This is a genomic window from Streptomyces sp. NPDC042371, assembly GCF_056437465.1.
In genome coordinates, this window is sequence record NZ_JBWKAP010000007.1 from 112,295 (window position 1) to 336,801 (window position 224,507).

The window sequence follows — 224,507 nt, forward strand, 5'->3', positions numbered from 1 at the left end:
GGTTCCACGCCTGCCGGGAGCCTGCTGAAGTACTTGTGCGGGACGACCACGACGACGGACGTGCCGAGCCAGGGCGAATCCGCGAAGGTGACCCGGATGCCGTACTTCCGGCCGAGGGTGCCCACGACGCGCAGACCCAGGTGCGCGTTCTCCGCGAGGCCGCCGAGGCCGGGGCCCTCGCCGACGCCTTCGAGGGACTCGATCGCCTGCTTCTTCTGCTCGTCGCTCAGGCCCTTGCCCGCGTCCTGGATCTCGATGCCCACGCCGTTCGGCACCTCCTTGCCCGACACGATCACGGGCTCGGTGGGCGGCGAGTAGCGGGCCGCGTTGTCCAGGAGGTGGGCGAAGATCAGCGTGAGGTGGTCCACCAGGCCGCCGTCGACGCCGAGTTCGGGCAGCTGGCGGACCTGCACGCGGTCGAAGTCCTTGATGCGGCCGATGCCGCCGCGGACTACGCCGAGGAGGCGCTGCGGCTCCTGCCACTGTCTGCCGGGCCGGTCGGTCCCACCGAGGACGCCGATGCTGGCGGCCAGGCAGTCGGCGGGGCCGATCGCCTGGTCGAGCTCCATCAGTCCCCGGGCGACGGCGGGCGAGCGGCCGTGCTCGCCCTGCATCTCGTGGAGGCGGCCGCGGATCTTGCCGGTGAGGACGTGCAGTCGGCTGCCGATGCTGATGACGGCCTGCTCGGCGGAGGTGCTGCGGTTGCACTCCTCCTCGACGGCGATGAGGCCCGACCGCAGGACCTTGCGCAGTTCGAGCCGGAACTCGGGAGACACATCCGTCTCCTGCGACAACTGCTGAAGCACGTCGTCGATGGCCTCGCCGGAGCGCAGTCCCTTCAGCGCCTTGGGGAGGAAGTCGTCACCCAGGCGGACGAGCAGTTCGTGCTGGCGGTCGACGCGCCACGCCGAGGCCTTGGCCTCGTCGATCAGGCGGGCCTCCAGGGCGGCGCGGTCGGTCGCGTACTGGTGCTCCAGGGAGGCCACGTGGTGCTGCCACTGGCGTGAGTGGCTGAGCTGGTCCACCTGGACCTGCTCGGTGGTGCGGCGCAACTCGTCTCTCGCGCGCAGCAGGAGCCGTACACAGCAGGCCGCGGCCGCGGTGACGCCAAGTCCCGCGAGTACCAGGGGTATTCGGGCCTCGTCGGGGCCGGTCACCGCGGCGGCCAGCGTGCTTGCGCCCAAGCCGGACGGGAACAGCCACCAGGCGCGCCAGACCCCGGACTCCTGGGCCGCCGCCGGTGGTGGAGTGGCAAGTTCCATCTGCATCCTCAAACCAACGCGATCGAACGGGAGACAACCACGAACAGAAGGCCGCTCATGGCGGCATCGCGCCACCGGTGACCGTTCGGACCTCGTCAACACGGCGCGCAACGAGGGAGCTTATAGGGTTCGAGGGGATGTGGATCAACAACTCCCAGATCTCCGTCGCCCCCGTGCTCCCTGGGGTCAGGGGTCGGGAGAACACCGCCGGAAAGGTCGCCCATGAGCCGTCGGGACCCCGAGGAGGGCGGACTGCGCCCGGTCGACCTGGCGCGTGCGGCCGGTGTCTCCCCGCAGCAGATCCGCAACTACGCCGACGCGGGCATCCTGCCGCCCGCCCCGCGCTCCCCCGCCGGGTACCGCAGGTTCGACGCACACCACCGGCAGGCCCTGCTCGCCTACCGGGCCCTGGTCCGCGGCCACGGTTCGGGCGCGGCCCGGGCGGTGATGCGGGCGGTCCACGCGGGCGAGGTGCCGCGGGCGCTCGCGCTCATCGACGCCGGGCATGCCCTGCTGCACGAGCAGCGGAGCTCCCTGCGGACGACGGGTGAGGCTTTGGAGGCCGTGGCGGAGGACGGGCCGACCGCTCCCGCCCTGCCGCGCTCACGGCTGCGCGTGGGAGAGGTGGCGGCCCATCTGGGCGTGCGCGCCTCGGCCCTGCGGGTCTGGGAGGCCGCCGGGCTCCTGGCCCCGTCCCGCGACCCTGCCACGCGCTACCGCTCCTACCTGCCCGCCGACGTACGCGACGCGCGCATCGTCCACATGCTGCGGCAGAGCCACTATCTCCTGCCGCAGATCCGCCCGGTCCTGGACGACCTGCGCCGCAGCGGGAGCGTCGGCGCGCTCCGCACGGCCCTTGCCCATCGGGAGGCCGCGCTGGACCAGCGGGCACGGGCCATGCTGGAGGGCGCGGCCCATCTGCACCGCTACCTCTCGGACCTGCCCCCGGCCTCGGAATACACGTCTTCAGAGTCCGCCTCGTGCGGACCGTACAGCGCGGACGTGGCACCGGAGGTCAGCGCCCAGTAGCGGTCGCCGTACGACCAATGCCACCACTCCGTGGGGTAGTTGACCAGGCCCGCACCCGTCAGTGCGGCACCGAGGATCGTGCGGTGGGCGCGCGCCTCGGCGCCGATGTTCGCCGCTTCGGTGTAGCAGGCGCCCGCGCTCTCCTCCGGGTCGGCGTTCATCCGGGTGCCCAGGTCGAGCTCGCGTCCTTCGGCGTCGGCGAGTGTCAGGTCGACGGCCGCGCCCGCGCTGTGCGGGGCGATGTCGGGCGGCGAGACGTAGCGGCTGGCCGCCGCGTGGATCTCGGCGGCGGGCCGGTGCGGGTGGAGGCCGCGCAGCTGGTCCGCGTACTCCTCGAAGTAGTGGCGCTGCAGTGACGGCGGCCGGTAGCCCTCGACGAACAGCAGCCGCAGCCCCTCCGGGAGCAGTTCATCGGCGTGCAGCAGGCGCCGCAGGACACCCTCGCGCAGCAGCGCGAACGCGGCGCCGGGCCCCGCCTGCTGCCGCGCGTCGACCAGCAGGCCCGTGCCGTACTCCCCGCCCCGTGCCGTCCGTACGTCGACGAGGCGCTCCCCGCACTCGCGCACGGGGACGGCGGCGACCCGTGGGTCCGCCATCAGAATGATCTCTCCGGGCGGGCCCTCGACCACCGACCGAGCCGTCATGCCAGGTCCCAGACGGACACCTCGACCACCGCGTCCACGGGCAACGGCCCGTAGATGTGCGGGAACTCCACGCCACCGGGCCGCGGAGCCTCGAAGCGCACCGGCGCGGTGAGACGCTCGCTGTCGATGGCGAGGACCACCAGGTCGTCGGGGCCTTCGTAGCCCCCGTAGAGGAGCTCGGCCACGCCTGACAGCTGCTCGGGCAGCGAGCAGTGGATGAAGCCCACTTCGCTCAGCGTCTTGCCGCGGGTCGACATCTCATACGCCCCGGCTTCCCTTGCGGCGTCCCACAGGGCTCGCTCGGTGATGTGCAGCAGTCGTGTCATGGATCAACGGTACGCGGACGGCGGATCGGCCCCTGCTGCATGGGCGGCGAGCGGGGGGAGGCGTACGAGTATCTGGTGCGGGGCGCGACGGCTCGCCGTCGTCAGGGGCGCACGGCCTCCAGCGCTTCCGCGACGGCGGTGTGGAAGCGGGCGTGTTCCCTTGCGCTGGGCGGCAGTTCGGGGTTCCAGGAGAGCGTGGGGACAGGTCGGCCCAGGGCGTCTCCCAGGGGCGACGCGTTGCCTCGTACGTCGGTGAGGACGAGGTCGGGCTCCAGCGCGGCCGCCTCGGCCCAGGTCGTCGTCGACCAGTTGGCGCCCTGCCCCGGCGCGGGGTCCACCAGGCCGACGCCGAACCCGGCGAGCGCGGCGAGGTCGGGCCAGGCGTAGGGCCTCGCCAGATGGACGGAGTCGGGGCCCGCCGGGGAGAGAGCGAGCACGCGTGAACGTGCGGGACCTGTGGCCGATGCGGTCAACCGGCGCTCGGCAGCGGCGAGTTCGGTGGCCGCATCGGCGTCCGGGGCGGCTCCCAGGCTGCGCGCCAGGGCGGTGAGGCGTTCCCTGATCCCGGTGAGGCTGCGGCCGCCGCCGACGTCGAGGACGACGAGCGGGACCTGCTCCTCCAGGTGCTTGGCGGCCTCCGGGTCGATGCCGTAGACCTGCCCGCCGCCGTAGGTGAGCGCCACGACGAGGTCGGGCCCGGCGGCGAGGAGGGCTTCGAGGTCCAGCTCGGGGCCCGCGCCGAAGTAAGGGAGGTCCGCGAGGGGGAGGCTGCCCGTCTTGGCCGGGTCGGGCAGGGCCGGGTCGTCGTGCGCGGAGCCGAAGACACCGGCGGGCCGTATGCCGTGATCGTGCAGCGCCGCACCCGTCGGCACGTAGGCGACCAGCCGGGACGGGCGGCGCGCGGCCCTCACCAGATGATCCCTGTCGTCGGTGAACTCCCACTCCCTGTCCGTGCGTTGTGCCATGATCGCCGACTCCTCCTGCCGTCCCGCGCCACGACCTGCCCCGCCGTGGCCGTCCCGGTGCTACCTGCCCGGACGCGCCCCGCAGTACACGGACCCGGGCGCTCGCGCCGTGATCAGGGCCGATCGCCTACGCCCGGGGCACCGGGTGCTCCGCCGGTCGGCCTAGTCCTGGAGCTGGTACCGATCCCGGTCGTGCGACAGATGCGGGGCCGGGGTGCGCCTTCGTAACTTCGTCGGTGTCAAGAGCGAGCACCGAGCCGGGGAGGCAGACATGAACGACACCCAGCAGACCGTCCGACGGACCCACAAGGACGAGCCGGTCGGGGGGCCGGGGCTCTTGAAGGTGGCTGTCATCATCGCGAGCACCCGGGAGGGCCGCTTCGCGCCCACCATCGCCGACTGGTTCACCGGGCAGACCGCGCAGCGCCACGACCTGGACGTCGACGTGATCGACCTGGCCGAGGCGCGCCTGCCGGACGAGCTGTCCAAACGGCCGGGCCCGGAGGTCGCCGAGGTCGGCGCGCGATTGGCCGCGGCCGACGCGTTCGTCGTCATCACGCCCGAGTACAACCACAGCTTCCCCGCGTCGCTGAAGACCGCCATCGACTGGCACTACGAGGAATGGCGTGCCAAGCCAGTGGGCTTCGTCAGTTACGGGGGCCTCTCGGGCGGCCTGCGCGCCGTCGAGCACCTGCGGCAGGTCTTCGCGGAGCTGCACGCGGTGACCGTCCGCGACACCGTGAGCTTCCACGGCGTGTGGAGCTGCTTCGACGAGTCCGGTGAGCCGACCGATCCGACCGGCCCGGAGACCGCGGCCAAGACGATGCTCGACCAGCTCACGTGGTGGGGCCGCACCCTGCGCGACGGCAAGACCGTCCGCCCCTACGCCGCCTGACCGCATCACCACCCAGCCACGTCGACCAGGGAGTTGGCATGAAGATGACCGCCGCCGCACTGACCGCCTACGGGCCGCCGGAGGTCCTGCGGCCGACGGAGCTCGATGCTCCGGAGCCGGGTCCCGGTGAGGTGCGGGTCCGAGTGAGGGCCGCCGGGGTCCAGCCGTTCGACCTGGGGGTGCGGGAGGGCTGGGTGCCGCCGGGCGCCGAGCCGGGGTTCCCGGTCGTCCCCGGCAACGAGTTCGCGGGCGTCGTGGACCTGATCGGCGAGGGCGTCGGCGACTTCGTGCCGGGCGACGAGGTGCTCGGATACTCCCTGCTCGGCGGATACGCCCAGTACGCGGCCGTACCCGCCGAACAACTGGTCCACAAACCGGCCGCCATGCCGTGGACAGTCGCGGGCGGCTTCTCCGGCAACGGCCAGGGCGCCCACCTGGCCCTCTCCCACCTGCGCGTGCGCTCCGGGGACACCGTCCTGATCGGCGCGGCGGCCGGTGCGCTCGGCACGTTCGCCGTGCAGTTGGCGCGGGCCTGGGGTGCCACGACCGTCATCGGCACGGCAAGCGAGGCCAACCACGACCACCTGCGGGCACTCGGTGCGGTCCCCGTGACGTACGGCGAGGGACTCGTCGACCGGATCCGCGCCGTCGCGCCGGACGGCGTGGACGCGGCGCTCGACGCGGCGGGACCGGAGGGGCTGCGGGCCGCCGTGGCCGTGGCCAAGGACCGCGACCGGGTGATCACGATGGTCGCCACGGAGGAGGCGGCACGCCTCGGGCTGCCCGACTGGGGCGGCACACGGTCCGCGGCACGGCTGGCCGAACTCACCGCGCTGTACGAGAAGGGCGCGGTGAACGTGCACCTGCGCGCGACGTTCCCGCTGGCGCGGGCGGCCGCCGCACACCGCCTCGTGGCCACGCGGCACGGCCGGGGCAAGGTGGTCCTGACGGTCGACTGATGCCGACCGCCCCGACGCCACGGCACGCCGCGCGGCCCCGCCCCCGCGTCACCTGCGCAGCCAGTGCCCCGCGCCCTTCACCCAGTCGGCGAACAGGGCCTCGTCGCCGAGGACTTCGATGCCGTCGGCGGGGGTCGGGGAGCGGCGCAGGTAGAGGAGGAGCAGGAGGTCGGTGAGCGGGCCCCGTACGGCAGTGGTCGCCTTCTTGTGGCCGTGCGACCAGGTGATCGGGGTCCCGGTGAGGTCGATGAGCCACTCCCCCGTGCCGTCCGGGGCATCCGTCGCGTGGAAGTGGAGCGTGCGATCGGGGCCGAGGAGCGCGTGCAGCTCGGCCTCCGACTCGTAGGCCTGGGGCAGGGTGCTGAACTCAAGCCACTCGTCGAGGCCGTCGAGCGCGACGTCCGCGTCGAGGGTGTACGTCCCGTCGACCGCGGCCGTCGCGTCGAAGCGGTGGACGACCGTCTCGTACGTCATGCGGCGGGCCCAGAAGAGCGGGGTGCCGCCCGGGGCAACGGTCCACACCTTCACCTCGGGGCCCGCCTCCCGCAGCGTGTCCGTGAACTTGGCGGCGCCTTCCGTGAGCCAGGCGGACAGCGCGGGGACGTCGTCGTCCGCTTCGGGGGTGACGAGGTTGACCTGTTCGTCCGGGACGGGTCCGGTGGCTCGGGTCCGGACGACCGTCTCGGCCCAGCGGTGCGCGCCGCCCACGTGCCGCAGCAGGTGGGCGAGGGTCCAGCCGGGGCAGCCCGGCACGGGCGCGGTGGCGTCCGCACCGGCGATGGTCGCGGTCAACTGGGCGGTCTGGTCGATGATTCGGTCGGCGTAGCGGTCGTGGACCGTCTGGAGGCTCGGACGCGTCATGGCGTCACCGTAGACCACGGACTGCAGCGTGCTCGGCACGAACCAGGGGCTGGCGAAGACGGACGAGGGCGCGGGGCGCCGGGACGTCGGCCGGGAAGGCGTCGGTCGCTCGGTCATGCCGACGTCGCCAGGAACTGTGTCGCCGCCAGTTCCCCGTACAGGGGGTCCGCCGCCACGAGTTCGGCGTGCGTGCCCACCGCGCGTACCTTCCCCGCGTCCATCACCACGATCCGGTCGGCGAGCGTCACCGTCGACAATCGGTGCGCCACGACCAGGACCGTGACCTCGCGGGACACCTCGGCCACCACGTCCCGCAGTGCCAGTTCGTTCACCGCGTCCAGCTGCGAGGTCGCCTCGTCGAGCAGCAGCAGACGCGGCTTCCTGAGCAGCGCCCTGGCGATGGCCACCCGCTGCCGCTCGCCGCCGGACAGCTTGGAGCCCCGGTGGCCGACCACCGTGTCCAGGCCCTCGGGCAGCCGCTCGACCACGGCGTCGAGCCGGGCGCGCACCAGAACGTCCTGGACCTCGGAGTCGGTGGCGTCCGGCGCCGCGAAGAGGAGGTTCTCGCGCAGGGTGCCCGCGAGGACGGGGGCGTCCTGCTCCACGTACCCGATGGCGGCCCGCAGTGCGGCCAGCGGCCACTCCCGCACGTCCTTGCCGTCGACCAGGACCCGGCCGCCCGTCACCTCGTAGAACCGCTCGATCAGTCCGAACACGGTGGTCTTGCCCGCGCCCGAAGGACCGACGAACGCCGTCATGCCCGGGCCCGGCACGTCGAAGCTCACGCCGTGATGGACGTACGGGAGGTCGTCGCGGTAGCGGAAGGTCACGCCGTCGAAGACGACCGAGGCGGGACGGTCGGCGGTGGGTGCGGGCTTCTCCGTCTGTTCCGTCTGTTCCGTCTCCAGGCGTTCCGCCTGCACGATCCGGGCGATCGCCGCCGATCCCACCTGGTACTGCGACGCCGCCTCGACCAGGCGCGACACCGGGTCGATCAGATAGAAGAGGAAGAGCAGGAACGCCACCAGCGTCGAGACGGAGATCGCACCCGACGCGACGCGCGCGCCCCCGATCCCGAGCACCGCAAGGAACGACACCTGCACGGCGAGTCCGACCGAACTCCACGCCACCGACTGCCACTTCGCCGACCGCACGCCGTGCCGCCACGCCTCCTGCGCGGCCGCCTCCACCGCGGCCGACTCGCGCTGCTCGGCACCGGAGGCCTTCAGCGTCCGGAAGGCGCCGAACGCCCGCTCCAGCGCGGTCGAGATCGTGCCCACCGCCTCCTGGGCGCGCTCCGTCGCCCGTGCGATCTTCGGCATGACGAGGGAGACCGCGCCGCCGATCAGCACGATCACACCGAGCGTGACGCCGAGCAGCACCGGGTCCATCAGCCCCATCATCACGATCGTCGCGATGAAGGTGAGTCCTCCGGAGGCCGCGGAGACGACGGACTGGGTCGTCACGGCCCGCAGCAGCGTCGTGTCCGAGGTGACGCGCGACATCAGGTCGCCCGGCTGGGTCCGCTCCACCTCTCCGAGGCGCAGCCGCAGCAGCCGCCCGATCAGGGTGCGCCGGGCCGCGAGCACCACGGACTCGGCGGTGCACTCCAGGACGTACGCGCCGACGGACTCGATCGCGGTGCCGATGACCACCAGCGCGGTGAGGAGCAGCAGGATTCCGGCGATCGAGTCGTCGCCGCCGAGCCGGTCCACGAGCGACTTGGCCGCCAGCGGCTGGGCGAGGCCGGTCGCCGAGCCGATCAGCGTCAGGAAGGCGCCCAGGGCGACGGCGCCGCGGTGCGGGCGGAAGTGGCGGTACAGGGCGCGCCAGGTCTCCTTCGCGGGCAGCCGCTCGGGCTTCCCCACGGCGTCCTGGGTTCCTGCGGGCGGCATGGGTCTCGGGGTGGGGGCTGCGTCGGTCACGTCGGACAGGACGCAGTGGGGCCTGATCCACCTGACTGACGCCCTCACCGCCCTCGAACAGGAATGCGACAAGTCGCCGTCCCGCATGATTCGGTCCCGTACTTCACTACCCCGAATACAGGAGGGGAGTTAGTCGATCAGCCGAATCCGGTGCAGTGACGATTCTGCACAGGGACGGTGGACGGTGGCACGGGGCGGGCGAACGGGCTCGCGGTGGTGAACAACGCGAGCGGGAGTGGTGTGGCGTGCGGGTGTGGGGTCACTGGGAGGGCACCGGGCGACCGGCGCGGTTCGGCCGGAGCGCCGGAGGCCTGGTTGGCAGGTCCGAGGAGCTGGGGGCGCTCCGCAGGATGCTCGCCCAGGGCAGGCTCGTCACCGTGGTGGGCGGTGCGGGGATCGGCAAGAGCCTGCTCGCCGAGCACGCGGCCGCCGCGGTGGGGAGCTCGATGCCGGACGGTGTGGTGCGGGTGCGGTGGTGGGACGGCGTTCCCGCGCGACGGCGTTCGGTGGCGCAGACGGTGGCGGAGGCGTTGGACGGCGAGACGGAAGAAGCGGGAGACTCTCAAGAGGCGATGAGTCCGGCGGGGCGAGCCCAGGCGGCCGTCGGGGTCGCGGCGCTCGTGGCGCGGCTGCGGTCGCGGCGGATGCTGGTGGTCCTGGACGACTTCGATCCGGTACGAGGAGAGTGCGTGCGCCTCGTACGGGCGCTCCTCGACGAGGCACCGGACGTGCGGGTCCTGAGTGCGGGACGCCATCCGCTGGGCCTCGGCGAGGAGGCGGTGCTGCGGCTCGGGCCGCTGGGGGGCGCGGCGCACAGCAGTGCTTCCGATGCCGCCACCGACCCCGACCACGGCGCCCCGCTCGGCACCGGGCCCGCGGCGACGCTCTTCCTGGAGCGGATGCGGGCCGCCCGAAGCCGTGCGGGCCACGAGGGGCAGCCCCGCGGCCGCCCCGGTCCCGCGCAAGGCGAGCACGTGGACGAGCACGTGGACGAGCTGCGTCTCGCGGACGACATCTGCCGACGGCTCGAAGGCATGCCGCTGGCCATCGAGCTGGCGGCGGCGCAGGCGGTGCAGTACTCGCTGCCGCAGCTCGCCCGGATGCTGGAGCCCGCGCAGGGCTGGCTCGGGGTGGCGGACGCCCCGCTGCGCAGGCACCGGTCGCTGCGCGCCGCCGTGGGCGCCGGGTACGCGCTGTGCGACTCGGCGGAGCGGACCGTATGGGCCCGGCTCAGCGTGTTCGCCGGGAGCTTCGACGAGGACGCGGCCGCCTATGTGTGCTCGGGCGGCGGACTCGACGCCCAGGACGTGCCTGCCTCGCTGGCCCGCCTGGTGCTCGCCTCGGTCCTGGAACCGGTCCGCGATCCGGGCGGCGTGCTCGCCCCGCGCTACCGGATGCCCGCCGCGGTCCGCGGGTTCGGGGCCGAGCGGCTGCAGTCCGCCGGGGAGACGGCCGCGGCGGTCAGCCGCCATCTGTACTGGTACGGCCATGTCGCCTCCACAGCCCACCACCTGTGGAGCACGGGGCTGCACGAACGTGCCGCCTCGCTCGTCCGCGACGAGGAGACCGACCTGCGCGCCGCCCTCGCCCGGGAGCCGAGCGGCGCCGACCCGGCGTCGGCGACGCTCGCGCTCGCCGTGGACCTGTGGTTCTGGTGGGCGGTGTGCGGCCACGCCGAGGAGGGGCGCGCCCTGCTGGGCCGGTTGCTGCCGCTCGCCCGGACCGATACGCGGGTGTGCGGGCAGGCGCTGTGGCTGGCCGGTTGGCTCGCCGTGTGCACCGACTCCCCGGAGGCCGCCGAACTGCTCGGCCAGGCCTGGTGCGTGGCCCTGCTCGCCGGGGACGACGCCACCGTCGGGCGCGTCTCGCACGTGCTGGGCGCGCTCGCCCTGGCGGACGGCAGGACCGAGCGGGCCATCGCCCATCTGCGGGAGGCCGCCGACACCATTCCCGTGCACGCCGAGCACGGTCCGCCCGCCGCCGTCAGCTGGGCGCTGCTGGCCGTGGCGCAGGCCAGGGTGCGGCCCGCCGACGCGTGGCGCAGCGTACGCCGTGCCTCGGCGGGGCCGCAGCCGCGGCACGACCTGTGGACGCGTTCCATGACCCAGTACGCGCAGGCGCTCCTCGACCACTTACGGGGGCACCGCAGCCGGGCCTGGCGCCGGGCGCACAAGGCGCTGGCAGGCGCCCTCGGTGTAGCGGGAGCTTCCACGAGCTTCGGCGATGGCGTCGGTAGCGGCAGCAGTGCGGGCGCGGCCCGCGCCGTGGCCTCCATGGCAGGACTACCTGGCGCCGCACTCATCCATCAACTGATCGCCGATATCGAGTCGGGCCCGCCGCCTACGAGCCGGTCCGGCTGACGTCGTCGAAGTCGGTGGAGGCCGACAACTCGGCCCATGCCAGCATGTCGCGCTCGAACACCTCGCGTCCGGCCCGGACGAGCCGAAGCGCGTCGTTGCCCAGCAGCAGCCGCGTCGGCGGCTGGTCGGCCGCCACGATGCGCAGCACCGCGGCCGCGGCCTTGTCCGGGTCGCCCGGCTGGGTCCCGCTGCCGTTGACGCGCCGGGCGCGCAGCGGCTCGAACAGCTCGTCGTAGTCGGCGATCGCACGGGGTGCGCGGATCATCGAGCGGCCGGACCAGTCGGTGCGGAAACTGCCCGGTTCGACGGCGGTGACGTGGATGCCGAAATCGGCGACCTCCTTGCCGAGCGTTTCGAGGATGCCCTCCACCGCGAACTTGCTGCCGTGGTAGAAGCTGAGGCCCGGCATGGTGATCAGCCCGCCCATCGAGGTGACGGCGATGATGTGGCCGCGGCGGCGCTTCCGCATGTGCGGCAGCACGGCCTTGATCACCGCCACGGTTCCGTAGACGTTCACCTCGAACTGACGGCGGAGGTCGGCCATCGACGACTCCTCGAAGAGACCGTCGTGGCCGTAACCGGCGTTGGCGACGAGGACGTCGACCGGGCCCAGGTCGCGCTCGGTCTCCGCCGCGACCCTGTCCACCGCGTCGTGGTCGGTCACGTCCAGGATGCGGGCGTGCGCGTCGCCGGTGAGCGCTTCAAAGGCCCGTGCGTCGGCGGGCGTGCGCACCGTGCCCACCACCCGGTGGCCCGCGGCCAGCGCCGCGCGTCCGAGTGCGCGGCCAAGGCCGGTGCTGACGCCGGTGATCAGGAATGTCTTGGTGTCCGACACAGGAGTTCCCTTCGTACGATGCGAACAGAGGCCGACCGGGGCGGTGAGGCCCCGGCCGGTCTCGACGCGTTCCACTTCAGCACCGGAATCGGCTGATGACCGGCTTCAGGGGGGTCCGCTTCGCCCCGGGGACAGCCGGACCGGGGGACTGCCAGTCCCCCCTTCGCGGGCCGTCGGAGCGATCTTGGGTCGTATCGTGAACGGCATGGACCGCAACGCAGCTCTCGGTGGGTTCCTCCGCTCCCGGCGGGCACGGATCACCCCGCGCCAGGCGGGCTTGTCCGACGACGGCGGCTCCCGGCGAGTGCCGGGACTGCGCCGCGAAGAGGTCGCGCAACTGGCGGGTGTGAGCGTCGACTACTACGTACGCCTGGAACGCGGCCGCCGACTCAACGTCTCCGAGACCGTCCTCGACGCCATCTCCCGCGCACTGCGCCTCGATCCCGTCGAGCGCACCCATCTGTTCCAGCTCGCCAAGCCTTCCGCAGGCAGGCCCCGCCGCACGGCGACGCGTCCGCAGCCGGTCCGCCCCGGGCTGCGCGACCTGCTCCGGATCCTGGAGCACACCCCCGCCCTCGTGCTGGGGCGGCGACTGGACGTACTTGCGTCCAACCGGATGGCACGTGCGCTGCTCACCGACTTCGACGCACTGCCGCACCGCGAGCGGAACCTGGTGCGGTTCATGTTCTGCGACGGGACCGCCCGGTCGCTGTACACCCATTGGGGCACCCACGCCCAGGACATCGTCGCCTCGCTCCGGCGCGACGCCGGACGCCATCCCCACGATCCGCTGCTTGCCGAACTCGTCGGCGAACTCTCGATCGCGGATGAGGACTTCCGTACCTGGTGGGCCGACCAGAACGTGCATCGACACACGCACGGCAGCAAACACTTCCACCACCCGGTCGTCGGCCCGCTCACCCTCAACTACGAGTCCCTCACCCTGCCCGCCGACCCGGACCAGCGGCTGAGTGTCTACACCGCCGAGGAAGGCTCCAGCTCCGAAGAGGCACTGCGGCTCCTGGCTTCAACGAGCGGGAAGAACCGGACCTGAGAGCGTGGTCACCTCACCGTGCCCCCCGCCCCTCCAACACCACCTGCCAGTCCGGCACCCCGGACACCGCCGACTCGGTCCGTGACGGGGCTGTGCGGCGTCGGCCGCCGCGGGCGAAGAAGTCGGCCAGGGGCAGCGTCGCCGCGCCCACGGTGACCGCGTCGGGGCCGAGTTGGCCGAGGTCGACGGTGGCGCGGGCGGCGGGGTGGCGCAGTGCGTACGCCTCGGTGTACTGGCGGACGGCGGGCAGCAGGTGCGGGCCGAGCTGGAGCCCGGCCCAGCCGCCGACGAGGACGCGTTCGGGGCCGAAGAGGTTGACGAGGTCGGAGATGCCCGCGCCCAGGTACTCGGCGGTCTCGTCGAGGACAGTCACGGCGACGGGGTCGGGCGTGCCGCCGTCCCCCGGGTGCGCCGCCGCCAGCAGGGCGCTCACGCCGGTCTCCTCGTCGGCGCCGGACGGCAGCACGCCGCCCGCCTCCTGCCAGCGCGCGAGGAGCGCCTCCGCCCCCGCGTACGCCTCCAGGCAGCCCCGCGCCCCGCAGCGGCAGCGGCGGCCGCGGACGCTCACCGTCAGGTGGCCCCACTCGGCGGGCCCGCCGCGCGCCCCGCCGTGGATGACGCCGCCGGTGACGACGCACGCGCCCACTCCGGAGCCGATCAGCACGATCGCCGCGTCGCGCGCGCCGCGGCCGCCGCCGAACCACATCTCGGCCTGGCCGAGGGCCCGGGCTCCGTTGTCGACGAAGTAGGCCGTGTCGGCGGGGAGTTGGATCGTCTCTCGCAGCATGTGTTCCAGCGGGACGGCGTCCCAGCCGATGGTCTGGCCGTGCACCACCGTGCCGCCCGTGCCTTCCGTGGCGCCCGTGTCGTCGCGGTCGACGATGCCGGGCACGCCGACGCCCACCCCGATGAGGGATCCGCCGGGCTCGATGCCCGCCTCCGCCGCCACCTCCGCCACGCCTTCCGCGATGTGACGGACGATCGTCTCCACGTCGTGCCCCGTGGCCGTCAACGGGCGTTCGGTGCGGGCCAGTTCCGTCAGCGCCAGGTCGAAGGCCTCCACGCGGACCCGCGTCTCCCCCACGTCGACGCCGATGAGGCGGCCGCTGGACGGGGCGACACGCAGCAGGGTGCGCGGGCGGCCGCCGTCCGACTCGACGCTGCCGGCCTCCTCAAGGAGCCCGTCGGCGGTGAGTTCGGCGACGACGTTGCTCACGGAGCCCGAACTGAGTCCGGTCGCGGGACCGAGCGCCTGACGGCTCATCGGCCCGCCGAAATACAAGCGTTGCAACACCGAGGCGCGGTTGCCCACGCGCAGGTCGCGCACCGTTCGACTGCTCCGCTCGGCCATGTGGCTCCTCTCCGATCGGCAACATACCCGTGCGCGACCCCTTGACGCGACTTTCTCTCAGGTTTTAACTCACGTCCTAAATTAAGTCATGAATTCGTTCAGACCTCGAACTCGGCGCCCCCATACGCCTGTTCTCATTCCCGCTCATCCACCATGAAAGGGACGGATCCGCCATGCGCAGACTCCGAGCCGTGGCAACTCTTGCCACCGTGACCGCTCTCACCGGTGCCACCCTCACGGCCTGCGGCGGCGGCACGAGCACGGGCGGCGAAGGCAGCAACGCCTCGCCCAAGACGCTCACGTACTGGGCCTCCAACCAGGGGCCGAACATCGCGGCGGACAAGAAGATCCTCACGCCCGAGCTGCGGAAGTTCGAGCAGCAGACGGGGATCAAGGTCAAGCTGGAGGTCATCCCCTGGTCCGACCTCCTCAACCGGATCCTCGCCGCGACCACGTCCGGCCAGGGCCCCGACGTCCTCAACATCGGCAACACCTGGTCGTCCTCGCTCCAGGCCACCGGCGCCCTCCTGCCCTGGGACGCGAAGAACTTCGCGGCGATCGGCGGCAAGGACCGCTTCGTCGACGCGGCGCTCGGCTCGACCGGCACCGCGGGCAAAGACCCGGCGGCGGTGCCGCTGTACTCACTCTCGTACGCCCTCTACTACAACAAGGCGATGTTCAAGGAGGCGGGCATCAGCAAGCCGCCGGCCACCTGGGACGAGCTGGTGGCCGACGGCAAGAAGCTCTCCAAGGGCGGCAAGTGGGCGCTGGGCGCAGAGGGTTCGAACCTGGTGAACAACATCCACCAGGCCTTCGCCCTCGGCAAGCAGCACGGCGCGGACTTCTTCGACGCGCAGGGCAAGCCGACGTTCACCTCGCACGGTGCCGTGTCCGCCGTGAAGCAGTACGTCGACTTCATGGCCAAGGACAAGATCATCGCGCCGGGCAACGCCGAGTACGCGCAGAACCAGTCGCTGCGGGACTTCGCCCAGGGCAAGACGGCGATGGTGCTGTGGCAGGCCGCGGCGACCACGTTCGAGGCGCAGGGCATGAAGCCCGACGAGTGGGGGGTCGCCCCCGTGCCCGTGGCCTCCGGCAAGCCCGGCGCGGAACGGCAGGTCAACTCGATGGTCGCGGGCATCAACCTCGCGGTCTTCAAGAACACCGACAACCTCGACGGCGCCCGCAAGTTCGTCAAGTTCATGACGAGCGACGCCGAACAGGCCCACCTCAACAAGGCGTACGGGTCGATCCCGCCGGTCACCGCCGCACAGCAGGACACGGCCTTCGACCGGGCCGACACCGCCGTCCTGCGCGACACGCTCCGCAAGAGCGCCGCGCCGCTGCCGCAGGTGCCCAACGAGTCGCAGTTCGAGACGTCGGTGGGCACGGCCGTCAAGAAGCTGTTCGCCGACGCGGCGGCGGGCAGGGCGGTCACCACGGATTCCGTGCTGGCCGAGCTGTCCAAGGCACAGCAGCAGATGCCGAAGAGCTGAGAGCCGCCCCGTGACCACCCTCACCGAACCGCCCGCCGCCAAAGAGCAGGCGCCGCCCTCGGGCAAGCGCCCCTCGCGGCTGCGCCTGCCCGCCCGCCTGCGCCGCGTGTCGCTCCCCTACCTCCTGCTGCTCCCCGCGCTGCTCCTCGAACTCGTCGTCCATCTGGTGCCGATGGCCGTCGGCATCGTGATGAGCTTCAAGGAGCTCACGCAGTTCTTCATCCGTGACTGGGGCGCCGCCCCCTGGACGGGCCTGGACAACTACAAGCTGTCGGTGGACTTCGACGCCCCGGTCGGCGAGGCGCTGCTGCACTCCTTCTACGTCACCGTCGCGTTCACCGTGCTGTCCGTGGGCCTGTGCTGGCTGATCGGCACGGCGGCCGCGGTCTTCATGCAGGAGCACTTCCGCGGCCGCGGCCTGCTGCGGGCCGTCTTCCTCATCCCGTACGCACTGCCGGTCTACGCGGCCGTCATCACCTGGTCGTTCATGTTCCAGCGCGACACCGGGCTGATCAACCACGTCCTGCACGACCAGTTGGGGCTCACCGACAGCCGCCCGTTCTGGCTCATCGGCGACAACAGCTTCGTCGCCCTGCTGACCGTGTCGGTGTGGAAGGGCTGGCCGTTCGCCTTCCTCATCGTCATGGCGGGGCTGCAGAACATCCCCAAAGAGCAGTACGAAGCGGCGGCGATCGACGGGGCCGGGATGTGGCAGCAGGTGCGGCGCATCACGCTGCCGTCGCTGCGGCCGGTGAACCAGGTCCTGGTCCTGGTGCTGTTCCTGTGGACGTTCAACGACTTCAACACGCCGTACGTCCTGTTCGGCAAGTCGGCGCCCGAGGCCGCCGACCTCATCTCCATCCACATCTACCAGTCGTCGTTCGTCACCTGGAACTTCGGCACGGGCTCCGCCATGTCGGTCCTGCTGCTGCTCTTCCTGCTCCTGGTGACGGCCGGGTATCTGCTGGTGACCTCGCGGGGAAGGAAGACCGCCGATGTCTAGGCGCTCACCGATGGCCGCGCCGCGTTCGTTCCTGTGGTCGCGGCGGATCTTCCTGACGCTGCTGGCAGGCTTCGTGCTGCTGCCCGTGTACGTGATGGTCAGCAGCTCCCTCAAGCCGCTGCAGGACGTGTCCGGCTCGTTCCGCTGGATGCCCTCCGGGTTCACCGTGCGGCCGTACTTCGACATCTGGAAGACGGTGCCGCTGGCCGACTACTTCATGAACTCGCTGATCGTGGCGGGCGCGGCGACGGTGTGCTCGGTGGTCATCGCGGTGTTCGCCGCCTACGCGGTCAGCCGTTACCGCTTCCGCGGCAAGCGGGTGTTCACCGTGACCGTCCTGTCGACGCAGATGTTCCCGGGCATCCTCTTCCTGCTGCCGCTCTTCCTCATCTACGTGAACGTCGGCAACGCCACGGGCATCGCGCTGTTCGGCTCGCGTGCCGGGCTCATCCTCACGTATCTCACCTTCTCGCTGCCCTTCTCCATCTGGATGCTGATCGGCTACTTCGACTCGGTGCCGCGGGAGTTGGACGAGGCGGCGCTTGTCGACGGCTGCGGGCCGCTGCGTGCCCTGTTCCGTGTCGTGGTGCCCGCCGCGATCCCCGGCATCGTCGCCGTCGCCGTCTACGCCTTCATGACCGCGTGGGGAGAAGTCCTCTTCGCCTCGGTCATGACCAACGACGCCACGCGCACCCTCGCCGTGGGCCTGCAGGGCTACGCCACCCAGAACGACGTGTACTGGAACCAGGTCATGGCCGCCTCCCTCGTCGTGAGCATCCCTGTAGTCGCCGGTTTCCTCCTCCTGCAGCGGTATCTCGTCGCCGGGCTCACCGCAGGAGCCGTCAAGTGACCCTCCCCGAAAGGAACTCCGTGACCGACCCCTCCTCCTTGGACTCCTCCTCCGTGGACCTCTCCGCGCTCCCCCGGGACTTCGCGTGGGGCGTGGCCACATCGGCGTACCAGATCGAGGGGGCCGTCGACGAGGACGGCCGCGCGCCCTCGATCTGGGACACCTTCGCCCGCACCCCGGGCGCGATCGACGGCGGGGACACGGGCGACGTGGCCTGCGACCACTACCACCGCTGGCCCGAGGACATCGCGCTGATGCGGGAGCTCGGCGTCGGCTCCTACCGCTTCTCGCTCGCCTGGCCGCGCATCGTGCCCGGGGGCGACGGGCCGGTCAACGCGGCGGGCCTCGACTTCTACGACCGGCTCGTCGACGCCCTCCTGGAAGCGGGCATCACCCCGAACGCGACCCTCTACCACTGGGACCTGCCGCAGGCGCTGCAGGACCGCGGGGGCTGGCCGGAGCGTGCGACCGCCGAGCACTTCGCGGCGTACGCCTCGGCGGTGGCCGAGCGGCTCGGCGACCGGGTCCCGCACTGGGCGACGCTCAACGAGCCGCTGTGCTCCGCCTGGATCGGCCATCTGGAGGGCCGCATGGCGCCGGGCCTCACCGATCTGACGGCCGCCGTGCGCGCCTCCTACCACCTGCTGCTCGGGCACGGTCTGGCCACGCAGGCGATCCGTGCGGCGGCGCCCCGCGCGCAGGTCGGTATCGTCAACAACCTCTCCCCCGTGGAACCCGCGTCCGACCGGCCCGAGGACGTCGCCGCCGCCCGCCGGGTCGACGGGCACACCAACCGCTGGTGGCTCGACCCGCTGCACGGCCTCGGCTTCCCCGCCGACATGCGGGAGGTGTACGGCGTCGACCTGCCGGAGCGGGCGGGCGACCTCGCGACCATCGCGCAGCCGCTGGACTGGCTGGGCCTCAACTACTACTTCCCGGCCGTCGTCGCCGACGATCCCACCGGTCCCGCGCCGTTCGCCCGCCAGGTGTACCGGCCCGAGGTGCCGCACACCGGCATGGACTGGGAGATCGACGCGGGCGGCATCGAGAGCCTGTTGATGCGGCTGACCGAGGAGTACGGGGCACGTCGGCTGTACGTCACCGAGAACGGTTCGGCGTACCCCGACGTCGTCCGCGCCGACGGCACGATCGACGACGTGGAGCGCACCCGCTATCTGGGCGCGCATCTGGCGGCCTGTGCGCGTGCGGCCCGCCGGGGCGCCCCGCTCGCCGGGTACTACGCGTGGTCGCTCCTGGACAACTTCGAGTGGGCGTACGGCTACGACAAGCGCTTCGGCCTCGTCCACGTCGACTACGCGACGCAGCGCCGCACGGTCAAGGGCAGCGGCCGCCACTACGCGGACCTCGTCCGGGCCCACCGCCACCGGACCGCGCGGGCTGCCTGACCGCCCGGCCGTCGACAAGGATGCCGCGCGGTCTCAGCGGCGCAGGCCGCGCAGCATCCGTACCTCCCCTATCCGCAGCAGGCGCGCGAGGACGAGGAAGCCGACCGCCATCGTCACGGCGCCGGCCGTGAGCGTGAGCGCCGTCGCGGTGGTGCCGGTCGGTGTCACCTCGGCTCCCGCGCGGGCGGCCGCCCAGCCGAGGGCACCGGCCAGAGCGGACGCCACGAACAACTTGCCGTAGGTGCGGGACAGGCGGCGGCCGTCCAGATAGCCGCCCAGGCGGCGGCGCATCAGCCGCGCGGTCAGCAGCAGCCCCACCACGTACGACAACGTGTACGCGGCGGCCATGCCGGTGACCGCCCAGCGTGCGGGCAGCAGCAGATGGCAGGCGGTGGCCAGGGCCATGTTCACCCCGGCCACCCAGACCGCCATCCAGAACGGGGTGCGGGTGTCCTCGTAGGCGTAGAAGCCGCGGAGCAGGAGGTACTGCGCCGAGAAGGGGATGAGGCCGAGGCCGAACGCCTGGAGCATGTGGCCGAGGGGCTCGGTGGCCGCGGCGTCGGACGCGCCGTGGGCGAAGAGCAGCTCCGCGGTCTGCGGCCCGAAGGCGAGGAAGAAGAATCCGGCGGGCACGATCACCGTGCCGGTGATGCGCAGCGCACGGGACAGTTCGCCGCGCAGGTCGGCGGTCCGGCCCTCGGCCGCGGCCTTGCTCATCCGGGGCAGCAGCGCGGTCACCAGGGAGACGGTGACGATGGACTGCGGGAGGAGCCAGATCGTCTGCGCGTAGGAGTACGCGGTGTAGCCGACGCCGTCCTTCGGCAGGGTCCGGTCGGCGGCGTTGGCGTAGTTCGTGACGACGGTCAGCGCGACCTGGTTGGCGAGCACGAGCAGCAGCGTCCAGCGGGCGGCCCGTGCGCTCTTGCCGAGGCCGGTGCCGCGCCAGTCGAAGCGTGGTCTGAAGCGCAGGCCCGCGGCGCGCACGTACGGCACGAGCGCGAGGGCCTGCAGGGCTATGCCTATGGTGGTGCCGATGCCGAGGAGCCTGACCTGGGCCGCGGTGATGTCGTCGACGCTGTCGGGCACGGTCATCAGGCCCAGATAGGCGCCGAACATGGCGACGAGCACGACGTTGTTGAGGACCGGGGTCCACATCATCGCGCCGAACTTCTCGCGGGCGTTCAGGACCTGTCCGAGGATCGCGAAGAGCCCGTAGAAGAAGATCTGGGGCAGCAGGAACCGGGCGAAGACGACGGTGAGCTCGAACGCCTCGTGGTTCTCGGCGGTGTCCCGCATGTAGAGACTCACGATCTGCGGGGCCGCCCACACCGCGAGGGCCGTGCCGACGCCGAGCACACAGACGACGAGAGTGATCAGGCGCTGCTCGAACGCCGTCCCGCCGTCGGCGTCGTTCGCACGGGCGCGCACCAGCTGGGGCACCAGGACGGCGTTCAGGGCGCCGCCGATGAGCAGGGTGTAGAGGCTGGTGGGGACGGTGTTGGCGGTGTTGTACGTGCCCGCGAGGAGTCCGGTGCCGAGGGCGGCGCCCTGGAGGACCTGCCTGATCAGACCGGTGGCGCGGGAGACCACGGTCCCGAAGGCCATGAGGAGCGAGGAACGCGCGAGGGTGGCCACGTCAGCAGCACCTCATGTGCGGCTCGTCGGGCTGGAACCCCACGACGGGGGCCGTGTGGGACAGCCCCGGCACGTCGAGGAGCAGGGCCGCGGCGCCCCCGTGGGCGTCCGGGTCGTACGCGACGGCGTGCAGGGAGAGCGGCACGCCGTCGAACTCGGGCCATGCGGTGTCCGGTTCCAGGAGCGCGGGGCCACCGCGGCGGAAGCCGGGGCGGGCGAGCGCCGCGCAGTCGCCGCCCGCCCGCTCCCCCAGCCGGTCGACGCAGAGCCGCCGCACGTCGTCGTCGGGTTCGAATTCCATGCATTTGATCTTCCCACGGGCTTGTGACAGCTCATGGACCCGCTTCGGCTCGCGGACCCGGGAAGCCGACCCCGACCGATCGCACGGTCACCCGTACGCGTCGCCACCGCACGCGCGTGACCTCGCCGTGCCGCCGTAACGTCCGGTTCACCCCAACTCGTACACCCGGCAGGCAAGAAAGCGAGACCCACTCCCCATGTCGACATCCGTGCCCGCTGCCGCGGCACCGGTCCGCCGCGGCAGTTCCCTGACCCGCTTCGTCGTCCTCTTCCTGCTCCCCCTGCTCACCGCGGCGAGCGGCTTCCTCGTCGCCCCGGGGCAGGCCCATGCGGCCCAGGTGCCCGCTGCGGCCGCGATCGCCGCACCGGCCGCCGTCGTCGACGAGCCGTGCACCAGCAGCGATCCCGCCGTCTGCATGATCCGGGAGATGACCCCGGAGCAGCGCGCGCAGGCGCGCGAGACCCGGATCCGCTACCACCGGCTGCTCGACACCATGGAGGACGTCGCCGACCGGATGCATGCGGCGGGCAGTTCGGACGAGGAGATCGCCCGCACGCTGGTGGACATGCGCAACGATGCCAAGGACATCACGCGCGCGGGCATGTCGCCCGAGGCCGTGCAGGCCCTGGAGGCACGCAACATGAAGAAGTACGGCAACCCGCTGGGCCCGACGGCTGATCAGCAGTACGCCAAGTACGGCAGCTGGAGCGCGGTCATCGCGGCCGCCACCCGGAGCAGCGCCGCCGTGGACCGGGAGCTCGGCCTGGAGCCGCGCGGCTGATGACGCGGCTGTCGGACTACGACCGGCACGGCCGGGTGTGGGACCTGGACCCCGCTTCAGGGCTCTTCTCCCCCGCACCCGGCGGCAGCTGCCACGGCTTCGTCCACCTTCCCGGAGAGGGCGAACAGGCGGCCGCCGCGCTGTACGGCGCCGGGGCGGGGGACGGGACGCTCTGGCTGCAGTTCGGGGCGCGGCGCTGGGACTGCGCGTCGGCCTCCGTCCGGCAGGGCTCCCTGCCGGACGGGACCCGCCACTTCACCGTCTCGGGCTCCGTCTCGGGTTCCGTCTCGGGTTCCGGGGGCGACCCGGAGTTCGAACTCCCTTATGCGGCAGCGGATTCCGGCCCCTTCGACCCGGCATACGACTGGCTGGACGAGCTCGCCGACGATTTCTACCTCTGGGTGGCCGACCGGCTCGCCACCGCCGCATCGCGTCAGACGCTGCTGGAGCACTTCCGGGCGGGGTTCCCCGCCACCTGAGGGGTCTCCCGCAGGATGCCCGACGCGCAGGCCGCGATCACGCAGAACGCCACCGGCAGGAAGAAGGTCAGGTTGAGCGGCATGAAGTGGGTCAGCGGGCCGATGACCGCGGGGCCCGCGAGCATGCCGAGGTAGCCGAGCCCCGCGACGCGGGAGACGTTGGCCCCCGCGGCGTCGGGGTCCGCGTGGCCCGCGGCGCTGAAGAGCTGGGGGATGCAGCCGGAGAGGCCCGCGCCGAACACGGTCCAGCCCACCAGGGCGAGCGGGATCCAGGGGGACAGGGCCGCCGCGGTCAGACCGACCGCGGCCACGGCGGCGCCGTACCGGAGGATGGCCACCGGACCGAACCGCGCGGCCACGCGGTCGGCGAGCAGACGGCCGACGGTCATGGCCGTGGCGAAGGCCCCGTAGGCGAGGGCGGCGGTCGCGGCGGGCGCGTCGAGTACGTCGCGCAGCTGCAGCACGCTCCAGTCGTTCGCCACGCCCTCGCAGAGCATGAGCATCAGGGCGAGGGCGGCAAGGGCCCAGATCCGGCGCGGGGTTCCGCGCCGCGCCTGCGTCGGCGATTCCGACGACTCGTGCGACTCCTGCGACGGTTCGGATGCGGGTTCGGGGCGCAGCAGCGCGGGGGCGGACAGGGCAGCGGCCGCGACGCCGAGCAGGGCCACCGCGCCGAGGGTCGCCGCCGGGCTCCAGCCCCAGCTGAGCGTGCGGGCGCCGACCAGCGCGGCGAGGACGCCGCCGATGGAGAACGTGGCGTGGAAGGCGGACATGACGGGCCGCCGGTAGCCTCGCTCCACCTGCACGGCATGGGCGTTCATGCTGACGTCCAGACAGCCGTTGCCGAGGCCGAGGGCGAGCAGGGCCGCCCCCAACGCCCATACGTTCGTGGCCAGTCCCGGCAGCACCACGGCCGCGGCGCACAGGGCCGCGCTGACGGGCACGACGGTGCGGGCGCCGAGCCGGTCGGTCAGCGGGCCCACGATCTGCATGCCCACGAAGGCGCCCGCGCCGAGCAGCAGCAGGAGCCAGCCGAGCACGGCGTGGCTGATCCCCGCGCGGTCCTCGACGGCGGGGATGTGGACGATCCACATGCCCATGAGGAAGCCGTTCAACGCGAAGTAGGCGAAGGTGGCCAGGCGGCCGGAGCGCAGTGTTCTGTCCATGCATTCGAACATAACGAACAGATTCAATGTTCGGAAGTTTGATTCTCGAACAGTTCTGATGTTTGATGCGAGTGTGGCCAGTACAGATCGACTGAGGCAGATCACCGACGCCGTGCGCGACGCGGGGCGGATCGGTGTCGCGGAGCTCGCCGAACTCACCGGCGCCTCCGAGATGACCATCCGCCGCGACCTGGAGGCCCTGTCGGAGCAGGGCGTTCTCGAGCGCTACCGCGGCGGGGCGCGGAGCCTTCTGCTGCGCGGCGAGGAACCGCCGTTCGCACTGCGGGAGCAGGAGGGCCTGGCGGTCAAGCGGCGCATCGCCGCCGCGGTGGCCGGGCTGATCGCGGACGGGGAGTCCGTGGTCGTCGACAGCGGCACGACCTGCCTGGAGGTGGCCCGCGCCCTCGAACACCGCCGACTGACCGTGATGCCGCTGTCCCTGCACGCGGTGAACGCCCTGTCCGCCGCTCCGCAGGTGACGCTGCTGGTGCCCGGCGGCCGCCCGCGCCCCGGCGAGCTGGCCCTCACCGGCCCGCTGACCACGGCGTCCCTGGCCGCCCTGCGCTTCGACACCGCCGTGATCGGCTGCTGCGGACTGACCGCCGCGGACGGCCTCACCGCCTACGACCTGGACGATGCCGCGATCAAGCGCGCCGCGATCGGCTCGGCCCGCCGCGTCATCGCCGTCGCGGACGCCGCCAAGCTCTCCCGTACCGCCCTGGCCTTCGTCGCCCCCGCCGCCGCCCTGCACGCCGTCGTCACGGACGACGCGGCACCGGACGCGGAGACCGACGCGCTGGCCGCGGCGGGCGTGACCGTACGAAAGGTATGACCCCCATGTCCCCCACGCCTCCCATGCCCTCGATGCCCTCCATACCCCCCATGAACGGCAGCCACCGCGCCCCCGCCGCCGCGCACGACGTCGTGCTCTTCGACATGTTCGGCGTCATCGCGCGCCACCAGTCCGAGGACGGCAAGGAGCGTCTGGCCGCCATAGCGGGCGGGCCCGCCCCGGCCTTCTGGGAGGCCTACTGGGAGTTGCGTCACCCGTACGACCGCGGGGACGTCACCGGCGCCGCGTACTGGCGGCAGGTGGCCGATGCGCTCGGTGTCGGCTTCGACGACGCCCGGATCGCGCGGCTCGTCGAGGCCGACCTCGCCAGTTGGAGCGCCGTCGACACCACCATGGTCGCCCTCCTGGAGGAGTTGGCGGCCGCAGGGCAGCCGATCGCACTGCTCTCCAACATCCCCGAGGAGCTGGCCGCCCACTACGAAGAGCGGCATTCCTGGCTCAAGCTCTTCCAGGTGTGCGCCTTCTCCTGCCGCATCGGCCACGCCAAGCCCGAACCCGACGCCTACCGCTGGTGCCTGGACGCCCTCGGCTCCGCTCCTGGCCGCGTCCTCTTCGTCGACGACCGCGAGGACAACATCAGCGCCGCCGAGGCCGTCGGCATTCAGGGCCACCTCTTCACGACCCCAGCCCGGCTGCGCGAGGTGCTCCGCCTCAGCGTGTGATCGCGCCGAGCAGCGCCTTGGCGCACAGGTCCCGCACCTGCTCCCGCGTCAGGTCCGGTTCCTCCAGCCACTCCAGACAGACCGCCACCATGAACGCGAGCCACCCACGCACCGCGAGGCGCAGCGCGGGCAGGTCCTGGGTGATGTCCGAGGCGTCCGGGTCCGCGGCGAGGGCCGCGAGGATCTGCCGCTCCTGGGCGGCGAGACCGTTGCGGTAGACCTCGCGGACCAGCGGGTCGCCTGCCGCCTCGGCCCGGTGGAAGGCGCGAAAACCCTGCGCGTGGCTCTCCACGTACCCGAGGAACGCGTCGAGGCCGGTGCTGATCTGTTCGTGCACCGGCAGGCCGGGCTCCGCCGCCGTCAGGCGCAGCATGCGCTCGCTCTCCCGGTGCACCACGGCGGCGAAGAAGTCCCGCTTGGTCGGGAAGTAGTGGTACAGAAGCCCCCGCGAGACGCCCGCGATCTCCGCGACCCGCTCGATCCACACGTCGTCGTACGGCTTCTGCGCGAAGAGCCGCGCCCCGACCGAAAGCAGCTGCTCACGCCGCTCCTCGGTACTCAGTCTGCGGCGCGTGCGCTCCTGGGGATTCGCGGCCATGCAGGCACCTTACTTGACGCGAATTCAATAGGGGCACCAGACTGGGATCTCCTATTGAATCCACGTACAACAGGCCCAACGGGCCCGTCGGACAAGGGAGATGGGCACATGGCGCAGACGACGCGGTCCGCGGCTGCGAACGGTCCTGACGGGCAGCGCGCCCCTGCCGCTCCCCCGAAGGGTTTCCGCAGCGCAGAGCTCGGCTGGCCCGAGCTGCACCGGATACCGCACCCGCCGCGCCGGCTACCGCTGCTCGGCGACATCCTGGGCGCCAACGTACGCACGCCGCTGCAGGACTCCATGAAGATGGCCCACCAGCTCGGGCCGATCTTCCGGCGCAAGGCGTTCGGCAAGGAGTTCGTCTTCGTGTGGGGCGCCGAACTCGCCGCGGACCTGGCCGACGAGTCGCGGTTCGCCAAGCACGTGGGCCTCGGCGTGGCCAACCTCCGGCCGGTCGCGGGCGACGGCCTCTTCACGGCGTACAACCACGAACCCAACTGGCAGCTGGCGCACGACATCCTGGCCCCCGGTTTCAGCCGCGACGCGATGAGCGGCTACCACCCGCTGATGCTGGACGTCGCACGGCAGCTGACGGCGCGCTGGGACGAGCGGGAGGCGGCGGGCCGGGCGGTGGACGTGCCGGGCGACATGACGAAGCTGACGCTTGAGACGATCGCCCGCACCGGCTTCGGGCACGACTTCGGCTCCTTCGAGCGGTCCGCGCCGCATCCCTTCGTGTCGGCCATGGTCGGCACGCTCTCCTTCGCCCAACGGCGCAACGTCGTGCCGCCGCTGCTGACCCCGCTCGTGCTGCGCGGCGCCGACCGGCGCAACGACGCCGACATGGCGTACCTCAACCGCACCGTCGACGCGGTGATCGCGGCCCGCCGCGCCGAGGGCGGTTCGGATTCCGGTGCTGTCGGAAGCGGTGATCTGCTCGACCGCATGCTGGAAGTGGCCCACCCGGAGACGGGAGAACGGCTCACTCCGGAGAACATCCGCCGACAGGTCATCACCTTCCTGGTCGCCGGGCACGAGACGACGTCCGGCGCGCTGTCGTTCGCGCTGCACTACTTGTCGCGCTCCCCGGAAGTGCTCGCCCGCGCGCGGGCCGAGGTCGACGAGGTCTGGGGCGCCGAGGAGGAGCCCGCGTACGAGCAGGTGGCCAAGTTGCGTTATCTGCGCCGGGTGCTCGACGAGTCGCTCCGGCTGTGGCCGACCGCTCCGGGATTCGCCCGTGAGGCGCGGGTGGACACCACCCTCGGGGGCGAGCACCCGATGCGCCGCGGCGCGTGGGCGCTGGTCCTCGCGACGATGCTGCACCGCGATCCGGCCGCGTGGGGCGAGCACCCGGAGGAGTTCGACCCCGACCGGTTCGCTCCTTCGGCCGTACGTGCACGGCCCGCTCATGTCTTCAAGCCGTTCGGCACCGGCGCTCGCGCCTGCATCGGGCGTCAGTTCGCCCTGCACGAGGCGACCTTGGTGCTCGGACTGCTGCTGCGCCGCTACGACCTGCACGCGGATCCGGCCTACCGGCTGCGCATCGCGGAGCGGCTCACCCTGATGCCGGACGGCCTCACCCTGCGGCTCACCCGCCGCGCCCGGACTGCTTGAGGCGCCATTGTCAGACCCGTGCGCAAGAGTGGAGGTGGCATCCCGCGATGCCACCATGCCACCCAGCGCAGAGGAGTCGCTCGACATGACCGGCACGACGTCCGAGGAACTGCTCGCCGCCCAGGCCTGCTTGCGCCTGCTGCACACCGCGCGCGCCACGCTCTCCGACTCCGCGTCGGTCTCCCCCGTGGCCGCGGCGACGCTGCTCGCGGGGCCGATCGCGGAGGCCGACGAGGCGCTGCGCCGCGCGGGCCTCGCGGGCAACGAAGCAGTGCTCATCGACCGGATCTACGACCTCGCGCCGCCTCCCCCGCGCTCCGCGGAGCCGGGCCCGTCCGAGGGGCGGACCCCGATGACGCACTCGTGCGCGTGCGAGGGCAGCCAGTCATGAGCGCGGAGCAGGGCAATGCCTCGTACGGACACAAGGAGTTCAAGCGTTCCAAGAGCCACTTCGCCGACCGGGTCACGGCGGACGGCAGGGACGGCTGGCCGGTCGAGGCGGGGCGCTACCGCCTGGTGGTGAGCCGGGCCTGCCCCTGGGCGGGCCGTGCGCTCATCTCGCGACGGCTGCTCGGTCTGGAGAGCGCGGTGTCCCTGGCCGTCACGGACCCGATCCAGGACGACCGGAGCTGGCGGTTCACGCTGGATCCCGACGACCGCGACCCGGTGCTCGGCATCCGCTTCCTGAGCGAGGCGTACGACGCCCGGGAGAGCGGCTATCCCGGCGGGGTCAGCGTTCCCGCGCTCGTGGACGTGCCGAGCGGCAAGCTGGTCACGAACGACTTCCAGCAGATCACGCTGGACTTCGCCACGGAGTGGACGGCCCTGCACCGCGAGGGGGCGCCGGAGCTGTACCCCGAGGCGCTGCGCGACGAGATCGACACCGTCATGGACGGCATCTACCGCGACGTCAACAACGGCGTCTACCGGACCGGTTTCGCCCCCGACCAGGCGGCTTACGAATCCGCGTGCGCCGAGGTCTTCCGCCGCCTCGAACTGACCGCCGAGCGCCTGTCGAATCGCCGGTACCTCGTCGGGGACACGCTCACCGAAGCCGACATCCGCCTGTTCTGCACGCTCGTGCGGTTCGACGCCGCTTACCACGGCCACTTCAAGTGCAACCTCTGGAAGCTGTCCGAGGACCGCGTCCTGTGGGCGTACGCCCGGGATCTGTTCCAGACCCCCGGCTTCGGCGACACCATCGACTTCGACCACATCAAGCGGCACTACTACCAAGTGCACACGGGCATCAACCCGACCGGCATCGTGCCGCTGGGCCCGGACCTCTCGGGCTGGCTGACGCCGCATCACCGGGAGGAGCTCGGCGGACGCCCGTTCGGCGACGGCACACCTCCGGGGCCCGTGCCCTCCGGGGAGGAGGTGCCGGAAACGGGGCGCCCCTGAGCCGCGGTCACGGCCGTGTCGGCTCCTTGTCGGGCTTCCAGGTGAACTTGTCACCGCCCACCCAGCGCACGGTGTCCGGGTCGTCGAGGTCGTGCACGGTGATGCCCGCCATGGCGGCCGCGTCCAGGACGTCCGTGACGCTCTTCGCCTTGCCCACCACCTCTCCGTCGATCTCCACGATGCGGAACGGGGGCCAGCCGGGCTGGACCCCGAGGACCGTGATCCGGGGGTTCGCCATGTACAGGAAGCTTTCGGTCATATCCGGAACTCTTCCACGGCGACCCACGAACCCGCCTCGCAAGTCGGCCGCTCGGGCTACCAGCCCGAGGGTCGACGGCGGGGAGGCGGTACGCAGGGCTCGGACACGTCGGACACGAACCTAGAGCGCCCGCTCGACCGCCTTGACGACATGCCCGGCACCGTCCTCCTTCGCCATCTGCCGGGCGATGCGTTCGGCGGCGCTCGTGTACGCACCCTCGCGGACGACACGACCGAGCGCGTCGGCCAGGCCGGGTGCGGTGAGGTCCTTGAACGGGACGGGAGCGGTCGCCACCCCCAGGGAGGCGAGCCGGGCGGCCCAGAAGGGCTGGTCGGCGGTGACCGGCACGGGGACGGCGGGAACACCCGCACGGAGCGCCGCCGCCGACGTGCCCGCCCCCGCGTGGTGCACCACGGCCGCCACCCTAGGGAACAGCAGCGCGTGCGGCACCTCGCCGACCGTCAGGATGTCGTCGCCGGACGCCGCGAGACCTGCCCGGCCCGCCTGCAGCACCCCGCGCAGCCCGGCGGCGCGCAACGCCGCCACCGCGATCCCGCTCAGCCGCTCCCCGTCCCCTGCCGCCATGCTGCCGAACCCGATGAACACCGGCGGCGGCCCGGCCCGCAGGAAGTCGTCGAGCTCCGACGACAGCCGGTCGGCCGGGGCGTGGTGCGGCCACCAGTTGCCCACGACATCGAGTCCGGGGCGCCAGTCCGCGGGCCTCGGCACGACGGCAGGACTGAAGCCGTGCAGCACCGGCCACCGCGCCCGCTCCTGTCGGACGCGGACGCTCCGCGGCATTGCGGCGGGCAGGGAGAGGCGGGCCCGCAGGTCGCGTACCGCGTCGGCGTAGACGCGGTCGACCATGCGCAGGGAGAAGGCGCCGAGGGCGCGGTTCCCGAAACCGCCGAGCGACCGCGTGCCGCCGACGACCGGCGGGAACGCCCGGGTGGCATGCGTCGGCTGCAGATAGGCCCCCACCGCCGGTACGCCCATCGCCTCGGCCAGCTGCCAGCCGAGCGGAGCCGTGGTCGTGGAGAGCACCAGGACGTCGGCGCCCCGCACGGCGGCGTCGACCAGCCCCGACCCCAGCTCGCGCACGAAGGCCGAGGCCGACCGCATGAGTTCCTTGCGCCCGCCCGCACCCTGCGCGCCCGTGCTCTCCCCACCCACGCTCTCCCCACCGGCCGGACCGGCGGGCAGCTCGCGGAACCGCAGGCCCGCGGCCTCGACGAGCGGTGCGAAGGAGCCGTGGGTGGCGAGCGCGACGTCGTACCCGGCCGCGCGGAGCCGGAAGCCGAGACCGGTGTAAGGGGCGACATCGCCGTAGGAACCGGCCGCGGTGATCAGAACGTGTGTCATCGGATTCTCTCAACCTCAGGTTTAGCGTGAGGGTTACCCTCGGCCTCAGGTCGAGCCTGAGGTCCCGTGCGACGCTCGGCATTGCCCCGTACCGCCGTACGCAGATACGCGGCGAGCCCCGGCCGCTGCCGGGACGGTGGCACGACGAGTGCGAACGCGCGGGCGTCGTCGGCGAAGTCGTCCGCGATGCGCAGGTGCATCTCGGGCGGGCACGGCGTGAACCAGCGGGCGATGTGCTGCCGGTGCGCCTCGGCCAGCTCCAGGGCCCGTTCGCTCTCCGCGGTCACCCCGGCGTCGAAGGCGGCAAGCAGCTCCTCCCGCCACTGCGCGGCCTCACCCATGAGGTCCGCCCAGTCCTCCTTGGTGTGTTCGGCGGCGCTCCGCATGGCCGCGCGATGCCCGGCGCTGTCCTGCCACTTCAACTCCGCCTCGGTGGCGTAGCTGAGATCGAAAGTGATCTCGCCGAACACCTCGAACCGCTCCCGGGGATCGAGACTCACCCCGGTCTGATGCACCTCCATCGCCCGCTCGGCGACCTCCACCAGCCGCTCCAGCTTGTCGATCTGCTCACGCAGCGCCCGGCGCCTGGCCTTGAGTCGGCCGAGGGCGTCGGCCTGCGGATCGGTCAGGATCTCGGTGATCTCGTCGAGGGTGAAGCCGAGTTCGCGGTAGAAGAGGATCTGCTGCAGCCGGGCCAGATCGGCTTCGCTGTAGAGGCGGTAGCCGCTTGCGCTGCGCCCACCGGGCGCGAGCAGCCCGGCCCGGTCGTAGTGGTGCAGGGTGCGGACGGTGACGCCCGCAAAGCCTGCGACCTGACCGACGGTGTAACTCATGGACCTCGCCTTTCGTCGACGCCCAGCCTGAAGCCTGACGCGACGTGAGGGTCAACCGGGGCGGCCGGATCCGGCGGACCACCGCCCTCCCCACCCCCCAATTACTAATGGGATCCATTTTCATATAGCGTTCGAGTGATCGCTCCGATCACCGTTCCCGAATACCGCCCCCCACCCGGAGGACCCCATGGCCGTACCCAAGAGGAAGATGTCCCGCAGCAACACCCGGCACCGCCGCGCTCAGTGGAAGGCCACCACCGCGCAACTGGTGCCCGTCACGGTCGACGGCGTGCCGCACATGGTGCCGCAGCGGCTGGTCAAGGCGTACGAGCGGGGGCTGCTGCACCCGGAGAGCTGACGGCACGACACACATGCGGTCGGACACGAGACACACGCGGTCGGGTCAGGTCAGCTGGCGCAGCAGATGCGCGCAGGCGGCCGCCTCGTCCGCGTACCGGGCGAGGGGCTGGTGCACGCCCCGTTCGTACGTTCCGACCTCCCACTCCCCGCCCTCGACCCAGCGCAGATAGACGAAGTCGGGGGGCGTGGGGGCAGGCTCGTGAACGCCGTCGATCCAGTAGTAGCCGTCGGCGACCCGGGCATCGCGCAGGGCCGCCGCCGCTTCCCTGACGTCCACTCAGGCGCTCAGTCGTTCGCGGGCTCGAGGTAGCCGTGCTCCAGCAGCCACTTCACGTTCAGCCGCTGCCCCTCGCCCGGGTCCAGAAGGGCCGGGTCCAGCTTGATCTGCTGACCGTGGCCGGGCTGCTCGAACCAGGGGGCGATGCTGCCCTGCCAGACGTGGAACGGCTTGCTCACCTCGTAGACGCGGTAGTCGCAGGCGAAGGCGGCGTCGCGGGTGCTGAGGTTCTGCGGGGGCAGGGCGCGCTTCGCGTAGGGGTCTCCGGCAGGCGCGAGGTATCCCCCGAACTCCGAGCCGAAGCGGTCCAGCTCCTCGCCCTCCTCCAGGAGCTCACGGTGCTTGTCGACCTGGCCGTTGACGGTGTCGAAGCCGTCGTTGGGCGGGTACTTCCAGCTGCCGGTGTCGGCCGGGCCCTCCCAGTACTTCTTCAGGAAGGCCTTCGGGGACAGCTTGCCGGTCCGCTTCCAGTCCTTCAGGAGCGGGCCGACGGGGCGCTGCCACTTCTTGGGCAGCCAGGCCGGGCCGAGGCGGGCGTCACCGTGGAACTCCCCCGTGCACGGCTCGTGCGCCGCGCCTGCGGCCGCCGGGGGCGCGGGGGCGGCCGGGGCGGCGGAGGCCGCGGCGCTCGCGGCGGGTGCAGCCGCCATGGCGCTCGCGACACCGAGCGCGGCCAGGACGGTACGGATCCGAATCACACGGCTGTGGTCCACTCAGCAACTCCTCATGCATGTGCGTGCAGTTGGCAATGATCGCTCGCACACCGTATCGGAGCAGTGGCTCTCCGTTGTTCCCTCTGGTCAAGTCGCCGTGATGTACGCCCCCGTTGGCCGATTCCGGTCGCTGCCGCCAGCGCCCGGCACCGCCCCTGCCGCTCCCCGCACGGTCCTGCCGCCGCGCCGACGCGCGTGCCTCTTGTCCGGTCGCTCAGGTAAGGGGCACTGTGTCTGCCACATCCGTCACCACCGACCCACGAGGTGCAGGTATGAGCAGCGGAGCAGAGTCGGGCGCGGGTTCCGGTAGCGGCCCGGGGCGGCGGCGGTTCCTCGGTGCGTTGGTGGGGGCGGCCACCACCGCGGCGGTGGCCTCCACTTCCGCCTGCGCATCGCCGGACCGGGCGAGCCGGGAGCCCTCCGGCCACACCCGCCGCAACACCGCGTCCGACGTGGTGCACCGCCCGCGCAGCGAGGGTCAGCTGTTCCTGGGGACGTACACCTCGCAGGAGGGCGGCGGCTCGGGCATCGGCCTGGCCACGTACGACGACACGACGGGCCGCATCACCGGCACCGGCACGCTCGGCGGCGTCCCCGACCCGTCCTACCTGGCGCTGCATCCGTCGGGCCGCACGCTCTACGCGGTCAACGAGCGGGAGAAGGGCGGGGTGACCGCCGTCGCGCTCTCCCCCAGCGGCGAGCACGACGTCCTCGGCACGCGGGACACCGGTGGCGCGGGCCCCTGTCACCTCTCCGTGCACCCGGGCGGCCGCTGGCTGCTCAGTGCGAACTACGGCTCCGGCAGCGTGGCCGTCCACCCCATCGGGACGTCGGGAGCGCTCGGCGAGCGGACGGACCTGGTCACGCACTCCTCGCCGCCGCCCGGCCCGGGCCAGCAGGGGCCGCACGCCCACCAGATCAGCACCTCTCCGGACGGCCGCCACGTCCTCGCCGTCGACCTCGGCAACGACACCGTCTACACCTACCGTCTCGACGAGAAGGCGGGCAGGCTCAGCCGCGTCTCGTACGCGAGCCTGCGGCCGGGCGCGGGTCCGCGCCATCTCACGTTCCACCCGTCGGGGCGCTTCACGTACCTCGCCAACGAGCTGGACAACACGGTCGTCGTCTGCGCGTACGACCCCGCCACCGGCCGCCTCACGCCCGGCGAGCCGCAGTCGACGGGTACGGGTGAGGGCACCAGCTATCCGGCCCAGATCGTGGTGACGCGCGAGGGACGCTTCGCCTTCCTCGCCAACCGGGGGCACAACAGCATCACGCGGTACGCGATCGAGGGCGAGGGAGCCCGGCTGCGGCTCCTCGACACGGTCTCCGTCGGCGGGGACTTCCCGCGGCAGCTCGCGTTCTCGCCGTCCCAGCGGCTGCTGTTCGCCGCGAACCAGAAGTCGAGTTCGGTGAGCGTCTTCCAGGTCGACGGGGAAAGCGGCGCGCTCCGCCTCGCGGGCAAGCCGTTCGCCGCGCCGCTCGCGGTGTGCGCGCTGCCTCTCTAGCCGGGTCCAGTTCGGTCCGGTGGGGCGGCTTCAGCGCGTGACGCGGTCTGCCGCCTCTCGGGTGATGTCGGCGTAGAGGCGAAAGAGGGCCGGGCGGGCTTCGTTCTGGTCGCGGTCGCGTTCGTACAGGGCCGCCCAGCACCGGGCGATGTCCTCCCTGGCCTGGGTGCCGGGCCAGGGCCGGGGCAGGAGCTGGGGCGGCAGCAGCGGGTCGGGGTCCATGGCGCGGGTGAGCTCGGCTGCCAGCTCGACGGCGATGGTGAGGAGTGCGGACGAGGAGAGTTCGGCCGGTCCTGTGAGCCGGGCCAGGCGGGGCCGGGCGACGCGGCTGAGGCGGTGGTAGCGGTCGGCGATCTCTTGCAGGGGCCACAGCTGGCGGGCGAGTTCGGCGGGCTCCTGGGTGTCGCCCCTGCGCAGGTCCGTCGTGGTGAGGAGAGTGAGTGCGCCGTGGGCGCCGACGCGGTGGGCCGCTTCTTCGACGTACGGCTCCCATCCGTTGGCGCAGACGTACAGGCCGCCCTGGAGCGGGGCGCCGCCGAGGTGGACGAGCGTCTCACGCAGGGTGTCCCGGGCGGTCCGCGCCGATTCGGGGACCGCGAAGGCGGCCAGGTGCCAGACACCGTCCCAGGGTGCGGTCCCGGCGTCCTGCCGGAATGCGTGCCGCAGGAAGTCCGCGTTGGGGGCGAGGGCACGCGTGGTGTCCGTGGTCGCGTGCAGCTGCGCCTTGCGGCCCCGGCCCTCGTGGGTGAACCGGCCTTCGGCGACGAGGCGTTTGACGCACAGCCGTACCTGCTGGTCGCTCATGCCCAGGGTGTTGGCGACGGTGTACAGCTCGTCCGCGCCGACGGTGCCGTCCTCGCGGATCAACGCGTGGACGAGCATGCGGGTGGGGACCTCGACGCGGTCGGCCTCGGTGCTCACAGTTCTCTCGCCCTTCTTCCCGCAACGGTGCGGTGCATGGTGGTCACCGCGCCGAAGCCCAGGAGCCTGCGCAGGTAGGGCGTGCGCTCGGTGCGTACGGCCGTGAATGCGCGTCGCTCGTACAGGGCCCTGGCGCGCGGGTTGGTGTCGATCACGTCGAGTCTGATCTCCCGGCAGCCCTGCTCCGCCGCGATGGCGGCCACTTCCTCGATGAGCAGGCTCCCGACGCCCCGGCCGCGCATGTCCGGGTGCACGGCGATGCCGTCCATGACGAGCTGCCCGGGGGCCGGGTGACGTTCGAACAGGGCGAGGAGCAGCAGCCGGTGCAGTCCTCGCAGGTGTCCGTACGCGCGCAGCACGGCCCGGGCCGATCCCCCGGTGAGGGCCCGCCCGCCGTGCTGGTATCCGGCGAGGCCGACGAGCTGCCCGTCGAGGAGTGCGCAGACCGCGCGATCGGCGTTCAAGTGGGCGGCGATGAAGGGCACCGCCTTGCGCGGCGGGTTCAGGGCGGGCCCGAGTTTGCGGCCGAAGGCGTTCCAGTACAGCTCGGCCGCCCGCCGCTCGGCTCCGTCCGGAAGGCCCCGCCGCACCGTCACCGGTCCAGCACCGACCCCGTCCCCGGGCCCTGTCGCTTCCAGTCCCATGCTGCGCCCCTTTCTCCCTCCGGCTTCTCCTCCATCCTAGACTCAAATCTATCAACCTCTCTACGATCGTGCTCGAAACGATAGTTTGAGTACCTACTCTCTACCGGACGGAGGCAGCCATCCCATGTGTCCGAAGACCCGGCCCCGACGGCGCGGGCTCCGCATCGCCGTATGGTCACTCGTCGCGATCCTGGTCGTGGCCGGTGGCCTCGTCGGTGTCGTGCTGTGGCAGAACTCGTACGACATGGACGAGCGGCGGGTCTCGATCCGCCACGGCGGCCACACCCTCAAGGGCGTCCTGGCCACTCCCAAGGACGGCCGCAAGCGCCACGGGCTGGTCGTCTACGTCCACGGCGACGGCCCTGTCGACGCCACCCACGACGACGGTTACAAGCCCATGTGGGAGGCGAACGCCAAGGCCGGGTACGCCTCCCTGTCCTGGGACAAGCCCGGCGTCGCGGGCGCGCCCGGCGACTGGCTCGGCCAGTCCATGGACGACCGGGCCGACGAGGCGGCCGCCGCGATCGCCTGGGCACGCGCCCGACCGGACATCGACGGCGACCGGATCGGGCTCTGGGGCGCCAGCCAGGCGGGCTGGGTCCTGCCGAAGATCGCCGCGAAGACGTCCGTGAGCTTCGTCATCGCCGTCTCGCCCGCGATCAACTGGCTCCAGCAGGGCCGCTACAACCTCCTCGCCGAGCTGCGTGCCGACGGCGCGTCAGCAGCCCGCGTCAAGGCGGAGGTCGCCACGAGCGACGCCATCCGACGGCTGCTGGGGCGCCGCGCGACCTTCGAGGAGTACGTCATGGCCATGGGCGGCGACGCGGACGGCATGACCGCCGGTCGCTGGGGCTTCATCTCCAGGAACCACACCGCGGATGCCACACAGGACCTCCGCGCCCTGCGTGGCGTACCGGTGCTGCTGACCCTCGCAGGCCACGACATCAACGTGGACACCGCCGACACGGAACGCGTCTACCGCAAGGTGCTGGGCGCGGCGGGCGCGTTGACGGTCGAGCGCTACCCGGATGCGACCCATTCACTGCTCAAGCAGTCCGTCGAGCGGTCGGAGCTCAAGACGACTCTCACCGCGCTCTTCTCCCCGCACTCGCTCTTCGCGGACGGATTCCTGGACAGCCAGAGGCAGTTCCTCTCCGGTCAGTCGCAGAGAGCGGTGTCCAGCACGCGCTCGGCGTCGTGGCGGCCCTCGTTGTCGGAGCCCGGGAAGGCGGTGACGGCGATGGTGGCGGCGCGGCCGTCGTCGGTCGCGGCCGGGAAGGTCGAGTAGCCGAGGACGTCGCCGTCGTGCCCCCACAACAGGCCGCCGCAGCTCAGCGGGCGGCTGAACAGGCCGAGCCCGTACCGGGTGCCCGCCGGGTACCCGGAGTCGGCCGGGAGCTCCATGGTCCTGCGCATCTGGGCGAGCTGAGCGGGCTTCAGCAGCTTGCCGCCGAGCAGGGCGCCGAAGAAGCGGTTGAGGTCGCTGGGGGTGGAGATCAGGGCACCGGCGGCCCAGGCCACGGACGGGTCCATCTCGGTGACGTCCAGCAGCGGCGCACCCGGCTCCGACGCGGCGTAGCCCTGCGGGTGGGCGCCCCGGATGCCCTGGTCGCCCATGGCCGGGAAGTAGGTGTGCCGGAGCCCGGCGCGACCGATGATCCGACGGGTGATCTCCTCGCCCACCGGGCGGCCGGTGACCTGCTCGACGAGCAGCCCGGCCACGACGTAATTCGTGCTGCTGTACTGCCAGTCCGTGCCGGGCGGGAACGTCGACTTGTGCCGGAGCGCGTGGTCGAGCAGTGTGCGGGGCTCGTAGTAGCGGTGGCGGTTGCCGACCAGGTCGTCGAGGTACTGGACGTAGTCGGGCAGTCCGCTGGTCTGTTGGAGCAGGTGGCGCACCGTGATGCGGCGGCCGTCGATGCCGTCACCACGCAGCAGCCCCGGCAGGTAGGTGTCGACCGGGGCGTCCAGGGCGACCTTGCCCTCGCCGACGAGTTGCAGGACGACGACGGCGGTGAAGGACTTGGTGTTGCTCGCGGCGCGCACCTGCCCGTCGACCGGCACCTTCGCCCCGGTCCGCAGGTCCGCGACGCCCGCGACGGCGTTGTGGGTGCGCCCGTCGCGGCCGGTGACGGCGGCCAGCGCGGCGGGGTAGCCGTCGTCCTGCACCAGCCGGTCCAGCCCCCGCTGGACCGGCCCGGCGACCCGGGTCTGCGCGGCGGACGCGGGCAGCGTGCCCGCCAGGGCCAGGGCGGCCGCGCCCGACACGGCGACCGCCGTGATCCGTCGACGGTGAGAGCGCTTCGACATGAGGGGCCTTCCTCCGTTACGGGGCTGTGGCAGCGGAGTCCAGCCTGCTGGCGGCGCGCACGGGCGCACCATCCGGGCAGCCACAGGAGCACTACTGGGGCTGCCCCCACCTCGGTCGGCCCACGAGCCGCGTCGCGCAGCCCCTCTCCCAGGTCAGGGAGCGGTGGGCAGGTGTGCCGCGGCCCGTTCCGCCGCCTGGACGACCTTCTCGGTGTCCACGCCCACGAGTTCGCCGCCGGTCTTGCGCAGTCTGCCGTCCACGTAGACGTCGGTGATGTTGTGCGGCTGGCCGTTGAGGATGATCTGGCTCGTCCAGTCGAAGCGGGGGGCGAAATTCAAGGTGCCCGGGTCGAGGACGAGGACGTCCGCGCGTTTGCCGGGGGTCAGCGAACCCACCTGGTCGGCCATGCCGATGGCCTCGGCGCCGCCCATCGTGCCCATGCGGAGCACGGCGGGGAGCGTCGGGTGGATCCGCGGGTCCTCGTGCACGGCCCGTTGGAGGCCGACCGCGGCCTTCATGAGAGCGAACATGTCGGAGGTGTCGTTGGTTCCGCCGTCGTGGCCCAGGCCCGCCTTCACCCCGGCCCTGCGCATCTTGGGCAGCGGCATGACGCCCGAGGCGAGACGCATGTTGCTCAGCGGGCAGTGCGCCACCCGTACATCGTGGTCGCCGAGGAGCGCGATCTCCTCGCGGCTCAGGTGTATGGCGTGGTTCATCAGCAGGTCGGGGCCGAATGCGCCGATCTCCCGCAGGGTCCGGATCTGTTCGTCGTCGCGGTCGGTACGGTGCTCAAGGACGTGCGAGTTGAGCATCAGCCCCAACTCCTGGGCCTGCTTCCAGGAGGCGCGCAGCGACGCGACGCCGTCCCTGCGCGCGTGCACCGCCACCTGGGCGGAGGCCAGCGGCAGCGGATCGATGAGCCTCTCCTTGACGACGCGGACCTGTTCCTCCGCTCCCTCGAAGGCGGCCATGGCGTAGACGAAGCGCAGCCCCGCGTCGTCCAGAGCCTGCACGTACTGCTCGCTCGTCGCGTACGGGATCGCGTGCACCCAGTCGACCAGGGTGGTCACGCCCGCCTGGAGGGCGTCGAGTGCGGACAGGTGGACGAAGGCGTACATGTCCGCGGCATCGATCTTCGGCAGCGTCGGGCGGTTGCACGTCTTCAGCCAGCCGACCACGTCCTGGTCCGAGCAGCCGCCTCTGATGCTGGACTGCCACAGGTGGTTGTGGATGTCCACGAACCCCGGCAGCACGAACCGGCCGGAGACGTCCCGCACCCGGGCGTCCGACGGCGCCTCCAGGTCCGTACCGACGTCTGCGATCTTTCCGTGTCGCAACAGGACGTCGGCATTTTCGAGCAGGCCCAGCTCCCCCCTGCCGATATGGGGGTCCATGGTCAGGACGAGTGCGGCGCCCCGGAGCAGGGTCGTTCGCCCGGGACGGTCGGTTCCGGCGGCCGCCGATCCGGTGGCCCCGGAGACGGCGGCGAGGGAGATTCCACCGGCACCGGCGAGGACGCTGCGGCGCTTGGGGCGGGATGTTTTCAGTGGGGTCATTGCGGCGTTATATCGCCGGGCGCGGCGCCGTCGGCAGGCCAGAATCAGCCCATGACGTGGAATCGAGATTTCGCGATGCGGATACCGAAAGGCTCCCAACTCCGGTGCTCCCGGCGTGAATCCCCCGCGGATGCGTCGGCCGACTCCGACCATCACCTCATCCGCGCAGCCGTACGGCCTGCGTCGATGGGTCCGAGGCAGGGCCTGGCGCGAAATCGATTACGCCGTCGAGGCCCCGCCCGTGGAAGCGAGGCGGGGCCCCACCGGTGGCTCAGTTGGACGTCATCCCGCCGTCCACGGCCAGTGCCGTCCCCGTGGAGAACGACGCGCGGTCGCTGCACAGCCACAGGGCCGCCTGGGCGATCTCGACCGGGTCCGCCATGCGCTTCTGCATCTGGCGGGCGACGAAGGCCTGCTCCAGTTCCGGATGCGCCTCGACCGCGTGACTGATCATTTCCGTGCGGGTGGTGCCGACGACGAGCGTGTTGATGCGGATGTCGTGCGCGGCGTACTCGGCCGCGGCGGCCCTGGTCATGCCGAGCACCGCGTGCTTCGCGGCGACGTAGGGCACGGGTGCTCCGGTGGCGACCATCGCCGCCGTGCTTGCCGTGTTGACGATCGCGCCCTTGCCCGCTTCGAGCATGACCGGGATCTGCGAGCGCAGGCAGTTCCAGGTGCCGCGGACGTTCACGTCCATCGTGCGGTCGAAGACGGCCTGGTCGAGCACGTGCAGCGGCGCCAGTTCCGTACCGGCGTAGCCCGCGTTGTTGAACGCGGCGTCCAGGGTGCCGAAGTGCTCGCGCGTGGCGTCGACGGCGCGCTGGACGTCGTCGGTGTCTGCGACGTCGCCGGTGCTCACCGCCGCGCGGCCGCCCGAGTCGTTGATCTCCCGGGCGAGTTGTTTCAGCGTGTCCTCGCGGCGGGCCATCAGCAGGACCGCCGCCCCCTCGGCGGCGAACAGCCGTGCGGCGGCCTCGCCGATCCCGCTCGAAGCCCCCGTGATCATGACGGCCTTGCCGGCCAGCATTCCATTCGATTCGGTCATGCCGTGAGTAAAACCCGTACAGGCCGGGATCACACCCCTCAAAGATCATGAGATCCCCCACAGTGCTCCCCCGCAGTGACAACTCACTTGCGGCGCCGCCGGGACCGGTCCGAGACTCGGTCCGGATCAGGGGGGGCGGGTGGATGGACGAGAACAGGCTCGGTGTGCGACTCACGGCGGCGGTTCGGGCCGGGGATGTCGAGGCGGTGCGGGCGCTGTTGGGCGACGGGGCGGATCCGGACGCGGTGGACGGGAGCGGGCTGCCCGCGCTGTGTGTCGCGATCGCGGCGTACGACGCGCCGGTCGCCGAAGCCCTGGTGGAGGGCGGGGCCGACCCGGACCGGGTGCTGCCCGACGGGACCACGCCGCTGTGGCGCGCGGTCGACGGCGACTCGCACGCGGTCTTCGCGGCCGTGCTCGGCAGGGAGCCCCGGCTGCGGCTGCCGGAATCCGAGCGGGCACGGCTCATCGCCCTGGCCGCCGACTGGTACGGAACAGGGGCGGTCGAGGGGCTGCGGCGCAGGACCGGTGCGGCGGGGCCCGCCACCACGGTCCGGGTCACTGACGACGCGTACGACTGGGTCGATCAGGTCTCGCTCGGCGGGCGCGTCGTACGGGCCGGGCACGGCGCCGTCCTGAGCACGCTGGAATGGGCCTTCCGGATCCTGACCCCCGTCGACGAACTGGTCACCCGCGCCGTCCGGACGTCGGACGAGGAGCATGTCGACTGGTCGGCGGTCTGCTGGGTCCTCGTCGACCGTCGCAGCGACGAGACCTGGTCGGCCGTGGTCGCCCACCGCCACCACCCGGACCCGGCCCGCCGTCGTTTCGTCGCCGACCACCTGCGGACACGCTCGTTCGTCGACTGCGACCGTCCCCGCTACGGCGAGCGGGAGACCGAGGTCCTGGTCGCCTGGTCCGCCGAGGAGAGGGACAGCGCGGTCCTCGCCAAGGTGCTCGGCGCGCTCACGGAGTACGAACACCCGGACCTGGAGGCCGCCGGGCTCCGCCACGCCGACCACCCCGACCCGCGCGTACGCCGCGAAGTGCCGGACGCCTTCCTCACGAACGACGGCGGTCGGCGCTCTCCGGCGGGCAGGGAGGCGCTGCTCGCCCTCACCCGAGACCCGGACACGGAAGTGCGGCTCAGGGCCTGCTCGGTGGGCGCGGCCGACGAGGTCCTGCGGTCCGAGGTCACCCGGGCGCTGGTCCTCATGATCGAGGGCCCGGACGCCGCTGTGCGCAGGAGGGCGGCCGAGATCCTGGCCGCTTCCGCCGACCGCGGGCCCGCCGTCACGGACGCCCTGATGGCGATGCTGGACGAGGACGACCAGATCCTGCGTCTGGAGGCCGCATGGGGGCTGGCCCGCCGCGACGACCCGCGCACCGAAGAGGCGTACGAGCGCGTGGGCCCTCTCGGTCCGGGCTTCGAGGAGGACCACCGGGCCGGTGCACTTCTGCACTGGAGGTGGCGGAGGCGGGACGCGGCGGCCGCGGCCTCCGCTACGGCTTCGTGAAGCCCACGTCGGACGCCCGCGCGACGATCTCGACCTCGTCGCCGAGGGTCCACTCCGCGACGCGCGACACCGTCGCCGCGGGCACCACGTCGCTGATGCCCTCGGCGGCCGGGATGTCGTAGGTCCCGTGGGCGTCGTGCGGCAGGACGACGCGGAAGCCGAGGTCCAGGGCGGTGCTCGCGGTCGCCCGCACGCACATCTCCGACATCACGCCGCAGACGGCGAGTTCCTTCACCCCGGCGTCGCGCAGCAGCCCTTCGAGCGGGCTCTCCTCGAAGCCGTCGTCGACGGTCTTGCGCAGAAGGACCTCGCCCCGGTCCGTGTCGAGGGGCAGGTGGATCTCCCAGCCGGGAGTGCCCGGTTCGTCGGAGGTGCCGGGCTCCCCGTCGTTCTGCAGCTGGATCACGACCGCGCCGCTCTCGCGCGCCCTGGCCAACAGCCCCCGCACGCTCTCCAGGAGGCGCGCCACGCCGGGCACGGCACCGTCGCCGTCGACAAAAGCCTTCTGCATGTCGACGACGATCAGTGCCTGGACGGGCGCGACGGCCTGGTCGGGGGCGAGGGACGGGATGGGCTGCGTGGGCATCGGCGGGTTCGTCACCCCGCCATCATCCCTACGAGACGCGAGACCTCAACTTGATTAACGTACGGGGGTATGAGCACGGATCTGACCGTCCTCCTCGTCGTCGCCGCCGTTCTGGTCGCCGCGACCCTCGCCGTCGCGGTCGCTCTGCTCATACGTCTGGTCCGAACCCGCCGCGCCCTGCTCAGAGCCGGGCTTCCCGTGGAGCGGCAGTGGGTCTTCTGGGGCGCGGTCATCTATCTCGTGCTGCCCACCGATCTGGTGCCCGACCCCGTCTACCTCGATGACATCGGGGTGCTGCTGCTGGCACTGCGGTCGCTGCGGTCAGCCTCCGACGGGCCGTCCGCGCCGCGTGGTTGAGAGGCGGGCCTTCATCAGGAGGGCGTGCATGCACTCCGTCACCTGTGTGACGTCCTCGACGATGTGGTGGAACGGGAGGCGGACGTCCGCCTGGCCGCGGGCGCGTTCGAGGCGCAGGGAGATCCCGTGCCGGTCGATGGCGAGCGGGCGGACCCGCACCACGCCTTGCAGGCTGTCGGGGCTGATGAGGCGGGTGAGCTGCTCGACGGCGTCCGGGTGGGCGTCGGCGAGGTGGGTGAGCAGGCGCGGCTCCGCCTCGGCGAGCAGATCGGGCACGGTCAGGGCGAATTCGTCGAGCTCCACCCCCTGGCGCTCCCCGTTGGAGTCGTGCAGCACGGCGCACGTCGGCTCGAAGACGAGGTGCTCGCCGTCGTACCCCAGCGCCCCGGAGAGCCAGAGCCGTGCGCGGATCCGGTCCCTCATCGGCACCGGCGAGACATCGGCGAACTCGACCAGGGTGGACGGCTCGCCGCGCGGCGCACAGATGAGGGCGGCGGCGAGCGCGCTGTCCTCCGGCGGCGACAGGAGGATCCTGCCGTCCTCGGTCACGGTGTGCGCGCCCACGAGTTCGTCCCTGCCGATCTCCGTGGTCACCGCGCAGGACCACGCGGTGGCGAGCACGGAACGCGCGCGTGCCGCCGCTGTGGGCACGGTTGTGCTGCTGTGACGGACACCCATCCTCAACCTCCATTAGGTAAGCCTTGCCTAACTTATCGAAGATTGCTGAACAGGGCCAGTACGCGTCTCGGCCCCGCGGGGCGAACCACGCGGGGCCGAGAGACGTACGTCGAGCGGCGGAAACGGGCGTCGGACGGAGCCCGGCGTCAGTGCCCTCGGGCGATCCACTCCTCCAGATGCGGCGCTTCGGCGCCGACCGTGCTGCTGTCGCCGTGCCCGGTGCGCACCACCGTCTCGGACGGCAGCGTCAGCAGCCGCTCCTTGATGGACTCCACGATCGTCGGGAAGTCGCTGAAGGAACGACCCGTGGCACCCGGACCACCGGCGAACAGCGTGTCGCCGGTGAAGACCGTGCCGAGGGCGGGCGCGTACAGACTGACCGCGCCGTGGCAGTGGCCCGGCGTGTGCAGCACCTTCAGGACCGTGCCCGCCACGGTGAGTTCCTGCCCGTCGGACAGCTCACCGTCCGGGGCACGGTCGGGATGGGTCTGCTTCCACAGCTCCGTGTCGGCCGGGTGCAGCAGGATCGGCGCGCCCGAGCGGGCCGCGAGCGCCGGGGCCGCGTCGATGTGGTCGTCGTGCGCGTGCGTACAGACGATCGCGACAAGACGCCGCTCCCCCACCGCGGCCGCGATGGCGTCCGCGTCGTGCGCGGCGTCGATGACGACACACTCACTGTCGTCACCCACGATCCACACGTTGTTGTCGACCTCCCAAGTGCCGCCGTCCAGGGAGAAGGTCCCCGACGTGACGAGCTGGTCGATCCGCGCGCCGGACGCGCCCGCAGCAGCTTCGGCCGCCATCAGAACATCACCACCGAACGGAGGACGTCACCGTGGTGCATGCGCTCGAAGGCCTTCTCCACGTCCTCCAGGGCGATGGTCTCCGTGACGAACGCGTCCAGGTCCAGGCGACCCTGCTGGTACAGGTCGATGAGCATCGGGAAGTCGCGGGACGGCAGGCAGTCGCCGTACCAGCTCGACTTGAGGGCACCACCGCGCCCGAAGACGTCAAGCAGCGGCAGCTCGATCTTCATCTCCGGCGTCGGCACTCCGACCAGGACGACCGTGCCCGCCAGGTCGCGGGCGTAGAAGGCCTGCTCGTACGTCTCCGGGCGGCCGACCGCCTCGATGACGACGTCGGCTCCGTTGCCGCCGGTCAGCTCGCGCACCGCCTCGATGGGGTCGGTGGAGCGGGAGTTGACCGTGTGCGTGGCGCCGAGGCCCTTCGCCGTCTCCAGCTTCTTGTCGTCGATGTCCACGGCGATGATCCGGGAGGCTCCCGCGAGGCGGGCGCCCACGACCGCGGCGTTGCCGACGCCGCCGCAGCCGATGACCGCGACCGAGTCGCCCCGGCCCACGTTGCCGGTGTTGATGGCGGCGCCGATGCCCGCCATCACGCCGCAGCCGAGGAGTCCGGCCGCGGCGGGCGAGGCGGCCGGGTCGACCTTGGTGCACTGCCCGGCGGCGACGAGGGTCTTCTCGGCGAAGGCGCCGATACCGAGCGCGGGCGAGAGCTCGGTGCCGTCCGCCAGGGTCATCTTCTGCTTCGCGTTGTGTGTGTCGAAGCAGTACTGGGGGCGGCCGCGCCGACACGCACGGCACTGCCCGCACACCGCGCGCCAGTTGAGGATCACGAAGTCGCCGACCGCGACCTCGGTGACGCCCTCGCCGACCGACTCCACGAGGCCCGCCGCCTCGTGCCCGAGCAGGAACGGGAACTCGTCGTTGATGCCGCCCTCGCGGTAGTGCAGGTCCGTGTGACAGACCCCGCACGCCTGGATCTTCACCACGGCTTCCCCCGGGCCCGGATCCGGGACGGTGATCGTCTCGATCCGCACCGGCTCGCCCTTCGCGCGTGCGATCACGCCCTGCACCTGCTGCGCCATGACTTCAGCCCTTCTATCTCTGCACGTCTTACTCCCACATCGTTACAGGTCGAGCGCCCCGACACAGCACTCCCTCCGCTCCATTCCGGGTCCACGCGTCCCGGGATCTAGGGTGTGCCCGTGCGCACCCTCGCCGCCCAGGCCCTGCTGCCGGTCAACACGGCTCTTGCCGTCGCCCTGCTCGTGCTGCTGCTGGCCGCCGCGACGACGGCGGCCGTCTTCCGGCTCGCCCCCGACGGCTCGCGCGGCAGGGCCCGGGAGATCGTGGTCGCCGGGGTGCGCGCCACGGCCCAGCTGGCGGCGGCCTCCCTGGTGATCGCCTGGGTCGTACACCACACGGCCGCGCTGTACGCCTTCCTCCTCCTCATGTTCGCCGTGGCCACCCGCACGGCGGGCCGACGCATCACCCAGAACTCCACGTGGTGGTGGGCGGCGCTGCCCGTCGCGGGACCCGTCGTCCCCGTGGTGGCCGGACTGGTCCTCGCGGGCCTGCTCCCCGTGCGGGGCATCGCCGTGATTCCCGTGACCGGCATCCTCATCGGCGGAGCCCTCACCGCGACGGTCCTCGCGGGGCGCCGCGCCCTCGACGAGCTGCGCACCCGGTTCGGCGAGTTCGAGGCGGGCATCGCCCTCGGCCTGCCCGACCGCGACGCGCGCCTCGAAGTGATCCGCCCGGCCGCGTCGGACGCGCTGCTGCCCGGGCTCGACCAGACCCGGACGGTGGGCCTGGTCACCCTGCCCGGCGCGTTCGTCGGCATGCTCCTGGGCGGCGCGTCACCGGCACTCGCCGGAGCAGTGCAGCTCTTCGTCCTGATCGCCCTGATGGCGGTCCAGGCGATCGCCGTGGCCCTCACGGTCGAACTGGTCGCTTGCGGTCGACTGCACCGTGACGCCAATACGCCCCCGCGAGAAACCGCGCCGCCACCGCGGTGACACGCCCGGCCCTGCGCGACGCGTCCGCGGCACGGTCCCGGTCGTCGCCTCCCCCTGCGTCCCCTGCGTCCGCCTCGGGCTCCGCGCGGCGCCGCACGCTCTTCTGCTTGGTGAGCCGAACGGTCCGACGGGTCACGCGTGCCTCCCCTTCGTACGCCTGCCCTTCCGCAGACACACGAACGCCGGAACCACGCTGTCCGCGTCCGCGTCGTGCAACAGATGCCGCATCTCGGCCACCTCACCGTCACGGATGCGCCGCGCCAGTTCTTCCTCTGTCACGTCCAGGTCTGCAATGGTCGCCATGACTCCCCCTCAGGCGGTGACCGGATGCGTCATCGCGCTCGCGGGAGGATTCGAAGCTGCGGGCAGAGGGGATTGCGTGAAAGCCGGAGCGTATGCTCCGGATCATGTCTGTCTACGAAGCGGTGGAAATCGAAAGCCTCCAGGGCGGCCCCGCCGACCTGCGTCAGTACGAGGGCAAGGCCGTGCTTGTCGTCAACGTTGCGTCCAAGTGTGGTCTCACTCCGCAGTACGCGGGGCTTGAGCGGCTTCATGAGCGGTATGCGGCTCGTGGGTTCAGCGTGGTCGGCGTGCCCTGCAACCAGTTCATGGGGCAGGAGCCCGGCACCTCGGAGGAGATCGCCGAGTTCTGCTCGGCGACGTACGGCGTGACCTTCCCGATGACGGAGAAGGTCGACGTCAACGGCGAGCACCGGCACCCGCTCTACACGCGCCTCGTCGACACGGCGGACGCCGAGGGGCACACAGGTGACGTCAGGTGGAACTTCGAGAAGTTCCTCGTGGACCCGTCCGGCAACGTCGTCGCGCGCTTCTCGCCGCAGACGGAGCCCGACTCCGCCGAGCTCGTCGCCGCCGTCGAGAAGCACCTTCCGGCCTGACCTACGGCGACTTCGGTCCGCCCGTCATCGACTTTCGGGCGACTCGTGAGCGGGGCCCTGCCGCCTAGCGTCGAAGCATGGCTTCCGTCCGGCGGCTCGGTCCCGCTGTCGCGCTCTTGTGCCGGGATCGGCATGAGCGTCGAGCTGACACAGGCGATCTCGCGCTGCACACCGTGTGGAGCATCCTCGTCCCGATCACCCTCGTGGAGACCTGCGCCCCGAAGCGGCGGACGGAGCCGTGGCTCGGCCGCGCCGGATACGCCGCGACCGGCGTGGTGTACGCCCTCGGCGCCGGGCTGGTCTTCTGGGGGAACTACGCGGAGGAGCACTTCCTCGCCTCCCCCGCCCAACTCGTCTGCATCAGCGTCGTCATCGCCGCGCTCGTCGTGACGGACGCGTACGAATGGGTCGGCGTCGCGGTGTGGTGCGTCGTCGCGGGCGCCAGGACCGCTACGGTTCTGCGCCTGTCGCGGAGGCAGGGGTGGGGGGGCAGCGGCATGTCTTCGTGCTCGCCGCGGGTGCCCTCGTCACCTATATGTGGGCGTCGTTCCCCGTACGCCCGGAAGGCGGCGGCTCGCTGACGGCCGATCTGGTCAGCAACGCGGTGTGCGCGGTGGTCACCTCGGGTGTGCTGGGCATGGGCGTGGCCGTGCTGCGGGGCGAGCAGCCCGGTCCCTCTGCACAGGGAGCTCTCCATCGCGCGCCCGAGCCAGCCGCCGTGCGGGGCAAGCGAAGTGACGGGGCGACACCTTCACGGGCGACCGGGCCAGGACCTCCCTCGGCCTCCGCACGGAGCAGCGATACCTCCAGCCGGGCCAAGCCGATCTGCGGACTCCGGACAGCGCTCATACGGTGGCTGAATGGTCATCAGGTACCTTTCGCGTCCCTCCTCCGTACGCACCGCGGCCCTCGCCCTCGGTGCTCTGGTCCTCCTGTCCTCACCGGTTCTGTCCTCACCGGTCGCGGCCTCCGAGGCCCCGGCCGAACCCGCGCCTCCGCGGCCGGTCCCCGCATACTCCTCGACCCTCCTCGACCGGGCGGGCACCCAGGTCAGGCCAGGCCCCGGCGCACCCCCGGTGCCCGCCGGGGTGTCCGCGCTCGCGTGGGTGGTGGCGGACGCCCATACGGGCGAGGTGCTCGGCGCACGGAACGCGCACCGGCCACTGCCGCCCGCCTCGACGCTCAAGTCGCTCTTCGCCCTGGCGACGCTGCCCCGCCTCGACGCCCACATGCGGCACGTGGTCTCGGAGCACGAGCTCGACCAGGTCGGTGAGGGCAGCAGCATGGTGGGCGTCGCGGAGGGGCGCGCCTACCAGGTCGCCGACCTGTGGCGGGGCGTGTTCCTCAGCTCGGGGAACGACGCCGTGCACGTCCTCGCGGGGCTCAACGGCGGTCTGCAGAAGACGGTCCAGCGGATGCGCGCCAAGGCCCGCGAGCTGGGCGCGCGCGACACGCACGTGGTGTCGCCGGACGGCTACGACGCGGCGGGGCAGGTCTCGTCGGCGTACGACCTCGCGGTCTTCGGCAAGGCCGGGCTCGCCGACCCTGAGTTCGCCCGGTACTGCTCGACCCGGACCGCGCGCTTCCCCGCGGGCGGCTGGTCGTACCCCATCCAGAACACCAACCGGCTGCTGACCGGCGCCGACGGCGTGACGCCCTACCCGGGGCTGCTCGGCGTCAAGAACGGCTACACCAGCCATGCGGGCTCCACCCTCATCAGCGCGGCCCAGCGCGGCGGGCGCACCCTCGTCGTGACGGTGATGAACCCGCAGGCGGGCGGCGGACGGGCCGTGTACGAGGAGGCGAGGTCGCTGCTCGACTGGGGGTTCGCGGCGGCGGGAAAGGTACGTCCGGTGGGATCGCTGCTGCCACCGAAGGAGACCCGCCCGGCGGCCAGCCCCGCGCACGCGGGCGAGCAGACCACCCTGGCCGTGCAGCCGGGCGACTCGGACTGGCCTGCGCTGCTGCTGGTCGTCGCGGGCTCGGGCGTGCTGCTCGCGGGGTGCGTCCTGGCCGTCCGGCGGCGGAGGGCTACGGTGGCCCGGCGCAGGGACGCGCGGCGCGTCATCGAGTGAGTCGTGGGCGCGGGGATACGGGGATATTCGGGGAGATTCGGGGAGGTCTACCGGTGAGTGAGCTGCTGGGGGTGGCCGTGCTCGGGGCGGGCCACATGGGTGCCGACCACGTGCGGCGAATCGGCGAGACGGTGGGCGGGGCCCGTGTGGTGGCGGTCGCGGACCCCGACACGGCGCGGGCCGAGGCCGCGGTGGCGGGGCGCGAGGGAGTGTCAGTCCACCGGGAGGCGCAGGACGCGCTGCGTGCCCCCGGGGTGGACGCGGTCCTGGTGGCCTCGCCGGAGGCGGCGCATGAGGAGGCTCTTCTGGCGGCCTGCGCACAGGGCCTGCCGGTGCTCTGCGAGAAGCCTCTGACCCCAGATTCGGCCGCGGCCCTCAGGGTCGTCGAGGCGGAGGCCCGCCTCGGGCGCAGGCTGATCCAGGTGGGGTTCATGCGCCGGTACGACACCGAGTACGCGGCCCTGAAATCGCTCCTCGACTCCGGGGACCTGGGGCGCCCCCTGCTGCTGCACTGCCGCCACCGAAACGTGTCCTCTCCCCCGCACTTCACGTCCTCGATGCTGATCAGCAGTTCCGTCTCCCACGAGATCGACGCGGCCCGGTGGCTGCTCGGCCAGGAGATCACCGCGGTCACGGTGGTACGGCCGACGCCGTCGGCGGACGCTCCGCGGGGTCTGCTCGACCCGCAGCTGGTGCTCTTCGAGACGTCCGGGGGCGCGGTCGTCGACGTGGAGGTCTTCGTCAACTGCGGATTCGGCTACGAGGTGCGGTGCGAGGCGGTCTGCGAGCGGGGCAGCGCGCAGGTCGGGGACGCGCACACGATGGTCGTACGGACGCCGGGCCGGGCGCACGAGGACGTGGCGCAGGACTATCTGGTGCGCTTCGCCGATGCGTACGACCGCGAGGTACGGGCGTGGGCGGCCGCTGCCCGGGACGGCCGGGTCACGGGGCCGAGCGCGTGGGACGGGTACGCGGCGGCGGCTGTCGCGGAGGCGGGCGTCTCCGCGCTGCGCACCGGCACGCGCGTCGCGGTGGAGATGGCGGGGCGGCCCGCGCTGTACGGCTGAGCTGTCCGCGCGCTTCGGCTGAGCGTGGAGTACGGCTGAGCGCGGTCCCTCAGACGCCGCCGAGCAGCCGCGAGAGTCCCTGGTCGAGATCGAGGCCCTGCCCCTCGCCGCCCGCGGGCACCACGGCGTACGACCGCACCAGGAACCTGCGCAGCGCGAGCTTGTCGAACTGCACGAGCGCCAGACCCTGGTGCGAGTGGAACTCCAGGACCGTCCGGGCCCGCCCGCACGGCCAGATGTGCACGTCACCACTGCCCGCCGGTGCCCCGAGCCCCTCCTCCAGGAGCTGACGGGCGAAGATCCAGGTGACCTCCACGCCGTCGAGCGACGCCTGTGAGGGGAAGGCCATCTGGATGGCCAAGGGGTCCTCGGCCGCATAGCGCAGGACGACGGACAGAGCGCGTTCGCGACCCTCGGGGGTGATGAGACGGGCACGGGCGGGCTGTTCGAGGGTGACGGTCATGATCGTGCTCCACTTCTGATGTTCCAGCGCTCGGTATCCGGCTGCGGGGACTCCTGTGCCCTTATGACCCCTCACCGAGGGGGGTTATTACGCCAACATGTCGAGATATCCATGTGACCTACGCCACTCACCTTTCCTTACTCGGACATTTGTGACCTAGAGTTTCGAATTCGTCCGAACCCACCGCAGTGGGAACAGTGGGAACGGGAGAGTGTCCTGCCATGACCGACGTCCCTGCCGACGTCCCCTCCGGCATAACCGCCGGTCCGTCCGCCCGGGTGCCCACCACAGGCGAATACACGCGTGTCTTCGAGGAACAGCAGCCACGCCTGTTGGCCTACGCGCGCTCGCTCACCGGCAATGCCTGGCTCGCCGACGACCTCGTCGCGGAGGCGCACTTCCGGGTGTGGCGGCGCCTGTCCGCCGGGCACGAGATCGAGAACGTACCCGCGTACCTGACGACGACCGTGCGGCACCTGGCGGCGGCGGTCGGCCGGGGCGCCGGGAGCCGGGAGACCCCGCACGACCCGCAGGCCCCCGAGACCCTCCGGCTCACGGGCGCGGCGGACTCCCCCTTCGGCGGGAGCGGCGCGGAACCGGATCCTGCCGCGCGCGTCTCCTCCGTCGATCTGCTGACACGCGTCCTCGGGCAGCTGCCCGAGCGGTGGGTGAAGGCGCTCTGGCTGGCCGAGGCCGAGGGCCAGCCCCTGGAAGCGATCGGCCGACGCATCGGCGCAGGACGCGGCGCGACGGCCGTGCTGCTGCACCGGGCCCGCGAAGGCATGCGCCAGGCCTTCCTGCGCGCGCACCCCGGAACCCCCGAGAACCCCTCCTGCGAGACGCACTGGGACCGCATGCCCGGCCATGTCCGGGGCGAGGCCTCGCCCCGGCAGTCCGAACGGCTCCTGTCCCACCTCGCCGGGTGCGCGGACTGCCGCGCCCGGCTCACCCTGCTGAGCCGCGCCAACGACCGGCTCCCGGCACTCACGGGTCCCGCTCTGCTGATCTTCGTGCTCGGCGGTGCGGGCAAGTTCCTGGTTCCGCTGGCCGCGGGATCCGCCGCGGGGACGGCGGCCGCCACCGGATCAGCGAGCCACGGCGGCGGGCCCCTGCACGGGCTGCGGCACGTCCTGACCGGCGGCGGCAAGGTGTCCGTCGCGGCGGCCGGGGCGATCGGAGCGACCGTGGCGGGGGCCGCGGTGGCGGCCACACTCGTCCTCGGCGGAACGGAGCGGCCGACCGTGCCGGAGCAGCGGGCCGCGACGGCGGAGAGCGGCTTGCCGCAGCCACCCGCACCGCCGTGGCAGGCGGCACCGGACGCCGGGGGCAAGGAGGACTCGGGCCCCGCGGGGGACGCGGGCCACGAGGATGGTGCGGGCCACGAGGAGTCCTCGGGCAACCGTGGGGGCGGACATGACGCGCCCCCGCCTCCCCGCACTCCCTCCGCACAGCCTCAAGCTCCGCAACAGCCCCGAACCCCCGACCGACCCGCACCCGAGCAGCCCGCACCGGACACCGCCACGGCCCCCGCCTCGGAGAATCCGCCCACTCCCCCGGCGCCCTCGCCCCCCACACCGACGGAGCCACCCCCGCCGACTCCCACCCCCACCCCGACCCCAACCCCAACACAAACCGAGCCCACCCCCGTGGATCCGACACCCGTCGACCCGACCCCGGTCGAGCCCACCCCCGTCGAGCCCACCCCCACGGACCCCCCGTCCCCCGAGCCGACCGTCTGCGAACCCTGGATCGGCCCGATCCACATCTGCCACAGCCCTTGACCCGCCGCACCCCCCCCCGACCCGGAAAAGCCCTTGATCCGGCGCAGGCCATGGGCGCAACGATGGGGCCATGCGCCTACGTCCCGTCATCGCCCCGGACCTCGACCGGTTCCTCCCCCTCCTCATCGCCGACCCCGTCTGCGACCTGACGCCCGACACCTACAGATCCCGGCTCGCGGACGGGCAGTACCGGCACGAGTGGACATGGATCGCCGAGGACTCCGCAGACGGAGTGCCGCTCGCGGTCGCCGTCTGGTGGGGCGGCCCGGACGCGTCCGGGCCCGGCGCGCTCGACGCGGTGTTCGTCCATGCCTCGGCCGGTGCCGACGAGCGTCGCGCCGACATCGCCGCCGCGCTGCTCACCGCGGCGCACGGGCAGTACGCACAGCAGGGCGTGCCCGCTCCACCGGCGTTTCACATTTTCGTGCCCGTCGACTGGCGTGACCGTCCCACGACGGTCGAGGCCCTGGACTGGCGCCGGGAAGCAGCCCGTCGGGCAGGCCTGCCCGTGGAGGTGGAGCGGCTGCGTTACGAGTGGACTCCGCCGGACGGTCTCCCCGCGGCACCGACATCGGCGTTGGCAACGGCGTCGGCATCGGCATCGTCGCGTCTGGAGTTTCACGCCGAGCCCGACGACGAGGTGTTCGTCGGACTGTTCCGCGGAGTTCTGGCGGACACGCTGGACGCGGCGTCACAGCAGGAGGCCGACCGGATCGGGGCCGAGGCGCAGGCGCGCGGGGACGTCGCCTTCTACCGCGACGAGATGCCCGGGAAGCGGTCGTGGTGGCGGATCGCCCGGACTCCGGACGGCGAAGCGGTCGGCTTTGTCATCCCGTCCCGCAACCAGACCGCACCCGTGATCGGCTACCTCGGCGTGCTGCCGGTGCACCGCGGGCGCGGCTATGCGGACGATCTCCTGGCCGAGGCCACACGGCTCCTCGTCGCCGAGACGGACGCACGCCTCATCCGCGCCGACACCGACCTGACGAACACGCCGATGGCCGCGGCCTTCGAACGTGCGGGCTACCGCAACAGCGGCCGTCGGCTCGTCCTCTCCGCGCCCTGACCACGCCGGTCCGGCCATGCGCCGCGCCCGGCCCCGATGCAGGATGGCCTCATGCTGCTTGCCCGGCTCGCGCACGTGTCCAAGGAAGTGGCCGCCACGTCGGCGCGGTCCCGGAAGATCGGTCTGCTCGCCGAGTTGTTCCGGGCCGCGGAGCCGGAGGACGTACCGATCGCCATCCCCTATCTGTCGGGGCGGCTGCCCCAGGGGCGGCTCGGGATCGGCTGGAGCACGCTCAAGCATGCGGTGCCGCCCGCCGCGGAGCCGACGCTCACCGTGCGCGATGTGGATGCGGCGCTCACCGCGATCGGGTCGGTGTCCGGTGCCGGGTCGCAGGCCGAACGCAAGCGTCTCGTCGGGGAGTTGATGGGTGCGGCGACCGCCGACGAACAGGGGTTCCTGATCGGGCTGCTGACCGGCGAGGTCCGGCAGGGCGCTCTGGACGCGGTGGCGGTGGAAGGACTTGCGCTGGCCACGGAGACTCCGGCGGACGCCGTGCGGCGTTCGGTGATGCTCGCCGGGTCCGTGAGTCCGGTCGCCCAGGCCCTGCTGGCGGACGGCGCGGCGGCCCTGGACGAGTTCCGGCTGACCGTGGGACAGCCGATTCTGCCGATGCTCGCGCACAGCGCCGCCTCCGTCGCGGAGGGCATCGACAAGCTGGGGGCGTGCGCGGTCGAGGAGAAGCTGGACGGCATCCGCGTGCAGGTACACCGCGACGGGGACGACGTACGCGTCTACACCCGCACCCTGGACGACATCACCGACCGGCTGCCCGAGCTGACCGCCGCGGCGCTCGGCCTGGAGGGCACGCACTTCATCCTGGACGGCGAGGTCATCGCGCTGGGCGCGGACGGGCGGCCCCGGCCGTTCCAGGAGATCGCGGGGCGCGTCGGCTCCCGCGTCGACGTGTCGGCGGCGGCCGCCGGACTGCCGCTGTCCCCCGTCTTCTTCGACGCCCTGTCCGTGTCCGGGCGGGACCTGCTCGACCTGCCGTTCGCCGAGCGCCACGCGGAACTTGCGGCGCTGGTGCCCGAGCCGATGCGGGTGCGGCGCGCGCTCGTGGCCGACCCGGAGGACGAGCGGCTGCGCGGCGAGGCCCAGGAGTTCTTCGAGGCGACGCTGGGGCGCGGCCACGAAGGAGTCGTACTCAAGGGGCTCGATGCCTCCTACAGCGCGGGCCGCCGGGGCGCCTCCTGGCTGAAGGTCAAACCCGTGCACACGCTGGACCTGGTGGTGCTGGCCGCCGAATGGGGGCACGGCCGCCGCACCGGCAAGCTGTCCAACCTGCACCTCGGCGCGCGTCGGCCCGACGGCACGTTCGCCATGCTGGGCAAGACCTTCAAGGGAATGACGGACGCCATGCTCGCCTGGCAGACCGAGCGGCTGCAGGAGCTGGCGGTCGAGGAGAGCGGCTACGTCGTGACGGTGCGCCCCGAGCTCGTCGTGGAGATCGCCTACGACGGGCTGCAGAAGTCCACGCGCTATCCGGCGGGCGTCACGCTCCGGTTCGCCAGGGTCGTGCGTTACCGCGAGGACAAGTCTCCCGAAGAGGCAGACTCGGTCGAGACGGTGCTGCGGAACGGTCCCGGCGCGGCGTAACTCATGATCTTGTGGCGCGTTGATTCACGCATGCACGAGATCACCAAGAAGTTCGCCGCAGGGATCGCCACCATCGCAGCCGCGCTCGGCTGCCTGATCGCCACCGGGCCCGCGGCGGTCGCCGACGGCAAGTGGTGCAACCACTCCGTCTGCATCGAGACGTACGACTCCGGCACCTATCTGGGCCGGGTCGAGGTCTCGGTCGTCAACACCAACCAGCCGAACCGCATCAGCGCCCGGGTGTGGACCACGAACGGCTGGAGCGCCAACACCAAGGTGAAGGACGTCGCCCAGTTCAGGACCTACCGGGACCAGGCGTACCCCCAGCGGCACTTCCCCGCGGGCACCCGGCTCTGCGCGGAGGGCTTCCGCGGCGGGGCGAGCGTGGGTCTCCCCTGCGTGACCCTCACCGACTGATCTCGGCCACTGTCCCTTGGCGGCCCCACCGGGGTCTCCGGTGGGGCCGCTCGACGTCCAGGGTGGATTTTGCCAATCCTTGGCCCCGATAGGGTGACGGGCCGGGGGAGATCCATCCAACACGCAAGGGGAGAAGCTGTGCCCGCCTCACGACTCAGCCGTACGCCGCTTCCAGGCATCGGCATCCGGTACGACCTCACGACCCGAGAACAGCAACGTCTGTCGGTCGTCGCGCACCGGGACGGAGCACGGACGCTCAGCGCCTACCGGTCCGACGACCCGGACGAGTGCGCGCTGTCGACGCGACTGAGTTCGGGCGAGGCCGACGCGCTCATCGACGCCCTGATGCCCTCGCACCACAGCCCGACCCTCCTGCACACCACCGACCTGGGCCTGGTCGCCGAGCGCGTGCTGCTTTCGGCCACCTCGCACTGGAACGGGCGGCTCCTCGGCGAGACCCGGATGCGGACCGAGACCGGTGTGTCGATCGTGGCCGTGCTGCGCAGGGCCGATGCCATTCCGTCGCCCGCGCCCGACTTCCGGCTGGCCGGCGGGGACACCCTCATCGTCATCGGCACGCGCGAGGGCGTCGAGACCGCCGCGACGATACTCGGGCGGGAGTGATCGCATGCATTCCGCTGTCTTTCTGATCGAATTCGGTGCGATCATCCTCGCCCTCGGCCTGCTCGGCAGGTTCGCGGGACGCTTCCAGTTCTCGCCGATCCCGCTGTACCTGCTGGCCGGGCTCGCGTTCGGCGAGGGCGGACTGCTGCCGCTGGGCGCCAGCGAGGAGTTCGTCGCCATCGGCGCCGAGATCGGCGTCATCCTGCTGCTGCTGATGCTCGGGCTCGAGTACACGGCCAACGACCTGGTCAGCAACCTCAAGACGCAGTACCCGGCCGGTCTGGTCGACTGCACCCTGAACGCCCTGCCCGGCGCCATCGCCGCGCTGCTCATGGGCTGGGGCCCGGTCGCCGCCGTCGTACTCGCCGGTGTCACCTGGATCTCGTCGTCCGGCGTCATCGCCAAGGTCCTCGGCGACCTCGGCAGGCTCGGCAACCGCGAGACCCCGGTCATCCTCAGCGTCCTGGTCCTCGAAGACCTGGCGATGGCCGTCTATCTGCCCATCATCACCGCCCTGTTGGCGGGGGTCGGCCTGGCGGCGGGCAGCCTCACGCTCGCCATCGCGCTCGGCGCCGCGGGGATCGTCCTCTTCATCGCGGTGCGCTACGGGCGGCTCATCTCGCGGTTCGTCTCCAGCGACGACCCGGAGAAGCTGCTTCTGGTGGTGCTTGGTCTGACCATCCTCGTCGCGGGTATCGCACAGCAGCTCCAGGTGTCCGCGGCCGTCGGCGCGTTCCTGGTCGGCATAGCGCTGTCCGGTGAGGTCGCCGAGGGCGCGCACTCGCTGCTCGCCCCGCTGCGGGACCTCTTCGCGGCCGTCTTCTTCGTCTTCTTCGGGCTGCACACCGACCCGTCGAGCATTCCGCCGGTGCTGCTGCCCGCGCTCGCGCTCGCCGTCGTGACCGCCCTGACGAAGATCGCGACCGGCTACTGGGCGGCCCGCCGTGCGGGCATCTCGGTCAAGGGCCGGTGGCGTGCGGGCGGCGCGCTGGTGGCGCGCGGCGAGTTCTCCATCGTCATCGCGGGACTCGCGGTCGCGGCGGGCATCGAACCGTCGCTCGGCCCGCTGGCCACGGCGTACGTCCTGATCCTCGTGATCGTCGGCCCGCTGACCGCCCGTTACACGCAGCCCATCGCGGGTTACGTGGGCGGGGTACTGGCGCGTCGCCGCAACGCCGCTCCCGTCGCAGACACCGGCACGACGGGCGAGGCGGCCGTCGAAGCGCCGCAGGTGCCCGGCCCCCGGGACACGGTCGAGGCCCTGGACGGGCAGGACGCGACGGACCGGTCCTAGGACGGGCCGAGGCCACAGCAACAGCCACGACCACGGCCATCGCACCGGACGGCACGCGGGACATCACCCCCCGCGGGCCGTCCGGGCCGCCGTCGGAGTGGCGGCTGATTAGCCGATGCATCTGGGCCGGAAGGCCGCGTCGGCGGGCCCCTCACGGTCCAGCGCGTTCAGAACCCATTGAGCGACGACGGGATCCTTCGTCGCCTGGTCGTGCATGAACAGGTCCAAGGGACAGCGGTCTTGCAGGACGACGTTGGCGACGTACTGCTTGGGGCCGTTCAACAGGGCGCTGGTGTACGGGATCACGACCTCGTCGTGCCGCGTGGTGACAACCGTGTAGTCGGGCCCGGCCGGTGTCTCGGTGCCCTCGTTGAGCTTCGTGAGCAGCTCGGATCCTGTCATCTGGTCGATGCAGGCGGGGCAGGCGATGTCGCCGAGCGGCTTGGCCAGGGGGTTCGCCGTGCCGTGGTTGGACGGCACGATGCCGACCAGGTCGTCGACCTTGTCCGCGCCGCCGAGGAACTTCACGTAGTAGCGGGGCATCATGCCGCCCTGACTGTGCCCGACAAGGTCGACCTTCGCCGCCCCCGTGGCGGCGCGCACGGCCTCGACGAAGTCCCGGAGCTCCGCGGCCGACCGCGGGACCGAGGCAGTGGCCATCTTTCCGTAGTTGAACGCGAAGACGCAGTAGCCCGCCCTCTTCAGCTTCGGCGAGAGCGCGGCCCAGTTCTCCGCCATGAGTTTGAACGTGCCGTTGACCAGGACGACCGGCTGCGGATGCGCCGGGTCCGGCTTGCAGGACCAGTCGTTGGCGCCGCGGGGCGGGATGTCCAGGACCGAAGTCGGCGCGGAGGCTGCGGAGGCTTGAGCCGGAGCGGCCGGGCCCACGCAGGAGAGGCCAAGGGCGAGGGTGGCCGCGGCGGTCAGCAGGGACCGTACGGCGTGACGCAGGGGCATCGGCATTCCCAACGTGAAGTGACGTGTGGTGGCGTGTGGAGACGTGCGTGGCGCATCGGCGAACGCAGTTCGACAATGTCGACCGTTGGTCGAGATCATTTTCGGTGCGCACACGCCACGTCAAGAGAATTACTGACCAGTACGGATCCTTCGTGCGCGGAAGGCGTCCTTCCGAACACCGTCGCCATACGGGCAGTTCGGGCATTCGTGGACTCGCCTCCCACAAGACCGCTCCGGCCTGGCACGATGCTCTCCATGACCTCAGGTCCCGCGTTCCGCCTCGCACGAGCCGCGATGTTCGCGGCCGTGTGCGTGGTGGCGACGGGCCTCGGTCACGCGGTCATGTCCGGTGCCGCGCTGCCCTGGTGGGCACTGGGGTACGCGTTCGCCGCCACGGTCGCCGCCGCGTGGTGGCTGACGGGGCGCGAGCGCGGGGCGGCCGCCGTCATCGGCGCCACGGTCGCGGCGCAGCTCTGTCTGCACGAACTGTTCGACCTGGCGCAGCGGATGGCCGGGCCGACGGCCGGGGGCGGGGCGGCGGGCGCGGCCCGGGGCTACCCCGACGACGGCATGAACCACCTGAACCACCCGATGCCGATGACCGCTCCGCCGTCCGGTGCCGGTTCGTCCGCCGGTTCGTCCGCCGCTTCGATGCATGCCGCCGCCATGCCGGACGAGGGCATGTCCCACTGGATCATGTCCGTCTTCGGGCACAGCGGCTTCGGCATGTTCCTCGCCCACGTCGTCGCCGCGCTGATCTGTGCCCTGTGGCTGTGGCGCGGCGAGGCCGCCGTCTTCCGTACCGGACGCGCGCTGGCCGCGGCCGTCTTCGTGCCGCTGCGGTGCGTTCTCGCGGCCGTCGTCGCGGCCCTGCCGCCGACACCGCCCCACGTCGCCGCGCTCGTGCCCGTGCCGCGGCTGCGCGGGGCCCTTCTCCAGCACGTCGTATCGCGCAGAGGTCCACCGGTCCTTCCGGTCAGTTCCTGACACCGCCCGCACCCCTCGGTGCCGGGCGGATCTTCGGCGTCCGCCCGCAGGGAGCCCCTTCCCCGTCGTGCGCCCGCGCCGCTTCCTGAACTCCCTTCACCGAAGGACCTTTTGCGATGACTCCTGCCCTTTTGCGATCCCGGACGGGCGTGGACCCGACCCGCGACGAACTGACCACCCAGTGGGCGCTTGCGGCCCGCGACGGCGACGCCCAGGCGTTCGAACAGTTCGTCCGGGCCACTCGTCTCGACGTCTGGCGCTTCACCGCCCATCTCAGCGGTGACCTGCACGGCGCCGACGACCTGACCCAGGAGACGTACCTCCGAGCCCTGACGGCACTGCCGGGCTTCGCCGCACGGTCCAGCGCGCGCACCTGGCTGCTCGCCATCGCGCGCCGGGTGGTCGCGGACCGCTTCCGCTCGGCGGCGGCCCGGCCCCGGATCGCCGACACGGGCGACTGGCAGGCGGCCGCCGAGCGCGCCCAGCCGCACGGTCTCCCGGGGTTCGAGGAGGGCGTGGCCCTGCTCGACCTCCTGGAGACGCTCGACGCGCCGCGCCGTGAGGCGTTCGTCCTGACCCAGCTCGCCGGGCTGCCGTACGCGGACGCGGCGGCCGCCGTCGGCTGTCCGATCGGCACGGTGCGTTCGCGCGTGGCGCGGGCCCGGGAGCGGGTGAGCGAACTGCTGGTCGCGGCGGACCACGCCGCCTAGCGGTCCCGCACCATGCCAGGGGCCTCCTCGCGGGAGGCCCCTGGCGCGGTGCGCGAAGGGCCCGGGTCGCAGCGCGCACAAGTCCCCGGTCGCGGCCCCCGAGCAGGCCGTTTAGCGTGGTGCGGGGGTGTCTGGAGGCCATCGCCATGGACCGTGAAGCCGTGCCCGCGCCGGAGCCCGCCCCGGTGTCCGATCCCGTACGCGACACAGGAGCGTCCGTGCCCCACACGGGAGGCGGGCGGCACGAACATCGCTGGCTGATCCTCGGGGTGGTCGGCATCGCCCAGCTCATGGTGGTGCTCGACGCGACGATCGTGAACATCGCGCTGCCCTCGGCCCAGCAGGATCTGGGCTTCTCCGACGGCAACCGCCAGTGGATCGTCACCGCGTACGCGCTCGCCTTCGGCTCCCTGCTGCTGCTCGGCGGGCGCATCGCCGACCTGGTGGGACGCAAGGTCGTCTTCCTCGCCGGACTCGCCGGTTTCGCGGTGGCGTCCGCGATCGGCGGCGCGGCGACGAGCTTCTCGATGCTGGTCGCGGCCCGTGCGCTGCAGGGCGTCTTCGGCGCGCTGCTCGCGCCCGCGGCCCTGTCGCTGCTCACGACCACGTTCACCGATCCCCGGGAGCGCGCCAAGGCGTTCGGCATCTACGGCGCGATCGCGGGCGCGGGCGGCGCGGTGGGGCTGCTGCTCGGCGGCGTCCTCACCGAGTATCTGGACTGGCGCTGGTGCCTGTACGTGAACCTCGCATTCGCCCTGATCGCCATGGTCGGCGGTGCGCGGCTGCTGCACGCGGGCGCCCCACCGGACCGGCCCAGGCTGGACGTGCCCGGCACACTGCTGGTGTCGGCAGGTCTGTTCTGCATCGTGTACGGCTTCTCCAACGCCGAGACGCATGCCTGGAGTGACGTGTTGACCTGGGGCTTCCTGGTCGTCGGCGCGGTACTCCTGGTGCTGTTCGGGTGGTGGCAGACACGGGCCACGCATCCGCTGCTGCCGCTGCGGGTCGTCCTTGACCGGGACCGCGGGGCCTCGTTCCTCGCGATGTTCATCTCGGGCGCCGGTATGTTCGGCGTGTTCCTGTTCCTCACGTACTACCTACAGCAGATCCTGCAGTACACGCCCGTCAAGACAGGCCTGGCCTTCCTGCCCATGGTGGCGGTGATGGTCGTGGCCTCCGTGGTGACCACCAACAACCTGCTGCCGCGGGTGGGCGCAAAGCCGATCGTGCCGCTGGGCATGGGACTTTCCGCGGCAGGCATGGCCTGGCTCACCGCCCTCGACGTGAGCAGCGGTTACGCCGCGCACGTCCTGCCGCCGCTGCTGGTCGCCGGACTCGGCCTCGGCCTGATCTTCGCCCCGGCGATGAGCATGGCGACGGCCGGTGTCGCGGCCCACGACGCAGGTGTGGCCTCCGCGATGGTCAATACGAGTCAGCAGGTGGGCGGTTCGATCGGCACGGCGCTGCTGAACACGCTCGCCACCACGGCGGCCTCCAACTACCTGGTGGGCAGGCAACCGACGCCCCAGGTCCAGGCACAGGCGGCGATGCAGTCGTACTCGACCGCGTACTGGTGGTCGGCCCTCTTCTTCGCTATCGGCCTTGTCGTTACCGTCGTCCTGTATCGCAGAGGGGCGCCGCACCCGACTGACTCGGACACCGGCGCGGTCCACATGTAGGGCGGTGGCGCAATGGGTTCGAGCCCGGACCCGGGTCGGGAAACGGCTCCGGCTCCCGCTCCCGGCGACGGAGGCGGCGCCGGGAGCGGTGGTGGCGGTGTCGCGCTGGCCTCTGCCCGCGGGCGCTGGGTCCTGCTGTGCGCGGTGCTCGCCTCGGGCATGGCGATGCTCGACGGCACCGTCGTCAACGTGGCCCTGCCGACGCTCGGCAAGGACCTCGACGCGTCCCTCTCGGCCCTGCAGTGGGTCGTCAACGCCTACATGCTCACGCTCTCCGCGCTGCTGCTGCTCGGCGGCGCGCTCGGCGACCGCATCGGGCGGCGGCGCACTCTCGTCATCGGCGTGGTGTGGTTCGCGGCGGCCTCCGCGCTGTGCGGGCTCGCGCAGGACGCCGGGATGCTGATCGCGGCCCGCGCCCTCCAGGGCGTCGGCGGGGCCCTGCTGACGCCCGGTTCGCTGGCGCTCGTCCGCGCCTCGTACCGCCCCGACGACCAGGCCCGCGCGGTGGGCGCGTGGTCGGGGCTCGGCGGGGTGGCCGGGGCGGTCGGCCCGTTCCTGGGCGGCTGGCTCATCGACGGGCCCGGCTGGCGGTGGATCTTCCTGATCAATGTGCCGCTGGCCGCGCTGGTGCTGTTCGCGGTGCGGCACGTGCCGGAGAGCCGTGACGAGTCGGCGGCCCAGCAGCCGTTCGACGTGCCGGGCGCGTGCCTTGCCGCGCTGTTCCTGGCGGGCGTCAGCTTCTCGCTGATCGGCGCGTCCGGGGACACGTCGGCGGGCGGCGTGATCCTGCCGGGGGTGCTGGGTCTCGTGGCGGGCGCCGCCTTCGTCCTGGTCGAACACCGCAGGCGCAACCCGATGCTGCCCCTCGAACTGTTCCGCTCCCGCCTGTTCACCGCGGCCAACGTGATGACGCTCTGCCTGTACGCGGCCATCGGCGGCATCCTGTTCATGCTGCCGGTGCAGTTGCAGACGACCCTCGGGTACGACGCGCTCCAGGCGGGCACGGCGACGCTGCCGATCACCGTCCTGATGCTGCTGCTGTCCGCGTCCGCAGGCGATCTGGCACGGCGCGTCGGCCCGCGGCTGCCGCTCGTCGTGGGGCCGTCGGTCGCGGCCGCCGGGGTGCTGCTGATGCTGCGGGTCAGGCCCGGCGCGGCGTACGTCACCGACGTGCTGCCCGCGGTCGTCGTACTGGGCCTCGGCATGAGTCTGTTCGTGGCGCCGCTCACCGCGACCGTGCTCGCCTCGGTCGACGCGAGCCGTGCGGGTCTTGCCAGCGGGGTCAACAACACGGCGGCGCGCATCGCGCAGTTGCTCGTCGTGGCCGGGCTGCCGCTGGCGGTCGGCCTGTCCGGCACGGCGTACGCGGATCCCGACGCGCTGAACGCCTCCTTCGGCAAGGCGGCGGTGGGCTGCGCGGCGCTGTTCGCCCTCGCGGCGGCCGCCGCCGCGGTGTTCGTCCGGCCGAGCCCGGCGGCCTGGCACGACGAACGCGGCAACGAGCCGCAGTGCAAGACCTGCTGCGGCGTGCAGGCGCCGCCCTTGGAGCCCGGAGGACGGGTCGGCGAGTGACGCGCGGGTGATGGGCGCGTCGCGGGGCGATACGGCTACCGCGGTGTATCGCGTACGAACAACGTCACCGACACGCTCGCTTCGAAGCCGTTGCTCCGCATCAGGGCGGCCGACGCGGTGTTGCGGGACTCCACGTCGGTGACGACGGCGCTCGCGCCCGCCTCCGTGAGCGTCGCGCAGCAGGCCTTCACCAGGCGACTCGCAACGCCCCGCCCCTGGTACTCCGGTGCGCTCGCGATCCACTCCAGGTTGCCCCAGTCGGTGCGCTGGTCGAAGCCCATCGAGCCGAGCACGTAACCGGCTAGGCGGTCCCCGGCCAGCGCGACCCAGCAGGCGGACGCCTCACCGTCCATGTGCCTGGCGATCGCCGAGAGGGACCAGGAGGTGTACGGCTTCACCGTCGTGTCGTAGACGCGCTCGCCCAGCGCGAGGACGTCGGCCAGATGGGTGGCTCTCAACGGTTCGAGGACGATCTCCGTCGGGCGCTCCGGCGCGGCGGGGCTGGACATGGGGCCTCCCAGGGGCCGTGCGGCGCCGCGGCCGCGGCTGCGTGCACCTCACGCTATGAGGCGGGCGGGGCGTGCGCATGCCGGAGAAGTGCGGGTGGGGCGGGGTGAGTGACTACCGAGGTGGCCCCGGGGCGCGCCCCCGGAACACCTCCCTGGACGCGCCAGACAGGCAGGCACCTCGCCAACTCCCCCATGTCTACGTTCTTTTGATCAGTTGGACGTGTGTCCGAGGCACCCCTCCGGAGCCCTTATCGTGGAGCGCATGTCCGTTCCTGAGCTGATCCGCATCGTCTCCCGCTCCTCCCCCATGGCCCTCGCCCAGGTGGAGCGCGTACGCGCCGAACTCGCCGAGCTGCACCCCGGCATCCGTACCGAGGTCGTGCCGGTCACCACCTCGGGGGACCGCTGGATGGGCGATCTGGCGGCGCTCGGCGGCAAGGGGGCGTTCACCAAGGAAGTCGACGCCACGCTGCTCGCCGGCGAGGCGGATCTCGCGGTGCACTGCGTCAAGGACATCCCCGCGGACCGGCCGCTCCCCGCGGGCACCACGTTCGCCGCCTTCCTCAAGCGGGACGACATCAGGGACGCGCTCATCCACCCCGACGGGCTCACCCTCGACGAGCTGCCCGCGGGCACCCGCATCGGCACGTCGTCGGTCCGTCGCGTGGCGCAACTCGCCGCCTCGCACCCAGAGTTGGAGTGTGTGCCGATGCGCGGCAACGCGGGCCGCCGACTGGCGAAGCTCGCGGCCGGTGACGCCGACGCACTGCTGCTCGCCCAGTCCGGGCTCGACCGCATCGGCCGCCCCGAGCTGGCCAGCGAGATCCTGTCGGTGGAGACGATGTGCCCGCCGATCGGCGCGGGCATCCTCGCCCTGCAGTGCCGCGAGGACGACGCCGCGACCATCGACGCCGTGTCGGACCTCGGCGACAGGGACGCCTGGCGGGAGGCGACCGCCGAGCGCATGTTCCTGCACGTGCTGCAGGGGCACTGCAATTCGCCGATCGCCGGGTACGCACGTTCCGAGCGCGGCGGCGACCTCTCGCTGCGCGCCTGCGTGTTCACGCCCGACGGCAAGACGGTGCTCAACGCCCACGAGTGGGCGGGCCCGCTCGACCCCGCGACGCTCGGCACGTCCGTCGCCGTGGCCCTGCTCCGCCAGGGAGCCCGCGACCTGATCGACGGCATCGCCCACTGACGCGACACCGACGGGCCGGGCCCTTGCCTAACACCGAGAACACCGCCTCCCCCTCGACGGCCTCCGGGGCCGGTCATGTGCCGGACCGTCACCCCATTGGCCGACTACTGTACGGGTATGCCTTGTAGCCCTTCGTGGCGACCCGAGGAGGAACCCTGTGTCATCGCCCTGCGATCCCGAGCACGCTCCCGTCGGCGATGTGGGCACGGCGCTCATGATGATCGACTCACGGCTGAAGAGCATCCACAGCGGCAAGACCGAGGTCGACCCCGAACAGCAGGCGATGGTCCGGCAGTTCGCGGCGTCGCTGGGGCCCAAGGGAGCCGATGACCTGCTGAACGGCGCGTGCACGCTCATCTACATGTTCATGTCGTGGCTGCGGCAGGCGCACGAGGACCACGGCAAGGACGTCATCGAGTACGTGGTGCCCACGCTCGTGGCCACGATGCGCATGATGCCCAAGAGCATCCCGTCCGAGGCCATCCCGACCATGGCCGGACTGGTCATCGCCGCGGGCACCGGGCTGAGTCCCAATCTCTGGCGCCAGCAGTACGGGGACTGGACCGAGGCCGAGATGAACCCCCTGGAGGCCACCGCCTTCCTCCTGGCGGAGCACATCAACCGCATCACCGACGACCCCGACTTCGCCACCCGCATGATCGCCGAGAGCTTGGCCGGAGCGGAGGGCGAGGACGTCGAGGACTGAGTCACACCTCCGGCGCCAGGTCCGGACGCAGCCGGTGCCACACCGGGTGGCGCAGGAGACCGGCCCGCGTGCGTGTGGTGTACCGGACCTCGGCGACCAGCCGCGGCAGGACCCACCTGGCCCCGGACACCGCGGGCGCGGGGGTGAAGGGGCAGTCGTCGATGGCGGCGGCGTCGAGGAGGCGGGCGATGTCTGCCCGTTCCCGTTCGTTCCACCCCGTGCCGACACTCCCCCGGTAGGTCAGGACCCCGTCCGCGTACTCACCGACCAGCACCGCGCCCGGCAGTCCGCCGAGCCGCCCCTGCCCGGGCGTCCAGCCGCCGATGACCACATCCGCGGTGTGCACGTTCCTGACCTTGAGCCAGGCCGGGGAGCGCCTGCCGGGCTCGTACACGGAGTCCAGCCGTTTCAGCACGATGCCCTCCAGGCCCTGCGTACGGGCGAGTTCCTGTGCCTGGCGGCAGTGTCCCGTAACCGCTGTCGGCACCGACCAGTCCGGTCCCGCCCCGACGAGCTGTGTCAAGGTGTCGCGGCGCCGGGTGTAGGGCAGTCGGGTCAGGAGCTTGCCGTCCAGGTGGAGCACGTCGAAGAGGATCAGGTGTGCGGGGGTCTGCGCGGCGAGGCGGGCCGCCTTCGCCGGAGAGCCGGACAGCCCCATCCGCGGCTGGAGACGCTCGAAACTGGAGCGGCCCGCCTCGTCGAGCACGACGATCTCCCCGTCCAGCACCGCAGGCACGTCGCCCAAGGCCGCGCCCAGACCACGGAGTTCGGGGTACGCGGCGGTGATGTCCGCGCCCGAGCGCGAGCGGACGACCATGGTGCGGTCACCCGGCAGGTACACCAGCGCACGCTGCCCGTCGTACTTGGTCTCCGTACTCCACAAGTGCTCGCTGTCCGGGGGCGGCAGAGCCCCCGGAGTGGCGAGCATGGGGGCGATGTGCGGCAGGGCGGTCATGCGGGTCAGCCCTCGCCCGGTCGGCGTCGGCTCCGCTCGGGGGGCTGGGCGAGGGCCCACAGCTCCAGGTAGGCCCGCTGGATGAACGTGCCGGTCAGTACGGGGTTCGTGTTGGCCAGGGCGGCCAGTGCCACGTCCGCCTGTGGGCTGAAGCCCGCGAAGGCGGTGAAGCCGCGGGTGCCGCCGGAGTGGTGGTAGAGGTCGCGGTCGGGGCGGGGTCTGATGTTCCAGATCAGGGCGATGCGTCTGCCGGTGCGGGGCAGGGCGATCCGGGGCCGGGTGACATCGGCGAGGGCGGTGCGCAACGTGCCGGGGACGGTGGCGGGCGCCGTGGCCGGGTCGCCGAGGAGGTCGAGGGTCGTCAGCAGGTCGCGTGCCGTGGACCGGCCCGTTCCCGCCGCGGACAGGGAGGACATCCGCCAGGCGGGACGGGGCCTGCGATGCCAGTAGCCGGTGGCCTGCGGCTGGTCCGTGGCGCAGCTGGTGTGCGTGAGGCCCAGCGGGTCGAGGACGCGGTCGGCGAGCAGCGGGGCGAAGTGCTCGCCGCCGACGCCGCTGGCCGCGCGGGTGAGCAGTTCGCCGAGGAGGCCCACGCCGAAGTTGGAGTAGCGCACCCGGGTGCCGGGGGCGGCCTGCGGCCGGGTGCGGGTCAGGGCGCGGCGCAAGGAGGCGGCGGAGTAGGGCTCGTACGGATTGCTGAACCAGACCGGCGCCCCCTTGCGCAGGAATCCGGGCGGCAGTCGGGGCAGTCCCGACGTGTGGGTGGCCAGGTGCAGGAGGGTGATGCGGGAGCCCGGCAGGTGGGGGGCGGCGCCGCGCGGCAGGAAACGGGTGATCGGGTCCTCGTACGCGACCTCGCCGCGCGCCACCATCTCGGCCAGGAGCAGCGCGGTGAACGTCTTGGTGAGAGAGCCGATTTCGAACCGCGTGTCGGGACCGGCGGGCACTCCGCCGTCGAACGCGGTGTCGCCGGTGGTCAGCAGGACGTGTTCGGAGCCGCGCCGCACGGCGAGGGCCACGGTGCTCGCACCGGGAGCGGTGGCGTGCAGGGCGGCGAGGATTCTTCCCGCCCAGGGGGGCGCCGCAGGTTGCGCCGCTGGTTCCGATGCAGGTTCCGCCGCCTCTGTGATCCCCGGCCCGCCCCCGCGTGGGAAACCGCGCGGGCTCATCAACTCGTCGCCCCGCCCAGCGTCCGCGACACCGCGAGCGTCCCCGCGATCGCGGCGACGACAGCGGTGTGCTGGTGGTCGGAGAACCGTCGCGCAGGGTCGTCGGCGACGGGCTCCCCGTCGCGCGGCACCAGGCCGTCCGGGTGCTGGACCGCGGCGAGCCGCTCCCAGTCCGCGGGCTCGCAGTACGGCTCCTTCAGACAGCACCCGACGATCATCAGCTCGGCAACCAGGTCCCACTGCTCGATCTCGGCCCAGATGTCGATCCACACGGGCAGCCACGTGGTCACGTACGCGGTGAGGTCGTCGGGCAGACCGGTGGGCATACCGCCCCAGTCGGTGAGGTGGAAGACCGTATGGGTGACGCAGTAGCCGGTCATCCAGTCGATGAGCCAGGGCTCCGGCATCGCGCCGAGCCAGGTGGCACGCGCCAGTTCCTGCCAGCCGTACGCACGTTCCCCACTGTCCAGGCCGACGATGCGGGCCGCGTTGGCCACCGCGAGCCGTCGATTGGGGAGGAGCTCGGCGCCCCGGACGGAGCGCAGGGCGCTGGTGTGGCCGAGCAACCGGTCCAGGGCCTCGTGCCGCAGACCGCCTCGGGCGAACGGCGAGTACGTCTCCAGCGGGTCAGTCATCATCGTGTACCGCAACAGCCGTTCGTACAGCATGTCGCCTTCGCCGAGCTGCTCCCAGCAGAAGCCCAGGAGCTCACCCGCCATGCGCTGCTCGGCGCTGCCCGCGACCGACTCGCGCAGCACGAGCGAGGCGGCGAGGGCGCTCTCGCCGAGCGGCTTGTAGACGCTGTCGGGGTCGCCGAGGTCGGCGGTGGTGTCGGGGGGCAGCGCGCCGCGCTCGCGGTGTGCGTGGAGCCAGGCCAGGGCCTGCGCGCTCACCTCGTGGGCGGTCCGCGTCACGGGCGCGGTCATACGGTCTCCAGTCCGAGCAGGCGCCGGGCGATGGCGACGTCGAGAGCAAGGCGCGGGCCTCCGCCGCCGTACAGGCCGAGGTGTTCGACGAGGGGCACCGGGTCGAGGGGCAGCTGCACGCCTTCGGAGTGCAGCAGGGCGAGCCAGCGCACGATGCGGGCGGCGGTGGGGAAGTCGCGGCGCAGCACGGCACGGGTGGCGCCTCGGGCGAGGGCCCGTGGAGCGGGGTCGGTGCGGGCCGCGGAGTGCACGGGGCCGTCGAGGCCTGGGAGGGCGAGCGGGGAGAGCTGGCCCATGCGGACGGACCAGCGCTGCCAGTCGGTGTCCGGTGCGGCGGGGAGGGTGCCCGATGCGGCGTGGCCGGTCCGCGTCGACTCCGCGAGGACCGGGGCGCCCGCGGGCTGCGGTGCGAGAACCTCACCCACCTGCGCATCGCCCCCGTCGGCGAACCGGGCGAGCAGGGCCGCGGTGGCCCAGTCGCGCCACGCCACGAGCCAGGGCTCGGCACCGCCCGCAGGCGGTGGGGCGGGGGCGCTCACCGCGGGCGGGAACACCGCGAAGGACTGGGCGACGGCCGTCGCGTCCTGGGGGTGGAAGACCGCGTCGCCGAACAGATAGGGGGCGAAGCCATCGGCCCCGACGAAGCGGATGGCACCCAGCGCCGCCTTGGGATCGTCCGAGCGTTCGACATGCTCGGCGATCATGGCGGTGCCCCCGACGCCACGCAGGGCGTCGAGGGCACGGAGAGCCAGGTCAGCCGCTGACGCGGCGTACGCGCTCTGTGATTGATCGGGGCTCACTTGCCTGTCGGCTCCTTCGGCTCCTTCGGCGAGATGAGCGCCAGCAGCAGAAGGAAGCCTCCCGCTTGCGGCGAGTACGTCGGCGCGTCGCTCAGGATCGCCTCTGGCTCCACCATGGCCGTTCCGAGCGCCGCGGCGTCCGTCGGAGTGACAAGAAGCGGTGTGTGCTGAGCAAGCATCGGTGCCTCCTCATAGATACGTCGTCACCGAGTCCAGTGACGCCCACCCTCGGACCAGTCTAAGGCCAATAGTCCCGTATGTCTGTTTTGAGGTATTTCTAGCTCGCTGAAGGGGTCAACTCGCCCGCACCTCAGGGCAGTTCGTCCAGCAGGGCGAGGAAAGCGGCAGCCGGAGGCGACGGCGTGAAGGGGCTCCAGACCAGTCGCTCCACGCGTACCGGCCCGTTGATGAGCGGCACGCACCGCAGGCCGTGCAGTTCGGCGGCGAACGACGCGGGCAGCAGGGCGACGCCCAGGCCGTGGCGGACCATCCGGGCCATGAGCTCGACGCCGGACACCTCGAAGGCGACCTCGCGCCGTATCCCGGCGGCCGCGAACGCCTCGTCGGACTGAGCGCGTGCGGCGCTGCCGTCCGCGAAGTCCACGAACATCTCGTCGGCGAGACGGTGCAGGTCCACCTCTTTCTCCGCGGCCAGCGGATGACCGGGAGCGACCACGGCGACGTGCCGCCCATGAGCCAGTTCCCGGTCCCGGACGCCCTGCGGCCGGAAACCGGCCTGCACGCCGAGGAACGCCGCGTCCAGCTGCCCCTCGCGCACCTGCTCCACGAGCCGCTCGCTGGACCCGGCCCGCAGACTGATCCGTACCTGTGGGTAGCGCAGCCGGTAGTCCCGCAGCACCGCGGGCAGATCGACGGCCGCCACCGTGGGAATCGACCCCACGGTCAGCTTGCCCCGCACCTCACCGGTCGCCGCGGCGACCTCGGCCCGGGCCCGCTCGGCCGCCTCCAGAGCCTGCCGCGCGGCGGGCAGGAACGCCTCTCCGGCGCTGGTCAGCCACACCTTGCGGCTGGTCCGCTCGAACAGCCGGGCACCCAGCTCCTTCTCCAGCCGGGCCACTTGATGGCTGAGCGCGGACTGGACGACGTGGCACTTCTCGGCCGCGCGGGTGAAGCTCGCGGTCTCCGCCACCGCGAGGACGTACCGCATCTGCTGGAGGTCCATCGATCCATCGTGAAACACGATGGATCGGATGACAACCATGTGTTGGACCGATTGATCGATGAGAGGCGATGCTGGATCCAGAGCCCGCACAGACAGCCCGGAACACCCCGGAACACCCAGAGCCCACGGAGACTCCCATGCGCGTCATCGCCTTCGACCACCTCGTCCTGAACGTCGCCGACATCGAGCGCTCCCTCGCCTTCTACACCGGCCCGCTGGGGCTCGACCCGGTGCGGGTGGACGAGTGGCGGGCCGGGCAGGCCCCCTTCCCCTCCGTGCGGGTGAGCCCCACCACGATCATCGACCTCATCGAGGGGCCCGACGGCGAACCGGCAGGCTCCAACGTCGACCACATCTGCCTGGTCGTCGAGCCCCTCGACTGGCAACAGGTCATCGATTCCGGCGACTTCACCGTGGTGGACGGCCCCGGCAAGCGCTTCGGCGCCCGTGGGACCGCGCTCTCCCTCTACGTCCGGGACCCGGACGGCAACACGGTGGAACTGCGGTGGTACCCGCAGGACGCCTAAGACAGGAATCGACGTACTCAGCGCCCGAAGGGGACGTCGTCCGTCGTGGCCATGCGGCGGGTCTCGCCGTGGGACCGGACGAACTCGTGGATGTGGCCGAGGGCTTGCTTCGCGTCCGACTCGCCCTTGCCGCAGCCGCCGGTGCCGGAGACGCCGTCGGGGTAGCAGGAGGCCCGGTGACCGTAGATCAGGCCGTCGGCGTTGCCGCCGGAGGGGTCAAGGAGCCGGTTGGTCGCGTCGCCGTCATTCGCCGCTGTCGTCCAGCCGAAGACGCGCGCCAGTTCGCCGCGGTCCCTTGCCTCCGCGCCGAGGCGGACCTGCTTGGTCACGTTGCCGAGGACGGTCGGCAGGTTGAGGTTGAACAGGCCCTTGTCCATGACGCGTTGGTTGTTCGCGATGGCACCGCCGTACTCGCCGTACTGCTTCGCGACGTCTTCCGAGTCGCCGCTGATGTCCACGCCCTCGAGGTCGGTGAGGTCGCGGCTCACGTCCTTCCAGCCGGTCCCGCCCGCGGTGCCGTAGAAGCCGTAGAGAACCCGCACTCCGGCGCTCTCCAGCTTGGTGCGGGCCAGGTCGCGCAGGGCCGCGACCGAGCAGTGCTGCCACTTCGCGTCGCCGCTGTCGCAGTAGTCGGGGTTCTTGAGGTCCAGCCAGACGAACCCGATGTTCTTGCCCGCACGGCGCTGTTCCGCGATCCGGTCGAACATCGCCGACATGGTGTCGCCGGAGCTGGTGGGGAGCCCGTCGTGATCGGCCCACCAGCCCTTCTTCCAGGCGGTGGCGTCGATCTCCATCGCGTTGGCCCCGTGGTCGAGCGCCTTGTCGACGCCGCCGACGGTCAGGACGCGGTGCGCGATCGCCCATACGGGCCGCTTGTCCTGCGACTTGGCCTCTGCCTTGGCCTGCGACGCCTTGCCGGACTCCGCGTCGGCGGGGCCGAGGGCGGCGCTCGCCGACGGGGCGGCCAGACCCACCACCAAGGCGCCACTCGCGGCGGCGAACGACGCGGCTCGCGCGGTCGAGCGGGTGCGGGCTCGATTTATCACGGTTGTTTCTCCGTCCGTTCCTGTGCTGCGCTCAGTCCGGGCGCAGCACAGGAAGGTGATGGCGCCGCAGAAAGAGCGTGCCGGACACGTGTTTCCGTGTCCGGCCTCAGCTGCCCCACCTGCCCATCACTTCACAGGTGAAACATTTCCGCTCGGCGGCGGTGCAGTGAGCCTCCGGCGGCATAGCGGCCGGGGGGAATGCCCACGATCCGTTTGAAGTGCCGGTTCAGGTGGGGCTGGTCGTAGAAGCCGACCGCGGTCGCCACGTCGGCGGGCGGTCGGCCGTCGAGGAGGAGCCGCCGGGCACGCTCGACCCTGCGGGCCATCAGGTACTGGTGCGGGGCGATGCCGAAGGCGGCGCTGAACGCTCGCACCAGGTGGGTGGGGTGCGCCTGCACTTCCTTCGCGGCCTCGTCCAGGGTCATGCCGTCCAGCACACGCTCGTCGAGGAGCTCGCGCAGGCTGTGCGCCACTCCGCGGCCCGGCTCAGGGCGGGACACGCGGGCGAGGGGCCGCAGGTGCCCGCGGAGCCGCTCGCCGACCAGGGCGAGGCGGCTCTCCGCCTCCAGCTCGTCGCCCCGCCGCGCCAAGGCTCCGTGCAGTTGCCCGATGCGTCGGCGCAGCAGCGGATCGGCGATGTCGGGGTCGTCCACCGCCGGGCCGATCAGGCTCTCGTCGAGCAGGGGCGCGTCCAGGTACAGCACGCGCTTGCGGAAGCCGTGGGCCGTGGCGGGGGAACCGTTGTGCGGCACCTGCGGCGGCAGCAGGGACACGGTGTCCCCCGGGGTGCCGCGCTCGCGGCGGTTCAGGTCGTAGCGGACCGCGCCGTCGTCGACGATCAGCAACGTCCACACGTCATGGACGTGCATCGGGTAGGCGTGCTCGGTGAAGTGCGCATGGAAAACCTCCACGACGCCCGGGACCTGCGGGCGCCACGCTGAGACTTCCTGCGGCGACGGCATGCCAAGAACGTACAAGACTCGGGTACGCCAAGGTCGGCAGCCTGGGACGCATGACGAACGACACCACGCAGAACGACACCGCACAGAGCGCACCCGTACGTTTCGACACCAAGATCGCAGTGGTACTGCGGGACGACCTGGAGACCTGGCAGCGGCTGAACGTCACCGCGTTCCTGGTCAGCGGCCTCGGCACGCGGCATCCGGAGGTGATCGGCGAACCGTACGCCGACGCCGACGACACCCCGTATCTGCCGATGTTCCGCCAGCCGGTCATGGTCTTCGAAGCGACGAAGGAGGTGGTGACGGCGGCCCACCGCCGCGCCCTGACCCGCGACCTGCCCCGCTCCCTCTTCACCTCCGACCTCTTCACCACCGGCAACGACCGGGACAACCGCGCGGCGGTACGGGCCGTGCCCGGGGACCAGCTGGACCTGGTCGGGATGGCGATGTACGGCCCCCGCAACGCGGTCGACAAGGTGCTCAAGGGGGCTCGGATGCATCCCTGACCGAATGCCCTGCTGCCTGCGGCGATACGCGTTATCGCGCGGTCGTCCGCGGGCACATCGGAATCAGGTCACATTGAGGATGATGCTCTGATGTTTTCTGGGTAGACGGAGCGTTGTGAAACAGGAGTGCTTGGTTGGTATGGCGGACCGCGGCCGGACGGCGGGCATGGACGACCGGGAGACCCCGGTGAGTGAGTATCTGTCGGTCACCGCGGCGTTCGAGGAGAGCGGCGAGATCGGTGCTGCCCGTGATCTGGCCCGCAGTTTCCTGACGGACGTGCAGGTCGTGCACGGATTGCCCGTCTCCGTGGGGTCGATGGGCACGGTGCAGCTGGTGGTCAGCGAGCTGGTGACCAATGCCCGCAAGTACGCGCCCGGACCGTCGCTGCTGACCCTGGACGTGCAGTCCGGTGCCGTCGAAGTGAGCGTGTGGGACAGCAGCACCGCGCTGCCCGCGATCCTGCCGCCGGACCCGAGCCGAATCGGCCAGCACGGCCTGGAGATCGTCATGGCCCTCGCCCAGAGCTTCGCGGTGCACCGCGAGCCCGTGGGCAAGCGGATCACCGCGGTGATCGCGCTGGCGGAGAACTCCGCCTAGGGATCGCAGGGCTTCAGGGCTTCCCGCTAGGGCCGACCGCCCCAGTCCAGGCGGAGCACCGCGAGGTCGTCGGAGTGACGGCCCTCGTTCAGCGCGTGTGTTTCCTCGATGAGGCGGTCGACGTGGTCCGCGGGGTCCGTCGGCGGCAGGTTTTCGATGAGTGTGAGCAGCCCGTCGACGCCGAGGCGTTCGCCCGTGGCTCCGTTGTGTCCCTCGGTGAGCCCGTCGGTGTAGAGGGTCAGGGCGCCGGTGGCCGGGAGCGGGACGACCGTGGAGGGCCATCTGCGCAGCCCGGGAACGACACCGAGGGCGATGCCGTGTGCGGCGGCCAGCTCCTGGGTTCCCTCCGCCGTGGTGAGGAGGGGTTCGTGGTGGCCCGCTAGGTGGAGCGTGCCCGTGGCCGTGCTCTGGTCGAGAGTGAGAAGGGTGCACGTGGCGAACAGGTGCTGGCTGCCGCGTTCGGCGATCAGGATGCGTTCCATCAGGTGCAGCAGGTCGTTGCCGCGATGTCCGCCGAGGACGAGGGAGCGCCAGGCGATCCGTAAGAAGACGCCCAGCGCGGCGGCGTCGGGGCCGTGTCCGCTGACGTCGCCCACGACGGCGTGCAGCAGCCCGTCCTCTCCCTCCACGACGTCGAGGAAGTCCCCGCCGAGCAGGGCCCACGCCGCGCCGGGCAGGTAGCGCGTGGTGACCCTGACCGTGGAGGTGTCCAGGATGGGCTGGGGCAGCAGGCCGCGTTCCAGGCGGGCGTTCTCCTCCGTACGCAGCCGGGCGGCCTGCGCCTCGGCGTTCATGCGTTCGGTCTGGCTGCGGTAGACCGCGTACCGCACCGTCCGGTGCAGCAGGTCCCCGTCGACCTTCCCCTTGACGAGGTAGTCCTGGGCTCCGGCGGCCATCGCGTTCGCGCCCGCCTGGGCCTCGGAAAGACCGGTCAGGACGATCACCGCGGTGTGCGGTGCCAGGCTCCGGACGGCGGTGACGGCGTCGATGCCCGCCACGTCGGGCAGGTGCAGGTCGAGGAGGACGCAGTCGATCGGGCTGCCGGACAGCTCGGTGCGCGCCTCGGCCAGAGTCGTACGGGTGGTCAGCTCGAATCGCAGCCCCGTGTCGTGGAGGAGCTCCTCGACGAGCAGGGCGTCACCCTGGTCGTCCTCGATCAGCAGGATGCGGTACATCTGCCCGTCAGGAACGGCTGAGCCGATTGAGGTCATGGCGCATGCTCCGCGCCGGGGCCGCGGGTGGCCTCCGGCATGGTGGAAGGGTCGATGCTTACCGGGGGCTCGGGCGCCAGTGTGAAGGTGAGACGTGCGCCCTTGAGGTACTCCGGGTCGACGTCGATGGTGCCTCCGTGGAATTCGACGATCTTCTTGCACATCGCGAGGCCGATGCCGCTGCCGCTGTAGGCGTCCTTGGTGTGTAGCCGCTGGAAGATCACGAAGACCTTGTCGGCGTATTCCGGTTCGATGCCGATGCCGTTGTCGGTGACCGTGAACCGCCACAGTTCACCCTCCCGGGTGGCCGTGACGCGGATCTCCGGTGCTGTTCCCGGGCGGCGGAACTTGACGGCGTTGCCGATGAGGTTCTGCCAGAGCATGCCCATCTGGGTGGGGTCGGCGACCAGGGTCGGCAGCGGATCGTGGGTGATCGTCGCGTGGGCCTCCTCTATGCCGATGCTCAGCGCGGACAAGGTGCGTGCCAGCACGGTCTCCAGGTCGACGCTCTGGTGGGCGTTGTGCAGCCGCCCCACCCGGGAGAATTCGAGCAGGTCGTTGATGAGGATCTGCATGCGGTTCGCTCCGTCGACCGCGAATTCGATGTACTGGTCGGCCCGGTCGTCGAGCTGTCCCGCGTAACGCCGCTGGAGGAGCTGGGTGAAGCTGGAGACCTTGCGCAGCGGCTCCTGCAGATCGTGGGAGGCCACGTAGGCGAACTGTTCCAGCTCCGCGTTGGAGCGCTGCAGCTCCGCGGCCTGGGCGTCGAGGCGCAGGCGTGCCTCTTCGCTGAAGGCCAGTTCCCGTACGAGGCGTCGGCGCATGAAGTCGATCTCGGCGCTGAGGTGCCGCAGGTCGGCGGGGCCGGTCGACGTGATGGCGTGGTCGAAGTCGCCGCCCGCGATGGTGCGGGCCTCCGAACCGAGCCGCTCCAGCGGCCTGTTGATGCCGCGGCGCAGTCCGTCGAAGACGAGCGCGGTGAGCAGGGCGATGAGGGCCCCGATGGCGGTGAACACCCAGTTCCGCACGGTGGTCGTGGCCATCAGGCCGTCCCTGGCCCGGGCGCGCTCCGCGCGCAGCCGCTCCTGCTGGCTGTCCAGCGCGCCCCTCACCCGGTCGAAGGACTTCTTGCCCTCCGCCGCTCGTTCGGTGGCCAGCGGTGAGGGTGAGCCGGGCGGTGCCGCGGCGATCGGCCGGGCGATCCTCACCTGCCAGCGCGTCACCGCATCCTGAACGGCCATCAGGTCCTTCTTGCCCGTGGAGTCGCCGGCCAGCAGGTCGGCGAGTCGGGTGGCGCTCGCCTGCTGTTCGGTGAGGCCGCGCCGGTAGGGGGCCATGAACTCCGGGGTGCCGGTGAGGCCGTAACCCCGGATGCCGGTCTCCTGGTTGAGGATGGCGGTTTCCAGGCGGATCGCGGTGGTCAGCGCGGGAGAGCGCACGTCCACCAGGTCTTTGCTGATGGCCGCGGTGCGCGAGAGGACCCACGCCCCGGTCGCGCCGAGCAGCGCCAGGATCGCCAGGGACAGGGCCACCCCGACGCGGAGCCATCTCCGCGTCGTCCAGGTGGAGAACGCCCCCACGCGAGGCCGCCGCTTCTCGCCGGTCATCCTGTGGACTCCTCGTCAGGACAGCCGCGTCGGAGTTGCGGCCCGCATACTCTAGAGGCTGACAACACTTGTTGTCGCCAGCTGTTGAGGGGACCTACAGTGCCCGACATGCCAGGCATGAACTTCGAGTTGCGGGCCACTCCGCAGGAGGCGGCCGCCATCGCGGAGACGGCGGTCGGCGACGTCGCGCAACGCCTCGCCTGGCAGCTGCTCGACGGCCCCCCGGATCCGGCGACGCACGACCTGGCATCGGACGATCCGGTATCCGACGACCCGGCGCAGGCGCTGCTCCTCATCCACGTGCTGGACCATCTCCAGCAGGCCACCGAGCGGCTCCAGCGCGCGGCGGCCGGTGCCGCCGCCGACGCGGGTGCCGGATATCCGCAGATCGGCGCCGCGTGCGGCATGACCCGTCAAGGTGCGCGGCGCCGCTGGCCGGGGCTCCTTCACCACTCCACCGAGAAACGCACGGAGCGTTCAATGATGACGACCCCCGCCCGTCCCTTCGACGTCCTGCTCGTCGAGGACGACATCGCCGACGCGATGCTCATCGAGGAAGCACTCTCCGAGCGCGGGGCCCGCAACCTGGTTCAGGTCACCGACGGAGTCGCCGCCCTGGAGCATCTGCGCGCGCCGGGCACCGCGCGGCCCGACCTCATCGTCCTCGACCTCAACATGCCCCGCATGAACGGCCGGGACCTGCTGAAGGTCCTCAAGGCGGACGAAGACCTGCAGACCATCCCCGTGGTCGTCCTCACGACGTCCACCGCCCCGGAGGACGTCACCGGCGCCTACAGCAGCCACGCCAACGCGTACGTGACGAAGCCCGTGAACCTGGAGGAGTTCGAGACGGCCGTGCAGAGCATCGACGCCTTCTACCTCGACACCGCTACTCGGCCCCGCCCCTGAACCGGCCCCCGGTCAGATAGCCGGTGAGCATGGTGACGAGTTCGTCCTCGAACCGCGCCGCGTCGACCTCGCCGGGCCCCGCCATCACCTTGTGCACCACCATGTCCACCGTGGAGACGACGAGCCGGGCCGCGACGTCGACGTCCGCGACCCGCACCTCCGGGTGGTTCCGGAGCAGCTTGCGGGTGGCCTCGATCTGCCGCAGCTCGTTCTCCGCCACGCGCTCCAGCAACTCCGGGGCGCGTGGCCCCTGTTCGATCATCACGCGGAGCAGCTTCGGGTCGTCGCGGTGGTTCGCGATCACCCGTCCCACGTACAGGCGCATGAGGTCCTCGACGGACTCCGACCGCAGTGCCTCCTGGTCCAGCCTGGCCGCTTCGACGGCGGTGATCCCTGCGTCGAGGTGCCGGATCAGCAGCTCGACCAGGATCGCATCCTTGTTCGGGTAGTACTGATACAGCGACCCGATCGACACCCGGGCCCGCTCCGCGATCCGGTTGGTGGTCCCCGCCGCATACCCGTACTCGGCGAAAACGTGAGCAGCGGCGTCGAGGATGCGCTCCCGGGTCAGCTCGGCGCGAATCTGACGGGGCTGTTTACGAGGCTGGAGCCCGCGGCCGTCGTACGGCATGACACCTCCTGCGGGGGGCCGTGAAAGCGAGTAGCGCACGACCTGAGTAATTGCTCACAATACTGTCATGAACTGCGGCGATACCGGGCCGAGCCCCGCAGCCGCGTGCCGTCGTCCCCGTGAGGAAGCCGCCATGACGCATGCCCCCGCACGCCCTCGACGGGTCGCTCCGGAAGAGGTTCTGGCGCGGCTCGGACAGCCCGATGCCATGGTCAAGGACAAGGTGAAGGACCGCATCGATGAGCATGTACGCCACTTCATAGCCCACTCGCCGTTCCTGACGATGGCCACGGCGGACGCGGCCGGACGCGCCGACTGCTCGCCGCGCGGCGACTATCCGGGCTTCGCGAAGGTCCTCGACGAGCGCACCCTCGCCCTCCCCGACCGCCCCGGCAACAAGATCGCCGACTCCTTCCACAACCTCGCCGCGAACGACGGCATCGGGCTGTGCTTCTTCGTCCCCGGCATACGGGAGGTGCTGCGCGTCAACGGCAGCGGCTATGTCACCGACGAACCCGATGTGCTGGCCCGGATGCGCATCGAGGCCAAGCGGCCGGAGCTGGCCATCGTCGTCGAGGTGGCCGAGGTCTTCTTCCACTGCGGGCGGGCGCTGGTCCGCTCACGGCTGTGGGACCCCGCCAGCCAGGCGCTCGCCGAAGAGATTCCGTCGATCGGTGAGATGGCGGCCGCGCAGTTCAGTGTCGACGTGGACCCGAAGCTGCTGGAGGCGTCCCTGGAGGACGCCTACCGCAAGCTCTACTGACCGCCCCCACCGACCGAGGAATCACCGATGCAACAGACCGTCGTCGAGCACATCGAGCGGATCACCGAGGACGTCGCCGCCCTCACCCTGCGCGCCACCGCCGGGCAGGAGCTGGCCCCTTGGGACCCCGGCGCCCACATCGACCTGTCGCTGCCCAACTGGCTCGACCGGCAGTACTCGTTGTGCGGGGATCCCGCCGACCGTGACGCCTACCGCGTCGCAGTCCGGTACGACCCGCTCAGCCGCGGCGGCTCCGAGTACGTCCACCACTTCCTGCGCCGGGGCCGTCCCCTCGTCGTCTCCCTCCCCCGCAACCACTTCCCCCTGGTCACCGCCCCCCGCTACCTGTTCCTCGCGGGCGGCATCGGAATCACTCCCCTACTGCCCATGCTGCGCGCCGCGGCGGCCGCCGGACTGCCCGCGACGCTGGTGTACGTGGGCCCTTCGCTGGACAGCATGCCCTTCGCAGCCGAACTCCGCCGCTCCTACGGGGACCGGGTGCGGATCGTGGAAACCGAACAGCAGGGCAGGCCCGACCTCCACGCCCTCGCGGCCACCCTGGAGCCCGACACCCTGGTCTACTGCTGTGGCCCGGCGACCATGCTGGCGGCGGCTGACGCCGCGTTCCCCGCCGAGCGGCTGCACGCCGAGCGTTTCCAGCCGGTGGCCCGCACCTTCGGCCCCGACACGGAGTTCGAGGCGTTCTGCGCCCGGTCCGGGGAGACCGTCGCCGTCCCGGCCGACGAGTCACTGCTCGACGCCCTCGCCCACGCCGGGCGCCCCCTGCCCGCAGGCTGCCGCGAGGGCATCTGCGGCAGCTGCGAGATCACCGTCCTGGACGGCACGCCCGAGCACCGCGACGACATCGGCGCTCCCGAGGGCCGCATGTTCGCCTGCGTGTCCCGCGCCGTGTCGCCCCGCCTCGTCCTCGACCTCTGAGGCCGCGTCACGCGGGCCTGGCCTAGGCAGGCTTGCAGGCGTACGTTGCCAGAAGTGGCCTGGGAAGCGGCCTGGGAGGGGGACGGAAACGTGCCCCGAGAACCGACCGAGGACGACATCCGCCGCGCTCTGGAGCTCGCGGAACGCACGCCGATGCCACCGCCCTCGTACTCCGACGACCTCGTCGAGGCCGATGTCGTCCCGCTGCAGGACTTCCTGCGCGCCCGGCTCGGCGAGCTGAAGGCGCGGTGGCCACCTGGCAGCGTCGAGCACTTCACCGCCCATGCCCTCACCAACGCCATGCTGTTCACCGCCATGCGGCTGACCGAGGAGATCGGGACCTGGCGCCGCGCCCTCGCCGAAGGGCGCGGCGAGGAGCCGGGGTTGCTGCAGACCCTGCGGCGCAACATCGGGCTCGACCACAACGAGCTGGTCTGGGTCGCCCAGCAGTGGCGGGACCACCCGGACCACGCGCACTGGCGGCCGCGTCACTACCTCAATGCGGCCCACCTGGCCTCGCTCACCGAACGGGCGGGCGGCGAGGAGGGGCACACGTGACCACGTCCATGCTCGACACGGTCCGTGAGTACGGTGCGGAGTGGCTCGAACGCCTCGGCCAGCAGGAAGACCTGCAGCTGCGGCACCGGGACTTCTACCGGCATCTCGCCATGAGCGGCGGCGAGAGCTGACTCGGTCCCCAGCAGCCTCACCTCTACCGGCAGGCGGCGGCCGAGCACGCCAACCTGCGCGCGGCCCTGCAGCACTGTCTGCGCACCGACGTGGCGGCCGCTCTGCGCATGGCGGCCGACCTCTTCTACTTCTGGTTCGCGTGCGGGCACCTCCGCGAAGGACGCCACTTCCTCGAATCCGCCCTGGCCCTTGACCCGCAGCACGAGACCGGACGGGCCCGGGCGTTGTGGGTGTGCGCCGTCATCTCCTCCTGCCAGGGCGACCACAGCGCCGCTCTGGAGCGGACGCGCCCTTCGAGGACATCTGGGCCCGGTCGTTCGGCCACTACGTGGTCGGCACCGTCGACACGCTCCGCGGCCACCCCCGACCGGGCGATCCGCTCCCTGCGCACGGCGCTGCAGGCGAAGTGGCTGCTCAATGACGCGTACGGCATCGGGATAACCCTCGACACCCTCGCTCAGGCCGCCGTCGACGACGGACAGGCCCAGTGGGCGGCGTGGCTGACGGCCTACGAGGCCCACCACCGGGCCGGGTTCACCCTGGACACCACGACGGCCGAGGTTCCGGCGGAGCTGCGGCAGCCCTATGCCTTCGGATCGCTGGAGTCGAACCCTCTGACGTGACCTGCCTGTGCGTGACCCGCGTGACCCGCAAAGACGGTGATCGTTTGCAAGCCATGAACAACACGACGCGTGTCCTGGCCGCGGTCGCCCTCACCGGTGCCGCCGCCCTGTCCTTCTCCGGTGTGGCGCAGGCGCAGGAGAGCAATCCGCTGCCGGTGGGGGACGTGACCGAGGACGTGGTCGACGTCTTCTCCGACAGCGTCGCGCCCGCCCTCGACAAGCAGGCACAGGACCTGCTCCGCCCGCACGGCAAGTAGCGGCTCGCCACACCTTCCGCTTTGTCCTCTGGCCCGGACGCGCGGATCCGGGCACCATCTCCTTGCGCCACCTGCACCACAGCCGACCCATCGTCAGCACGGTCACCAGCAGGGAGTAACCACCATGCGCATCCGCTCCGCGCTCACCGCCCTCGCGCTCACCACCGGTGCCCTGGTCGCCCCCGGCTTCGGCGTCCTCACCTCGGCCACGGACGCCCTCGCCGCTACCAAGATCAGCCATGCCACCGCGACCTCGATGTTCCGCCAGTCCGGCGTCACCTGGTCGTCCTCCGGCGGCTGCTCGGACCGCAACAACCCGACGTGCACGTCCTTCGACCAGCTCAACCTCGCCACCGCGCAGGGGGCCCAGACGCTCAAGAGCGCCAGCGGGTGCGCGCTCAACATCACGGGCGGCACGGAGACCGGCCACGCGAGCGGCACGTACTCCCACTGGAACGGCTACAAGCTCGACTTCGGCAAGAACACCTGCGTCACGAACTACGTCAAGAACACCTTCACCTACATCGGCCCGCGCGGTGACGGCGCCCCGCAGTACAAGTCCGGCTCCGGCAACATCTACGCCGACGAGGGCAACCACTGGGACGTCCTGTACTACAACTGCGGGGGTTGCTGAGCCATCGGCTCCCCTTCGACGAACGTCATCTTGACCTCGGTGGCGTGGACCTGAGTGATCGGCACTTCGAAGGGGTTCCGGTCGACGACGATGACGTCGGCGAGCATGCCGGGCTCGATGCGCCCGACGCGGTGCGCCATCCCCTCCTGGCGCGCCGCGTTGACCGTGAACAGGTCGAAGGCCTCTTCCAGGGTGATGGCCTGGGACGCGCCGAAGCGGTCGGCGCTGCCTCCCGGCTCCTGCCGGGTGACGAGCGTTTCCATGGCGGCCCAGGGGCTCACCGACGGCACCACGCACCAGTCCGAGCCTGGCACGACCAGGGCGCCGGATTCGAGCATCTCGCGGACCGGCCAGGCGCGTTCGACCGCTTCCTGGCCGACGGCGGCCGCGATGTCGGAGCAGATCGGGGAGGGCCGCCACAGGTAGGGAGAGACTTCGAACGTCGCGCCGATCCGCGACGCGCGCTCGATGTCCGTCTTCGACACGAACGTGCAGTGTCCTACGTTGTGCATGCAGGGGCCGTGTCCGTTGGCCGTGCGGGCGGCCTCGACGGCGTCCAGCGCCGCCCTGACCGCCGCGTCACCGGCGGCGTGGAACTTGACCGTGATGCCCATCCGGTCGAACCGGGTCACCGCCTGGTCCAGGACGGCCGGTGCGATCACGAGCATGCCGTGCCTGCTCCCGTCGTCGCCCCGGCCCTCCACGGTGTCTTTGTAGGGTTCGAGCATGGCGGCCGTGTGGCTGTCGGTCGGTACCCCGTCGAGGAAGATCTTCACGCAGTCGGGTGCGATGTGGGCGCTCGCGTAGAGATTGCGTTTCATGATCACGTCTTCGCACGCCGGATCGTACGGCGACCACACGAGGCTGAGGCGTACGCGCTGCCGCACCGCTCCCCGCGCGGCGAGGCGGGTGTAGGCGCGCAGTTCGGCCCGCGGCCCGGCGGTGAATCCGACCGCGGCTTCCGTGAACGACGTGATTCCGTAGGAGAGCATTTCGCCGAGGGCCCACTCCAGAGCCGCCTCGACCTCGTCGTCGGCCGGTTTGGGGGCCGAGGCGGCGAGCAGATCGGCGGCGGTCTCGCGCTGTATGCCGCTCGGGTTACCCGCCGCGTCCCGCTCGAAGATGCCGCCTGACGGGTCGGGCGTGCCGGGGCCGATACCGGCGATCGCGAGTGCCGCGCTGTTCGCCCATGAGCTGTGCCCGCTGGTGTCCTCCAGGAGGACCGGATGGCCGGGCGCGACGGCGTCGAGCATGGTCCGGTCCGGGGTGCCGCCGAGGGCGAAGGCGTCCCACTGGCCGCCGAGGACCCACGCGCCGGGGGCGGACCGGGAGACGTGCTCGGCGACGATGCGGAGGGTCTCGGCGAGGCCGGAGCCCTGCGGGATCTTGCAGCGGCGTTCGCGGATCCCGGCGTAGATGGGGTGCACGTGCAGGTCGTGCAGGCCGGGCAGGACGGTGTCACCGGCCAGGTCCGTCACCCGCGTGTCCGGTCCGCGCCGCCGCAGCACGTCCTCGCGGCCGCCGACGGTCTCGATGACACCGGCGCGCACGGTGAGCCCCTCGGCCCAGCCCGACGACGTCCGGACGGGCCCGCCCACCAGAATCGTGTCCGCGTACTGATCGGTCATGGCGCTCCATCTCCAGCTCGGGCGGCTCGGCGCTCAACGGCGGTTGATGAATCCGGCGTCGACGGGCAGCGTGACGCCGGTGACGTAGCGGGCTTCGTCCGAGGCGAGCCACAGGACCGCGTTGGCCACGTCGTCCGGTTCGATCGTGTCCACCGGGAGGGCGTTGGGCGCCCCCTGGGACAGCATCGGGTCCTGGGCGACGAACTCGACCATGGCCGGGTCGGCGACCATGCGGGTGGCCACGCCCGTGGGGTGCACGGAGTTCACCCTGATGCTGTGCGGGGCGAGGTTGTTGGCGTAGGTGCGCATCAGCCCGACCACGCCGTGCTTGGAGGCGGCGTAGCCGAGGCCCCCGTTGCTGGCCCCGCCGATGCCGACCAGGCCTGCCGTGGAGCTGACGATGACGATCGAACCGCCCTGCTCCGCGTCGATCATCGACGGAATAGCCACCTCGATGGTGTGGAAGGTGCCGGTGAGGTTGATGTCGATGGCGTCGTGCCACGCCTGCACCCTGTCCTCCACCAGCAGCGGTGCGATTCCGGCGTTGGCGACGACGACGTCGATCCGCTCGAACTCGGCGAGCCCGGCGTCGTACGCCTCTTGCAGGGCGTCCCGGTCGCGTACGTCCGTCTGCCGCGCCACGACGCGGCGGCCCAACGACCGCACCTCCTCGACCGCTTCGGACAGTTCTTCCGGTGTCGACTGCGGGTAGGGCACGGTGTCGACGGACCGGCAGATGTCCACGATGACCAGGTCGGCGCCTTCCTCCGCCATCCGTCGTACGTGGCTGCGGCCGAGCCCTCCGGCCGCGCCGGTGACGAAGGCCACCTTGCCCGCAAGACGCCCCTTCGTCCTCCGTGCTTCGTCATGGGGGATTCCGTGGGTCATGTTCGTGGTGTACCGCGCGGCGGTCCGACTGGCCAGGGAGCGGGCGGTGGGTTCCGGGCTCATGGCCTCCCGGTGGCCGTGAGGCAGTCCTCCGGGGGCTCAGGGTCGGACGGCGAGGGCGAGGGCGGTTCCGTCGTCGAGGGGGAAGGGGACGGAGATTGGCGGTGGGGCCTGGAGAGGACGGTCCGGGGCTTGTTCCGGGGGTGGAGGGGTGCGGCCACGCCGCGCAGCTCACGGGGTGGGTCGTCGATGGCGGGCGCGCCCGCGCAGGGGAAGACGGAACTGCCCCTCCAGGACGCCGGGCTGCCCGGCCCAGGCCACCTCGTGCCCGCGCCCGACGAGTTCGGCGGCGACGGCCGATGCCGGGTTGACGTGACCGGCGAGCGGAAATCGTACGTACCCTGCCCTGCCTGGCGCTGCCTGGCGGGTTGCTACAGGTTGACGCCACCGCTGACATCGATCTTGGTGCCGGTGATCCAGCGAGCATCATCGGACGCCAGGAAGGCGACCGCGTCGGCGATGTCCGTGATCCGACCGATCCGGCCCAGCGCGGTCAGACCGATGTTGCGCTTCACGTTCTCCGGGTCGGCGAGCACCCCGGCGGTCATGTCGGTGTGGGTGTAGCCGACCGAGACGGAGTTGACGGTGATGCCGCGGGGGCCAAGGTGTTTGGCCAGGGTGTGGCTGAACACTTCGAGCGCGCCCTTGGTGAGCGGATAGGCGATGCCGTGGGCGGAGGCGACGCGGGTGGAGACGGAAGAGATGTTGATGATCCGCCCACCGTCGCGCAGCCTCGGCAGCAGCCGCTGGGTGAGGAAGAGCGGCGCCTTGACGTTGACCGCGACCATCCGGTCGAACTCCTCCGGGCTGAGCACCTCGATGGGCCGACCCATGAGGTTGAGCCCCGCGTTGTGCACCAGGATGTCGACCATCGACTCCCCGTGCGCGCCGAGTCCTGTCTCCAGCCCGCCCACGAGCGTGTCCACGTCGTCGGGAACACCGAGTTCGGCACTGACGACGAACGCGCGGCCGCCGGATGCGGCGATCGCGGCGACAGTCTCCTCGGCCGCCGCCTCGTTGCTGCCGCAGTGCACGGCGACCAGTGCCCCGTCCCCGGCCAGTCGCTCGGCGATGCCTCGCCCGATGCCACGGCTGCTGCCGGTGACCAGTGCGGCCTTTCCACGGAGGTTTCCCATACGGCGTGCGACTCCTTGAGTTGAGGTTCCATCTGTCTCCCCGGCGTACGTCTGAGCCCTCACGCGCACAGATCGGGGACGAGAGCCGTCAGCAGCCGGTCGGCCACCGCGCCCGCGTCCGGCCCGGCCGCGTAGACGTAGTTGTCGGGGCGTACGGCGGCAGCGGTGGCACCGATGTCGGACAGCCACCGCCGGTGGGTGCCGTCCAGGTCGGCGAGAACGGCTCCGGCGGCGGAGGCCCCGAGGCCCACGACGGTGACGCCCAGTTCGCCGAGCGAGGCGAGCAGGGCCGGACGCAACTGGGGCAGCACCTGCTCGACGACGAGCAGCCGAAAGCCCCCACCGACCACCTCGTCGAGCAGCCCGGTCCGCCGACCGTCACTCACTCGCCCCTGGACCGACAACCGTCCCCCGCCGAAGGCGAGCAGTCCCGGGCCGAGGTCGGGCAGCCGAATCCGGTCCGGCTCCTGGAGCGCGGCTCGGCGGGCCAGCAGTGTGACGTCGCGTTCCCGGGCGAGTACGGGGTCTCGCAAGGTGTGCTGGCGCCCCAGTTGCATGCTCGTGGCCGTCACGCCCCGCACATGCGGCTCCCGCTCGCTCTGATAGGTGTCGAGCACTTCGGCGCCCTGTACTCCCCTCAGTACGAGATCTGCCTTGAAGGCGATGTTGCGTACGTCCCGTATGCCTGAGCACAGCCCTTGCCCCAGGAAGGGCGGCATCTGGTGCGCGGCGTCCCCCGCGAGCAGGACCCGGCCCACTCGCCACTGCCTCGCGACCAGCGACTGGAAGGTGTAGGTGGCGGTGCGGACGATGTCGGCGTCGTCGCGGGAGAGGTAACGGCCCACCCGGGACCACACCCGGTCCGCCGCACGAGCCCGCTCGAAGTCGCCGTCGCCGTCGCCGTCGTCGTCACCGTCACCGTCACCGAGCAGAAAGCAGAACCGCTGGTGCCCGGCAGCGGTGGTGATGATGGTGGTCGGCTCCTCGGGATCGCCGATCTGCAGCATCGACGGCAGGCCCAGTTCGGCCGCGGGGCGCCGGAGCACGAAGTCGTAGACCAGCCAGGGCTCGGAGAAGCCGAGGTCGTCCTGCTCGATGCCGAGCGCACCCCGTACGAAGCTGTTGCCGCCGTCGCAGCCGACGGCATAGCGCGCCCCGAGGGACGCCCCGTCCGCCAGATCCAGTGTGACCCGGTCGCGATCCTGGGCCAGGCCGGTGACCTCCGCGCCCAGTCGGATGTCGACGTTCGGGAGTGACGCGCACAGCGAGTGCAGCGCCTTCTCCAGGGACGGCTGATGGAACAGATAGAGGTCGGCCCAACCACTGGCGCCGACGTCCCGGAACTCCTGCCGGATGAGGAGATCACCTGTCCCGTTGCGCCACTCGTACGCGTCCTGCGCCCGCATACTGGGCGCCAACTCATCGACGAGGCCGAGCCCTTGCAGGGTGCGCATGGTCTCGCCGTCGAGGCTGGCGGCGCGCGGGAGACCGTAGAGACCGGGGTGCCGTTCGAGCACGACGACCGAGTGTCCGGCCTTACCCAGGAAGGCCGCGAGCGTCATCCCGACGGGCCCACAGCCGACGACGGCGACATCGACATCGACATCGACCGCGCCGCGACTCCTGCTCACACTCACGCCCAACTGCGCTTCGCTGTCCGTCATTTCATCATCTCCTCGGGAGTGAGGAGACGATTGTCGAACGCCCCTGATTTGATGTCTAATGCATAGTTTGCACTTGTAGTTTGCGTCAGACGCAAACGAAAGGACGTCTGTGTCCGAGCAGTTGGACCTGAACCTGTTGCGCGTGTTCGACGCGTTGATGGACACCGGCAGCGTGTCTGCGGCCGCCGCGCGCCTGCATCTGTCCATTCCCGCCACCAGCAGAGCCCTGGGCCGCTTGCGACGGGCGATGAACGACCAGATCCTGGTGCGCGCAGGCCGGGGCCTCGTGCCCACCCCGTTCGCCCAGCAGTCGGCCGCCAAGGTCAAGGCGCTGCTGGACGCCGCGGCCGAGCTCCGGATGGACCCCGCCGGGAGCGACCCGCGTGCGTGGCGGCGTACCTTCGCCATCCGCATCAACGACGGGCTCAGCCCCGTCCTCGCGCCCCGCCTCACCCACCGGATCGCCGCCGAGGCACCCGATGTCCGCCTGCGGTTCGTGGCCCAGGACTCCAAGGAACCCGATCAACTGCGCGACGGCTCACTGGACCTCGACATCGGCGTCGCCGACCCACCTCCGCCGGACGTGCGCGCGCGGACCCTGTTCTCCGACCACTTCGTCGCCGTGGTGGCGGCCCACTCCGACCTGGGCAGGGCCACACGGATCACGGTGGACGACCTGTGCACCCATCCCCACATCTCCGCGTCCCGCCGGGGCCTCGCGCACGGCCCCCTGGACGACGCACTCCAACGCCTGGGCCGCTCCCGCCGCGTGGTCGCGGTCGTCCCTTCGTTCGCCGTGGCGGCCCTGATGGCTCTGGAGGGAGACTTCATCTGCCTCGGCCCGCAGGTCGTGGCAGAACACCTCGTCGAACGACAGGTTCCCCTCCGATGGCACAAGGTGCCCCTGGAACTCCCCTCCGCCGAGATCGAACTGCGCTGGCACCGCCGCGTAGATGACGATCCCGCGTCGCGATGGCTCCGCCACCATGTGCTGGAGGCCGCCCGGCTGCCGCAGTGAAGCAAGGGGGTGCCGCCTAAGATGCAGCAGCTCAGCCCCGGTCCTATCCAGCAACAGCGGCAGCAACAGCAGCAGCAGCGACAAATGCCCCTGAACCTCAAAGACGGGAGCCACCCCCATGCCCGAGCACCAGATCCCGCGCACCTCCATGTCCGTCGAGGAGATCGAGGCAGCCCACCTCACCGCCCCGCCCAAACTCAACGGCCAGGTCACCGCGCGCGACTACGATCCCCAGTGGCCTCTGGTCTTCGAGCGGGAATCCGCCCAGATGCACGAGCGCCTCGGACACCTCGAGCAACGATGACGTCATGCACCATGGCGCTCCTCATTCTTGTTGCGGGGCAGCCTCTCGTGATCGGCAACGACGTGACAGAACGCGTCATCCCGAAGCCGCCCGCGCCAAGGAGCAAATGGAACGACGCCACGAAGTGCACCGTGAAATACACCGTCACTACGCCACGGAGTAACTGAGATCAGTCGCGGTGAGCGAGCCAGGCGTCAAACGCAGCCACGTCGTGCCTCGTTCGCCCGGATCATCGTGCAGATAGCGCACGAAACGCTCATCCCACAAAGCCTCGTCCGCACCCAGATAGCGGGCAAGCTTGCGCCTTCCCCGCGGCACATCAAAGGGCACGAGCTCGGCCTGGCCCCGAGCGATCACCTGCCGGACACGCCCCGTCGCGAGGTCGCACTCGTCGACCACCAGGGCGACGTTCGGGGCCTCCTTCACACGGGCGAACAAGCGGGTCCAAGGACCTGTCAAGATCCAGAACGCTCCCTCATCCCAAAGGAACCAGACAGGACGCACCGTAGGCCCGCCCGTCGCGATATGAGCGACGAGCGGCTGCTGCAGGAACGCGTCCACATCAAAACGAGAAGATTCCACATGACGAATCTTCCAGTGCCACCGATCACTTCACCACGGACCTTTGACCTACGACCAGCCTCCGAGCATGCGCGCGCCGGTGACCCCGAGGGTGGACGTGATCAAGGGCAACCTTTTGGGTCTGGCCAAAAGGTGTTCTGACTCGGCCCGCGCCCCTGCCAGCCTGGCGTCGCCGAATCGATTGCTTCGCCGCCCTGACAGAAGCGCTGGGCTGCGGACACGGAAGAGGGGGACGCACAGCATGAACGTTCGGGGGAAAAGACTGCCCGCGCACGGAGGGCGACTCGCCACGGTCGGCGCGGTGGCTATGAGCACCGCAGGGCTCCTGCTGGCCGGGACAGGACCGGCAGCAGCCGGAGACGGGTGGCCCGGGGGAAAGGTGTACAACCGGTCCCCGTGGATGATGCACGTCACCTACGAATTGGGGGCGCGCGGGGGCAAGAACTGGTGCGACACGTGGAACTACGACGGAGGAACGAAGCCGAAGTGGGTCCACGCCAGGTGCTGGCAGGTTCAGCTGCCCGAGGGCGCCGACAGCAACAAGATCAAGTACAAGCGGGACGGCAAGACGATCCCTACGCGCGATGCCGACGCGTTCACGATCAACAGCGAGGACTACATCCTGGACTTCAAAGGCACGAAGTCCTGGAAGACCGCGGGTGTGTGGACGAAGATCGAGGATGACCAGACCGCCACATGCTGGATCGACCCGAGCTTCGGCGTCCCGCACTGCAAGGTCGACGGTCCCCGGCCCTAGCCCTTCTGCCCAGCCAGCCAGCGGCCGCCCCGCCCGAAAGCCGGGCGGGGCGGCGTCGGGACCTGTGCTGCCGAAACCGCACGATCCCCGACCTCATGTCCCCACACGCGCGGAGCCGGGGGGCACGATCTTGACCTCCGGGGACGGCACGCCCCCGCGTACTGCCCCTCGGCGAAGGTGCTCCAGGACATCCACCGTCAGGAGCACACGATGCCGTCCAACAGTCCGCACTGTTGGCTTGAAGCGCCCCCACCGCCCCGGTCATCCGACCTAGGCTCGGCCCATGGCGAAGGATGACTTGAACGATGGCGAGCTGTGGCCCGTTCCGCCGGCGTGGCTCATGGCCTGTGACCAGTGCACAAGCCTCTACCAGCGGATGGTCAACGTCCGAGAGGCAGTCGCGGAAGCCGCGCTGACCATGCCACGGACGATGGATCACGACCCGTTCGACTCGGGGCTGTCTGCCCAGCTGGCTCTCAGTCGGCACATGGCACGCGAGCACTCGGAGCTGCTCCCCGACTTCGACCCCGTGTGCCCTCGGTGCGCAGCTTGCCGAGAGGACCTGGAGCGGCCTGCCAGGTCGGAAGGGGCCGCCACCTACGCGGTGACGGCTGCGGCAGAGCATCGGGCGAGGCATCTGATCGTCCCGCCCCTGCTAACGGATCGACTCTGACGCCAAGCCGCTTCGTAGTGATGGGCCATGTAAGGCGTAGCGGCCTTCGGGCAGGGTGCTGTTCGATCAGTCGGCCGAGCGTGGCCCGGCTCTCGCCTCTGCCGGGAGCGGACGGCTAGGGGCCGCCGGAGAGCGGCGAGCGCTGGTCGTCGCGGAGCAGGGAGTCGCGGTAGGCGCGGAGACTGGACGGGTCTCCCGGCTCGAACCATTCTGTCTCGCGGCCATCGACGAAGCGGCCGAGTCGTGTCATGCCGTTCGTGTAGTGGTAGACGACGGTTTCGGTCCCTTCGGAGAGCCGGGCCAGGACGGCCGACTTGGTTCCCTCGGGCTGACCGCTCTCGTGTCGGACGGTCCGGTCGCTCACGGCGCGCGGGGCGGACCCTGCGAGCCGCACGGCAGGGTGGATGGTGGTTCTGGGGCCACCCTTGTGGGGGTGCTGGACCGCTGGTGGGCCGAACGGGGCGTTCATAGCGTTGTGTTCATGATGGATGACACGAACGAAGAGCGAAAAGGTGCCACCCGGCGGACGGCGCTGCGGGGGCTGGGACTCACGGTGGGGGGCATGTCGCTGGCCACCGGGCTCGGAACCTCGTCGGCCGCGGCGGCCCCGCGTCGCGGGCTCGTCACGTACGTGCTGGTGCACGGTACCCACAGCGCCGGCGCGTTCTGGATGCCGATTGCGCGGGAACTGGTGCTGCGCGGCCACCGCGTCGTCATGGTGGACCAGCCGCGGCACGGCGCGGAGGCTTTCGTGGCGGAGTCGTACCAGCGGCAGGACCTCGCAGCGATGGCGGTCGAGCCCTCCCCGCTCAAGGGCCTCGGCCTTGACGACTACGAGGCGCGCGTCACGGGCATCGTGCGGCAGGCCGCGCGGAACGGCCCGGTGGTGCTGGTCGGGCACAGCCTGGGTGGCGTGTCGGTCAGCCGTGTCGGCGACGCCGTCCCGCACCTGCTTCACCACATCTGCTACATGGCGGCCTTCTGTCCCAGCCCTGTCCTGCCCACGGCGGACGCCTGCACAGCGGCGCCCGAGAACGCGAACGCCGTCAGCCCGGTGGAGCTGACGGTGGGTGACCCGGACCGGCTCGGGGTATTGCGGCTGAACTTCCGTACGGGTGTCAGCGGTGAGTTGGCCCTCCTGAAGGAGATGATCTGCGCGGACTACCCCGACGCCGACTTCCGCCGGATGCTGGCCGGCATGCAGACCGACGAGCCCGTCGCCGCCTATGCGGGCCGAGCGGTCGGGCGGTCCGGCCGCTGGGGACGTATTCCCCGCACGTACCTGCGTTTCGGCAGGGACCGTACGATCGCCACCGCGCTCCAGGACAGAATGATCGCGGAAGCCGACGCGTCCACACCCGGCAAGCGCTTCCGCGTGCACGATTTCCCCGGGGCGTCACACGTCGGACCTCTGGATCCCACCCCGGTTGCGGACGTCCTGGACACGCTCGCACGGCATGGGGGCTAGGTTCTGCCCCGGTCGTGCGTCGGCGGGGGGATCTGACGTATCGCGAGTGGTCGCTTCCGGAGCCACACCTGCCGCCGTCGGGTGGTCGGGGAGGCCGGTGGAGTGACCACCGCACGGTGGTGAACGGCATCCTGTTCCGGGTCCGGACCGGAGTTCCGTGGCGTGCTCTGCCGGAACGCTACGGATCCTGAGGGTGTCCAGTCCCTTGCCGGGGAGGAAAAGGATGAGTGAGCACTGGAGCGCGCCCCTGAACCACACGCCCCATCCAGCGCGCGCACGCCGTACACGCTCCCCCGTTCACCACTATGCGCCCCGCTACAGAAGTGCACTGCCCCGCCGCCAGGTGCTTCCTCCTTGAAACGCTCGGTTCCACACGGGGCGAGGGGTACGGAGGGGACGGCATGCGGGGGCGGGAAGTCTGGACACGACGCAGGCTGTGGGTCGGCGTCGTCTGTGCGGCGCTGGTCGTGCTGGCCATCACGCTCCGCCAGGTCGGCGGAGCGCAGGGTGAGGAAGTGCAGTACGACGGGCCCGCGTTCGTCGTGTCCGTGGTCGGCGTCATCGTGTCCGTCGTGGCCTTGCTCGTGGACATCCTGCGTCGCACGGACACGCCCCCGGAACTCGGCGCAGTGCTGCGGCAGACCGCGGATGCGCTCGCCGAGGCGGTACGGGTCCAATGGGCGCAGGAGGCGCGGCTGCGGCGGCTGCAGGACCCGAAGCCGCTGAACGTCCGCTGGCGGTGGGCCGACAGGCTGCTCGCGGACGACGCACGGAACATCCGGTGTGGTGGCCCGGCGCCGGAGCCCCTGCCCGGTGGTAACTGTCTGGCGTCGATCGCCACGGCCTTCGAGGAGGTGCCGTCCCGGCGCATGGTCGTACTCGGAAGCCCTGGTTCGGGCAAGAGTGTGCTCGCCGTGTGCTGCACGCTCGATCTTCTGAAGAAGCGTACGTCCGGCACGGCGGTGCCCGTGATCTTCCCCTTGGCGGCCTGGGACCCTGGCACCACCCCGCTGCGCAGCTGGCTCCGCGAGCGGCTCGTGGCGGAGTACCGGCCGCTGGCGGCCACCACCGACGGCACCTCGTTGGCCGGGGCGCTGCTCGACGCGGGGCTGATCACGCCTGTCCTCGACGGCTTCGACGAACTGCCCCCGGCGTTGTACGGCACCGCGATGCGCAGGCTCAACGCCGAGTTGGACGACGGCATGCCGGTGCTCGTCACCTCGCGGACCACGTCCTGGCGCTCCACGGTCGCGTGCAGCGACGTGCTCACAGGCGCGGAGGTCCTCGAGCTCCTGCCGCTGGAGTTCGCCGAGGCGAAGTCATATCTGGAGCGCACCGCGCGTCCGTTACGCGGCCCCCGCGAGCGCCGCACGACGGTGTGGACCCCGGTGCTGGAAGCCCTGCAGGAGGACTCGCGCCCCCTGGCAGCCGACGCGCTCCTGCAGATCCTCACCAACCCGCTCATGGTGACCCTGGCCCGCACGGTGTACGGAGATGTGTCCCGCGATCCGCAAGAGCTCCTCGATGAGCCTCGGTTCGAGACGGTGGCCGGGATCGAAGAGCATCTCCTCGACGCGTTCGTACCGGCCGCGTTCGGCGACGGACGTGACGACTCCCGGTGGCGCGCCGCGGACGCCAGGCGCTGGCTGGCGTGGCTGGCCCTGGAGTTGGAGCGGCGGGATTCCAAACGGCTTGCCTGGTGGGAGCTGTACCTCTGTGTGCCGCGGATGCTGCGGCTGGCGGCGCCCGCCCTGCTCGCGCAGGCGATCACGTTCGTCCTGGCTGCCCCCATTCTGCTCTCCAGCGTCGGAGGCGACGTCTTCGTCTTCGACGACAAGCCGTCGCTGGCAGCCAATCTGGTCGGCAACCTGGTCGGATTCGCCGGTGGGCTGGCCCTGCTCCTGCCCGTGTCGGTGGCGGGGCGCGAAGGGCGCACGGCCCTGCCCCGGCAGCTCACGGTCTGCATGGCGACGGCCGCCGCGGCCACCCTCGGGTATGGCCTCACCGGAGGCTCCGTGCAGTTCGGGCTGCAGTTCGGCACGGTCACGGACGGCTGGGTGGCCGAGTTGTTCGGGGGCGCGGTCTTCGGCGTACTGATCGCCTTGTACTTCGGGGTTGCGGGGCTGACCCGCCATGCGGTGCCGCTCGGGCTGCCTTGGGCGGGCAGCCCCACCGGTCGGCTCGCGGCACGGGCCGGGAGCGGCCTGCTCGCCCTGGCGGGGCTCGTCATGGTCGAGCCGTGGCTGCTCGGGCACGGCCTCGGCACGTGGCCGATGGTGGCCGGTGCCCTGTGCTTCGCCGCGGCCCTGTGCCTGTGGACGGCAGCGGGGCGCCGGGGGGTGCGGACGGGCGTTTCCCATGCCAGTGAGGGCCGTATCGCCCGGCGTTTCATGACCGGCCTGCTGCACGGCTGGGCTGTGTGCCTGCTCGTCGGAGTGGCGGCAGGCGGGACGGTGGGCGCCGTCGCCTGCGTGTTCTCCGCGGTGGAGACCTCGAGGGCGTCCGACCTGGACGGCAGGCGGCTCGGGAACTGGTCGCACCAGGAAGCACCTGACGGCGTGCGCACCGTCGAGTCCTCGACGGAGATCGCCGTCATCCTGGTGTACTCACACGCGGGCGCCCGGCCCACGGCCTATCCGCACGGCAGCCGCCCGCCGAGCTGTGGCCAGAAGTGCGAGTCGCTCGACACACCCGTGACCTTCCGCGTTGCCCAGGGCGACCTGCGCATACTCGTCGACGGCAATACCGCGGCCGACGCGGTGAACATGCTGCCAGAGCTACCCGAACAGTCCCGGACCTGGCTCGCGCAGAGCGCCGCCAGGCACCCGCTCGACCGCTTCCTGCTCCCCGGTGCCATGGGCGGAGTCCTGATCGCGCTGATCGGCGGTCCTACGTCGGGTCTCTACCGCGCGCTCAGCACGCCCTCCGACCTCATCCGGGCAGCCAATCCGCAGGTCACCCTGCGCACGGACCGCATGGCGTCGCTGTCCCGGTCCGGGGTTGTGGCCGTCATGACGGGCGGGGTGTGTGTGGTCCTGGCCTGGGTGTTCGCGTCGCGGGGCGGGCTCGACCATGTCGCGGCGCAGATGTGGGTGCCGATGGGCACCGCCGCACTCGCGCTGACCGCCTGGGGACAACTGGCGGTTGCCCGTGTCTGGCTGGCGCTGACGGGGCGGCTGCCGTGGCGCCTCATGACGTTCCTCGACGAGGCACACCGCAGGGGGGTGCTACGGCAGTCCGGTGCTCACTACGAGTTCCGTCACCTGCGCATGCAGCAGCGACTCGCCTCGACCGCCGAAGCGCCGCAGGAAGACCCCCTGGCTGCCGCGCCCACGCCATGACGGTCCAGGCTGCCCTGCGCAGCAGAAATATGAGGTGAAGCGACGCACTGGCGCTGAGAGCTGCAGCTGGCGCCGAGAGCTGCAGACCGGACAGCTAGCCGGATCCGGCCTTGCTTGGGCTAGTGCCGCGCTTGGGCTAGGGCCGCATCAGGCAACGTTCGCCCTGTTGGTAGGCGTTGGGATGCCAGTGCAGACTGCTCGCCATGGACATGGAGTTGATCGCGCGGGGGCGGGACGCTGATGTGTTTACCCTGGACGAGTCCAGGGTGCTGCGACGGTATCGGCATGACGGGCGGCCGACCCATCTTGAGTCGCGCTTGATGACACATCTGGCCGCGAGTGGGTATCCGGTGCCGAGGTGTACGAGGTCACCGATACCGACATGGTTCTTGAGCGGCTGACCGGACCGACGCTGATGGAGGCGTTGGCGGGGCGCCCATGGCGGGTGCGTTCCCTCGGTCGGATGCTGGGCGACCTCCACGATCGACTCCATGAGCTGTCAGCACCGGCATGGCTGCCCAAACGGTTCGGTACTGCAGGTGATGACCGGGTGCTGCACTTGGACTTGCATCCGGACAACGTCATTCTGACCGGGCGCGGCCCCGTGGTGTGCGGAACTGACCCCACCCCGCGGGTCCAGGAGGCGCTCAAAGCCAAGCTGGCCGACCCGCATCTCACCACCACTGAGGAGGCATGGTTGCGCAACCGTGCGGCTGTCCCTGCCGGTTCCTGAAGCACGCTGAGAACCCACCTTTCGGATACTCGTGCTTGTCCGGTTCGGCATCGCGCCTACGTCCTCGCCCAGCCCGAGATCTCGGCGGATACCGCGCCTTAGCCCGCCGACGCGTAGCGCGGTCGTGTCGGACGTTGTCGTGTCGGACATTCGGGAAGACCGCCGTCGTCAGCACCGCGAAGTCCGCCGGGCGAAAGGTCCTCGGCCTCGCCACCGCAAGGGTCCGTCTCGCTTGGCCTCTTGCACGTCAGTCCGGCAGCCAGTGCAGCTCGTGCGCCAGGGTTTTGGCGACGGCACGGATGCGGTGGTGCAGCGGCGACTGCTCGCGTGGGAGGACCAGGTGGATCGTCAGGCTGGGCGCGCCGCGCAGCGGTCGCCAGGTGAGACCGGCCGGTTGTGCCGTGGCCGCGGCTTCTCCGGCCGGGGCGAGGGTGACCCCGTCGCGCAGGTCGCGCTGAGACATGTCGAAAGAGACTGCGGGCGTGTGGAATCGGGGGTGTGGTCGGATGTCTCGGAACAGTGCGGACAGCTGATCGTGGATCACGGGGTTGGCCGCACGGTCCGGGAGTCGCAGCGGATACGCGGCAGCGTCGGCGATCTCGATCTCCGGGCGTTCGGCCAGCGGATGGTGCTGCGCCAGCTGGACCCCGATGCGCGCACGCCGCAGCAGGAACCGGCGCACGCCACGGCCCGGCTGTTCACCGCGGGTGACCCCGGCATCGATGCGGCCGTCGGCGACCGCGGGGGAGATCTCCGGTGTCGCCATCGGGACCGCGCCTACCTCAAGTCCGCTGTTGCCGCGCATCAGCCTGTCCACCAGGGCCGGTGCCGTCTCCGCCCCGGCGCTGAGGCTGTATCCGATGCGGAGCGTGCCCAGTTCACCGGCCGCCGCGCTCCGGGCGGTGTCCCATGCCCGGTCCAGCGCCGCCAGCGCGGGCGGCGCGGACTCCGCCAACGCCGCACCGGCCGTGGTCAATACGACGCTACGCGTGTTGCGGACCAACAGGGCCGTACCGAGTTCCGTCTCCAATCGGCGCATCCGGGCGCTGAGTGCGGGCTGTGCGATACCGATCCGGGCGGCCGCGCGGGTGAAGTTCAACTCCTGCGCCAGCACCAGGAAGTACCGCAGGCTCACCGTGTCCGGCGCCACGTGCCCTCCCTGCCGATTGATAACGATCCGTTCTGAGGCTATCCCGTACTGGTCTTTCCCTCGGCCGCAGATCAAGCCCTAACCTGCGCGTATGACCATTCAACCGACCGCAGTACCCGTCGCGGGGACCGATCGATCCGAGTGTCAATCCGAAGTCGGACGTGTCCGGCCGAACACTGGAGGTTTCCATGGCTAAGGGCTACTGGGTCAGTGTCTACCCCGCCACTTCCGCCCCTGAGACGCTGGCTGCCTACGACAAGCTGGCCGGTCCGGCTGTCCAGGCCGGGGGCGGGCGCGTCCTGTCCCGCCTCCCGTCCCGTGGCGGTCGAGTCGTCGCCCACGAGGCCGGAATCACGCAACGCGTCGTTCTTATCGAGTTCGACACCTTTGAACAGGCCGTCGCGGCATACGAGAGCGAGGCATACCAGAAGGCGCTGGTGGCCCTCCCCGACGGCGTCGAGCGCGACTTCCGCATCATCGAAGGCATCGACTGACCGGGTGTCACACACTGTCGTTCATGAGCGCCGATCCTATGCCGGGGCCGCGTCCGCGCCTCGTCGTGGCGGAACCAGTCCGAGCAGCGAGGGCAGTACGGCACCTGCGTCCGGCGCTCCCCCTGCCTGGCCTGAGTGATCGTCCGCGCCGTGATGACGGCCGCGCCCACCATGACGGCCAGCAGTAGCGCCGCGAGGGCGAAGGCGGTGCGAGCCAGGACGCCGATGATCACGGTGGCGGCGATCCGGGCGCGCCGTGTGTGCGGAGCGCGGGGCGGCGGTCCTCGTCGCAGGCTGCGAGCCGGTCGCGCGGCCGCCGCCGGACACCTCGGCTCGGCATCCTCACCGATGCCGCCCCCGACCACATTGACTTACCCACCCCATCCCGACCGCCCGCAGCCCGTAAGGCACACCCCGCCCGCTCTGCCTCTGGCCTTACTGCGTTGGAATCGGCGAAGACCTGTCTCGGCCGCCCTGCCTGGGCCTCAGCTGTGTACCGCAGGGCGTATTTGCTACTCCGGCTGTGCTGCTCTTCACAGGGTCAGCCCTGACCGCTTGCCAAGCCGTTCCTCCTCTGAAGGCTCGGGGCTGCCGAAGAAGGACGGCACGGCGATACTGACGATCACGCCGATGGCAATGTGTATGAGAGCCGCAGCAAGTGCGGTCATGGCGGCGCACCCGGCTGCTGTCTGCCGGGTGCGCCCGGTGGCCCTCTTGGTCATTCCATCAGGATCGCGTGTACCCGATCTCGCCGAGCCGTTCAGTGGGTCAGTCGGTTGGTCGAGTGGCCGGATATGGTGCGTGGTCAGCCAGCCAGCTGTTGACCGAACTTGGCGCCCTTCTCAGGGTCGCCGAGCTTCACCGGCGTGAGCGTGTTCGCGTCCGTGGTGGTCAAACCTCCCGTGGAGCCGTAGAGGTTCCACAGGGCGCCCGAGTCGGTGAAGGTGCCGTCCTCGCCGGGGGCCGTGGCGGTCAGGTCGGCGTGGCCGTCCTTGTCGAGGTCGGTGAGGCGCACCTGGCGGCCGAAGTCGTCGCCGCTCTCGGCGAGGCCGGGTACTCCGGCGGTGGTCTGGTTGTAGGCGACGGCGCCCTTGCCGGTCATGCCGCCGTCGGCCTTGGCCGCGCCCTTGAGCAGGACGACCGCACCGGTGCCGGTACTTGCGTCCAGGCTCTCGCCGGGGACGCCGACGGCGACCTCGGCCCTGCCGTCGCCGTCCACGTCGCCCGCGCTGAGTGAGGCGCCGAACGCGTCGTCGTCCTCGCTGGCTCCGGGGACGCCCGCGGTGGCCTGGGTGATGACCTTCCTGCGCGCGTCGGTCGGTCCTGCCGAGCTGCCGTACTGGATGGTGATGCTGCCCGGGTGGGAGTCGATGACCTCGGTGACGCTGCCGATGTCGCGGGTGATCAGATCGCCGTACCCGTCACCGTCGACGTCGCCGACGGTGCCGCTGTAGGCCGTGCCGAGCTTGGTGGAACTGTGGCTGACGCCGCCGCGGCCGCCCTTGAAGAAGCGGGCGTCGTGCGTCATCTCCTCGAAGCCGTGCGTGCTGACGATGTCGTCGACGCCGTCGCCGGTCAGGTCGCCGGTGATGAAGGAGCGGAGGCCGGAGGGCCCGTCGCTCGTGACGACGCTGTCCTTGGACGTGGGCTTGCCGGCGCGAGTGAACGGGCCGTACTCGACGGTCATCCCGGAGACGTCGGGGTCATCGCTCGGCACGTCGTTGACGACCAGGTCGCGCTTGCCGTCGCCGTTGAAGTCGCCCGTGGCGAACTCGGAGTTCTCGTGGGGCAGGAGGGTGTCCGCGCCGGTCAGCCCGGAGGCAGAGCCCCACAGGACGGTCGCCTTGTTGCCGTTGTCGTCGCCGCCGGTCACGAGCAGGTCGGTGTAGCCGTCGGCGTCGAGGTCGGCGGGGGCCATCTGGTAACCGAAGGCGAACGTGCCCTGGAGCTCGCCGGGGACGCCCGGGGTGGCGCGGCTGATGCGCTGGTGGCGCTCGGTGCCGGGCCCGGAGGCGGTGCCGTACACGATGGAGAGGTAGCCCGCGTTCTCGACGCCGTCCACGGTGCCGTGCGGCGCGGCTACGGCGAGGTCGGCGTAGCCGTCGTGGTTGAAGTCGGTGACCGGGGTGCGGGGCGGCTGCGGGGCCGCGGCCGCGGTACCGGCGGTGACGGAGACGGCGAGGGGGGTGGTCAGCGCGGCGACGGCGATGGCGCTGATGAGGGTGCGGCGGGGCACGGGGCCTCCTGTCGGGAACGTCTGGGACGCAGGAGGAGACAGCCCCGTGTGGACGAGGGTTGTATGCCCGCTGGACTCCGTTACGTGATCCGGACGTTTGACGTGCGACGTCTGCTGTTCACTGCACGAAGCGCGCTGCACGAGGTGACCCTGCACCGGCCGCCGCCGAGGCGCTCAAGACACCGGCGGGCGCCGACCGGCGTGTACACGGTCGACGCTCCGCGGGCTGTGGCAGGTCAGAAAGCTCCCCTGTCTTAGCGCGGTCGGGACGCTCAGAACTGCAGCGCCCAGGACCCGATCGTCCCGGTGTCGTTGGCCCAGTTGTCGGTCACGCGCAGCTTCCACGTGCCGTCGGCGGTCTCACTCGAGGCGTCGACGCGGTAGGTGGCCCGGACGTCGTCGGCGCTGTCGTTGCTGTCGTAGTTCTTCAGGAGGTGGACGGTTCCGTCAGGCGCGACGAGTTCGACCTTGAGGTCGCCGCGGTAGGTGTGCCGGATGTCCACGGTCACGGAGAGGTCAGCGGGGGCCTTGCCGGTGACGCCGGTGACGGGGAGGGGCGATTCGACGGTGGCGTTGTCGCGGATCGGGTAGTCGTCGGTGTTCTCGAACTTCTTGCCGGTGGGCGGGGTGCTGCCGTCGCCGCCCGTGTGCAGGAGCTTGTTGGGGGAGCCGGTGCGCGGGTCGGTCACCTTGCCGGAGGTGGCGTCCGCGACCAGCTGGTCGCGGACCTGGGCCGGGGTCCACGTCGGGTGGGCGGCGAGCAGCAGGGCGGCGGCACCCGCGACGTGCGGGGAGGCCATGGAGGTGCCGCTCATCGTCTGCGAGGCGCTGTCACCGGCGTTGGACGAGGAGACGATGCTGTCGCCCGGGGCGAAGATGTCCAGGCAGGAGCCGTAGTTGGAGCCCTGCCCGTTGGACCAGCCGGTGGCGCGGGCGTCCCGGCTGTTGGTGGCGCCCACCGTGATGGCCGACGGGGTGGAGGACGGAGAGTACGAACACGAGTCGGCGTTGTTGTTCCCGGCCGCCACGACCCAGGCCACCCCGGAGGATATGGAGGTGGCCACCGCGTCGTTGACGGACTGGGTCTTGCCGCCGCCGATGCTCATGTTGGCCACCGCAGGCTTGACCGCGTTCTTGGTGACCCAGTCGATCCCGGCGAGGACCGGGGCCCACGTGTCGCCCGACGTGCCCTGGCAGTTCAGCACGCGCACGCCGATCAGCTTGACGCCCTTGGCGACGCCGTACGCGCCGCCGCCGACGGTCCCGGCGACGTGCGTGCCGTGCCCCTGGCAGTCGGAGGCGTTGGAGTCGTCATCGATGAAGTCGTATCCGCTCACCGCGCGGCCCCCGAAGTCGCGGTGGCTCATGCGGATGCCGGTGTCGACGATGTACGCGTTCACGCCCGAGGCGGTCGTGTCGTACGTGTAGCTCTTGTCGACCGGCAGATCACGCTGGTCGACGCGGTCCAGGCCCCAGGAGGGCGGGTTGGTCTGCGTGTCGACCGCGTAGGCGACGGCGTCGGCTTCCACGCGGGCCACCGTCGGGTCGGCGGCCAGTTCCTTGGCCTCGCCTTCCGTCATCCGCACGGCGAAGCCACGCAGAGCGGCGGTGTACGTGTAGCGCAGGCTCCCCTCGTGCTCCTTGGCCAGGGCCTTCGCGGAGGCGGGGACGTCGGCGCGGGCGACCGAGTTCTTGAAGGTGACGATGTACGAGCCGTCGACGGCGCCGGGACGGTCCGCCCCGACGATGCGGCCTTCGCCGCCGCCCGGCGGCACGGGAGCGGCGACGGCGCCGGAGGTCGCGGCAACTCCCGCGAGCAGGGCGGTACTTGCGCCGACGGCGAGTACGCGCCGGACGACGCGAGCGTCGATCTTCATGGGTTCTCCTCGGGTACGGGGTGGGGGCTCTGCACCATGTGGGGGTGCCGGGTGCGCGAGTAACGCCATGCACATGACAGTGCGCCATACGTGCGGTCAGGACGCGGGGATGAATGGGCTGGGGACCGAGACGTACGAGGTGGCGTCGTCGGACGGGGCAGAGCTTCGGTCACGCACAAGCGGCACAGCAATCCGTAGCACTACCCAAAGAGTGGGAGGCGGGGCGTGGTTGTGGTCCGGACCTCTCGTCGTTGGGGGCGACGCACGGTCCGAAGACCGCCCTGGCGGCGGGTGTCGGCATTCCGTAGGTGGTGGACCCCTATTGCGACGTCGTACCAACGACGGGTAGACCACGGTTCAACGAACGCCGTGCACCGACGCGCAGCGCCCTCCTCGCCGAGGGCGGATTGCCCGGGGTGACGGCAGGCGAGAGGCGGAGCCGTGACCCGACGTTCCTTCGATACGGACCGTTCTTTCGATCCGGACCGTTCCCTCGATACGGATCGTTCCCTCGATACGGATTGCTCTTTCCACTCCGGTTGGGACGCGGAGGCAGCTGCCACCGAGAGCGGCGGTTCTGGGGGCGATTCCGTCGGCCGGGACGAGGAGACCCGTCGTCTGCGGGGCGCGCTGCGCGCGGGTCCGGTCGTCGCGGTGGTGCGGGGAGAGTCAGGGACGGGCGTGTCCCGTCTGGTGGACGAGGTCCTCGGTGAGACGGAGTTCGCCGGGTGGACACAGTTGCGCGGGACGTGTCCGGAGCCGAGGGGGGCAGGTGGTGCCGCACCCGGCGGTGCCCACATACCTGCGCCCGGCGAGGCCTACCTTGCCGCAGCCTCGCAGGTGGCCGCGGCGCCCGAAGTCCGGGGCAGCAGTGCACCAGCTCAGCCGCCCCTCTCCCCCGCCGACGGCGTCACGCACCTTCCGGTCTCACGCCTTCCGTCCGTCCCGCCGGGGTCGAGCAGGCGCACCTCCGTCAACACCGCCGCAGAACCACCCGTCGACAATGCCCTCACCTCCGCCCCCATAGCGGACGCCCTCGCCGGGCTGCCGTGCCGTCCCGGCGGTCCGGCATGGTCCCTTCCCGCCGTCGCCGGGATCGTGGGACTCCTCGTACCGGAGTTGGCCGAGCAGCTGCCGGAGCCGCCCGCGGCTGCGGCCGGTCCTGCGTCGTGGCGTGCGTTGTTGCCGCGTGCCGTCGCGGCGTTGCTGGCGGGGCTGGGGGACGCCGTCCTGGTCGTGGAGGACGTCCACCACGCCGATCCCGCCACCCTCACCCTGCTCCACCACCTGATGAGCGCGATGCCGCCCCGGCTGCGGCTGATCGTCACCGAGGACGCCGCGCCCGGCCTGCCGCTCTTCGGGGTCGGCCTGGCGGTGCGGGCCCCGGTGGCGGAGATCGACGTCCGGCCCTGGACGTGCGGGGAGACAGAGGAGTTCGTACGCCGGTGGCTGCACGTCCACCATCCGCAGCACGTCGAGGAGTTGCACGATCTGGTCGTCCTCGTGCACGAGTGGACCGGCGGCCTCCCGGAGGTCGCCGAGGCCCTGTTGCGGGCCACCGAAGACCTGCTGCGCGCTCGGGCGGAGGGCGGCCAACGCGCCCCCTTGGCCGCGGTCGACAGCCGGGAGGTACGGGACATCGGGAGCGCCGGTCTGCCGATGACGGCAGGAGGAGACAGCCGTCCGGGGAGCGACACACCGCACACGCGGACCGACGGCGCCGACAGCACCGACGCCTACGGGACACACCAGGAGCCGACCGCCGTGGACGGCATCGGCATCGGCATCGGCATCGGCATCGGCACGACGGAGACAGCCCCGGCACCCATCGGCTGCGAAAACGCGCTACCGACCGCGGACTCCGTGCTCGCGGCCGTGCGGTCCGTGGGCGTTCCGCCACCGCTCCGGCGCGACTTCGCACTGCGGTACGCCCGCCTCGACGAGGACGCCCTGCGCATCGTCGAGGCGGCGGCGGTGCTCGGCCGCCCCGTGCCGGTCGCCGTGCTCGCCGAAGTGGGCGACGTCGCCCCCGACCGCGCCGCGGCGGCCGTGGAGACGTGCCTGCGGCGGGCCGTGCTGCGGGCCGACGGCCCCCGCCCCGTCTTCCGTCATCCGCTGGACCGCCGCGCCGCGCTGGCGCGCATGCCCGGGCCCCGGCTGGCCCGGTTGAGTCTGCGCGCCGCGCGGGCCCTGCACCGGGGCGGTGACGGTCCGCTGCCGCTGGTCGACCTCGCCCGGCTGTACCGGGCGGCCGGGCGCGTACGCGAGGGGGCACGCTGCCTCGTCGCCGCGGCCGACCGGGCCGCCACAGCTGGCGACTACTCCACCGCGACCAGCCTCTACACGCGCGCCGTCGACGAGGACCCGCGCGCCGACGGCCGCATCCGCACCGCCGCGAAACTCGCGCGCACGGCCCAACTCGCCCGCGCCGACGGGCGCGTGGTCGCCGCGGTACGGCGCGTGCTCGACGAGGACGCCCCGCCGCCCCGGCTGCGCGGCGAGATCCGGCTGCACCTGAGCGTCGTGCTCCGCAACCAGAGCGGCGGGGCACTGGACAGCCTGACCGAGGTGGCCCGTGCCATACCGGACCTTGAGCTGACGGACCCGCAGACCGCCGCCCGCGCCATGGCGGTCGCCGCCATCCCGTCCATCAAGGGCTGGCCCGTCGACCGTCATCTGCACTGGCTGGACCGGTGCGAGGCGCTCGACGGTCAGGTCACGGAGCCGGTCGCCCGCGCCGCCATCGCCGCGAACCGGGCGACCGCGCTGATGCTGCTCGGCGATCCCCGCGCCTGGGCCGCCGCGGACGCGCTGCGCGGTCCGGCCGCGACCGCCATGGAAGCCGCGCACCACGCGCGCGGCTGGACCAATCTGGCGCACGCGGCCACCGCACTCGGGTACGACGCGCGGGCCCGCGAGTTCCTCGCGCGGGCCGCCCACGGCCTCGCCGAGACCAGCAGCCCGTACCTGGAAGGGCTCACGCAGACCGCCCAGTTGGTGCTCGGCTGGCACGAGGGGCGGTGGGACGGGCTGCACGCCGCGGCCGACCGCACCACGCGGCTCTACGCGGAGATACCCGACCTGACCGCCGAGGCCATGCTGGTCCGCGGGCTGACCGGGCTGCACGTCCTCGGCGACGTCCCGCGAGCCCGACGCGACCTGGCGGAGGCGGCCCGGACCACCCGTTACGACACCGGCGTCATCCTCACCGCCGCTGCCGCCGCCACAGCCCGTGTCCATCTGGAGGCGGGACGCCCCGGCCAGGCGTGCGAGGCAGTGGAGGAGACCTTGCACCGTCTGGAGCGCACCGGCGGCTGGGTGTGGGCGGGCGAGGTGGCGCCCACCGCGGTGGAGGCCCTGTGCAGCAGCGGGCAGGGCGGGCGGGCCCGGCGACTCGTCGCCGGGTTCGACGCGGCGACCGGGCGCCTTGACGCGCCCGCGGCCCGCGCCGCGCTGACCATGTGCCGGGCACTGCTCGCCGAGGCCGACGAGCGGCCGGACGAGGCCGTCGGCCTGTGGGAGGACGCGGAGGTCCGGTGGCGCGGGCTCGGTCGGCCCTTCGACGCCGCGCGGGCGGCCGAGGCCCGTGGGCGCTGCCTGCTCGAAGTGCCCGGCGCGGCGCGGGACGTCGCTCTGGCGGCCGGAGTCATCCAGGACGTCGTCGAGGCCTACCGCGAACTGGGCGCGCGCTGGGACGTCGCCCGCTGTCAGCGGTTGCTGCGCCGCCACGACATCGTCACCACCCACCGCCGCGGCCGCCTCGGGTACGGCGACCAGCTCTCGCCCCGCGAACAGGAAGTGGCTCAACTCGTCGTGCAGGGGCGGGCGAACCGGGAGATCGCCGAGAGCCTGGTGCTGTCGACCCGGACCGTCGAGCACCATGTGGCGCGCATCATGCGGAAGTTGAACGTCGCGTCCCGGACCGGCATCGCCCTGGCCGGTCGTACGGGCGATGGCAGCTTTTCGGCCAGAGTCACGCGCGCCCGGGACGTCCCATACGAACCACGGCCACAATGCACCTGAGAACGCCCCCGAGACCGCTCCTGAGAACAACCTGAGAACGCCGCGCTTCCCCGCGCGATGCGGGGCGAACGGCCGGACTCCCCCGGCGACACATGCCCCTGAATCGAAGGAGGGCACTACCCTCATGCAACGGTTCACACGACTCTGTTCCGCGGTGGGACTCGCCGCGGCCGGAGTGCTGGTATCTGTTCCCGCCGCCCAGGCCTCCACGGCGCCGGCCGCGACGGATGTGTCGATCACCGCGTACCAGGACTGCCCCGTCGGCTGGTTCTGCGCCTGGGAGGACGCGGGAGGGTGGGGCCGGATGGCGCGGTTCCAGGTGGGCTCCGACGATCTCCGCGACTTCGATCTGAACGACCAGATCTCCTCGGTGTGGAACAGGACCGGTAAGACGTTCTGCACCTGGCTGAACATCAACCGTGACGGCGCGACGTGGCCGGTGGGGAACTGGCAGGGCAACACCTCTCAGTACAACCGGAACGACAACATCAGTTCGTTGCGGGTCGGTGCGTGCTGATCCACTCCTGGGCCTGTCCGGCCGACGAGCACTTGGTCGGCCGGAGACCAGGGGGACGTGAGAGCCTGCGTCCAGGCTGGCGGCCTCCGCGCGGAGGCGCCGGTCATCGGGTTCGCATGCAGCCGCCGTGCATCAGGTGCCCGGCTTGCGGCCGTAGACGAAGACGTCGTCGCCCTTGCGCAGCGTGCTCCAGTACTTCGCGGCGTCCTTCTTCGTCATGTTGACGCAGCCGTGGGAGCCCGGCGGGGCCCAGACGCTGATGCCGACCGAGTGGAACGCCTGACCGCCGTCGAAGAACTGGCTGTACGGCATCGGCACGTGATAGATGCTCGACACGTGGTCGATGTCGCGCCAGTAGACCTTCTTCAGGCCCGTGCGGGTCTCGTGGCCATTGCGGCCGGTGCGCACCGGAACCGGGCCGTACTTGAGGTTCTTGCCGTCCTGGATCCAGCTGATCTGAAGCGTCAGATCGACACAGGCGATGCGCCCCTTGTTGGTCGGGCACTTGCCCGCCTTGTTGGGGTTGTTGCCCACCGCTTTCTGCTTGTTCATGAGGTTCATGACGCCCCAGGTGACACTGCCCGCGTAACCGGCGTTCGGGGTGATCTGGTGCTTGGTCTGGAAGGCCTGGATGACCTTGCAGTCAGCCGTCGACTGCCTGCCGTCCACCGGGCGGCCGAGGAACTTCTCCACCTGCTTCTGGTACGGACCGGTCTGTGTCGAGCACGTCGCTGCCTGAGCACTGCCAGTGCCGAGCGCCACCGTGAGCGGGGCCACCAACATGGTGATCCCCACGACCGCGGCTCCTCGTCTGCGTATGTCCCCCATCGCTGCCCACTCCTCATTCGTCATTCGTCATTCGTCTACGGGTTGGATCCCACCTGCTAGACGACGCGCCTCCGGGGTTCGTTGTAGGGCTAATCGGCACAGGTGTGTAACAGAGGTCGATTTGGGCTGAAGCCCGCCCGTTGGAGCCCGCCCTCCGATGCCGAATCGGTGACGCCGCCTTATGGCGCGGGCCCGGCCGCGCTCAGGCAGTGCGCCTTGTCAGCCTGCCGATGGGGTGAGGCTGGTGCGGTCGAAGGGGCCACCGTGCGCGGCGGCGTACGTGATGGCGTCGTTGACGGCATCGAGGTCGAACGACCGGACCCGTTCGGGGGCGAGATCCAAAGAGCCCGAGGCAAGGAGCCGGATGATGCCGACGTTGGCTGTACGCGGATACATCCACTGCCCGCGCACGGTGATCGAGTTGCGCATGATCCATGGGTACGGGAGTGCGAGGTCGTCGCCGCCGAGCATGCCGACGCCGCCCATGAGGACGACGCGGCCGTACTCGCGCACGCTCATGGCCGCCGCACGCGAGGCCGAACTGGGTGCGCTCGGCGGGAGCAGGTCGATCACCATGTCGATCGGGCCGTCGGCCGCCGTCGACATCGCCGCGCGGTCGGTTGCCTCGTCTCCGGTGAGCGGGACCGGACGCAGACGCGGGCCGAAGCGGTCGGCGAGGAGGTCGAGCGCGGCCTTGTTGCGGCCGGGGGCGACCACCCGGCCCGCACCCATCGCGAGCGCGACGGCGACAGCGCTGCTGCCGAGGTTGCCGGTGGCTCCACTGACGAGCAACGTCTCGCCCGCTGCGAGTCCGCCTGCCAGCAGCCCGCCGTAGGAGATGGTGTGCACGGTGAGCGCGGCCCAGCGGGCCGGATCGTCCCCGGCCGCGGCGGGCAGCGGGAAGACGTTCTCCGTCGGGACCCGCATGAGCTCGGCGAACGCGCCGTCGTGCAGGTACTCGGCGAGCCGCGCGCCGCCCTCGCCCCGCGAGCTCCAGCCCTGGAGCGTGATGTCGGGCGTCAGGGCGTCGTCCCGCGAGCGCACCGTCGAGTCGCACCACACCAGGTCGCCGACGCGCAGCCGGGTGGCGTCCGGGCCGACGTGGAGGATCCGTCCCACTCCGCCGACACCGGGTACGACAGGAGGGACAAGGGGGTACTTCCGCTGGCCGCCGAAGACTTCGGCCGCGTAGGGCGCCACGCCTGCGGCGAGGATCTCCACCACCACCTCACCGCCCCCGGCCTCGGGGTCGGGGACCTCCCGCACCGTGAGCGGGGCGCCGAACCGCGTCAGAACTGCTGCTCGCACGTGATGACCTCCGTGTTCGTCCGTGCTCTTCCGTGCTCGTGGGATCGACATTAGGAGCGGGACGGGTATGCGGGAAGCGATGATCTCGCATGTGTGGTATGCGTATGACGCATGGACGTATCCAGTACGGGACTGCGGGTCCTGCGGCAGATCTCTGAGTCAGGCAGCTTCACCGCGGCAGCCGCCCGGCTCGGCTACACGCAGTCGGCCGTCTCACGCCAGGCCGCCGCCCTCGAGCACAGCGCAGGCACCACCCTGTTCGAACGCCGCCCGGACGGGGTACGGCTCACGCCCGCAGGCTTGACCCTGCTGCGGCACGCCCACACGGTCCTCGCCTCGCTCGCGGCGGCGGAGCGTGAGCTCATCGGCACCGCCCCGCGGACCGAACTGGTGCGGCTCGGGATGGTCCTGAGCGCGGGCTCGACGATCGTGCCCGCCGCACTCGCACACCTCGCGGAGGCCGACCCGCAGATCACGGTCACCACCCGCGAGGGCACCACGCCCACCCTGATCCGGGCCTTGCGCGCGGGCTCGCTCGACCTCGCCGTGCTGACGTCCCGACCACCCCACCGGCCCTTCGACGGCGACTCGCCGCGCCTGCACGTCGAGACCGTCGCGGACACCGAACTGGCCGTGGCGGTGCCATCGACCGGAGAGTTCGCCGGACGCGCCACGGTGCACGTCGACGAACTGGTCGACGCCGCATGGATCGCCGCCCCGTCATCGAGCTCCGAGCCGCTGCTCGGCGTCTGGCCCGGCCTGCCCGGACGGCCGCGCGTCGTCCACTCCGCGCGCGACTGGCTGACGAAGCTCCACCTGGTTGCCGGGGGCTTCGGCGTGACCACTGTGCCGTCCCGGTTCTCACCGGTGCTGCCGCCCGGGGTGAGCCTGCTGCGCGTCGACGGCGCACCTCCCGAGATCCGCCGGGTGCTCGTGGCACGCCTCTCCGGCCACCCCGCCCCGTCGATCACGGCCGTCACGCGAGCGATCACTTCGACCGTCTGAACCGCGTCCACAGCACGGGCAGCATGGCGTGGGCGACCTGGCGGTAGGTGACTTTCGCGGCGGTCACCCAGACCATCAGCGGCAGGCCGAGGCTGGCGGTGATGACGTGCAGGCGCCTTCCGTTGGCCTTCTTCCCGCCGTCAAAGCCCCGTGAGACGGCGGACATCGAGGCGGTTGCCTTCACCGACTACCAGTCGATGATTCCCGCACTCGGCTCACGATCGCGGCCCTGCGCGGTGCGAACTCTAAGGCGTAGAACCGGTCCCACGCCGGAGGATCGGCGGGCATCGCACGCCACTTGATGCCGTTGTCGGTGACGTAGAAGACCGCATCAGGCATCTACCGATGGCGGTAGCCCTCCGACTGCCCCCGCCCCTCCATCCAGGCCGGGACCCGGTCCGGCCGGTCGGCTGCGTTCCCGAACCGGTGAGCGAGGCAATCGCGGGAGGAACGCACCGAGTTGAAGACAACCCGCGACGCGACGTAGAACTTCGACAACAGGACCTCCGGGGCAGACGAGTTGGCTTCACAACGCTCGTGCTGCACCGGAGGCCCTGCCTTCATGCGCCCAACCGGACGAAATCAACGGGCCAGGCAACCTGCTCGACCACCACCGCCCTCACGATCGACAGGGCTACGGGTGCCGTGCAGGTTCGCCAGTGATCGCCCACGACCGCCACTGTTGGTGTCAGCCGGTGATGTCAGCGGGCACTGGAGGCGGCCCGGGCAACCGGGTGGAAGTTGATCCGTTCGCGCACCACGGGGAAACCGGCTTTGGTGAAGTTCGCGGCCATGGGGAAGTTGCCCCGGTCCGTGGCGCCGGTCACGACCTCCGCGCCCTGTTCCACCAGGAAGTGGGTGCACTCGGCGAGGAGGTCGTAGGCATAACCATGGCCGCGATGCTCCGGCAGGACACCGATGAAACCGACGGTCGGTCCGGAGGAGTTGTGCGCCGGGATGTGGACGCCTGCCAGTTCGCCGTCCGGGGTGCGGGCGAGCTGCCACCATTCCCGCGGGGACGGGCACCAGTGGAAGAATTCCAGTTCTTCCCGCGCGGCCTGGTCGAGGCCGCCCTCCTCGATTGCCTTCAGCGCATGGGCGTCCAGCGTGACCGCGTGGATGCGGCGCAGCGCGTCGAAGAAGACCGCGTCGTCGGGCTCGGGGCCGAAGACAAGGCGCCCGGGCCGCTCGGGCAGCCCGCGTTCCGGGGTCCAGCGGTACAGGAAGCGTTCCACCAGGAGCTCGTAGTCGGCGGCCCGGGCGGCGGCGAAGCGCGTCTCGGCGGCCGCGGCCAGGGCGGGGTGCTCGCGCCAGTCGCCGGGCAGGTTGATCTCGAGTTCGACCCGCCACGGGGCGGAGCGCAGGAGTTCGGCCCCCGCGTCGACCTCGCCCTCGGCGACGTCGAACCAGTTGAGGTTGATGGGTTCCTCGTCATCGGGGCCGCCCCACCAGGCACCGCGGGCGACGACGGTGCCGTCGCGCAGGGCCACTCGCTTCCAGTGGGGGCGGTGCGTGGTCCGCTGGTGCGCGGCACGGGCGTTCAATGGGTCGGGGTGTGCGTCGAACAGATGGGCGTCGCTCTCGTCGAGCACGCGGATGACCGTATCGGTCATGGGTTCCTCCGGGATGCGTAAGGCAGGAGCGCTCCCGGTCGGATCAGAGGTGCCACACCGGGGTAGCGGGGAGGGAGCGCTGGATGGTTGAGAACTGCACGGCACTCGCCTCCTTCCGTTCGTCTCACGCGGCGTGGTCCGGGGCCAGACGCTACTTGAGCACCGCCGCGTCCGTCCACGGAATTTCCGAACCGTGCCGACGAAGCCCCTGGCCGCCTCTCCTATGTCCGATATGTCTGAGCCACGCGCGGACTGCCGGGGGCTACGGATCCGCAGGACATGGACGTCAAGTGCAGCGGTTCCCTCCGTCTGGCGGAGGTATCGCGGCCGGTTGGTGCGGTACTTGCGGACGGCGTTGCGCACGATGGAGCGGCGACGGTGAACGTGGTTCGGAAGCCCAGGCCGTTGGGGTCGGGCTCGCGGCCGGTGCGCTGGCGTGCCCAGCGCCTGACGCTTCGCCAGGCACTGACGGACAGCGGGTAGTCGAACTGGATCAGGATGTCGGTCCGCCTCCACACGACGTCGGCGAGCTTGGAGTAGTTGGCCTCCACGATCCACGTCGGGCCGTGCCTGACGCGGGCAGCCGCGGTCCGGAACTCCTGCAGAAGCAGCGGCGCGCTGTCAGTGAACAGGAGGGAGTCCAAGCTGATGGCCTCGATGGCAGTACGGGCGGCGAGCTCCCGGGCCAAGGTGGTCTTGCCGGTGCCGGGGAGACCGAAAACGGCGATCTTCTTCACGAGCGTCCGCCGGCCGTGTTGCGGACGGGCCCCCGGCATCTCGCTGTGCCCATGCCGCGGAGTTCTGGGTGCGGGGGTTCAAGAGCAGCAGGACGGTGGGCCAGGGCACTCCCGCGTGGTCCGAGAGTTGACCGACCGGATCACCGGATCACGTGACGGCGGGGCGGTCACGGGCCCGGCGTGAGGAGAGAGACGACCTCCTCGGCACAGTGAGCCGGTGTCTCCAGGCGCGCCCACGACCCGTCCCGGAAGAGGATCGTGAAGTCCGACTCGGCCATACTGAAACGCTTGACCTCCGCCCCCGCGATCTCCTTCAACGGCATCGACCACAGCACGGCCTCAGACCCCGGGACCTTCCCGCCGCCGCCCCACTCGATGAACCGATTGCCCCGTGCGGTGTCTTCGTACGAGGTGATGCGCACGAGCCCGTCGGCCGCGTCCACCTCCAGCTCGGTCACCACGCGCATGGGCCGCCGGGAGGGATCGAGCTGCCAGGGCAGCGTGCGCGCGGCCTCACCCGTACCCGCCCACATGACGGGAAAGTCGTCGACCTCGTTCGCCCGGTCTTCCAACGGTCCGCGCTTGTCGGGCGCCGAATAGCCGCCCAGAGCGTCGGCGAGGATGTGCAGCGGCAGCATCAGGAGCGCGGTGACGACGTTGAGGACATGCCGTCCCACCTTGCCGAGGAACCCGCGGACCTTGAACGGCTTGCCAACGGGCCAGCCGGGCAGGTCGGCCTCTATATCATTGCGGTCCCGGTCGCGGAAGGATCGCCGTTTCTGCACCGACGCGGCCGTACCGCTGGCGAACTCGACCTTGTAGCGCTCCGGTTCCTTCCCCTGGGGGTCGTCCACGTCGGCACTCTCCTGTACGGCTTGTCACAACGAACGTGCGGGTGTCATCGAGATCCACGACTGTGGGCAGGCCGTCTGCGGACAGGAGCGGCAACGGGCCGGCCGACCGAGGCGGCCCTACCTCATGCCCGTGGGACCACCCAGCAAGCAACCCACCTGCAGTGTCAGCTGACGATCTGGTCGCCATCCGGCACGTCCTCGACCGTGACCGTGCCGCGGGGCTGGCCGAGCCCCTGCGACACCGACCGGGCGATCCCGTCCAGGTCCTGGCCGGTCGGGACCGGTGGCTGCTCGCCGTCGCCGTAGCTCTCGATCGCCTTCACGAAGTAGCTGGGGTGCCAGGCGCCCACTGCCCCTCTGACCTCGACCGCGGCCACGGGGCGGTCACCGACGCGGCCCTTGAGCGCGGCCAGGATCTGGTCCGAACGCAGTTCACCCGGTACTTGGAACAGGCTGGCGTGCGCCCCGACAAGGCCGCCGTCCTTCAGGCGCACGGTCACCGTGAGGCAGCTGGTGACGCTGGGATACGTGAGCACACCGCCCTTCGCCACCTCCTTGACCTGGCCTTCCGTGATCGTCGCCCGGTCGGGGGCCACGAGCGGGTTCGCGCTGCGCGGCTCCGCTCCGGCGTGCTCCTGGGTCCGAATCTGGGGCTGGGCTTGCGTATCGGCTTGGGCCACGGTGCCGGAGCCGAGTTGCAGGGCCAGGAGTGCCACCGGTAGGGCCACGGCGCATACCGCGGCGCCCCTGCCCGTTCGCCGACCTGTCGTCGTGGCGGCTCGGCGCGCGGCGTGGTCGAGGGGGTGGTGCGGTGTCACGGCTTCTCCAGGGGTGTGGCTACGACGGCTCGTCGGCGGCATTCGCGGTCGCCGACTGTTCGATCACTGTACTCAGCAGTCATGACGCGGAAGTCCGTCCGCCTGAATGGAGCAACTGACCGATTTGATCACCGCACGGTCGGGTAGCAGGGCGTCATGGTCACCGACAGCGCCGTTTCCCCGGGGGGCTACGTGCCGCCCGCCGTCGACGTCCGAGCTCTCGCCGAGCTGCTGGACGGCGAGTACTCCGAGGTCCGCACTCTGGTGCGGGCCAATCTGGCGACGTACGCGGGCGTTCTGGACGAAGCGGAACAGCTCGGGTTCGACGAGTTCCGTGAGCGCGTGCGGGACGTCGTCGTCGAGTTGGCGGCGACGGGGCAGACCGGCATGGGCTTCCCGAAGAAGTACGGCGGGGGCGGTGACGTCGGCGCGTCGATCGCCGCGTTCGAGACGCTCGCCTTCGGTGATCTCTCGGTGCTGGTGAAGGTCGGCGTGCAGTTCGGGCTCTTCGGCGGCGCGATCCTGCAGCTCGGCACGGAGCGCCACCACGAGGCGTATCTGCCGCGTCTGATCACCGGGGAGCTGATGGGCTGCTTCGCGATGACCGAGACCGGGCACGGCTCCAACGTCCAGGCCCTCGGCACCGTGGCCAGGTACGACGCCGACAGCGGGCAGTTCGTCATCACCACCCATGGCGACGCGGCGCGCAAGGACTACATCGGCAACGCGGCCCGCCACGCCGAGCTGGCGGTCGTCTTCGCCCAGCTGGAGGTGGGCGGGGAGCACAAGGGCGTGCACGCTTTCGTCGTGCCGGTCCGCGTGGACGGTGCGGTGGCCCCCGGCGTCCGGATCGAGGACGACGGTCGCAAGATGGGTCTCAACGGCGTCGACAACGGCCGGATCTGGTTCGACGGCGTGCGCGTGCCCCGCGAGGCGCTGCTCAACCGGTTCGCCGACGTGACCCCGGAAGGGGTCTACCAGAGCCCGATCGACAACCCCGACCGCCGCTTCTTCACCATGCTCGGCACGCTGGTCCAGGGGCGGGTGAGCGTCGCGGGCGGCGCCATCAACGCGAGCAAGGTCGCTCTGACGATCGCCACCAAGTACGCCAACCGCCGCCGACAGTTCGAGGCGGCATCGGACGGCGAGGAGCAGGTGCTCCTCGACTACGGCATGCACCAGCGCCGTCTGCTGCCGCTCATCGCACGCACGTACGCGCTGCACTTCGCCCAGGACGTCGTGCGCACGCAGCTGCACGAGGTGTTCTCGGGCCTCGACGACGACGAGCGCGCACGGCGCGAACTGGAGGCACGGGCCGCGGGCACCAAGGCCCTCGGCACCTGGCACGCCACGCGCACGATCCAGGAGTGCCGCGAGGCGTGCGGAGGCGCCGGTTATCTCGCCGTCAACCGGTTCGCCGCCCTGAAGGCCGACAGCGACGTCTTCTCGACGTTCGAGGGCGACAACCACGTGCTGCTGCAGATGGTGGCGAAGGGGCTGCTGACGCACTATGCCAGCGAGTTCGAGAACATGGACCAGCTCGGCATGGTCCGGTACGTCACGGGCCTCGCCGTCGACACGGTCATCGAGAAGACCTCCGCCCACAAGCTGCTCGAACGGGTACGCGACCTGCTGCCCGGGGGCGACGAGTGGGACCAGGAAGCGGGCCTCTTCGACTCGGAGTACCAGCTCGCCATGCTCCGCTTCCGTGAGGAGCACATGCTCGCCGGTCTGGCGCGTCGGCTCAAGCGCGGGGTGGACCAGGGGAAGCATCCGGGCGTCGTCTTCTCGCAGGTGCAGGACCACGTCATCGCGGTGGCCCACGCGCACGTCGAGCGACTGGTGCTCGAAGCGTTCGTCGACAAGGTGCGGCAGCTGCCCGACGGGAGCGGCGACGGCGGCAGCGAAGGGGAGAACGGCGGGGAGAACAAGGCCGCGCTGGCCCTGCTGTGTGACCTTTTCGCCCTCTCCACCATCGAGGCGGACCGCGCCTGGTTCATGGAGCACGGACGGCTGACGGTCCAGCGCTCCAAGGCGATCCACCGCGAGGTGAACGACCTGTGCCGGAGGGTCCGGCCGATCGCGGACGACCTCGTCGACGCCTGGAACGTCCCGCCGCAGATGCTCCGCTCCCCCGACCTCCTGAGGTGACCGCGCAGTACGGCCGCGCCTCCGACATCGTTGTCGGAGGCGCGGCTTGTACGCGGGTTGAGCGCTCTACGGGATGTGCCGTGCCGTCGCCCTACCGCGTGTAGACAGCGTCACTGCCGTACAGCTCCCTCGTGAACGCGGAGACGTCCGCACTGCGATCGTTGCCGTCGAGGTTGTACGTCAGATAGACGCCGTACCCCTCGCTCACCGTGCGCCGGGCAAGGCTCGCGACCGTGCTCTGCGAGGTCCCGCCGATCTCGACGGCCGCGGGCGACAGCTTCGACTTGGGCAGGGAGATGCCGGGAACCTGCCAGGTGCCGTAGTACGGGTTCCAGGCGTAGTTGAACTTGGACGAGATGTCGACGCCGCCGTAGGACAGGCGCGACGCGGCCGGTCCGATGTTGTAGAGGCTGACGATCTTGTCCGGCATGTTCGCGCGCAACGCCGTCACCAGGTGTACGAACGAGCTCGCGTTGGGCTGGCCGGTGCCGTTGTTGCCGTACTCGGCGTACTCGTCGTCGAAGTCGATGCCGTCGAGGCGGTACTTGCTCACGGTGTCCGACAGCTGCTTCGCGAACGTCGAAGCCGCCTGCTGCGACGGGAAGTTGGCGAACCCGGCGCCCTGGTGGTTGCCGAGCACCGAGAGGACGACCTTGATGCCCTTGTCCTGCAGCGGCCGTATCTCGGTGGCGGCGTTGTCGAGGACCCGCTGCACGTTCTCGTTGAAGTGCAGGTACGCCGCCTTCTTGCTCGTGTCGTAGTTGATGTTCGCCGCGAAGATCACGGCGACGTCGAAGGCGTTGCCGCCGCCGTTGGCGAGGCTGTACTTGCCGACGTTCAGCATGCTGTTGTTGTTCACCTCGACGTACGCCACCGAGGTCGGCCCCTGTTTCTTGGGCGCCGGGGCAGGCGAGGGAGCCGCCGCCGCATCGGTCGTGGCGGTCATGGCGGTCGTACCGAGGGTGAGGGCCGCGACGGCCGAGAGCGCGAGTGCGGCGGTCCGCACTCTGCTCCGTGCCTTGCTCCGTGCCAGAGTGAACATCGTTGATCGGTCTCCCATCACGTGGGGCGGCGCCCGACCTGTTCGAAACGCCGTGTGAGCCCTCCGAGTTTTCCGCTCATGTGACCGAATTTGAAGATTCATGCGCGATTTCTTCACGACTCCCACGCACCTTGCGTCTCGGGCTCCCCCCAGGGCACCTGGGTCCAACCTCAGCATCAGCGGCCGATGGCGGTCTCGTGTTCCAGGTGCGACAGCTTGTCGGGGTTGCGGACGTGGTAGGCGCCGGTGACGTAGCCGTTCTCGAGGCGCACGGCCAGGACGCCGTCGACCTCGCCGTCGACCCGGACGAGGAGGGCCGGGCCGCCGTTGATCTGTACCGGTTCGAGCGTCCGTGCGGCCCCACGTTTCCACCAGCCCGCGGCCAACAGGCGGGCGACGTTGTCCGCGCCCACGATGGGCCGCAGCAAGGCGTGTCGGACTCCGCCGCCGTCGCTGAGGGCAACGACGTCGGGTGCGAGGATGTCGAGCAGGCTCTGCAGTTCACCGGTTTCGACGGCTTGCTGGAAGGCGTGGAGCGCAGCCCTGGTCTGGGCCGGGGACGCGGTGCCGCGTGGTCGGCGCGCGGCGACGTGTACCCGTGCCCGATAGGCGAGTTGGCGAACCGCCGCCGGGCTTCTGTCGACCGCATCGGCGATCTCGTCGTACGACAGGTCGAACACCTCGCGGAGTACGAACACCGCACGCTCGACCGGCGCGAGCGTCTCCAGTACCAGCAGCATCGCCATGGAGACGCTGTCGGCCAGGGCGATGTCCTCCGCGACGTCGGGCGCGGTCAGCAGCGGCTCGGGCAGCCATGATCCTACGTAGGACTCCTTGCGCCGACCCAGCGCGCGTACCCGGTCCAGGGCCTGCCGGGTGGAGATCTGTACCAGGTACGCGCGCTTCTTGCGTACGATCGCCTGATCGACGACTGCCCACCGCAGCCAGGTCTCCTGCAGCACGTCTTCGGCATCGGCGGCCGAACCGAGGATCTCGTAGGCGACGGTGAACAGCAGGTCTCTGTGGGCCAGGAACACCTCGGTGGCGTCGTCCTGCGCCTCCACCCGAGCAACGCGATCCAGCGGCTCGTGGGTGTCCGTGATCCGTCCGCTGCGCTCACTCATACCCGACTCCCGCCTGTTCGCTTCCCCGTCTTGCCCGGCCCTGGTCCGTGCACAGGACGTCTGACGGCGATGGTGCGTAACACCCACGACGCATGGCCTACGTCACACGGTCGTGACCGTTACGAGTGATGAGGCACCGACGTCTCGTGTGCATCAGGACGCCACGCGTACGCACCGCAAGTTCCGTACGCCGTCGTATCACTCAGACATCATCTCCGGCGTCCGAGAAGGGTAGGGAACATGAGCATCAGGAAATTCGCCGTGGCAGGGGCAACCGGACGGCTGGGACGCCACGTCGTGGACGTCCTCACGGAACGGGGGCAGCACGTGGTGCCCATGTCCCGCGCCAGCGGTGTGGACGTGATCACTGGTGAGGGCCTGGCCGACGCGCTCATCGGTGTCGACGTCATCATCGACGTCGCGTCGTGGCACGCCTCCGACCAGGAGGCCGCCACGAGGTTCTTCCGGACCGCCACCGGCAACCTGCACGAAGCCGGTCGGCGTGCGGAAGTCGACCGGATCGTCGCCGTGTCGATCATCGGCACGGACAAGGCCACCGCCGGTTTCGTCGCCGCCCAGCAGACGCACGAGGAAGCCCACCTGTCCGGCCCGCTGCCCGCCCGCATCCTGCGGGCCGCGCAGTTCCACGAGTTCGTCGGCCAGCTCCTGGACTGGCGGCAGGGCGACGTCGCCCACGTCCCGGCCCTGCCCACCCAGCTCGTGGCTTGCCGCACCGTGGCCGAGACACTGGTCGACCTGGCCGCCGACCCCGCCGCCGCGCGGCCCGGTCCCGGAGTGCCGGTCCCCGAGATCGCCGGGCCCCGCAAGGAAATCATGTCCGAGGCGGCGGAACTTCTCGGCGCCCGCCGAGGCATCAAGGTGGTCGGGGTCGACGGCTCCGGCATGCCCGACGCCGAGATCGCGGCAGCGGGGGGATTCCTGCCCAGCTCACACGCCAAGCTCGCCGGTCCCACGTTCCGGGAATGGCTGGACACCCAGTTCTGATCCGACCGAGCGGGGCGGACACGTCCGGTCCGGGTCAGGCAGGCTCCCCCTCGCTCTCGAACGTCCGCAGCAGATCCGCCGCGACACTCACCGCGATCGTCGCGGGCTCCTTGCCCGTGATGTCGGTCAGTCCGATCGGGGTCTGGATCCGGTCGATGGCGGCGTCGTCGTGTCCGCCCTCGGTGGCGAGGCGCTTGCGGAACCGTGCCCACTTGGCCGCCGACCCGATCAGCCCGACGGAGCCGAGGTCGGTGGTGCGCAAGGCGGCGTCGCAGAGGGCCGCGTCCTCGGCGTGGTCGTGGGTCATGATCAGGATGTGGGTGCCGCGCGGCAGGTCTTCGAGGATCTCCTCGGGCAGCAGGGGCGTGTGATGCACGTGAAGCTGCGCCACCGAGTCCGAGAGTGCGTCGAGCCGCTCGTCGGTGAGCATGTCCGAGCGGCTGTCGATCAGGTGCAGGTCGAGATCCTGGCGGGCCAGGATGCGCGCCAGTTCCAGCCCGACGTGTCCCACGCCGAAGATCGCCACCGCCCGTACCACCGGCAGTGGTTCGAGCAGGACCGAGACCGTGCCGCCGCAGCACTGCACGCCGTGCTGGTTGGTCACTTTGTCGTTCAGGGCGAAATCCATCAGTTCCGGCTCCGCCTTGGCCGCGGTGAGCATCTCTCGTGCGCGGTCGATGGCGACGGCCTCCACGTTGCCGCCGCCGATCGAGCCCCATGCCTCGCTGTGTCCGACGACGAGCTTGGCTCCGGCGTCGCGCGGGGCATGGCCGCGCACGGTCGCGACGGTCACCAGCACGCCGGACTCCCGGCGTGCCCGCAACCGCGCGACCGCGGCGATCCACGTCATGTCAGGCACCGTTGAACGCGGCCGTGTCGGCCCGTTCCCGGTCCTTGGTGGCCGGTGCAGGCACGAGCTGACTGTCGGCCGACGGCTCGCCGATCGCGTGGCCGTTCTGGTCGCGGCTGGCCTCGCCGGGGCGGCCCTGCTGGGGAGCGCCGCCCCGGCGTGCCTCCTCGATCGCCCAGAACACCGCTTCCGGCGTCGCCGGTGAGGCCAGCTCGACGCTGATGCCGCTCGGGCCGAACGCCGCGGCCGCCTGCCGCAGTGCCTCACGCACCGAGAACGCCAGCATCAGTGGCGGCTCGCCCACCGCCTTGGAGCCGTAGACCGCGCCCTCCTCGGTGGCGCGCTCGAGCAGCGTGACGTTGAACTCCTCCGGCATCTCGGAGAAGCTCGGCAGCTTGTACGTGCTCGCCGCCTGGGTCTGCAGCCTGCCGCGGTGGGGGCCGTCACTGGTGTCCCAGCGCAGGTCCTCCAGCGTCAGCCAGCCCGCGCCCTGGACGAAGCCGCCCTCGACCTGACCGATGTCGATCATCGGGGAGAGGCTGTCGCCGACGTCGTGCACGATGTCCACGCGACGGATCCGGTAGGCGCCGGTGAAGCCGTCGACCTCCACCTCGGTCGCGGCGGCTCCGTGCGCGAAGTACTTGAACGGCGAGCCCCGGAACGACTTCGCGTCCCAGTGCAGGCCCTCGGTCCGGTAGAAGCCCGCCGCCGACAGCTGGACCCGCTGGAAGTACGCGGTGCGCACCAGGTCGTCCCAGGCCACCTCCTTGTCGCTGCCCAGGGAGCGTGCGACGCCCTCGACGATGCGTACGTCCGACGCGTTCGCGCCCAGCTGGGTGGCGGCCACCTGGAGCAGACGCTCGCGCAGTTGCTCGCAGGCGTTCTTGATCGCCCCGCCGTTGAGGTCGGCGCCTGCGCTTGCGGCGGTGGCGGAGGTGTTGGGCACCTTGTCGGTACGCGTCGGGGCGAGGCGTACCTTCCGCAGCGGGATGCCGAGGGTGGTCGCGGCCACCTGCATCATCTTGGTGTGCAGGCCCTGGCCCATCTCGGTGCCGCCGTGGTTGATCAGGACCGAGCCGTCCTTGTAGATCAGCACCAGCGCGCCGCCCTGGTTGAAGGCGGTGAGGTTGAACGAGATGCCGAACTTGATGCCGGTGATCGCGACGGCCCGCTTGTTGTGCGGGTGCGCGGCGTTGAACGCGGCGATCTCGCGCTTGCGGTCGGCGACACCGGCGTCCTTCTGCACCTGCCGCCAGACCGTGGCGATCCGCTCGGCCTGTGTGACGGGCTGTCCGTAGGGCGTCGTCTGGCCCTGTCCGGGCTGGTAGAAGTTGCGTTCCCGCAGCTCCATGGGGTCCAGGCCGAGCATCGGTGCGCAGCGGCCCAGGATGTCCTCGATCACCAGCATGCCCTGGGGGCCGCCGAAGCCGCGGAAGGCGGTGTTGGAGACGGTGTTGGTCCTGGCGATGAGGCCCGCCACGCGTGCGTTGGGGATCCAGTAGGTGTTGTCGATGTGGCACAGCGCGCGGGCGAGGACGGGTTCGGAGAGGTCCAGGCTCCAGCCGCCGTCCGCGACGAGGGTGGCGTCCAGGGCCTGGATACGTCCCTCCGCGTCGAAGCCGATCTTCCATGTGGCGTGGAATCCGTGCCGTTTGCCGGACATGGTCAGGTCCTGGGTCCGGTTGAGCCGGAAGCGGACCGGGCGGCCGGTGAGCTTGGCTCCGAGCGCGGCGATGGCCGCGAACCCGTGCGGCTGCATTTCCTTGCCGCCGAAGCCGCCGCCCATGCGCAGGCACTGCACGGTCACTTCGTGGGCGGGGACACCGAGCACGTGCGAGACGATCTCCTGCGTCTCCGAGGGGTGCTGGGTGCTGCTCTGGATGAACACCTGCCCGTTCTCGTCGATCTGGGCCAGCGCCGCATGGGTCTCGAGGTAGAAGTGCTCCTGCCCGGCGAACTGGAACTCGCCGCTGAGTACGTGTGCGGAGTCGGCGAAGCCCGCGTCGATGTCGCCGGTCTCCATCAGGGGCCGGGCACCGTGGTAACTGTCGGCCTCGATGGCTTCCTGGAGTGTGACCAGGGAGGGCAGTTCGTCCAGGTCCACGTGGACGGCCGCCGCGCCGAGACGGGCTGCTTCCAGGGTCTCGGCCAGCACCCAGGCGACCGCGTGGCCGTGGAACATGACCTCGTCGGGGAAGAGCGGCTCGTCGTGCTTCATGCCCGCGTCGTTGACGCCGGGCACGTCGGCGCCGGTCAGCACGCGGATCACGCCGGGCACGGCGAGCGCGGGTGCGGTGTGCAGCGCGGTGATCCTGCCGCGGGCCTTCATGACCTGGACCGGGTACGCGTGCAGGACGTCCTTGGTGCGCTGGACCAGGTCGTCGGTGTAGAGGGCGGTGCCGGTGACGTGCTGGACGGCGCTCTCGTGCGGCATGGAGACGCCGACCACGGGCTTTTCGGGACGCTCGGACAGATGACTCATGACGACACCGCCTCGGTGGTTTGTGCGTGCAGCTTGAGCAGGCTCTGGCCGAGCATCGCGGAGCGGTAGAGGGCGCTGGCGCGATGATCGCTCATCGGGGTGCCCTCCCCGCGCAGCACTCGGGCCGCGGCCTCGACGGTCTCGGCCGACCACGGCTTGCCCTCGAGGGCGGCCTCGGTGGCGAGGGAGCGGATGGGGGTTGCGGCCACGCCGCCCAGACCGATGCGGGCCCTGCGTACGATCCCGTCCTCGACGTCGAGCGCGAAGGCGACCGCCACGCTGGAGATGTCGTCGAAACGCCGCTTGGCGATCTTGTGGAACGCCGTGACCGGCGACAGCGGCAGCGGGATGCGGACCGCCCGGATCAGCTCACCGGGGCGGCGGACGCTCTGCCGGTATCCGGTGAAGTACTCCGCGAGCGGGACCACGCGCTCGCCGTCGGCGTCGGCGAGCACCAGCGACGCGTCGAGCGCGAGCAGCACCGGCGGGCTGTCGCCGATGGGCGAGCCGGTGCCCAGGTTGCCGCCGAGGGTGGCGCCGTTGCGGATGAGCCGGGATGCGAACTGCGGGAAGAGCTCGGCGAGCAGCGGGACGTCTCCGTCCAGGCGGCGCTCGATCTCCGTGAGCGTCAGCGCCGCCCCGATCTCGACGTGGTCGGACTCGACGCGCAGCTCCCGCAGTTCGGGCAGCCGGTCGACGGCGACCACGCAATCGGCCCGGCGGGAGCGGATGTTGACTTCGACGCCCCAGTCGGTGGAACCGGCGACCACGACGGCGTCGGGCCGCTCACGCAGCAGCTGCAACGTTTCGTGCAGGGTGTTCTTCCGCAGGAACGTACAGCCGTCCTGGGTGTACTCCGTGGTGACGGGTACGGGCGGATCCTGCTCGCGGCGCGCGGCCAGCGGGTCGTCCTCGGTGGGCGCGCCGACGGCGAACGCGGCGTCGCGGATGGGGCGGTAGCCGGTGCAGCGGCACAGGTTTCCGCTCAGCGCGTGCAGGTCGAAGCCGTTCGGCCCGTGCTCGGGGTCAGCACTCGCGTCCGCCTCCGCACTGTGGCCGGTGGCCGCGCCACCGCCCGCTTCCGTACCGGTTCCGGCGTGCTCGCAGCGGCCCGGACGGTAGTACTCCGCGGCCATGCTGCAGACGAATCCCGGTGTGCAGTAGCCGCATTGGGAGCCGCCCCGGACCGCCATCTCCTCTTGCACGGGGTGCAGGGCGGGCATGGCGCCGGGTTCACCGGCCGTGGCGAGCCCTTCGGAGGTGATGATCTCCTGGCCGTCGAGTGCGGCGGCCGGGACCAGGCAGGCGTTGACCGCGACCCAGTCGGTGGGTTTGTGCACGCCGGGCTTGGCCACCATGACCGAGCAGGCCCCGCACTCACCCTCGGCACAGCCCTCCTTGGTGCCGGTGAGGCCGCGCTCGCGCAGGAAGTCCAGCGCTGTGGTGTGGGGTGTGGCGGGCGAGAGCGGCACCTCTTTCCCGTTGACCGTGATCCGTGCCTCTGCCCCGCCGGGCAGCGTTTCCGGTGCGTGATCGGTCGATGTCATGTTCGCCAATTTCAGGCAGCTTTCTGTGTTCAGACGCGCCTCGCGAGAGAAGCGGGCGCGGGAGGGCACGGGACAGCGACGTGCCGGAAAGTGGTGGGAAGAAAACCGGAAAGTGCCGCAGAGCGGCCCATCAGGACGGCGTACTCAGCAGCCGTGCGCGATCCGGCCCGGGGCCCAGGCGGTGCACTGGGCGAGGCGACCGAGGTCAGAGCTGGTGTACATCTGCTGGTCGCCTCCTTTCGATGCCATGGTCAGTTCGATGCCATGGGTCAGTGTCATCGCAAGGTAGTGACTTGCTTCACGCAGGTCAAGGGGGTGCCGTCGGTGGGTGCGCGAGGAAGCAGAAATCGCCATCAAACGCCCTTCAGAACACGATCAAGTGCCGCCCGGCCTGCGGGTCCCCAGTGCGGCTTGCCGCCGGGCAGGCCCCGCTCCCCGTTCTGCCCCATGAGCATCAGGAAGAGGCTCTTCATGGCAGCCAGCCCGCGGGCGCGCTGGATCGCTGCCTCGTCTGCGATCTCGTACGCGTCGAAGAACCGTGCGGCCATGCCCGCGGGGAGCAGCACCCATGCGGCGGCAAGGTCCCACGCCGGGTCGCCGGCGAACAGGTCACCGAAGTCGACGATGCCCGAGAGCGTTCCGTCCGAGACGACGACGTTCGCGGGATGGAGGTCGCCGTGTACCCACACCGGCGGGCCCTCCCACGCGTGGGCCGCGACGGCGTCGTCCCAGACCGCCCGGACATCGGCAGCGATGTCGTCGAGGGCAACGGCCTGCAAGAAGTTCTCGAAGCCGTCCGTGCAGTTCCTGGGGTGGGCGCCGCGGTCCGTGGCGGTCGGCGCCTCGGCGGGCGCCTCGACATGGAGTGCCCGGAGGAAGCCCGCCAGTGTGTCGGCCGCGTGGGCGCCGCGGGTGATCGAGCCGTGGTCCAGCGGCTCGCCGGGCACCCACGTCATCACGGTCCAGTGCTTGGGAAAACGCGCGGACGGTTCGCCGAACCGCACTGGGGTCGGCACCGGGAGCGGCAGGCGCGGGGCCAGCACGGGCAGCCATCGCCGCTCCTTGAGCTGGAGCTCCGGGGTGGGGTCCATGCGCTGCATGCGCACGGCCAACTCGTCCCCCAGGCGCCACATTTGGTTGCCCCAGCCGCCCGGCACCTCGCGGATGGCCAGCCCCGCAAGGTCCGGATGTTGCTCCTGCAGCACGTCGCGGACCAGGTCTGCGGTGATCTCGGTGTCGGTCATGCGACGTCACAGTACCGAGGCGGCAGACAGAACGGCTCGTATGCCAAGTCAGCGGTCCGCGAGCTGGTTGCTGCGGTCGATTTCCGGCATGTGTGTCTCGGCCCAGACCCGTAGGGCGGAGAGCGGTTCTTCGAGGGACAGGCCGAGCTCGGTGAGCCGGTAGTGGACTGCGGGCGGCACGGTGGGTTCCACGCGGCGCGCGACCAGGCCGTCGCGGACCAGGCTGTGCAGGGTGACGGACAGCATCTTCTGTGAGATGCCCGGGATACGGCGCCGCAGTTCCGCGAAACGGATCTCTCCCGGCGCCTCCTCGGCCAGCACCTTGACCGCCATCGACGTCCACTTGGTGCCGATGCGGTCGAGCAACTGGCGGGTCGGGCAGAGCGGATCCAGCAGGTCCCCGCGCTCACCGGGTTGCTGGTCACGTCCGCCGGGACTCGACGTGGTCACCTGGAGCTCACCACCTGAAGAGAAAGTGCCGTCTTGGGCAGACCAGGCTAGTTCCCTAGCGTGACCTGGTCACCATCACTCACCAAGTACCTGGAGTCCCGCCATGCCCGAGCTGCCCGAGCTGCGTCGCGTCCTCGCCAACGGTGTCGAACTGAACGTAGCCCTCTCCGGATCGGGCCCGGCCGTCCTGCTGCTGCACGGCTTCCCGCACACCTGGGAGCTGTGGACGGACGTCATGGCCGATCTGTCCGGCCGCTACCGCGTCATCGCGCCGGACCTGCGCGGATTCGGCGCGAGCGGCCGGGCCGCCTCCGGGTACGACGCGGGCACCCTGGCCGAGGACGCCGCGGCGCTACTCACCGCGCTCGGGGTGTCCTCGGCCGCGGTGGTGGGCATCGACGCGGGCACCGCTCCGGCCTTCCTCCTCGCCCTGCGCCGCCCCGGTCTCGTCCGGCGCCTGGTCGTCATGGAGTCCCTTCTGGGCAGGCTGCCCGGCGCCGAGGAGTTCCTCGCCGACGGGCCGCCGTGGTGGTTCGGCCTCCACTCCGCCGCGGGCGGCCTTGCCGAGACCGTGGTGGAGGGGCACGAGGCCGCCTACGTCGACTGGTTTCTGCGCGCCGGTACGCTCGGCGACGGGGTGCGCCCCGCCCTCCGGGACGCGTTCGTCCACGCTTACACCGGCCGTGAGGCGTTGAGCCGCGCGTTCTCGTACTACCGGGCGCTGCCCGAGAGCGCGGCACAGATCGAGCAGGCGGTCGCCACTGCCCGCCTGACGGTGCCGACGATGGCGCTGGGCGCACGGCCCGTCGGTGCGGCGCTGGAGCGCCAACTCCGCCCGGTCACCGACGATCTCACCGGACACGTCATCGAAGACTGCGGCCACATCATCCCGCTGCACCGGCCGCACGCCCTGCTCACGCTGCTGCATCCGTTCCTGGCCGATGCCCCATAGACTCGAGAACAGACCCACATCGCGGTTTTGAACGCCAAGATTTTTCTCAAGATCGACGGGGGTATCAGGATGATCTATGCACTGCGGGACAGGCCCGAGAAGCATTCAGGTGGGATCAGGTACTGCCCATGACTTCCATGGTCGGGCGCGATATCGACCTGCTGAATCTCTCTCTTCAACTCCGGCAGCACAGAGGCCGGTTGTTCACACTCGTCGGGCCCGGTGGCGTTGGCAAGAGCTGTCTCGCCGAGGCCGCGGTGGCCGACACCGCGCTGCCCGTCGTACGCCATGTGGACGCACACGGCGTCGAGGCCGCTCAAGCGCTGGCCGAGGCGGAGGACATTCCCCCGCTGTCGGCCGAGGCCTGGCTGGTCCTCGACGGCTTCGAAGGCGGCCTGAAAGACGCTTTCGAACCGTCGGGGGGCACCGCGCCCGCCATGGTCGACGCGTTCCTCGACGAGCGGCCCCTGCTGCGGATTCTGGCCACCGGTCGCAGGCCGCTGCAGGTCCGCGGCGAGCAGGTGTTCTCCGTGCAGCCGCTGTCCGCGCCCACACCCCCCTGCCATCAGGAGGTGTCGCAGTTGCATGAATACCCTGCGGTGGCACTCTTCGTCGATCGGGCCCGGAGAATCATCCCTTCCTTCGCCCTGACCGCGTACAACGCCCGGCCCGTCGCCGAGATCTGCGCCCGCCTTGACGGCATCCCCCTCGCCATCGAACTCGCCGCCAACCGGCTTCAGTTGTTCGATCTCAATGTCCTGCTGGCCCGGCTGCGGGACGGCAGGCCGGTCCTCGGAGGTTCGCACCCCGCACGCTCGCCGGGGCACCGCTCCATCGGCGCGATCTCGGAACGCAGCCGCCACCTGCTCGACGAGCGTCAGCGCGAGCTGCTCGACCGGCTTTCGGTGGCCGTCGGCAGCCTGAGCCTCAGCACGATCAAGGAGCTCTGGGGCCTGCCCGCCGACAGGGCCCAGCAAGCCGTCGACGCCCTTGTCGCCGATGAGCAACTGCGCCTGGACACAACGGACTCGGAGACCAGGTACTCCGTCTACCACCTCGTCCGGGAGTGCGGCCTGGAACGGCTCGCCGCAACCGGCGCCCTGACCCACGCCCGCGATCAGCACGCCGAGTTCTTCCTGGCGCAGGTGCTGGCAGCGGAGCCGCACCTGGCCGGGCCGCGGCAGCACGAATGGCTGGGCAGGCTGGAGAGGGACCACGGCAACGTCCAGGCCGCCCTCGCCCAACTCGCCGCGCGGGGGCGGCAGTACGACACGGCCCTGGCCGCACTCGCCCTGCGCCGCTACTGGCTGACGCGCGGTCACCTCGCGGCCGGGGAGCGATGGCTGTCGGACGCCGCGGCCGTGTTCCTCACCGACCCCGGACAACGGCAACTCACCGCGCGGGCCGAGGCGGCGCGCGGCGCGCTGGCCATGGCCACCGGGGACGGCCACCTCGCGACGGACTGTTTCCAGCGGGCCGCCATCGCCTACGCGGAGTGCGGGCAGCGCGACCACCAGCTGACCGCCCTCGCCCAACTCGCCGCGGCGCGGCCTGGCACGGCATCCGGCGACTCACGGGCCCTGGTGGACCATGTCCTCAAGGCCGCGCGGACGTCCCCGCCGCCCGAGGAGGCCGGGGAGGCCGCACTGGCGCTCGCCGCGCAGGTACGCCAGAGCGACGCCAAGCTGGCCTCGGAACTCCTCGACGCGGCGGAGACCGTGTGCGCGCGGGCGCAGGACGTGCGCGGCCAAGGGCTCGTCCTGATTCAGCGCGCCGATCTGAGCATCGCGCGCGGCGATCAGGAGTTGGCGGAGAGCCTCCTCCACGAAGGCCTGCTCCGGCTCCAGGCCGTCGGGGAGTGCACCATGCTGCCCCGGGCCCTGGAAGCCCGCGCCTATCTGCTGTGGCAGCGCCTGCCGGAGCAGGGGCGGCGGGTCGCCCGGATACTCGCCGCCTCGGCGGCCATCCGAAAGGCGACCGGAGCGAACCCGCTGCCCGCCACCGCCGTGCCCGCCACCGCGGCACGGGAGCTGCACAGACTCTTCTCCGCTCCGGAGTACGAGGCGGCACGACACGAGGGGCGGACCCTGACGCCGCGGGCGGCGGCCCAGGAGGCGCTGGCCGCTCCCCTGTCCGCCAGGTCCTCGCCGTCGGCGGCACCCCGCTCCGCGCGGCTTTCGACCCGCCAGTACGAGGTGGCCCTGCTCGTCAGCAACGGATTGACCAACCGGCAGATCGCCAGTCGGCTCGACCTGTCGGAGTGGACCGTGGTGAACCACGTACGGCACATCATGCGCCGACTGGACGTGCCGTCCCGTATCCACATCGCCCAGTGGGTGGCGCAGCGGCAGACTCGGTAGCGGCCGGGGGTGGGGGGCGGCGGGGCCGGGCCTCGAAGAGCCAGGTCCAGCCCCTCCGCCCGCCGCCCTCCGGCCGTACGCGGCGCGGGTGCGTCAGGCCAGGAGTGGGCGCAGCTGGCCGATCAGGACCTTGCCGTTCTCGTTCTTGGGCAGCTCCGCGACTCCCAGAACCCGTTCGGGGATGTACCACTCCGTCATTCCGCGCCCGGAGAGAAATGCGTGCAGCTCGGGCAGGTCAGGCGTCCGGTCCGACCTGGGCGCGAGCACCGCGCACGCGTGTTCCTGGCCGTCCTCGCCCGCGTATCCGATGATCACGGCCTCGCGCACATCGGGGTGGTGCAGGATCTCGCCCTCCACGTCCGCCACGGGGATCATGTACGGCCCCCCGACGCGGCGGCTCGCCCGCCCCTCGAAGTGCACGCCGCCCGCGCCGTCGTCACGGACCAGGTCGCCGGTGTCCATCCACCCTTCGTCGTGCGTCCAGGTCGGCTGCGCCGCACCGCCGTCCACTCCGGGCGACCACACCGCGATGCAGACGGAGGGGCCACGGACCCAGAGCCGGTACACGCCGTCCTCCCCCTCGACCTCCCGCAGGGAGATCTCCAGGCCTGCGAGGGGACGTCCGTCGCTGCGGACGGCACCGGGCGGCGGTCCCCCTTCCGGGGTGCGGATGCCCATGCCGAGCTCGGTCATTCCCCAACAGGTGCGCACCGGCACCGAGAAGGCGTCGGTGACGTCGGCCACGAGTTTCGGCACCACGGGCGCGCCCCCGCACATCACGAACCGCAGGGCGGGCAACCGGTGCGGGTCGGCCCGCTGCGCCTCGACCAGCTGCGCCGCGAAAGGTGGCGCGGCGAACACCTGGGTGACCTGCGCCTTCGCCATCAGCTCCAACTGCTCCGGCGCGTTCCAGGTGTCGAGGTACACCCCGGCCCCCCGGGCGATGATCGGCCCCCAGAGGCAGTACAGGAGACCGGCGAGCCCTGAGACGGGGTGGGGCGAGCAGAACACCTCGCCCTCGTCCCAGCCGCGTTCGGCGACACCGGCCGCCGCGGCGGTCCCGGCGTAGAGCGTGTTCTCGGTGTGCAGCACGGCCTTGCGCTCGCCCGTGGTGCCGGAGGTGAACATCACCAGGATCACGGAGTCGAGGTCCCGCCCGGCGGGCACCTCGAGCGGGTGCGGCAGACGGGTCTCGTGCTCGGTGTGCAGGAAGTACGTGGCGAAGTCGACGGCTCCGTCGGGCACCTTGTCGCCGTAGACGACCCGGTGGCGCAGCTCGGGGAGCCTGGGCGCGACCTCTTCGAGGGCTGCCGCGTAGTCGTGGCCGCCCCAGGTGTCCGGGACGACGCAGAGGCTGGCCCCGGTCACCCGGAGCAGCCGCTCGATCTCTCGGCTGCGCATCGTGGGCAGCAGCGGTACCGCGACGGCGCCCGTCCAGGCGCAGGCCAGGGTCAGCGCCGCGGCCTCCCACCAGCCGGGGAGCTGGAAGGCGACCCGGTCACCGCGGCGGACCCCGAGGGAGAGCAGGGCGGCGCCGAACCGTTCGGCGTGGCGGGCGAGTTGAGCGTAGGTGATGGTGACCGGGTCGGTGGCATCCGTGCGGGCGGCGACGACGGCGGGTGTGTCGGGATGCGCGACGGCCGTGTCGAGGAGGTCCCGGATGATGGACCGGTCGCGCCACCAGCCTCGCTCGCGCATGCGCGCGGCGACGTCCTCGGGCGGCCGGGCCTCGAAGGGGATCTCCGTGGCTTGCGGTCCGCTCGGTCCGGGGGCGGGGGAAGCGGCGGGCTCAGCCATGCGTTCCCCCGTCCTGCGGGGAGGACAGGATCTCGGGTGCGGGGTCGATCAGGTCTCGGGGGAACTCCATGCCCCAGCGCACGAGTTCGATGTACGGCAGGTGCAGTGAGCTCACGGCCACGACCTGTTCGGTGATCCGGCCGTCGCGGACCCGCAGGGTGTGGGCCTCGACGCTCGACCCGCGCTCGCCGGTGGGCTCGTGCCCGAGGAACGGGCCGGTGTTGTGCCAGTGCATCGAGAAGCGGAACGCCACCCGGGTGCCGTCGGCGTTGGAGAACTCGTCGTGCAGGGCGACCCGTACGCCGGGAAAGCCCTGGTGTACCGCCTTGCAGAACTGGACGATGAACGGGACGCCCTTGACCCCCCACTTGAGGGGTGTGTAGAAGACGGCGTCCTCGTCGTAGAGCTCGGTGAGGGTGTCCCAGTCCTGCTCTCCTAGGGCCCGGATGTATCGCTGGATGAGCGTCTCGCCGTTCAATTTTCGCCCTGCCTTCTCATGTCGTGGTGCCTGTCGGTGCGTCGTCCGTGTCGGGGCGGCTCTCCCACGCTCGGTGGGGCTCCGCCCTCAACCAGGACCGACGCAGCGGCGCCGCGAAGTGTGACAGGACCGCCCTGACCAGGGGTTTCCATTCCGGTCCGCTGTCCATGTCACGGTTTCGCGCCCGGCTGCGTCGGTCCTGTTGGAAGCACCTCACACGATGACGAACGAGAGGCCGCGGGATGGTCACGGACGCACCACGTACTCGACAGCGGAACCCCTGGCTGGTGCTGACGGTGCTCTGCACGAGCTCCTTCATGACGCTGCTGGACACGACGATCGTCACGATCGCCATTCCCGAGATGGCGGCGGGGCTCGGCGCGTCGCTGGACGACATCCTCTGGTTCGCCAACGCCTACATGCTGGTCTTCGCGGCGCTGCTGCTGCTCTCCGGACGGCTCGGCGACCGCTTCGGGGCTCAACGCGTCTTCGCCACCGGACTCACGGTCTTCACCCTGGCATCGGTGGTGTGCGGGCTCGTGGACACGCCGGGTCAGATGATCGCGGCCCGGGCGGTCCAGGGGCTCGGCGCCGCGGTGATGATGCCGCAGACCCTGGCCCTGATCAGCGCCGTCTTCCCGGCGGAGCGGCGCGGTGCGGCCTTCGGCGTGTGGTCGGCGGTCGCGGGTTTGGCCACGGTCGCCGGTCCCACCCTCGGCGGCGCGCTGGTCTCCGGCCTCGACTGGCGCTGGATCTTCTTCATCAATCTCCCCATCGGCGCGGCGGCCCTGTTGGGCGCGATCGTCGTGGTGCCCGACATCCGGCGGGAGCAGCGGCCCACGCTGGACCTGACGGGCGCCGTGCTGGCCACGGCGGGCCTCAGCCTGATCGTGTACGGACTGATCGAGGGCGAGCGCTACGACTGGGGCACCATCGAGTCCTTCCTCAGCATCCCGCTGGTCCTCGCGCTCGGCGTGGTGCTCCTCGGGGTCTTCGCGCTGCACCAGCGGACCCGTCAGGGGCAGCGTCCGCTGGTGCCGTTCGAGCTGTTCCGCAGCCGCGGGTTCACCATCTCCGCCCTGCTCGGCGCGATGCTGCTGTTCGGTTCCATCGGGGTGCTGCTGCCGCTCACCCTCTACCTGCAGTCCGTGCTCGGGCTCTCCGCGGGGGAGGCCGGTCTCGCCCTGGTGCCCGGCCCCCTGATCTCGATGGTCGTGGCGCCCCTGGCCGGAAACGCGGTCGGCAGGCTGGGGGGCCGCAAACTCCTCGTCCCCGGGATGCTGATCTTCGGAGCCGGTATCGCCCTCATCGCGGTCATGGCCAAGCCGGACTCCGACGTATGGGCCATCGTCCCTGGCCAGCTCGTCTTCGGCGTCGGCATGGGTCTGGTGTTCGCGCCCACCAGCACGCTCGCCATGCAGGAGATCCCGCCGCAGCTGACCGGTGTCGCCTCCGGCATGTTCACCACGTTCCGGCAGATCGGCGCGGTCGTCGGAGGTGCCGCGGTCGGCGCCCTCCTGCAGAACCGGCTCGCCGCCGAGGGTGTCCCGGAGGAGGTGCGCCAGCAGGCCGGGCGGCTCACGGACTCGGTGTACGCCGACGGGCTCACCGACGCGGTGCGCTATGGCCTCTTCCTGACGGTCGCGGTGGCCGTCGTCGCCGCCGCACTCGCCATGTTCCTGCCGCCGGCCCGGCGCGCCGAGCCGGAATTGTCCGCGCAGCCCCGTACGGAAACGGATGTCGTCCAGGCACGGGACTAGCAGAATTCCTTCCCCGATATCGACCTGTTCCCGGAGAGGCATTTCTCATCTGGAATTAATGGACGTCCTCCGAGCCACCGCTCGAGAACGGCAAGAATCGGTATGAGTCGCGAGAGGCCAAGATTGTAGACTCGGCGGGCAGTTGGCGATCGATCCCGATGCGCCCTGAACCCGAGTGAACGTGGAACGGAGAGTCATGGCCGAGGCGACAGTCATCTCGGAGCGATCCGGCGCCTCGGATCCGTTCGAACGGTACCGGCAGCTGATGTTCGGCATCTCGTACCGCATGCTCGGCACCGTCGCCGACGCCGAGGACGTCGTCCAGGAGACCTGGCTGCGGTGGCAGCGCATCGACCCTGACGTCGTGGCCGATCCACGCGGCTATCTGGTGCGGGCCGTCACCCGCACCTCCATCGACGAGATGCGCCGCAGCCGGGCCCGGCGCGAGGAGTACGTGGGGCCCTGGCTGCCCGAACCGCTGCTGGTCTCCTCGGACGTCGCGGTGGAGTCCTCACTGCTCGGCGAGTCGGTGGGCATGGCGGTCCTCGTGATGATGGAGACGCTGTCACCCCTCGAACGCGTGGTGTTCGTGCTGCACGAGGTGTTCGGGTTCAGCTTCCCCGAGGTCGCCGAGGCGGTCGACCGCAGCGAACAGGCCGTGCGGCAGCTCGGCAGCCGCGCCCGGCGCCGTGTGCGGCTGGGTGACCGGCGCTTCGAGTCGGACCGTCGGCGGGTCCGCGAGATCACCGAGCGCTTCGTCGCCGCCTGCCTCGACGGGGACATGGAGTCACTCATGACGGTGCTGGCCCCCGACGTGACCATGTGGGCGGACGGCAACGGCCGTGCGGAGACCCCGCGCGTTCCGCTGCACGGGGCCACCGGCGTCGCCGAGTACTTCGCGTCCACCGCGGGCACCTATCCGGCCGGGCTCGTGGTCCGGATGGATGTGCAGCACGACGGCATGCCCGCCGCCGTACTGGCCACTCCCGCAGGGGTGTTCGCCGTGGTCACCGCGGACGTCGACCTGACGGGCGACCACCCCCGGATCACCGCCGTACGCGCCGTACGCAACCCCGAGAAGCTCGGCCGGATCCCGGTCACACCCTGAGCTGCCGCGGCACGTCCCGAGAGTTCTGAGAGTCCCGGGACGTCGGCCGCGGTCAGGTCACTCCGCCACGGCGTCCGGAGCGCCCTGGTGCTGCCGTCCCAGCACCCACTTCGCCACATGAAGGCGCGACGGCACCTCCAACCGGCGCATGACCTCCCGGACGTGGTTCACCACGGTCCACTCCGACAACCGCAGCTGCTGCGCTATCTGGCGGTTGGTCATTCCCCGGCTGACCAGCACCGCCACCTCCTGCTGACGGGCCGTGAGCTGCGTCGACCGGGGCGCCGCCGAGGCGGGCCCGGAGGGCGGCGGGCCGAAGGCGAGCGCCTCGCCCGCGGCCGCGACGGCGGAGAGCACCCGGCCTTCCCGCCACGCCGCCGCGTATTCGGAGCCTGACAACCGGCGGCGCATGTCGGGCAGGGCGGCGGCCGCGCCGTGGGCCATCGGCGGCGGATGCGCCCCGGTCGACTCCCGCACGGCGGACGCGGCCGCGAGCAGTCGGGCCAGCCGGTGCCCCTGGTGCGGCAGCCGGTGCCACAGGTGCACCGCTTGGGTCTCAAGCACCATGGGCAGCACCATGTGCTCCCCGATGGACCGCAGCCGGTACAGCCCCTTCCACAGCAGCTGTTCCGACAGGGCGCGGTCGCCCCGGGAGTCGGCCAACGCGCCACGCATGCCGAGGACCAGTGCCTCGCCCCGGACGTCCCTCGCCCGCATGAACAGTGCGTTGGCCACGTCCAGCAGGTCGGCGGTGAGCTTGGCGTCGGTGGACGCGGTGCCGACCGCCAGCGGCAGCGCGGCGTTCGCCACCTCGACGGCCGCCTGCTCCTGGTCCGCCACGCGGAGCAGCTGCACCGCGGCCTGGTGCACCGTTTCGGGCCCCGTGGGCCGGTGGTCGGTGGAGGCGAGCCAGGCGAGCGCGGCCCCCTCGTGGGCGGTGTCGCCCTGTTCGCGGAAGACGCGGGCCGCGCGCCAGAAGCAGTCCGCAGCCAGCCGCACGCTGCCGCGCACCAGGGCCACCTCGCCCCGTGCCGCCTCGGCCCGCGCGGCCTGCTCCTCGTGTCCGGGAGTGGCGGCGAACGCCTGCGCCGCCTTGGCCAGCCACTGTTCGCCGAGGTCGAGATGGCCGCGCACCAGCCAGAAGCGATGCAGGGCGAGGGTGGCGCGGGCCGCGTCCACGTGGCGGCCGCTCGCTTCCAGACAGGTCAGCGCGGCCAGCAGGTCCTCGTGCAGCGGGGCAAGGCGTTGGAGCCACTGCGCCTGTTGCGGCCCTGTCAGGTAGGGCTCGGCTTCGAGGGCGAGCAGCAGGAAGTGCTCCGCGTGCCGACGCTGGGCGTCCGGCAACTCGCCCTCGGCGGACAGTCGCTCCAGGCAGAACTCGCGGACGGTGTTGAACATCGTGAACCGCGGCTCGTCGCCGCCCGGCGTCACCCGTAGGAGATGGTGGCCGACCAGCGTCTCCACCGCCTGTTCCGTCCGGTGCGTGGGCAGGTCCCAGAACTCCTCGGCGGTGGGCAGGTTCGTGTCGGCCGTGAAGACCGAGAGCCGGGTGAGCAGCGCGCGCTGCTCCTCGTCGAGCAGCCGGAAGCTGTGCTCGGCGATCGAGCGGATGCTGCGGTGCATCGGCGAGCGCACGGCCCGCCTGCCGTCCGGCACCGGCTGGTCCTGGCGCAGTCGGGTCAGCAGACCGTCCACCCGGAAGAGGCGCAGCTTCTCGGCGATCAGCTCGATCGCCAGCGGCAGTCCGTCCATGCGGGTGCAGATTTCCGCCACCGCCCGGGCGTTCTGCGCGGTCAGCGCGAACGACGGGTCGATCGCCCTGGCACGCTCGACGAACAGCTGCACCGCGGCGTAGTCCTGGAGTTCGAGGACGTCCTGCCGGTACGGCGAGGGCGGGGCCTGCAGTGGCGGTACGGGGAAGAACTGCTCCCCGTACAGGCGCAGCGCACGGCGGCTGGTGGCGAGGACGCGCAGTCCGGGCACGTGGCTCAGCAGGGTGTCGACCGCGGCGGCGGTGGCGTCGGCGGCCTGTTCGCACCCGTCGAGCAGCAACAGGCACGGCTCGTCGGGCAGCAGGGCGGCCATGGTCTCGGTGAGGTCGTCGCGCCCGGTGGTCCCGTGCAGATCCAGATAGGCGACCCTGGCGATCCGGGCATCGGCCACGGCCTCGCAGGCCAGTCGGCTCTTGCCGACACCGCCGGGGCCGGTCAGGGTGATCAGCCGGTGTGTTTCCTCGCCGAGCAGTGCGGAGAGGGTGAGGACTTCCAGGTCGCGTCCCACCAGCGTGTCGTGGTGGCGGGGCAGGCGGGACGCCATGTCGATGATCAGCTGTGGGGACAGTTCCCCGGTGGCGAGCGCCACGGCCGTCATGGGGATATCACGATCACTAATGGTGCGAATTGCCGGTGCGCAGGCAAATGAAGTCTCATATTCCGCATAACACTACCCCCGTAGTTCCCCCATGCGTGATCCTCTGAAGAAAGCATACGGACCGCATATCTCCAGGGGAACCTTCTTTTGACTTTCATGGTTTCACTGTCGCCTCCCCTTTAGATGGGGGGACGAGCTGCCCATGTCAGAATTCCCATTCCGCTCCGGTTTCGTCAGGACCAACCGACAGGCCACCCCGAAGACAAGACCCCACAAAGCCGCTCCGAGTCCCCACAAGGTGAGACCGGAAGCGGTGGTGAGAAATGCGACGATCGCGGGGGTTCGGCTGTTCACCTCGGTGAATGCCGCCGACATGCTGCCGCCCAGGGCACCCAGCAGGGCGACGCCCGCGGCCGCCGAGATCAGGTCCTGCGGAAGCGCCGCGAACAGGTCGGCGACGGTCGCCCCGCACAGGCCCACCACGACGTAGAACACCCCGCAGCTCAATCCGGCCACATAGCGACGGGCACGGTCCTCGTGAGCGTCCGGACCGGCGCAGATCGCCGCCGTGATCGCGCCGAGGTTGATCGCGTGGGCCCCGAACGGCGCGAAGACAGCCGATGCCACACCCGTGTCACGCACCAACTGCCCCGAGGGCACCGCGTACCCGGCCTCCCTGAGCGCCCCCACCCCCGGCGCGTTCTGCGCCGACATGGTCACCAGGAACAGCGGCAGCGTCAGGCTCACCAGCGCCTCTCCGGGCCACGCGGGCACGGTGAACACCGGGGCGGCGAGGGAGAGACGGGTCCCACCGAGGGACAGCGTGCCGGTGGCGCCCGCCACCGCGACGGCCGCGGCGAGCGGCGCCGCGATGGCATACCGGGGCGCCACCCGCTGGCAGACCACATACCCGGCGATCATCACCCCGGCCACGGCCGGACCGCTCTCCAGCGCCCGGAAGGCATCCAGGCCGAACCGCAGCAGGATCCCGGCCAGTACGGCAGAGACCACGGCGCCCGGGATGCGCCGCATCAGCGCGTCGAACCAGCCCGTCACCCCCACCAGTACGGTCAGCGCGGCGGCGGCCAGATACGCCCCGATCGCCGTCGCGTACGGGACGTCGGCCAGCTGCGTGACCAGCAGCGCAGCGCCCGGGGTCGACCAGGCGGCCACGACGGGCGCGCGGCACCGCAGGCTCAGCACGAACCCGGTCACACCGCTGCCCACGGCGATCGCCCAGATCCACGAGGAGAGTTGGGCCTCGTCCAGATCACCGGCGTGCGCGGCCTGGACGACGATGGTCAGGGGCCCCGCGAAGGAGACGACGACCGCGACGGCCCCCGCGACGACCGCGGAGACGGACGCGTCCTGCCACACCCGCCGCGCGCGGCCGCCGAGGGCCTCCGTCATCAGAGGATCTCGACGTTGGCGGCAGGCCGCAGCCGCCGCTGGCAGTCCAGGACATGCCGGGCTCCGCGCAGCACCACGTCGTAGTCGAAGTCGTCGTGGGCGGTGAGCAGCACCACCGCGTCCGCGGCGGCCACCTCCTCCTCGGTGAGCTCCACCCTGCGCACGCGGGCGTCCAGCGGTACGGACTCGCGTACGTGCGGGTCGACCGCGTGCACCTGGGCGCCGGTGCGCAGCAGCAGCTCGGCGACCTTCACCGCGGGCGACTCGCGGGCGTCACCCGTGTTGCGCTTGTACGCAAGACCGAGCAGCAGCACGCGCGAGCCGTTCGCCGGGCGCTGGAGCTCGTTGAGGGCTTCGACCAGGCGCTGCACCACGTACTGCGGCATCTGGCTGTTGACGTCGTTGGCGAGGTCGACGAAGCGGAACCGGCGGCCCAGCTCGCGCTCCACCCGCCAGGAGAGGTAGCGGGGGTCGACCGGCAGGCAGTGGCCGCCCACCCCGGGCCCCGGTGTGAACGGCATGAAGCCGAACGGCTTGGAGGAGGCCGCGTCGATCGCTTCCCAGACGTCAACGCCGAGTTCACGCGCGATCACCGCCATCTCGTTGACGAGCGCGATGTTGACGTGCCGGTAGGTGTTCTCCAGGAGCTTGGTCAGCTCGGCGGTCTTCGGGTCGCGCACCGGCACGGTCCGCTCGACCACCGTGTCGTAGAACTCCTCGGTGCGGCGCAGGGACTCCGCGTCCACGCCCGACACGATCTTCGGGGTGGTGCGCAGGGTCCAGCGCCGGTTTCCCGGGTCGATGCGCTCGGGGCTGTAGCCGAGGTGGAAGTCGGTGCCGGGGCACAGGCCGCTCTCCTTCTGCAGCAACGCGCCGAACACGTCCTCGGTGGTACCGGGGTAGGTGGTGGACTCCAGCACGACCAGCGCCCCCGGCCGCAGATGCCCGGCCAGCGTCAGCGCCGCCTCCTCGATGCAGCTCAGATCGGGGACGTCGTCGAGGAGCGGAGTCGGCACGGTGACCACGGCCACGTCGAATCCGGCGAGATCCGCCGCGTCGGTCGTGGGGCGGTAGGCCCCGGACTCCAGCGCCTTGGTCAGTCGCTGCTCGCCCACGTCCTCCACGTAGGAGTCGCCCGACCTCAGCCGGGCGATCCGTCCTTCGTCCACGTCGTAGCCGACGACCGTGTGGCCCGCCTCCACCGCCCCCACGGCCAGCGGCAGCCCCACATAGCCTTGGCCGACCACCACCACGCGGCGGCCCGCGCTCCGCGGGACGGCGTCGTTCTTCGTTCCGGACATCGTGTGCCCTTTCAGCCGTTGTGCACGAGCGCCAGGTTCGCGGCGACCAGCAGGACGACGCCCCAGCGGTGGATGGTGACGCCTTGTTTGCGGGCCGAGAGCACCTCGCCCGCGACGAGCCCGGCGTGTGCCTGCCGGGCGCGCAGACCCATCACGGGCAGCAGGAACGCGCAGAACCACCAGGGCACCGCGCCGACCGCCGCGGTGCCGACGATCGCGCCGGTCTCGGCCAGCGAGAGCCCGGCGATGAAGCCCCGGTAGACGCCGGGGGAAACGCTGGTCGCCAGGTTGCGGCGACCTGCCACCCGGTCGCCGTCCACGTCGTTGATGTTGGAGTAGACCGAGACCATGAGGCTCCACAGTCCGAACAGGAAGCACTCCAGCCACGCCGCGCCGGTCATCTCCCCGTTCAGCAGGGCGAAGGGGATCAGTACGCACAGGCCGGTGCTCAGCCAGATGACCGTCTCCTGGCCGCCCCGGTAGCTGAGCTTGAGGCCGTAGGAGTACTGCACGCTGATGACCACCGAGAAGGCTGCCGCCGCCGGCGCCCACCAGGGGTGGTGCGGCGCGACCAGCGCGGTGAGCGCCCACAGGGCGCTGCCCCCGATGGCGCACCCCCAGCCGAAGCGCAGCGCCTGCCGCGTGGTGAGCGAGCCGTTGAGCAGTGGTTTGCGGTCGCGGGCCCGCAGCGCCTCCTGCGGGTCGTAGTTGCGGGCGTCGCTGCCGTCCCGCACTCCGGTGACGTCGTCCAGTGCGACGGTGGCCGCCACGATCCCCACCCAGCCGAGGTCGAACAGGACCAGGACCCACCAGGTGCGCGGTTCGTCCCACAGCGCGGCGGGCAGCAGCGCCAGGACCACGAAGACGCACAGGTAGTAGTCAAAGAACGACAGCTTCGCCAACTTCGCGTACGCGCCCGCCCGTTCCCGGATGCCCGGGCGGGGTGGCGTCGAGATCGTCGCCGTCATCCCTGCTCCGCTCCGCCCTTGCGGCCGACCGTGCTGATCAGCACCTGGCTCAGCCAGTGGTGGGACGGGTCGGCCATCTCGGCCAGTGCCGCGTCGATCCGGGCGTCGTCCAGGAGTCCGGCGGCCACGATGCGCGGGCGCATGAACTCCAGCCACAGCATGTAGTGCCGGGCCTGGTCGGAGCCGCCGCGCACCATCACGGCCCGGCCCTCCGCCGTCGCCTCCAGACCTGCGGCCAGGGCCAGTTGGAGATCGACGTGACCGCCGCGCGGGTCATGGCCCGACTCGCGCATCAGGCCGTACCCGGCGGCCCGTACGTCCTGGAGGAAGTCCTCCGACAGGGCGGTGCGGAACAGTGTGGAGGAGTCGGTGTCCTCCAGGAACAGCACCCCGCCGGGCCGCAGCGAGCGCACCATGCGGTCGACGGCGGCGGCCCGGTCGGGCAGGTGCTGGAGCACCATGCGGGAGTGCACGAGGTCGAACGCCGCCTCGGGCAGCACCTCTTGGCGCAGATCGTGCCGTACGGCGTCCACCTGCGGCAGCGACGCCAGTGGCGCAAGGCGCTCGGTCTGGAGGTCGGTGGCGAGGACGTGGCCGGTGGGGCCCACGCGGTCGGCGAGCCAGCGTGCCACGGAACCCGAACCGGCGCCGATCTCCAGGCAGCGCCAGCCCGGCCCGACACCCAGTGCGGCGAGCCGCTCCAGGGTGCCCGGGTCCCAGATCGCCTCGTTGGTCCGCAGGCGCTCGGTCTCCTTCTCCCAGACCGGGTCGAAGACGTACTCCCGCTGTGCCGGTGGGCTCGTCATAGTGATCTCCATAGGCTGCTCTCGCGTGCTCATGCGTAGAACTCGCAGACCGTGTCGGCGATGTACTCGACCTCGGCGTCGCTGAGATGGGGCCAGATCGGGATGGCCAGGTTGTGGGTGGAGGCCAGCTCGGCGTTGGGCCAGCTGCCTTCGGGTGCGGCCCACGGTGCGAAGGCTGGCTGCCGGGGCAGTGGCACGGGGTAGTAGATGTGGCTGCCTATCTCGCGTTCCGCCAGGTGGGAACTCAGTTCCTTGCGGCGGTCGACCAGCAGCGAGTAGACGTAGTAGCAGCGGCCGTTGCGTCCCGCGGGCGGGGCGAGCGCGCCGCGCTCGCGCAGGGGCTCGAAGCGCTCGGTGTAGTAGTCGGCGATCTGGGCACGGCGTTCAAGCCGGTCCGCGAAGCCGGGCAGCCGGTGCAGCTGGAAGGCGGCGAGCACCTCGTCGAACCGGTTGTTCTGGCCGATGCGGTGGTGCAGGAAGCGGCGGACTCCGTCCTGCCCGTGGTTGCGCAGCATCCTTACGTTGCGGGCGAGTTCCGGGTCGTCGGTGAGGACCATCCCGCCCTCGCCCGCCGTGCCGAACGCCTTGACCTGGAAGAAGGAGAACACCCCGAGGTCGCCCCAGCGCCCGGCCGGACGGCCGTCCAGGACGGCGCCCTGGGCGACTGCCGCGTCCTCGATCAGTGCGACACCGTGATCGCGGGCGATGGCTCCCAGCTGCTCCATGTCCGCCATGATCGAGAAGACATGGGCGGGCATCAGCGCCTTCGTGCGCTCGGTGATCAGTGACTTCGTGGCGTCGGGGTCCAGGACCATCGTCCACGGGTCGACGTCGGCGAAGACGGGGGTGGCCCCCGTGTTCGCCACCGAACTGGCCACCGGCTGACAGCAGAAGGCCGGCACGATCACCTCGTCGCCCGGACCGATGCCCAGGGCGCGCACGGACAGCTCAAGCCCTCCGGTGCCGCTGGCGCAGGCGATGACGTGCTCCGCGCCGGTCATCTCGCGCAGCGCCTCTTCCAGTTCGGCGGTGCGCTCGCCGAGGATGAACCGCTGTTCGGGGCCCGTGCCGAGCTCGTACACCGCGGAAAGCAGTGCCTCGCGGTCCGCCTCGAAGAGATCGGGGGGAAAGAACGGCAGAGTTCTCATGATGCGGCCCCTGTGTAGAAGCGGCGGATGGCCTCGCACACCCGGTGCATGTCGTCGAGGGCGAGGTCGGGGTGGAAGGGCAGTGCGACGGTGCGCTCGCAGGCCGCCTCCGCGTTCGGGAAGTCGCCCCGGTGGTGGCCGAGTTCGGCGAAGCAGGGCTGGAGGTGCAGCGGGATCGGGTAGAAGACCTCGGTGCCGACGCCCTCCCGGGTGAGGTGCTCCACCAGGGCGTCCCGCCGCTCCACCTCGATCACGTACACGTAGAAGACCGGGTCCGCCGTCACGCCCCGGTCGACCACCGTGGGCAGCCGCAGGACGCCGGGCATGTCGCGCAGCAGCTCCGCGTACACCGCCGCCAGCTCCGTGCGGCGGTCGATCGCCGCGTCGAGCCGGGGCAACTTGCCGAGCAGCACGGACGCCTGGATGTCGTCCATCTTGCTGTTGGTGCCCGAGGCCCCCGAGAGGTTGGAGATCCCGGCGATGTGGTCCACGGTGCGGCCCATCCGGCCGTGGTGGCGCAGGATCGCCACGCGCTCGGCGATGTCCGGATCGTCCGTCAGGACGGCGCCCGCGTCGCCCAGTGCGCCCAGGGTCTTGGTGGGGAAGAACGACAGCACACCGGCGTCGCCCAGCAGTCCGGCGTGCACGCCGTCGCGGCGCATGCCGATCGCCTCCGCGCTGTCCTCCACCACCTTCACGCCGTGCCTCTCCGCCAGGGCGCCGAGAGCGCCCATGTCGGCGAGCTGCCAGAAGAGGTGCACCGGCATGATCGCCTTGGTGCGCGGAGTGATGACCGCCTCGACGGACCGCGGGTCCAGCGAGTAGCTCTCCGGATCGATGTCGGCGAACACCGGTGTGGCGCGGGCCAGCGCCACCGAGGTGGCCGTGGCGGCGAAGCTGAAGGCAGGCACGACGACCTCGTCACCCGGGACGACGCCACAGGCTCGCAGCAGCAGGACCAGGGCGTCCGTCCCGCTGTTCACCGCCACCACGTGCCGTGCTCCGGTGTATTCGGCGAGCGCCTTTTCCAATGCTGCGACTTGCTGACCGTGGGAGTACTTTCCCCGGTCGAACATCTCGTTGAGGTGGCGGTTGATGTCCGGCCAACAGTCGTTGAACGTGTCGGCCTGAGTGAAGAACGGAACCGGGCCTCCGATTTCTCGTTCCGCTTTTTGATCGACGTTCCGGGCAGGGGAGATCACACAGTCCTCCGTGAAGCAGGCCGGAGATAGGGATGATGCGAAGCTAGGCCGGTCGCTTTCCCGATGGCAATGACAAACCCTTGCCGGGGCCGGGGCCGAGAACCCGGCAAGTATCAGCCATGGCAAACCGTCGGGGATGTCGAACTGCCAGTTCAGACAGGGTTGGTGAAGGTCGGCAACCGGCTCGGCGGGCGGGCTGCGAGGGGCGGCCGCTTGACAGGGACCTCCCCCTCACCGCAGCTTTTCCCAAGTGCCGCCGCTTTGCCAGACACGAGTTCCAGAGTCCGATCAGCGGGTTACAGAGGATGTGCTTCCTTTGAAATTTCTTGGCGATCCCGGAGGACCGGAAAATCCGGCGGATCCTCATGCGACGACTTTGAATACCACCGAGCACGACGTGGTCGACATCGCCTGCACAGAGGGCATCTTGTGCGGGCCGCCCGCCCGAACGAAAGGCACCGCATGAGCGGCGACGCCGTGCTGACCCGGTCGCTGGACGCCGTCCAGGAGCGCATCGACACCGTCCTCACCCAGGAGAGCGCGCGCTGGACCGCCGTGGATCCGCGCTGTGCCCCGTTCGTCGACAGCGTCACCGCCATCACCACGGCCAAGGGCAAGCTGCTGCGCCCCCGCTTCTGTCTCCTCGGCCACCTCGCAGCTGGTGGCGACCCCGACTGCGAGCGTGCCGTCGACGCGGCCGCCGCCCTCGAACTCCTGCACACCTTCGCTCTCTTGCGCGACGACGTACTCGACGACTCACCGCTGCGCCGGGGCGCCGTGACCGCGCACGAACGGCACGCCAAGGAGCACCGGGCGCGCCTGCTGCGCGGTGAACCCCGCCGTTACGGGGAGGGCGTCGCCAACCTCGCCGCCGACCTCGCGCACGTATACGCCGACCGGCTCGCCCACGCTCTGCCCGCACCGGCCCAGGCGGTGTGGGACGAGACGCGGATCGAGGTCACCGTCGGCCAGTACCTCGACATCGCCGTCGCCGCCGAGGGCGTGGCCAACCCTGAGCTCGCACGCTGGATCGCGGTCTGCAAGTCCGGCCGGTACACCATCCAGCGCCCCCTTCAGCTCGGCTCCGCCCTGGCGGGGCGGCCCGATCTCGCCGACGTCTTCGAGAGCTACGGCCTGCCGCTGGGCGAGGCGTTCCAGCTCCGGGACGATCTCATCGACACCTTCGGCGACGCGGAGGACACCGGCAAGCCCGCGGGTCTCGACCTCGACCGGTTCAAGATGAGCTACCTGCTCAGTCTCGCCGTACGCCGGGACGAACGGATCCGGGAACTCGCCGCCACCCCCGCCGCCCCCGACAGCGCGGCCAGAATGCGCGAACTGCTCGTCACGACCGGTGTGGCCGACGAGGTCGAACAGCGCATCGCGAACCTCGTGGACCAGGCGCGCAAGGCGGTGGCCGACGCGCCCCTGGTGCCCCAGTGGCGCACTGAACTCATGGAACTCACGGCCCGCGTGGCGTATCGCGACCGCTGAGCAAGCCGTACCGGAACCACCAAGCCATACCTGAATCACCGAAAGGAACCGCACCGGCATGGACCGAACACTGATCATCGGGCTCGGGCGGGCGGGCCTCGGACTGCACTGGGCGGTCCTGCGCAAGCTGCGCGCCGCCGGGCGGCACACGGACCTCTTCGACACCGCCCCGGTCCTCACGCTCGACCCGATGGCCCCCGAAGCAGCCGCGAGGGCCAAGGGACTACGTCCCGTCGCCTCGATCGCCGAGGCCCGCACCCTGCTGGACCCCGAGCACACCATCGTGCACCTGTGCACTCCGCCCATCGCCCGGCTCGGCCTGCTGCACGAACTCGCCGCCGCGGGGTTCCGCCGGGTCATCGTGGAGAAGCCCCTGGCGGTGGACCGTCAGTCCGTCCGCGAGATCCTCGCCCTCGCCCGTGCCGAGCGGCTGCGCCTGGCGATCGTCGCTCCCTGGCTGGCCAGCTCGCTGACCGCGCGGCTCGACCGCGTCGTGAAGGACGGGGCGCTCGGCGAACTGCGCTCCATCGACATCCGGCAGAGCAAGCCGCGCATGAGCCGCACGCTGACCGACGGCGGCCACCCCACCGCGTTCGACGTGGAGCCTCCGCACTCCCTCGGGGTCTGTCTGCGGCTCGCCGGAGAGGCCACTCTCGCCGCCGCCGAGCTGACCGACATGCGGATCGGTGACACCACCATCCCCGGCATGGGCCGCGCCGAACTGGTCTTCCGGCACCAGGGGGCGACCAGCCGGATCGTCTCCGACCTCACCGCCCCGGTCCGCGAGCGCCGCGTACAGCTGGAGTTCACCGACGGCCGGGCGGTCGCGCACTATCCCAACGGCGAGGACGACCACTACGCCCAGCTGAGGTTCAGCCGCACCGGCCGCCCCGAGACGTGGGAGGTCTTCCCCGACGACGCGCTGTCCGCCTACTTCGTCGACACCTACCGCATCCTGCGCGACGGCACCGACCTGGAACCCCAACTGCGCCTCGCCGCACGCGTGGTGGAGCTCCTCGCCGACGCCAAGGACGCGACCCTGCGGCACGGCGCGACCGACGCCCACTCCCCCGCCGGGTCCGGCGGGCGGCAGGTGAGCCATGCGGGATGACATCCTCGGGACACCCACGGCCTCCGCTGGAGCGCCCAGCCTCTCGCCGCCGCCCGGCATCCGCTACGCGGGCATCGGCGACGAGGCCGCCCCCGACCTCGCCGGTCAGATCCGCGCCCATCAGCTCCTCGGCTGGTCGGCGATCGAGCTGCGCGACATCGACGGCACCGCACTCGCCGACCTCGACGACGCCGCGTTCGACCACGTCGTCACGGCCCTGCACGAGGCGCGCCTCGACGTGGCGTGCGTCAACTCCCGCATCGCCAACTGGGCCCGCCCCGTCACCGGTGACTTCGAGCTCGACTGCGGCGAGCTGGAGCGCCTCGCCCCGATGTGCGCCGCGCTCGGCACCCGTCACATCCGCGTGATGTCGTACCCGAACGACCCCGGCGCGCCGCTCGACGAGCCCGAGTGGGCCCGCCGCACGATCTCCCGGATGACGCGTCTGGCCAAGCAGGCCGAGGACGCCGGGCTCGTCCTGCTGCACGAGAACTGCGCGGGGTGGGCCGGTGCCGACCCGGCCCGCACGATCCGGCTGCTCGCAGAGGTCGACAGCCCGGCGCTGCGGCTGCTGTTCGACACCGGCAACGGTGTGGCGTACGGCTACGAGGCGTACGACCTGCTCACCGAGCTCATCACCTGGGTCGACCACGTGCAGATCAAGGATGCGCGGGCCGAGGCGGGCGACGCGGTCTACACCCTGCCGGGGGAAGGCAGTTGCCGGGTGGCGGACTGTCTGGGGCTCCTCCTCGACCAGGGCAACGCCGGGATCTGGACCATCGAACCCCACCGCGCGGTCCGCCCCCACGAGGGCCGGACCGACGCGGGCAGCAACGGCATCGAGGAGTTCGTGCGGTACGGCCGCGCCCTGGAGCGCCTGGCCACGCGGCTGCCCGCCGCCGCGGGCGCCCACCGGGAGGCCGTCCGATGACGAAGCTGACCCGCGCCGAACACGACCTGCTCCTGCACCTCCTCGAACTCCCCACCGTGAGCATGCTGGAGAGCGAGGACGAGCCCCGGCTGCGGGATGCCCAGCGGGCCTACGCGGACGCCGCACGTCCTCTGGGTTTCGAGGTCGTGCACCACGCCGCCGCCGAGGCAGCCGAACTGACGGATAATCAGGTACCGCTCGCCGTGCGCCGGGCCGTCGAGGACGACCCCGGTTTCCTGGCCGCGCAGCCCTCCCTGGTCCTCGCGCTCGGCCCCGAACTGCCGCGGACGGACACGGTGATGTTCAACGTGCACCTCGACACCGTCGCCGGTCTCGAACCGGTCGGGTTCGACGAGGAGCGCTTCACCGGGCGCGGCGCGATCGACGCCAAGGGCCCCGCCGTGGCCCTGCTGGCCGGGATGCGGGCGGCACTCGACGCCGCCCCCGACCGTCTCGCGGGCACCCGCGTGCTCATCCAGGCGGTGTCCGGCGAGGAGGGCGGCGCCATGGGCGTGTTCGGCACCCGCCCGCTGCTCCGCCGTGGCTGGTACGGCAGGCTCAACCTGTTCTGCGAGCCCACCGGGATGCGGCTGCTCTCGCGTTCCACGGCCGCGATGACCGCCTGTGTCCGGGTCGACGGGGACGACGCCATCGACGACCGCCCCGCCGCAGGGCACAACGCCACCGTCCTGCTCGGTTACCTCGCGCAGCGTCTCGCCACCCGGCTCCCGGAGCATGCGGCCGACGGTCAGGTCTGTGTCGCCGGACTGCACACCGGGCACCTCCACAACCGGGTGTACGGGTCCGGCCGCCTGATGCTCAACTGCTCCTACCCCGACTCCGCCACCGGCCGGGCTCTCGCCGACCGGTTGGAGAGCGAAGTGGCCGATGGTGTAAGGGAGTTCAGCGACGCCTACCGCACCCACCGGGTCCTGGCCCGCACCGCGGCGGACGCCGCGGCGATCACCCGCGTCGAGTGGCACAAGCGCGGTCTGCCCGCGCTCCAGGCCACGGAGGACCCCTGGGCCGTCGACCTGCTGACACCGGAGGGCGAGCCCGCCCGATGGCCCGCCGACGAACCCGCGTTCACCTGCGACGCGATCTGGATGGCGGGCCTGCCCGGCGCCCACACCGCGGTCCTCGGCCCCGGCGACCTCGACCGCAATCACGCACACGCGGCCGGGGAGTACGCCGACCTGTCCGATCTCGAAGCCTTCGCCGGGGCGGTGAGCGGCATCCTCGTCCGCTTCGCCGCCCGGCAGCACGCCACCACAGGAGGAATGCGACAGTGACCCAGTCGACCGATGCCCCGCCGCACGGCGGGGTGACCGTCCCGCACGACGCTCTCGTGGCCTTCAGCGCCGAGGTCTTCACCGGCCGCGGGGTGCCGGAGAGCCGGGCCCGCACCGCCGCGGAGGCTCTCGTCCACGGCGATCTCACCGGCCTCACCTCGCACGGCCTCGCCAACCTCACCCGGCTGTACCTGCCCGCCCTCGACGCGGGCCGCATCGACGCCACCGCGGAACCGGAGAAGATCACCGACACCGGTGCCGCCGTCCTCCTCGACGGACGCCGCTCCCTCGGCCTGTGGGCGGCGACGGAGGCGCTGGAGCTGGCCGCCGACCGCGCGGCACAGACCGGCATCGCCCTGGTGACCATGCGCGACGCCACCCACTTCGGCTGCGCGGGACACCACACGGCCCGGATCGCCCGGCGCGGCATGGTGGCCTTCCTCGCCTCCAACTGCGGCCGCCAGCGCATCGCACGCCCGCCGGGCGGCCGTGCCGCGATGCTGGGCACCAACCCGTTCAGCATCGCCGCGCCCGCGGGCGACCGCCCGCCGTACGTCCTCGACATGAGCACCACCGTGGTGCCGACCGGCAAGGTGCGGGCCGCCGCGCGCGCCGGGGAGCCGATACCGGAGGGCTGGCTGGAGGACGCCGAGGGGCGCCCGGTGACCGACCCCCATGCCCTGGACTCCGGCGAGGGGTTCCTGCGCTGGCTCGGCGGCGACCCCGCCACCGGCGCGTACAAGGGGTACGGGCTCGGCCTGATGGTCGAGGTGCTTGCCGCGCTGGTGCCCGGCGCCGGGCTCGGCCCCGCTCCGGAGGCCCTGAACGGCGGCGGGCAGCCCTCCGGGCGCGACGACGACATCGGCCTCACCGCCCTCGTCGTGGCACCCGGCGCGCTCCGCCCCGGCCAGGAGTTCCACGCCGAGGCCGACGGCCTCTTCGGAGCGCTCCTGGACTGCCCGCCCCTCGACCCCGCCCGGCCGGTGAGCTACCCCGGACGGCCCGAAGAGCTGACCGCGGAGCACCGCAGGAGGCACGGCGTCCCGCTGTCCGCCCAGTGCCACGCCGAGCTCACCGCGCTCGCCGCCGAACAGGGCCTCAGGTTTCCCGAGCCGGTCGTGTCGTCGCAGGACGCTCTTCCCCCGGCGGGTGTCCGATGACCCGCCGACCGGCAGTGCGGACCCGCGTCGGCCTCATCGGCCTGGGCGTCATCTCGAAGTTCTACGTCGCCGCCTTCGACCAGTTGCCCGGGCTCGACCTCGTGGCCGTGTGCGATCTGCGGCCCGCCGCTCTGGAACCGTTCCGGAACGTCGCCAAGTGCTACACCGGCCACGCCGAACTGCTCGCCGACGCCGACGTGGACGCGGTCGTCGTGAACGTCCCCAACGACGCGCACGCCACCGTGTGCCGGGACGCCCTCGCCTCGGGGGTCGCGGTGTGTGTGGAGAAGCCGCTCGCCATCCGCGTCGAGGACGGCCGGGCGCTCGCCGCACTGGCCCTCGAGCAGGAAGCCACCCTCTTCACTTCCTTCCACCGCCGCTACAACTCCGCGGTCCTGCGCCTGCTCGACGACGTCACGGCGGCCGACTCCCCCATACGCTCCCTCACCGTCCGCTACCTCGAACGCATCGAGGAGCACGCGGGCAGCGACCGTTGGTACCTCGACGCCGAGCGCTGCGGCGGCGGCTGCGTGGCCGACAACGGCCCCAACGCCTTCGACGTCGTACGGCTGTTCCTCGGCGACGTCGAACTGGACGCGGCCGAGGTCATCCGCGACGAGCTCGGCACCGACCGCCGGGCCTCGGTCGACCTGCGCTCGACGGCCGGAGCCACCGCCCGGGTCGAACTCGACTGGGCCTACGAGGGCGAGGTCAAGGACGTCGCCGTCGAACTCCACGACGGCACCCGGCTGTTCGCCGACATGCTCGACGGGCACCCCGAGTTCAAGGGCTCGCTCTGGCACGAGTACGTCGGCGTGCTCACCGACTTCGACACCCGCCTGCGGGGTGGACAGGACGCCTCCCGCGACGGCCTCGCCGCCCTCGAACTCGTTGACGCCGTCTACCGCGCGGAAGGAGCCACCCGGTGAACCCGGCAGAGGACGGCGGCAAACGCACCGTGCCCGCCACGGTGGTGAAGGTGCTGACCCACCGCCGTGACGACCGGGGCATGCGCCTCGAGGAGTTCACCAGCCGCTGCGTCCGCACCGGCGAGGTGCACGAGCTGGTCACCACCGACCAGGCAGGCGATCCCCCCGGCTCCCGCATCGACCGGGTCGGCTTCCTCGGCTTCGCCGAGATCCAGGGTGCCGGGGTGATCGACCGGGGCGACGAGGTATGGGTGGACGGTCGCCTCGTGGGCACCGTGCTCGGCTTCGACTCCTGCCACTTCCCCAACCACTACAACGTGCTCATCGCCGTCGACGACCTGGTCACGGGTCCCGACCTGGAACTGCGGCCGGAAACCCGGCTGTTCTTCCGCCAGGTCCCGGCGGAAGCCCAAGAATCCGGAAGCAGAAGGGTGCAAGTCGCATGAATACCGTCACCTTCGACGTGACCCCTCCGCACGCCCCCGGCACCACCTGGCGGCTCGAAGCGGAGCTGTTCCTGCCGCACGGCAAGGCACCCGACACCGTGCAGCTGCTGCTGCCGGGGCTCACCTACGACCGCCGCTACTGGACCGCTCCCGGCGCCCTCGACTACACGCGGCACGCGATCGGCGAGGGCTACGCCGTCCTCGCCCTCGACCGCCCCGGCACCGGCGCGAGCGAGCACCCGTCCGCCGAACAGGTCACGGTGGAGAGCAACGTCGAGGCCGTGCACCAAGTGGTGGCCGCCCTGCGCCGGGGCGCTCCCGGGCTGCCCGCCTTCCGCCACGTGGTCGCCGTCGGACACTCCTTGGGCTCCGGCATCGCCCTGATCGAGGCGGCCCGCCACCGCGACCTGGACGCCTTGGTGATCACCGGCCTGCTGCACGCGGTCGGCCCGCTCTACCCGGAGGCGATGCCCGCCCTGTACCCGGCGGTGGAAGACCCGCTGCTCGCCCCGACGAACCCGCCGGAGAACTACCTCACCACCCGCCCCGGCCGACGCGCCGCCCTGTACGAGCACCCGCCCGGCATGGACCCCGGCGTATCCGCCTGGCACGAGGACACCAAGTCGACGGTGACCGCCGGAGAGGGCTTCACCCTGGATGCCATCTACCAGCCGGAGGTGGCCGCCGAGGTGCGGGTGCCCGTCCTGCTGGTCGTCGGCAAGGAGGACCGTCTCTTCGGTGGCGGGGACGCCTCCACCGACGACGCCGCGTCCGTCGTCGCGTACGAGCAGAAGTTCTACACCGGCGCCACCGACCTGGACGCGTTCGTCGTCCCGGACGCCGCGCACTCCATCAACGTCCACCGCACCGCCCCGAGTTGGTATGCCGCCGCGCACCAGTGGCTCGACCGCCGCTGCCCCGCACGTGGGCACTGAGCCGAGAGGAGGGGACAGGACATGACCGACCGCAGCACCCGTCCACAGGGCGGCAGCCACGCCGTCGTCCTCGGCGGCAGCCTCGCCGGACTCTGCGCGGCGGCCGCACTCGCCCCGCACGTGGAGCGGGTCACGCTCGTGGAGCGCGACCGCTACCCGGACGAACCGCGCTGGCGCCGCGGCGTGCCCCAGGCCCGCCACACCCACAACCTGCTCGGCGCCGGACAGCGCTCCCTCGAACTGCTCTTTCCCGGCCTCCTCGGCGAGCTGCGCGACCTGGGCATGGTCGAGGTCCGCATGCCGCAGGACATGCTGCTGATGGTGCCGGGCGGTTGGGTGGACCGCTTCGAGGGCCCGCACCTGGTCCTGTCCGGCTCGCGCGACCTCCTCGACTGGGCCGTCCGCCGTCGGCTGCGGCAACTGCCCACCGTGGAGGTCCTGGAAGAGACGGAGGCCGTCGGCCTCGTCGCCGGACCGGGCGACACGGTCCGCGGCGTGCTGCTCCGCGACCGGCGCTCCAAGCCGCGCGCCGGTGGGAACCAGCCGTACGAGCAGGCGGCCGACCTGGTCGTGGACGCCACCGGCCGCGGCTCCCGGGCCCCGGCCTGGCTCAAGGATCTCGGCTACGGCACGCCCGAGGAGAGCGTCGTCGACGCAGGCTGTGCCTACTCCACCTGCATCCTGGAACCCGCTCCTGAGCACACCGCCGACTGGAAGTGCATCCTGCTCCAGTCCACACCGGAGGAGCCCCGCTCGGGCATCCTCAACCCCATCGAGAACGGCCGCTGGATGGTCTCCGTGGCCGGACTCGGCGGCGAGCGTCCGCCGCTGGACCACGCGGGCTTCGTCGACTTCGCCAAACGCCTGCGCAGCACCGCCCTGTACGACGCGATCCGCGACGCGAAGCCCCTCGGCGACGTGTACGGCTCCGGCCGTACGGAGAACCGCTGGCGCCACTTCGAGCGGCTGACGCGCTGGCCCGACCGCTTCCTCGTGCTCGGCGACGCCGTCGGCGCCTTCAACCCGGCCTACGGGCAGGGCATCTCCGTCGCGGGCATGAGTGCGCTCGTACTGCGCCGGGCCCTGGAACGGAACCCGATCCAGGACGGCCTGACCGCCTCCCTGCGCAAGCCGATCGCCGACTGCGTGGAGGCCGCGTGGATGCTGTCGGGCAACGCCGACCTGGCGTACCCGGGCGCCTCCGACGGTCCGCTGCCGCTCGCCGCACGGCTCGGCAAGCGCTACACCGACCGGCTCCTCAAGGTGGCGACGACCGACCAGACCGCGGCCATCGCCCTGCTCGACATGACCCACCTGCTGGCCCCGCCCCAGGCCGTGTTCAGGCCGAGGGTGCTGGCCTCGGTCCTGCGCGGCCCGAGAAACCCGCCCTCTCCGTCGGCCCCACTCCCCACACCTACCCGAGGGAAGCTCATGACCACCGAGTCCGAACGCATGGTGAAGGTCTACCGCAAACGGGCCAAGCGCTATGACCTGACCTCCAACCGCCTCTACCTCATCGGCCAGCGCACGATGGCCTACAAACACCTGGCCCTGGAACAGCTCGCGCTGCGCCCCGGCGACACGGTCGTCGACGCGGGCTGCGGCACCGGCCACAACCTGCCGCTGCTCGCCGAGGCCGTGGGCCCGACCGGCCGGGTGATCGGCGTGGACCTCACCGACGCCATGCTGGAACAGGCGGAGGACCGCGTACGTAGCGCCGGACTCACCCAAGTCGAGCTGGTCCAGGCCGACCTGACGACCTACCAGTACCCGGAGAACGTCCGCGGGATCACCGCCTGCTTCTCACTGACCCTCATCAGCGAGTACGCCAAGGTGATCGAGCGCGGCTACGAGGCACTCGCCCCCGGCGGGCGCTGGGTGGTCCTCGACTACCGCCTGCCGGGCTGGTGGCCGGACCGGCTCATCCCCGCCCTGGGCCCGATGATCGCCCCGTTCGGCGGCGACACCAGCATGGTGCAGCGCCACCCGTGGGAACCGATCCAGGAGGGCGCCGCCCGCCACCGCGTGCTGACCCGGTACGGCGGCTGGGTGTACGTCGCGGTCGGGGAGGCTGCGGGACGATAGGCCGCCACCGCAGGGACCGGCAGGATCGTCAGCCGCCTCAGACGCCGTCCTTGTGCCCGTTCGCGACGAGCAGCTGCTCCATGCTCTTGTGGGCGGGCCCGGCTTTGGTGTTGCTCTCGTCGTGGAAGAGCCTGAGGTACTGGATGAGGGTGCCCACGCACGTGTCGCGTTTGTCGTACTCGGCGTTGTCGACGAGTCGGCAGTCCTTGGAGATCTCTCGCGTCGTGCCGTCCGGGCCCGTGTACAAGGGGTGCCAGATCAATTTGACGTTCGGGTTCAACCGCTGGACCCGTTGGAGCTCCGGGACTTCCAGCCTGATGAGGATGCTGTCCGGAGAGTAGGCCCGCACGAAGATGTGCACGGGTCCGGTGGCGAGGGACACAAAGGCCTTGGACAGGATGCTCCACATCGGCCCTGTCAGCTTCCAGTCCGGATGCATCTCCAGGACGTTGAGCACGCTGCCGATCCGGGTCCGCGCCAGCGGTGTGTGGCCCTTCTCGTACGCGTAGTCGTTGACCTCGATACCACCGGCCCACAGGGCCATGGTGGGCGTCTTGATCTCCAGATGCTGGGTCATGAGCTTGACGAATTCCTGGTACCACGTGTTCGTCGCACGGATCTCGCGCTGCTCCTGGCGGTCACTCGTCCTCGCCGTGGCCTCGTCGTTCAGCGCACCCTGCGAGTCGACGCCGCCGAGCAGGAGTTGCCAGGCGTCGTCGGCGTCGGATTGGGGAATGCCCGCGGCCTTCGTCAGTTCCTGGTACGGCCCCCACTCGGGGTGCTCCGTGGGCCTCGCGGCGTAGTGCTCGTTCAGGGCACCCGCCTGGCGCTGCACCCAATGGGTTGCCGCCGCGTTCCCCGCGCGCTGCTGAAGCGCGGCCATCCCGGTGCGGGGCGTGCGGGGCACCCCTCGCCCGGCGACGGCCCGCGGCACCGCCTGCGCCTCCGGGGCTCTCCGTTGCTCACGCATGCCTTCTCGTCCTTCTGGTCGATGTCGTCAAGCGTAGGAAGATGGCGGTGAACGGACGAGGTACGGGAGGGCAGCCCCGCGGGCATGTTCATCCTGGCCGACTGATCGCCCGCCCGGGGCGGCGAGTTGGCCACGACGGTGAGATCCGGGGCACGGGAGATGGGGGCACTGATGGCAGCAGCACGACGACGGCGTCGGCGGTTACGGAAGAGGACGCGCCGGCAGGTGCAGCTCTGGGGAGGCGCGGCCGCGGTGGTCGCTGTGGTGTGGGCGGCCGGGAACTGGGCGAGCGTGTGGCCGGTCCTGTTGGCCGTGGTGCTCGTCGCCGTGGTGGGCGGTGGCGGGTACGGACTGTGGCAGGCGCACCGGAGCGCGGTCGGGAAGGACCGGGCGTGGCGGCGGGAGGAGGAAGCCCGGGCGCGGGAGCTGTCGATGACGGAGGTCGACGCGCTCTCCTGGCAGGACTTCGAGCGGTACGTCGCCGACCTGTGCCGTCGGGACGGCTGCACGCAGGTCGTCGTCAGCGGGAAGAGCGGTGACCTGGGCGCCGACGTGATCGGCTACCTCGCGGACGGCCGCAAGTTGGTGATCCAGTGCAAGAAGTACGCGCCCGAGCGCAGTGTGTCCTCGCAGGACGTGCAGAAGTTCCTCGGCACGGCCCGCAACGAGCACGGCGCGGATGTCGCCCTGTTCGTCACCACCTGCCGCAAGTTCACCGCGGCCGCCTTGGGCCTGGCGGTGCGGCACGACATCGTTGCGCTCCACCGCGATCTGCTGGGCGCCTGGGTCAGGGGCGCCCGGCTGGACAGCCTGATCCCGTTGAACGGCCACGGCGACGGTCGTACGCAACGCCCCTCGCCTGCCTGACACCTGACGCTCGGCGAGCCGCTGCCCCCGTAGTGGCTCGTAGGGCCGATCGGCCCCGGGCCCTACCCGCCCGGCCCCTGGGAGCCGCCTCGTGCCCGCGCCGACCCTGGAGGGGACACCCCGCCCCCAGGAGGCCCGAGATGACGTACGACGAGCGAAGCCGACCGCCGGTCCACGCGCTGCTCGCCGATGGGACCACCGCCTGCATACGGGAGGTCGGCCGCGACGATCACGCGCGGCTCCGAGGTCTCTTCGAGGGGATGTCGCCCGAGAACCTGCGGCGTCGCTTCTTCGTGGCGGGCAACCGGTGCGCCGCGCAGGCAGCGGACCGTTCCTGTGCGCCCCCTCGGCCCGGGCACCGCGCGCTGCTGGCCGAGGCGAAGGGCCGTGTCATCGGCCTGGTCGAGTACGAGAGGGCGGACGGGACCGCCACGGCGGAGATCTCGCTCGCCGTGGCGGAAGGGCTGCACCACCGAGGGATCGGGACCCTCCTCCTGGAACACCTCGTCTCCGCCGCCCGCGCCGAAGGCATCACCGCGTTCACCGCCGACGCACTCGCCGAGAACCACGAGGTCCTGAAGGTCTTCGCCGATCTCGGACTGCGCACCGCCCGGCGCTTCGACGGCCCGGAGGTGCGCTGCACCATCCAGTTGAGAGAGGAGGAAGAGACGTATCTGACGGCGGTCGAGGCCAGGGGCCGGGCGGCAGACGTCGCCAGCCTCGAACCGCTGCTGCGGCCCGACTCGATCGCCGTGGTCGGGGCGGGCCGCAGGGCGGGCTCCGTCGGCCGTGCCGTCCTGCGCAATCTGCGCACGGGGGGCTTCACCCGGCAGCTCTTCGCCGTCAATCCGAACGTCTCCTCGCTGATGAGCGTGCCCGCCTACCCTTCGGTCGCCGCGCTCCCCCAGGTTCCCGACCTCGCGGTCCTTGCCGTGCCCGCACCGGCTCTGCCCGCCACGGCAGAGGAGTGCGGCAAAGCGGGTGTACGTGCGCTCGTGGTCGTCACGGCCGGACTGGACGCCGAACAGGCCGCCGCCGTGCTCGCCACCTGTCGGCTGTACGGGATGCGCCTTGTGGGTCCCAACTGCCTCGGCATCTCCAACACGGACAAGGAGCTGTCGCTGGACTCGACGTTCGCCGCGCGGCACCCCCGTCGAGGGACGGCCGGTCTGGCCGTGCAGTCGGGTGGCGTGGGCATCGCGCTGCTGGACGGAGTGTCCCGGCTCGGCCTCGGCGTCTCCAGTTTCGTCTCGCTCGGCGACAAGTACGACGTGAGCGGCAACGACCTGCTCCAGTGGTGGGAGTGCGACGGCGTGACCGATCTGGCCCTGCTGCACCTGGAGTCCTTCGGGAACCCTCGGGCGTTCTCGCGGACCGCGCGGCGGGTCACCCGGCACATGCCGATCCTCACCGTCGACGCCGGGCGGACCCGGGCAGGGCGGCGGGCCGCCGCATCGCACACCGCGGCGGCCGCCACCCGGACCATGACCCGACAGGCCCTGTTCACCCAGGCGGGCATCACCGCCACCCGCACGATCGGTGAACTCCTGGAGACCGCCGCCCTGTTGCACGCGCAGCCCGCGCCCGCCGGAAAACGCGTCGCCGTCGTCACCAACGCGGGCGGCTCCGGTGTCCTCGCGGCCGACGCCTGCACCGAGGCCGGGCTCGCCCTGCCGCTGCTGCCGATCCCCCTCATCGACGAGCTGCTCGCCACCCTCCCCGAAGGGGCCTCGGCCACCAACCCGGTCGACGCCACCGCCGCCGTCACCGAGACGCAGCTCAAGAACGGCGTGGACCGGCTGATGGCACACGACGGCATCGACGCCGTGCTGGTGGTGCTCGTGCCCACCGCGGTCGCCGCGGCCACCGGCGACGATCTCGTGCGGGCCCTCACCCACGCACCCGGTCATCACGCCCGGACGATCGCCGCGGTCCTCCTCGACCAGGCGCTGCCCGTAAGGCTGTTGGCGGCTGCGGGCGGCGGCTCCATCCCCTGCTACGGAGATCCACAGCCCGCCGCGCGCGCCCTGGCCCACGGGGCCCGTCGGTCTCAGTGGCTGGCCCGCCCGCCCGGCAGCATCCCGGACGTCCCCGGCGTGGAGACGTCCCGTGCCCACGACGTGGCCGAGACCTGGCTGGCCGGGCATCCGGACGGCGGCTGGCTCGATCCGAAGACCTGTGCCGAACTCCTCGCCTGCTACGGCATTCCCCAACTCCCCTGGGCCTGGGCCGAGACTGAGGACGACGCCGTCATGGCGGCCGAGCGGCTGCGTGGTCCGGACGGCAGGGTCGTGCTGAAAGCGCACTGGCCCGGCCTGGTGCACAAGAGCGAACAGCGGGCGATCCACCTCGATCTGCAGGGTGACAGCCAAGTGCGCGCCGCATTCCGGGACTTCGAGGTCCGCTTCGCCGGGCTGCTGAGCGGTGTGGTGGTGCAGCCGCTCGCCGAGCGCGGTACCGAGCTGTTCGCGGGCGTCGTCCAGGATGGGGTCTTCGGCCCGCTCGTCCTCTTCGGGCTCGGCGGCACGGCCACGGATCTCCTCGCCGACCACGCGGCCCGGCTGGCCCCGCTCACCGACCTGGACGTGCACGACCTGATCACCGCGCCCCGCTGCGCCCCGCTGCTCTTCGGGCACGGCGGGAGCGGGCCGGTGGACCTCGAAGGACTGGAGCAACTGCTGCACCGGCTGTCGCGGATGGCCTGCGACCTGCCGCAACTCGTCGAGGCCGACTTCAACCCCGTCCTAGCGCGGCCGGGCGGCATCACGGCACTCGACGTACGCGTACGCCTGCTGCCCCGGACCGCCAACGACCCCCATCTGCGCCGACTCCGCTGAAGGCTGAGGGCTGGAAGGAGACAGAGATGAAGCACAGCAAGATCGGTTCCGTGATGGCGGATGAGGTGGTCAGCGCCGGGTACGGCACCCCGTTCAAGGACGTGGCCAGGCTCCTGTCCGAGCACCGCATCAGCGGGCTGCCCGTGATCGACGTCGACGACAAGGTGATCGGCGTCATCTCGGAGACGGACCTGTTGGTGCGCGAGGCCGAGGCCCCCGCCCCGTACCGGCCCCAGCCCCGCTTCCGGATGTCGTGGGCCAGGCCCTCGGCGCGGAAGACCCGGACGAAGGCCACGGCACGGACCGCGGGGCAGCTCATGTCCACGCCGCCCGTGTGCGTGCACGCCGAGAACACCATCGCCGAGGGCGCTCGCCGGATGGCCGAGCACAAGGTCGAACGGCTGCCCGTCATCGACGACGAGGACCGGCTGGTCGGCATCGTGACGCGCAGGGACCTGCTGCAGGTGTTCCTGCGCCCGGACGCCGAGATCCGCCGCGAGGTGATCGCACAGGTCCTGGTCCACACCCTGTGGCTGGCCCCCCAGAGCATCGAGGTCGAGGTGGAGAACGGCGTGGTGACCCTCGCCGGGTCGCTGGAGCGCCGCAGCGAGGTGCCCGTCGCACTGCACATGACGCGTGAGATCGACGGCGTGGTCGCGGTCCTGGACCGGCTCACCTACCGCGTGGACGACTCCCGCCTCCGGCCGACCGACCAGGCCCTGCGCGGCGTCGCCGACGACTGGCTGCGCAAACTCTGAGAGGGGGCGGACCACCATGACAGTCAAGGTGCTGGTCGCCTACGCGACGAAGAACCGGTCCACGGCCGAGATCGCCCGCACTCTCACGGAGGTCCTCCGCAAGCAGGACATCGACGCCGAGATGAGGTTGGCGCGCGACGTCGGCGAGCTCCAGGTGTACGACGCCGTGGTGCTCGGCAGTCAGCCCTACGAGGGGCACTCGGCGTGGGCGCAGCGCATCGGCGCCACCCTGCTGGGCGAGCCCGCGGCGGGCCGGGATGGACAGCCATGACGCCTGCTGGATCTACGGCGGTTCCCCCAGGACCGGGCGCCGGCAGGGGGGCGCTTCGGGGACAGCGGCTATGAGGGACGTCGGAGAGGCACGTTCCTCATAGCCGCTGAATGCACAGACACTGCCACAAACTCTGCATCTGGCACGACCAGTTCGACAGCTCCGGCTGTGTGGGCTGCAAGGACGAGACGGACAGGAACAACGAGTTGAGCAGGACGAACGCGAAGGAGACGGAGCGATGAGCAGCACCCCGCCCATGATGGCCGCACTTCCCGCCGAGCACCGCGCACGGCTGATGCGGATCGCCCGGCAGGTGTCCTTCCCTGTCGGGACCCGGATCTTCGAGGAGGGCGGTCACGCCGACCGGTTCTGGATCGTCCGCACCGGGTCGGTCGTCCTCGACATGCACGTCCCCGGTCGCCGCTCGCCCGCGATCGAGACGATCGGTCACGGCGAGCTGCTCGGCTGGTCCTGGCTCTTCCCGCCGTACGTCTGGCAGCTCGGCGCCGTGGCGCAGAGCCCGGTGCGGGCCGAGGAGTTCGACGCCCTCGCGGTCCGTCTGATGTGCGAGGACGACCCGGCGCTCGGCGCGCTCGTCGGCCATTGGGTGGGCCGCGTCCTGGCCCACCGGCTGCAGTCGGCCAGGACGCGTCTCCTCGACCTGTACGCCCCCTACGGAAGCGGAGAAGGCGTACGGGGGTGACCGCCGTGCCGCTCCCCTACCGGGTCGTCGCCCGTTGGACGGGCCGTACCGGCGTCGTCACCCAACTGATCGGCCAGGCGGACTTCACCCCGCGCGACACCACCGCGTTCGTGTGCGGACCCGAGCCGATGATCCGGGCGACGGCCCGTGACCTGCTGCACCGGGGAGTGCCCGGCGACCGCATCAGGGTCGCCTTGGAGCTCAACATGCACTGCGCCACCGGACACTGCCAGCTCGGCCCGCTGCTGCTGTGCAGGGACGGCCCGGTCGTCACCTGGAGCCGGGCGGAACCTCTCCTCTACGTCGGGGAGCTGTGACATGTACGCCAGGGAACCGTGCCATGAGCCGACCGACGCCGAGCGGATCCGCGCGATCCGCAACCACGACCCCTGCGTCTCCTGCGCCACACCTCCTCGACCTGACCGTCGCCCGAACGTAGCCACCGCCCCGCACTCCATCTCCCGGGAGGACGCCGTGCTCCACTCACCGCGCACCGTGAGCGACGTGATGACCCACACGGTCATCGCCGTGGGCCGCGAGGCCCCCTTCAAAGAGATCGTCGCCCTGATGGGGCAGTGGAACGTCGGCGCGCTTCCCGTCCTGGCCGGTGAGGGCCGGGTGATCGGTGTGGTCTCGGAGGCGGATCTGCTGCCGAAGGAGGAATTCCGCGACAGCGACCCTTCCCGCTTCGACCAACAGCGCCGCCTCACCGACCTGGCCAAGGCCGGGGGCGTCAGCGCGGGCGAGGTGATGAGCACGCCCGCCGTCACCGTGCACCCGGACGCGACCCTCTCGCAGGCCGCCCGCATCATGGCCCAGCGGAAGGTCAAGCGCCTCCCCGTGGTCGACGCCAACGGGCTGCTGCAGGGCGTGGTCAGCCGCAGCGACCTGCTCAAGGTGTTCCTGCGTTCCGACCAGGAACTCGCGGACGAGGTGACCCGCACCGTGACCGCCCTGCTCTTCCCGGACCGTGCGGTCACGGTGGTCGTGGAGAACGGCGTGGTCACGCTCGGCGGTGAGATCCGCGACCGCACCCTCGTCCCGGTCGCCGCCCGGCTCACCCGTGCGGTCGAGGGCGTCGTGGACGTACGCATGGATCTCTCCGAACCCGGTCAGGCGCCGCCCCGATGAAGTCTCTCGACGAGTACCGCGCCCCTTCGCCGACCCGGCGGTCGAGGCCGCACGCACTGGGCGCGATGGGGCCCACTCGGCCCTGGTGCGGGCCCCCGCCGACGCGCAACGATCAGATCGGGGGACCGCAGACACCCAGGGGGCAACCATGACCGCACGCACCTTCTCGTCGGCACAGCCGATCCGGGTCTTCCTCCTCGACGACCACGAGGTCGTACGCAGAGGAGTGCACGACCTGCTCGACGCGGAGCCCGACATCGAGGTCGTCGGTGAGGCGGGCACGAGCGACCAGGCGCTGGTCCGTGGCCCCGCCCTGCGCCCCGACGTGGCCATCCTCGACATCCGCCTGCCGGACAGCGACGGCATCACCGTCTGCCGCGAACTGCGCTCGAAGATGCCCGAGGTCGCCTGTCTGATGCTGACCTCTTTCGACGATGACGACGCACTCCTGGACGCGATCATGGCGGGCGCCGCGGGCTACGTCCTGAAGCAGATCAAGGGAACCGACCTGATCGACGCGGTACGCACCGTCGCATCCGGCCAGTCGCTGCTCGACCCGGCGACCACGACCCGTCTGATGAGCACGCTGCGCGGCCCGGACGAGCCGCGGCAGCCGGACGACAGGCTGTCCGGCCTCACCGAACGCGAGCGGGACATCCTCACGCTCATCGGCGAAGGCCTCACCAACCGGCAGATCGGGAAGCGGCTCTACCTCTCCGAAAAGACCGTCAAGAACCACATCTCCCGGCTCCTGTCGAAGCTCGGCGTGGAACGGCGCGTCCAGGCCGCTGTGCTCGCCGCCCACCTCGAAGCCGACCGCCCCTCCGACCGTCCCCGCTGACCGCCCTCATCGGCCGACGACCGCCCTCATCGGCCTGCCAGCGGAACGCGCCATTCCAGCCGCGTGCCCCCGTCCGGCCCCGCATCCAGACACAGCGAGCCGCCGAGGTTCTCGGCTCGCTCGGCGATGTTCCGCAGGCCGCTGCGGCGTCCGCTCCTGCCGATGCCGACCCCGTTGTCCGCCACGGTGAGGGTGAGCTCCCCACGGCGTACGACGACGGAGATCTCGGCGGCCGATGCCCGCGCGTGCCGGGTGATGTTGGCGAGCGCCTCGCTCAGCACCGCCACCGCCTCGTCGGCGATGGCGGCCGGTACATCGGTGTCGATCAGACCTTCCATGCGCAGCGCCGGTGTGAAGCCCAGCACCGCGACCGCTTCCTCCACGGTCCGGGCGGTGCGCACCCGCAGCCCGGGACTGCGGGTCGTGTTCGCCTCGTGGGCGCGCAGGCCGAAGATGGTGGAACGGATGATCTTTATGGTGGTGTCGAGGTCGTCCACCGCGCGTGTCAGGCGTTCGGACGCCTCGGGGTGCTGGACGAAGCGCTGCGCGCTCTGCAGGGTCATGCCGGTCGCGAAGAGACGCTGGATGGCCAGGTCGTGGAGGTCCCGGGCGATCCGGTCGCGGTCCTCGAGCAGGCTCATCTGCTCGGCGTCGCGCCGCCGGTCCGCCAACTCGAGGGCCACTGCCGCCTGTCCGGCGAAACCGGGCAGCGGAGCGGTCTCGGCCTCGCCGAAAGCGGGCCGTCCGCTCCGCCGGGCCAGGACCAGTACGCCGCGCAGCCCCTCCGCGGTACCCATCTGCACCGCCACGGCGGGCCCCATGCCCTTCCACCGCTCCGGCGCGAAGGTGACCCTGGGATCACCGGCAACGTCCCCGGTGGCCACCAGCCCGCCCTCACGCAGCGCGGCCCCTGCCAAGGTCCCCTCCCGGGGAATGAACTGCCCCTGATGCGCCTCCGAGCATTCACCGAGTGCCAAGGCCCCCTCCAGCTCGTCCCGCTCCGCCACCACGAGGTCCACCACACCGATGTCGGCATTGGTGATCTCCCGCGCGCGCTCGACCATCAGCTCCAGTACGCGGGCCTCCGACGCACCGGACAGCAGGGCGCTGGTGAACTCGGAACTCGCAGCCAGCCAGCGCTCCCTGAGCCGCGCCTCCTCGTAGAGCCGGGCGTTCTCGATGGCCACCCCCGCCGCCACGGCAAGCGTGGAGAGCACCGCTTCGTCCTCGGCGTCGAATTCGGCGCAGCCGCGCTTCTCGGTGAGATAGAGGTTCCCGAACACCTCCTCCCGCACCCGGATGGGCACCCCCAGGAACGAGTGCATCGGGGGGTGATGCGGCGGGAACCCGGACGACGCCAAGTGCTCCGACAGCTGCCGCAGCCGCAACGGCTCGGGATGCCGGATCAGCTCACCGAGCAGCCCGTGCCCCGAAGGCAGATCCCCGATCTGCGACTGCAGTTGCTCGTCGATCCCCACCGGCAGGAACTGGTCCAGCCTGCTCCCTGCGCCGATGACGCCGAGCGCTCCGTACTCCGCGTCCACGAGTACGACGGCGGTCTCGACGATGCGTCGGAGCACTTGCGGAAGATCGAGTTCCCGCCCCACCGAAAGCACCGCTTCCAGCAGCCCGTGCAGCCGGTCCCGCGTCCCGCGAACGGCAGTGATCCGCCCCTCGAGCTCTTCGAGCAGCTCATCCAGCCGCAATCGCGTCAGCTGCCGCGCTTCGTTGCGCACTGTCTCCCCACCCATGTGTGCCTCCGCCGAAGTCGCCAGACAGGGCGTCGCAGGTACGGCCTTCACACTAGTCCCGCGACGGGTCGGCGGAATGGAGGGTGGCGTGATGGCTGCGGCCAGTCCGCCTCATACGGGCTCGGTGGCACGGCGAGGACATCGCCGACCTCCGCAGAGCTTCGCCAGAACAGGGCGGCCGCAGGCTTGACGTCCGGTTCGTGGTCATGGGGGCACCACAACACCTGGAGCACGTCGGCCTGTTCGGGCGGCCGCAGCGTCGGTAGATCGCGCACTTACAGCTGAGCCACGGGCAGCATGGGGACCGGGCACTCAGCAGGCGGCGGCCCCGCCTCTAGGCGCCGCATGAGTGCCGCGTCGTTGCGCTCCTTGATCGCCGACTCTTCCGGCGTGTACTCCGGGCCGTCGGGATCCCGGTGCAGCCGGGCCTGTCTGGGTCTTTCGAGAAGAACTGCCGCCGGGTACTCGCGGAAGCCGCTGTTCTGGTGTTCTGCGCTCTCGCAGTGCGGCCATGGCTCCCCGGACGGCCACAGCAACGGCCCCCCGACCGAGCTGTCCCACACCGAAGGCGCCCCGGGGCGCGGGTGCAGCCGAGTTGCGTCTCGCGCCAACGGAGCCAGCTCAGGAAAGACCGCGGTCACGTCGAACGGACGCGGCGGAGCATTCCCTACGAAGACCATGCCTGCGATCTTGCCGCCGGCCACCGACAGTCCCCTGGCCGTCTCGACCGGCGTCACCGAGTTATGCGTATCCCCCGTCGGCAAGGTCCCGCTCCCCACCAGGCTGCGCTATGCAGGAACAAGCCCCGCGAGGGCGCAGCCGGTGCGCCGCGACGGGCCAGGGGGGAATCATGACCGATTCCGCACGGCGTCAGCAGCCACGGGTGCCCGAGACCGACCCCACGGTCGGGGTCGGTGTGAACGCCGACTGGCAGGGAGAGCCGAAGCACCGGCTGGTCGCGATCGGGGATTCGCTGACGCAGGGGTTCCAGAGCCTGGCGATCTTCAACACCGGACTCTCGTATCCGGCGATCGTGGCCTACGAGTTGGGGTGCGTCGAACGGTTCCGGTACCCCCTCTACGAGGGTCTGGGCGGGCTGCCCTTCAACATCGAGTTCCTCCTGCGTGACCTGGAAGCCCGCTACGGGCGGACCGTGGATTTGCCGGAGACGCCGGTCGCGCTGTTCCGGGCCAGGAGCCTCATGGACCGGGTGGAGGACTACTGGGAGCGGGGGCCAGGACAGGCGGTGCCCTCGACGACCGCCATCATGCACAACCTCGCGGTCTTCGGGTGGGACCTGCGGGACGCGCTCTCGAAGTCGGCGGACGAGTGCCATGAACGGATCGAGACTCCGGACGACAACCTGATCAAGCAGGTCGTCCAGAACGCGTGCGAGCGCGCCGCCCTCCGGGTCCTGCCCACGCGGCCCTCGGCTGCGGGGGCCCTGACCCAACTGGGCGCCGCCGCCCGGCTCGGGGAGGAGACCGACGGCACCGAATCGGAGCACGGGATCGAGACCCTCGTCGTCTTCCTCGGGGCGAACAATGCGCTGCAGGCGGTGACCGAGCTCAACATGGCCTGGAGCGAGGACGGTTACGACGACCTGTCCCGCAAAGGACGCTTCACCGTCTGGCAGCCACAGCACTTCGCGGCCGAACTGCGCAAGGTGGCCGCCGAGGTCTCCGGAATCAAGGCTCGGCACGTCATATGGTGCACGGTCCCGCACGTCACCATCGCGCCGATCGCCCGCGGCGTCAAAGGCAAGATCGCGAAGGGTTCCCGGTACTTCCCGTACTACACCCGCCCGTGGATCGACGACGACGACTTCGACCCCCGCCAAGACCCGCACATCACAGGTGACGAGGCGCGGCAGGTCGACGACGCCATCGACGACTACAACGACGCGATCACGGCGGAGGTCCGCCATGCCCGGCGGACGGGCAAGGACTGGTACCTGCTGGAGACCTGCGGACTGTTGGACCGGCTCGCGGCCCGCCGGTACGCCGAGGATCCGTCGGCCCGCCCGGACTGGTGGCGGCCCTACGAGTTGCCGCCAGCACTGCAGGCGCTGACGCCGCGGCCGAACTCCCGTTTCCTCGCCGGTGAGGCGGAACGGCGCACCGACGGCGGCCTGTTCTCGCTCGACGGGGTCCACCCGACGACGGTCGGATACGGCATCCTCGCCCAGGAACTCATCCATGTGATGCGGCTGGCAGGCGTCCAGTTCTTCCGGCCCGACGGACAGACCCGCCGCGAGGGCCCGGTGCACGTCGACTTCGACCGCCTCATCCGCCACGACACCCTCATCAACCGGCCGCCGGGGAACCTCGACTCGGCCCTGCGCGTCATCGGCTGGGCCGACGAGGCCTTGGACCTGTTCCAGCGCGTGTTCTCCGGCTTCTGAGCAGGCCTGAGGTCACCCGCCGCTCGGCGGCGCTGAGGCCGCGGAGGGTCCAGAGTCCGTACAAAGCCAGCAGCGGTTTGGCAGCCGTCCACTCTCCAGGGCGGTAGTCATCCGCGCGCACCAGCCTCTCCGCGAGGTCGGGGCGCTGCCGCCGCAAGTACGCGCGGGCCTTGAGCGCATGAGCGGGCTGGGAGACGATCTTGATGCGGTCCGCGCCTTCGAGCAGTGGGATGACGTTCGTGATGTTCTCCCACGTCGTCGTGCTCCGGTCCTCAAGGAGCACCGTGCCGTCGAAGTCCAGCACCGACTTCGCGTGGTCGGCCATCAACTGGGCCTCCGTGGCGACGGTTCCGGTCGTGCCGCCGCTGAAGATCACGCAGGTTCGCAGCGCACCGTCAGCGGCGGCGGAGCGGACTCCGGCACGGACCCGCCAACGGTTGATCAGGTTCGCCCTCGCCCCGGGGTTCCGGTACCCCAACACCACCACGGCCACCGAAGCGCCACCGCTCTCCCCCACGAGAGCTCGGGACCATCTCCAGTTCAGCCACTCACCCCAGGCCAGGGCCGCAACCCCGGCCACCGCCAGTCCTGTCCCTCGCCGCATGCGGCGACTCTAGGGCCCCGGGCGTCGCGCGGCCGACCTTTCAACCGGACTGCGTCAGGACGAGAGGCACGGTGATGGTGAGGTGCTCGTCGGTGGTCGGCAGGGCGGCGGCAAGAGCGTTCATACGAGTTGCGAGGTGGCCGATCACCCGGCTGGTCAGTTCCTCGTCCCACTCCGCTGTGCCTTCCGGTGGCAGGCGCATCTCCTCCCTGGAAGGTGCGTTGTCACCGAAGTAGCGCGCGGTGTCCATGTTCACGACCCAACAGGCCAGTGCGATTCTCACCTGCCCGGGTGCCGCCCACTGTGCCCGTATGTGGGCGCACATGCTGAAGTCGTCCCCGCCGAACGTGACCGTCGTGGAGAACGGCCTGCCACGGGGGTACTGCCGTGTCAGCTCGAGCACTGCCGGTTCCACAACGGCCCGCGCCATAGGTTCCGAATACACCGTCTGCCTCCAGATCGACTGTCGTCCCGACCCATTCCGCCCTGGGGGCTATCCCCCACCGCAGACGGAGGTAAGCCCCGTTCCGGGGCGGTGTGGCCGCGGCCTAGCGTGGGTTTCAGTACCGCGCCCGAGCGAGGTCCCGTGGGCACGCTGCTGCTGGACCGCAGGGACGCCCGACAGGAAACTGATCATCATGCACGTGCAGGACTCCCTCCGTTCCGTCGCCCACTCCCCCTCCGTCCTCTCCTCCCTCCTCCGGGCCCCCTTCACCCGGCGGGCCTGGGCCGAGGCTGCGTACTGCCTGATCGGGTTCCCGTTGGGGCTGGTGGGCGGGACGTTGCTGACGGTGGTGTTGGCGCTCGGTGCGGGGTTCGGCGTTTCGCTGGTCCTGGCGGTCGTGGGCGCGCTGCTGCTCATCGGCGGGTTGCGGCTCGCCCGCGGGCTGGGCAGGCTCCACCGCGCGCTCGCCGGGACACTGCTCGGCGTACGGACGCCCACGCCGCCCGCGTTCCGGCCCGGCGGCGGTGTCGTGGGACGCGTCGACGCGCGGCTGCGGGACGGCGTCGGCTGGCGGGCGGCGGGTTACGTCCTCGCGAAGCTGCCCGTCGGGGCCCTCGGCGCGTACGCCGTGCTGTGGTGGGTCACGGGCCTGGTGAACCTCACCGCCCCGCTGCGGTGGGCGGTGTTCGGGCAGCAGCCCCAGCCCGGTGACCCCGAGGGCATGCCGCTGCTCACGCCGATCCCCTTCGGGAGCCCGGACGTGGACACGTTCGCAGGGACCTGGTTCGCGGTGCTGGTCGGCGGGGTCACGCTGCTGTGCGCGCCGTGGGTGACCCGGCTCGTGGTCGCGGGCGACCGGTGGCTGATCGGGGCGCTCCTCGGGCCGGGGCGGCTCGCCGACCGCGTGCGTGACCTGGAGGAGACCCGTGCGCTCGCCGTCGACGACTCGGTGGCGCTGCTGCGCCGGGTCGAGCGCGATCTGCACGACGGGGCGCAGGTACGTCTCGTCGCGGTGGCCATGGGGCTCGACATGGTCAAGGAGAGACTCGTCGACGGGCAGCCGCTGGACGTGGGCCGCATCCGGCAGCTCGTCGACGGCGCGCACCGGACCGCCACCGAGGCGCTCACCGAACTCCGCGACCTGGCCCGCGGCATCCATCCGCCCGCTCTCGACGACGGCCTCCCGGACGCCCTCGCCACGCTCGCCGCCCGCAGCACGGTGCCGGTCAGGCTCTCGGCGGACGTTCCGGTACGCCCCACTCCGGCGATCGAGACCATCGCGTACTTCTGCGCCGCCGAGCTCCTGACGAACGTCATCAAGCACAGCGGGGCGCGGCAGGCCGCGATCGGCGTGACGCAGCGGGACGGACTGCTGCGGCTGCAGGTGACCGACGACGGGCGGGGCGGTGCGGAGATGGGGGCGGGCAGCGGCCTGACCGGGCTCGCCCAGCGCGTCCGCACCGTCGACGGACGCATCGACATCCACAGCCCCGAGGGCGGGCCGACGACCGTCACCGTCCAGCTCCCCCTGCATGCATGAGAGCGTGCGTGAAAGCATGTGCGCCATGCGTGTCGTGATCGCCGAGGACGCCGCCGTACTGCGGGAGTTGCTGGCCCAGATGCTCACCGAGCGCGGCCACGAGATCTGTGCCGCCGTAGGCGACGCGGACGCCCTGCGCGAGGCCGTCGCCGCGCACCGGCCCGACGTCACCGTGGTCGACATCCGGATGCCGCCGACCCACACCGACGAGGGGCTGCGCGCCGCCATCGACATCCGCGCCGAGCACCCCGGCACCGGCGTGCTGCTCTTCTCCCAGTACGTCGAGACGAAGTACGCCACCCGGCTGCTGGCGGCCGGTTCCGCAGGCGTCGGCTATCTGCTCAAGGACCGGGTGGCGAACGTCGCGGAGTTCACGGACGCGCTGGCGCGGGTGGCGGCGGGCGGCACCGCGCTCGACCCCGAGGTCGTCACGCAGCTCGCGGGCGCGGGCAGCCGCAAGGCCGAACTGGCGCCGCTCACCGCACGGGAGCGCGAGGTGCTCTCCCTGATGGCGGAGGGCCGCTCGAACGCCGCCATCGCCCAGGCGCTCTTCGTCTCGTCCGGCACGGTGGAGAAGCACGTGGCGGCCGTCTTCGACAAGCTCGGCCTGCCTGCCTCGCACGACCACAATCGCCGGGTGCTCGCGGTCATCCGCCATTTGCGCTCGTGAGTCGCCACCCCCTGCGCCACCCCCTCGCCCAGGGGTCAAATCACGCCGTTCTGACGAGGCCAACACGGCCTGTGTGAGGGGTAGTTAATGTCCCGCACATGCCCCTGACGTGTCGACCGGCCCAAGCCGCGGAGTCGCCCCCACTCGCCGTGACCGACGCGTGCACCACTCGGCCCCGCCGTCCCCACCGGATCCCCATATTCCACGTCCAGCCCCTACGCTTTCTTCACCCTTTGCCTCTAGACTTTCGCCCCCTGCCCCGCGTATCCGCAGGACAAGGGCATATGCCAGAAGCACCACCGCATCGTGTGTTGCCAAATCCCTTACGGCCCCCCTCCTGCTGTGCGAAAGTCATTAGCGGTCCACCACCCGTCAAGCTGGTCGCACCGCACCTTCAACGGAGCACCTCATGCCGTCCCATGTCTTTGCGGACCACGCAGCCGCCCAGCCGCCCGAGCGTGGCACGGTCGACGCGCTGATCTCGCAGACGCGTCGGCTCCGCGGCGAGGTCGACGCCGTGCGGCGCGACGCCGTGGACGACCACGGGGACCCCACGGGACGCTGGCAGCGGGCCCTGTGCGACCTGGCGGTCCATCAGCTGAACGATCTGGACGACCACCTGGCCCAGCTGCGGGACGGTCCGCCGCGGACGGACGGGGAGTCCGCGGCGCCGGCCGTACCGGAGCCCACGGAGCCGGGCCGCGGATCCCTGCTGAGCCGGGTGGGCAGCGCCGAGTGGAACCTCCTGACCGACGAGGCCAGCTGGTCCGGCGAGCTCTACGGAATCCTCGGCCGAGACCCCGCCGCTCCCCCGCTCTCCCTCGACGAGCTCCCCTCCCTGGTGCACGCCGACGACCAGCCCCTGCTGACCTCGATGGTCACGGACTGCCTCATCGACGGAAAGCCCATCGACGGCGAGTTCCGCATCCTGCGCTCCGACGGGCGCGTACGCCAGGTGCACATGATGGGCGAGCCCGTGCTCGCCGCCGACGGCTCCACCGCCTCCATGTGGGCGGTCCTGCGGGACATCAGCGAGCTGCGCCGCAGCCAGCGCGTCGTGCGTGAGAGCCAGGACTCGCTGCAGCGCCACCACGACATCGCACAGACCGAGCACCGCCTCGCCGTCGCACTGCAGGAGGCGGTCCTCCCGCCGTGGCGCGGCTCCCTGCGGTTCCCGCACGGCGGCCCTGGCAAGCTCGACCTCGCCGCCCGCTACCTCCCCTCCTCGACCAGCACGCTCATCGGCGGAGACTGGTACGACGCGATGGAACTGCCCGGAGGCGACGCCCTGCTGAGCGTCGGCGACCTCACCGGGCACGGCGTCGGCGTCACCTCCGGCATGGCGATGCTGCTCGGCGCGCTGCGCGGCATGGCGGTCGCCGGAGCGCAGCCGGGCGGCCATTTCGGACAGCCCGGCCAGCTCATGGGCTGGCTCAACCAGTTGCTGGATGCCACGGTCCAGCCCGCCCTCGGCAGCGCGGTCTGCTGTCGCTTCGACCCCACCACGCACTTACTCACGTGGGCACAGGCCGGGCACCCCGCCCCGCTGCTCTTCCGCGACGGGACGGGGCGCGCGCTGACGCCACCGCACGGCGTGCTCCTGGGCGCCACCTCCGGGGCGACGTACGAGCAGGCCGATGAGCAACTGCGGCCCGGAGACCTGTTGCTGCTGCACACCGACGGCCTGGTGCCGCGGCGCGACAGGGACACGGCGACGGGCCTGCTGCTCTCCCTCTCGTCCCGTTTCGCCGAGGCGCGAACGGCACAGGACTGCGTGCGGACCGTCGTCGAGGAATGCGGCGAGGCAGCCCGTGAGGACGACGCCTGCCTGTTGGTCGCGCGGGTCTGAATCGTCCGATCGCGCGATGTCTCATGTGCTCCGGTGCGCTACGCCCTTGCGGTCCTCCCCCTGCTCCCCTTCGGCAGCGCGAACTTGATCTCCTCGCGCAGGTCCTGGATCTTCGGGTAGCCCGCGTACTGCGCGGTCAGCCGGTACATCTCGCGCAGCCGGTCCCAGGTGCGGTGCGAGGAGTTCGCCCGCATCGACACCAGCGCCAACCGCGCGTACCTGTCGGCCTGTTCGGGGTCGTCGGCGATGAAGCACGCCGACGCCAGTGAGATGTAGTCGAAGATCTGCGACCGGTCGCGGTTCTTGGCCCGCAGCTCGATCGCCTCCTTCGCGTGACGCTGCGCGGCGTTCGCCGCGGACGCCTCGTGGTCGGCGAGGGTGCGGTAGGCCAGGGCCTGCATGCCGTGCAGGTCCGCCTCGTCGAACATCTGCATCCAGCTCGGCGGCGGCACGTCCCCCTTGTCCGACACGAAGAGGTCCTCGGCCAGGCCGAGCGTGCGCCGCATCGCCTGGCCGCGCCCCATCGACGCATGCGCCCAGGCCTCGATGGTGTACAGCATCGCCTGGGTGCGGGGCAGGGCCTCCTCGCCCGCGCCCGACTTGGCGAGCTTCATCAGGTCCAGGGCGTCGTCCGGTTTGCCGAGGTGCACCATCTGGCGCGCGGCCCGGGACAGCGCCTCCCCCGCGCGCGGGCGGTCGCCACCCTCGCGGGCGGCGTGCGCCGCAATGACGAAGTACTTCTGCGCCGTGGGCTCCAGGCCGATGTCGTGCGACATCCACCCCGCGAGCACGGCGAGGTTGGCAGCGACGCCCCACAGGCGCCGCTGAAGGTGTTCGGGGTGTCGGTAGGCGAGCATGCCGCCCACTTCGTTGAGCTGGCCCACCACGGCCTTGCGCTGCAGCCCGCCTCCGCGGGCCGCGTCCCACGCGCGGAACACTTCGACCGAGCGCTCCAGTTCCTCGATCTCCTGCGACCCGATGGGGGCGGCCTCATAGCGGTCGAGCCCAGCGGGGTCGGCGTGCAGGGGATCTTCGATACGGGGGGCGTCGGCCTTGAGAGCCGGATCGGCGTGCAGCCAGTCGTGCATGGCGCTGCTGAGTGCGGAGCCTGCGGCAAGCGCAGCGCCCGCGCCCACCAAGCCGCGTCGGTTGAGCATGAGGTCCATTCCCGTGAATTCGGTGAGGACCGCGGCCGTCCGCTCGGGCGCCCACGGCACGCCGTCGGGGTGCTCCACACTCCCGTCGCCACGCCGCTTCCCTGCGCGCCCGTGCCGGACCAGACCCAGATCCTCAGTGGTCACGACACGGCCGAGACGCTCGGTGAACAGAACAGCCAGTACCCGTGGCACCGGATCGCGCGGGATCTCTCCCATGTCGATCCACCGCCGCACCCGCGAGGTGTCGGTGGCCAGTTGGGGGTGGCCCATGGCCGCCGCCTGCCGGTTCACCAGTCTCGCGAGCTCACCCTTGGACCAGCCGGCGAGGCCGAACAGGTCGGACAGGCGGGTATTGGGTTGTCCGTTCACGTCAAGCCCCCAGGTTCTCGGCTGAGTTGACAGTAGCCCTCTGTCAGTTGCAGAGCGACTATTCGCCAGGGTTCGCCAGGGTGCGCCACATGGTGTGCCAGGGGACGGCGGGTGTCAGGTAGGAGTGCGCCACCCCGACCCGGTCGCCGCAAGGCACTCCCCAGGGTGCACCCGAAGCGATCGGGCCGGGAGGCGCACGCAACTCGCAGGCACACGAAGGGATCTGTATCGCCCATGTACGCAGCATCGTCCTCCGTGTCCGCCCCGCCCCGGCCACTGCACCCGCGTCCCCCGGTCCACCGGAGCCGTGAGGTGACCCCGTCGTCGGGGAACGGCCCCTATCTGGAGCCGGTGCGCCCCGCGGGCGCACCGCTAGGCGTCGGCCGCACGCCCCGTATGCCGGGGGCCGGTACGCAAACGCTCAGCGGGAGACTCGACTTGTCCGGCCCCCAGGGGGCGCAACTGCGCACCGCGATCGCTTCGGTGCACCGCATCTGCCCCGAGTTCAATCCGGTGCAGGTGCTCCGTAGGAGCGGCCGCACCGTGCTGCTCGTCGGCACGGCGGGCCGCAGCACCGCCGTCGCCAAGTGTCTGCTCGACCACTCGCCCGGGTGGGCGGAGCGGATCAGGCACGAAATAGCGGTATACCGCTCGTTCGTCCGGCACCGCCCGCCGATCCGTGCGCCCCGGCTGATCGCCGCCGATCCCGACGACTGCACGCTGGTGATCGAGCGGATGCCCGGCAGGGTGGCGGCGCTGCACCGGCACCCCATCGAGTCCCCGCCGCGTGCGGACATCCGGGCGGCGCTGGGCTCCATCTGCCGACTCAACCAGTGGCGGCCGCCGGCGGAGATGTTCGGCAAGCCGATGGACTACGGCAAGCGGATCACCCGCTTCCACGAGCTGGGCCTCCTGACGGACCGCGACATGGGCGACCTGCAGAAGCTGCTGCACGGCATCGCGCACTCCGTCGGACACCAGGGCAACGGCCACCACTCGATGTGGCAGTTCTGCCACGGCGACGCCCTGCTGTCGAACATTCTGCTCTCTCCCCCCGGCCCCGTCCTCGTCGACTGGGAGCACGCGGGCTGGTATCTGCCGGGGTACGACCTGGCGACGCTGTGGGCGGTCCTCGGTGACGCCCCGGTGGCCCGGCGCGAGATCAGCCAGCTGGCGCAGTCCGCGGGCCCGGCGGCGCGCGACGCGTTCCTGGTCAACCTGATGCTGGTCCTGACCCGCGAGATCCGTACGTACGAATCGGCCGTGCAGCGTTCGATGCACGATTCGGCCCCGGCGGCACCGGGCCCGGCCCACCCCGGTGCTGCGCCGTCCGGCGAGGAACAGCGGCTGCTGCTGAGGCGGCTGCACGACGACTGCCAGCTGGCCCGCAGGGCCGTGCGCGCGGCGGTCGGTACTCGCTGACGGGGAGACAGGTCCGCGGTGCGCTTTGGACAGGGGCGCACCGCGGACCTTCGCTGTGCCTAGGACACGCTGTGACTAGGACGCGGAGAACTGCACCGCGTCCACGTCGAAGGAATTGTCCTGGCCCGACTTGAAGACCAGATACAGCTTGTGTGTTCCGGTGAGGGCCTCGACCGGGACGTCGGGTGTCGACTGGTAGGTGTCCCAGCCCCCGGTGTTGGGGACGGGAGTGGAGGCGAGCAGTTTGCCGTCGGGTGCGTCGGCGCGCAGTTCGACGGAGCCGACGCCGTACGGCGAGGACAGCTTGTACGCGACCTTGCCGATGCCCTCCACGCTCATCGGGTTGAAGGCGATCCAGTCGCCGTTGCTGATGTCGCCGATGCGTTTGCCGTTCTCGGCGCCCTCCTGCGACACGATGCGCGTCCCCGACTGGTCGTCGCGGTACTCGGCCTGCTTGTGCTTGGGCTGCAGCACCGAGCGGCCGTACCCGGTCAGGGCACCGACGCCGTCGCCGCCCTTGTCCGTGTACTTCGCGTTGAGGACGTACGTGAGGTCGGCGCCCTCCGGGTGGCCGCCCAGATCACCGGTGTCGACCGTGCCCCCGCAGCCGGGGATGTCGGTGGTGGGGTGCTCGTGGTCGTCGTGGCCGAGTGCCGGGTTCACCGTGACCTTCGAGCAGTCGACGGTGCCGTCCTCCGGGTCGGTCACGGTGACCTTGTACGGGATCTTGTCGCCGAAGTCGATGAGTTTGCCGTCGACCGGCGTCTCGATCGTCACCTTGGGTGCGGTGTTGCCCGCGGTGACGGGGACGTTGGCGTAGCCGGACTTGCCCGAGGAGTCGGTGACCTTCAGCTGGGCGTTGAAGTCCCCCTTGGCGGTGTAGGTGTGGGAGGGGTTCGGTTCCGTCGAGTCGTAGGTGCCGTTGCCGTCGAAGTCCCAGGCGTAGCCGAGGGAGTCACCGTCGGGGTCGGAGCTGCCGGTGCTCGAGAAGTCGACCTTCAGCGGGACGGGGCCGTTGGTGGCGGATGCCTTGGCCTTGGCGAGCGGGATGCGCTGTCCCTGGGCGTAGTCGATGCGGTAGAGCCCGGAGTCGTTGTTGCCGCCGCCGAACTCGCTGCCCCACTCCAGGACGTAGAGCGATCCGTCGGGTCCGAAGGTCATGTCCATGGGCTTGGCGAACTTCGCCGACTTGAGGAAGTCATTGATCTTCAGGAGCTTGCCGTCCTTGCCGAAACGGATCTCCTTCACCGAGTCGCGCGCCCACTCGTAGAAGAAGTTCGCGCCCTCGAAGTAGGCGGGGAACTTCGTCTTGGAGGGGTTCTTCGCGTCGTAGTGGTAGACCGGTCCGCTCATGGGCGCAGAGCCGCCGGAGCCCATTTCGGGGAACTCCTTCGAGGCGCCGTACCCGTACCAGACCTCGGGCTGCTGGAGGGCGGGCAGGTCTTTGAGGCCGGTGTTGTTCGGCGACGGGTTGACGGGCTTGGTGCAGTCGAACTTGGTGCCCGCCTTCTGGGTGTCCGGGTCGTAGGGCGCGTAGGCCTGGTTGTTGCCGTGGCAGAACGGCCAGCCGAAGTTGCCTGCCTTCTTGATGACGTTGTACTCGACCAGGCCCTCGGGGCCGCGGTCCGTGGTGGGGCCGCCCCGGTCGGGGCCGTAGTCGGAGGCGTGCACGTACCCCGTCTTGGGGTCGACGGTGAAGCGGAACGGGTTGCGGAAGCCCATGGCGTAGATCTCGGGGCGGGTCTTGGCCGTGCCCTGCTTGAAGAGGTTCCCCTTGGGGATGGTGTAGCCGCCGCTGTCCTTGGGCTTGATGCGCAGGATCTTGCCGCGCAGGTCGTTGGTGCTGCCCGCGGTGCGGGCGGCGTCCAGCATCTGCTTGCCGGGGCGCCAGTCGAGCGGGGCGTAGCCCTGCCAGGCGGGGTCGAGGTTGGGCGGGGTGTCGTCGCCGACTCCTAGGTACAGCGTGCGGTCGGGGCCGAACTCGACGGCGCCGCCGGTGTGACCGGGCTCGGGGAAGGTGCGGTCCCGGTAGGCGGGTACGTCGAGGAGCTTCTTCTCGCTGGCGAGGTCGAGGGTGTTGTCCTTCTTCACCGTGAAGCGAGAGAGGCGGTTGACGTCGTCCGTCGCCTTGCCGGGCGCGTAGTAGAGGTAGATCCAGCGGTTGTCGGCGAACTTCGGGTCGAGTTCCATGCCGACCAGGCCGTCCTCGCCGCCGGTGTACACGTCGAGCTTGCCCGCGGTGGTGGTGGCGTGGGTCTTCGGGTCGAAGATCTTCACCTCGCCGCTGCGCTGTACGTAGAAGACCTTGCCGTCCTTGGCGACGTCGAGCTCCATGGGGTCGGCGGTGTTGTCGTCAAGGGCGGTCTTCTCGTAACCGGACCAGACGGTGCCGCCGCAGTCGCCGGGGGCGTTGCCCGCGGCCCACTTGATGCCGCCGAGGACGTGCTCGCGGAAGGCGGGCTCGCTGTAGGAGGCCTTGTCGTGGCCCATGGCGGTGGCCCACACCTTGCCGCCCTCGGCGTTGCGGCACCAGGAGATGGGGTGGTCGGCGCCCATCGCGGAGCCGCCCGGGTTGTACGTGGTCTCGTCCGCGGTCACCAGGACGTGGACGTCGCCGCGGGGGTTCTTGTCGAAGTTGTACCACTCCTCGGGACGCTCCCAGCGCTCCGGGAGACCCTTGGTGGAGGGGTGGGCGCGGTCGGCGACCTTGGCGGTGCCCTTGAGGACGCCCGGGGAGTGGGCGGGCATGTGGGCACCGGCGTTGATGAGGTCGTCCCACCAGGGGAAGGAGTCCTCGACGCCCATGTCGAGGGTGTTGTGCAGGGCGACGACGCCCTTGCCGCTCCGCACGTACTTCTTCATGGCGTCGCGCTGTGCCTCGGTGTCCCAGACCATGCCGGAGTTCTGCAGCATGATGATGACGTCGAAGTCCTTGAGCTTCGCGTCGTCGAAGACGGTGGCGTCGTCGGTCTGGACGACCTCGAAGTTCTCGGCCGCGGCCTGCTCCTTGACCATCTGGACGCCGGCCGGGATGGAGTCGTGGACGTATCCGACGGCCTTGGTGAAGAGCAGGGCGCGAAAGGCCGGGGCCCTGTCGGCCGCCGTGGCTCCGGTGCCTGGCAGGAAGGCCACGGTGAGGAGCAGTGCCGCGATCAGGGCTACGATCCCTCTGCGCAGGCCTCTGGGACCTCCGAGACCTCTTATGTCACGAGCATGACAGCCCATGAGGTTGGTCCTCTCTGTGTGGACGGGGTGCGGGTGCCGGATGCCGGAAACTCAGCGGGCCGCGAGGGTGCGGCGCAGGAAGCCGAGGCCATCGGTGGCGAGCGCGTCCTGGCTGCGGGCCAGGGGCCGCCAGACGGAGGCGGCGACCGCGATGGCGTCGTTGTGGGCCGTGAACGACTCGATGCACAGGGGGCCCCGGTACTCCGCCGCGCTCAGCGCGGACAGGAAGCCGGGCCAGTCGAGGTGGTCGGCGCCGGGGGCGCCGCGGTCGTTGGCGCACACCTGGACGTGTGCGATGCGCCCCGCCGCCGCGCGGACGGCCGCGGGCAGGGAGTGCTCCTCGATGTTCTGGTGGTACGTGTCCAGGGCGATGCCGATCGCGTCCTCGGGCAGGCCTTCGAGGGCGTCGAGGGTCTGGGTGACGGTGTTGAGCAGGCTCGTCTCGTAACGGTTGAGGGGCTCGACGGCGATGCGGACTCCGGCGCGGGTGGCGTAGGCGACGACCGGGGCGATGTTGGCCCGCCATTCCTCGTACGCCGCCGTGCGGACGTTCCGGTCCATGCGCCAGGTGCGGCCGACCGGCGCGTACACGGGGCCCGCCACGACGGGGGCGCCCACCGCGTGGGCCGCGTCGACGCAGCGGCGGAGGTAGTCCTGGGTGGTGCGGGCCGTGATCGGGTCGGCGCGGACGAGGTTGCGCCCGTCGGACATGACCGCGACGACGGCGGCCGGGGCGACTCCCGTGGCGTCGAGGACCTTGCCGACGGCCGCCGGGTTCCAGTCGTCGGGGCTCTCCAGCGGGAGCTCCGCGCAGTCGAAGCCCCAGTCGGCGAGCCGGGGCAGGGTCTCGGTGAGGGCCTCGGTGGTCACGGGTGAGTGCCAGATCCACGGGTTGGCGCCCAACTGCCATGCGGTGGGGTGCTGTTGAGGTCTGTCCGTGGCGCTCATTTCTTGCCTCCCCAGTCCCCGGGGAAGCCGGGCAGTTTCTGGCAGCCGCACATGGCGTAGTGCAGCGGCGGCATGCCGTCCCGCAGGTACTCATCGAGGTTGTCCTGGGTGACGGTCGGCTGCGGCAGCTTCCACTCCTTGGGCACCGGCCTGCCGTCCAGGACGCGCAGGGCCGCGATGACGGGCGTGCGCCACTGGAAGGTCGGGTAGGTGGGGGCGATCGCGGTGAGCTTCTTCTCCTTCCAGGCCTCAAGGAAGTCCTGCTGGTCCTCGCCGGTGATGGGCGGCACGTCGACGCCCGCGTCCTCGAAGGCCTCGACGGCGGCGACCGCGGTGGCGCCGGAGTCCATCCACACGCCGTCGATGGAACCGTGCCGGGAGATCGCGTCGGCGACGATCGACTTGGTCTTGGCGGGGTCGCCGTCGGTGAACTTCACGTCGGCGACGTCGAGTTCACTCTTGTCGAAGGCGAGCTTCGCCGCGGACCAGCGGGTCTCCAGGACGTCGACGCCGGGCGAGATCCGCAGGGCGAGGACCTTGCCCTTCGGCTTGACCTTGTCGACGAGGAAGTCGGCGGCGACCGCTCCGTAGCCGTACCCGCCGATCGGGTTGACGAAGGTGACCGCGCAGTCCGTCTCCACACCGCGGTCGAAGACGACGACGGGCAGCTTGTCGCAGGCCTCCTTGACGGCGGGCGTGAGGGTGGCGGTGGTGTTCGGGGAGACGATGAGGGCGTCGCAGTCCTTGTTCCCCGCGAGTTCCTGGATGTCGGAGATCTGCTTGTCGTCCTTGCCCTGCGCGTCGAGGACGGTGAAGTCGGAGATCTCCTTGTGCAGCTTGACCTCGGCCTTCATGTTCTTGAGGCCGACCTGCCGCCAGGGGTTGAACACCCCCGCGTTGGAGAAGCAGAGGTGGACGCCGCCCGAGCCCTTCTTCTCGTACTGGGCGGTGCTGGTCATCTGCGGTTCGAGCATCTGCTCCCAGGGTTTGCCCGGCGGGCCCTTCGGGGTCTCCTGAGCGAGCGTCAACTGCTTCCTGTACTCGGCCCGTTCGAAGAACTTGGACGGTTTGTCGCCGCCCGGCTCCGTGCTCCCGCTCGCCGCGGCGGGCGCGTCGGCCGGGAGGTCGCTGGAGCACGCGGCGAGCAGGGCGCCCGCCAGCAGGACGGCGGCCGACGCGAGGGTGCGTCTGCGGTTCATGAGGGTGTGCCTCCCGAAGGGTGGGTACGACGGCGGCGCAGCCGGGACCAGTCGGCGGCCCCGATGCCGACGGCGGCGATGACGATGACGCCCTGGACGGTGGACTCCAGGGCGCCGGACACGCCCCGCAGATTGAGCAGCGTGAACAGGGCCTGCAGGGAGAAGGCGCCTGCCATCGCGGCGACGACGCTGCCGCGGCCGCCGCCGAGCACGACACCGCCGAGGACCACGGCGGTGATCGCCTCGAATTCGTATCCCCTTCCGGCCTGCGCGGACACGCCGGAGAACCCGCCGACCAGGACGGCGGCGAGCGCGGCGGCCGCCCCCGAGAGGACGAAGGCGATGACACGGGCCCGGTGCACGCGCACCCCGGACAGGGCGGCGGCGCGTTCACTGTCGCCGGTGGCGATGAGCGTCCGGCCGAAGTCGGATCGCATGAGGAGGACGGCCAGCACGCCCGCGGCCAGACAGGCCAGGACGGCCCAGGGCAGCCAGCCCATCGCGGTGCCGCGCCCCAGCTGCCGGACGTCCTGCGGGAGTTGGCCGTGCGGGGAGCCGCCGGTCCAGTAGAAGACGGCTCCTTCGAGGATGAGCATCATGCCGAGCGTGGTGATGAACGACGGGACGCGCAGCCGGGTGGTGATCAGACCGTTCACCAGCCCGGCCAGCGCTCCCGCGAGCAGCAGTCCGGCCGCCATGAGCAGCCAGGGCGCGTCCGGGTACGAACCGTAGACCTCCGCCGTCGCGACGACCCCGGCGGTCACGATCGCGCCCACGGACAGGTCGAACTCGCCGCAGACGATGACCAGGTACTGTCCTGCGGCGAGGATCACCAGGGGCGCGGCGCGCTTGACGAAGGCGAGGAAGCGGTCGGGTTCGTAGAAGCCGATGTCGGTGATCGCCAGGAGGACGAGGAGCGCCGCGAGGAGCGCGTAGACGGGAGCGCCGGTCCCCAGGGAACGGACAACACGCTTGTACGTGGGGCTCGTTGCCGTGGCCGTGGTCATGCGGGCCTCCTGCTGCCGCGCCGGGCGTAAAGGGCGACAGCGGCGATGATGACGACACCGCGGACGACGTTCTTGAAGAACGGGTCGACGCCGAGCTGGTTGAAGACGGAGTCCAGGACGGCCAGCACCAGGACGCCGCCGAGCGTGCCGACCACTCCCCCGCGCCCGCCCGCGAGCGCCGTGCCGCCGAGGACGACGGCGGCGATCGACTCCAGGTCGTAGCGGGCCTCCGTACCGGCCCAGGGGGCACCGGCGCCGAGCCGTGAGGCGAGGAACAGGGCGGCGGCGCCCACGCACAGCGAGCACAGGACGTGCGCGGCGATGACGGTGCGCCGGGTGCGGACGCCGGAGAGGCGCGCCGCGTGTTCGTCGCCCCCGGTGGCGTACAGGTGGTGGCCGAACCGGGTGCGACGGGTGATCACCCAGAGCGCGGCGGCGACGGCGATGAGCAGGAAGAGGGAGACGGGGACGGGGCCGACGCGGTCGTAGCCGAGGTGCTGGAAGGAGGCGGTGACCTTGCCCGCCGGGCCTGTGTAGTTGTCCTCGATCCAGCCCCGCAGGATGAACGCGGTGCCGAGCGTGGCGATGAAGGCGTTGACCTTGAGTCCGGTGACGATCAGGCCGTTGGCGAGGCCGACGGCTGCCGAGAGAGCGAGGACGGCGAGAACGGCGGTGACGACGCCGCCGTCCTCCATGGTGGTGGCGGCGACGAGCGTGCCGAGGCTGATGAGGTAGGCCACCGACAGGTCGAGGGAGCCGGTCAGGATGACGGCGGTCTGGCCGACGGCGACGAGGCCGAGGGCGACGCAGTTCTGCAGGATGCCGACGACGTTGGCGAGGGTGAGGAAGTCACCGCCACGGGCGGCGACGACGATCCAGCCGAGTGCGGTGACGACGGCGGCGGCGAGCCAGACGCCGACGGCCGGGTCGGTGAGGCGGCTGCGGCGGCGTGGCGTGCTCTTCCTCAGGGTGGGCGGCGGCGCGACGGCGGTGCCGGTCATGCGGCTCCTTCCTCTGCGGTGCTGCCGGGCGCCGGTGGGTTCCGGCCCGGCGCCGGGGGCGCTTCGGGGTGTCCGGTGGCGAGGTGCATCACGTCCTCCTCGGCCGCGCCCGGCGGGAGTTCCCCGGCGGTGCGCCCCTCGGACATGACGAGGATCCGGTCGCTCATGCCGATGAGTTCGGGCAGTTCGGAGGAGACGATGAGGACCGCGAGGCCTTCGCGGGCCAGGTCGCGGACGAGGGTGTGGATGGCGGCCTTGGCGCCCACGTCGACACCGCGGGTCGGCTCGTCGAAGAGCAGCACGCGTGGCCGTGCGGCGAGCCATTTGGCGATGACGACCTTCTGCTGGTTGCCGCCGGAGAGGTACTGGGTCTGCTGGTCCTCGCCGCGTGCGTGCAGCCGGACCCGTTCCAGGAGGGCGGTCAGCTCGCGCGCCGCGGGCGGCCGGTCCCTGGCGGGGACCGCGCGGGTGACGAGGAGGGCGTTGTCGCGCACGGACTGGCGCAGGGCGAGGCCTTCGGCCTTGCGGTCCTCGGTGACGAGGGCGATTCCGGCGCGGATGGCCTGGCGCGGAGAGGCGGGGCGCAGCGCGGTGCCGTCCACGGTCATGGTGCCTTCGGTGAAGGGCGCGGCGCCGAAGAGGGCGCGGGCCAGGGAGGTGCGGCCGGATCCCTGCAGTCCCGCGATGCCGGTGACCTCGCCCGCGCGCAGGGTCAGGTCGATGCCCGCCAGGCGGCCGTTGCCGCCGCCGCGCACGGTCAGGCGGACGTCGCCGATGTCGTCGGGGCGGGCGCGGGGCGGATAGTAGGCGCTCAACTCCCTTCCCACCATGGCGCGTACGACCTGATCGGTGTCCGTCCGTGCGGTAGGCACGGTCGTCACGTGGCGGCCGTCCTTGAGGACGGTGATGCGCCGCGACAGGTCGAAGACCTCGCGCAGGCGGTGCGAGATGTACAGGATGCCGAGTCCGCGGTCCGCGAGGCGGCGTACGAGCGTGTGCAGGAGGCCCGCTTCATGGTCGGCGAGGGGCGCGGTCGGCTCGTCCATGACCAGGACGCGCACGTCGGAGGCGAGTGCCTTGACGATCTCGACGGTCTGCTGGCGGGCGACGGACAGGTCGCGGACGTACGTGCGCGGGGTGATGCCCGATACGCCGACCTCGTCGAGGAGTGCGGCCGTGCGGGCCTCCATCGTGCGGCGGTCGACGAGGCCGAGGCGGGTGGGCTCGCGGCCGAGGAAGACGTTCTCGGCGACGGTCCGGTGTGCCAGGAGCGCGAACTCCTGGTGGATGATGCCGATCCCGGCGGCCTGTGCCTGCGCGGGATGTGTGAAGGCGTGTTCCGTGCCGTCGAGCGTGATCGTGCCTTCGTCCGGGACGTGTTCCCCGGCGAGGATCTTCATCAGGGTCGACTTTCCCGCCCCGTTCTCGCCGACGAGCGCATGCACTTCGCCCGCGGCCAGGTCGAGTGAGACCCCGTGCAGCACACGCACCCCGAGAAAGCTCTTGGAGACGGCGTGCATCGTCAGCATCGTGCGGTTCACCTGGCTTGCCTGCATCGCCTGCACCCTCGGCTCCTTCGGCAGCGGTCTGCAGAGCAATGTGATGAGCGCGCTTTGACCTGTCAAGGTCTCAAGCACGTTTGTTTATAAGGTATTTGACGGTGACTTAGGTCGGGCATCGAACAGCATCGGCCTTGTGAGCAGCGGAAGTCGTCCCTAGGGTGGCGGCATGTCTGGAGCGCCGGATCACCTCCCCGCAGCCGTCCCGTCCTCGCCCGGCGAGGTGCTCGCCCTGCTGCGCACCGGGGCCGCGGAGACGCGTGCGGACATCTCCCGGCTGACGGGGCTCGCGCGGTCGACGGTCTCGCAGCGCGTGGACGCGCTGATCGCGCACGGCTTCCTCGCGGAGGAGGCCGACGGCGGCTCGACGGGCGGCCGACCACCGCGCAGGCTCCGGCTGCGCACCCGCGAGCACGCGGTGGCCGGGGTGGACCTGGGCGCCTCGCACTGCCGGGTGGCGCTCATGGACATCGGCGGCGAGACGCTGGCGCTGCGCGAGGACCCCCTGTCCATCGCGGACGGGCCGCAGGCGGTTCTCGGTCACGTGGAACGAACACTGCGGGCACTCCTTGAGGAGTCGGGGCGTGACGCGGGGGGACTCCAGTCGATCGGCGTCGGCGTGCCGGGTCCCGTCGAGTTCTCCACGGGCCGTCCCGTGGATCCGCCGATCATGCCGGGCTGGCACCAGTTCCCGATCCCCGAGTTCTTCGCGGAACGCTTCGGTGCGCGCGCCCTGGTCGACAACGACGTGAACGTGATGGCGCTGGCCGAGCAGCGCCGCGCCTTTCCGGACACCCGCTACCTGCTCTACATCAAGGTGGGCACGGGCATCGGCTGCGGCATCGTCGCCGACAGCCGCCTCCACCGGGGGGCGCAGGGAAGTGCGGGCGACATCGGGCACATCCGGGTCGGTGACACCGAGGATCCGTGCCGGTGCGGCAACACGGGCTGCCTGGAGGCGGTAGCGGGCGGCGCGGCGCTGGCCCGCAGGCTGTCGGCGCTCGGTCTGGAGGCGACGTCGGGCAGCGATGTCGTACGACTGGTCAAGTCCGGCAACCGCGATGCCGTGCGCATGGTGCGCGAGGCGGGCCGGTCGGTCGGCGAGGTGCTCGCGGGCCTGGTGAACTTCTTCAACCCGGACACGGTGGTCGTCGGCGGGGCGCTCGCCGCCGTCCACGACCAGCTCCTCGCGGGCGTCCGGGAAGCGGTGTACCGCCGCTCGCACCCGCTGGCCACCCACGTGCTGCGCATCGAGCCGAGCCGCACCGGGGAGAACGCGGCGGCGATCGGCGCCGGAATCCTCGCCGTCGAGCACGCGCTGTCGCCGCGCCAGGTGGACCGTGTGCTTTCGGGTGCCGTCCGCTGACACACCCGCACCACCCGTGACGGCACGATCCGGAAGGGCGGGCGGCAGTATCGGCCAACACCATCAACTCCCCCTTACCGCAAGGGACTTGCGACCGTAGCGTCGGGGTATGTCCGCAACCGACGCAGAGCAGATCGACCTGGCCAATTCTTCCGGCCGCACCCCGGCCGTGTTCGTGCACGGCCTGTGGATGCTGGCCAGCAGCTGGGACCACTGGCTTCCGCATTTCGAGGCCGCCGGGTTCGCGCCGGTCGCCCTGACGTGGCCCGGCGAGGCGGCGACGACGACCGAGGCCAGGCAGCGACCCGAGATGATCGCGGGCAGGACCGTCGGGCAGGTCGCCGATCATCTGGCGGGGCTCATCGGCAAGCTGGACCGCAAGCCCGTGGTGATCGGGCACTCCGTGGGCGGGCTGCTCACGCAGATCCTCGCGGGACGCGGCCTCTCGGCCGCCTCGGTGGCAATCAACCCGGCCCCGTTCCGCGGCGTCCTCGCGATGCCCCTGTCGACGGTGCGGTCACTGATCCCGATGATCGCCAACCCCACCAACCGCAAGCGCGCGAAGCCCCTGACCTACGAGCAGTTCCGCTACGCCTACGCCAACGCCGTCAGCGAGGAAGAGGCCCGCTCCATCTACGACCGGTACGCCGTGCCCGCACCGTGCGCCCCGCCCATGCAGGCGGCGCTCGCCAACTTCAACCCGCGCACGGAGGTCAAGGCGGACTGCCGCAATCCGCAGCGCGGCCCGCTGCTGATCATCTCGGGCGGCCAGGACAACGCCATTCCCTGGGCGCTCGCGAGTGGGGCGTACAAGCGCCAGAAGCGCAATACGTGCGTCACGGAGATCGTCGAGCTCCACGGGCGCGACCATGCGCTGACGCTCGACAGCAGGTGGCAGGAGGTCGCCGACGTCGCGCTGACGTTCGTGCGGCGCTTCGTCTGACCTTCGCAACCGGTCTCACGGGTGGCCCGGTGGCCTACGGATCTCGCTCAGTTCCAGCGCTGCGGGAGGTGGCAGCGGGCCGGGGCGCTGGACCTGGAAAGCCTGGAAGAGATAGGCCAGCAGGCGCCGGGAGGCCGCGAGGGCGGCTTCTCTCGGCTGGCCGGCGAGGCCGCCGTTGGCCATGAGCAGAAGGGTGATGTCGGCGGGGTCGAAGTCGTCGCGGAGTTGTCCGGCCTCGCGGGCCCGCTGGACCAGCCGCGCAAGACCCTCTTCGGCACAGGCACGCTCGCGGTCGTGATCGAGGGCGTCGGGGAACTGGTCCCGGAACGCGGAGGCGAAGCCGCGGTCGGTCACCTGGGTGGCGCACACCTTCTCCAGGAGTGCGTACAGGCCGTGTCCGGGATCCGGGTCGGCAAGGGCCTCGTCGAACGCTGCCGCGCACACGGCGAGTTGCTCGCTGAAGGCAGCGGTGGCCAGCGCGGTGCGGGTGGGAAAGCGGCGGTAGAGGGTGGCCACACCGACACCGGCGCGGCGGGCGACGGCGCTCATGGGGGCGTCGATGCCCTGGGCCGCGAACACCTCCCGCGCGGCTTCGAGGATGCGTTCCCGGTTGCGCCGGGCATCGGCGCGCAGACCCGCAGGATCGGTGTCGCCGGACACATCGCCGACATGCCCGGACGGCTTGTGAGATGGCTGATCAGGCAATGTCTCCCACTTCGAGCTAACCGGACGGGGTCATCCACTTACGGGCTTAGCGTGAGATTACCAGCGGGCGCACCCGGCGCTTCCGCAGCTCCGCAATACGACACGGGACAAGACCATGAGCGACATGCGCGCAGCCCTCTTCGACCGGTACGGCCCTCCGGAGGTCCTCTACGTGAGCAAGCGGCCGACGCCGAGCCCCGCACCCGAGGAGGTGCTGGTGCGGGTGGACACCGCCAGCGTCAACGGCGGCGAGCTGCTCGACCGGGCCGGGAAGCTGCGCCTGGTGACCGGCCGTACTTTCCCCAGGACGAGCGGCATCGACTTCGCGGGCGAGGTCACCGAGGTCGGTTCGTCGGTCACCGGAGTACGCGAAGGGGATCGAGTGTGGGGGCTGCTGGGGCGCACGACGGGCAGCATGGCCGAGTACGTCGCCGTGCGTCCCCGCCGGATCGCCCCCACTCCGTCGAACCTCACCCCGGTGCAGGCCATCTCGCTGCTCGCCGGTGGGGCGACTGCGGTGACCGCCCTGCGCGAGAAAGCGGCCATCAAGCCCGGTGAGCGGCTCCTGGTGCGCGGGGGCAGCGGAGGCGTGGGCAGTGTCGTGGTGCAGATCGGCAAGCTCTTCGGTGCCCATGTCGTCGCTCTCGCGGGCGCGGACAACCTCGACTTCGTCCGCGGCCTGGGCGCCGACGAAGCGTTCGACTACCGCACGACTCGCCTCTCCGAGCTGGGCCGTTTCGACGTCGTCATCGACACCGCAGGCACCCAGCAGTCCCGCTTCCGCCGACTCCTGTCACCCGGCGGACGCATGGTCGCCGTCACCCTCGACTTCGACAGGCCTCTCGCCGCCCTCGCCACCGTCCTCGCCTCGACCGTCCACGGGAGCAGACGCATCCGCGTCTTCAGCGGCAACCCCGACACCGAACTGCTGGCCCAGATCACGCGTTACGCGGAGGACGGCGCCATCGTCCCCGTCGTGGACACCGTCCACCCGCTGGACCGGCTCGCCGACGCCCACCGGGCCCTGGAAGCCGGTGGCGTCCGCGGCAAGCACGTCATCCAGATCGGGTGACGGAGCGGACACCGCCCACTAGAACCTGCTGAGCGCGCCACCGATCAGCGAAGTCGCCGACTCCACATGTTCGGGCGGAGGCGGGGAGTCCGCCGTGAGGGCGAGGGTGGCGTGCGGAGTGACGGGGATGTGGAGGTGCGTGCGGGCGGGGGCCGCGCCACGATCATCGCGTGCAGCTGGTCGAGCCGCGCGTGGGCGGCCGACAGGGACGCGTTGAGCGCGGCGCGGTCCTCGGTCGCACGGAAGCGGAGCGTGCGTTCCCGCTCCAGTGCGTTGACTCGCTCTTTGAGGGTGAGGCCCGCCGGTGATCGGGCCCACGGCGTGCGGCGTTCGCGGGGCGGCGTGGGACCAGGGGCAGGGTCAGAGAGGTGATCCTCCTGCACCCCGCGACGGGGTGTCAACGATCAGAAGGCCCGTCCGCCCCCGCCAACTGCCCCTGGGCGCTACGCGTTTCCGAACGGGTCGCCCGAGACGCCCGCCAGCCGGATGAGCCCCTGGCCGGAGGCATCGGTGACCACGGAGTACACGGTGTACGTCCAGCCGCGCTCCGTCGCGTACCCCCCTGCCCAGGTGAGGAGTTCATCGACGTCGACCTCTTCCAGCACCTCGTACTCGTGGGAACTCTTGGCGGGTACGTCCCAGAAGTGGACCCGGAAGGTGGCGTGGTCCTGTTCCCAGGCCGTGTCGCGTGGATCGATCAGGCGGATGTGCATGTGGGCAGCGTAGGCGAGCGTCTGTGGGCGGATGGGCGGACCGCGCGCGCTTCCGTGTGTCCCACTTCACCCCATACGGGGCAGAGGCCCGGAACAACGGACGAGGGTGCGTCGTTCTTCCAAGTGTGGCTGCGGAGGGGACAGTGTCCCCGGGCCTCACCTATAGCCCATGGGGAAGATCGTTCGGCTGAAGCCCCATGGAGCCTTTCGCCGAGAGGCGACCGCCCTCCGCTGACCACACCCAACGGCCCCGGCTGGTCTCCCCCGTCCAGTCGGGGCTCTTTCTTGCCCGGCCGAGGGGTTCCGGTTGCCCGGCCGAGGGCTTCGGTCAAGGGCGGAGGGCGGCGTCCAGCAGGCGGATCAGCTCGCCGACCCGGCCGCCGCCGCCCGGTGCCGCCGGAAAGCGTCCGAGTACGGCGACGACAGCCGGTGTCACGTGCCGCGCCGCCCGCTCGACGCGCTCGGCTCCGACGGTCCGGTCGTCACCGGCCACGAGCTCCGCCACTCTCGCCGCGTGGGCGCCCGCTCCCAGGATGTGCTTGACCTGGGTGGCCTTGGCCAGCGGATGCAGATACGCGGCACCTGCCGCGGCCATCGCCGCCCTCGCCGCCTCGCGCGCGGCCTCGGAGTCCGCGCCCTTGGCCGCCTTCAGCGCCGCCCACGCCGTGTCGCGCAGGGCCTTCCCCCGCTCGCCGCCCCGAGCGAACTCCCATGCGGCGCCGATCGCGTCCCGCGGCCGCGTGTCGTCCGGTTGACCGGTCTCGAACACGGCGAGCACTTCCTCCGCGCACGCCGCGGCGAACGCCGTGACTTCGCGGAGGTCCTGTCTGCTCAGCACGATCTCGGATGTCGCAGTTGTCTCAGCCGCCGCGACTGTCTCTGCCGTCTCGCTCGTCTCGCCTGTCATGCCTCCATCTTCTCCGGGTTGCCCGAGTTCCCCCGCCGCTCAGCGGCCGGTGGACCCGTCGATCTGCTCGCGCAGGATGTCGGCGTGACCGGCGTGCCGACCGGTCTCCTCGATCATGTGCACCAGGACCCATCGCATCGACGGCACCGGCCCGCGCCGCGGTGCGCGCGGGGCGGGCAGGCTCAGGTCCGGGCAGGCGCCGATGACCTCGTTCGCCCGCTCGACGGTCTTCCGGTAGTCGGCGCGCACGCTGTCGACGGAGTCTGCCGTGGAAGGCCTCATGGTCGCCTGCCAGTCGCCGGGCTCCTCACCGAGGAAGTAGAACCGCTCTACGTACGCGAGATGCTTGAGCAGCCCGAGAAGGCTGGTGCCCGACGGGACTCCGCCCGTGCGGACCTGTGGTTCCGGCGCGCCCGTGACCTTGTCCGCGATCGAGTTCCGCAGCTGGTCGAGGACGCCGAGGAGGGTGGCCTTCTCGGCGGCGTCGGAGTCGGCGAGGGCCCTCGGAGGTCCCGTGTTCTTCCGCATCGGGTCACTCCGTTCCGGTGGCGGGCCGGATGAGGTCGGCGGTGGACTGGATGAGCAGGACGTTGTCCACGACGGTGGCGGTCTCGCCAGCCGGTCCGGTGGCCCGGCGGCGGGCCGTCTCCGCGCGCAGGACGGGCCAGCGCGTCGGGTCGAGACCGAGCTCGGCGGCGACCGATTCCGGGGTCGGGTACTGGAGGGCGGGGTCCTGGTTCCAGGACCAGGGCGCGGTGGAGCCGTGGTCGACGATCAGCAGGAGACCGCCGGGGCGCAGGGAGCGTGCGGCGGCGCGCAGGACGTGGGTGCGGAGCAGCGGGAACGGGGTGTGGAAGTACTGGGCGGAGACGAGGTCGAAGCGGCCTGCGGGGAAGCCTCCGGCCAGATCGTGCTGTACGGCGGTGACCCGCTCCGCGACACCGAGATGGCGTGCGCGTTCGCGCAGCCGCTCGACGGCCGTGGCGGAGATGTCCACGGCGGTGACGTGCCAGCCCTGCTGCGCGAGCCAGACCGCGTCGCCTCCGGCGCCGCAGCCCAGGTCCAGGGCGGTGGCGGGGAGCAGCGGCGCGGCGGTCTCGGCTAGCAGCGGGTTGACGCGGGTGCCCCAGTTCCGGTGGGTGCGGTAGTGCCGCTCCCAGAACTGCTCCGCGCTCTCGACCTCGGCGGCGCTTTCGCCTGGAGCGGTGCTTTCGCCTGCAGCGGTGGTTTCGGTGGAATCCATTGGTCGTGCCCCTTTGTCGCCGGTGATGTACCGACAGCTTCGGCACCCCCGTTTCGCTCCTGCAAGAAAAATTGCGGATCCGCACTTTCCTGCCTCCCCACGCCTCCTTCCGCCACCTCCCGCCTCCTCCCGAAGGCCCACTGTCAGTGGTGGCTGGGAGGCTGGTCCTCATGGACAGCGACGATGAGCAGCTGCTGCGCGGGCGGGTCTACGGCCAGGATCACGACCGGCCGGGCCCGCGTCCGGGGCAGTCCTATGCCGAGCTGGTGGGCGGCCCGTTGGACGGGCTGCTGCTCGACATCACCGGCTGGACGCGCGAGGAGGTCGACGCGGGCGTCGCACTCCCGACCGAGCTGGGGCAGTTCGGCGCCGGTGGCCGGGCGACGTACCGCCCGCGGCACGGCGGTCCGCCCGGCTTCGAGTGGACCGGGGACATTCGATGACCGCACACCGGCCACTGCGCCAGCGCCCGCACGCCCGGAAAACCACAGGAAGAGCGGCAGGTGGCGCTGTTAGCATGATTCTCATGGCACGAGGTATCTGGTCGCAGAAGGTCCGCTCCGCCCACTGACGGCGGCGCCCTTCTCCCACTGAATCAGCGCTCGCCGTCCCGGTTCCCGCCGGGCGGCCGATCGTCGCTGCCCGGCTCCCCTGCGAGCTGCGGAGCACCCCGTGAACCCCACCCCCCTTCCCGAAACCGTTCCCCTGCCCCTGCCCGTCGAAGCGGGCGGCAGCGCACACGTCCGCGCCGACGGCGTCACCGTCACCCTCGGGTCCCGAATCGTCCTCGACGACGTCTCGGTCACCGTCTCCGCCCGGTCGCGGATCGCCGTCGTCGGCGAGAACGGCCGGGGCAAGACGACCCTTCTGCATGTCCTCGCAGGTCTGATCACTCCCGACGAGGGCGCCGTGCAGCGGGCAGGCACGATCGGCCTGGCCCGCCAGGAGCTGTCAGCGCGTGACGGCGAGCGCGTCGGCACCTTGACGTCCGAGGCGCTGGCGGCGTCGCTCGCGGCGCTCGACGCGCTGGACGAGGCGACCCGCGCCATGGCCGACGGCGACCCCGCCGCCGACGACCGCTACGCCACGGCACTCGACGCCGCCACCCGGCTCGACGCATGGGACGCCGAACGCCGTGTCGACGTGGCCCTCGAAGCCCTCGGCGCCTGCACGGACCGGGACCGTCCGCTGTCGGCCCTGTCGGTCGGGCAGCGCTACCGGGTGCGGCTGGCGTGCCTGCTCGGCGCGCGGCACGACGTCCTGCTGCTCGACGAGCCGACCAACCACCTCGACGCGGCCGGGCTCGACTTCCTGACCCGCAGGCTGCACGAGCACGACGGCGGTCTCGCCCTCGTCAGCCACGACCGGGCGCTGCTGCGTGACGTCGCGGACCGGTTCCTCGACCTCGACCCGACGCGCGACGGGAAGACCCGTCTGTACGCGGGCGGTTACGACGCCTGGCAGGCCGCCCGACGCCGTGAGCGCGAGCGCTGGGAGCAGGATCACGAGGAGCAGCAGGAGGAGCACCGGCGGCTGCATGACGCGGCGGCGAAGGCCCGCGACCGGCTCTCGACGGGCTGGCGTCCGGACAAGGGCACCGGCAGGCACCAGCGCCAGTCCCGGGCCCCGGGTGTCGTGCAGGCGCTGAAGCGGCAGCAGGACGCCCTGGAGGCGCACCGGATCGACGTGCCGCAGCCGCCTCCCGTGTTCCGCGGGCCCGACCTGGGTGTCCGTCGGGGGGCGCCGCAGTTGCGGGCGCACGGCGTCGCGGTCGGCGGCCGTCTCGCCGGTCCCGTCGACCTCACGCTCGACGGCGGCGACCGGCTGCTCGTCACGGGGCCGAACGGCGCCGGGAAGTCCACGCTGCTCGCGGTCCTTTCCGGTGCGCTCGCGCCCACGGACGGGTACGTCGTCACGGCCGCCGGGGCCCGGGTCGTCCGGGTGACCCAGGAGACCGCGGCGCAGGACCCCGGGCTGACGGCCCGTGAGGTGCACGCCCGGCACGTGGGGCGGCTGGTGTCCCGAGGAGTGCTCCGTGACGCCGATGTCGTCCCGCTCGGCTCGCTCGGCCTACTGGACCGCGACGCGTTGCGCACGCCGGTCGGGCGGATGTCGCAGGGCCAGCGGCGTCGCCTCGACCTGGCGTTGGCGCTGGCCGGGCGGCCCGGGGCGATCCTGCTCGACGAGCCGACCAACCATCTGTCGTCCGTGCTCGTCGACGAGTTGACGGCGGCGCTCCGCGACACGAGCGCCGCCGTCGTGGTCGCGACGCACGACCGGCAACTGCTGCGGGACCTCGCTCACTGGCCTCGCCTGCACATCGGATAATCCGGCCATGGCGGCACCTTCGGGCCGTCATGGCACACACGTTCCAATAAGGGCGGTCACCACAAGGTTCCCCGGTCACCAAAAAGTGCGTTCTTCCACGTCAGCGCCGACTCTCTTACGGTTCCCGAGTAACCACAAGAGACCAAGGGCGCCTTGGTCCGACGAGGAGGCACAGCATGACCGTCACCCTGGTGAACCCGCCCGGACTCGTGGAAGTCGGCGTCTACCGGCAGGTGTCGGTCGCCTCCGGGTCGAGGCTGGTCCACATCGCCGGACAGGTCTCCTGGGACGCCGAGGGAGTCACGGTCGGCGAGGGCGATCTGGCCGCACAGGTCGAGCAGTGTTACGTCAACGTCGGCACCGCACTCGCAGGGGTCGGCGGCTCCTTCGACGACGTGGCGAAGCTGACCGTCCACGTCGTCGACTGGACCCCCGACAAGATGCCCCTGTTCCTGGAGGGCGTCGCCCGCGCCGCCGCGAAGCTGGGGGTGACCCCGATGGCCCCCGGCACCCTGCTCGGGGTCGCTGCGCTGGACGTGCCCGCCCATCTGGTCGAGGTCGAAGCCGTCGCCGTCCTCGACTGAGTCCCGCTCCGGGCACTGAACCGAACAGGTGCGTCTCGGCACCGCTCATTGGTCCAGGCCACTGACGCGCCGCAGGCGGTGGGGCCGCCTCTGGCGAAAACCGGCCCCTGACACGCCCTTGACCCGTCAGGACCAGCGCTGACATGCGAAGTCCCGCTTCCTGGGCATGATTGACGGATCGTCGGAGAGCCGGTACCACTGACGCACGCCCGGCCCCGCACGCCCCGCCACGCTTCACCGGCCCAGGAGTCCCAGGAGGCTGCATTGCGAGGATCCGCCACCGCCCCCAGTTCGTCCGCGCGCAGACGTACCGTCAGGACGGTGGGCGCCCTCGCGTCGGCCGGTCTGCTGATTCCGCTGCTCGGCGCGGCCCCGTCGTCGGGCGTTCCCCAACAGGCCTCCGCGGAGAGACTGCAGGGCGCCTTCGCCGCTGCCGCCGCCGAGTACCGCGTGCCCCAGAGCGTGCTGCTGGGCGTCTCGTACCTGCAATCGCGCTGGGACACGCACGGCGGCGCGGCCAGCGTCACCGGGGGCTACGGCCCCATGCACCTCACCGACGCGCGCACCGCCCTGGCCTCGGCCCCGCACCACGGCGAGGGCACGGAGGACCCGCGCGGCGACACCTCACGTCCCGCGCCGCCGCCGAAGACCGCGGTGCCCGACGAGTCCGAACTCCCCGCCCGCCTCAAGACACTCCCCCGCGCGGCCCAGCTGTCCGGCCGGTCCGCCGACGAGCTGCGCACCGACCCCGCGGCGAACGTCGAGGGCGGCGCGGCCCTGCTCGTGGCGGCCCAGCGCAAGCTCGGCAAGCCGCTGAGCAGCGACCCCGCCGACTGGTACGGCGCGGTCGCCCGCTTCTCCGGGGCGGACGACCAGGCCACGGCGGCCACGTACGCCAACGACGTGTTCGCCGTGATCCGGGACGGCGAACAGCGCACCACGGACGCGGGCCAGCACGTGACGCTCGCGCCGGAGCCGGGCCTCACGCCCGACGCGGCGCAGCTGAAGCGGATGGGCCTGCGCAAGGCGGCCGCCGGTGAGACGGAGTGCCCGAAGACCGTGTCGTGCGAGTGGATCCCCGCGCCGTACGAGGAGTTCAAGGACCCCAACGGCAATCCCGACTACGGCAACCACGATCTGTCGGACCGGCCGAAGAGCCAGAGCATCGACACGATCGTCATCCACGATACCGAGGGCAGGTGGGAAGGCGTCCTGAACCTGGTGCAGGACCCGACCTACGTGTCGTGGCAGTACACCCTGCGCTCCACCGACGGGCACATCGCCCAGCACGTGAAGGCCAAGGACGTCGCCTGGCACGCGGGCAACTGGTACGTGAACTCCAAGTCGATCGGCCTGGAGCACGAGGGTTTCCTGACCGCACCCGACACCTGGTACACGGAGGCGATGTACCGCTCGTCGGCGCGTCTGGTGAAGTACCTCGCGAAGAAGTACGACATCCCGCTGGACCGGCAGCACATCCTCGGCCACGACAACGTCCAGGGCACCGTGACGTCGACGATCCCCGGCATGCACACGGACCCGGGGCCGTACTGGGACTGGCAGCACTACTTCACCCTGCTGGGCAAGCCGTTCCACCGCACGGCGGGCCCGGACGGCGGAGTGGTGACGGTGGCGCCCCAGTACTCCAAGAACCAGCCGGAGTACACGGGTTGCGTCAAGCCCGGCGAGAAGTGCGTGCCGCACGGCTCGGCGGCGGTGCGCGTGCACACCGAGCCGCGTGACGACGCGCCGCTGATCAAGGACATCGGCAAGCGGCCAGGCGGCCAGGACTCCACGATCGACGTGAACGACACGGGTGCGCGGCTCTCCACCGGCCAGCAGTACGCGGTCGCCGAGCGCAAGGGCGACTGGACGGCCGTCTGGTACCTCGGCCAGAAGGCCTGGTTCAAGAACCCGAAGAAGCAGCCCACCGCGGTCGACGCGAAGGGCCTCCTACTGACGCCGAAGGCCGGGGCGACCGAGGTCCCGGTGTACGGGCGGGCCTACCCCGAGAAGGAGGCCTACCCGGCAGGCGTACCGGTGCAGACGGTCTCACCGCTGCCGTACAGGATCCTCGCGGGTCAGGAGTACGTCATCGGCGACAAGGTACCCGGCGAGTACTTCTACTCCCCGACGTTCGACACCGCACCGCACAAGGTGGTGCGCGGCAAGGACATGTACTACGTGATCCAGTACGGGCACCGGGTCGGCTATGTGCGGGCGGCCGATGTCCAGGTTGCGCGGTCGGGTTCGTAACCGCGCCGGAATCAGTCGGGTCCGGGTCTGCGTGGGGGCAGGCCCGGACCCGGCACACCGCTCCCGACGAGCTCGGGATGGTCGACGTGCGTGTCTGACGGGGCGTCCTGGTGGAGGTCTCTGCGGGCCTGGTTGCTGATGGCCAGGAGGAGCGCGATGAGCAGCCAGTTGGCGACCATGGACGAGCCGCCCTGGGCGAGGAACGGCAGGGCCTTGCCGGTGAACGGCATCAGTCCGGTCACTCCCGCCACGATGATGAACACCTGGAACGCGAGCACCACGGACAGGCCTGCGGCGAGCATCTTCCCGAAGGGGTTGCCGCAGGTGATGGCCGTGCGGAAGCCGCGCGCGACGAGCAGGGTGTAGAGCAGCAGTACCGCCATCACCCCGGCCAGGCCGAGCTCCTCGCCGACGGTGGTGAGAATGAAGTCGCTGCGCCCGGCGAAGCCGATGAGCTCGGGGTGGCCCTGGCCCAGACCGGTGCCCGTGACGCCGCCGCTGCCGAAGCCGAACAGGGCCTCCGCGGCCTGGTCGGAGATAAGCCCCGGCGGGCGCTGATCGAGCGGCAGGTAGATGTCGAAGGGGTGCAGCCAGGCCATGATCCGGCCCTTGACGTGCGGTTCGGTGGCGCCGACGGCGACCGCTCCCACCAGGGTCATGGCGATCCCGCACGCCACCCAGTTGGTGCGTTCGGTCGCGATGTAGAGCATGGCGACGAAGACGCCGAAGAACAGCAGTGACGTGCCCAGGTCCCGTTCGAAGACCAGCACCAGCAGGCTCAGGAGCCACACCGCGGCGATCGGGCCGATCTGCCTGCCGTACGGCAGCGTCATGCCGAGCATCCGGCGGCCGGTGCAGGACAGGGCGTCGCGGTTGAGCACCAGGAAGCCCGCGAAGAACACCACGATGCTGATCTTCGCGAACTCGCCCGGCTGGAAGGAGAGCGGGCCGAGGTAGACCCAGCGCTTGGCGCCGTAGGTGTCCCCGGGGAAGAACGCGGGTGCCATGAGCAGGGCCATGGAGGCCGCCATGGTGACGTAGAGGTAGCGCTGCAACTGCCGGTAGTCCCGCAGGGCCCACAGCACGACGATCGTGGCGGCCACCGCAAGGACGGTCCAGACGAGTTGCCCGCCGCTCGCGGGGGCCGAGTGGAAACGCGCGGCGTAGGCGGGGTCCAGACGCTGGATCAGGACGAGGCCGAGGCCCGTGAGGAGGAAGGCGAGCGGCAGGATCAGCGGGTCGGCGTGCGGCGCGAACCTGCGGACGGCCAGGTGGGCGGCCGTGGCCAGACAGAGCTGGGAGACCGCGAAGTGGGTCAGGTGGGAGGGCAGGCCCCCCGTCATGGCGAGGCCGGCGGACGCGTAACCGTAGATGATGACGGCGAGGGCGAATCCGAGCAGCAGCGCCTCGGTGCGCCGGGCATCGAGCCCCTCGGGGCTCGACGCCCGGGCGTTCAGTCCACGCACGGCACACCACCCCCGGCGACCTTCGGGGCGCTGTCGTCGGACTTCTTCTCAGCCTTCTCCTCGGCCTTGTGCCCGGAGGACCCCGTGCGGCCCGCGTGCGGACCCTGTCCCGTCTGTTCCTGCACCCTGCGGCGCACCAGGTCGCGGTCGACGATGTTCACGTCCTCGCCGTTGTGCTTGGCGAAGCTCTCCACCGGCAGGGTCGTGAACTCCACCTTGCCGCCGGTGAGGTTCTTGGCCTCCTTGACGAAGGAGAAGACGCCCCAGCCCTCGTCGAGGACGACGTTGTCCTTGGCCACGTTCTTCAGGTCGAGCAGCCGGGTGGGGCTGGTCAGCGTGCCGACGCTGTTCACCTGGTGCAGGGCGGAGGCGAGGAACGCCTGCTGGCGGCGGGTGCGGTCCAGGTCGCCCCGCTGCAGGCCGTGGCGCTGACGGACGAACGCGAGCGCCTCCTGCCCGTTGAGCTCCTGCTTGCCCGCCGGGAAGTCGGCTCCCGAATAGCGGTCCTTGACCGGGTGGTTGAGGCAGACCTCCACGCCGTCGAGGGCACCGGCCAGGCGGTAGAAGCCCGAGAGGCTGACCTCGGCGAAGTGGTCGATGGGGACGCCAAGGAAGTCCCGTACGGTCCGGATCTGGGACTGTCGGCCCGCCTCCCTGCCCTCGTGCTCCAGCTTGCGTCCGTCCGTGACGCCCTCGCCGCGCAGCTTGTTCTCCTGCGCCGCCTTCGCGAGGCCGTACGCCTTCTTGATCTTGTCCTTGCCGTAGCCCGGTATGTCGACGAGGTCGTCGCGCGGGATGGAGAAGCCCTTGGCCTTGCCGCCGTCGGCCGGAACGTGCAGCAGGATCAGCGTGTTGGCGTTGTAGCCGCCGATGTCGGAACTCCCTGCGTGCAGCTTCTTCAGTACGTCGCCGGGGAGCTCCTCGCCGTTCTGGTCTTTGCGCGTGTCGAGGCCCATGAGCAGGATGTTCGTCGAGCCGTCCGTCGACTTGGGCGCGTCGGAGCCGAGGGCGGCCGAGGAGCCGATGCTGTCGAGCTCGCGGTACAGGTACCAGGCAGCGGCGCCGCCGCAGAGCACGAGGACACCGGTGAGGGCCAGCAGCGTGCGGCCGAGCCGCGCCCTTCGCGAGAGCCCGCGCGCGTGCGGCTGCTTGCGGCGCGCGCGATGTCGTCGGGAGCGGGGGCTGGCGGCTCGGTGCTGAGACATGGGAATGATCCTGAACGCCCCTTCCTGAACGGATCCTGAGGAAACGGAAGGGGTCTTCAGGAACGGGTCCGGAGCAGGGGCGGACCGGTCAGGAGCGGGCCGGAGAGTCCGCCGTGGGCAGCCGCAGGACCAGGCGGGCGCCGTGCTCGCCCGGCGCCACCCGCAGGCTCCCGCCGTGCGCCCGAGCGATCTCGCGTGCGATGGCGAGGCCGAGCCCCGTGCCGCCGCTGGCCCGGTTGCGGTCCGCCTCAAGCCGGGTGAAGCGGTTGAAGACCTCCTCCGTCGCCTCGGGCGGGATGCCGGGACCGTCGTCGGCCACTTCGAGCAGTGCCGTGCCGGTCGCCGGGTCCGTCGCGGTGATGACGCGCACCTCGGAGTCGGCGAACCGCTGGGCGTTGTCGAGGAGGTTCGCGAGCAGCCGCTCCAGCTGTCCGGGATCGGCGCGTACGAGGACCGGTTCGTCGGGCTGTACGAGGACCAGCGGCACCCGTGCCGAACGGCGCCGGGCGATCTTCTCGGCCGCGAGCAGCGACAGGTCGACGAGCTCCACGCTCGGCGGCTGCTGTGCGTCGAGACGGGCGAGGAGCAGGAGGTCGGCGGCGATCCGCTCCAGTCGTACGGTGGAGTCGAAGGCCTGCTCGAGTGAGGCTGCCGATTCGGGGGCGGGCTTGTTGAGCAGGGCCAGTTCGAGTTCGGCGCGGGCCGCGGCGATGGGGTTGCGCAGCTCGTGCGAGGCGTCGGCGACGAACTGACGCTGCCGGGTGACGGAGTCCTCCAGGCGTTCCAGGGTGTCGTTGACGGTCTCGGCGAGCCGGGTGATCTCGTCCCGGCCGCCCGGCGCGGGGACGCGGCGGCTGAGCCGGTCCGCGGAGACGGCGCCGAGTTCCCTGCGGATGGATTCGACGGGCCGCAGCGCGGCGCCGGTCACGGACCAGGCGATGAGTCCGGTGAGCAGGACGATCAGTGGGCCGCCGACCAGGACGGTGACGCCGAGCGCCCGTTCGGCGTCGGCCACGGCGTCGAGCACGGTCAGCGCGTAGACGTAGAGGTCGCCGTCCGGCGAAGGGGTGCGGACGACGGCGACGACGCTGGTGAGGCTGGCCAGTGCGGGGGCGGGGTCGAAGTCGCGTACCGCCGAGTCCTCGCCGGGTCCTGGGCGGAAGCCCGCGAGGACGGCGGCGCGGGCGGCGGGGTGCGGGGCGGTGCTGGCCAGCGGGCGGCCCTGGCCGTCCAGGACGAGCACCGCGTCCACGCCGCCGTCGGGTTCCGGCATGTCGCCGTGCGGGCGCCCCTGCTTGGCGGCGATGTCCGCGGCGGCCTGCCGGGCGGCGAGTTCGGTGCGGGCGCCCGCGTTGTCGATCAGGTTGCCGCGCAGGGTGACGTACAGCCAGCCGCCGCCGATGGAGAGGGCCACGACCATGATGAGGACGGCCGCGGCGGTGGCGCGGGCCCGCAGGGTGCGGGGCATGCGGGGGCGGAACCTGCTGCCCCTGTCCGGGGGCGTCGGGTCAGGGGACATCCGGAGCCAGCCGGTAGCCGATGCCCCGCACGGTGCGGATCGTGTGTCTGCCGAAGGGGGCGTCGACCTTCTTGCGCAGCGAGCTGACGTACACCTCGACGATGTTGGGGTCGAGGTCGGACGGCGAGTCCCACACCTCGTCGAGGATGTCCTGCTTGGAGACCGCGCCGCCGTCCGCGGCGAGCAGACAGCCGAGCACCTCGACCTCCCGCGCGGTCAGCTCGACCGTCTGCTCGCCCCGCTTGCAGAGCCGGGCCACGACGTCGAGCGTGAGGTCGCCGACCTGCAAGGTCGCGGGCCGGTCGCGTCCGGCCCGGCGGCCGAGGGCGCGCAGCCTGGCGAGCAGCACGACGAGCGAGAACGGCTTGGTCAGGTAGTCGTCCGCGCCCGCGTCGAGCCCGTCGGCCTCGTCGTACTCGCTGTCCTTGGCGGTGAGGATCAGGACGAGGGCGTGCTCGTCGTGGCTGCGCAGTCTGCGGCAGACCTCCAGGCCGCTGAGGCCCGGCAGCATCAGATCCAGCACGATCACGTCATAGCCACCGGTCAGCGCCAGCTCCAGCCCCGTGTGCCCGTCGTGGGCGACGTCCACCCAGTGGCCGTCCGAGGAGATGGCCCGGCGCAGGGTGTCGGCGAGTGCGTGCTCGTCTTCGATGACCAGGATCTTCACGGTTTAAATATCACATATCTCGTAAATAAGACGCGGACCTCCCACCCTACGTCGCCGTTCCTGAGCCCTTGCTGAGGAACCTGAAGCCCCTGTGGCGAGGCGGCGGGAACCGAAGCTGAAGAGGGCCTCAGGTCGCTCAGGTTGCGTTCAGGGGCCCTGCGCGAGAGTTGAGGGGCGGCGCGAGAAACGCGCAGCCCGAGGATGTGAGGAGGTGGTCGTTGTGCTCTACGGCGACCCTCCCAGTCGCGCGTCCCGCTGCTCCACGCGTGTCGACACCGCTGGACAGCCGCGGCGCACCGCCGCCTGACGTACGCAGCCGTGATGGCCGTGCGTCGGGGCCGGTCGGCGCCGCGTCCCGACCCTTTCCCCTGGCTTCACCCCGTCCCCGGGTCCTTCCCCGCGCAGCGCCCTTTGCGCCGTGCCGTCGTGCCCGCAAGACCTTCCGGGTTCCCCCATGTCCAAACTCCGTCAGTTTCCCTCCCGCGGCGCCATGTGCGTCGCCCGCATGCGCCCCGTCGACGTCCTCGTGCTGCTCGGTGTCGTCGCGGTCTTCTATCTCGTGGCCCGGGTCGGTGCCTCGACCGACCGGCCCTTCGACGCCGACGAGCCCCCTGTCGTCTCCACCGATCCGGGCGAGCTCCCCTATTACGCGGCGCGCTCCCTGCTGCGGATGTTCGTCGGCCTCGCGCCCGCCGTGATCTTCACCTTCGCCTTCGGCACCTGGGCGGCCCGCTCGCGGCGCGCGGCGAAGGTGATCGTCCCGGCCATCGACATCCTGCAGTCGGTGCCGGTCCTGACCTTCCTGAGCATCACCGTCACCGGTTTCATCGCGATGTTCCCCGGCTCCACCCTGGGCCTCGAACTCGCCTCGGTCTTCGCCGTGTTCACCGCGCTGGTGTGGAACATGGCGATGGCCTTCTACCAGTCCCTCATCACCCAGTCCAAGGAGCTGGACGAGGCGGCCCGGCTGATGCGCCTCACCCGCTGGCAGCGGTTCTGGAAGGTGGACGTGCCCAGCGGCATGATCGCCCAGGTCTGGAACGGCATGATCAGCTTCGGAGCCGCGTGGTTCGCGCTGTCCGCCTCCGAGACGATCAGCGTCAACGGCAGCGACAACGGCCTGCCGGGCGTGGGCTCCTATGTGGCGCAGGCCCTCGACAACGGTGAGGGCCTGCGGGTCGCGCTCGCCGTCGTCGTCATGATCGCGATGGTCGTGTCCGTGAACTTCTTCTTCTGGCGGCCCGTCACCGCCTGGGCGGAGCGGTTCCGCACCGAGGACTGCGAGATCGCCGAGCAGCCCCGCAGCTGGTTCCTCGACCTGCTGCGCCGCTCCACCGTGCCCGCGCTGCTCGGCCGGATGCTGCGCCCGGCCGGTGAGCGCCTGGACCGCGCCATGCGCGTCCTCGGCACCAGCCCCGGGCGGCTGCACCACGACCCCGTCCGCCGCAGGCGCGCCGACATCGCCTTCTACGTCCTCTACACCGCGGCGGTCGCGGCCATCCTCTGGCAGGCCTGCACGTACATCCTGGACAACGTCCCGGTGGGCGAGATCGGGCACGCGGCCTGGCTCGCACTGATCACGTACGGCCGCGTCATGATCCTCGTGGTGTTCTCCACGCTCGTCTGGGTGCCGGTCGGCGCCTGGATCGGCATGAACCCGAAGGTCAACCGGATCGCCCAGCCGATTGTCCAGGTCCTTGCCTCCTTCCCGTCCAACTTCCTCTTCCCGCTCGCCGTCGTGGTGCTCGGCGCCTCCGGAATCTCCCTGAACTGGGGCGCCATCGCCCTGATGGCGCTGGGCGCCCAGTGGTACGTCCTGTTCAACGTGATCGCCGGTGCCAGCTCCATCCCCGGTGATCTGCGCGAGGCCTCCGACGACCTGGGACTGCGCGGCTGGCTGCGCTGGAAGAAGCTCATCCTGCCCGCGGTCCTCCCCTCGTACACGACGGGTGCGCTGGCCGCGTCCGGCGGTGCCTGGAACGCCTCCATACCCGGCGAGCTCGTCAGCTACGGCACGACGACGCTGACCGCCGTCGGCATCGGCGCCTACATCACGCAGGCCACGGACTCGGGCGATTTCGCCCGCAACTTCCTCGGTGCCGTCCTCATGAGCGTCTACGTCGTCATCATCAACCGGCTTCTCTGGCGGCGCCTGTACCGGTTCGCACAGAAGCGCTGCGCGCTGTGACCGCGCGCCACAGGATCCGTGCCCGCAGGCTCCGTGCCCACGGGCTCCGGTCCCGCCACTGCCACCGCCTCACCGCCCCGTCGCCGAGGAGCGATTCCATGAACACCTCCGCCCCCACCACCGCTGCCGCCGGTACGGCGCCCGCCGTCGCCGACGCCACGGTCATCGCCGTCCGCGGACTGCACAAGCACTTCTCCTCCCCCACCGGCGGTCTGCTGCCGGTCCTCCAGGACATCGACCTGACCCTGTACGAGGGCGAGATCGTCGCGCTCCTGGGCAAGTCCGGGTCCGGCAAGTCGACCCTGCTGCGCCACGTCGCCGGGCTCCTGGCCCCGTCCGCCGGTACGGTCCACTACCGCGGCACGGCGGTGAACGGCCCCAACCCGGGCACGGCCATGCTCTTCCAGTCCTTCGCCCTCATGCCGTGGCTCACGGTGCAGCAGAACGTCGAACTCGGCCTGCAGGCACAGGGCGTCGAGCCCGTCGCGCGCCGCGAGCGGGCGCTCGCGGCCATCGACATGGTCGGCCTCGACGGCTTCGAGAACGCCTACCCCAAAGAGCTCTCGGGCGGCATGCGCCAGCGGGTCGGCTTCGCCCGCGCCCTGGTCGTCGAACCGGACGTACTGCTGATGGACGAGCCGTTCTCCGCCCTGGACGTGCTGACCGCGCAGACCCTGCGCAACGAACTCCTCGCGCTGCTCACCCGCCCTGAAAGCCCCACGCGCACCGCCCTCCTGGTCACCCACTCCATCGAGGAGGCCGTCCAGCTCGCCGACCGCATCCTGATCCTCGGCACCGACCCCGGCACCATCCAGGTCGAGCTGCGGGTGGACCTGCCGCGCCCCCGCAACCGCCGCACCCGCGGCTTCGAGGCGCTCATCGAGGACGCGTACGAGTGTCTGACCGGCGAGCGGGCCGAGCTCCCGCCCACCCTCGGCACGCACGACCCGCTCCGCGCCGCGGCTGCCCTGCCGCAGGCCGACGTGGAGCAGCTCACCGGGCTCCTCGAAGAGCTCGACGGCAGGGGCGGCGCGGTGGAACTCCCCGCGCTGGCCGACGCGCTGTCGTACGAGGTCGACGACCTGATGCCGCTGGTAGAGGCGGCGAAGACGCTCGCCTACGCCAGGATCAGGTCCGGCGAGCTGCGGCTGACCACCACCGGCAGCGGCTTCGCGAGCGCCGACATCCTCACCCGCAAGCGGCTCTTCGCCGCCGCCGTCCTCGCCAACGTCCCGCTCATCGCCACCATCCGCACGCTCCTCATGGCGTCCGACGGCGGGCGTCTGCGGGAGCACCACATCACCGGCCGGCTGCGCGCGAACTTCTCGGAGCAGACCGCGCAGCAGCAGCTCACCATCGCCATCACCTGGGGCCGTTACGCCGAGCTCTTCGAGTACGACGCCCGTGACGGCGTCCTGCTGCTGCCGCGCGAGGACCACACGGCGGGAGACGAACGATGACGTCAGGTGAGTCCCTGCGGACCGCCGTCGCCCTGGTGGCGGTCTCCGCGGTCCTGCTGGCCGCGGTCACGGCGGTGGCGTTCGCCCTGGTCGGATGGGGTGGCGCCGGTCGGCGCACCACCAGCGGCGACCTCTGAACCGACTGAACGGATTGAACGGACTGAACGGACTGCACCGAAGATGCGTATCGCCCTCTCCGCCCTCCTCCTCACCGCGCTCCTGACCTTCCCCGGCGTGTTGCCCAATACGCCGGGGCACCTGGGCAGTCTGGTGGAGACCGCGCTGCCGTGGTTCGGCCTCGGTGTTCCGCTCCTGCTGGTGTGGGCGGCGGTGCGTCGCTCGCTGAAGGGGGTGGCGGTCGCCCTGGTCCCGGCGGTCGCCTGGGCCGTTCTGTTCGGCCCGGGCATCGTCTCCTTCGCCTCCTTCGCCGAACCGGGCACCGGCCGGACCGACTTCCAGGTGCTGACGCTCAACGTCGGCGGCGACCGCACCGCTCCCCCGGACGTCGCCCGTGACGTGCTCGCCACCGGCGCCGATGTGGTGTCCCTGCAGAAGGTGCCTAGGCAGGCCATGGAGGCGTACGAGGAGGAGCTGCGCGGCACCTATCCGCACCACGCGGTGGGCGACACGCTCGGGCTGTGGTCCCGCTATCCGCTGCGCGAGGTCGAGAAGCTCGATCTCGGCGGCGCCTGGCCGCACGCGATCCGGGCCGTCGCCCGCACCCCGGTCGGCGACACGGCGGTGTACGCGGTGCGCCTGCCGTCCGTGCGCGTCACCTTCGACAAGGGCTTCGCCGTGGCCCAGCGTGACGCGAGCGCGGAGCGGCTGCACGAACGGATCGCCCGGGATCCCACGCCGCGCGTGGTGCTCCTCGGTGACCTCAACGGCAGCCTGCGGGACCGGGGTCTGGCACCGCTGACCCACGGGCTGCGGCCCGCGGACGACCGGGCGGGCCGCGGTCTGGGCTTCACCTGGCCCGCCGCGTTCCCCGTGGTCCGTCTCGACCACGTCCTGGTGCGCGGCCTCGCGTCGACGGGGGCCACCGTGCTCCCCGACCTGGGCAGCGACCACCGGCCGGTCCTCACCGGGCTGCGGTCCGCAGGGCGAAAGTCCCTGGGTTTGGGGACTTTCGGCAAAGAGATCGAGCGCGAGGAGCTGTGACGATCAAGACATACCCGAAGATCATCCATCACCCTTTCGGTTCCCCCAGAAAGGCCGCCCCGATGACCTCTCCCTCGGAACATCCGCTCGCCCACGGCTTCCTTCCCGAGCGGCTCCCGGCGCCTCGTCTCTCCGGAGCCTGGACCGGTCTTGACTCGCTGGCCCACGCGACCGCCGCCGCGCCGTGCCGGGAGGACGCCCGCCTTCTGGTCGAACAGGCCTGCCGGTCCGCCGAGCTGACGGTGCTGCGCCAGCGGGTCGCCCGGCTGTCGGAGCACCGGGCCAGAGCGGCGACGATGCGGTTGGCGGTCATCGTGGCGGCCTGCGGGTGGATCGATCTGGACCCGGCGTCACCCACGTCCCGGCGCGCGGCGAACGAGCAGTTCCTCACCCTGTGGTCGTCGCTCGCGCACCGCAGCGACCACCCTCAGTTCGTCGCGCTCCCCACCCTGTCGCTCCTCAACTGGGCGCCGCTGCGCAAGCCCGGCCGTGCGGTGCCGGTGGACCAGCTGGCCCGTACCGAATCCCTCGTGCCGATCGTGCGCTGGTCGGCCGGGGACCAGCCGCTGTCCCGCCTGGACCGGCTGATGCTGGCCACGGTGCGCCTGGAGGCCCACGGGGTCTGGCTGTTCCGGCTCGCCGAGACCCTGGCGGGCCGGTCCGCCGGTGACCGGTCCGTCTCCGTCGCGCTGCGCCGCATGACCCGCATCCAGCACGCCCTGCACGGGCAACTCCGTTCGAGCACGGTGAAGTTGAGCCTGGCACCCGCGACCGCTCAGCAGAGTGCGGTGCTCACCTCGCTGGCCGAGCAGGAGGCGCTGGAGCCGCCGGTGCTCCTGGCCTCCGACGCCGTCCTCGGCATGGGCGGCCGCATGGGCGTCGGCAGCCGCTACCAGTTGCGCCGGCACCTCCCCGCCCAGCACCGCGCCTGGCTCTCCGCCCTGGACCGCCGCAGCGCGGCCGTGCGGACGCTCGCGCACCGCCGGGGCCCGGACGCGGACGCCTATCGCGACGCCCAGGAGTCACTGGTCGCGCTGCGCTGCGCGTACGCGGAACTGGTGCGGACCGCCGCTCGCCCGGCCGCGAAGGGCTGCCCCGCAACGAAGCGCCCCATGATCCGGACCGCGCAGCGGCACAGAGTGGCGCTCGGCGGAGCCGCCTGATTCCCCCTGGGCCGCCGGGCCGCTCACCGGCCGAAGACGTACCGCTGCCCCGAGCGCGCCTTCAACGTCTTCGCTCCACCGCTGAACAGCGCACTGCGCAGCGTCAGTTCACGCGTGCGCGAGGCCCGCAGCGCGATGCGGGTTGCGCGGCCCGCGGCCCAGTCGATGTCGATCGTCGCGCCGCCGCGCGCCCGCAGGCCGCGCACCGATCCGTCGGGCCAGGCGGCGGGCAGCGCGGGCAGGATCTCGATGGCGTCGTGCTGGCTCTGCAGGAGCATCTCGACGATGCCCGACGTCGCGCCGAAGTTGCCGTCGATCTGGAACGGCGGGTGCGTGTCCCAGAGGTTGGGCAGCGTCGAGGACTTCAGCTGTTCGCCGAGCATCTTCTGTGCGTGGTCGCCGTCCCGCAGGCGCGCCCAGAAGTTGATCTTCCAGGCCTTGGACCAGCCGGTGCCGCCGTCGCCCCGCGCCGTGAGGGACACCTTCGCCGCCTCGGCCCACTTGCTGCCCGGCTCGATCCGGCGCCCGGGATGCAGGGCGTAGAGGTGGGAGACGTGCCGGTGGTCGTCCGTGCGGTCGTCCAGGTCGGCCTTCCACTCCTGGAGTTGCCCCCAGGAGCCGATGCGCAGTCCGGGGTCCAGGGACCCCAGGGTCTTCTCCAGCTCGGCGCGGAAGGCCGGTGAATCCCCGAGTACGCGGGCCGCTTCCAGGGTGTTGGTGAACAGGTCGTGGACGATCTGCTGGGCCATGGCGGCGCCCGCGGTGAAGTCGCCGTGCTCGGGCGAGTAGCTGGGCGTGACGATCAGGGTGCCGTCGCGCGGGTCGGTGCGCAGGTTGTCGAGCCAGAACTCGGCGGCCTCCTTCAGCACCGGGTACGCGGTGGTGCGCAGGTAGTCCGTGGAGCCGCCGAAACGGTAGTGCTCGTACAGCTGGGCGGTGAGCCAGGCCGCGGCCTCGGGGAACCAGAACGCGGTCGACCAGTCGTGCACGCCCGTGAAGCCGTAGGGGTTGGTCTCGTTGTGCACCACCCAGCCGCGACTGCCGAACATCTCCTTGGCCGTACGCCGCCCGGGCGCGCGCAGGGCCTCGACGAAGCGGTCGTACGGGGCGGTCGTCTCGGGGAGGTTGGCGGCCTCGGCGAGCCAGTAGTTCATCTGGAGGTTGATGTTGGTGTGGTAGTCGGCCGACCAGGGCGGGGTGGTGCTGTTGTTCCAGACGCCCTGGAGGTTGGCGGGCAGTGATCCGGCGCGCGAGGAGGCGATGAGGAGGTAGCGGCCGTACTGGAAGAAGAGCGCCTCCAGCGCCCGGTCGGCGGTGCCGTCCGCCCCGGTGCCGTACTGCTTGAGCAGCCGGTCCGTGGGCACGTCGGCGGGCGGCGCCTGTCCGATGTCGAGGGCGACGCGGTCGAACAGGGAGCGGTGGTCGCGCAGATGGCGGGCCCGCAGCGTGCCGTGGCCCGCCGTGACGGCCTCGTCGACGGTGCGGGTGACGGTGGCGTGCGGGTCGTCGCCCCGGTAGTCGGGGTAGGTGTCGGCGTAGTCGGTGCCCGCGGCGAGGACGAACCACACGTGGTCGGCGCCGGTGACGGTGACGCTGCCGTCGTCGTGGGCGACGCTCGTGCCGCCCTGGTGCCGTACGCGGAGTTGAGCCTCGAACTTCAGGGCGTTGTCGGCGAGTTCACCGCGGACCGCGATCCGGTCACCGTCCGCCTTCGCGGTGAAGTCGGCGCGGGGCGAGGTGTGGCGGAAGGTGCAGGTGACCTGTCCGGCACGGTCGGCGGAGAGGCGGCCGACGATCACTCCGTCGGGGTGCGAGGCGAAGAACTCCCTGTGGTGGCGCACCTGTTCGTGGAGGTACGTGACGGTCGCGAGGCCCTGTCCGAGGTCGAGGGCGCGGCGGTAGGTGGCGTTGGGCGCGTCCGGGGCGCCGGGCACGTCGATGTGGAGGTCGCCGAAGGTCTGGTGGGCGCCGTAGCCGCGCCGTGCCTGGCCGAGCTCGGCCGCGGCGTCGTCCGGGGACAGCCTGCCCTTCTCGTCGAGCTCCTTGCGCACGGCGTCCAAGGCGCCGGGCCGGGCCGCGGTCCAGTTGCCGAAGTCGTAGCCCTCCCGCGAGCCGGGGCCGCCGGTCCACAGGGTCTTCTCGTTGAACTGGAGCCGTTCGGAGGCGAGGGTGCCGAAGACCATGGCGCCGAGGGCTCCGTTGCCGATGGGGAGGGCCTCCCGCTCCCAGTCGGCGGCGGGAGCGCCGTACCAGAGCAGCGCTTCATGCGATTCATCTGATTCATCGGATGTATCGCGCCTCGATCCTTCGGTAGCCGTGGAGGCCCCGGAAGCTGCAGAGGCCGCCGGAGCTGCACCGACTGCGCCGCCACCCGCTGCCAGAGCGGCAGCACCACCGATGGCGGACCTCATGGTCGTTCTTCGCGTGATCCTCTGAGTCATGACCGGTTACGTTAAAAGTCCGATGACTGACTGGCAAGAGGTCGGCGGCAGGTTGGCGACACGTTCGCGGGAGCAGCACACAAACCTGCCCCGTTCCCTGGACGGAACGGGGCAGGACCTGGACGGAAGTACGTGCGTTACGTGCGGGCTGTCAGCCCTGCTGGAAGAGCTCCGCGGGCAGCGGCTTCAGGAGCGCGTACAGGTCGTCGGTGATCGGCCGGTCCCAGGCGGCGATGGTCACCAGGACGTTGTCGCTGCGGTCGAACTGCACGCAGGAGATCCGGCTCTCGGAGAGCTTGAGGCGGCGCACGATGAGGAGGTTGTCGCCCTGCATCACCGGCATGTCCTCGCTGGAGACGACCGTGATCTCCTCTTCGTTCTCCAGGGCCAGGAGCAGCTGGGCCACCTCGAAGGGGACCTCGCCCTCGGCGGTCTCGCGCGCGGGCGACCCCTCGGGGAGGTTGCCGATGATCATCGCGGGGCCGCGGCCGCCGAACAGGTCGTAGCGCAGGAAGACGCCCTGGCAGCTGCCGTCGGGGGCGGGCAGCAGGCCCGCGCCGAGATTGCCGGGCCAGTCACCGGGGTCCATGGCCAGGACGTCGAAGTCCGGGCCCGCGGGAGTGGCGGAGCTGCGGCGGCGGAGGAAGGACATGCGCCCATGGTACGTGGCCTGCGAGGCGTTCCGGCGCGGGGGCGGGCACGTCCCGCACGGGCGGCGAACTGCCCCACCAGCCACGGAGCGGCCCCGGCCGGGCCTCGGGCACAATGGGCGCGACCCGGGCGCCACCCGCCCGCGACCACCGGGAGGCGGAGCTCCAGTGACCGACGGGTCCGTACTGAACTACTGGCACGGCGGTCTCGACGCCGTACCGGACGAGGTGTGGCACCACCCGCACCTGGAGGTCCTGCTCCTCCCCGACAACGCGCTCACCGACCTCCCGGACCGCATCGGCACGCTCAGCCACCTCCACACCCTCGACCTCGGTCACAACAGACTGCGCACGGTCCCCGCCGGGCTCGGCGACCTCACGGCCCTCAGCCGCTTCCTCTACCTGCACGACAACGCACTCACCGAGCTGCCCGCGTCCCTGGGCCGCCTCACCCGGCTCGCGTATCTCAACATCGGCGAGAACCGTCTGACCGCGCTCCCCGACACTCTCGGCGACATGACCGGCCTGCTCGAACTACGGGCCCAGCAGAACGAGTTGACCCGCCTGCCGGACACCGTCGGCTCGATGACCGCGCTCCGCGAACTGTGGCTGCGCGGCAACCACCTCACCGTTCTGCCGACCGGCGTACGCCACCTCACCGAGCTGCGCGAACTGGAACTCCGCGAGAACGCGCTCACGGCCGTCCCCGACGCCCTGCGCGGCCTGCCCAGGCTGCGCCGCCTCGACCTGCGCGCCAACCCCCTCGGCGCGCTGCCCGACTGGCTGGGCGAGCTGCCCGCGCTGGAAAAGCTCGACCTCCGCTGGACGAACGTCCCGGTCAGCCACGACCTGCTGCGCACGCTGGAGGGCAGGGGCTGCGTCGTCCTGGCGTAGCCGGGCCGGACGTGGCTAGGCGTGCTCACCGAAAGGGCTCGGCGGGACGACCGCCACCGGGATACCCGCGTGCAGCAGCACCGCGTGGGTGACGGAGCCGAGCATCCGACCCGGACCCAGCCTGCGCCGGTGGCGGCCGACGACCACGAGATCGGCGCCGGGTGCGGCCTCCACGAGGTGCCGCGCCGCGTCGCCCGGCGCGATGAACACGTCGACCCCCACCTCCGGGTGACGTTCCCGGTGCGGGGCGAGCTGCTCCTCTGTGAGCTTGCCGTACTCCCGCCCCGTCTCCGCGTCCTCGACGGCCTTCATCACGAACTCGCCGGTGGGTGTGCAGCTGAGGACGGGCCACGGATACGCGGCGATCACCTGCAGCCGTGCCCCGCGCCGCCCGGCCTCGGCGAAGGCGAACGCGAGGGCGTTCTCGTCCGGTGCGGGCGCCGAGTGGCCGAGGACCACGCGCGGGCCCGTGTCCCGCACCGACGCCTCGGGGCTCCCGGGCTCCGGGTCCGCCGCGGGCCGCGGCACGACCACCACGGGGCAGGCCGCGTCCCGCGCGCACGCCAGACCGTTCGAGCCGAGCAGCAGGCTGGCGAAGCCGCCCCTGCCGCGCGAGCCGAGGACCAGCAGCCCGGCCTCCGCACCGAGCCGGGGCAGCTCGCGTCCCGGGCTGCCGTCCACCGTGACGAATTCCAGCTCGGGCAGACCGGCGCGCCCCACGAGGGACTCGCGTGTCCGGTCGATCACTGGGTCGCCCTCACCGCGCTCCACCACGGACGCGAAGGGACCGTCGACCAGCGGCACCTCGTAGCCCCGCACGTGCACGATCCGCAGCGGCGCGGCGCGCAGCCGGGCGGCGTCCAGCGCCCACTCCAGGGCACGGCCGCCGCCCTCCGAACCGTCCACCGCCACGACGACGGGCCCGCCGTCGGGCCCGACTCCACTGCCGCTCACGGACTCACTGCGCACGCTGCTGACCGGTTCGCTGCTCATGGCTTCAGCCTGGTGCGGCCCTGCGCCCGCGGGCAGAGTCGAAAGTCACGTGATCGGCAGGGCCGAAGGGCCGTCGCGACCGTGCGCTACGTCAGATCGAACTCGCCCTCCCGGGCGCCATGGACGAAGGCCCCCCACTCCGCCGGAGTGAAGATCAGGGAAGGGCTCTCCGGGCGGTCGCTGTTGCGCATCGCGACGAAGCCCTCGACGAAGGCGATCTCCACGTCCCCGCGCCCCTCGCTGCTCGATCGCCAGTCCGCCGTGCTGAGGTCGAGCTCCGGCTTGTCCCAGCCCGCGAGCGGATGCTGCTGAGTGGTGCTGTCGGCCACGTCCGTGCTCCTCCCGAATGCGTCGGTCCGGCGCCAGCCTAGCTTTCGCTCCGGGCGCCGGACAGGCCGCGGCGGCAGGACCTCTGTGCGTGCGTCGGCGCAGGGCTCCGTCAGCCGGTGGGTGGTTCGGCGCCGACGAGCCACATGGAGAAGAACTGCGAGCCGCCGCCATAGGCGTGCCCAAGTGCCTTGCGGGCGCCTTCCACTTGGTGTTCCCCCGCCTGGCCGCGCACCTGAAGTGCCGCCTCGGCGAAGCGGATCATGCCGGAGGCGCCGATGGGGTTGGTCGAAAGGACGCCGCCCGACATGTTCACCGGCAGGTCACCGTCCAGTTCCGTGACGCCGGACTCGGTGAGCTTCCAGCCCTCGCCCTCCGCCGCGAAGCCGAGGTTCTCCAGCCACATCGGCTCGTACCAGGAGAACGGCACGTACATCTCGACAGCGTCGATCTCCCTGCGCGGATCCGCGATGCCCGCCTGCCGGTAGACGTCGGCCGCGCAGTCCTTTCCGGCCTGCGGCGAGACGAAGTCCTTGCCCGCGAAGAGCGTCGGCTCGCTGCGCATGGCGCCGCCGTGCATCCAGGCGGGCGGCCGGGGCGCGCGGGCCGCGCCCGCGCGGTCGGTGAGGATCATCGCGCAGGCGCCGTCGGACGACGGACAGGTCTCCGAGTAGCGGATCGGGTCCCAGAGCATGGGCGACGCCTGGACCTTCTCCAGGGTGATGTCGTGCTCGTGGAGGTGCGCGTAGGGGTTCTTCAGGGCGTTGCGGCGGTCCTTGTACGCGACGAGGGAGCCGACCGTGTCGGGGGCGCCGGTGCGCCGCATGTACGCCCGCACGTGCGGGGCGAAGAAACCGCCCGCGCCCGCGAGCAGCGGCTGCTGGAAGGGCACGGGCAGCGACAGGCCCCACATCGCGTTGGATTCCGACTGCTTTTCGAAGGCGAGGGTCAGGACGGTGCCGTGGACGCGGCCCGCGACGAGGTTGGCGGCGACGAGCGCAGTGGAGCCGCCGACCGAGCCCGCCGTGTGGACGCGGAGCATGGGTTTGCCGACGGCACCGAGTGCGTCGGCGAGGTAGAGCTCCGGCATCATGACGCCCTCGAAGAAGTCGGGCGCCTTCCCGATGACGACGGCGTCGATGTCGGCCCAGGTCAACTCGGCGTCCCGCAGAGCGCTCTGGGCGGCTTCGCGGACCAGGCCCGCGATCGACACGTCGCGCCGTGCGGCCACGTGCTTGGTCTGGCCGATTCCGACGACCGCCACGGGTTCCTTAGACACGGGTCTCTCCTTCCAGGAGGGCGACCAGGTTCTGCTGGAGGCAGGGCCCGGACGTGGCGTGGGCGACGGCGCGGTCCGAGGCGCCCCGGTGGATGCGTGCGGCGGCCTCACCGAGCCGGATGAGCCCGGCGGCCATCATGGGGTTGGCGGCGAGGGCGCCACCGGACGGGTTGACGGTGACGTCGTCGCCCAGCCGAAGGGCCTTGCGCAGGACGACCTCCTGCGAGGTGAAGGGGGCGTGCAACTCGGCGGTGTCCACGGGCCGTTCGAAGACTCCGGCGCGCTCGGCGGCACGCCGCGTGGACGGTGAGTCGGTGAGGTCGCGCACGCCGAGGCCGTGCGCCTCGATGCGGTGGTCGATGCCGCGGATCCAGGCCGGTCGCTCGCAGAGCTCCCGGGCCCGCTCCCCCGCGGCGAGGATGACGGCGGCGGCCCCGTCGCCGACGGGCGGGCAGTCGCCGGTGCGCAGGGGACGTACGGCGTACTCGCCCTGCGCGACCGAACCGCTCAGCTGCGCATGGGAGTTGGCGGCCGCTTCCGTGCGGCTCCGGCTCGCGACGGCGGCGAGTGCGGGCTCGTCGGTCTCGCCCGCGTCGATGAGCGCCTGCGCCTGGAGTGCGGCGAGGGCCACGGAGTCGGGCCAGAGCGGGGCGACGTAGTACGGGTCGAGCTGCCGCGTGAGCACGTCGCGCACGGAGCCGGGCGAGGACTTGCCGTAGGAGTAGACGAGTGCGGTGTCGGCCTCGCCGGTCTGCAGCTTCACCCACGCCTCGTACAGCGCCCAGGCGCCGTCCATCTCGACGTGCGACTCGGAGATCGGCGGCCAGGCGCCCACCCCGTCGAGCGCCATCGTGAAGGAGAAGGCGCGGCCCGCGAGGTAGTCCGACGAGCCGGAGCAGGTGAAGCCGATGTCGCTGGTCTTCAGGCCGGTGGCGGCGAGGACCTCGTGCAGCACCGGCATGAGCATCTCGACCTCGGAGACCTCGTCGGTGGCGCGCAGGTGGTCGCTCTGCCCGAAGGCGACGACGGCGACGTCACGGGCGGGCCGCATCACCGGCAACGGCACGTGGGGCGACGACTCGTGGGGCGCCATCTAGACCAGCTCCTTGTACGTGTCGTAGTCGGCGTCGGGCTCGCCCGTCGGCCGGTAGTGGTCGGGGTAGCGGCCGCCCTCGGTCCATACGGGCTCGACGCGCAGCCCCATGCGGACCTCGTCGTAGGGGATGCCCGCGATGCGTGCGTGCAGGGCCAGATCGGCGCCGTCGAGGGCGATGTGCGCGTAGACGTACGGGACTTCGATGTCGAGGTTCTTCGCCTTGATGTTGACGATGCAGTACGTCGTGACGGTGCCGCGCGGCCCGACCTCGACCCGCTCCACCGTGCCGACCCCGCACGTGGGGCAGGCGCCGCGCGGCGGAACGTACACCTTGCGGCAGGACGGGCACCGCTCGCCGACGGTCCGCCGGTCGGAGAGGGCGTGGATGTACGCCGACTGGGCGCGGCCCGGCGAGTAGGTGTAGTCGAGCCGCGCAGGTGCGACGATTCCGGTGACGAGGTCGTCGAACGCGCCGGTGTGGGGCGCGGGTTGGCTGTCCGCCCCGCCCCCTTCGTACGCCTCGAAGCAGGCGATGTCCGTGATGGCGCCGACGCGTTCGTCGGCCCAGCGGACGCGCACCCGCATGCCGGTGCGCACGGCGTCGGGGCCGGGCGCGTCCAGGGCGTGGAGCAGGGCGGTGTCGGCGCCGTCGAGCTTGACCAGGACCCAGGCGAACGGGGTGTTCAGGGGCTGGCCGCGGCGCGGTTCGTGGTTCCAGGCCCAGGTGGTGACGGTGCCGGTGGCCGCGACCTCCACGAGGTCGCGGATCTCTTCGGCGGTCACGGGGTCGTACTCGACGGGCGGGACGAGGGTGCGGCCGTCGCCGGTCCGCACGCCGAGCACCGTGCGCTCGCGCAGCCCGGTGAGGAAGGCGCTCTGCACGGGTCCGAGCGAGCGGGTGAAGGGGAACTCGACGACGAGAGGCGCACGCAGCACCTCCGGTGAGGGAGCGGATGCCATCAGAAGGACTCCGTTTCGGTGAGGGACGACCTAGGCACGCCGGAAGACGGGAGCCCGCTTCTCCGCGAAGGCCCTGGATCCTTCCTTCGCGTCTGCCGTGTCGAACACGGGCCACCCCCGTTTCAGCTCGGCCGCGAGGCCGTCCGGCTCCGTCATCTCGGCGGTCTCGTACACGGACGCCTTGACCGCCTCCACGGCCAGCGGCCCGCACGCGTTGATCTGTTCGGCGATGACGAGGGCCTTGTCCAGCGCGGTGCCGTCCGGCACGACGTGTCCGACGAGGCCGATGGCGGCGGCCTCGGCCGCCGCGTAGGGGCGCCCGGTGAGCAGCATTTCCAGGGCGTGGGTACGAGGGATCTGCCGGGGCAGCCGGACGGTCGAGCCGCCGATGGGGAACAGCCCGCGCTTCACCTCGAACAGGCCGAACGTCGCGGACTCCCCCGCCACGCGGATGTCGGTGCCCTGAAGGATCTCCGTGCCGCCCGCCACGCAGTAGCCCTCGACCGCGGCGACGACGGGCTTGCGGGGGCGGTGGTGGCGCAGCATCGCCTTCCAGTGCAGATCGGGGTCGGCCTGGAGCCGGTCCCGGTACTGCTCGCCCTCCATGCCCTTGCCCGCGAGGGCCTTGAGGTCCATGCCCGCGCAGAAGGAGCCGCCCGCGCCGGTGAGCACGACGGAGCGGATCCCGTCGTCCTCGTCGGCCTCGACCCATCCGTCGTACAGGCCGACGAGCATCGCGAGGGACAGTGCGTTCTTCGCTTCGGGCCTGTTCAGCGTGAGTATCAGTGTGGCGCCTTCGCGCCGCACGGAGAGGTGTTCCGTCCCACCCATTGCCGTGCTCCCTCCGTCGACGGCCGCCCGTGCGGCGGCCGGTCGCCTGCAGACCTGGAACAGGTTGCAGTAGCGGGGGAGCCAGTTCAATAGTTTTCTGACACTCAGTCAGTTTTCTTGCGCGAGGGCCCTTCCCACTTGTGGGCCGCTCTGCTCTGATGACCGCCAAGCGAGACGTCACAGTGGGCACCGGGGTCAGGAGGAGTGCGGTGGAGTACAACCTTGCCGACCTGTTCGAGTCGGTCGTCGACGTGGTCCCCGACCGCGAGGCGCTCGTCTACATCGACCACCCCGGCACGGGAGCGGAACGCCGGCTGACCTACGCCGCACTCGACGCGGCCGCCAACCGCGTCGCCCATCACCTCATCGACAGCGGTCTGCGGCCCGGCGAGCACCTGGGCCTGCACATGTACAACGGCGTCGAGTACCTGCAGACGGTCCTCGGCTGCCTGAAGGCACGCCTCGTACCGGTCAATGTGAACTACCGCTACGTGGAAGAGGAGTTGGTCTACCTCTACCGTGACGCGGACCTCGCGGCCCTCGTCTTCGACGCCGAGTTCACCGAGCGCGTCGCGGCGGCGCTGCCGCGCACGGAGAAGCTGCGGCACCTGATACGGGTGGGGGCGCCGCCTGCCGACGCCCCGCCGCTGGACGTGGTGGAGTTCGGCGACGCGGAGGCGGCCGGCTCCCCCGAGCGGGGGTTCGGGCCGCGCTCGGCCGACGACCTGTTCATCATCTACACGGGCGGCACGACCGGCATGCCCAAGGGCGTCATGTGGCGCCAGGAGGATCTGTTCTTCGCCGGACTCTTCGGCGGGGAGCCGACGGGCGAGCCGGTGAAGCGGCCCGAGGAGCTGGCCGAGCGAGTCGCGGCGGGCGGCCCCGGCATCACCTTCTTCCCCACTCCCCCGCTGATGCACGGCACGTCCACCCTGACCTCGTTCATCGCCTTCAACTACGGCCAGCGCGTGGCCCTGCACCGCAAGTACGTGCCCGAAGAGGTGCTGCGCACGATCGAGAAGGAGCAGGTCTCCAGCGTGTCGCTGGTGGGCGACGCGATGCTCAGGCCGCTCATCGACGCACTGCGCGGCCCGCTCAAGGACACCGACCTGTCCTCCCTGTTCAGCGTCTCCTCCTCCGGGGCGATCATGTCGGAGACGGTCCGCGCCCAGTTCCAGCAGCTCGCGCCGAACGTCCTGCTCCTGAACAACTTCGGTTCCTCCGAGTCGGGTTCCAACGGCAAGGCCACCGACGACTCGGGCCCGGAGAAGGGCTTCCGCCTGGAGGTCAACGAGCGTACGCAGGTGGTGGATCTGGTAACGCACGATCCGGTGCCGGTGGGCGTGCCGGGCCGCCTGGCCCAGCGCGGCCACGTGCCGCTCGGCTACTACAACGACGCCGGGAAAACCGCCGAGACCTTCTTCCAGAAGGGCGAGGAGCGCTGGGTGCTGCTCGGCGACATGGCGACGGTGGACGAGGACGGCATCGTCACCGTGCTCGGCCGGGGCTCGCAGTGCATCAACACGGGCGGCGAGAAGGTGTACCCGGAAGAGGTCGAGCAGGCCCTCAAATCGCATCCGGACGTGTACGACGCACTGGTCGCGGGAGTCCCGGACGAACGATGGGGCAACCACGTGGCCGCCGTCGTCCAGCTCCGGGACGGTGCGCACCCGCTGGACCTCGCGGGGGTCCAAGCCCACTGCCGGGCCCTGCTCGCCGGATACAAGATCCCCCGGGCCGTGGTCTTCACGGACCACATACAGCGCTCGCCCAGCGGCAAGGCGGACTACCGCTGGGCGAAGGCTGTGGCTGCCGGGGGCTAGCCGGGACGTGCTAGTCGGTCGTCAGGAGACCGGCGCGGAGCTTGCCGACCACGCGGGAGATCAGCCGGGACACGTGCATCTGCGAGCAGCCCAGCGTGTCGGCGATCTGCTGCTGGGTCTGCTCCTCGACGAAGCGGAGATGGATCAGGGTGCGGTCCCTGTCCTCCAGCTCCGCGACGAGCGGGGCCAGGGAGTGGAAGTTCTCGACGAGTTCGAAGGACTCCTCGTCGACGCCGATGAAGTCGGCCAGCATCGTGTCGGACTCGTCGTCCTGGCCGCTGACCGCGGCGTTCAGGGAGACCGCGCTGTATCCGTTGGACGCCTTCTGCGCTTCGGCGACCTCCGAGGGCTCCAGCTGCATCAGCTCCGCGAGCTCGGCGGTGGACGGCATGCGCCCGAGCCGGGTGCGCAGTTCCTCCGTCGCCTTGGACAGCTCGATGCGTGCTTCCTGCAGTCGGCGCGGCACGTGGACGGCCCACGAGGTGTCGCGGAAGAACCGCTTGATCTCGCCGGTGATGTAAGGAACGGCGAAGGAGGTGAACTCGACCTCGCGGGTCAGCTCGAACCGGTCGATCGCCTTGATCAGACCGATGGTGCCGACCTGGATGATGTCTTCCATCTCCTGCTGGCCGCGGTGCTTGAAACGCGACGCCGCGTACTGCACCAGCGAGAGGTTCATCTCGATCAGCGCATTGCGCACGTACTGGTATTCGTGCGTGCCCTCTTCGAGCCGGGTGAGGCGGTCGAAGAACCGCTTGCCGACCTCACGCGCATCCCTGGGCGCAATGGAAGAGGGGTCCGTGTACGCGCGCTCGACGAGGTCCTCTCCGGCGCTGGTGGCCGTGTCCTGCGCCTGCCCTTGCGTCACGGTAATCATGGCGTTCCGCTCCTTGTTCAGCTCGGCTGTTTTCCCCGCAGCGCCCCGATTACCCCGTCGATTGCCTCTCACGCATACGGCTTTGCGAGGAGTCGCCGTCAGCCGGGGTCGGCAGGGCCAGCGCGGCGGCGATCGTCTTGCCGCCGCACCCCGCCTCGACCGTTACGTCCGAGCTGAGGCGCTGGACCATCAGCCAGCCGAAACCGCCCGGTTGGGCCGGGTCCGCGGGCACCTGGACGGGGACCATCTCACTGCGGTCACTCACGCTCACCAGCAGGAACCCGTCCCTGACCCGCACATCGAGTCCGCTGAGGCCGCCGCCGTGACGCATCGCGTTCGCCGTCAACTCGCTGACCACAAGGAGCGCGTCCTCGTGCAGTCGCCGCGCCTGCACATGTGGCAGCTCGATGCACACCTGCCGCAGGGCCGCGCGCACTTCGGCGCGGGCCTGAGCGCAGGTCGTCCGCACTGTGTCGGGCATCTCGGGAGCGCTCATGAAGCTGTGATCCTTTCCCTGCACACGTGCAAACGCGACCGCATCTCATCGTTTCTCCGTGTTCGCATGCCCGAGCCGATTGCGCGCACACCCGCTGTGACCCACGAGAGCGAAATACGTTCACAACAGTGAAAGGGCGTCGTATCGGATCTCCGTCCGGGCGGCCTTTCGCACCCAGTGAATAAGCCGGTGCGTTCTCACTCGGCGACGGCATATGACAAGGTCAGAGCATGTCCCTCAACAGCATCGAAGTCACCAGACAGGACCGGGTAGCGGTCGTCACGTTGCGCCACGACATCGACCTGGACAACGGGAGCGCGGTCACGGCCGCCTTCCAGAGCGCTCGGACCGAGGACGGCACCCAGGCCACCCTGCTCGACCTCGCCGAACTCACCTTCGCCGACAGCGCCTTGCTCAACCTGATCCTGACGGCGCGCGCCGAGCACGAGCAGGCGCAGCGCCCCTTCGTCCTCTGCGGCCCTCTGCACAGCGCCATCCAGCGGCTGTTCGAGATCACGGGCGTCATCGACGTCCTGATCCTGGCCGACACGCACGAAGACGGTGTACGCCGACTGAACAAGCTCCTCGACGGCTGACCGGCGCCGACCGGGCCGTCTCAGACATCCTCCGAGCCGAGCGCGGCCGCCAAGTGGTCGCGGAACCAACGGTGACCCGGATCCGCCGAATTGCGGGGGTGCCAGGCCATCCCGAGTTCGAGGGGCGCCAGGTCGACGGGGATGGGGAACGTACGCAGCCCCATGGCCGCGGTGGTGTCCGAGAGCCAGCCGTCCAGGGTGAGCGCGACGAGATCGGTGTTCCTGGCGAGCATCATGGCGCTCGTGTGGCTGGGGACGACGATCGCGGTCCTGCGCCGCAGTCCGAGCTCCGCCAGCGCGCTGTCGATGGGGCCTTGACGCTTGCCGAGCCGTGAGATGCCGATGTGGTCGGCGGCGGCGAAGCGGCGCGCGTCGATGCGCCGGTCGAAGAGGGGGTGGTCGTCGCGCGCGACGGCGACCATCGTCATGCGCGTGAGCGGACGGGTCCGGATCTCCGGGTCCAGGTGCCCGAGGACGCCCAGCTCGACGTCCACCCAGCCCTGCCGCAGCGCGGGACCCCCCTCCATCGACTCCGGCAGGAAGACCACGTCGACGTGCGGGGCCTCGGCGTGGATCCGGTCGGTCAGCGTCCCGGCAAGTCCTGCCAGGAGCACGTCCGCGGTCTGGACGGTGAAGGTGCGCCGGAGGTGCACGGCGTCGAAACCGGCCCCGGGCCGCAGGACGTTGTCGCAGCCGCGCAGCAGTTCGCTCACCTCTCCCTGGAGTTCCAGGGCCCGCGGGGTCGGCACCAGGCCCTGGCCCGCGCGGACCAGCAGCGGGTCGCCGACGGCCCGACGGAGCCGGGCCAACGTCCGGCTGACCGCCGCGGGCGACGTGCCGAGCCGCTCGGCGGCGCGCGTCACGCTGTTCTCCTGGAGCAGGGCGTCCAGTACGCGCAGCAGGTTGAGGTCCATCGCCACTTCGATACTCCCTGAGCCGTCCTAGCCGCGTCCGCGATACGTCTGAGCTGTGTCTTTACGTATGGCATCAATGATTGGACGCTGATCTTTACATAGCCGTGCGATCTGCTGCAGCTCTGAGGGTGACCGTCATACCCACGCTGCTCTGCCAGCAGCAGAACAGCGGCCGGACCGGGCTCGACGATCCCTAAAGTCCGGTCTCATGACGACGATGACGACGATGACGACGCGTACGGTCGAGTACCCGGCAGACGGCCTGACGATGATCGGGCACCTCGCGCTCCCGGCCGGTGCCGACCTCCGGCCCGCGGTGCTGCTCGGACCAGAAGGCACGGGGCTCAGCGACGTCGAGCGCCGCCGGGCCGATGCTCTCGCCGAGCTGGGATACATAGCGCTGGCCTTCGACCTTCACGGCGGGCGCTATTTGAGCGACTCCGAAGAGATGCTGGCCCGCTGCATGCCACTGCTCGCCGATCCCGACCGGATGCGGGGCATCGGCCATGCGGCGCTCGACGTGTTGCGCGCCGAGCCGCGTACCGACCCCGACCGGATCGCCGCCGTCGGCTACGGCACCGGGGGAGCCATCGGGCTGGAACTCGGCCGCGACGGCGTCGACCTGCGCGCGATCGGCACAGTCAACGCGCTGACCACGGGCCGACCGGGCGAGGCGGCACGCATTCGCTGCCCGGTGTGGGCCGGGGTCGGGTCGGAAGACCCGATCATGTCACCCGCGCGACGGGACGCGTTCACCGCCGAGATGCAGGACGCGGGTGTCGACTGGCGCCTCGCGGTCTACGGCGGCGCCTTGCACGCCTTCCACCACCCGCCGGTCGACCACCCCACTGTCCCCGGCGTCGGCTACCACCCACAGCACGCGCAGCGGGCCTGGCGCGACGTCGTCGAGCTGCTCACCGAGTGCGTGCCCGTGGCTGCGGATCCGGGGGCATGACCTGTGCTCAGCGAGGAGCGGCACCGCCCGGGGGCTCTGCTCCCAGGAGGGCGAGCAGCCCGGGGAATCTCTTCTCGATGTCCGCGCGTCGCAGACGGATGCCCTTGCGGTTGCCGTAGTCGATCTCGTCAATGAGACCTGCCTCGCGCAGGACCCGGAAGTGGTGGGTCTGGGTCTGCTTCGAGATCGGAAGATCGAACGAGTTGCAGCCCCGCTCGCCGTCGCTGCGGTCGGCGGCCAACTCCGTCATCACCGAACGACGGTGCTCGTCGGCGAGGGCGCGGAACACCGCACCCAGATCGAGCGCATCGGCCTCCGGGCCCATCCGGTTCGTCCCAGCCACGTGACACCCCTTTCAGGTACGACTTGAATCGTACCTGAACGATGTGCTCCACTGAGGTACGAAATCTTTCGTACCTTGGTCGGAGAGGTCATTGTCATGAAGAAGCCCGAGGTGCTGATAGTCGGTGCCGGAATCGCAGGACCCGCACTCGCCTACTGGCTCTCCCGGAACGGCTACCGGCCGACGGTCGTCGAACATGCCCGGCAACTGCGCTCCGGTGGCAGCGCGATCGTCGTGAAGGGGCCCGCGGTTCCGGTCGCCGACCGCATGGGCATCCTCCCGCAGCTCCGCGGGCTCGCCACCCGCAATCGGTCGCTGACCCTGCTCGACCCCGGCGGCAGGCGAATCCTGCGACTCCCGCTCACCTCGGACGGGGCACCGACGGTCGAGGTGACCCGAGCCGACCTGTCCGAGGTGCTCCACCGGTCGGCGCAGACCGAGGCCGAGTTCTTGTTCGACGACACGGTCACCGCTCTCGACCAGGACGGAGGCGGGGTCGACGTCACCTTCCGGCGGTCCGCGCCACGGCGCTTCGACTTGGTGGTCGGCGCCGACGGGATGCACTCCACCGTGCGACGCCTGGTATTCGGACCCGAGCGGCAGTTCGCGAGCGACCTGGGCCTGTACAACGCGACCGTCCCGCTGGAACCCGACGCCGTCGAGGACCCGAGCGAGCTGACGATGCTGACCGTGCCGAACCGGATGCTGGTCGTCCACCCCTCGCGGACCACCCCGCTCGCGATCTTCACCTTCCGGGCCGCACAGCCGACGCCCCACGACCGCAAGAACATCGCCCTTCACAAGCAGACCGTGGCCGACGCCTACGCCGACGTGCGGTGGCGGGCACCGGAACTCGTGGCGGCGTTCCTCGACCACCCGGCCCCGTTCTTCGACCCCCTGACCACCGTCCGGATGCCCTCGTGGTCCCGCGGACGGGTCGTACTGCTCGGGGACGCGGCGGCGGCGACAGCCCTGCTGGGCGACGGGTCCAGCATGGCGATGGCGGGCGCGCACGCCCTCGCCGAAGAGCTCGCCGCCCATCCCGGGGATCACGCCAGCGCCTTCGCCGCCTACGAGTCGCGGCTCCGCCGTGAGACAGGTCCGCGGCAGCGACGCGTCGGCCCGCTCTCCAGGCTCATGGTGCCCCGCACCCGGCCGGGCCTCGCGGTACGCAACGCGGTGGGCCGCGCGGTCGTTCGCACAAACCGGATCCCCTCTCGCGAAACCGTGAACCGGTAGACCGCGCCCGCACGACGGCACCCACGCAAGGATCCGTTGCGGACCTGACGGACCCGCAGGGAGAGTCAGGCCACCCAGTGCGGCCGCGTCGCGCCCGACGACGGGCCGAGGCCGTCCGCCAGGGTGACCGCCATGCGGCGCACCGCCTCGCGCAAGGTGTCGGGCGGTGCGGTGTACGGGATGCGGAGCCGCTGCTCGAAGACGCCCGGGTCGGTGGCGAAACAGGAACCGCTCTCGATGCGCACGCCGTTGTCGATCGCCCGCTCCGCCAGCGCCGACGCCACGGGTGCGCCCAGGTCGACCCAGAGCGAGAGGCCGCCGGGCGGGAGGCTCCAGCGCCACTCCGGGAAGTGCTCGGTCAGGGCCGCGCCGAGCGCGGCGCGTTGCGCACGCAGCCGGTCCAGGCGGTCCGGCAGCAGTTCGCCGGTCCTGTCGAGGAGGTCCAGGGCCACCAGCTGGTCGAGGACCGAGCCGCCCATGTCGGTGGCGACGCGCTGCCCCGCGAGTTCGGTGACGAGCCGCGCGGGTGCGCGCAGCCAGCCGATGCGCAGGCCCGCCCAGTGGGTCTTGCTCATGGAGCCGATGGTGATGAGCTGCGCCGCGCCGCCGCGAGCCGCATGGGAGGCGAGCGGCGGTGGCGCGGGTACGTCCAGGGCGAGCTCGGCGAGGGT

General features: G+C 71.2%; 210 protein-coding genes and 4 pseudogenes (2 of these 214 running past the window's edge). 106 read left to right on the forward strand and 108 right to left on the reverse strand.

The window, feature by feature from the left end; translation table 11 throughout:
• A protein-coding gene (locus AC068B_RS22160) for an ATP-binding protein (protein ID WP_478673391.1) crosses the window boundary here: on the reverse strand, positions 1-1,262 show its 5' portion. Its footprint begins 328 nt before the window's first position; the window shows 1,262 of its 1,590 coding nt (coding positions 1-1,262); its start codon is at positions 1,260-1,262; its stop codon lies off the left edge, out of view.
• A gap of 222 nt (positions 1,263-1,484) precedes the next feature.
• On the opposite strand from AC068B_RS22160, the gene AC068B_RS22165 reads away from it, so the two are divergent.
• On the forward strand, positions 1,485-2,291 hold the full coding sequence (locus AC068B_RS22165; RefSeq protein ID WP_478673392.1) for a MerR family DNA-binding transcriptional regulator: 807 nt from the start codon (positions 1,485-1,487) through the stop codon (positions 2,289-2,291).
• Here AC068B_RS22165 and AC068B_RS22170 read toward each other — a convergent pair.
• The 3 genes from AC068B_RS22170 to AC068B_RS22180 form a co-directional block, all read right to left on the reverse strand.
• The gene (locus tag AC068B_RS22170) at positions 2,189-2,935 is read right to left on the reverse strand and encodes a M15 family metallopeptidase (protein ID WP_478673393.1); all 747 of its coding nucleotides are present in this window, start codon (positions 2,933-2,935) and stop codon (positions 2,189-2,191) included. The genes AC068B_RS22165 and AC068B_RS22170 overlap by 103 nt on opposite strands.
• The gene (locus AC068B_RS22175) at positions 2,932-3,261 is read right to left on the reverse strand and encodes a DUF952 domain-containing protein (RefSeq protein ID WP_478673394.1); all 330 of its coding nucleotides are present in this window, start codon (positions 3,259-3,261) and stop codon (positions 2,932-2,934) included. Before AC068B_RS22175 ends, AC068B_RS22170 begins: the two co-directional genes overlap by 4 nt.
• 101 nt (positions 3,262-3,362) lie before the next feature.
• Positions 3,363-4,226, reverse strand: a complete 864-nt coding sequence (locus AC068B_RS22180; protein WP_478673395.1) for a substrate-binding domain-containing protein — start codon at positions 4,224-4,226, stop codon at positions 3,363-3,365.
• 271 nt (positions 4,227-4,497) lie between these two features.
• On the opposite strand from AC068B_RS22180, the gene AC068B_RS22185 reads away from it, so the two are divergent.
• Both AC068B_RS22185 and AC068B_RS22190 read left to right on the forward strand, forming a co-directional pair.
• Positions 4,498-5,121: an NADPH-dependent FMN reductase gene (locus AC068B_RS22185; protein ID WP_478673396.1), complete on the forward strand. Its 624-nt coding sequence runs from the start codon at positions 4,498-4,500 to the stop codon at positions 5,119-5,121.
• A 38-nt stretch (positions 5,122-5,159) separates the two neighbouring features.
• Positions 5,160-6,080 carry an NADP-dependent oxidoreductase gene (locus tag AC068B_RS22190; RefSeq protein WP_478673397.1) on the forward strand — a complete coding sequence of 307 codons (921 nt, stop codon included), beginning with the start codon at positions 5,160-5,162 and terminating at the stop codon, positions 6,078-6,080.
• Positions 6,081-6,128: 48 nt separating this feature from the next.
• Here AC068B_RS22190 and AC068B_RS22195 read toward each other — a convergent pair whose 3' ends face one another.
• Complete coding sequence (locus tag AC068B_RS22195) at positions 6,129-7,058, reverse strand: maleylpyruvate isomerase family mycothiol-dependent enzyme (protein WP_478673398.1); 930 nt, start codon at positions 7,056-7,058, stop codon at positions 6,129-6,131.
• On the reverse strand, positions 7,055-8,836 hold the full coding sequence (locus AC068B_RS22200; protein WP_478673399.1) for an ABC transporter ATP-binding protein: 1,782 nt from the start codon (positions 8,834-8,836) through the stop codon (positions 7,055-7,057). Before AC068B_RS22200 ends, AC068B_RS22195 begins: the two co-directional genes overlap by 4 nt.
• 275 nt (positions 8,837-9,111) lie before the next feature.
• Between AC068B_RS22200 and AC068B_RS22205 the strand changes: the two genes are divergently transcribed.
• Complete coding sequence (locus AC068B_RS22205; RefSeq protein WP_478673400.1) at positions 9,112-11,226, forward strand: ATP-binding protein; 2,115 nt, start codon at positions 9,112-9,114, stop codon at positions 11,224-11,226.
• Here the strand turns inward: AC068B_RS22205 and AC068B_RS22210 are convergent.
• On the reverse strand, positions 11,207-12,061 hold the full coding sequence (locus AC068B_RS22210) for an oxidoreductase (protein ID WP_478673401.1): 855 nt from the start codon (positions 12,059-12,061) through the stop codon (positions 11,207-11,209). The genes AC068B_RS22205 and AC068B_RS22210 overlap by 20 nt on opposite strands.
• A gap of 205 nt (positions 12,062-12,266) precedes the next feature.
• Between AC068B_RS22210 and AC068B_RS22215 the strand changes: the two genes are divergently transcribed.
• Entirely contained in the window at positions 12,267-13,115 is an 849-nt protein-coding gene (locus AC068B_RS22215) for a helix-turn-helix transcriptional regulator (RefSeq protein WP_478673402.1), read from the forward strand.
• Positions 13,116-13,128: 13 nt separating this feature from the next.
• On the opposite strand, the gene AC068B_RS22220 is transcribed toward AC068B_RS22215, so the two are convergent.
• Positions 13,129-14,466 carry an ROK family protein gene (locus AC068B_RS22220; RefSeq protein WP_478673403.1) on the reverse strand — a complete coding sequence of 446 codons (1,338 nt, stop codon included), beginning with the start codon at positions 14,464-14,466 and terminating at the stop codon, positions 13,129-13,131.
• A gap of 173 nt (positions 14,467-14,639) precedes the next feature.
• On the opposite strand from AC068B_RS22220, the gene AC068B_RS22225 reads away from it, so the two are divergent.
• Genes AC068B_RS22225 through AC068B_RS22240 form a run of 4 tightly spaced genes read left to right on the forward strand, consistent with a single transcriptional unit; the run spans position 14,640 to position 19,221 of the window.
• Positions 14,640-15,962, forward strand: a complete 1,323-nt coding sequence (locus tag AC068B_RS22225) for an ABC transporter substrate-binding protein (RefSeq protein WP_478673404.1) — start codon at positions 14,640-14,642, stop codon at positions 15,960-15,962.
• Between the two features lie 10 nt (positions 15,963-15,972).
• On the forward strand, positions 15,973-16,965 hold the full coding sequence (locus AC068B_RS22230) for a carbohydrate ABC transporter permease (RefSeq protein ID WP_478673405.1): 993 nt from the start codon (positions 15,973-15,975) through the stop codon (positions 16,963-16,965).
• Between the two features lie 10 nt (positions 16,966-16,975).
• Positions 16,976-17,815 carry a carbohydrate ABC transporter permease gene (locus AC068B_RS22235; protein ID WP_468568593.1) on the forward strand — a complete coding sequence of 280 codons (840 nt, stop codon included), beginning with the start codon at positions 16,976-16,978 and terminating at the stop codon, positions 17,813-17,815.
• Entirely contained in the window at positions 17,812-19,221 is a 1,410-nt protein-coding gene (locus tag AC068B_RS22240; protein WP_478673406.1) for a GH1 family beta-glucosidase, read from the forward strand. The genes AC068B_RS22235 and AC068B_RS22240 overlap by 4 nt, the downstream gene beginning before the upstream one ends.
• A gap of 33 nt (positions 19,222-19,254) precedes the next feature.
• Here the strand turns inward: AC068B_RS22240 and murJ are convergent, their stop codons facing one another.
• Together murJ and AC068B_RS22250 are read right to left on the reverse strand one after the other, a co-directional pair.
• On the reverse strand, positions 19,255-20,856 hold the full coding sequence (gene murJ / locus AC068B_RS22245; RefSeq protein ID WP_478673407.1) for a murein biosynthesis integral membrane protein MurJ: 1,602 nt from the start codon (positions 20,854-20,856) through the stop codon (positions 19,255-19,257).
• A 1-nt stretch (position 20,857) separates the two neighbouring features.
• Positions 20,858-21,157: a hypothetical protein gene (locus AC068B_RS22250; protein ID WP_478673408.1), complete on the reverse strand. Its 300-nt coding sequence runs from the start codon at positions 21,155-21,157 to the stop codon at positions 20,858-20,860.
• A 196-nt stretch (positions 21,158-21,353) separates the two neighbouring features.
• On the opposite strand from AC068B_RS22250, the gene AC068B_RS22255 reads away from it, so the two are divergent.
• Both AC068B_RS22255 and AC068B_RS22260 read left to right on the forward strand, forming a co-directional pair.
• Positions 21,354-21,938: a hypothetical protein gene (locus tag AC068B_RS22255; RefSeq protein ID WP_478673409.1), complete on the forward strand. Its 585-nt coding sequence runs from the start codon at positions 21,354-21,356 to the stop codon at positions 21,936-21,938.
• Positions 21,938-22,417, forward strand: coding sequence for a hypothetical protein (locus tag AC068B_RS22260; protein WP_478673410.1), 480 nt, complete (start codon positions 21,938-21,940; stop codon positions 22,415-22,417). Before AC068B_RS22255 ends, AC068B_RS22260 begins: the two co-directional genes overlap by 1 nt.
• Here AC068B_RS22260 and AC068B_RS22265 read toward each other — a convergent pair.
• Positions 22,372-23,583: an MFS transporter gene (locus tag AC068B_RS22265; protein WP_478673411.1), complete on the reverse strand. Its 1,212-nt coding sequence runs from the start codon at positions 23,581-23,583 to the stop codon at positions 22,372-22,374. The genes AC068B_RS22260 and AC068B_RS22265 overlap by 46 nt on opposite strands.
• A 73-nt stretch (positions 23,584-23,656) precedes the next feature.
• Between AC068B_RS22265 and AC068B_RS22270 the strand changes: the two genes are divergently transcribed.
• The gene (locus AC068B_RS22270; RefSeq protein ID WP_478673412.1) at positions 23,657-24,415 is read left to right on the forward strand and encodes a DeoR/GlpR family DNA-binding transcription regulator; all 759 of its coding nucleotides are present in this window, start codon (positions 23,657-23,659) and stop codon (positions 24,413-24,415) included.
• Positions 24,416-24,447: 32 nt separating this feature from the next.
• The gene (locus tag AC068B_RS22275) at positions 24,448-25,098 is read left to right on the forward strand and encodes an HAD family hydrolase (protein ID WP_478673413.1); all 651 of its coding nucleotides are present in this window, start codon (positions 24,448-24,450) and stop codon (positions 25,096-25,098) included.
• Here AC068B_RS22275 and AC068B_RS22280 read toward each other — a convergent pair.
• Positions 25,088-25,696 carry a TetR/AcrR family transcriptional regulator gene (locus AC068B_RS22280; RefSeq protein ID WP_468568352.1) on the reverse strand — a complete coding sequence of 203 codons (609 nt, stop codon included), beginning with the start codon at positions 25,694-25,696 and terminating at the stop codon, positions 25,088-25,090. The genes AC068B_RS22275 and AC068B_RS22280 overlap by 11 nt on opposite strands.
• 108 nt (positions 25,697-25,804) lie before the next feature.
• Between AC068B_RS22280 and AC068B_RS22285 the strand changes: the two genes are divergently transcribed.
• The 3 genes from AC068B_RS22285 to AC068B_RS22295 are packed head-to-tail and all read left to right on the forward strand — an operon-like array spanning position 25,805 to position 28,714.
• Positions 25,805-27,310 (forward strand): cytochrome P450, encoded by a 1,506-nt coding sequence (locus AC068B_RS22285; protein WP_478673414.1) that lies wholly within the window; start codon positions 25,805-25,807, stop codon positions 27,308-27,310.
• Between the two features lie 55 nt (positions 27,311-27,365).
• The gene (locus tag AC068B_RS22290) at positions 27,366-27,701 is read left to right on the forward strand and encodes a hypothetical protein (protein WP_478673415.1); all 336 of its coding nucleotides are present in this window, start codon (positions 27,366-27,368) and stop codon (positions 27,699-27,701) included.
• Complete coding sequence (locus tag AC068B_RS22295; RefSeq protein ID WP_478673416.1) at positions 27,698-28,714, forward strand: glutathione S-transferase family protein; 1,017 nt, start codon at positions 27,698-27,700, stop codon at positions 28,712-28,714. The genes AC068B_RS22290 and AC068B_RS22295 overlap by 4 nt, the downstream gene beginning before the upstream one ends.
• Positions 28,715-28,721: 7 nt before the next feature.
• On the opposite strand, the gene AC068B_RS22300 is transcribed toward AC068B_RS22295, so the two are convergent.
• From AC068B_RS22300 to AC068B_RS22310, 3 genes are all read right to left on the reverse strand, one after another.
• Positions 28,722-28,973 carry a hypothetical protein gene (locus tag AC068B_RS22300; protein WP_356255604.1) on the reverse strand — a complete coding sequence of 84 codons (252 nt, stop codon included), beginning with the start codon at positions 28,971-28,973 and terminating at the stop codon, positions 28,722-28,724.
• Positions 28,974-29,093: 120 nt separating this feature from the next.
• Complete coding sequence (locus tag AC068B_RS22305) at positions 29,094-30,335, reverse strand: glycosyltransferase (protein ID WP_478673417.1); 1,242 nt, start codon at positions 30,333-30,335, stop codon at positions 29,094-29,096.
• Positions 30,332-31,168 (reverse strand): MerR family transcriptional regulator, encoded by an 837-nt coding sequence (locus AC068B_RS22310; RefSeq protein ID WP_478673418.1) that lies wholly within the window; start codon positions 31,166-31,168, stop codon positions 30,332-30,334. The genes AC068B_RS22305 and AC068B_RS22310 overlap by 4 nt, the downstream gene beginning before the upstream one ends.
• A 187-nt stretch (positions 31,169-31,355) precedes the next feature.
• On the opposite strand from AC068B_RS22310, the gene rpmF reads away from it, so the two are divergent.
• The gene (gene rpmF, locus AC068B_RS22315; protein ID WP_478673419.1) at positions 31,356-31,526 is read left to right on the forward strand and encodes a 50S ribosomal protein L32; all 171 of its coding nucleotides are present in this window, start codon (positions 31,356-31,358) and stop codon (positions 31,524-31,526) included.
• A gap of 45 nt (positions 31,527-31,571) precedes the next feature.
• On the opposite strand, the gene AC068B_RS22320 is transcribed toward rpmF, so the two are convergent.
• Complete coding sequence (locus tag AC068B_RS22320) at positions 31,572-31,805, reverse strand: hypothetical protein (protein WP_478673420.1); 234 nt, start codon at positions 31,803-31,805, stop codon at positions 31,572-31,574.
• Between the two features lie 8 nt (positions 31,806-31,813).
• Positions 31,814-32,455, reverse strand: coding sequence for a TNT domain-containing protein (locus tag AC068B_RS22325; protein ID WP_478673748.1), 642 nt, complete (start codon positions 32,453-32,455; stop codon positions 31,814-31,816).
• 335 nt (positions 32,456-32,790) lie between these two features.
• On the opposite strand from AC068B_RS22325, the gene AC068B_RS22330 reads away from it, so the two are divergent.
• Positions 32,791-34,026 carry a lactonase family protein gene (locus AC068B_RS22330; RefSeq protein ID WP_478673421.1) on the forward strand — a complete coding sequence of 412 codons (1,236 nt, stop codon included), beginning with the start codon at positions 32,791-32,793 and terminating at the stop codon, positions 34,024-34,026.
• Positions 34,027-34,056: 30 nt separating this feature from the next.
• Here AC068B_RS22330 and AC068B_RS22335 read toward each other — a convergent pair whose 3' ends face one another.
• Both AC068B_RS22335 and AC068B_RS22340 read right to left on the reverse strand, forming a co-directional pair.
• Positions 34,057-34,908 carry a PaaX family transcriptional regulator C-terminal domain-containing protein gene (locus AC068B_RS22335; protein ID WP_478673749.1) on the reverse strand — a complete coding sequence of 284 codons (852 nt, stop codon included), beginning with the start codon at positions 34,906-34,908 and terminating at the stop codon, positions 34,057-34,059.
• A 35-nt stretch (positions 34,909-34,943) separates the two neighbouring features.
• Entirely contained in the window at positions 34,944-35,591 is a 648-nt protein-coding gene (locus AC068B_RS22340; RefSeq protein ID WP_478673422.1) for a GNAT family N-acetyltransferase, read from the reverse strand.
• A gap of 244 nt (positions 35,592-35,835) precedes the next feature.
• On the opposite strand from AC068B_RS22340, the pseudogene AC068B_RS22345 reads away from it, so the two are divergent.
• A pseudogene (locus AC068B_RS22345) lies at positions 35,836-36,630 on the forward strand (alpha/beta hydrolase family protein); the annotation flags it as partial.
• A gap of 119 nt (positions 36,631-36,749) precedes the next feature.
• On the opposite strand, the gene AC068B_RS22350 reads toward AC068B_RS22345, so the two are convergent.
• The 3 genes from AC068B_RS22350 to AC068B_RS22360 form a co-directional block, all read right to left on the reverse strand.
• Entirely contained in the window at positions 36,750-37,901 is a 1,152-nt protein-coding gene (locus AC068B_RS22350) for a serine hydrolase domain-containing protein (RefSeq protein ID WP_478673423.1), read from the reverse strand.
• A 153-nt stretch (positions 37,902-38,054) separates the two neighbouring features.
• Entirely contained in the window at positions 38,055-39,458 is a 1,404-nt protein-coding gene (locus AC068B_RS22355) for an amidohydrolase family protein (RefSeq protein WP_478673424.1), read from the reverse strand.
• Between the two features lie 271 nt (positions 39,459-39,729).
• Entirely contained in the window at positions 39,730-40,503 is a 774-nt protein-coding gene (locus AC068B_RS22360; RefSeq protein ID WP_478673425.1) for an SDR family NAD(P)-dependent oxidoreductase, read from the reverse strand.
• A 143-nt stretch (positions 40,504-40,646) separates the two neighbouring features.
• Between AC068B_RS22360 and AC068B_RS22365 the strand changes: the two genes are divergently transcribed.
• Complete coding sequence (locus AC068B_RS22365; RefSeq protein ID WP_478673426.1) at positions 40,647-42,020, forward strand: HEAT repeat domain-containing protein; 1,374 nt, start codon at positions 40,647-40,649, stop codon at positions 42,018-42,020.
• Here AC068B_RS22365 and AC068B_RS22370 read toward each other — a convergent pair.
• Positions 42,007-42,606 (reverse strand): isochorismatase family protein, encoded by a 600-nt coding sequence (locus AC068B_RS22370; protein ID WP_478673427.1) that lies wholly within the window; start codon positions 42,604-42,606, stop codon positions 42,007-42,009. The two genes, AC068B_RS22365 and AC068B_RS22370, sit on opposite strands and share 14 nt — an antisense overlap.
• Before the next feature lie 69 nt (positions 42,607-42,675).
• Between AC068B_RS22370 and AC068B_RS22375 the strand changes: the two genes are divergently transcribed.
• Complete coding sequence (locus AC068B_RS22375; RefSeq protein ID WP_478673428.1) at positions 42,676-42,963, forward strand: DUF1232 domain-containing protein; 288 nt, start codon at positions 42,676-42,678, stop codon at positions 42,961-42,963.
• On the opposite strand, the gene AC068B_RS22380 is transcribed toward AC068B_RS22375, so the two are convergent.
• The 3 genes from AC068B_RS22380 to AC068B_RS22390 form a co-directional block, all read right to left on the reverse strand.
• On the reverse strand, positions 42,928-43,641 hold the full coding sequence (locus tag AC068B_RS22380) for a DUF2470 domain-containing protein (protein ID WP_478673429.1): 714 nt from the start codon (positions 43,639-43,641) through the stop codon (positions 42,928-42,930). The genes AC068B_RS22375 and AC068B_RS22380 overlap by 36 nt on opposite strands.
• A gap of 146 nt (positions 43,642-43,787) precedes the next feature.
• Positions 43,788-44,444 (reverse strand): MBL fold metallo-hydrolase, encoded by a 657-nt coding sequence (locus tag AC068B_RS22385; protein ID WP_478673430.1) that lies wholly within the window; start codon positions 44,442-44,444, stop codon positions 43,788-43,790.
• Complete coding sequence (locus AC068B_RS22390) at positions 44,444-45,529, reverse strand: S-(hydroxymethyl)mycothiol dehydrogenase (RefSeq protein WP_478673431.1); 1,086 nt, start codon at positions 45,527-45,529, stop codon at positions 44,444-44,446. The genes AC068B_RS22385 and AC068B_RS22390 overlap by 1 nt, the downstream gene beginning before the upstream one ends.
• Before the next feature lie 120 nt (positions 45,530-45,649).
• Here AC068B_RS22390 and AC068B_RS22395 point away from each other — a divergent pair, with 120 nt between their 5' ends.
• The gene (locus AC068B_RS22395) at positions 45,650-46,462 is read left to right on the forward strand and encodes an ABC transporter permease (protein WP_478673432.1); all 813 of its coding nucleotides are present in this window, start codon (positions 45,650-45,652) and stop codon (positions 46,460-46,462) included.
• Between the two features lie 132 nt (positions 46,463-46,594).
• On the opposite strand, the gene AC068B_RS22400 is transcribed toward AC068B_RS22395, so the two are convergent.
• Positions 46,595-46,765 carry a hypothetical protein gene (locus AC068B_RS22400; RefSeq protein WP_478673433.1) on the reverse strand — a complete coding sequence of 57 codons (171 nt, stop codon included), beginning with the start codon at positions 46,763-46,765 and terminating at the stop codon, positions 46,595-46,597.
• A gap of 104 nt (positions 46,766-46,869) precedes the next feature.
• Between AC068B_RS22400 and AC068B_RS22405 the strand changes: the two genes are divergently transcribed.
• From AC068B_RS22405 to AC068B_RS22420, 4 genes are all read left to right on the forward strand, one after another.
• Positions 46,870-47,361, forward strand: a complete 492-nt coding sequence (locus AC068B_RS22405) for a glutathione peroxidase (RefSeq protein ID WP_478673434.1) — start codon at positions 46,870-46,872, stop codon at positions 47,359-47,361.
• Positions 47,362-47,438: 77 nt separating this feature from the next.
• Complete coding sequence (locus AC068B_RS22410; RefSeq protein ID WP_478673435.1) at positions 47,439-47,942, forward strand: hypothetical protein; 504 nt, start codon at positions 47,439-47,441, stop codon at positions 47,940-47,942.
• Between the two features lie 279 nt (positions 47,943-48,221).
• Positions 48,222-49,436: a D-alanyl-D-alanine carboxypeptidase family protein gene (locus AC068B_RS22415; RefSeq protein WP_478673436.1), complete on the forward strand. Its 1,215-nt coding sequence runs from the start codon at positions 48,222-48,224 to the stop codon at positions 49,434-49,436.
• A 53-nt stretch (positions 49,437-49,489) separates the two neighbouring features.
• Positions 49,490-50,503, forward strand: coding sequence for a Gfo/Idh/MocA family protein (locus AC068B_RS22420; RefSeq protein ID WP_478673437.1), 1,014 nt, complete (start codon positions 49,490-49,492; stop codon positions 50,501-50,503).
• 49 nt (positions 50,504-50,552) lie between these two features.
• On the opposite strand, the gene AC068B_RS22425 is transcribed toward AC068B_RS22420, so the two are convergent.
• A complete protein-coding gene (locus AC068B_RS22425; protein ID WP_478673438.1) occupies positions 50,553-50,966 on the reverse strand; it encodes an SsgA family sporulation/cell division regulator in 414 nt (137 codons plus the stop codon).
• A 221-nt stretch (positions 50,967-51,187) separates the two neighbouring features.
• Here AC068B_RS22425 and AC068B_RS22430 point away from each other — a divergent pair, with 221 nt between their 5' ends.
• The 6 genes from AC068B_RS22430 to AC068B_RS22455 all read left to right on the forward strand — a co-directional run bounded on the left by AC068B_RS22430 (position 51,188) and on the right by AC068B_RS22455 (position 57,744).
• On the forward strand, positions 51,188-52,747 hold the full coding sequence (locus AC068B_RS22430) for a sigma factor (protein ID WP_478673439.1): 1,560 nt from the start codon (positions 51,188-51,190) through the stop codon (positions 52,745-52,747).
• 70 nt (positions 52,748-52,817) lie between these two features.
• Complete coding sequence (locus AC068B_RS22435; protein ID WP_478673440.1) at positions 52,818-53,813, forward strand: GNAT family N-acetyltransferase; 996 nt, start codon at positions 52,818-52,820, stop codon at positions 53,811-53,813.
• 51 nt (positions 53,814-53,864) lie between these two features.
• The gene (locus AC068B_RS22440) at positions 53,865-55,409 is read left to right on the forward strand and encodes an ATP-dependent DNA ligase (protein ID WP_478673441.1); all 1,545 of its coding nucleotides are present in this window, start codon (positions 53,865-53,867) and stop codon (positions 55,407-55,409) included.
• Between the two features lie 30 nt (positions 55,410-55,439).
• On the forward strand, positions 55,440-55,826 hold the full coding sequence (locus AC068B_RS22445; protein ID WP_478673442.1) for a hypothetical protein: 387 nt from the start codon (positions 55,440-55,442) through the stop codon (positions 55,824-55,826).
• A 138-nt stretch (positions 55,827-55,964) separates the two neighbouring features.
• Positions 55,965-56,450, forward strand: coding sequence for a cation:proton antiporter regulatory subunit (locus AC068B_RS22450; protein WP_055569017.1), 486 nt, complete (start codon positions 55,965-55,967; stop codon positions 56,448-56,450).
• Between the two features lie 4 nt (positions 56,451-56,454).
• Positions 56,455-57,744, forward strand: a complete 1,290-nt coding sequence (locus AC068B_RS22455) for a cation:proton antiporter (RefSeq protein WP_478673443.1) — start codon at positions 56,455-56,457, stop codon at positions 57,742-57,744.
• A gap of 108 nt (positions 57,745-57,852) precedes the next feature.
• Here AC068B_RS22455 and AC068B_RS22460 read toward each other — a convergent pair whose 3' ends face one another.
• Complete coding sequence (locus AC068B_RS22460; RefSeq protein ID WP_478673444.1) at positions 57,853-58,701, reverse strand: alpha/beta fold hydrolase; 849 nt, start codon at positions 58,699-58,701, stop codon at positions 57,853-57,855.
• Positions 58,702-58,956: 255 nt separating this feature from the next.
• On the opposite strand from AC068B_RS22460, the gene AC068B_RS22465 reads away from it, so the two are divergent.
• The 4 genes from AC068B_RS22465 to AC068B_RS22480 all read left to right on the forward strand — a co-directional run bounded on the left by AC068B_RS22465 (position 58,957) and on the right by AC068B_RS22480 (position 63,649).
• A complete protein-coding gene (locus tag AC068B_RS22465; RefSeq protein ID WP_478673445.1) occupies positions 58,957-59,688 on the forward strand; it encodes a hypothetical protein in 732 nt (243 codons plus the stop codon).
• Positions 59,689-59,804: 116 nt separating this feature from the next.
• Positions 59,805-60,398: a sigma-70 family RNA polymerase sigma factor gene (locus tag AC068B_RS22470; protein ID WP_356255512.1), complete on the forward strand. Its 594-nt coding sequence runs from the start codon at positions 59,805-59,807 to the stop codon at positions 60,396-60,398.
• A 146-nt stretch (positions 60,399-60,544) separates the two neighbouring features.
• The gene (locus tag AC068B_RS22475; RefSeq protein ID WP_478673446.1) at positions 60,545-62,077 is read left to right on the forward strand and encodes an MFS transporter; all 1,533 of its coding nucleotides are present in this window, start codon (positions 60,545-60,547) and stop codon (positions 62,075-62,077) included.
• A 12-nt stretch (positions 62,078-62,089) separates the two neighbouring features.
• Complete coding sequence (locus AC068B_RS22480) at positions 62,090-63,649, forward strand: MFS transporter (RefSeq protein WP_478673447.1); 1,560 nt, start codon at positions 62,090-62,092, stop codon at positions 63,647-63,649.
• Between the two features lie 35 nt (positions 63,650-63,684).
• On the opposite strand, the gene AC068B_RS22485 is transcribed toward AC068B_RS22480, so the two are convergent.
• Positions 63,685-64,158 (reverse strand): GNAT family N-acetyltransferase, encoded by a 474-nt coding sequence (locus AC068B_RS22485; protein WP_478673448.1) that lies wholly within the window; start codon positions 64,156-64,158, stop codon positions 63,685-63,687.
• Between the two features lie 262 nt (positions 64,159-64,420).
• Between AC068B_RS22485 and hemC the strand changes: the two genes are divergently transcribed.
• Positions 64,421-65,356: a hydroxymethylbilane synthase gene (gene hemC / locus AC068B_RS22490; RefSeq protein WP_478673449.1), complete on the forward strand. Its 936-nt coding sequence runs from the start codon at positions 64,421-64,423 to the stop codon at positions 65,354-65,356.
• A gap of 157 nt (positions 65,357-65,513) precedes the next feature.
• Positions 65,514-66,062 (forward strand): hypothetical protein, encoded by a 549-nt coding sequence (locus tag AC068B_RS22495; protein ID WP_468568274.1) that lies wholly within the window; start codon positions 65,514-65,516, stop codon positions 66,060-66,062.
• Between the two features lies 1 nt (position 66,063).
• Here the strand turns inward: AC068B_RS22495 and ligD are convergent, their stop codons facing one another.
• The 6 genes from ligD to AC068B_RS22525 form a co-directional block, all read right to left on the reverse strand.
• Positions 66,064-67,017 (reverse strand): non-homologous end-joining DNA ligase, encoded by a 954-nt coding sequence (gene ligD, locus AC068B_RS22500; RefSeq protein WP_478673450.1) that lies wholly within the window; start codon positions 67,015-67,017, stop codon positions 66,064-66,066.
• A 5-nt stretch (positions 67,018-67,022) separates the two neighbouring features.
• On the reverse strand, positions 67,023-68,036 hold the full coding sequence (locus AC068B_RS22505; protein WP_478673451.1) for a serine hydrolase domain-containing protein: 1,014 nt from the start codon (positions 68,034-68,036) through the stop codon (positions 67,023-67,025).
• A 149-nt stretch (positions 68,037-68,185) separates the two neighbouring features.
• Entirely contained in the window at positions 68,186-69,112 is a 927-nt protein-coding gene (locus AC068B_RS22510) for a DUF6895 family protein (protein WP_478673452.1), read from the reverse strand.
• Positions 69,109-69,912, reverse strand: coding sequence for a hypothetical protein (locus tag AC068B_RS22515; RefSeq protein WP_478673453.1), 804 nt, complete (start codon positions 69,910-69,912; stop codon positions 69,109-69,111). Before AC068B_RS22515 ends, AC068B_RS22510 begins: the two co-directional genes overlap by 4 nt.
• The gene (locus AC068B_RS22520; RefSeq protein WP_055565568.1) at positions 69,909-70,091 is read right to left on the reverse strand and encodes a hypothetical protein; all 183 of its coding nucleotides are present in this window, start codon (positions 70,089-70,091) and stop codon (positions 69,909-69,911) included. Before AC068B_RS22520 ends, AC068B_RS22515 begins: the two co-directional genes overlap by 4 nt.
• Positions 70,092-70,222: 131 nt before the next feature.
• Entirely contained in the window at positions 70,223-71,095 is an 873-nt protein-coding gene (locus AC068B_RS22525; protein WP_478673454.1) for a LysR family transcriptional regulator, read from the reverse strand.
• Positions 71,096-71,232: 137 nt separating this feature from the next.
• Here AC068B_RS22525 and AC068B_RS22530 point away from each other — a divergent pair, with 137 nt between their 5' ends.
• Positions 71,233-71,622 carry a VOC family protein gene (locus tag AC068B_RS22530; protein ID WP_478673455.1) on the forward strand — a complete coding sequence of 130 codons (390 nt, stop codon included), beginning with the start codon at positions 71,233-71,235 and terminating at the stop codon, positions 71,620-71,622.
• A gap of 17 nt (positions 71,623-71,639) precedes the next feature.
• Here the strand turns inward: AC068B_RS22530 and AC068B_RS22535 are convergent, their stop codons facing one another.
• Together AC068B_RS22535 and AC068B_RS22540 are read right to left on the reverse strand one after the other, a co-directional pair.
• The gene (locus AC068B_RS22535; protein WP_478673456.1) at positions 71,640-72,668 is read right to left on the reverse strand and encodes a PI-PLC domain-containing protein; all 1,029 of its coding nucleotides are present in this window, start codon (positions 72,666-72,668) and stop codon (positions 71,640-71,642) included.
• Between the two features lie 131 nt (positions 72,669-72,799).
• Entirely contained in the window at positions 72,800-73,630 is an 831-nt protein-coding gene (locus tag AC068B_RS22540; RefSeq protein WP_478673457.1) for a helix-turn-helix transcriptional regulator, read from the reverse strand.
• A 50-nt stretch (positions 73,631-73,680) separates the two neighbouring features.
• Between AC068B_RS22540 and AC068B_RS22545 the strand changes: the two genes are divergently transcribed.
• Both AC068B_RS22545 and AC068B_RS22550 read left to right on the forward strand, forming a co-directional pair.
• Entirely contained in the window at positions 73,681-74,136 is a 456-nt protein-coding gene (locus AC068B_RS22545; protein WP_478673458.1) for a DUF2000 family protein, read from the forward strand.
• 139 nt (positions 74,137-74,275) lie between these two features.
• Positions 74,276-74,734 (forward strand): ATP-binding protein, encoded by a 459-nt coding sequence (locus tag AC068B_RS22550; RefSeq protein ID WP_478673459.1) that lies wholly within the window; start codon positions 74,276-74,278, stop codon positions 74,732-74,734.
• A gap of 26 nt (positions 74,735-74,760) precedes the next feature.
• On the opposite strand, the gene AC068B_RS22555 is transcribed toward AC068B_RS22550, so the two are convergent.
• Both AC068B_RS22555 and AC068B_RS22560 read right to left on the reverse strand, forming a co-directional pair.
• Complete coding sequence (locus tag AC068B_RS22555; protein WP_478673460.1) at positions 74,761-75,945, reverse strand: PP2C family protein-serine/threonine phosphatase; 1,185 nt, start codon at positions 75,943-75,945, stop codon at positions 74,761-74,763.
• A complete protein-coding gene (locus AC068B_RS22560; RefSeq protein WP_478673461.1) occupies positions 75,942-77,552 on the reverse strand; it encodes an ATP-binding protein in 1,611 nt (536 codons plus the stop codon). The genes AC068B_RS22555 and AC068B_RS22560 overlap by 4 nt, the downstream gene beginning before the upstream one ends.
• A 108-nt stretch (positions 77,553-77,660) precedes the next feature.
• Between AC068B_RS22560 and AC068B_RS22565 the strand changes: the two genes are divergently transcribed.
• Entirely contained in the window at positions 77,661-78,461 is an 801-nt protein-coding gene (locus tag AC068B_RS22565) for a response regulator (RefSeq protein ID WP_478673462.1), read from the forward strand.
• Here the strand turns inward: AC068B_RS22565 and AC068B_RS22570 are convergent.
• On the reverse strand, positions 78,442-79,092 hold the full coding sequence (locus AC068B_RS22570; RefSeq protein WP_478673463.1) for a TetR/AcrR family transcriptional regulator: 651 nt from the start codon (positions 79,090-79,092) through the stop codon (positions 78,442-78,444). The two genes, AC068B_RS22565 and AC068B_RS22570, sit on opposite strands and share 20 nt — an antisense overlap.
• A gap of 133 nt (positions 79,093-79,225) precedes the next feature.
• Here AC068B_RS22570 and AC068B_RS22575 point away from each other — a divergent pair, with 133 nt between their 5' ends.
• The 7 genes from AC068B_RS22575 (at position 79,226) to AC068B_RS22605 (ending at position 82,998) form a co-directional block, all read left to right on the forward strand.
• Positions 79,226-79,855 carry an MSMEG_1061 family FMN-dependent PPOX-type flavoprotein gene (locus tag AC068B_RS22575; protein WP_478673464.1) on the forward strand — a complete coding sequence of 210 codons (630 nt, stop codon included), beginning with the start codon at positions 79,226-79,228 and terminating at the stop codon, positions 79,853-79,855.
• A gap of 27 nt (positions 79,856-79,882) precedes the next feature.
• A complete protein-coding gene (locus tag AC068B_RS22580; protein WP_478673465.1) occupies positions 79,883-80,794 on the forward strand; it encodes a PDR/VanB family oxidoreductase in 912 nt (303 codons plus the stop codon).
• Positions 80,795-80,884: 90 nt separating this feature from the next.
• Complete coding sequence (locus tag AC068B_RS22585; protein ID WP_478673466.1) at positions 80,885-81,352, forward strand: hypothetical protein; 468 nt, start codon at positions 80,885-80,887, stop codon at positions 81,350-81,352.
• A complete protein-coding gene (locus AC068B_RS22590) occupies positions 81,349-81,483 on the forward strand; it encodes a hypothetical protein (RefSeq protein WP_478673467.1) in 135 nt (44 codons plus the stop codon). The genes AC068B_RS22585 and AC068B_RS22590 overlap by 4 nt, the downstream gene beginning before the upstream one ends.
• Before the next feature lie 90 nt (positions 81,484-81,573).
• Positions 81,574-82,107, forward strand: a complete 534-nt coding sequence (locus AC068B_RS22595; protein ID WP_478673468.1) for a hypothetical protein — start codon at positions 81,574-81,576, stop codon at positions 82,105-82,107.
• Between the two features lie 53 nt (positions 82,108-82,160).
• Entirely contained in the window at positions 82,161-82,364 is a 204-nt protein-coding gene (locus AC068B_RS22600; protein ID WP_478673469.1) for a hypothetical protein, read from the forward strand.
• Between the two features lie 124 nt (positions 82,365-82,488).
• Entirely contained in the window at positions 82,489-82,998 is a 510-nt protein-coding gene (locus tag AC068B_RS22605; RefSeq protein WP_478673470.1) for a hypothetical protein, read from the forward strand.
• On the opposite strand, the gene AC068B_RS22610 is transcribed toward AC068B_RS22605, so the two are convergent.
• From AC068B_RS22610 to AC068B_RS22625, 4 genes are all read right to left on the reverse strand, one after another.
• Positions 82,977-84,626 carry an amidohydrolase gene (locus AC068B_RS22610; RefSeq protein ID WP_478673471.1) on the reverse strand — a complete coding sequence of 550 codons (1,650 nt, stop codon included), beginning with the start codon at positions 84,624-84,626 and terminating at the stop codon, positions 82,977-82,979. The two genes, AC068B_RS22605 and AC068B_RS22610, sit on opposite strands and share 22 nt — an antisense overlap.
• Before the next feature lie 33 nt (positions 84,627-84,659).
• On the reverse strand, positions 84,660-85,514 hold the full coding sequence (locus tag AC068B_RS22615) for a mycofactocin-coupled SDR family oxidoreductase (RefSeq protein ID WP_478673472.1): 855 nt from the start codon (positions 85,512-85,514) through the stop codon (positions 84,660-84,662).
• A gap of 431 nt (positions 85,515-85,945) precedes the next feature.
• Positions 85,946-86,710 carry an SDR family NAD(P)-dependent oxidoreductase gene (locus AC068B_RS22620; RefSeq protein WP_478673473.1) on the reverse strand — a complete coding sequence of 255 codons (765 nt, stop codon included), beginning with the start codon at positions 86,708-86,710 and terminating at the stop codon, positions 85,946-85,948.
• Positions 86,711-86,769: 59 nt separating this feature from the next.
• Positions 86,770-88,374, reverse strand: coding sequence for a bifunctional 3-(3-hydroxy-phenyl)propionate/3-hydroxycinnamic acid hydroxylase (locus AC068B_RS22625; RefSeq protein ID WP_478673474.1), 1,605 nt, complete (start codon positions 88,372-88,374; stop codon positions 86,770-86,772).
• A gap of 109 nt (positions 88,375-88,483) precedes the next feature.
• On the opposite strand from AC068B_RS22625, the gene AC068B_RS22630 reads away from it, so the two are divergent.
• The gene (locus AC068B_RS22630) at positions 88,484-89,392 is read left to right on the forward strand and encodes a LysR family transcriptional regulator (RefSeq protein ID WP_478673475.1); all 909 of its coding nucleotides are present in this window, start codon (positions 88,484-88,486) and stop codon (positions 89,390-89,392) included.
• A 118-nt stretch (positions 89,393-89,510) separates the two neighbouring features.
• Complete coding sequence (locus AC068B_RS22635; RefSeq protein WP_478673476.1) at positions 89,511-89,696, forward strand: hypothetical protein; 186 nt, start codon at positions 89,511-89,513, stop codon at positions 89,694-89,696.
• A gap of 147 nt (positions 89,697-89,843) precedes the next feature.
• Here the strand turns inward: AC068B_RS22635 and AC068B_RS22640 are convergent, their stop codons facing one another.
• On the reverse strand, positions 89,844-90,278 hold the full coding sequence (locus tag AC068B_RS22640; RefSeq protein WP_478673477.1) for a pyridoxamine 5'-phosphate oxidase family protein: 435 nt from the start codon (positions 90,276-90,278) through the stop codon (positions 89,844-89,846).
• Positions 90,279-90,579: 301 nt separating this feature from the next.
• On the opposite strand from AC068B_RS22640, the gene AC068B_RS22645 reads away from it, so the two are divergent.
• Positions 90,580-91,035 carry a hypothetical protein gene (locus AC068B_RS22645; RefSeq protein WP_478673478.1) on the forward strand — a complete coding sequence of 152 codons (456 nt, stop codon included), beginning with the start codon at positions 90,580-90,582 and terminating at the stop codon, positions 91,033-91,035.
• 788 nt (positions 91,036-91,823) lie between these two features.
• Here the strand turns inward: AC068B_RS22645 and AC068B_RS22650 are convergent.
• The gene (locus AC068B_RS22650) at positions 91,824-92,072 is read right to left on the reverse strand and encodes a hypothetical protein (RefSeq protein ID WP_478673479.1); all 249 of its coding nucleotides are present in this window, start codon (positions 92,070-92,072) and stop codon (positions 91,824-91,826) included.
• A 198-nt stretch (positions 92,073-92,270) separates the two neighbouring features.
• Between AC068B_RS22650 and AC068B_RS22655 the strand changes: the two genes are divergently transcribed.
• From AC068B_RS22655 to AC068B_RS22670, 4 genes and pseudogenes are all read left to right on the forward strand, one after another.
• The gene (locus AC068B_RS22655) at positions 92,271-93,176 is read left to right on the forward strand and encodes an alpha/beta hydrolase (RefSeq protein ID WP_478673750.1); all 906 of its coding nucleotides are present in this window, start codon (positions 92,271-92,273) and stop codon (positions 93,174-93,176) included.
• 14 nt (positions 93,177-93,190) lie between these two features.
• Positions 93,191-93,364, forward strand: a pseudogene (locus tag AC068B_RS22660) (transposase); the annotation flags it as partial.
• Positions 93,365-93,577: 213 nt separating this feature from the next.
• A complete protein-coding gene (locus tag AC068B_RS22665) occupies positions 93,578-96,517 on the forward strand; it encodes an NACHT domain-containing protein (protein WP_478673480.1) in 2,940 nt (979 codons plus the stop codon).
• Between the two features lie 358 nt (positions 96,518-96,875).
• Entirely contained in the window at positions 96,876-97,250 is a 375-nt protein-coding gene (locus AC068B_RS22670; protein ID WP_478673481.1) for a BUD32 family EKC/KEOPS complex subunit, read from the forward strand.
• A gap of 247 nt (positions 97,251-97,497) precedes the next feature.
• On the opposite strand, the gene AC068B_RS22675 is transcribed toward AC068B_RS22670, so the two are convergent.
• A complete protein-coding gene (locus AC068B_RS22675; RefSeq protein WP_478673482.1) occupies positions 97,498-98,400 on the reverse strand; it encodes a LysR family transcriptional regulator in 903 nt (300 codons plus the stop codon).
• Positions 98,401-98,588: 188 nt separating this feature from the next.
• On the opposite strand from AC068B_RS22675, the gene AC068B_RS22680 reads away from it, so the two are divergent.
• On the forward strand, positions 98,589-98,894 hold the full coding sequence (locus AC068B_RS22680; protein WP_478673483.1) for a DUF1330 domain-containing protein: 306 nt from the start codon (positions 98,589-98,591) through the stop codon (positions 98,892-98,894).
• A gap of 533 nt (positions 98,895-99,427) precedes the next feature.
• Here AC068B_RS22680 and AC068B_RS22685 read toward each other — a convergent pair.
• The 3 genes from AC068B_RS22685 to AC068B_RS22695 all read right to left on the reverse strand — a co-directional run bounded on the left by AC068B_RS22685 (position 99,428) and on the right by AC068B_RS22695 (position 103,007).
• A complete protein-coding gene (locus AC068B_RS22685; RefSeq protein ID WP_478673484.1) occupies positions 99,428-99,562 on the reverse strand; it encodes a hypothetical protein in 135 nt (44 codons plus the stop codon).
• Between the two features lie 137 nt (positions 99,563-99,699).
• Positions 99,700-101,130, reverse strand: a complete 1,431-nt coding sequence (locus tag AC068B_RS22690; RefSeq protein WP_478673485.1) for an FG-GAP and VCBS repeat-containing protein — start codon at positions 101,128-101,130, stop codon at positions 99,700-99,702.
• 272 nt (positions 101,131-101,402) lie between these two features.
• Positions 101,403-103,007 (reverse strand): S8 family peptidase, encoded by a 1,605-nt coding sequence (locus AC068B_RS22695; RefSeq protein WP_478673486.1) that lies wholly within the window; start codon positions 103,005-103,007, stop codon positions 101,403-101,405.
• Between the two features lie 441 nt (positions 103,008-103,448).
• Here AC068B_RS22695 and AC068B_RS22700 point away from each other — a divergent pair, with 441 nt between their 5' ends.
• Together AC068B_RS22700 and AC068B_RS22705 are read left to right on the forward strand one after the other, a co-directional pair.
• Positions 103,449-107,030, forward strand: coding sequence for a helix-turn-helix transcriptional regulator (locus AC068B_RS22700; RefSeq protein WP_478673487.1), 3,582 nt, complete (start codon positions 103,449-103,451; stop codon positions 107,028-107,030).
• A 124-nt stretch (positions 107,031-107,154) separates the two neighbouring features.
• Entirely contained in the window at positions 107,155-107,547 is a 393-nt protein-coding gene (locus AC068B_RS22705) for a peptidase inhibitor family I36 protein (protein WP_356255360.1), read from the forward strand.
• Between the two features lie 132 nt (positions 107,548-107,679).
• Here AC068B_RS22705 and AC068B_RS22710 read toward each other — a convergent pair whose 3' ends face one another.
• Together AC068B_RS22710 and AC068B_RS22715 are read right to left on the reverse strand one after the other, a co-directional pair.
• Positions 107,680-108,375: a L,D-transpeptidase gene (locus AC068B_RS22710; protein ID WP_478673488.1), complete on the reverse strand. Its 696-nt coding sequence runs from the start codon at positions 108,373-108,375 to the stop codon at positions 107,680-107,682.
• Positions 108,376-108,594: 219 nt separating this feature from the next.
• On the reverse strand, positions 108,595-109,683 hold the full coding sequence (locus AC068B_RS22715; protein WP_478673489.1) for an alcohol dehydrogenase catalytic domain-containing protein: 1,089 nt from the start codon (positions 109,681-109,683) through the stop codon (positions 108,595-108,597).
• A gap of 111 nt (positions 109,684-109,794) precedes the next feature.
• Between AC068B_RS22715 and AC068B_RS22720 the strand changes: the two genes are divergently transcribed.
• Positions 109,795-110,688, forward strand: coding sequence for a LysR family transcriptional regulator (locus tag AC068B_RS22720; RefSeq protein WP_478673490.1), 894 nt, complete (start codon positions 109,795-109,797; stop codon positions 110,686-110,688).
• On the opposite strand, the gene AC068B_RS22725 is transcribed toward AC068B_RS22720, so the two are convergent.
• From AC068B_RS22725 to AC068B_RS22745, 5 genes are all read right to left on the reverse strand, one after another.
• Positions 110,672-110,872, reverse strand: a complete 201-nt coding sequence (locus AC068B_RS22725; RefSeq protein ID WP_478673491.1) for a hypothetical protein — start codon at positions 110,870-110,872, stop codon at positions 110,672-110,674. The two genes, AC068B_RS22720 and AC068B_RS22725, sit on opposite strands and share 17 nt — an antisense overlap.
• 517 nt (positions 110,873-111,389) lie before the next feature.
• On the reverse strand, positions 111,390-112,301 hold the full coding sequence (locus AC068B_RS22730) for a GNAT family N-acetyltransferase (protein WP_478673492.1): 912 nt from the start codon (positions 112,299-112,301) through the stop codon (positions 111,390-111,392).
• Positions 112,302-112,522: 221 nt separating this feature from the next.
• Complete coding sequence (locus tag AC068B_RS22735; protein WP_478673493.1) at positions 112,523-113,038, reverse strand: AAA family ATPase; 516 nt, start codon at positions 113,036-113,038, stop codon at positions 112,523-112,525.
• A 167-nt stretch (positions 113,039-113,205) separates the two neighbouring features.
• A complete protein-coding gene (locus AC068B_RS22740) occupies positions 113,206-113,892 on the reverse strand; it encodes a hypothetical protein (RefSeq protein WP_478673494.1) in 687 nt (228 codons plus the stop codon).
• A 164-nt stretch (positions 113,893-114,056) separates the two neighbouring features.
• Positions 114,057-114,620 (reverse strand): hypothetical protein, encoded by a 564-nt coding sequence (locus tag AC068B_RS22745; RefSeq protein ID WP_478673495.1) that lies wholly within the window; start codon positions 114,618-114,620, stop codon positions 114,057-114,059.
• Between the two features lie 246 nt (positions 114,621-114,866).
• On the opposite strand from AC068B_RS22745, the gene AC068B_RS22750 reads away from it, so the two are divergent.
• The gene (locus AC068B_RS22750; RefSeq protein ID WP_478673496.1) at positions 114,867-116,861 is read left to right on the forward strand and encodes an acyl-CoA dehydrogenase family protein; all 1,995 of its coding nucleotides are present in this window, start codon (positions 114,867-114,869) and stop codon (positions 116,859-116,861) included.
• Positions 116,862-116,952: 91 nt separating this feature from the next.
• Here the strand turns inward: AC068B_RS22750 and AC068B_RS22755 are convergent, their stop codons facing one another.
• Complete coding sequence (locus AC068B_RS22755) at positions 116,953-117,903, reverse strand: endo-beta-N-acetylglucosaminidase H (protein ID WP_478673497.1); 951 nt, start codon at positions 117,901-117,903, stop codon at positions 116,953-116,955.
• A gap of 176 nt (positions 117,904-118,079) precedes the next feature.
• Positions 118,080-119,027 (reverse strand): RNA polymerase sigma-70 factor, encoded by a 948-nt coding sequence (locus tag AC068B_RS22760; protein WP_478673498.1) that lies wholly within the window; start codon positions 119,025-119,027, stop codon positions 118,080-118,082.
• Positions 119,028-119,267: 240 nt separating this feature from the next.
• Here AC068B_RS22760 and AC068B_RS22765 point away from each other — a divergent pair, with 240 nt between their 5' ends.
• On the forward strand, positions 119,268-120,032 hold the full coding sequence (locus AC068B_RS22765) for an SDR family oxidoreductase (RefSeq protein ID WP_478673499.1): 765 nt from the start codon (positions 119,268-119,270) through the stop codon (positions 120,030-120,032).
• A gap of 34 nt (positions 120,033-120,066) precedes the next feature.
• On the opposite strand, the gene xdhC is transcribed toward AC068B_RS22765, so the two are convergent.
• The 5 genes from xdhC to AC068B_RS22790 form a co-directional block, all read right to left on the reverse strand.
• Positions 120,067-120,882 carry a xanthine dehydrogenase accessory protein XdhC gene (xdhC, locus tag AC068B_RS22770; RefSeq protein WP_478673500.1) on the reverse strand — a complete coding sequence of 272 codons (816 nt, stop codon included), beginning with the start codon at positions 120,880-120,882 and terminating at the stop codon, positions 120,067-120,069.
• Position 120,883: 1 nt separating this feature from the next.
• Positions 120,884-123,364, reverse strand: a complete 2,481-nt coding sequence (gene xdhB / locus AC068B_RS22775) for a xanthine dehydrogenase molybdopterin binding subunit (protein ID WP_478673501.1) — start codon at positions 123,362-123,364, stop codon at positions 120,884-120,886.
• The gene (locus AC068B_RS22780; protein ID WP_478673502.1) at positions 123,361-124,911 is read right to left on the reverse strand and encodes a xanthine dehydrogenase small subunit; all 1,551 of its coding nucleotides are present in this window, start codon (positions 124,909-124,911) and stop codon (positions 123,361-123,363) included. The genes xdhB and AC068B_RS22780 overlap by 4 nt, the downstream gene beginning before the upstream one ends.
• A gap of 353 nt (positions 124,912-125,264) precedes the next feature.
• Positions 125,265-126,155, reverse strand: coding sequence for an aminoglycoside phosphotransferase family protein (locus tag AC068B_RS22785; protein WP_478673503.1), 891 nt, complete (start codon positions 126,153-126,155; stop codon positions 125,265-125,267).
• Between the two features lie 48 nt (positions 126,156-126,203).
• A complete protein-coding gene (locus AC068B_RS22790) occupies positions 126,204-126,605 on the reverse strand; it encodes a winged helix-turn-helix transcriptional regulator (RefSeq protein WP_478673504.1) in 402 nt (133 codons plus the stop codon).
• A gap of 103 nt (positions 126,606-126,708) precedes the next feature.
• On the opposite strand from AC068B_RS22790, the gene AC068B_RS22795 reads away from it, so the two are divergent.
• Entirely contained in the window at positions 126,709-127,557 is an 849-nt protein-coding gene (locus tag AC068B_RS22795) for an alpha/beta fold hydrolase (RefSeq protein WP_478673505.1), read from the forward strand.
• A gap of 200 nt (positions 127,558-127,757) precedes the next feature.
• The gene (locus AC068B_RS22800; protein ID WP_478673506.1) at positions 127,758-129,917 is read left to right on the forward strand and encodes an ATP-binding protein; all 2,160 of its coding nucleotides are present in this window, start codon (positions 127,758-127,760) and stop codon (positions 129,915-129,917) included.
• A gap of 93 nt (positions 129,918-130,010) precedes the next feature.
• On the opposite strand, the gene AC068B_RS22805 is transcribed toward AC068B_RS22800, so the two are convergent.
• Both AC068B_RS22805 and AC068B_RS22810 read right to left on the reverse strand, forming a co-directional pair.
• The gene (locus tag AC068B_RS22805; RefSeq protein WP_478673507.1) at positions 130,011-131,714 is read right to left on the reverse strand and encodes an AMP-binding protein; all 1,704 of its coding nucleotides are present in this window, start codon (positions 131,712-131,714) and stop codon (positions 130,011-130,013) included.
• Positions 131,707-132,192: an ester cyclase gene (locus AC068B_RS22810; RefSeq protein ID WP_478673508.1), complete on the reverse strand. Its 486-nt coding sequence runs from the start codon at positions 132,190-132,192 to the stop codon at positions 131,707-131,709. Before AC068B_RS22810 ends, AC068B_RS22805 begins: the two co-directional genes overlap by 8 nt.
• 242 nt (positions 132,193-132,434) lie before the next feature.
• Between AC068B_RS22810 and AC068B_RS22815 the strand changes: the two genes are divergently transcribed.
• Complete coding sequence (locus AC068B_RS22815; protein WP_478673509.1) at positions 132,435-133,952, forward strand: DHA2 family efflux MFS transporter permease subunit; 1,518 nt, start codon at positions 132,435-132,437, stop codon at positions 133,950-133,952.
• Positions 133,953-134,148: 196 nt separating this feature from the next.
• A complete protein-coding gene (gene sigJ, locus AC068B_RS22820) occupies positions 134,149-135,060 on the forward strand; it encodes an RNA polymerase sigma factor SigJ (RefSeq protein ID WP_478673510.1) in 912 nt (303 codons plus the stop codon).
• A gap of 57 nt (positions 135,061-135,117) precedes the next feature.
• Here sigJ and AC068B_RS22825 read toward each other — a convergent pair whose 3' ends face one another.
• The 7 genes from AC068B_RS22825 to AC068B_RS22855 form a co-directional block, all read right to left on the reverse strand.
• On the reverse strand, positions 135,118-137,430 hold the full coding sequence (locus AC068B_RS22825; RefSeq protein ID WP_478673511.1) for an ATP-binding protein: 2,313 nt from the start codon (positions 137,428-137,430) through the stop codon (positions 135,118-135,120).
• Between the two features lie 162 nt (positions 137,431-137,592).
• Positions 137,593-138,840 (reverse strand): benzoate/H(+) symporter BenE family transporter, encoded by a 1,248-nt coding sequence (locus AC068B_RS22830; RefSeq protein ID WP_478673512.1) that lies wholly within the window; start codon positions 138,838-138,840, stop codon positions 137,593-137,595.
• Positions 138,840-140,141, reverse strand: a complete 1,302-nt coding sequence (locus tag AC068B_RS22835; RefSeq protein WP_478673513.1) for a nucleotide sugar dehydrogenase — start codon at positions 140,139-140,141, stop codon at positions 138,840-138,842. The genes AC068B_RS22830 and AC068B_RS22835 overlap by 1 nt, the downstream gene beginning before the upstream one ends.
• Before the next feature lie 11 nt (positions 140,142-140,152).
• Positions 140,153-141,109 (reverse strand): UbiA family prenyltransferase, encoded by a 957-nt coding sequence (locus AC068B_RS22840; protein WP_478673514.1) that lies wholly within the window; start codon positions 141,107-141,109, stop codon positions 140,153-140,155.
• Positions 141,106-141,915, reverse strand: coding sequence for a class I SAM-dependent methyltransferase (locus AC068B_RS22845; protein WP_478673515.1), 810 nt, complete (start codon positions 141,913-141,915; stop codon positions 141,106-141,108). The genes AC068B_RS22840 and AC068B_RS22845 overlap by 4 nt, the downstream gene beginning before the upstream one ends.
• A 29-nt stretch (positions 141,916-141,944) precedes the next feature.
• The gene (locus AC068B_RS22850) at positions 141,945-143,063 is read right to left on the reverse strand and encodes a DegT/DnrJ/EryC1/StrS family aminotransferase (protein WP_478673516.1); all 1,119 of its coding nucleotides are present in this window, start codon (positions 143,061-143,063) and stop codon (positions 141,945-141,947) included.
• Positions 143,060-144,265, reverse strand: coding sequence for a DegT/DnrJ/EryC1/StrS family aminotransferase (locus AC068B_RS22855; protein ID WP_478673517.1), 1,206 nt, complete (start codon positions 144,263-144,265; stop codon positions 143,060-143,062). The genes AC068B_RS22850 and AC068B_RS22855 overlap by 4 nt, the downstream gene beginning before the upstream one ends.
• A gap of 462 nt (positions 144,266-144,727) precedes the next feature.
• On the opposite strand from AC068B_RS22855, the gene AC068B_RS22860 reads away from it, so the two are divergent.
• Genes AC068B_RS22860 through AC068B_RS22900 form a run of 9 tightly spaced genes read left to right on the forward strand, consistent with a single transcriptional unit; the run spans position 144,728 to position 154,648 of the window.
• Positions 144,728-145,759: a polyprenyl synthetase family protein gene (locus tag AC068B_RS22860; RefSeq protein WP_478673518.1), complete on the forward strand. Its 1,032-nt coding sequence runs from the start codon at positions 144,728-144,730 to the stop codon at positions 145,757-145,759.
• Between the two features lie 58 nt (positions 145,760-145,817).
• Positions 145,818-146,870, forward strand: a complete 1,053-nt coding sequence (locus AC068B_RS22865; RefSeq protein WP_478673519.1) for a Gfo/Idh/MocA family protein — start codon at positions 145,818-145,820, stop codon at positions 146,868-146,870.
• Complete coding sequence (locus AC068B_RS22870) at positions 146,860-147,801, forward strand: sugar phosphate isomerase/epimerase family protein (RefSeq protein ID WP_478673520.1); 942 nt, start codon at positions 146,860-146,862, stop codon at positions 147,799-147,801. The genes AC068B_RS22865 and AC068B_RS22870 overlap by 11 nt, the downstream gene beginning before the upstream one ends.
• Complete coding sequence (locus tag AC068B_RS22875) at positions 147,798-149,093, forward strand: M20/M25/M40 family metallo-hydrolase (protein ID WP_478673521.1); 1,296 nt, start codon at positions 147,798-147,800, stop codon at positions 149,091-149,093. Before AC068B_RS22870 ends, AC068B_RS22875 begins: the two co-directional genes overlap by 4 nt.
• Positions 149,090-150,253 carry an Ldh family oxidoreductase gene (locus AC068B_RS22880; RefSeq protein ID WP_478673522.1) on the forward strand — a complete coding sequence of 388 codons (1,164 nt, stop codon included), beginning with the start codon at positions 149,090-149,092 and terminating at the stop codon, positions 150,251-150,253. Before AC068B_RS22875 ends, AC068B_RS22880 begins: the two co-directional genes overlap by 4 nt.
• Entirely contained in the window at positions 150,250-151,182 is a 933-nt protein-coding gene (locus AC068B_RS22885; RefSeq protein WP_478673523.1) for a Gfo/Idh/MocA family protein, read from the forward strand. Before AC068B_RS22880 ends, AC068B_RS22885 begins: the two co-directional genes overlap by 4 nt.
• The gene (locus AC068B_RS22890) at positions 151,179-151,628 is read left to right on the forward strand and encodes a DUF6917 domain-containing protein (protein ID WP_478673524.1); all 450 of its coding nucleotides are present in this window, start codon (positions 151,179-151,181) and stop codon (positions 151,626-151,628) included. The genes AC068B_RS22885 and AC068B_RS22890 overlap by 4 nt, the downstream gene beginning before the upstream one ends.
• On the forward strand, positions 151,625-152,563 hold the full coding sequence (locus AC068B_RS22895; protein ID WP_478673525.1) for an alpha/beta hydrolase: 939 nt from the start codon (positions 151,625-151,627) through the stop codon (positions 152,561-152,563). The genes AC068B_RS22890 and AC068B_RS22895 overlap by 4 nt, the downstream gene beginning before the upstream one ends.
• Before the next feature lie 21 nt (positions 152,564-152,584).
• A complete protein-coding gene (locus AC068B_RS22900) occupies positions 152,585-154,648 on the forward strand; it encodes a class I SAM-dependent methyltransferase (RefSeq protein WP_478673526.1) in 2,064 nt (687 codons plus the stop codon).
• A 37-nt stretch (positions 154,649-154,685) separates the two neighbouring features.
• Here AC068B_RS22900 and AC068B_RS22905 read toward each other — a convergent pair whose 3' ends face one another.
• A complete protein-coding gene (locus AC068B_RS22905) occupies positions 154,686-155,618 on the reverse strand; it encodes a hypothetical protein (RefSeq protein ID WP_478673527.1) in 933 nt (310 codons plus the stop codon).
• Positions 155,619-155,843: 225 nt separating this feature from the next.
• Here AC068B_RS22905 and AC068B_RS22910 point away from each other — a divergent pair, with 225 nt between their 5' ends.
• From AC068B_RS22910 to AC068B_RS22950, 9 genes and pseudogenes are all read left to right on the forward strand, one after another.
• Entirely contained in the window at positions 155,844-156,485 is a 642-nt protein-coding gene (locus AC068B_RS22910) for a restriction endonuclease (protein WP_478673528.1), read from the forward strand.
• A gap of 140 nt (positions 156,486-156,625) precedes the next feature.
• Positions 156,626-159,322: a bifunctional acetate--CoA ligase family protein/GNAT family N-acetyltransferase gene (locus tag AC068B_RS22915; protein ID WP_478673529.1), complete on the forward strand. Its 2,697-nt coding sequence runs from the start codon at positions 156,626-156,628 to the stop codon at positions 159,320-159,322.
• Positions 159,323-159,348: 26 nt separating this feature from the next.
• Positions 159,349-160,080, forward strand: a complete 732-nt coding sequence (locus AC068B_RS22920; protein WP_478673530.1) for a CBS domain-containing protein — start codon at positions 159,349-159,351, stop codon at positions 160,078-160,080.
• Between the two features lie 16 nt (positions 160,081-160,096).
• Positions 160,097-160,351 (forward strand): hypothetical protein, encoded by a 255-nt coding sequence (locus tag AC068B_RS22925; protein ID WP_478673531.1) that lies wholly within the window; start codon positions 160,097-160,099, stop codon positions 160,349-160,351.
• Positions 160,352-160,461: 110 nt separating this feature from the next.
• Positions 160,462-160,593: a hypothetical protein gene (locus AC068B_RS22930; RefSeq protein WP_478673532.1), complete on the forward strand. Its 132-nt coding sequence runs from the start codon at positions 160,462-160,464 to the stop codon at positions 160,591-160,593.
• Positions 160,590-161,054 carry a Crp/Fnr family transcriptional regulator gene (locus AC068B_RS22935; RefSeq protein ID WP_478673533.1) on the forward strand — a complete coding sequence of 155 codons (465 nt, stop codon included), beginning with the start codon at positions 160,590-160,592 and terminating at the stop codon, positions 161,052-161,054. Before AC068B_RS22930 ends, AC068B_RS22935 begins: the two co-directional genes overlap by 4 nt.
• 35 nt (positions 161,055-161,089) lie before the next feature.
• Positions 161,090-161,371: pseudogene (locus AC068B_RS22940) on the forward strand (oxidoreductase); the annotation flags it as partial.
• A 190-nt stretch (positions 161,372-161,561) separates the two neighbouring features.
• Positions 161,562-162,185: a CBS domain-containing protein gene (locus tag AC068B_RS22945; RefSeq protein ID WP_478673751.1), complete on the forward strand. Its 624-nt coding sequence runs from the start codon at positions 161,562-161,564 to the stop codon at positions 162,183-162,185.
• Positions 162,186-162,333: 148 nt separating this feature from the next.
• Complete coding sequence (locus AC068B_RS22950; protein WP_478673534.1) at positions 162,334-163,026, forward strand: response regulator; 693 nt, start codon at positions 162,334-162,336, stop codon at positions 163,024-163,026.
• 26 nt (positions 163,027-163,052) lie between these two features.
• On the opposite strand, the gene AC068B_RS22955 is transcribed toward AC068B_RS22950, so the two are convergent.
• The gene (locus AC068B_RS22955; RefSeq protein ID WP_478673535.1) at positions 163,053-164,777 is read right to left on the reverse strand and encodes a sensor histidine kinase; all 1,725 of its coding nucleotides are present in this window, start codon (positions 164,775-164,777) and stop codon (positions 163,053-163,055) included.
• 122 nt (positions 164,778-164,899) lie between these two features.
• A pseudogene (locus tag AC068B_RS22960) lies at positions 164,900-165,457 on the reverse strand (hypothetical protein); the annotation flags it as partial.
• Positions 165,458-165,627: 170 nt separating this feature from the next.
• On the opposite strand from AC068B_RS22960, the gene AC068B_RS22965 reads away from it, so the two are divergent.
• Positions 165,628-167,181: a hypothetical protein gene (locus tag AC068B_RS22965; protein WP_478673536.1), complete on the forward strand. Its 1,554-nt coding sequence runs from the start codon at positions 165,628-165,630 to the stop codon at positions 167,179-167,181.
• Here AC068B_RS22965 and AC068B_RS22970 read toward each other — a convergent pair.
• Both AC068B_RS22970 and AC068B_RS22975 read right to left on the reverse strand, forming a co-directional pair.
• Positions 167,123-167,785, reverse strand: a complete 663-nt coding sequence (locus AC068B_RS22970; RefSeq protein WP_478673537.1) for a YdcF family protein — start codon at positions 167,783-167,785, stop codon at positions 167,123-167,125. The two genes, AC068B_RS22965 and AC068B_RS22970, sit on opposite strands and share 59 nt — an antisense overlap.
• Positions 167,786-167,825: 40 nt before the next feature.
• On the reverse strand, positions 167,826-168,215 hold the full coding sequence (locus AC068B_RS22975) for a hypothetical protein (RefSeq protein ID WP_478673752.1): 390 nt from the start codon (positions 168,213-168,215) through the stop codon (positions 167,826-167,828).
• Positions 168,216-168,423: 208 nt separating this feature from the next.
• Between AC068B_RS22975 and AC068B_RS22980 the strand changes: the two genes are divergently transcribed.
• The 3 genes from AC068B_RS22980 (at position 168,424) to AC068B_RS22990 (ending at position 172,289) form a co-directional block, all read left to right on the forward strand.
• Positions 168,424-169,770, forward strand: coding sequence for a sensor histidine kinase (locus AC068B_RS22980; protein ID WP_478673538.1), 1,347 nt, complete (start codon positions 168,424-168,426; stop codon positions 169,768-169,770).
• Between the two features lie 25 nt (positions 169,771-169,795).
• Positions 169,796-170,440 carry a response regulator gene (locus tag AC068B_RS22985; protein ID WP_468558868.1) on the forward strand — a complete coding sequence of 215 codons (645 nt, stop codon included), beginning with the start codon at positions 169,796-169,798 and terminating at the stop codon, positions 170,438-170,440.
• Positions 170,441-170,849: 409 nt separating this feature from the next.
• Positions 170,850-172,289, forward strand: coding sequence for a PP2C family protein-serine/threonine phosphatase (locus tag AC068B_RS22990; RefSeq protein ID WP_478673539.1), 1,440 nt, complete (start codon positions 170,850-170,852; stop codon positions 172,287-172,289).
• Between the two features lie 38 nt (positions 172,290-172,327).
• Here the strand turns inward: AC068B_RS22990 and AC068B_RS22995 are convergent, their stop codons facing one another.
• Entirely contained in the window at positions 172,328-173,815 is a 1,488-nt protein-coding gene (locus AC068B_RS22995) for a DNA-binding protein NsdB (protein ID WP_478673540.1), read from the reverse strand.
• Positions 173,816-174,049: 234 nt separating this feature from the next.
• Here AC068B_RS22995 and AC068B_RS23000 point away from each other — a divergent pair, with 234 nt between their 5' ends.
• Positions 174,050-175,237 carry an aminoglycoside phosphotransferase family protein gene (locus AC068B_RS23000; RefSeq protein ID WP_478673541.1) on the forward strand — a complete coding sequence of 396 codons (1,188 nt, stop codon included), beginning with the start codon at positions 174,050-174,052 and terminating at the stop codon, positions 175,235-175,237.
• A 75-nt stretch (positions 175,238-175,312) separates the two neighbouring features.
• On the opposite strand, the gene AC068B_RS23005 is transcribed toward AC068B_RS23000, so the two are convergent.
• From AC068B_RS23005 to AC068B_RS23030, 6 genes are read right to left on the reverse strand one after another with little or no spacing between them, the layout of a single operon-like run.
• The gene (locus AC068B_RS23005) at positions 175,313-178,462 is read right to left on the reverse strand and encodes a ThuA domain-containing protein (protein ID WP_478673542.1); all 3,150 of its coding nucleotides are present in this window, start codon (positions 178,460-178,462) and stop codon (positions 175,313-175,315) included.
• A gap of 51 nt (positions 178,463-178,513) precedes the next feature.
• Positions 178,514-179,410 (reverse strand): sugar phosphate isomerase/epimerase family protein, encoded by an 897-nt coding sequence (locus tag AC068B_RS23010; protein ID WP_478673543.1) that lies wholly within the window; start codon positions 179,408-179,410, stop codon positions 178,514-178,516.
• Positions 179,407-180,609, reverse strand: a complete 1,203-nt coding sequence (locus tag AC068B_RS23015) for a substrate-binding domain-containing protein (protein ID WP_478673544.1) — start codon at positions 180,607-180,609, stop codon at positions 179,407-179,409. The genes AC068B_RS23010 and AC068B_RS23015 overlap by 4 nt, the downstream gene beginning before the upstream one ends.
• Positions 180,606-181,616 (reverse strand): ABC transporter permease, encoded by a 1,011-nt coding sequence (locus tag AC068B_RS23020; protein ID WP_478673545.1) that lies wholly within the window; start codon positions 181,614-181,616, stop codon positions 180,606-180,608. Before AC068B_RS23020 ends, AC068B_RS23015 begins: the two co-directional genes overlap by 4 nt.
• A complete protein-coding gene (locus tag AC068B_RS23025; protein ID WP_478673546.1) occupies positions 181,613-182,617 on the reverse strand; it encodes an ABC transporter permease in 1,005 nt (334 codons plus the stop codon). Before AC068B_RS23025 ends, AC068B_RS23020 begins: the two co-directional genes overlap by 4 nt.
• Positions 182,614-184,146, reverse strand: a complete 1,533-nt coding sequence (locus AC068B_RS23030) for a sugar ABC transporter ATP-binding protein (RefSeq protein ID WP_478673753.1) — start codon at positions 184,144-184,146, stop codon at positions 182,614-182,616. The genes AC068B_RS23025 and AC068B_RS23030 overlap by 4 nt, the downstream gene beginning before the upstream one ends.
• Before the next feature lie 199 nt (positions 184,147-184,345).
• Here AC068B_RS23030 and AC068B_RS23035 point away from each other — a divergent pair, with 199 nt between their 5' ends.
• Positions 184,346-185,542 (forward strand): ROK family transcriptional regulator, encoded by a 1,197-nt coding sequence (locus tag AC068B_RS23035; RefSeq protein WP_356255190.1) that lies wholly within the window; start codon positions 184,346-184,348, stop codon positions 185,540-185,542.
• 109 nt (positions 185,543-185,651) lie between these two features.
• A complete protein-coding gene (locus AC068B_RS23040) occupies positions 185,652-186,485 on the forward strand; it encodes an alpha/beta hydrolase (RefSeq protein WP_478673547.1) in 834 nt (277 codons plus the stop codon).
• Between the two features lie 15 nt (positions 186,486-186,500).
• On the opposite strand, the gene AC068B_RS23045 is transcribed toward AC068B_RS23040, so the two are convergent.
• On the reverse strand, positions 186,501-187,190 hold the full coding sequence (locus AC068B_RS23045; protein ID WP_478673548.1) for a TetR/AcrR family transcriptional regulator: 690 nt from the start codon (positions 187,188-187,190) through the stop codon (positions 186,501-186,503).
• Between the two features lie 115 nt (positions 187,191-187,305).
• On the opposite strand from AC068B_RS23045, the gene AC068B_RS23050 reads away from it, so the two are divergent.
• Positions 187,306-188,262 (forward strand): NAD(P)-dependent alcohol dehydrogenase, encoded by a 957-nt coding sequence (locus AC068B_RS23050; RefSeq protein ID WP_478673549.1) that lies wholly within the window; start codon positions 187,306-187,308, stop codon positions 188,260-188,262.
• 443 nt (positions 188,263-188,705) lie between these two features.
• Here AC068B_RS23050 and AC068B_RS23055 read toward each other — a convergent pair whose 3' ends face one another.
• The 4 genes from AC068B_RS23055 to AC068B_RS23070 all read right to left on the reverse strand — a co-directional run bounded on the left by AC068B_RS23055 (position 188,706) and on the right by AC068B_RS23070 (position 191,125).
• Positions 188,706-188,975: a hypothetical protein gene (locus tag AC068B_RS23055; RefSeq protein WP_478673550.1), complete on the reverse strand. Its 270-nt coding sequence runs from the start codon at positions 188,973-188,975 to the stop codon at positions 188,706-188,708.
• A gap of 328 nt (positions 188,976-189,303) precedes the next feature.
• On the reverse strand, positions 189,304-189,813 hold the full coding sequence (locus AC068B_RS23060; RefSeq protein ID WP_478673551.1) for a putative immunity protein: 510 nt from the start codon (positions 189,811-189,813) through the stop codon (positions 189,304-189,306).
• 108 nt (positions 189,814-189,921) lie between these two features.
• Positions 189,922-190,410: a DinB family protein gene (locus AC068B_RS23065; RefSeq protein WP_478673552.1), complete on the reverse strand. Its 489-nt coding sequence runs from the start codon at positions 190,408-190,410 to the stop codon at positions 189,922-189,924.
• A gap of 4 nt (positions 190,411-190,414) precedes the next feature.
• The gene (locus tag AC068B_RS23070; RefSeq protein ID WP_478673553.1) at positions 190,415-191,125 is read right to left on the reverse strand and encodes a class I SAM-dependent methyltransferase; all 711 of its coding nucleotides are present in this window, start codon (positions 191,123-191,125) and stop codon (positions 190,415-190,417) included.
• A gap of 170 nt (positions 191,126-191,295) precedes the next feature.
• Here AC068B_RS23070 and AC068B_RS23075 point away from each other — a divergent pair, with 170 nt between their 5' ends.
• The 4 genes from AC068B_RS23075 (at position 191,296) to AC068B_RS23090 (ending at position 196,293) form a co-directional block, all read left to right on the forward strand.
• Positions 191,296-191,568 carry a hypothetical protein gene (locus AC068B_RS23075; protein WP_356255161.1) on the forward strand — a complete coding sequence of 91 codons (273 nt, stop codon included), beginning with the start codon at positions 191,296-191,298 and terminating at the stop codon, positions 191,566-191,568.
• Positions 191,569-191,797: 229 nt separating this feature from the next.
• On the forward strand, positions 191,798-193,453 hold the full coding sequence (locus AC068B_RS23080) for an ABC-F family ATP-binding cassette domain-containing protein (RefSeq protein ID WP_478673554.1): 1,656 nt from the start codon (positions 191,798-191,800) through the stop codon (positions 193,451-193,453).
• Positions 193,454-193,629: 176 nt separating this feature from the next.
• Positions 193,630-194,037 carry a RidA family protein gene (locus AC068B_RS23085; RefSeq protein WP_468558906.1) on the forward strand — a complete coding sequence of 136 codons (408 nt, stop codon included), beginning with the start codon at positions 193,630-193,632 and terminating at the stop codon, positions 194,035-194,037.
• 264 nt (positions 194,038-194,301) lie between these two features.
• On the forward strand, positions 194,302-196,293 hold the full coding sequence (locus tag AC068B_RS23090) for an N-acetylmuramoyl-L-alanine amidase (protein ID WP_478673555.1): 1,992 nt from the start codon (positions 194,302-194,304) through the stop codon (positions 196,291-196,293).
• 11 nt (positions 196,294-196,304) lie between these two features.
• Here AC068B_RS23090 and AC068B_RS23095 read toward each other — a convergent pair whose 3' ends face one another.
• From AC068B_RS23095 to AC068B_RS23110, 4 genes are all read right to left on the reverse strand, one after another.
• Positions 196,305-197,759 (reverse strand): FtsW/RodA/SpoVE family cell cycle protein, encoded by a 1,455-nt coding sequence (locus AC068B_RS23095; RefSeq protein ID WP_478673556.1) that lies wholly within the window; start codon positions 197,757-197,759, stop codon positions 196,305-196,307.
• The gene (locus tag AC068B_RS23100) at positions 197,747-198,964 is read right to left on the reverse strand and encodes an LCP family protein (protein WP_478673557.1); all 1,218 of its coding nucleotides are present in this window, start codon (positions 198,962-198,964) and stop codon (positions 197,747-197,749) included. Before AC068B_RS23100 ends, AC068B_RS23095 begins: the two co-directional genes overlap by 13 nt.
• Before the next feature lie 88 nt (positions 198,965-199,052).
• On the reverse strand, positions 199,053-200,432 hold the full coding sequence (locus tag AC068B_RS23105; RefSeq protein ID WP_478673558.1) for a sensor histidine kinase: 1,380 nt from the start codon (positions 200,430-200,432) through the stop codon (positions 199,053-199,055).
• Positions 200,433-200,472: 40 nt separating this feature from the next.
• Positions 200,473-201,150 carry a response regulator transcription factor gene (locus AC068B_RS23110; RefSeq protein WP_468558916.1) on the reverse strand — a complete coding sequence of 226 codons (678 nt, stop codon included), beginning with the start codon at positions 201,148-201,150 and terminating at the stop codon, positions 200,473-200,475.
• Positions 201,151-201,604: 454 nt separating this feature from the next.
• Here AC068B_RS23110 and AC068B_RS23115 point away from each other — a divergent pair, with 454 nt between their 5' ends.
• The 5 genes from AC068B_RS23115 (at position 201,605) to AC068B_RS23135 (ending at position 207,122) form a co-directional block, all read left to right on the forward strand.
• A complete protein-coding gene (locus tag AC068B_RS23115; protein WP_478673559.1) occupies positions 201,605-203,338 on the forward strand; it encodes an ABC transporter permease in 1,734 nt (577 codons plus the stop codon).
• Between the two features lie 98 nt (positions 203,339-203,436).
• Entirely contained in the window at positions 203,437-204,798 is a 1,362-nt protein-coding gene (locus tag AC068B_RS23120; RefSeq protein WP_478673560.1) for an ABC transporter ATP-binding protein, read from the forward strand.
• Positions 204,795-204,935 carry a hypothetical protein gene (locus tag AC068B_RS23125; protein ID WP_478673561.1) on the forward strand — a complete coding sequence of 47 codons (141 nt, stop codon included), beginning with the start codon at positions 204,795-204,797 and terminating at the stop codon, positions 204,933-204,935. Before AC068B_RS23120 ends, AC068B_RS23125 begins: the two co-directional genes overlap by 4 nt.
• Positions 204,936-204,978: 43 nt before the next feature.
• Positions 204,979-205,959, forward strand: coding sequence for an endonuclease/exonuclease/phosphatase family protein (locus tag AC068B_RS23130; RefSeq protein WP_478673562.1), 981 nt, complete (start codon positions 204,979-204,981; stop codon positions 205,957-205,959).
• A 62-nt stretch (positions 205,960-206,021) separates the two neighbouring features.
• Positions 206,022-207,122: a hypothetical protein gene (locus tag AC068B_RS23135; protein WP_478673563.1), complete on the forward strand. Its 1,101-nt coding sequence runs from the start codon at positions 206,022-206,024 to the stop codon at positions 207,120-207,122.
• A gap of 23 nt (positions 207,123-207,145) precedes the next feature.
• On the opposite strand, the gene AC068B_RS23140 is transcribed toward AC068B_RS23135, so the two are convergent.
• Both AC068B_RS23140 and AC068B_RS23145 read right to left on the reverse strand, forming a co-directional pair.
• On the reverse strand, positions 207,146-209,380 hold the full coding sequence (locus AC068B_RS23140) for a glycoside hydrolase family 95 protein (RefSeq protein ID WP_478673754.1): 2,235 nt from the start codon (positions 209,378-209,380) through the stop codon (positions 207,146-207,148).
• 334 nt (positions 209,381-209,714) lie between these two features.
• Positions 209,715-210,215, reverse strand: coding sequence for a hypothetical protein (locus tag AC068B_RS23145; protein ID WP_356255117.1), 501 nt, complete (start codon positions 210,213-210,215; stop codon positions 209,715-209,717).
• Positions 210,216-210,381: 166 nt separating this feature from the next.
• Here AC068B_RS23145 and AC068B_RS23150 point away from each other — a divergent pair, with 166 nt between their 5' ends.
• Positions 210,382-211,107 carry a leucine-rich repeat domain-containing protein gene (locus tag AC068B_RS23150; protein ID WP_478673564.1) on the forward strand — a complete coding sequence of 242 codons (726 nt, stop codon included), beginning with the start codon at positions 210,382-210,384 and terminating at the stop codon, positions 211,105-211,107.
• A gap of 15 nt (positions 211,108-211,122) precedes the next feature.
• Here AC068B_RS23150 and AC068B_RS23155 read toward each other — a convergent pair whose 3' ends face one another.
• The 6 genes from AC068B_RS23155 to AC068B_RS23180 all read right to left on the reverse strand — a co-directional run bounded on the left by AC068B_RS23155 (position 211,123) and on the right by AC068B_RS23180 (position 216,593).
• Complete coding sequence (locus AC068B_RS23155) at positions 211,123-212,100, reverse strand: universal stress protein (RefSeq protein WP_478673565.1); 978 nt, start codon at positions 212,098-212,100, stop codon at positions 211,123-211,125.
• Between the two features lie 86 nt (positions 212,101-212,186).
• Positions 212,187-212,429, reverse strand: a complete 243-nt coding sequence (locus AC068B_RS23160) for a DUF397 domain-containing protein (RefSeq protein ID WP_356255108.1) — start codon at positions 212,427-212,429, stop codon at positions 212,187-212,189.
• Positions 212,430-212,539: 110 nt separating this feature from the next.
• A complete protein-coding gene (locus AC068B_RS23165; protein ID WP_478673566.1) occupies positions 212,540-213,706 on the reverse strand; it encodes a thiolase domain-containing protein in 1,167 nt (388 codons plus the stop codon).
• Positions 213,699-214,799, reverse strand: a complete 1,101-nt coding sequence (locus AC068B_RS23170; RefSeq protein ID WP_478673567.1) for a thiolase domain-containing protein — start codon at positions 214,797-214,799, stop codon at positions 213,699-213,701. Before AC068B_RS23170 ends, AC068B_RS23165 begins: the two co-directional genes overlap by 8 nt.
• Positions 214,800-215,762, reverse strand: a complete 963-nt coding sequence (locus tag AC068B_RS23175) for a Zn-ribbon domain-containing OB-fold protein (RefSeq protein ID WP_478673568.1) — start codon at positions 215,760-215,762, stop codon at positions 214,800-214,802. It lies immediately after the preceding gene.
• A 30-nt stretch (positions 215,763-215,792) separates the two neighbouring features.
• The gene (locus AC068B_RS23180; RefSeq protein ID WP_478673569.1) at positions 215,793-216,593 is read right to left on the reverse strand and encodes a crotonase/enoyl-CoA hydratase family protein; all 801 of its coding nucleotides are present in this window, start codon (positions 216,591-216,593) and stop codon (positions 215,793-215,795) included.
• Positions 216,594-216,802: 209 nt separating this feature from the next.
• Here AC068B_RS23180 and AC068B_RS23185 point away from each other — a divergent pair, with 209 nt between their 5' ends.
• Positions 216,803-218,416, forward strand: coding sequence for an acyl-CoA synthetase (locus AC068B_RS23185; protein WP_478673570.1), 1,614 nt, complete (start codon positions 216,803-216,805; stop codon positions 218,414-218,416).
• Positions 218,417-218,426: 10 nt separating this feature from the next.
• Here the strand turns inward: AC068B_RS23185 and AC068B_RS23190 are convergent, their stop codons facing one another.
• Both AC068B_RS23190 and AC068B_RS23195 read right to left on the reverse strand, forming a co-directional pair.
• The gene (locus AC068B_RS23190) at positions 218,427-219,293 is read right to left on the reverse strand and encodes a SigB/SigF/SigG family RNA polymerase sigma factor (RefSeq protein ID WP_478673571.1); all 867 of its coding nucleotides are present in this window, start codon (positions 219,291-219,293) and stop codon (positions 218,427-218,429) included.
• Between the two features lie 49 nt (positions 219,294-219,342).
• A complete protein-coding gene (locus AC068B_RS23195; RefSeq protein ID WP_478673572.1) occupies positions 219,343-219,789 on the reverse strand; it encodes an ATP-binding protein in 447 nt (148 codons plus the stop codon).
• Positions 219,790-220,019: 230 nt separating this feature from the next.
• Between AC068B_RS23195 and AC068B_RS23200 the strand changes: the two genes are divergently transcribed.
• Positions 220,020-220,385, forward strand: a complete 366-nt coding sequence (locus AC068B_RS23200) for an STAS domain-containing protein (protein WP_478673573.1) — start codon at positions 220,020-220,022, stop codon at positions 220,383-220,385.
• A gap of 20 nt (positions 220,386-220,405) precedes the next feature.
• On the opposite strand, the gene AC068B_RS23205 is transcribed toward AC068B_RS23200, so the two are convergent.
• The gene (locus AC068B_RS23205; RefSeq protein ID WP_478673755.1) at positions 220,406-221,299 is read right to left on the reverse strand and encodes a LysR family transcriptional regulator; all 894 of its coding nucleotides are present in this window, start codon (positions 221,297-221,299) and stop codon (positions 220,406-220,408) included.
• Between the two features lie 217 nt (positions 221,300-221,516).
• Between AC068B_RS23205 and AC068B_RS23210 the strand changes: the two genes are divergently transcribed.
• On the forward strand, positions 221,517-222,254 hold the full coding sequence (locus AC068B_RS23210) for a dienelactone hydrolase family protein (RefSeq protein ID WP_478673756.1): 738 nt from the start codon (positions 221,517-221,519) through the stop codon (positions 222,252-222,254).
• 7 nt (positions 222,255-222,261) lie between these two features.
• Here the strand turns inward: AC068B_RS23210 and AC068B_RS23215 are convergent, their stop codons facing one another.
• The gene (locus AC068B_RS23215; RefSeq protein WP_478673574.1) at positions 222,262-222,597 is read right to left on the reverse strand and encodes an ArsR/SmtB family transcription factor; all 336 of its coding nucleotides are present in this window, start codon (positions 222,595-222,597) and stop codon (positions 222,262-222,264) included.
• 96 nt (positions 222,598-222,693) lie between these two features.
• Between AC068B_RS23215 and AC068B_RS23220 the strand changes: the two genes are divergently transcribed.
• Complete coding sequence (locus AC068B_RS23220) at positions 222,694-223,836, forward strand: FAD-dependent monooxygenase (RefSeq protein ID WP_478673575.1); 1,143 nt, start codon at positions 222,694-222,696, stop codon at positions 223,834-223,836.
• A 65-nt stretch (positions 223,837-223,901) separates the two neighbouring features.
• On the opposite strand, the gene yczR is transcribed toward AC068B_RS23220, so the two are convergent.
• On the reverse strand, positions 223,902-224,507 hold the 3' end of the coding sequence (yczR, locus tag AC068B_RS23225) for a MocR-like transcription factor YczR (RefSeq protein ID WP_478673576.1). Its footprint extends 846 nt past the window's final position; 606 of the gene's 1,452 nt are visible here — the last part of the coding sequence; its start codon lies beyond the right edge, outside the window — the gene reads right to left on this strand; it ends in the stop codon at positions 223,902-223,904.

Bases quoted from the DNA above. Each gene is read 5' to 3' on its own strand.
- AC068B_RS22165 (WP_478673392.1), top strand. From the start codon at position 1,485: ATGAGCCGTCGGGACCCCGAGGAGGGCGGACTGCGCCCGGTCGACCTG.
- AC068B_RS22170 (WP_478673393.1), bottom strand. From the start codon at position 2,935: ATGACGGCTCGGTCGGTGGTCGAGGGCCCGCCCGGAGAGATCATTCTG.
- AC068B_RS22175 (WP_478673394.1), bottom strand. From the start codon at position 3,261: ATGACACGACTGCTGCACATCACCGAGCGAGCCCTGTGGGACGCCGCA.
- AC068B_RS22180 (WP_478673395.1), bottom strand. From the start codon at position 4,226: ATGGCACAACGCACGGACAGGGAGTGGGAGTTCACCGACGACAGGGAT.
- AC068B_RS22185 (WP_478673396.1), top strand. From the start codon at position 4,498: ATGAACGACACCCAGCAGACCGTCCGACGGACCCACAAGGACGAGCCG.
- AC068B_RS22190 (WP_478673397.1), top strand. From the start codon at position 5,160: ATGAAGATGACCGCCGCCGCACTGACCGCCTACGGGCCGCCGGAGGTC.
- AC068B_RS22195 (WP_478673398.1), bottom strand. From the start codon at position 7,058: ATGACCGAGCGACCGACGCCTTCCCGGCCGACGTCCCGGCGCCCCGCG.
- AC068B_RS22200 (WP_478673399.1), bottom strand. From the start codon at position 8,836: ATGCCGCCCGCAGGAACCCAGGACGCCGTGGGGAAGCCCGAGCGGCTG.
- AC068B_RS22215 (WP_478673402.1), top strand. From the start codon at position 12,267: ATGGACCGCAACGCAGCTCTCGGTGGGTTCCTCCGCTCCCGGCGGGCA.
- AC068B_RS22220 (WP_478673403.1), bottom strand. From the start codon at position 14,466: ATGGCCGAGCGGAGCAGTCGAACGGTGCGCGACCTGCGCGTGGGCAAC.
- AC068B_RS22225 (WP_478673404.1), top strand. From the start codon at position 14,640: ATGCGCAGACTCCGAGCCGTGGCAACTCTTGCCACCGTGACCGCTCTC.
- AC068B_RS22235 (WP_468568593.1), top strand. From the start codon at position 16,976: ATGGCCGCGCCGCGTTCGTTCCTGTGGTCGCGGCGGATCTTCCTGACG.
- AC068B_RS22250 (WP_478673408.1), bottom strand. From the start codon at position 21,157: ATGGAATTCGAACCCGACGACGACGTGCGGCGGCTCTGCGTCGACCGG.
- AC068B_RS22255 (WP_478673409.1), top strand. From the start codon at position 21,354: ATGTCGACATCCGTGCCCGCTGCCGCGGCACCGGTCCGCCGCGGCAGT.
- AC068B_RS22260 (WP_478673410.1), top strand. From the start codon at position 21,938: ATGACGCGGCTGTCGGACTACGACCGGCACGGCCGGGTGTGGGACCTG.
- AC068B_RS22265 (WP_478673411.1), bottom strand. From the start codon at position 23,583: ATGGACAGAACACTGCGCTCCGGCCGCCTGGCCACCTTCGCCTACTTC.
- AC068B_RS22275 (WP_478673413.1), top strand. From the start codon at position 24,448: ATGCCCTCCATACCCCCCATGAACGGCAGCCACCGCGCCCCCGCCGCC.
- AC068B_RS22280 (WP_468568352.1), bottom strand. From the start codon at position 25,696: ATGGCCGCGAATCCCCAGGAGCGCACGCGCCGCAGACTGAGTACCGAG.
- AC068B_RS22285 (WP_478673414.1), top strand. From the start codon at position 25,805: ATGGCGCAGACGACGCGGTCCGCGGCTGCGAACGGTCCTGACGGGCAG.
- AC068B_RS22290 (WP_478673415.1), top strand. From the start codon at position 27,366: ATGCCACCCAGCGCAGAGGAGTCGCTCGACATGACCGGCACGACGTCC.
- AC068B_RS22295 (WP_478673416.1), top strand. From the start codon at position 27,698: ATGAGCGCGGAGCAGGGCAATGCCTCGTACGGACACAAGGAGTTCAAG.
- AC068B_RS22300 (WP_356255604.1), bottom strand. From the start codon at position 28,973: ATGACCGAAAGCTTCCTGTACATGGCGAACCCCCGGATCACGGTCCTC.
- AC068B_RS22305 (WP_478673417.1), bottom strand. From the start codon at position 30,335: ATGACACACGTTCTGATCACCGCGGCCGGTTCCTACGGCGATGTCGCC.
- AC068B_RS22310 (WP_478673418.1), bottom strand. From the start codon at position 31,168: ATGAGTTACACCGTCGGTCAGGTCGCAGGCTTTGCGGGCGTCACCGTC.
- rpmF (WP_478673419.1), top strand. From the start codon at position 31,356: ATGGCCGTACCCAAGAGGAAGATGTCCCGCAGCAACACCCGGCACCGC.
- AC068B_RS22325 (WP_478673748.1), bottom strand. From the start codon at position 32,455: ATGGCGGCTGCACCCGCCGCGAGCGCCGCGGCCTCCGCCGCCCCGGCC.
- AC068B_RS22330 (WP_478673421.1), top strand. From the start codon at position 32,791: ATGAGCAGCGGAGCAGAGTCGGGCGCGGGTTCCGGTAGCGGCCCGGGG.
- AC068B_RS22335 (WP_478673749.1), bottom strand. From the start codon at position 34,908: ATGCTCGTCCACGCGTTGATCCGCGAGGACGGCACCGTCGGCGCGGAC.
- AC068B_RS22340 (WP_478673422.1), bottom strand. From the start codon at position 35,591: ATGGGACTGGAAGCGACAGGGCCCGGGGACGGGGTCGGTGCTGGACCG.
- AC068B_RS22350 (WP_478673423.1), bottom strand. From the start codon at position 37,901: ATGTCGAAGCGCTCTCACCGTCGACGGATCACGGCGGTCGCCGTGTCG.
- AC068B_RS22355 (WP_478673424.1), bottom strand. From the start codon at position 39,458: ATGACCCCACTGAAAACATCCCGCCCCAAGCGCCGCAGCGTCCTCGCC.
- AC068B_RS22360 (WP_478673425.1), bottom strand. From the start codon at position 40,503: ATGACCGAATCGAATGGAATGCTGGCCGGCAAGGCCGTCATGATCACG.
- AC068B_RS22365 (WP_478673426.1), top strand. From the start codon at position 40,647: ATGGACGAGAACAGGCTCGGTGTGCGACTCACGGCGGCGGTTCGGGCC.
- AC068B_RS22370 (WP_478673427.1), bottom strand. From the start codon at position 42,606: ATGCCCACGCAGCCCATCCCGTCCCTCGCCCCCGACCAGGCCGTCGCG.
- AC068B_RS22375 (WP_478673428.1), top strand. From the start codon at position 42,676: ATGAGCACGGATCTGACCGTCCTCCTCGTCGTCGCCGCCGTTCTGGTC.
- AC068B_RS22380 (WP_478673429.1), bottom strand. From the start codon at position 43,641: ATGGGTGTCCGTCACAGCAGCACAACCGTGCCCACAGCGGCGGCACGC.
- AC068B_RS22385 (WP_478673430.1), bottom strand. From the start codon at position 44,444: ATGGCGGCCGAAGCTGCTGCGGGCGCGTCCGGCGCGCGGATCGACCAG.
- AC068B_RS22390 (WP_478673431.1), bottom strand. From the start codon at position 45,529: ATGGCGCAGCAGGTGCAGGGCGTGATCGCACGCGCGAAGGGCGAGCCG.
- AC068B_RS22400 (WP_478673433.1), bottom strand. From the start codon at position 46,765: ATGGCGACCATTGCAGACCTGGACGTGACAGAGGAAGAACTGGCGCGG.
- AC068B_RS22405 (WP_478673434.1), top strand. From the start codon at position 46,870: ATGTCTGTCTACGAAGCGGTGGAAATCGAAAGCCTCCAGGGCGGCCCC.
- AC068B_RS22410 (WP_478673435.1), top strand. From the start codon at position 47,439: ATGGCTTCCGTCCGGCGGCTCGGTCCCGCTGTCGCGCTCTTGTGCCGG.
- AC068B_RS22415 (WP_478673436.1), top strand. From the start codon at position 48,222: ATGGTCATCAGGTACCTTTCGCGTCCCTCCTCCGTACGCACCGCGGCC.
- AC068B_RS22425 (WP_478673438.1), bottom strand. From the start codon at position 50,966: ATGACCGTCACCCTCGAACAGCCCGCCCGTGCCCGTCTCATCACCCCC.
- AC068B_RS22430 (WP_478673439.1), top strand. From the start codon at position 51,188: ATGACCGACGTCCCTGCCGACGTCCCCTCCGGCATAACCGCCGGTCCG.
- AC068B_RS22435 (WP_478673440.1), top strand. From the start codon at position 52,818: ATGCGCCTACGTCCCGTCATCGCCCCGGACCTCGACCGGTTCCTCCCC.
- AC068B_RS22440 (WP_478673441.1), top strand. From the start codon at position 53,865: ATGCTGCTTGCCCGGCTCGCGCACGTGTCCAAGGAAGTGGCCGCCACG.
- AC068B_RS22445 (WP_478673442.1), top strand. From the start codon at position 55,440: ATGCACGAGATCACCAAGAAGTTCGCCGCAGGGATCGCCACCATCGCA.
- AC068B_RS22455 (WP_478673443.1), top strand. From the start codon at position 56,455: ATGCATTCCGCTGTCTTTCTGATCGAATTCGGTGCGATCATCCTCGCC.
- AC068B_RS22460 (WP_478673444.1), bottom strand. From the start codon at position 58,701: ATGCCCCTGCGTCACGCCGTACGGTCCCTGCTGACCGCCGCGGCCACC.
- AC068B_RS22465 (WP_478673445.1), top strand. From the start codon at position 58,957: ATGACCTCAGGTCCCGCGTTCCGCCTCGCACGAGCCGCGATGTTCGCG.
- AC068B_RS22470 (WP_356255512.1), top strand. From the start codon at position 59,805: ATGACTCCTGCCCTTTTGCGATCCCGGACGGGCGTGGACCCGACCCGC.
- AC068B_RS22475 (WP_478673446.1), top strand. From the start codon at position 60,545: ATGGACCGTGAAGCCGTGCCCGCGCCGGAGCCCGCCCCGGTGTCCGAT.
- AC068B_RS22480 (WP_478673447.1), top strand. From the start codon at position 62,090: ATGGGTTCGAGCCCGGACCCGGGTCGGGAAACGGCTCCGGCTCCCGCT.
- AC068B_RS22485 (WP_478673448.1), bottom strand. From the start codon at position 64,158: ATGTCCAGCCCCGCCGCGCCGGAGCGCCCGACGGAGATCGTCCTCGAA.
- hemC (WP_478673449.1), top strand. From the start codon at position 64,421: ATGTCCGTTCCTGAGCTGATCCGCATCGTCTCCCGCTCCTCCCCCATG.
- ligD (WP_478673450.1), bottom strand. From the start codon at position 67,017: ATGACCGCCCTGCCGCACATCGCCCCCATGCTCGCCACTCCGGGGGCT.
- AC068B_RS22510 (WP_478673452.1), bottom strand. From the start codon at position 69,112: ATGACCGCGCCCGTGACGCGGACCGCCCACGAGGTGAGCGCGCAGGCC.
- AC068B_RS22520 (WP_055565568.1), bottom strand. From the start codon at position 70,091: ATGCTTGCTCAGCACACACCGCTTCTTGTCACTCCGACGGACGCCGCG.
- AC068B_RS22525 (WP_478673454.1), bottom strand. From the start codon at position 71,095: ATGGACCTCCAGCAGATGCGGTACGTCCTCGCGGTGGCGGAGACCGCG.
- AC068B_RS22530 (WP_478673455.1), top strand. From the start codon at position 71,233: ATGCGCGTCATCGCCTTCGACCACCTCGTCCTGAACGTCGCCGACATC.
- AC068B_RS22540 (WP_478673457.1), bottom strand. From the start codon at position 73,630: ATGCCGTCGCCGCAGGAAGTCTCAGCGTGGCGCCCGCAGGTCCCGGGC.
- AC068B_RS22545 (WP_478673458.1), top strand. From the start codon at position 73,681: ATGACGAACGACACCACGCAGAACGACACCGCACAGAGCGCACCCGTA.
- AC068B_RS22550 (WP_478673459.1), top strand. From the start codon at position 74,276: ATGGCGGACCGCGGCCGGACGGCGGGCATGGACGACCGGGAGACCCCG.
- AC068B_RS22555 (WP_478673460.1), bottom strand. From the start codon at position 75,945: ATGACCTCAATCGGCTCAGCCGTTCCTGACGGGCAGATGTACCGCATC.
- AC068B_RS22560 (WP_478673461.1), bottom strand. From the start codon at position 77,552: ATGACCGGCGAGAAGCGGCGGCCTCGCGTGGGGGCGTTCTCCACCTGG.
- AC068B_RS22565 (WP_478673462.1), top strand. From the start codon at position 77,661: ATGCCAGGCATGAACTTCGAGTTGCGGGCCACTCCGCAGGAGGCGGCC.
- AC068B_RS22570 (WP_478673463.1), bottom strand. From the start codon at position 79,092: ATGCCGTACGACGGCCGCGGGCTCCAGCCTCGTAAACAGCCCCGTCAG.
- AC068B_RS22575 (WP_478673464.1), top strand. From the start codon at position 79,226: ATGACGCATGCCCCCGCACGCCCTCGACGGGTCGCTCCGGAAGAGGTT.
- AC068B_RS22580 (WP_478673465.1), top strand. From the start codon at position 79,883: ATGCAACAGACCGTCGTCGAGCACATCGAGCGGATCACCGAGGACGTC.
- AC068B_RS22600 (WP_478673469.1), top strand. From the start codon at position 82,161: ATGAACAACACGACGCGTGTCCTGGCCGCGGTCGCCCTCACCGGTGCC.
- AC068B_RS22605 (WP_478673470.1), top strand. From the start codon at position 82,489: ATGCGCATCCGCTCCGCGCTCACCGCCCTCGCGCTCACCACCGGTGCC.
- AC068B_RS22610 (WP_478673471.1), bottom strand. From the start codon at position 84,626: ATGACCGATCAGTACGCGGACACGATTCTGGTGGGCGGGCCCGTCCGG.
- AC068B_RS22615 (WP_478673472.1), bottom strand. From the start codon at position 85,514: ATGACCCACGGAATCCCCCATGACGAAGCACGGAGGACGAAGGGGCGT.
- AC068B_RS22620 (WP_478673473.1), bottom strand. From the start codon at position 86,710: ATGGGAAACCTCCGTGGAAAGGCCGCACTGGTCACCGGCAGCAGCCGT.
- AC068B_RS22625 (WP_478673474.1), bottom strand. From the start codon at position 88,374: ATGACGGACAGCGAAGCGCAGTTGGGCGTGAGTGTGAGCAGGAGTCGC.
- AC068B_RS22635 (WP_478673476.1), top strand. From the start codon at position 89,511: ATGCCCGAGCACCAGATCCCGCGCACCTCCATGTCCGTCGAGGAGATC.
- AC068B_RS22655 (WP_478673750.1), top strand. From the start codon at position 92,271: ATGTCGCTGGCCACCGGGCTCGGAACCTCGTCGGCCGCGGCGGCCCCG.
- AC068B_RS22665 (WP_478673480.1), top strand. From the start codon at position 93,578: ATGCGGGGGCGGGAAGTCTGGACACGACGCAGGCTGTGGGTCGGCGTC.
- AC068B_RS22680 (WP_478673483.1), top strand. From the start codon at position 98,589: ATGGCTAAGGGCTACTGGGTCAGTGTCTACCCCGCCACTTCCGCCCCT.
- AC068B_RS22685 (WP_478673484.1), bottom strand. From the start codon at position 99,562: ATGACCGCACTTGCTGCGGCTCTCATACACATTGCCATCGGCGTGATC.
- AC068B_RS22695 (WP_478673486.1), bottom strand. From the start codon at position 103,007: ATGAAGATCGACGCTCGCGTCGTCCGGCGCGTACTCGCCGTCGGCGCA.
- AC068B_RS22705 (WP_356255360.1), top strand. From the start codon at position 107,155: ATGCAACGGTTCACACGACTCTGTTCCGCGGTGGGACTCGCCGCGGCC.
- AC068B_RS22710 (WP_478673488.1), bottom strand. From the start codon at position 108,375: ATGGGGGACATACGCAGACGAGGAGCCGCGGTCGTGGGGATCACCATG.
- AC068B_RS22720 (WP_478673490.1), top strand. From the start codon at position 109,795: ATGGACGTATCCAGTACGGGACTGCGGGTCCTGCGGCAGATCTCTGAG.
- AC068B_RS22730 (WP_478673492.1), bottom strand. From the start codon at position 112,301: ATGACCGATACGGTCATCCGCGTGCTCGACGAGAGCGACGCCCATCTG.
- AC068B_RS22750 (WP_478673496.1), top strand. From the start codon at position 114,867: ATGGTCACCGACAGCGCCGTTTCCCCGGGGGGCTACGTGCCGCCCGCC.
- AC068B_RS22755 (WP_478673497.1), bottom strand. From the start codon at position 117,903: ATGTTCACTCTGGCACGGAGCAAGGCACGGAGCAGAGTGCGGACCGCC.
- AC068B_RS22760 (WP_478673498.1), bottom strand. From the start codon at position 119,027: ATGAGTGAGCGCAGCGGACGGATCACGGACACCCACGAGCCGCTGGAT.
- AC068B_RS22765 (WP_478673499.1), top strand. From the start codon at position 119,268: ATGAGCATCAGGAAATTCGCCGTGGCAGGGGCAACCGGACGGCTGGGA.
- xdhC (WP_478673500.1), bottom strand. From the start codon at position 120,882: ATGACGTGGATCGCCGCGGTCGCGCGGTTGCGGGCACGCCGGGAGTCC.
- xdhB (WP_478673501.1), bottom strand. From the start codon at position 123,364: ATGAGTCATCTGTCCGAGCGTCCCGAAAAGCCCGTGGTCGGCGTCTCC.
- AC068B_RS22780 (WP_478673502.1), bottom strand. From the start codon at position 124,911: ATGACATCGACCGATCACGCACCGGAAACGCTGCCCGGCGGGGCAGAG.
- AC068B_RS22785 (WP_478673503.1), bottom strand. From the start codon at position 126,155: ATGACCGACACCGAGATCACCGCAGACCTGGTCCGCGACGTGCTGCAG.
- AC068B_RS22795 (WP_478673505.1), top strand. From the start codon at position 126,709: ATGCCCGAGCTGCCCGAGCTGCGTCGCGTCCTCGCCAACGGTGTCGAA.
- AC068B_RS22805 (WP_478673507.1), bottom strand. From the start codon at position 131,714: ATGGCTGAGCCCGCCGCTTCCCCCGCCCCCGGACCGAGCGGACCGCAA.
- AC068B_RS22815 (WP_478673509.1), top strand. From the start codon at position 132,435: ATGGTCACGGACGCACCACGTACTCGACAGCGGAACCCCTGGCTGGTG.
- sigJ (WP_478673510.1), top strand. From the start codon at position 134,149: ATGGCCGAGGCGACAGTCATCTCGGAGCGATCCGGCGCCTCGGATCCG.
- AC068B_RS22825 (WP_478673511.1), bottom strand. From the start codon at position 137,430: ATGACGGCCGTGGCGCTCGCCACCGGGGAACTGTCCCCACAGCTGATC.
- AC068B_RS22830 (WP_478673512.1), bottom strand. From the start codon at position 138,840: ATGACGGAGGCCCTCGGCGGCCGCGCGCGGCGGGTGTGGCAGGACGCG.
- AC068B_RS22835 (WP_478673513.1), bottom strand. From the start codon at position 140,141: ATGTCCGGAACGAAGAACGACGCCGTCCCGCGGAGCGCGGGCCGCCGC.
- AC068B_RS22840 (WP_478673514.1), bottom strand. From the start codon at position 141,109: ATGACGGCGACGATCTCGACGCCACCCCGCCCGGGCATCCGGGAACGG.
- AC068B_RS22845 (WP_478673515.1), bottom strand. From the start codon at position 141,915: ATGACGAGCCCACCGGCACAGCGGGAGTACGTCTTCGACCCGGTCTGG.
- AC068B_RS22850 (WP_478673516.1), bottom strand. From the start codon at position 143,063: ATGAGAACTCTGCCGTTCTTTCCCCCCGATCTCTTCGAGGCGGACCGC.
- AC068B_RS22860 (WP_478673518.1), top strand. From the start codon at position 144,728: ATGAGCGGCGACGCCGTGCTGACCCGGTCGCTGGACGCCGTCCAGGAG.
- AC068B_RS22865 (WP_478673519.1), top strand. From the start codon at position 145,818: ATGGACCGAACACTGATCATCGGGCTCGGGCGGGCGGGCCTCGGACTG.
- AC068B_RS22870 (WP_478673520.1), top strand. From the start codon at position 146,860: ATGCGGGATGACATCCTCGGGACACCCACGGCCTCCGCTGGAGCGCCC.
- AC068B_RS22875 (WP_478673521.1), top strand. From the start codon at position 147,798: ATGACGAAGCTGACCCGCGCCGAACACGACCTGCTCCTGCACCTCCTC.
- AC068B_RS22885 (WP_478673523.1), top strand. From the start codon at position 150,250: ATGACCCGCCGACCGGCAGTGCGGACCCGCGTCGGCCTCATCGGCCTG.
- AC068B_RS22895 (WP_478673525.1), top strand. From the start codon at position 151,625: ATGAATACCGTCACCTTCGACGTGACCCCTCCGCACGCCCCCGGCACC.
- AC068B_RS22900 (WP_478673526.1), top strand. From the start codon at position 152,585: ATGACCGACCGCAGCACCCGTCCACAGGGCGGCAGCCACGCCGTCGTC.
- AC068B_RS22905 (WP_478673527.1), bottom strand. From the start codon at position 155,618: ATGCGTGAGCAACGGAGAGCCCCGGAGGCGCAGGCGGTGCCGCGGGCC.
- AC068B_RS22915 (WP_478673529.1), top strand. From the start codon at position 156,626: ATGACGTACGACGAGCGAAGCCGACCGCCGGTCCACGCGCTGCTCGCC.
- AC068B_RS22920 (WP_478673530.1), top strand. From the start codon at position 159,349: ATGAAGCACAGCAAGATCGGTTCCGTGATGGCGGATGAGGTGGTCAGC.
- AC068B_RS22925 (WP_478673531.1), top strand. From the start codon at position 160,097: ATGACAGTCAAGGTGCTGGTCGCCTACGCGACGAAGAACCGGTCCACG.
- AC068B_RS22930 (WP_478673532.1), top strand. From the start codon at position 160,462: ATGCACAGACACTGCCACAAACTCTGCATCTGGCACGACCAGTTCGAC.
- AC068B_RS22935 (WP_478673533.1), top strand. From the start codon at position 160,590: ATGAGCAGCACCCCGCCCATGATGGCCGCACTTCCCGCCGAGCACCGC.
- AC068B_RS22945 (WP_478673751.1), top strand. From the start codon at position 161,562: ATGACCCACACGGTCATCGCCGTGGGCCGCGAGGCCCCCTTCAAAGAG.
- AC068B_RS22950 (WP_478673534.1), top strand. From the start codon at position 162,334: ATGACCGCACGCACCTTCTCGTCGGCACAGCCGATCCGGGTCTTCCTC.
- AC068B_RS22955 (WP_478673535.1), bottom strand. From the start codon at position 164,777: ATGGGTGGGGAGACAGTGCGCAACGAAGCGCGGCAGCTGACGCGATTG.
- AC068B_RS22965 (WP_478673536.1), top strand. From the start codon at position 165,628: ATGACCGATTCCGCACGGCGTCAGCAGCCACGGGTGCCCGAGACCGAC.
- AC068B_RS22970 (WP_478673537.1), bottom strand. From the start codon at position 167,785: ATGCGGCGAGGGACAGGACTGGCGGTGGCCGGGGTTGCGGCCCTGGCC.
- AC068B_RS22975 (WP_478673752.1), bottom strand. From the start codon at position 168,215: ATGGCGCGGGCCGTTGTGGAACCGGCAGTGCTCGAGCTGACACGGCAG.
- AC068B_RS22980 (WP_478673538.1), top strand. From the start codon at position 168,424: ATGCACGTGCAGGACTCCCTCCGTTCCGTCGCCCACTCCCCCTCCGTC.
- AC068B_RS22985 (WP_468558868.1), top strand. From the start codon at position 169,796: ATGCGTGTCGTGATCGCCGAGGACGCCGCCGTACTGCGGGAGTTGCTG.
- AC068B_RS22990 (WP_478673539.1), top strand. From the start codon at position 170,850: ATGCCGTCCCATGTCTTTGCGGACCACGCAGCCGCCCAGCCGCCCGAG.
- AC068B_RS23000 (WP_478673541.1), top strand. From the start codon at position 174,050: ATGTACGCAGCATCGTCCTCCGTGTCCGCCCCGCCCCGGCCACTGCAC.
- AC068B_RS23005 (WP_478673542.1), bottom strand. From the start codon at position 178,462: ATGGGCTGTCATGCTCGTGACATAAGAGGTCTCGGAGGTCCCAGAGGC.
- AC068B_RS23010 (WP_478673543.1), bottom strand. From the start codon at position 179,410: ATGAGCGCCACGGACAGACCTCAACAGCACCCCACCGCATGGCAGTTG.
- AC068B_RS23015 (WP_478673544.1), bottom strand. From the start codon at position 180,609: ATGAACCGCAGACGCACCCTCGCGTCGGCCGCCGTCCTGCTGGCGGGC.
- AC068B_RS23020 (WP_478673545.1), bottom strand. From the start codon at position 181,616: ATGACCACGGCCACGGCAACGAGCCCCACGTACAAGCGTGTTGTCCGT.
- AC068B_RS23025 (WP_478673546.1), bottom strand. From the start codon at position 182,617: ATGACCGGCACCGCCGTCGCGCCGCCGCCCACCCTGAGGAAGAGCACG.
- AC068B_RS23030 (WP_478673753.1), bottom strand. From the start codon at position 184,146: ATGCTGACGATGCACGCCGTCTCCAAGAGCTTTCTCGGGGTGCGTGTG.
- AC068B_RS23035 (WP_356255190.1), top strand. From the start codon at position 184,346: ATGTCTGGAGCGCCGGATCACCTCCCCGCAGCCGTCCCGTCCTCGCCC.
- AC068B_RS23040 (WP_478673547.1), top strand. From the start codon at position 185,652: ATGTCCGCAACCGACGCAGAGCAGATCGACCTGGCCAATTCTTCCGGC.
- AC068B_RS23050 (WP_478673549.1), top strand. From the start codon at position 187,306: ATGAGCGACATGCGCGCAGCCCTCTTCGACCGGTACGGCCCTCCGGAG.
- AC068B_RS23055 (WP_478673550.1), bottom strand. From the start codon at position 188,975: ATGCACATCCGCCTGATCGATCCACGCGACACGGCCTGGGAACAGGAC.
- AC068B_RS23065 (WP_478673552.1), bottom strand. From the start codon at position 190,410: ATGCGGAAGAACACGGGACCTCCGAGGGCCCTCGCCGACTCCGACGCC.
- AC068B_RS23070 (WP_478673553.1), bottom strand. From the start codon at position 191,125: ATGGATTCCACCGAAACCACCGCTGCAGGCGAAAGCACCGCTCCAGGC.
- AC068B_RS23075 (WP_356255161.1), top strand. From the start codon at position 191,296: ATGGACAGCGACGATGAGCAGCTGCTGCGCGGGCGGGTCTACGGCCAG.
- AC068B_RS23085 (WP_468558906.1), top strand. From the start codon at position 193,630: ATGACCGTCACCCTGGTGAACCCGCCCGGACTCGTGGAAGTCGGCGTC.
- AC068B_RS23100 (WP_478673557.1), bottom strand. From the start codon at position 198,964: ATGTCTCAGCACCGAGCCGCCAGCCCCCGCTCCCGACGACATCGCGCG.
- AC068B_RS23105 (WP_478673558.1), bottom strand. From the start codon at position 200,432: ATGCCCCGCACCCTGCGGGCCCGCGCCACCGCCGCGGCCGTCCTCATC.
- AC068B_RS23115 (WP_478673559.1), top strand. From the start codon at position 201,605: ATGTCCAAACTCCGTCAGTTTCCCTCCCGCGGCGCCATGTGCGTCGCC.
- AC068B_RS23120 (WP_478673560.1), top strand. From the start codon at position 203,437: ATGAACACCTCCGCCCCCACCACCGCTGCCGCCGGTACGGCGCCCGCC.
- AC068B_RS23125 (WP_478673561.1), top strand. From the start codon at position 204,795: ATGACGTCAGGTGAGTCCCTGCGGACCGCCGTCGCCCTGGTGGCGGTC.
- AC068B_RS23130 (WP_478673562.1), top strand. From the start codon at position 204,979: ATGCGTATCGCCCTCTCCGCCCTCCTCCTCACCGCGCTCCTGACCTTC.
- AC068B_RS23135 (WP_478673563.1), top strand. From the start codon at position 206,022: ATGACCTCTCCCTCGGAACATCCGCTCGCCCACGGCTTCCTTCCCGAG.
- AC068B_RS23145 (WP_356255117.1), bottom strand. From the start codon at position 210,215: ATGTCCTTCCTCCGCCGCCGCAGCTCCGCCACTCCCGCGGGCCCGGAC.
- AC068B_RS23155 (WP_478673565.1), bottom strand. From the start codon at position 212,100: ATGAGCAGCGAACCGGTCAGCAGCGTGCGCAGTGAGTCCGTGAGCGGC.
- AC068B_RS23170 (WP_478673567.1), bottom strand. From the start codon at position 214,799: ATGGCGCCCCACGAGTCGTCGCCCCACGTGCCGTTGCCGGTGATGCGG.
- AC068B_RS23175 (WP_478673568.1), bottom strand. From the start codon at position 215,762: ATGGCATCCGCTCCCTCACCGGAGGTGCTGCGTGCGCCTCTCGTCGTC.
- AC068B_RS23180 (WP_478673569.1), bottom strand. From the start codon at position 216,593: ATGGGTGGGACGGAACACCTCTCCGTGCGGCGCGAAGGCGCCACACTG.
- AC068B_RS23190 (WP_478673571.1), bottom strand. From the start codon at position 219,293: ATGATTACCGTGACGCAAGGGCAGGCGCAGGACACGGCCACCAGCGCC.
- AC068B_RS23195 (WP_478673572.1), bottom strand. From the start codon at position 219,789: ATGAGCGCTCCCGAGATGCCCGACACAGTGCGGACGACCTGCGCTCAG.
- AC068B_RS23200 (WP_478673573.1), top strand. From the start codon at position 220,020: ATGTCCCTCAACAGCATCGAAGTCACCAGACAGGACCGGGTAGCGGTC.
- AC068B_RS23205 (WP_478673755.1), bottom strand. From the start codon at position 221,299: ATGGACCTCAACCTGCTGCGCGTACTGGACGCCCTGCTCCAGGAGAAC.
- AC068B_RS23210 (WP_478673756.1), top strand. From the start codon at position 221,517: ATGACGACGATGACGACGCGTACGGTCGAGTACCCGGCAGACGGCCTG.
- AC068B_RS23220 (WP_478673575.1), top strand. From the start codon at position 222,694: ATGAAGAAGCCCGAGGTGCTGATAGTCGGTGCCGGAATCGCAGGACCC.